Raw genomic sequence first — 230,686 nt, forward strand, 5'->3', positions numbered from 1 at the left:
GAATTTGCTTTCTGTACCGCATCCATGCTCAGGGCGCGGATCGCGTTAGCCAACTCTCTGCGTGAAGACATAGGGTTCTCCCTTGTAATTGGGCAAAAGCGGACAGGCCGCGGCCCGTCCGGCAGAAGGTGAGTTCAGGATTACAGGCGGGCGGCCAGCACGTCTTCCAGCTTCTGCTGGTCGACGGCAAACTGGCGGATACCGTCGGACAGTTTCTCCACGGCCATCGCATCCTGGTTATGCTCCCAGCGGAACTCCGCTTCGGAGAGCGGTGCCGGCTGGTGGAAGCCCTCGGTTGATGGCTCCAGTTTGCGCTCCACCGGCGCTTCGCTGTTGGCCAGCTCTTCCAGCAGGTTCGGGGAGATGGTCAGGCGATCGCAGCCGGCCAGCGCCACAATCTGCTCCACTTTACGGAAGCTGGCACCCATGATGACGGTGTTGTAACGGTGCTTTTTGTAGTAGTCGTAAATACGACGCACCGATTTAACGCCTGGATCTTCGTCGACCACATACGGGTCGAGCGGTTTGCGCGTGTTGTACCAGTCGTAGATTCGGCCGACAAACGGCGAAATCAGGAACACGCCGGCTTCGGCACAGGCGCGCGCCTGGGCGAAGGAGAACAGCAGCGTCAGGTTACAGTTGATGCCGTTCTTCTCCAGCTCTTCCGCCGCTTTGATGCCTTCCCAGGTGGACGCCAGTTTGATCAGAATACGTGAGCGGTCGATGCCGTTCTCTTCATACAGGCGGACCAGTTTCTCCGCTTTGGTCACACACATGCCACGATCGAAAGAGAGGCGCGCATCCACTTCGGTCGAAACACGGCCCGGTACGCTTTTCAGAATTTCCATACCGAGGTTGATCGCCACTTTATCGCTGGCGTTGATGATTTGCGTCTCTTTGCTGCCGCCCTGTTTTTTCGCGTACTCAATGGCGTCATCAATCAGGTGTTTGTAAGCGTCGAGGCCGGCAGCTTTGAGGATCAGGGATGGGTTAGTGGTGGCATCTTCCGGATGGTAATGGCGAATGGATTCGATATCGCCGCTGTCCGCCACCACGGTGGTGAACTGTTTTAATGCATCTAGCTGGTTCATCGCTTAACTCCTTGATTAGCAATAATGTGGGCAAAACAGGCACCCGGGCAGTCATCGTCTTAGGTGCGCCCTTATCGGGCAAGGGAGGTTCCACACAGTGCAACAGACGCCGGATGAAGAAAATGCGTTTTCTCTGATTGTGACGTCGGGGCGCGTTTCTGATAGTCAGGCCTGCCTGATCGGTTCAGCTCAGCGTTTTGCCACCCTTAAGCATAGCAGGCTGTCCCAAAGCCGCAGGCGAAGCCGTGGCAATCCGTGCCCTGGCGACTGTGCGTTCTTTGAGCGCCTTCACCCTCTTTTGCGCCGCGCGTTCTTATACTGAGGGCTTTTCAGCCGTGCAAAAGGATGTCTGATGGACGATCAACTCAAGCAAAGCGCGCTCGATTTTCACCAATATCCCACCCCCGGAAAAATTCAGGTGTCACCCACTAAGCCGCTGGCGACGCAGCGCGATCTGGCACTGGCCTATTCCCCCGGTGTGGCGGCACCCTGTCTGGAAATTGCCGCCGATCCGCTGGCCGCGCACAAATACACCGCGCGCGGCAATCTGGTGGCGGTGATCTCCAACGGCACGGCGGTGCTGGGGCTCGGTAATATTGGCGCGCTGGCCGGCAAGCCAGTGATGGAAGGCAAGGGGGTGCTGTTCAAAAAGTTTGCCGGCATTGATGTGTTCGACATCGAAATCGACGAGCACGACCCGGACAAGCTGATTGAGGTGATCGCCGCGCTGGAACCGACGTTCGGCGGCATCAATCTCGAGGACATCAAAGCGCCGGAGTGTTTTTACATTGAGCAGCAGCTGCGGCAGCGCATGCAGATTCCGGTGTTTCATGACGATCAGCACGGCACCGCCATCATCTGTACCGCGGCAGTGCTTAACGGCCTGACCATCGTGCATAAGGCGATTGCCGACGTGCGGCTGGTGGTGTCGGGCGCTGGCGCGTCAGCCATTGCCTGCCTCAATCTGCTGGTGGCGCTTGGTATGCAGCAGAAAAATATCGTGGTGTGTGATTCAAAAGGGGTGATTTACCGCGATCGCGAAGCGGACATGACGCCGACCAAAGCCGCCTATGCCGTGGAAGACAGCGGGGCGCGCACGCTGGATCAGGTAATTGGCGGCGCGGATATTTTTCTCGGCTGCTCCGGTCCGAAAGCGCTGACGCCAGAGATGGTGCAGAAGATGGCACCAAATCCGCTGATTCTGGCGCTGGCCAATCCGGAGCCGGAGATCATGCCGCCGCTGGCGAAGCAGGTGCGGCCGGATGCGATTATCTGCACCGGGCGCTCGGATTTCCCCAATCAGGTGAATAACGTGCTGTGCTTCCCGTTCATCTTCCGCGGCGCGCTGGACGTGGGTGCCACCGCCATCAACGAAGAGATGAAGCTGGCGGCGGTACATGCGATTGCCGCTCTGGCGCAGGCGGAACAGAGCGACGTGGTAGCGTCCGCTTACGACGATCAGGATCTGAGCTTTGGCCCGGAATACCTGATTCCCAAACCGTTCGATCCGCGCTTGATTGTGCAGATAGCCCCGGCCGTCGCCAGAGCGGCGATGGATTCCGGCGTGGCGACGCGACCGATTGCTGACTTTGACGCCTACCGCGAGCAGCTCACCGAGTTCGTGTATAAAACCAATCTGTTCATGAAGCCGATCTTCTCGCAGGCGCGCAAAGCGCCGCAGCGCGTGGTGCTGGCGGAAGGCGAAGAGGTGCGGGTGCTGCACGCCACTCAGGAACTGGTGTCGCTCGGGCTGGCGAAGCCAATCCTGATTGGCCGTCCCAACGTGATTGCCATGCGTTTGCAGAAGCAGGGGCTGAAAATCGAGGCCGGGCGTGATTTTGAGATCGTGAACAACGAGTCCGACCCGCGCTTTAAGGCGTACTGGAATGAATATTATCAGCTGATGAAGCGGCGCGGCGTTACGCCGGAAACCGCCCAGCGCGCGGTGATTGGCAATCCCACGCTGATCGGTGCCATCATGGTGCATCGCGGCGAAGCGGACGCGATGATTTGCGGCACCATCGGCGACTACCGTGAACATTACGATGTGGTGGAGAAGGTGTTTGGCTTCCGCGATGACGTCAAGGTCGCCGGGGCGATGAACGCGCTGCTGCTGCCGAGCGGCAACACATTTATTGCCGATACCTATGTGAATGAGGATCCCAGCGCTGAGCAGCTGGCGGATATCACGCTGCTGGCGGCAGAAACCGTGCGGCGTTTCGGCATCGAACCGCGCGTGGCGCTGCTGTCGCACTCCAGTTTCGGCACTTCGAACGCTCCCGGCGCGCGGAAGATGCGCGAGGCGCTGGCGCTGATTCAGCAGCGAGCGCCGGAGCTGGAAATTGACGGCGAGATGCACGGCGATGCAGCGCTGGTGGAGAGTATTCGTCGCGAGCTGATGCCGGACAGCCCGCTGAAAGGTACCGCCAATCTGCTGATCATGCCGAACGTTGAGGCCGCACGCATCAGCTACAACCTGCTGCGCGTGTCCTGTTCGGAAGGGGTGACGGTGGGGCCGGTACTGATGGGCATCCGCAAGCCGGTGCATGTGCTGACGCGCATCGCCTCGGTGCGACGCATTGTTAACATGGTGGCGCTGGCGGTGGTGGAGGCGCAGACCGAGCCGTTGTGACCGGCAGGGCGACCCCACGGGGCGCGTTTTATCGGGTTATTCCGCAGGGTGCGCATGAATGCGCACCTGGCTTATTTTTCCAGCCCCAGCCAGTCCTGCACCGGCAGGAAATCGCGGGTCAGCGCGGCTTCCGGGGAGTCGTCGGCGGGTTGATAATCATATTCCCAGCGCACCAGCGGCGGCATCGACATCAGAATCGATTCGGTGCGACCGCCGGTCTGCAGACCGAACAGCGTGCCGCGATCCCATACCAGATTGAACTCAACGTAGCGGCCCCGGCGGTAAAGCTGGAACTGACGTTCGCGCTCGCTCCAAGCCAGTTCTTTGCGCTTCGCTACAATCGGCTGATAGGCTTGCATGAAACCGTTGCCGACCGCCTGCATGAAATCAAAGCAGTGGTCAAAATCCGGCGTATTCAAATCATCAAAAAACAGGCCGCCAATGCCGCGCTGCTCGTTGCGGTGTTTCAGGTAGAAGTAGTCGTCACACCACTTTTTGTAGCGTGCATAGACGTCGTCGCCAAACGGCTGGCACAGATTGAACGCGGTCTGATGCCAGTGCCGGGCATCCTCTGTGAAACCGTAGTAAGGAGTGAGATCGAAACCGCCACCAAACCACCAGACCGGATCGGCGCCCGGCTTTTCGGCAATGAAAAAGCGCACGTTGGCGTGGCTGGTTGGCACATACGGATTTTCCGGATGTACCACCAGCGACACGCCCATCGCTTCGAAGCTGCGGCCCGCCAGCTCCGGGCGGTGCGCGGTGGCTGACGCGGGCATCTGCTCGCCATACACATGGGAGAAATTAACCCCAGCCTGCTCGAACACCTTGCCATTACGCAGCACGCGGCTGCGTCCGCCGCCGCCGCCGGGGCGTTGCCAGGTGTCTTCGGCAAAGCTGGCGCTGCCGTCTTCCGCCGCCAGACCGGCGCAAATGTCATCCTGCAGCGCCAGCAGATAGGCTTTGACGCGCGAAATATCGGGATTGCTCATGGCTCACTCATTGCAAAAATTTGCCGCGATTCTAGCACAAAACGCTATCAAGCCTGGCGACGATCGTACTCATCAAAGTAATTGACGATACCGTCGGCAATCGCCCGGGCAATTTTCTGGCGAAACGCCGTGGTGCCCAACAGCTGTTCTTCACGCGGGTTGGTGATAAACGAGGTTTCCACCAGCACCGACGGGATGGACGGGGATTTTAGCACCGCGAACGCCGCCTGCTCGGTGTGCTGGCTGTGCAGGTGATGCACCGGGCGAATCTGATCCAGCACGTGTTTACCCAGCGTCAGGCTGTTGCGGATGGTATCGGTCTGTACCAGGTCGAACAGGATCTGGTTAAGGTAATTATCTTTTTCCTGCACCGCCGCGCCGCCCACTTTATCGGCATCGTTTTCGCGCTGCGACATATAGCGCGCCATGGCGCTGCTGGCACCGCGATTGGAGAGGGCAAACACTGATGCCCCGTTGGCTTCCGGGCTGGTGTAGCCGTCGGCGTGAATCGACATAAACAGGTTGGCGCCGTGCTGATGCGCAATCTCCACGCGCTGGTAGAGCGGAATGAAGTGGTCGCTGTCGCGCGTCAGCCGCACTTCCACCTTCGGATGGTTCTGCAGCAGCGTGCGCACGGTGTTGGCGATCTCCAGTACGATGTGCTTCTCTTCTGAGCCTTCCTGACCCACCGCGCCAGAATCAATGCCACCGTGACCGGGATCGATCATCACAATGCGCTTGCCGCTGGTGGCCGGTTTCGGCGGTGTATGGCGTGCGCTGACGGGCACTGCCGCGCGCGTTTCCTGCGCCTGAACGGCGCGCGGCGACAGCACCGCCAGCGCCAGGCCGGAGAGGATCAGCTGGCGGCGATTGGTCAGGCGCCGCAACAGTGAAATCTTGTTCATTAACATGTCCCTGAGAGTAAACCTGCCCCGTGTTATAGCTTAAGCGCCGTCCGGCGGCGACTGCCGAACCATTTCAGGACATTACTTTGTATTTCAGGCCGCGAATCGCTATTTAGCCGTTTTTTTCAGCCGTTGCGCCCTGCGAGGGTTGCGCCTGGCAAAGAATGCGTGATAATCAGCGAATTGTGCCTCATTGCAGGGTAACGCCGATGGAAATCCGCTCCTTCCGCCAGGAAGATTTTGAAGAAGTCATTACGCTCTGGGAGCGTTGCGATCTGTTACGGCCGTGGAACGATCCGGAACTCGACATCGAACGCAAAATGAACCATGACCCGGAGCTGTTTCTGGTGGCTGAGGTAGGCGGCGAGGTCGTGGGCACGCTGATGGGCGGCTACGATGGTCATCGCGGCTCCGCCTACTATCTGGCGGTGCATCCCGATTATCAGGGCCGGGGATTTGCCAATGCGCTGATGAACCGGCTGGAGAAAAAGCTGATTGCGCGCGGCTGCCCGAAAATCCATCTGATGGTGCGCGAAGAGAACGATCAGGTGGTGGCTTTCTACGAGAAGCTGGATTACGAGCCGGTCGACTCGCTGCTGCTGGGCAAACGCCTGATTGAAGACCGTGAATACTGATTCCACGCGGCGCGCGGCCGGGTTTCTGCCCGCCATGCAGCACAGCGAATAAACTTTTTGCCGGTTTGCGACTCCAACAGGCACGCCAGTCGGCACAAAAGAAAGGAGTTTGCATGAAAGTTGTTCGTCCCGCCCTGCTGGTCAGCGCCCTGGTGCTGGCCGGTTGCGCCAGTTCCGGTTCCTCTTCCCCTGCCAGCACCAGCGAAAGTCACTGGTACAATCCGCTCAGCTATCACTGGTCGGCGCTCAATCCGTTCAGCTGGTTTGGCAGTTCGCTCACCGTCACCGAGCAGGGCGTCGCCGGGCTGAACAGCAACACGGCAATGTCTGAGTCCGCCATTGGCGCCGCGCTGAACAATGATTATCAGCTGCGTCAGGGCATGCGCACGCAGAACGGGCAGGTGGTGGATTTCTGGCAGGCGCTGGATGACGGTAAGGTTAAGCTGGTGATCAATGGCCAGCGCAGCGTCGAGCGCATTGAAGTGCTCGATAGCGACGCGCGCAGCGCCGACGGCAGTAAAATCGGTGATGCGTTCAGCGATAAATTCAGCAAAGCGTTTGATAACTGCAAAATGGTTGCCGGGCTGGATGTGCGCGATGTTGAGTGCCGCGCGCCGGGTAGTCAGCATATCGCCTATATCTACAGCGGCGAGTGGCACGGTCCGACCGGGCTGATGCCGTCAGATGATACGTTAAAAAGCTGGAAAATCAGTAAGATCGTCTGGCAGCGTTAACCAGCGAAAAAATTGCGTTAACGCATCTTCTGCGCAGGGCTTTCCGGTATGATACCGGCGAAAAAACGCCGTTAACTTTTATGCCGGAGAGCATTGTCATGTCTCAGTTTCAGAGCGGGATCCTGCTGGAGCACCGCCGTTTCGCCATTTGGCTGGAAGCCCGCGCCACCGGAGACCTCGCTGCGCTGCGTCAGGGTTGCCACGCCTTTCTGCAGCAGCTGGCTGCGCTGCAGCAGCAATTCCCGGACGCCGGTCTTGGTGCGGTCATCGCCTTTGGTGATGCGCTGTGGCGCGATCTGCAGGGCACCGACTCAGCTCCCGAACTCAAAGCTTTCACGCCGCTCGGCAAAGGTGCGGCACCGGCGACCCAGCGCGATCTGTTGATCCATATTCAGTCGCTGCGTCACGACGTGAACTTTTCGCTGGCGCAGGCGGCGCTGACGGCGTTCGCCGGCGCGGTCGCCATTGAAGAAGAGACGCACGGTTTCCGCTGGGTCGAAGATCGCGATCTTTCCGGTTTTGTTGATGGCACCGAAAACCCGCAGGGCGAGGCGCGCCAGCAGGTGGCGATCATTGCTGATGGCGCGGATGCCGGCGGCAGCTATGTGTTTACCCAGCGCTGGGAGCACAACCTGCCGCAGTTCAACCGGCTGGCGATTGATAAGCAGGAAGCGATTATTGGCCGCACCAAACAGGACAATGAAGAGCTGCCGGACGATCAGCGGCCGGCGACGTCGCACCTGAGTCGCGTGGATTTGAAAGAAGCGGGCAAAGGCCTGAAGATTCTGCGCCAGAGCCTGCCGTACGGCACCGCCAGTGGTCGCCACGGTCTCTATTTTATTTCGTACTGTCATCGCCTGTATAACATCGAGCAGCAGCTGCTGAGCATGTTTGGCGAGCGCGACGGCATGATGGATGCCATGTTACGGTTCACCAAACCGGTGAGCGGCAGCTACTTCTTTGCCCCTTCGCTGACGGCGCTGCAGGCGCTGTCACGTTAATCCATCGCGTTTTACCGGTGCGCCGCCGTGCGCACCACATCCCCGCTTGACGCGGCTCAGTTAATCCCGCCCTGCGCATAAACTCTGCCGCTGGCTTATGCCTTTTTAGACTTTGAAATCCCTAAACGATATATAAAACCGTTACAGCTTTCGCCAGAGTTATAAATACACTGACAGCATCTAATGGCATAGGCTCGAACTCCATTTCTCAGGGTGCAGCATGACACGTTCGGTTTCGAAAAAATGGCTTGGCGGTATAGCGCTGTCGCTGAGTTTAGCGGGCGCGGCACAGGCAACAGAGCTGCTCAATAGCTCTTACGATGTGTCACGTGAACTGTTTGTTGCCCTGAATGCGCCGTTTGAACAGCAGTGGGACGCGGCGCACCCTGACGACAAGCTGACCATTAAACAGTCACATGCGGGCTCCTCAAAACAGGCGCTGGCCATTTTGCAGGGGCTGCGTGCCGATGTCGTGACCTATAATCAGGTGACCGATGTGCAGGTGCTGCACGACAAAGGCAACCTGATCCCGGCCGACTGGCAGAGTCGTCTGCCCAACAGCAGCTCACCGTTTTATTCCACCATGGCGTTCCTGGTGCGCAAGGGGAATCCAAAGCAGATTCACGACTGGGCCGATCTGGCGCGCGATAACGTGAAGCTGATTTTCCCGAATCCGAAAACCTCCGGTAACGGCCGTTACACTTATCTGGCCGCGTGGGGCGCTGCCGACCAGGCGGACGGCAAAGATCAAGCCAAAACCGAAGCGTTTATGACCAGGTTCCTGAAAAACGTCGAAGTGTTTGATACCGGCGGCCGTGGTGCCACTACCACCTTTGCCGAGCGCGGGCTCGGCGATGTGCTGATCAGCTTTGAATCGGAAGTGAACAATATCCGTAATCAGTACGGTAAAGACCAATACGAAGTGATTGTGCCGAAAACCAATATTCTCGCTGAATTCCCGGTCGCGTGGGTCGATAAGAACGTCGAACACAACGGCACGGCGGAAGCGGCGAAAGCCTATCTTAACTACCTCTACACGCCGCAGGCGCAGAAAATCATCACCGGCTTTTACTATCGCGTGAATAACCCGCAGCTGATGGCGGAGCAGAAAGATCGCTTCCCGCAGACTGCGCTGTTCAATGTTAATGACGCGTTTGGCGGCTGGCCGCAGGTGATGAAAACCCACTTCGCCAGCGGCGGTGAGCTGGATAAATTACTGGCAGCGGGGCGCGGCTGATGTTGGCTTCTGCACAGAAACGCGTTCTGCCCGGTTTTGGTCTCAGCCTCGGCACCAGCCTGCTGTTTACCTGCCTGATTCTGCTGCTGCCGATCAGCGCGCTGATCATGCAGCTGTCGCAGATGACGCTGGCGCAGTACTGGCAGGTGATCAGCAATCCGCAGCTGGTGGCAGCGTATAAAGTTACGCTGCTGTCAGCGGGCGTGGCCTCGCTGTTTAACGCGGTGTTTGGCATGCTGATGGCGTGGATTCTGACCCGCTATCGCTTTCCCGGCCGTACGCTGCTGGATGGCCTGATGGACCTGCCGTTTGCGCTGCCGACGGCGGTGGCCGGCCTGACGCTGGCCGGGCTGTTTTCGGTTAACGGCTGGTACGGTCAGTGGCTGGCACATTTTGATATCAAAGTGTCTTACACCTGGCTCGGTATCGCGGTGGCGATGGCTTTCACCAGCATTCCGTTTGTGGTGCGTACCGTGCAGCCGGTGCTGGAAGAGTTAGGCCCGGAGTATGAGGAAGCGGCGGAAACCCTCGGTGCCACGCCGTGGCAGAGTTTCCGGCGCGTAGTGCTGCCGGAAGTCGCGCCGGCGCTGCTGGCCGGGACCGCGCTGTCGTTTACCCGCAGCCTCGGTGAATTTGGCGCGGTGATCTTTATCGCCGGTAACATCGCCTGGAAAACTGAAGTGACCTCGCTGATGATTTTTGTTCGCCTGCAGGAGTTTGATTATCCGGCTGCCAGCGCCATCGCTTCGGTGATCCTCGCGGCGTCGTTGCTGCTGCTGTTTGCGATTAACACTCTGCAGAGCCGCTTTGGCCGCCGTCTGGGAGGTCACTGATGGCTGAGATTTCACAGATCAATCATGCCGAGCGTCAGCCGGTGAACTGGGGCAAATGGCTGCTGATCGGCATTGGTGTGCTGGTATCGATTGGCCTGCTGGTGGTGCCGATGGTTTCCATCTTCTGGGAGGCGCTGGGGCAGGGCATCGGCAAGGCCTTTAGCAACCTGCAGGATGGGGACATGCTGCATGCTATCTGGCTGACGGTGCTGGTGGCGCTGATTACCGTGCCGGTAAACCTGGTGTTCGGCACGCTGCTGGCCTGGCTGGTGACGCGCTTCACTTTCCCCGGTCGCCAGCTGCTGCTGACGCTGTTTGATATTCCGTTTGCCGTGTCGCCGGTGGTGGCCGGTCTGATGTATCTGCTGTTCTGGGGCGTGAACGGCCCGGCTGGCGGCTGGCTTGATGCGCACAACATCCAGGTGATGTTTGCCTGGCCGGGTATGGTGCTGGCGACGATTTTCGTTACCTGTCCGTTTGTGGTGCGCGAGCTGGTGCCGGTGATGCTGAGCCAGGGCAGCCACGAAGATGAAGCCGCCGTGCTGCTGGGCGCGTCTGGCTGGCAGATGTTCCGCCGCGTGACGCTGCCAAATATCCGCTGGGCGCTGCTGTACGGCGTGGTGCTGACCAACGCGCGCGCCATCGGCGAATTTGGTGCGGTATCGGTAGTGTCCGGCTCGATTCGCGGCGAAACCTATACCTTACCTTTACAGGTTGAATTACTGCATCAGGATTACAACACCGTGGGCGCTTTTACCGCCGCCGCGCTGCTGACCCTGATGGCAATTGTGACGCTGTTTCTGAAAAGCGTGGTGCAGTGGCGATTAGAGCATCAGCAGAAGCGCCAACAGGAGGAAAATCATGAGCATTGAGATTAAACACATTAATAAAGCATTTGGCCGCACGCCGGTGCTGAACGATATCTCTCTGGATATTCCTTCCGGCAAGATGGTGGCGCTGCTCGGACCGTCCGGTTCCGGTAAAACCACGCTGCTGCGCATTATCGCCGGGCTGGAGCACCAGAACAGCGGGCAGATCCATTTTCATGGCAAAGACGTCAGCCGCACGCACGCACGCGATCGTCAGGTCGGCTTTGTGTTTCAGCACTATGCGCTGTTCCGCCATATGACGGTGTTCGACAACATCGCCTTTGGTCTGACGGTGCTGCCGCGCCGCGAGCGTCCGAACAGCGCCGAAATTAAGCAGCGCGTTACCCGTCTGCTGGAGATGGTGCAGCTGGCACATCTGGCCAACCGCTACCCGGCACAGCTCTCCGGTGGACAGAAACAGCGCGTGGCGCTGGCGCGTGCGCTGGCTGTTGAGCCGCAGATTCTGCTGCTGGACGAACCCTTTGGCGCGCTGGATGCCCAGGTACGTAAAGAGCTGCGCCGCTGGCTGCGTCAGCTGCATGAAGAGCTGAAATTTACCAGCGTGTTTGTGACCCACGACCAGGAAGAAGCGATGGAAGTGGCGGATAGCGTGGTGGTAATGAGTCAGGGCAATATTGAGCAGGTGGGCGCACCGGATGACGTGTGGCGTGAGCCCGCGACCCGCTTCGTGCTGGAGTTCCTCGGCGAAGTGAACCGCTTTGACGGCGAAGTGCACGGCTCGCAGTTCCATGTGGGCGCGCATCGCTGGCCGCTGGGCTATACGCCAGCGCATCAGGGCGACGTGGAGCTGTTCCTGCGTCCGTGGGAAGTGGACGTGTCACGCCAGAGTAGCCTGGAGACGCCGTTACCGGTGCAGGTGCTGGAAATCAGTCCGCGTGGCCACTTCTGGCAGCTGGTGGTTCAGCCCGTCGGCTGGCAAAGCGAGCCAATCTCGGTGGTATTCGCCGGTGAACAGACGGCGCCGATCCGCGGCGAACGGCTGTTTGTTGGTCTGCAACAGGCACGTATCTACCAGGGCACCACGCCGCTGCGACCGGTTGCCTTTGCCGAAAGCGCCTGATATTTTTGTCACTCCTTCGGGCGGGATTTTCCCGCCCGATTTATTTGTACTCCTTTCGGCTGGAATGACACCGTGACCACTCTGGAAAACACCATCGGCAATACGCCGCTGATTAAGTTGCAGCGCCTGACGCCGGATAACGGCAGCGAAATCTGGCTCAAGCTGGAAGGCAACAATCCGGCAGGTTCGGTGAAAGATCGCGCGGCCTGGTCGATGATCCACCACGCTGAGTTGCGGGGTGAAATCCAGCCCGGCGACACCCTGATCGAAGCCACCAGCGGCAATACCGGCATTGCGCTGGCGATGATTGCCGCGCTGAAAGGCTACCGGTTACGCCTGCTGATGCCGGAGAACATGAGCCAGGAGCGTCAGGATGCGATGCGCGCCTACGGGGCTGAGCTGGTTTTGGTGACCCGCGAGCAGGGCATGGAGGGCGCACGCGATCTGGCGCAGGCCATGGCGCAGCGCGGTGAAGGCAAAGTGCTGGATCAGTTTAATAATCCCGACAACCCGCTCGGCCATTATCTCACCACCGGTCCGGAGATCTGGCAGCAAAGCCACGGTCGTATGACACATTTTGTCTCCAGCATGGGCACCACCGGCACCATCAGCGGCGTCGGGCGCTATCTGAAAGAGTTTGCTCCGGCGGTGAAAGTGATTGGTTTGCAGCCGCAGGAGGGCAGCAGTATTCCCGGTATTCGTCGCTGGCCGGCGGCCTATCTGCCGGGGATTTTTCGTCCGGAACTGGTGGATGAAGTGATAGATATGGCGCAGCAGGAGGCGGAAGAGACCATGCGCGCGCTGGCGCAGCGCGAAGGCATTTTCTGCGGCGTCAGTTCAGGTGGGTCAGTGGCTGGCGCATTGCGCATTGCGACGGCGCAGCCGGGCAGTGTGATTGTCGCCATTGTCTGCGATCGCGGCGATCGCTATCTTTCCACCGGTGTTTTTCACCGCTAGTTCCCCCCGCCTGTTTCTGGCTTCGTGCGCCCTGTGACGCGGCGTACGGGCCATTTTTGTCTATAGTCTCCCTAAGCATGTTCTGACGCGGTCACTGTAAGGATCGCGTAAAACTGGCTGCTTTCCCGCGGCACTCAGGACAAAATAGCGGCAATTTTGTACGAGAGAAAAAGATGAAAATCCTGCTTGTTGATGATGATGTTGAACTTGGCACCATGCTGAGCCAGTACCTGATTGCCGAAGGTTTTGAAACCCAGCTGGTGCTGACCGGCAGCGCCGGGATTGAAGGGGCGTTATCCGGACACTACACCGCGATGATTCTCGACATCATGCTGCCGGATATGAGCGGTATTGATGTGCTGCGTCAGGTGCGGCAGAACAGCCGCCTGCCGGTGATTATGCTGACGGCGAAGGGCGACAATATCGACCGCGTTATCGGCCTGGAGATGGGCGCGGATGACTACGTGCCCAAACCCTGCTATCCGCGCGAGCTGGTGGCGCGTCTGCGCGCGGTGCTGCGTCGCTTTGAAGATCAGGTACCGGTGCCGGACAAGAAAGAGGTCCTGCGCTGGGGCGATCTCAGCCTGAACCCGGCCACGCGTATCACGGAGTGGCAGGGCAAAGCTTTTGATCTCACCGCGTCTGAGTTCAATCTGCTGGATCTGCTGCTGCGCGCACCGGACCGCGTGGTGTCCAAAGATGAGCTGTCGGAGAAGGGGCTGGGCCGACCGCGTGAAGCTTACGATCGCAGCGTGGATGTGCACATCAGCAACATCCGCCAGAAGCTGGCTGCGCTGACCGCAGACAGCGTGAATATTGAAACCGTGCGCAGCATTGGTTATCGCATTCGATGAAACACAGCTACCGTGGCCGCATGTTCTGGAAGATCCTGCTGGGCTTCTGGATTGTGTTTGTGATTATCAGCCAGCTGCTGTGGCTGGGCTTTACCTTGTCAGGAAACCGTCACGAGCCGCCGGAGATTGTGGCGGTGCGTCGGATCGTTAATCTGCAAATGGCTTCGGCGGTGTCGGTACTGGAGCGCGGCGGCCCCAGCTCGCTCGACGATATGATGGCCGACTGGGAGCCGAACGATCGTCAGTTTTTCTCGGTGATTCAGCACGCCAGACCGGCCACTACGCCGGACAATGCGCCGCCGGAGACCTTTAATCAGCCGTTTCACGGGCCGTTTCCGCAGGTGATTGTGCGCTGGGTGAAGGGCGCTGACGGTAAAGAGTATGAACTGCGCTATGACGTAAAAGGGCTGCGCGAAGACAGTTCAATGGGCGGCGGAGGCCCGCGTCGTATTCTGAATATCCCCGAGCCGATGTTTACCTTTGCCGGCGCGCTGGGGCTGCTGTTCAGTCTGCTGCTGGCGTGGAACCTGACGCGACCAATGCGTCAGCTGCGGGAGGGGTTTGCCCGCGTGTCGCGCGGTGATTTGTCGGTGCGGCTCTATCCGGTGATGCGCCGCCGCCATGATGAGCTGTCGATTGTGGCCCAGGATTTTGATGCGATGGTGGAGCGGCTGGATACGCTGGTGAAAGCGCGTGAGGAGCTGCTGCACGATATCTCCCACGAGCTGCGCTCCCCGCTGGCGCGCCTGCAGTTAGCCACCGGTCTGGCGCGCCAGACGCCGGAGTCGGTAGCCTCCTCACTGAATCGCATCGACGAGGAGGCACGCCGCCTGGATAAGATGATCGGCGAACTGCTGACGCTATCGCGCGCTGAACATGAGAGCATGCCTGGCGAGCAGTATTTTGACCTGACCGGCCTGCTACACGCGGTGGTAACTGATGTGCGCTACGAAGCGCAGATCCCCGGTGTGCATGTAGATTTTCTGGTGGATGAGAACGCAGATTACACCGTGCGCGGTAATGCTGAGTTGATCCGCCGCGGCGTGGAGAATGTGCTGCGCAACGCGCTGCGTTTCTCACATCAGGGGCAGCATATCAGCGTGCAGTTGCAGGCGGAGAATCAGTGGCTGGCGATTCGCGTGCGCGATCAGGGGCCGGGCGTGGATGATGAGAAGCTGTCGAGTATCTTCGATCCGTTCGTTCGGGTGAATTCGCCGCTGATGGGCAAAGGCTACGGGCTGGGGCTGTCGATCGTGCGCAAAGTGGTTCTGGCACATCACGGCGAAGTTCAGGCAGTGAACCGTCCGGAAGGCGGGCTGGAAGTGACACTGCGGCTACCGCGCTGGAAGCAGGCGTAAATCATCACGCCAGGCGCAGGCGGTCAGGACGACCGGACAGATCGCAAAGACGGCATAAACCGTCCCTGGGCCTCGGCCCGCGCCATCCATGGCGCGGGACGCTTTGCTCCTCTGCCCGGTCGTCCCGCCCTCAAACAGGCACGGTGCGCTTTGCCAGAAGCGCTCGCCTGCAAATCTTTCATCAACGTGTGAAAAAACAAAAACGGCACCCATTGGGTGCCGTTTTCACGCAATCAGCGCGGTTTACTTCCTGATGCGGATAACCGGCGTTTCGCCCACGGTAACCTGACCGGAGAGTTTCACCAGGTCTTTGATCTCATCCATATTCGAGATCACGACCGGGGTCAGCGTGGATTTGGCTTTCTCTTCCAGCAGCGGCAGATCAAACTCGATCACCACATCGCCTTTTTTCACTTTCTGGCCTTCTTCAGCGATGCGTTTGAAGCCTTCACCTTTCAGTTCTACCGTGTCGATACCGAAGTGCACGAACAGTTCGATGCCGTTATCAGATTCGATAGAAAACGCGTGGTTGGTTTCGAAAATCTTGCCGATAGTACCATCCACTGGTGCAACCATTTTGTTGCCAGTAGGTTTGATGGCGATACCATCACCGACGATTTTCTCTGCGAATACCACATCAGGTACGTCTTCGATATTCACGATTTCGCCTGACAGAGGCGCAACGATATCGATAGTCCCTGACGCGCTCTCTGATTTATCGCCAAAAAGTTTAGAAAACAAACCCATGATCTTCTCCTAAGCAGTAATTTGGGGCCAGCGTCTCGTGGATCAGCAGAGCGTTTTTTCTTTGATGAACTTGTTCACCAGGTTCATCAAATCTTCCGCTGTGGGTTGAGCCAGAGCCTGCTCTGCCAGTGCCTTCGCATCTTCGAAATTGGTATTGCGAATGATCTTCTTGATGCTTGGGATTGAAATGGCACTCATGCTGAATTCGTCCAGCCCCATTCCCAGTAACAGTAGTGTAGCACGTTCATCACCAGCCAGCTCACCACACATGCCGGTCCATTTCCCTTCGGCATGTGATGCGTCGATCACTTGCTTGATGAGGCCCAGTACAGATGGCGTCATTGGGTTATAGAGGTGTGAAATCAAATCATTACCACGATCGACCGCCAGAGTATACTGCGTCAGGTCATTTGTCCCAATACTAAAGAAGTCGACTTCTTTCGCCAGATGGCGGGCAATCACTGCGGAAGCCGGGGTTTCCACCATGATGCCCACTTCAATGGACTCATCAAAGGCTTTACCTTCTTCACGCAGTTGTGCCTTCAGCATCTCCAGCTCAGCCTTCAGGAAGCGCACTTCTTCAACCGAAATGATCATCGGGAACATGATGCGCAGTTTGCCGAAGGAAGACGCACGCAGAATGGCGCGCAGCTGGGCATGCAGAATCTCTTTGCGGTCCATAGCGATACGAATCGCACGCCAGCCGAGGAACGGGTTCTCTTCTTTTGGCAGGTTCATGTACGGCAGATCTTTGTCGCCGCCGATGTCCATGGTGCGCACGATCACGGCCTGGGAACCCATCGCTTCCGCCACGGCTTTGTAAGCCTGGAACTGCTCTTCTTCGCTTGGCAGCGAATCGCGGTCCATGAACAGGAATTCAGTACGGTAAAGACCAACACCTTCCGCGCCGTTGCGCTCAGCACCGGCGACATCACGCACGGTACCGATGTTGGCGCACACTTCAACCTGATGGCCGTCCAGCGTAATCGCTGGCAGATCTTTCAGTTTCGCCAGCTCGTGCTTCTCAGACAGATACTGCGTCTGAATCGCTTTCAGCTCTTCCTGCACGTCGTCGGTCGGATTGACGTAAATCTTGTTGTTCACGCCATCGATAATCAGGAAATCACCGTTTTTCACGGTAGCGGTCACGTTACCGGTGCCGACAATCGCAGGCAGTTCCAGCGAACGCGCCATGATCGAGGTGTGTGAAGTACGGCCACCCAGATCGGTAATAAAGCCCAGCACCTTTTTCAGGTTCAGCTGTGCGGTTTCGGATGGCGTCAGATCTTTCGCCACCAGAATGGATTCGTCAGCAATGGCGCTCAGGTCAACGATATGCAGACCCAGAATGTTCTGCAGCAGACGCTTGCCGATGTCACGTACGTCAGCCGCGCGCTCTTTCAGATATTCGTCGTCGAGCTCTTCCAGCGCTTTCGCCTGGCCTTCAACCACAGAGTGGGCGGCGGCGTCAGCGGTTACGTGATCTTTTTTAATCAGGTCGATGATTTCCTGCTCAAGCTCTTCGTCTTCGAGCAGCATGATGTGACCTTCAAAGATCGCCGCTTTCTCTTCACCGAAGGTTTCACCGGCTTTCACACGGATGGCTTCAAGCTGCCCGGCTGCTTTGCTGCGACCGTCGAGGAAGCGCTGAACTTCCTGCTCAACCTGGTCGTCAGTAATCTTTTTACGGCTGATGACGATCTCGTCTTCCTTCAGCAGCAGTGCTTTGCCGAAAGCGATACCCGGTGATGCTAAAATGCCTGAAATCATAACCCTACCTTTTAATCACGATGGCTCATTGACCCAATGCGTTGCCACTGTCGCGGAGCAGTACTCTAAGGAAGCAATAACGCGGACAGGTTGTCCGCGATCAACATAATTGCACTCAATGGGGCAAAGGAGTCGGTTTAATGGCTTGCCGGAGCGGAATTACTCCAGTTCAGCCATCAGTTTGACCAGATGCTCAACCGCCTGCTGCTCGTCTTCACCTTCTGCAGAAAGCGTAACAACCGTACCCTGAGTCAGACCCAGAGTCTGCAGTTTGAACAGGCTTTTCGCGCTGGCAGATTTGCCGTTAGAAGTAACGGTGATTTCAGACTGGAAAGCCTTTGCTTCTTTCACGAACTGAGCTGCAGGACGGGTATGGAGGCCGTTAGGTGCGGTAATGGTAACTTCTTGCTGGAACATTCTATTTCCCCAACTTTATCAGGTTTGGTGTTATGGATCTAAAGTCTAGCCTGGAGCCGTAACTTTAGCCTGTGTAGGTGCGCTGGTACGGCATCACGCTGACCAAAAAATGCGCTTGAATGAAAAAGTCATTTTTTCGATGACGGATCAAAACTGCTGCGATACGTCACTTTGCTGATTATGCCGTGATTCGCCGTTTCACCAAATCAGTAAATCGATTCAGCTTGATCCACTTTAAAGGCAGATTAATTTCAGGCACCGAAATAATTGGCTGCTTAAATACCAGAGCCGCATCACTGAAATCAATCTGCCCGGTGGTAAAAGTGAGATCTGCGCCACAAAAAAGCACCCATTTGGGTGCTTTTTTCATCATTTTCAGACTCTGGCGTTTACTGTTGCAGCTCTTTTTCGGTGAACAGATCGGCAAACAGTGCGGTACTGAGATAGCGTTCGCCGGAAGAGGGCAGAATCACCACGATATTTTTATTGGCGAAGGCTTCATCTTCCTGCAGCTTAAGGGCAGCCGCCACCGCTGCACCGGAAGAGATACCGGCCAGAATGCCTTCCTCTTCCATCAGCTGACGCGCGGTGCTGATCGCTTCTTCATTGGTGATGGCCACCACGCGGTCAATCAGTTTCAGGTCAAGGTTGCCCGGAATGAAACCGGCACCAATCCCCTGAATCTTATGCGGACCCGGTTTGATCTCTTCTCCCGCCAGCGCCTGCGCGATGACCGGGGAATCCGTAGGCTCAACGGCCACGGTGATCAAATCCTGCTTGCCTTTGGTGTTCTTGATGTAGCGGCTCACGCCGGTCAGCGTACCGCCGGTGCCCACGCCGGCAATGAAGACGTCTACGGCGCCGTCAGTGTCTTCCCAGATCTCCGGGCCAGTAGTCTTTTCGTGAATTTCCGGGTTGGCCGGGTTGCTGAACTGTTGCAGCAGCACATATTTGTCCGGATCGCTGGCAACAATCTCTTCTGCTTTAGCGATGGCGCCCTTCATGCCTTTTGGCCCTTCGGTCAGCACCAGATTGGCGCCCAGCGCTTTCAGCAACTTGCGACGTTCAATCGACATGGTCTCAGGCATGGTCAGCGTCAGCTTGTAGCCGCGCGCAGCGGCGACATAGGCCAGCGCAATGCCGGTGTTGCCGCTGGTTGGCTCTACCAGCTCAACGCCCGGTTTCAGAATACCGCGTTTTTCTGCGTCCCAAATCATATTGGCACCGATACGGCATTTAACGCTGAAGCTCGGGTTACGCGACTCGACCTTCGCCAGAATGCGTCCGTTACCGATGCGGTTCAGTCGAACCAGCGGCGTATGACCAATTGTCAGAGAGTTGTCTTCATAGATCTTACTCATAGCCCGTCCTTAACTGTATGAAATATTGGGAACCCTCAGAGCATACCTGTTCTGACCCCCGGCGGAAGGAAAGAAATCGTATATCTATATAGCCTGCGACCATAAGCCTGATGCAAAAATGCATAAGGCTTTTTGATGCATTATAGATGACGCGCATGCTGGCTGCGGTAGCGATCGACCCACATGGCGGTCGCGCCGCATACCGCGACCGGCATGATGGCGAGATTGAGGATCGGAATCATGGTGAACAGACTGACCAGCGCGCCAAACTGCATATTGGCGGTTTTATGCTGACGCAGCGCGTTACGCATCTGAGGAAAACTGACTTTGTGGTTGTCGAACGGATAGTCGCAATATTGTATCGATAGCATCCAGGCGCTAAACAGAAACCACAACACCGGCGCCACGGTCTGGCCAAAGCCGGGGATAAAATAGAGCAGCAGCAGGCCCAGTGCGCGCGGCAAATAGTAGCCGAGCTTCTGTAACTCGCGCTTCATGATGCGCGGGATGTCTTTCATCATGCCGAGCCAGCCACTGTCCGGCAGGGGTTTTCCGGTCAGACGTCCTTCCAGCTGCTCCGCCAACAGGCCGCAAAATGGCGCGGCAATCCAGTTGGCGATGGTGGAGAAGAAATAGCTGAATACCAGTACAATCGAAATTACCGACAGCGGCCACAGCAGATAGCTCAGCCACTGCAGCCAGTCCGGCACGTGCGACATCAGCCGGGGAATCCACTGGCCGAGGCGCTGAAACAGCCAGATAAACGCACCGCCCAGCAGCACAATGTTTACCAGCAGCGGGATGATGACGTAGCGGCGGATACCGGGCAGACGCACCAGTTTCCAGCCCTGGGCAAAATAATGAATACCATTCATGGATGAGACCGAATTCTCAGCGGGCATAGCGAGCCTTTCTCCTTTATGTAGCGGCGCCAACATCATAACCTGGCTTTTTATCGGTGACAGGCGCACTTTGCGCGAAAAAACAGCAAAAAAGCGTGGGGCAGCTATCTTATTTGTCAGAAAATACTGCACAGACTTGCACTTGTGTAGCTGGGCAAATACAGTTAGAGGATAAAGTTTGCCGTGGTGGCAAGGTATTGGAACAACAGAGAATACAATGATGCAGGATTTGCGTCTGATATTAATCGTTGTTGGCGCGATCGCCATAATAGCGCTGCTTCTTCACGGACTGTGGACCAGCCGTAAAGAGCGCTCTTCCGTGTTTCGCGATCGCCCGCACAAACGTCTGAAACAGCGTGAAGAAGCGGATGACGATGATCTGCTGAACAGCGAAGACGATGGCGTCGGCGAAGTACGCGTGCGTCGTCAGCGTGATGCCGAAGACGAGCCGCAGTTCGATGCGCCGGTCACCAAACCTGCAGCTCCGCGTGCGCCGGAACCGGTGCGTCAGCCGTTCCCACGCCAGGAAACGCCGTTAAGCGGCGATCCGCTGCTGGACGATGAGCCAGTACGTCAGCCTGCACCTGCGCCACAACCGCAGGCGCCGGTGTCGCAGCCCGTGCCACAGCCACAACCGATTCAGGCCGATCCGCTGCTGGATAATGAACCGCTGTCCGCCACCCAGCCGGCACCGGAGTTTACCGCCGCCGAGCCGGAGGTTAAACAACCTGAACCTGCGCCTGTGCAGGAAGCTGCACCGCAACCGCAGCCCGCTGCGCCGGGTAGTAAAAAAGAAGCGGTGCTGGTGTTGCACGTTGCCGCGCATGCCGGTGGCGCACTGAACGGTGAAGCGCTGCTGCAGGGCATTCTGCAGGCCGGCTTCCAGTTTGGTGAAATGAACATTTTCCATCGCCATCTCAGCCCGGCCGGCAGCGGTCCGGTGCTGTTCAGCCTGGCAAACATGGTTAAACCGGGTTCGTTCAATCCGGATGAAATGGGCGATTTCACCACGCCCGGCGTCTCGATCTTTATGATGGTGCCGTCCTACGGTGACGCCAATCAGAACTTTAAGCTGATGCTGCAATCGGCACAGCGCATCGCCGATGATGTCGGTGGCGTGGTGCTGGATGATGAGCGTCGCATGATGACACCACAAAAGCTGGAAACCTATAAAGCACGCATCCGCGAGGTTATTGGCTAAGCGCCGCCAGCAGTATCACCCTTTAACTAAATAACCCCCGCTTGCCGGGGGTTTTTTATCGGACGAGAGAATATGACATCGGTTCAGGAGCAGATCACCGCGCTGCGCACCACGTTACGCCACCACGAATACCTCTATCACGTGATGGATACGCCGGAAATCCCGGATGCAGAATATGACCGATTGATGCGCGAACTGCGTGAGCTGGAGAGCGCGCATCCCGATTTAATCACCCCGGATTCTCCCACCCAGCGCGTGGGCGCGGCACCGCTTGCCACCTTTGAACAGGTGCGCCACGAAGTGCCGATGCTGTCGCTCGATAACACCTTTGATGAAGCCGGATTTCTTGCCTTCAATAAGCGCGTGCAGGATCGCCTGAAAAGCACTGACGATCTCACCTATTGCTGCGAGCTGAAGCTGGATGGTCTGGCAGTAAGTTTACTGTATGAAAACGGCCTGCTGGTGCGTGCCGCCACGCGCGGCGATGGCACCACCGGCGAAAACATCACGGCGAACGTGCGCACCATTCACGCCATTCCGCTGCGCCTGCACGGCGACAATATTCCGGCGCGGGTAGAAGTGCGCGGCGAAGTGTTCATGACTGAAAGCGGCTTTGAGAAGTTGAATGAGGAAGCGCGACGCACCGGCGGCAAAGTGTTTGCCAACCCGCGTAATGCGGCGGCCGGCTCGCTGCGCCAGCTCGATCCGCGTATCACCGCGAAACGTCCGCTGACCTTCTTCTGCTACGGCTTAGGCCTGCTGGAGGGCGGCGAAATGCCTGCCAGCCACTGGCAGCGTCTGCAACAGTTTAAGGCCTGGGGATTACCGGTCAGCGATCGGATTCGCCTGGTGCACACCGCGGATGAGGTGCTGGCATTTTATCGCCAGGTTGAGCAGGACCGCCCGTCACTCGGCTTTGATATTGACGGCGTGGTGATCAAAGTCGATTCGCAGGCGCTGCAGGAGCAGCTGGGCTTTGTGGCGCGCGCACCGCGCTGGGCGGTGGCATTCAAGTTCCCGGCGCAGGAGCAGATGACGGTGGTGCGCGACGTCGAGTTTCAGGTTGGACGTACCGGCGCGATTACGCCGGTGGCGCGCCTCGAACCGGTGCAGGTCGCGGGCGTGATAGTCAGTAATGCGACGCTGCACAACGCCGATGAAATCGCCCGGCTGGGGCTGCGTATCGGTGACAAAGTGGTGATTCGTCGCGCGGGTGACGTGATTCCGCAGGTGGTCAACGTGGTGGAATCTGAGCGTCCGGCGGATGCGCGCGAGATTGTGTTTCCCAGCCACTGTCCGGTTTGCGGTTCTGACGTAGAGCGTGTGGAAGGCGAAGCCGTAACGCGCTGTACCGGCGGGCTGATTTGCGGCGCGCAGCGCAAAGAGGCGCTGAAGCACTTTGTCTCACGCCGTGCGATGGACGTGGACGGCATGGGCGATAAAATCATCGACCAGCTGGTGGAAAAAGAGTACGTCAAAACCCCGGCCGACCTGTTCCGTCTCACCGCCGGCAAGCTGACCGGACTGGACCGCATGGGGCCCAAATCGGCGCAAAACGTGGTGGACGCGCTGGAAAAAGCCAAATTCACCACGCTGCCGCGCTTCCTGTATGCGCTCGGCATCCGCGAAGTGGGCGAGGCGACGGCGGCCAACCTGGCGAACCACTTTGGCGAGCTGGAAAAGGTCATGAACGCCGATCTCGATGCGTTAATCGCGGTACAGGACGTCGGCAAAGTGGTGGCAGCGCACGTGCGCAACTTCATGGAAGAGGAGAGTAACCGTGAAGTGATCCGCCAGCTGACGGAGGAGGTGGGCGTGCACTGGCCGGCGGTGGTGGTGGTCAAAGCCGAAGAGATCGACAGCCCGTTCGCCGGAAAAACCGTGGTACTGACTGGCTCGCTGTCGCAGATGAACCGTGACGATGCCAAAGCGCGGCTGACGGCGCTGGGAGCCAAAGTCAGCGGCAGCGTATCGAAAAAAACCGATCTGCTGATCGCCGGTGAGGCCGCCGGTTCCAAGCTGGCAAAAGCGCAGGAGCTGGGGATTGCGGTGATCGATGAAGCCGAAATGATTCGGTTACTGGGCGCCTGAGATGGATAAGCAGCAGCTGGTTGAGATTGCCAATACCGCGATGCCGTTTGGCAAATACAAAGGGCGGATGCTGATCGATGTGCCGGAAGAGTATCTGCTGTGGTTTGCGCGTAAAAATGAGTTTCCCGCCGGCAAACTGGGTGAGCTGATGCAGCTGACGCTGGCGATCAAAATCGAAGGCTTACAGGGCTTAGTTAAACCGCTCAAGCGCAGTGAATAAGTGACAGGCCCGCAATTGCGAGCCTGATGTTTTATGACTTCTGCGCTTCAATCTGTTGCTTCGCCAGCTTCTTCTCATTGCCGGCTTTATAGCGCTGGGCAATGAACGAGCACACCATCAGCTGGACCTGATGGAAGATCATCAGCGGCAGGACAATAATCCCCACCGCGCTGGCCGGGAACAGAATGTTAGCCATCGGCACGCCGTTTGCCAGGCTCTTTTTCGAGCCGCAAAACAGCACCACAATCTCATCCGCACGGCTAAAGCCAAACAGCCGGGAAGCGCCAAGGTTGATGGCCAGTGCGACGAACAGAATCAGCAGGCTGCCAGCCAGAATCCACAGCAGGGTATCAACGCCGACGCGATGCCAGATGCCGTTAACCACCGCCTCACTGAACGCCGAATAGACCACCAGCAGAATCGAGGTTTGATCGGTTTTGCCAATCAGGCTGCGATGCTTCTCCACCCAGCCACCAATCCAGCGACGTGCCAGGTGGCCCAGCACAAAGGGCACCAGCAACTGCAGCATGATTTTACCAATCTGCTCCAGACCGTTGCCCGGTGCATCGCTGTGCACATTCATCACCAGGTTAACCAGCAGCGGCGAAATAAAGACACCCAGCAGACTGGAGGCGGAGGCAGCACACACCGCCGCGGCAACGTTACCGCCCGCCATGGAGGTGAAAGCAATCGCGGACTGCACCGTCGCCGGCAGGATACACAGGTAGAGGAAACCGGTGTAGATCTCCGCGCCGACGTTGACCGGATGCCACCACACCAGCAGCAGGCCAAGGATCGGGAAAATCACGAAGGTACTGCACATAATCCACAGATGCAGCCGCCAGTGGCTGCTGCCGGCGATGATCTTCTCGCGCGACAGTTTGGCACCGTGCATGAAGAACAGCAGGGCGATGGCCGCGGTGGTCAGGTATTCGAAGAAATCGACAAACCCGCCTTTGGCCGGGAAGAAGCTGGCCAGCAGCACGGTGATGATGAGTTTGACCATCATCGGGTCAAGTCGTAAAAAGCCCATTGTTACAATCCGGTTAAATGTAATAAATGATGTTGCTGATTGTGCGTCAGTCGCGTTTAGAAATAAAATTGATTTATTGCATTAATCTATGAGCGTAATCGATGAATTACACCTTACGACAGTTGCGCACCTTTGTGGCGGTGGCGCAGCACGGCAGTTTCAGCCAGGCAGGGCAGGCGATTGGGCTGAGCCAGTCGGCTGTCAGTCACAGTATTAAAGAGCTGGAAGCGGAGATGAGCGTACGGCTGCTGGATCGCACCACGCGCGAGGTGTTACTGAGCGAAGCCGGACAGCAACTGGCAACGCGGCTGGAACGACTGCTGGAGGAACTGAATACCACGCTGCTGGATGTGCGCAGCTATGGCGAGCAGCGCAGCGGCACGGTGCGCGTGGCGGCCAGCCAGACGCCCTCGGCGCATCTGATGCCGCAATGTCTGGCTAGCAGCCAGCTGCGCTACCCCGACATTCGGGTGATTCTGCACGACCGCGTGCAGCAGTGGGTATTGCAGAGCGTGCGCAATGCGGAAGTCGATTTTGGCATCGTCATCGGTCCGCTGCAGGATGCGGATTTCGATAGCGAGGAGATTCTGCAGGAGCCGTTTTTACTGTTGTGCCATCAGGATGATGCGCTGGCGCAGGTGCCGCAGGCTCAGTGGTCAATGCTGGCTGGTCGCGCTATGGTACTGCAGGATTACGCGTCGGGCAGCCGTTTGCTGGTCGATGCCGCATTGCAGCGGCTGGCGCTGAACGTGCAGGTGGTGCAGGAGATTGGCCATCCGGCCACGCTTTATCCGATGGTGGAAGCGGGCATTGGCATCAGTATCTTACCGGCACTGGCGCTGCCGCTGCCGTCCGGACGTAAGCTAACGGTGCGCCGGCTCTATCCGGAGATCAATCGCAGCCTGATGCTGATTAAACGCAAAAATCGGTCACTCACCCCGGCAGCGGAGGCTATCTGGCAGGAAGTGCGTCAGCAGGCGGCGCTGCTGACGCAGGATCGCGCGCTTAATCCGGCGTTTTAAACATAAACGTCAAGTTGGTTGCTGTCGGTTGGGCGGTTGATGCCATCCGCTTTCACTGCAGTAACCTCCTGTTTCTCCTGCTTCTGCTCCGCTTTCTCCTTTTCCTGCTTCTGCAACTGCTGGATTTGCGCCTGCAGCAGCTGAATCTGCGCGTTAATCGTCTCCTGCTTATCCTTTCTTTGCTTCTCGGTCAGGCTTTTGTCCTTCGCGATGTCTTTCAGTTCATCGTTCAGGCTGGCGATTTGTTTGGTCAGGCTGGCGATTTTCGAGGCGCTATCGCTACTGCCGGATGTGCTTCCGGAGCTGGAAGTACTGCTGCTGCCAATATTGGTATTGGTCGAAATGGTGGTCATAACGTTCTCCTTGCAAATGTGCCCTTTCGTTATCGGAACGCAGCCGCTGCGGCTTGAGGGTGAGAGGTGTTAAATTTGCGAAAAGGTTTCGTCAGGAACGAGGGCGGAAGGGGATAGAGCGGGCACGGCCTCAGGCTGAGCGGGGTCTTTCTTCACAGCTGAAGCGGAAAAGCGCCCTGAGAATGTATGAGCGGTCAGATATGGCAACCGCAAGTCGCACCCTATTCGTAGCGGCGCGATTCATCGCGCAATAAATTGCGCCGCTACCAAACGTGCAACCGTGGTTGAATGCAGTTTCAGCTTCACTGTCAGCCTGGGGAGTGGGATGTGAAGAAACGAAAAAAGCGCCCTAAGGACGTAAGAGCAACCAGGTAAGGCAACCGCAAATCGCACACCATTTGTAGCGGCGCGATTCATCGCGCAATAAATTGCGCCGCTACCAAACGTGCAACAGTGGTTGAATGCAGTTTCAGCTTAACTGGCAGCCTGGAGGGTGGGATGTGAAGAAACGAAAAAAGCGCCCTGAGGGCGCTCTTTTCTGAATTTGGTGGGTCGTGCAGGATTCGAACCTGCGACCAATTGATTAAAAGTCAACTGCTCTACCAACTGAGCTAACGACCCGAAGTGGTGGGTGATGACGGGCTCGAACCGCCGACCCCCTCCTTGTAAGGGAGATGCTCTACCAACTGAGCTAATCACCCACTTCGGTACTGCTTAACAAGAGTGTCATCTGACTAAGATATGGTGGGTGATGACGGGCTCGAACCGCCGACCCCCTCCTTGTAAGGGAGATGCTCTACCAACTGAGCTAATCACCCATATCTTATCTCTTGTTCACTGCGGGCCATCTCATTAAGAGTGGTGGGTGATGACGGGCTCGAACCGCCGACCCCCTCCTTGTAAGGGAGATGCTCTACCAACTGAGCTAATCACCCCCGCTGTGTGGAGTCGCATTATAGGGATCCTTCGAAGTGAGTCAACGCTTTTTAAAACATAAATGTGCGTTCGCTTTAAATTTAGACATCATGCAGCGCTTTTAGCCAATGTGCTGGTTTTATTAGCAGAAAAACGCACTTCTGCCCGCGCCGCCAGCGTGACAGTGATTGAGGAATCAGCCTCACCTGCTAGAATATGCGCACTGTTTTTCCGCGTTAACCCGTTTTTTTGTCATCCAGACAACGAAACCTGCGCATTTAAGGCAATGCTGAATGAAAATCAAAACTCGCTTCGCACCCAGCCCGACGGGCTACCTGCACGTCGGTGGTGCGCGTACTGCGCTTTACTCATGGCTTTATGCTCGCCATAACCAGGGCGAATTCGTCCTGCGTATCGAAGATACCGACCTGGAGCGCTCCACGCCGGAAGCGATCGAAGCCATTATGGATGGGATGAACTGGCTGAATCTCGACTGGGATGAGGGCCCGTACTACCAGACCAAACGCTTCGACCGTTATAACGACGTTATCGACGAAATGCTGGAAGCCGGTACTGCTTATAAATGCTATTGCTCGAAAGAGCGTCTGGACGCGCTGCGTGAAGAGCAGATGGAAAAAGGCGAGAAGCCCCGTTATGACGGCCGCTGCCGCGACAGCCATGAACATCATGCTGCCGATGAACCGTGCGTGGTGCGCTTCCGCAACCCGCAGGACGGTTCGGTGATTTTTGACGATCAGATTCGTGGTCCGATCGAATTCAGCAACCAGGAACTGGATGATCTGATCATCCGCCGTACCGACGGTTCACCGACCTACAATTTCTGTGTGGTGGTCGACGACTGGGATATGGGCATCACGCACGTTATTCGTGGTGAAGACCATATCAACAACACGCCGCGTCAGATCAACATCCTGAAAGCGATTGGTGCGGAAGTGCCAACTTATGCGCACGTATCCATGATCCTCGGCGATGACGGCAAAAAGCTGTCCAAGCGTCACGGCGCGGTGGGCGTCATGCAGTATCGCGACGACGGCTACCTGCCGGAAGCGCTGCTTAATTATCTGGTGCGCCTCGGCTGGTCACACGGCGATCAGGAGATTTTCAGCGTGGCGGAAATGACTGAACTGTTCACCCTCGATGCGGTGAGCAAATCGGCCAGCGCCTTCAACACCGAGAAACTGCAGTGGCTCAACCACCACTACATTAATACGCTGCCGCCGGAATATGTCGCGACCCAGCTGCAGTGGCACATCGAGCAGCAGAATATCGATACCCGCACCGGACCGGAGCTGGCGAAGCTGGTGACGCTGCTGGGTGAGCGTTGCAAAACGCTGGTTGAAATCGCCGCGTCCTGCCGCTACTTCTATGAAGAGTTTGACGCGTTTGATGCGGACGCAGCGAAAAAGCATCTGCGTCCGGTGGCGCGTCAGCCGCTGGAAGTGGTGCGCGACAAGCTGGCGGCCATCAGCGACAGCGACTGGAATGCGGAAAACGTGCATCACGCCATTCAGGCTGCTGCGGATGAACTCGAGCTCGGCATGGGCAAAGTCGGTATGCCGCTGCGCGTTGCCGTAACCGGTGCCGGCCAGTCGCCTGGACTCGACGTGACGGTGGAAGCCATCGGCCGCAGCCGCAGCGTGGCGCGTATCGAAAAAGCGCTGGCGTTCATCGCGGAGCGTGAAGCACAGGCCTGATTGAGCTGAACATCGGCCTGTCAGGCTGCTGTGATAAGGCAGGCAACAAAAAAGCCGGAAGCATCTCACTGCTTCCGGCTTTTCTATTCTTCCTGGATTCCTAACCGCTGTAATACGCCCCTGATCCCTTCCCGCAATAACAGCGCCGCCAGTTGTTCCTGTTCGGTGGCCGTCATTTGCTGGACAGAATTTATTAATAACGCAGGTAACGTATTTTGCTGAACGCCGTAATTCGCCGCCGGTTCGTTTGCATGGCGGGTGGACTGAATGAAGCTTTTGACACGCTCATCAATGTGGATTAATCGCGCCTTACCGCCCTGTACACCGGGCTTGGGCGTGGTCGTCCAGTTTTCACGCTTGATCCATTTATTCACCGTCTGCCGACTGTAGCCCGTTTCCAGCGCGAGCTCTTCGGGAGTGAGCCATTCCTTTTTCACGATGCTGTCCCTGTTAAATACATTAGCTCTACATATTACAACAAAACGTTACGGGGAAAAGTAATCAAGGCAGAAAATGCCTTTTGCTGTGCGACAAAAGGCAAAATCGGTTTACTGCGCTTCGCTGACCGCCGCCTGTGCCGGACGGAAGGCGAGGAAATAGGTGAGGCCGACAAAGATCGCACCGCCCACACCATTACCTAAAAATACCGCAACCACGTTAGGTGCAAATTCTGCCCAGCTCATCTGACCGGCAAAAATTGCGGCAGGCACGATAAACATGTTGGCCACCACGTGCTGGAAACCGATTGCCACGAAGGCCATCACCGGGAACCACATGCCGAAGATTTTGCCGACCATATCTTTACTGGCGAAGGCCAGCCATACCGCCAGGCACACCAGCCAGTTGCAGCCGATGCCGGAGATGAACGCGTGCATGAAATCGGCGTTCACTTTGGCATGGGCGATCGCCACGGTTTTCTTCAGATAGTCGCCTTCGGTCATGCCGAGCAGATGGCCGAAGAACCATGCTACCGCAACGCTGCCAATAAAATTGGCGATGGTGACCCAAAACCAGTTACGCAGCACGCTGAAACCGCTAATGCGGCGCGCGAACCAGGCAATGGGCAGCGTCATCATGTTGCCGGTCAGCAGTTCGCCACCCGCCAGCACGGTCAGAATCAGTCCGACCGGGAATACCGCCGCACCGAGGAAGCCGGCAAACGAGCCCCATTCAGCAGGCAGCTGGTTAATAACGTGCAGATCGAGCAGGAAGCCGGTGGCGATAAACGCGCCAGCCATAAAGCCAAGAATTAATAAGGTGGAAACCGGCAGACGGCTTTTAGCCACGCCGGCCTGAATCGCCAGTTGCGCGATCTCTTTAGGTGTATGCAGCGACATAGTTCACTTTTCTTTTATTAAACAAGGAGGACGTGCTGGCCGGTTAGCGAGTGAATACCCTGGACGGCTAACCGGTTAATTAGCGCGCTAAGTTTTACACGCACCATTAACGAAAACAAGCCTGACGCTAACATCTTTAACCTAAAGTTAACCTCGGCGTGGCGCACCGTTGAGGCGGCGTTGAGATAACGGCTGAGGGCAGGGATGATGAGTACGCGCTGCGCTGAAAAAAAAGCCACGGCGACACAGGGTTGCCGCCTTTTTCAGCGATCGCACGCAGAACGAGAATTTGCCGTTGACACTCAAACAGCGGTCTCATATTATGCCGTCCGTCGAGGTAACTCGGCGGTTTTTTCGGTACGGGGCTATAGCTCAGCTGGGAGAGCGCTTGCATGGCATGCAAGAGGTCAGCGGTTCGATCCCGCTTAGCTCCACCAAACCGCTCCCAACGGTTTGCACTGAAAAAACGAATTCCAGATGTGGGGGTATAGCTCAGCTGGGAGAGCGCTTGCATGGCATGCAAGAGGTCAGCGGTTCGATCCCGCTTATCTCCACCAATTCTCTGTTCGTTCAGAACAAACGTACTTAAAACCCGATAATAATACTGCCCGTTTGCGCAGTGTGACGTTACATTCGCCGACTGGCTGCGCGCAATGGCGCTGACCTGCAGCGCCTTTCCGTGTTAAACCGTCACGGCCTGTGGCTGCAGCTGCAGCACGCGAAAACCGTGGGTACCGTCGCGATCCAGTTGCGCCACCAGACCATATTCCCAGTCGAGATAGGCCTGCATCACGTCCGGTTCAATATCGGTGCCTTCGTACGGGCGGCGATAACGATCGATGGGCGGCGAGAGCAGGCGCTGCTCGCCCTGTTCGGTGGGCAGACCGGCGGCGCGCCAGGCTGCATTGCCTCCCGCCAGCACCCGCACCGGTTTGCCGGTCAGCGTGGCAATTTGCTCCACGGCATAGCTGGCCAGCAGACTGCTGCCGCAGGTCAGCACATAGCGGCCAGCATCGGGCAGTAGTGCCTTGCCCTGCTGCTGCAGGGTGGAACGCAGCAGCCAGGCCGCACCGGGAATATGGCTGTTGCGGTAATTGGCGAGCGTGGTGAAATCCAGCACCTGCGTGTCGCCAGCCGCCAGCCACTCGGCCAGCTGCGCGGGTGAGATCGATTCCGGCGCAGCAACCGGCGCGACCTGCGGCTGCCAGCTACCGACAGCGCTGAAATCGCTGGCCTGCAACGCGTCAAGCACCGCCACCTGCCAGCCAAGCTGCGCCAGCCAGGAGCCGGTCATATTGGCGCGGACACCGTCATCATCCACCAGCACGATACGCGCACCGCGCACGCTGGCGTAATGATCGGTCTCCTGTACCAGCTGGCCGCCCGCCACGTGGCGGCTGCCCGGCAGATGACCGGCGGCGTACTCTTCGGCATCACGCACGTCGAACAGGTAGGTGGTGCGTGCTTCCTGCTGCCAGCGCGTCAGCGTCGCCAGAGGAATGCGTGTCACGCCAGCACGATCGGCAATAGCGCGGGCCTGGCTCGCGGCCTGACGTTGCGCGGTTTCGCTGGCGTTGCCATAGCGGCGGCTCTGCCCATGCTCCAGCGTATGACCGGCCAGCGTCCAGCCAATGGTGCCGTTGCGCAGCGCGAATACCGGATTACGAATACCGGCATTGACCAGCGACTGCGTGCCAATAATGCTGCGCGTGCGTCCGGCGCAATTCACAATCACCGTGGTGCGCGGTGAGGGGGCTATATCGCGCACGCGCAGCACCAGTTCGCCGCCCGGTACGCTGGTGGCGCCCGGAATGCTCATGGTGTGATATTCATCGAAGCGCCGCGCATCCAGCACCACCACGTCGGCATCATCGCTAATCAGCGCCTGTACCTCATCGGCGGAGAGCGAAGGCGTGCGGGCATGATGTTCCACCAGTTCGCCAAACGCTTTGCTGGGTGAATTAACATCGATAAACAGCTCGCCGCCAGCCGCCTGCCAGCCGGCTAAATCATCGGTTAGTAGCGTGACCTGCTGATAACCCAGCGCGGCGAGACGTTCAGCGGCGGTCTGCGCCAGGCCTTCGCCGTTGTCATACAGCGTAATGGCGGTGTGACGTTGGGGAATGCGGTCCAGCAGCTCCAGCTCCAGCTTTGACAGCGGAATGTTGACGGCAAACAGCGGATGCCCGGTGGCAAACAGCGCCTCATCGCGCACGTCAATGATCGCCACTTCCTGTTGCTGACGCAGCGCTGTCAGCAGTTCCGCCGCCTGGCGAAACGGGAAAACCGGTTTAGTCATGTGAAAGGTCCCAAATGTTAGGTAGATAACGGTTGCTGTAGCCGGAAATAAAGCGTTTTTCGTGGCCGTCGGCGGTGTAGACCGCGCGCTCAACCGCGCCGATATTCGCGCCATACACGTGGATACTGACAGAGACGCGATCGTCATAGGCGTTGCTGACGCGATGGATATCACCGACTGTCGGCGACACCGCCTCCACGCTGCCGGGTTCAAGCCGCACCGGCGCACCTTCTGCCTGTAAACCGTGCGGGCCCGGCTGCCACGATTGTGAAATCTCGGCGCCGCGCAGCATGCCAATCAGGCCCCAGACGCGGTGATCGTGAATCGGCGTCTGCTGACCCGGCCCCCAGACAAAACTCACCACGGAAAAGCGCTGCTGCGCATCGGCATACAGCAGATATTGCTGATAGTGCTGCGGATGGGGCTGGGTAAACGCCTCATCCAGCCAGTCATCGTGGCGAATCAGTTCGGCCAGCCAGCCGCTGCCCTGCCGCAAAAGGGTCGCTTCGTCCGGCTGGCTGTCGAGCAGAGTGGCCAGCCGGGCGACGAAGGTGCGCAGGCGATGGTGCTGATAATCACTCATGATTTGTCTCCCGGCGCGTGCTGGGCGATGCGGTTAGCGGCGGCTGACAGACTGAAGTCAAACGCCTGGCTGACATCGACCTGCTTTGGCAACACCTGATAACGATGGAAAAAGTCGGCGGATTTCTGCAGCGTGGCAATCAGGTGCGTGTCAAACACCAGCGGGCGGATGCGCGCATCGTCAATCCAGCTGCGGGTAATGGCGGGGGGCATATTCAGGGTTTGGCTCAGCACGCCGGCGAATTCCTGCGGATGGTGTTGCGCCCAGATTTGCGCCTTCGCCAGTCGCGCCAGCAGATCAGCAATCGCTTCCCGCTTGCCGGCGTCCTGCAACGCTTCATTGCGGGCCAGCGCGTAGGAGTAACCAGACATAATGCCTTTACCCCCGCCGTCCGGCACGCGCACCGTGCCGTCGATGGCGGTCGAGGTGGCAATATAAGGCTCCCACGGCGCCCAGGCCGCGACCGCACCGGACGTCAGCGCCGCGCGACCATCCACCGGTCCGAGGAAGCGCAGCGTGACATCCTGCGGCGTCAGGCCAGCGCGCTCCAGCAAGCCCAGCAGCAGATAGTGTCCCCAGCCGCCGCGGTTGACCGCGATCTGCTTACCTTTCAAATCCTGCAGCCGGTGAATGCCGGCGTCGGGGCGGGTCAGCAGGGCGATGCTGTCCGGGTTATTCTGCCAGGCACCCACGGCTTTCACCGGCGCGCCTGCCGCATAGACAAACAGAAACGGCAAATCACCGGTAAAGCCAACGTCGAGCGCCCCGGCATTGAGCGCTTCCTGCACCGGCGCGCCGGAGTCAAAGGCGGTGAGCTTAAGATCGTAAGGCAGATTGTTCAGTTCGCCCGAGGCTTTCAGGGCGGCAAAACGATCGCCTTTAACATCGCCAAGGCGCAGCGTGACTTTATCGGCCGCCAGTAGCGGCTGGAGTGACGCGAGGGCCAGCGCAACACCGGCAAACAGAGCGGCGAGACGCATCAGGCGCTCCTTTTTTCAGTTGCGCTGAGCGCAGCCACTTTTTCACGCGTCAGCGGCAGCAGTTCACGGCCGTATTCCACCGCATCATTCAGCGGGTCAAATCCGCGGATCAGCACGCTATGAATGCCGAGGCGATAATAATCCAGCAGCGCCTCAGAAACCTGATCCGGCGTGCCGACCAGCGCGGTGGAGTTGTAGCCGCCCTGCACCAGTTTTGCCACGCCGGTCCACAACACTTTGTCGTGGCGTTCGCTCTCATGCGCCGCCGCCAGCAGACGCTGCGCACCGACACTCTGCGGCTTCGGCAAACCAAAGGTATAGCCGGTCTCCGCCAGCTGCTTCTCTGCGGTGGCGCGGATATGTTCGGCGCGCTCCCAGGCTTCTTTTTCGGTGTTACCCAGAATAGGCCGGAAGGAGATGTTAAACGCAATCTGGCGCCCCTGCGCGGCCGCCGCCGCACGCACATTACGTACCGTCTCGGCCGCGCCTTTTAACGGTTCGCCCCACAGCGCGAAGACATCGGCATGCCGCGCCGCCACGTCAATCGCCTCCGGTGACGATCCGCCGAAATAGATCGGCAGCTTATGTTGCAGCGGTTTGATGGCAGAGAAAGCCTGCTCAGCCTGGTAAAACCGGCCCTGATGATCGTAAGGCTGCGGCGATTCAAGGCTCTGTTTCAGCACGCTAAGAAATTCGTCGGTGCGCGCATAGCGTTCAGCCTTGCTGAGAAAATCACCGTCGCGGCGCTGTTCGCTGTCGCTGCCGCCGCTGATAATGTGCACGGCCAGGCGGCCGTCGGTGAGATGGTCGAGCGAAGCCAGCTTGCGGGCCGCCAGCGTGGGCGCGACAAACCCCGGACGGTGCGCCAGCAGGAATTTAATTTTCTGGGTATGCGCCGCTGCGTGAGCGGTGACCAGAAAGCCATCGGGTTGATCGGACCAGTAGCCGACAAGGATGCGGTCGAAACCGGCCGCTTCATGGGCGCGGGCAAAGCGGGCAATGTAATCTTTATCGAACAACGTGCCGGATGCGGGAATGATTTCTGAGGCAAGCCGGTGGCCAATCATGCCAAGGAACTGAATGCTCATGCGATTCTCCTGAGGTGAGGTCAGAAGGAAAAGCTACGGGCGCAGACGGCAACAACGGAAATTCGATATTGTGCAAAGGGTTTGCGGGAAACGGTGAAGCAGGGCGTGACGCGGCGGCAGGCTGACTGGCGCGGGATATAACGCTTAGGTATATAAAAGAAGAGAAGGGCGAGCCGCAGCCCGCCCTGTAGATCAGAAGCCCAGCACCAGACCAGCGATGGCGGCGGAGAGCACGCTCACCAGCGTCGAGCCGTACAGCAGTTTCAGGCCGAAACGTGATACCACGTTACCCTGCTCTTCATGCAGACCTTTGATCGCGCCTGCGACAATGCCGATGGAAGAGAAGTTGGCGAAGGAGACCAGGAACACCGAAAGAATGCCTTCCGCATGCGGCGACAGCTGACCGGCGATTTTCTGCAGGTCCATCATTGCAACGAACTCGTTAGAAACCAGCTTGGTCGCCATGATGCTGCCCACCTGCAGCGCTTCGCTGGATGGCACGCCCATTACCCAGGCAAACGGATAGAACACATAGCCCAGCACGCCCTGGAAGCTGATGCCGAAGATGGTATCAAACAGCGCGTTGAGGCCGGAGATCAGCGCGATAAAACCAATCAGCATCGCCGCAACGATAATCGCCACCTTGAAACCGGCCAGAATGTATTCACCCAGCATCTCAAAGAAGCTCTGACCTTTATGCAGATCCTGCAGCTGCAGGTCTTCTTCGCTTTCCACGCGGTACGGGTTAATCAGCGACAGCACGATAAAGGTACTGAACATGTTGAGCACCAGCGCGGCCACCACGTACTTTGGCTGCAGCATCGTCATATAGGCGCCCACAATCGACATCGACACTGTCGACATCGCGGTGGCTGCCATGGTGTACATGCGGCGCTGTGACATTTTGCCGAGGATATCCTTATAGGCGATAAAGTTTTCTGACTGTCCCAGAATCAGAGAGCTGACGGCGTTAAAGGATTCCAGTTTGCCCATGCCGTTGATCTTCGACAGCACGGTACCGATAGCGCGAATCACCCACGGCAGGATGCGGAAATGCTGCAAAATACCGATCAGGGCCGAGATGAAGACGATAGGGCACAAAACATTGAGGAAGAAAAAGGCCAGCCCTTTCTCGTTCATGTTACCGAACACGAAATTCGTACCCTCTGCTGCATATTTGAGCAGATGATCAAACAGCCCGGCGAAACCTTTAACAAAACCGAGGCCTGCTTCGGAGTTAAGGAAGAACCACGCCAGCAGGACTTCAATTACCAGCAGCTGAACGATATAGCGAATCCGGATACTCTTACGATCGTGACTGACGAGTAACGCCAGCACGGCTACCACCACCAATGCTAAAAGGAAGTGCAAAATATGGGACATATCGGCTCCAAATTTGAGGAGGGTTGTATTTTGCTGCGTATTCTATGTAACGCGTTACTTAAAAACGAGATCAAAACCACAATATAAGTATTCGGTATCGCTTTATTTCTCAGATTAGTCTCACCGCTCACAACCTGTTTACAAAACGATCACAAGAAATATCCACAAAGAGATTGTCTATAATTTGACCCGGGAGTAGAGTGAAACCTGTTGCATAATTTTTAGCAAGCGCTAACTTTACCTTGTGGTATAGCAATGGCTATACTTTATAGCACCATCTATCAATGCGATAACTATAACCAAATTTCACTTGCCTTGAATGCCCCGTAAGCTGGATGGGTCAGACAAGCGTTAGGACAGGGTCAAAACTATGTCAGAAAGTCGCACCGCCGAGCGCGCCGCTCGCGGAGCCAGAAAGATCAAGCTCGCGCTGCTGGGACCGGCCTTCATCGCGGCCATTGGTTATATCGATCCCGGCAACTTTGCCACTAACATCCAGGCGGGGGCCGCGTACGGCTACAAACTGCTGTGGGTGGTGGTGTGGGCCAACATCATGGCGATGCTGATCCAGCTGATGTCCGCCAAGCTGGGCATTGCCACCGGTAAAAACCTTGCCGAGCATATTCGCGATCGCTTCCCGCGCCCGGCGGTGTGGTTCTACTGGGTACAGGCGGAGATCATCGCCATGGCCACCGATCTGGCGGAGTTCATCGGGGCTGCGCTCGGCTTTAAGCTGCTGCTCGGCATCTCGCTGCTGCAGGGCGCGGTGTTAACCGGTATCGCCACGTTCCTGATTCTGATGCTGCAGAACCGTGGACAGAAGCCGCTGGAGCTGGTGATTGGCGGGCTGCTGCTGTTTGTCGCCGCCGCTTATATCGTTGAACTGTTCTTCTCGCAGCCGCGCGTCAGCGATCTGGTGGTGGGCATGGCGCTGCCGAGCCTGCCCACTTCTGACGCGGTATTCCTCGCGGCTGGCGTGCTGGGCGCGACCATTATGCCGCACGTCATTTATCTGCACTCGGCGCTGACGCAGTACGGTAATAAAGGCAGCAAGGCGGAGCGCTACTCCTCCACCAAGCTCGACGTGGCGATCGCCATGACCATTGCCGGTTTCGTTAACCTGGCGATGATGGCCACCGCAGCGGCCGCGTTTCACTTTAGCGGTCACACCAGCATTGTCGATCTCGACCAGGCCTATCTGACGCTGCAGCCGCTGCTGGGTCACGCGGCGGCGATTGTGTTCGGGCTGAGTCTGGTAGCGGCTGGTCTCTCTTCTACCGTGGTGGGCACGCTGGCCGGCCAGGTGGTGATGCAGGGCTTTATCCGCTTCCACATTCCGCTGTGGTTCCGTCGTACTATTACCATGCTGCCGTCCTTTATTGTTATCTGGGCGGGCTGGGATCCGACGCGCATTCTGGTGATGAGCCAGGTGCTGCTGAGCTTCGGTATTGCGCTGGCGCTGATTCCGCTGCTGTCGTTCACCGGTAACCGTGACATCATGGGCGATGAACTAGTGAACTCACGTCTGATGCAAAATGCCGGTCGTCTGATTGTGGTGCTGGTGGTGGCGCTGAATATCTATTTGCTGGTGGGCGAAGCGCTCGGCTGGTAAGCAAATGACTGAATAAAAAAATCCCGGCTGCGTCTGCGCCGGGATTTTTTTTAATGGTGATGATGGTCGTGGCGGTCATGCCGGTGATCGTGACGCCAGTGTTCGCGACGTTCGCGCTCGTGCCAGCGGTGCTCACGTTCACGTTCCCAGGCACGGTGGCGTTTCCACTCTTCGTGACGCCACCAGCGATGATCGTTGTATTGATAGCGATCGTGCCACCAGCGCGGTTCACGCCAGCGACCGCCGTCCCAGTAGTAGCCGCGACGATCGCGATCGCCGAGATGCAGCGTGACGCCAGGGGCCAGATTGATGGTAGCGCTACTGGCTTCAGCTGTGTGCAGCGCCAGAGGGGATAACGTTGCCAGCAAAGCGGCAAACAAAATTGCACGTTTCATACTTTCTCCTCATCGATAGCATCGAGGCTACCGTGGCGCTAGTGTGCCATATCGGACCAGACACGCCTTGAGATTTAGTCTGAAAAAGTGTCAGCGAAAGGTTGCGCAGCGTTTTCTGCTAAGGACAGCGCCCGGAAAAGTCCGGGCGGGTAAACGGTTACACCAGAATTTGCTCAATGGCGGCAATCTCGTCCGCGGTTAATTCAGGCTGGCTCAGCATGTCGACGGCATCATCAATCTGCGCGGTTTTACTGGCGCCAATCAGCACCGACGTGACGCGCGTGTCGCGCAGCACCCAGCGCAGCGCCATTTGCGCCAGCTTTTGACCGCGCTGCTGCGCCAGCGCCTGCAGCTGCTGTACCTTCGCCATCTTCTCTGGCGTTAGCTGGTTTTCGTTGAGGAATTTGCTGCCGCTGGCGATGCGCGAATCCTGCGGAATGCCCTGCAGATAGCGGTCGGTCAGCACGCCACCGGCCAGTGGTGAAAAAGCAATACAGCCGACGCCATTGTCACTCAGCACGTCCAGCAGACCCTGTTCCGGCGTGCGTTCGAACATCGAATAGCGCGGCTGGTGGATCAGGCAGGGGGTGCCGAGATCGCGCAGCATGGCGATAGCGGCGGCGGCTTTATCCGCCGGGTAGTTCGAAATCGCCGCGTACAGCGCTTTACCCTGACGCACCACCTGATCGAGCGCGCGCATGGTCTCTTCCAGCGGCGTTTCCGGATCCGGGCGATGGTGATAAAAGATATCCACGTACTCCAGCCCCATGCGCTTCAGGCTTTGATCGAGGCTGGAAATCAGGTACTTGCGTGAGCCCCAGTCGCCGTACGGACCGTCCCACATGGTGTAACCCGCTTTGGTGGAGATCACCAGCTCGTCGCGCAGGCCGTGAAAATCTTCGCGCAGAATGCGGCCAAAGTTGCTCTCCGCAGAACCGGGCGGCGGCCCGTAGTTATTGGCCAGATCAAAATGGGTTATACCGCGATCGAACGCGTGACGCAGCAGCGCGCGGCTGTTGTCGACGCGCGTGCTGTCGCCAAAGTTGTGCCATAGACCCAGCGAAATCGCCGGCAGCTTCAGGCCGCTGCGGCCGCTGCGGCGATACTGCATCTGGTGATAACGTTCGGCGTGGGGAAAAGTACTCATGCAGCGTTCCTGTCTCAGGTGGGAGAAAGTGGCATCAGCATAGCAGTGTATGCGTTTACACTGCGCCGTAACGCGGCAAAGATCGCAACTTACAGAATTTTCTGTCGTCGTAACGAATGCTTGCCATGCATGACAGCGCGATGATGGTGAAAATCTCGCCAGTTCAGCCACATCGCTAATACTCCTGATCATTCCCCCTCACAGGAGCGGTCGATGAACACTCTTAACGTTGGCGACTATTTACTGCATCGTTTGCACCAGGCGGGTATCCGCCATCTGTTCGGCGTACCCGGCGACTACAACCTGCAATTTCTCGACAGCGTCATTGACCATCCCGGCATTACCTGGGTCGGCTGCGCTAATGAACTCAATGCCGCCTATGCGGCCGATGGTTACGGTCGCTGCAACGGCGCGGCCGCGCTGCTGACCACCTTTGGCGTCGGTGAACTCAGTGCGATTAACGGCATCGCCGGCAGCTACGCCGAATATGTGCCGGTGATTCACATCGTCGGCGCTCCCGCCAGCCACGCCCAGCAGCAGGGCGACTGCGTGCATCATTCGCTCGGCGACGGCGATTTCGGCCATTTTCTGCGCATGGCCCAGGAAGTCAGTGCTGCCAGCGCAGTGCTGAGCGCCGACAACGCCGTGGCTGAAATTGATCGGGTCATCGCCAGCGCGCTGCAGCTGCACCGTCCGGGCTATCTGCTGCTGGCGGTGGATGTCGCCGCCGCCACGGTAACGCTGCCGTCAGCCAGCGCCAGCCCGGTACCGGCTGAAAACCGCGACGTGGCGCAGGCGTTTGCCGCAGCGGCGGAGCGCCTGCTGGCACCGGCGCAGCGCGTGGCGCTGCTGGCCGATTTTCTCGCTGCCCGCTGGCAGCTGCAGGCACCGCTGGCTGAGCTGCGTGCGCTGCGCGCCATTCCGGCTGCCACGCTACTGATGGGCAAGGGCGTGCTGGATGAGCAGCAACCGGGCTTCGTCGGCACCTACGCCGCCAGCGGCAGCCGCGAAACCGTGCGCGCGGCAATTGAAGACACCGATGTCACCCTGTGCGTCGGCGTGCGTTTTACCGACACCCTGACCGCCGGGTTTACCCAGCAGCTGTCGGCGCAGCGGGTGATTGATCTGCAGCCGTTTCATGCCAGCGTCGCCGGAGAAACCTTCGCACCGCTGAGCATGGCGCAGGCGCTGGCCGCGCTGCTGCCGGTTTATCAGCGCCACTGCGCACACTGGGCCACGGGCGAGACCGACATGCCGGACGATGCACCGCCCGCTGCTGCCGCCGTAATCAGTCAGCAGGCTTTCTGGCAGGCGATGCAGCGTTTCCTGCAGCCTGGTGATATTATCCTTGCCGATCAGGGCACGGCGGCGTTTGGTGCTGCCGCGCTGCGTTTACCGCATGATGCGCAGCTGCTGGTACAACCTTTATGGGGTTCCATTGGCTATACTTTACCCGCCACCTTTGGTGCCCAGACGGCGCAGCCCGACCGCCGCGTCATTCTGATCATCGGCGATGGATCGGCGCAGCTGACCATTCAGGAACTGGGATCGATCCAGCGCGACGGCTTAAGCCCGATCATTTTTCTGCTGAATAATGAGGGATACACTGTCGAACGCGCGATCCATGGAGCGGAACAGCGCTACAACGACATCGCGCAGTGGAACTGGACCGCGCTGCCGCAGGCGATGAGCCTGAATTGTGCGGCTCAGAGCTGGCGTATCAGTGAAACGGCGCAGCTCGACGCCGTGATGGCGCTGCTCAGTCAGGCGCGTTGCCTGTCACTGATTGAAGTGGTGATGGAGAAACAGGACTTGCCGCCGCTGCTGCGCACCGTCACGGCGGCGCTGCACCAGCGCAATAGCCACAAAGTTTAGGACAGTTGCCTCTGTACAGTTGGGCTGGCGACAGTCAGGCTGTGCGTCGCACTGAATGACCAACGCTCATCGTGCAAGGTGAGCGTTGTTGTTTTATTGGCAGGCTTTTATAGTGTCCTGCACTTGTTTATGACCCAAGCGGAGCAGCAGAAGAATGACAAAATACGCCCTGGTCGGCGATGTGGGCGGCACTAACGCTCGTCTCGCCTTGTGTGAGGTGGAGACCGGCGCCATCTCCCAGGCCAAAACATTCTCAACATCAGACTACGACAACCTTGAAGCAGTTATCCGTCACTATCTGGATGAGCAAAAACAGGACATAACCGACGGCTGCATCGCCATCGCCTGTCCGATCACCGGCGACTGGGTGGAGATGACCAACCATGACTGGGCCTTCTCAACGCGTCAGATGAAGGAAAGTCTGGGCTTTACTACGCTGGAAATCATTAATGATTTCACCGCGGTTTCTATGGCGATTCCGATGCTGACGGCGCAGGACGTCCTGCAGTTCGGCGGCAAATCGCCGGTGCAGGATAAACCGATTGCCATTTACGGTGCTGGCACCGGGCTCGGCGTCAGCCATCTGGTGCACGTTGATAAGCGCTGGGTCAGCCTGCCGGGTGAGGGCGGTCACGTTGACTTCGCGCCAAACAGTGAAGAAGAGGATGCGATTCTCGAAGTGCTGCGCGCCGAACTGGGTCACGTTTCTGCCGAGCGCGTGCTGTCGGGTTCCGGACTGGTTAACCTGTATCGCGCGATTGTGAAATCCGATCAGCGCGAGCCGGAAAACCTCAAGCCCAAAGATGTCACCGAGCGGGCACTGCAGGACAGCTGCATTGACTGCCGCCGCGCGCTGACGCTGTTCTGCGTCATCATGGGACGGTTTGGCGGCAACCTGGCGCTGAACCTTGGCACCTTTGGCGGCGTCTACATTGCCGGTGGCATCGTGCCGCGCTTCCTCGAGTTCTTTAAAGCGTCCGGTTTCCGTGCGGCGTTTGAAGACAAAGGCCGCTTCCGCGATTACCTCGTTGATATCCCGGTCTACATGATTACTCACGACCAGCCGGGCCTGCTTGGCGCCGGTGCCCATCTGCGCCAGGCGCTGGGGCGCGTGCTGTAATCTGACGGGCGAACGGCTTCCCGTGCCGTTCGCCTTCAAAGATGCATCAGCTGGCGAAACGCCTTTACCTTGCTGCGACTCACCGGCACCTGCGCATCCATATCGCGCAGCTTCACCAGATAGGTGTTGTTAAACCACGGTTCGATCTCGCCAATCTTGCTCAGATTCACGCAGTACGAACGGTGGCAGCGAAAGAACATCGACTCAGGCAAACGGCTGCAAAACTCGCTTATCGCCATCGACATCACATAGGCTTCGCGCCGCGTGTAGACAAACGTCAGCTTCTCATGCGCTTCAACGTAATAGATATCGTTAATATCGGTCACGATAATGCGCTCATCTTTAACTAAATTCACCGTTTGCGGCGCGCTGGCTGCCGGATTGTGCTGCTGCGCCTGCTGCTGTTGTGCACTGGCCTCCAGCTTGTTCAGCATGGTGATGATGCGCGACTCGTGATAAGGCTTGAGGATGTAGTCAAACGCCTGAAGTTCGAAGGCCTCGACCGCGTGCTCTTTCCACGCGGTGATAAACACAATTAGCGGCTTATGGATAAACTGGTTGATGTTCTGCGCCAGCAACATGCCGTCCAGCGACGGGATGTTGATATCGAGAAAAATCACGTCCACCCGATGAGTCTGCAGATACTTAAGCACTTCCAGCCCATCATCAAAGCAGGCTTCGATGCTGATCTGGCTATGCTGCTGGATCATCCAGCTTAGCTCCTGCTGCGCCAGGAATTCGTCTTCGACAATAATGGCTTTCACGCTGAGGTTTCCGCTAACGGGGTGAGCGGGCCGGACAGCCGCTGACCACTTTTGCTGAGGGTAAAGGCGATTTCCGTACCGGGCAGATGACGGGTGATGGTTAAGCCGTGGCCGGACAGCAGTTTCACCCGGTGATGCACATTCAGCAGGCCAATTTTGTTGCCCGGCATTTCGTTGCGCGCTACCCGGCTGACCACCTCTTCGCTGATGCCGGCACCGGTATCGCGCACCGCCACGCGCACGCGATCGCCCAGATCTTTCACGCTTAGCGTGACCACGCCTTTGCCGCGACAGGGCTGAATACCGTGCACGATGGCATTCTCCACCAGCGGCTGGATCAGCAGGCTGGGCAGCGAAAAGTGCAGATCCTCATCGATGTCGTAAATCATCGACAGCTTGTCGCCAAACCGCGCCTGTTCAATGGCGATGTAATCTTTCACCTGCCACAGCTCTTTTTTGATGTCGATGGGTTCATCGTCATTGAGCTCCAGGTTGTAACGCAGGTAGCGCGACAGATTAATCACCAGCTGGCGCGCCGTGTCCGGATTCAGGCGAATCGATGAGGAGATGGCATTCAGCGCGTTAAACAGGAAGTGCGGGTTGATTTTGCTTTGCAGCGCGCGAAGTTCCGCTTTATTGGCCATCTCGCGTAACTGCTCGGCACGCGAGACTTCCAGCTGCGTCGAGATGATTTGCGACAGACCGACCGCCATCTCTTTCAGTGAACCAGTAATACGATGGGCGCGGCGATAGTAGATTTTCAGCGTGCCGGTCACTTCCCCTTTTTCCCAAAGGGGAATCACCAGCATCGAGTGGATATCTTTGGTGCGGTGTGCCTCATCATTATTCTTAATGATAATTTTACCGCTGGCGATCGCCTGCGCGGTGGTCGGACTGATGCCGTCGTCGCCGTTGTGGTAGTTCTGCTCGCCATAGCCGACGTAAGCCAGAATCTGTTTGGTGTTAGTGATCGCCACCGCATCGGCATGGATGTCGCTGCGAATGATGGCGCACACTTTGCGCAGCGAGTCGCTATTAACCTGACGAAACAGCGGCAGGGTTTTGTTGGCAATCTCCAGCGCCAGCTTGGCCTGACGCGCGGCAATCGCCTCCTTTTCCCCTTCGACGCTCTGCACCAGCAGCACAATCAAACCAATGCTCGACGCGCCGAGAATCATCGGCAGCGCAATTTCCGACACGATGGTTAAACCAAGTGACATCGGTTTCGCCCACAGCACGATCAGCAGCATGGTCAGGCTTTCACACAGCATGCCGCCGAGGATGCCGGCGCGCCAGCGCTGCTCTTTGCTGACGAAGCGGTTGATGGCGCCGGCGGCGATACCGGCGACGATGCTGGTAATCAGACAGGGCACCGAGGTGATGCCGTCGATATCAATCAGGAAGCGGTGCACGCCGGCAATCACGCCGGTTGCAATGCCAACCCACGGCCCGAACAGAATGCCGCCCGCCATCACCGCAATCACCCGGACGTTGAGCAGTGAGCCGTCTACGTTGATGCCGGACCAGGTGCTGAACAGCGCAAACAGCGAGAAGATGGCGGTCACCACGGCTTTTTCGCCGATTGAATGTTCATCTTTTTGCAGTAGCTGACGAAATACGCGGGTGCGGGTCAGGAAGAACAGGCAGATCAGCATCAGCGCGGCGCGGTCAAACACCGCCAGCAGCATGTCGAAATGGGAAGGCACGGTGTTCTCCGGAGCAGGCAAGGTTGCGGACATGATAAAAAATGTGATCGCGATCCGCCAGCGTCCCGGTAAGCTGCAGACGTTTCTCATAGCCTGGATCAATTTTTAAGGTGCGCACTGCCGGTGCGCATCAATGCCAGCCCTGTAAAATGGGCCGCTGACACACCGTAGGGGCGCCATTTATGGCGACCAGATCCGCCCGTCACATCCGATCCTGAAGGGAAGCAAGGCAGATTATCCGCTATGAAACTGAAAAGAGGAAATCCTGAGTGCTAAAAAGAGGATTGCTGAAAGCGTGCAGCGGTCACTGGTTGTCACGGATGCGGTTTGCTATGTTGCCGTAAGCACAACAGCGGAGCGTGGCCATGCAATTACTCACCCCTCGTTTGTCCCTCAGCCGGTTACAGCCGGAAGACTGGCAGATTTTCAAAGCGGTACATGAAGACGCCGCGACCATGACCTGGGTGAGCGAGATCCCCGATGAAAACGACATCCGCCAGCGCTTTAACGAGCGGCTGGCACCGTGGCAACCCAGCAGTTTTCACATGCTGTGCCTGGTGGCGCGCCTGCGCGACAGCGGTGAAGCGATTGGCCTGTTTGGCTGTAGCGCCGAGTGGCATCCGTATCGTCAGGCCGAAGTGGGTTACATGCTGCGCCACGCCTGTACCGGTCAGGGCTACGGCAGCGAAGCGTTGCAGGCGTTGTGCACGTTCCTGCTGCAGGCCGACTTCCACAAACTCAAAGCGCTGGTGATTGAGGGCAACTGGCCGTCGCGGCGCATTCTGGAAAAGAACGGTTTCGCGCTGGAAGGCACGCTGCGCGATAATTACCGGCTCAACGGCCAGTGGGTAAACGATTGGGTGTTTGGGCGCTTAAACGAAGCAGGCTAAGAAAATTTGCCGTCCCCCCTCGACAATATTGTTATCAGCGCGTTATGTTCTTGTTTCGGTCACCGCAGTGACCAGCGTCGCTCGGACGGTCCGGGCGCTAACGTAATCCAGAGGACATCATGGCTGATAACAGCACACCCCGTCGTTTCTCGCGTATTGAACGTCTGCCCCCTTATGTATTTAACATCACGGCTGAATTGAAGATGGCTGCGCGCCGGCGCGGCGAAGACATCATCGATTTCTCCATGGGCAACCCGGATGGCGCGACACCGCCGCACATCGTGGAAAAGCTCTGTCAGGTGGCACAGCGTGAAGACACGCACGGCTACTCTACCTCCAAAGGGATTCCGCGCCTGCGCCGCGCCATTTCGCGCTGGTACGCCGAGCGTTATCAGGTGGATATCGATCCGGAATCCGAAGCCATCGTTACCATCGGCTCGAAAGAGGGCCTGGCGCACCTGATGCTGGCGACGCTCGATCACGGCGACACCGTGCTGGTGCCCAATCCCAGCTACCCGATTCACATCTACGGTGCGGTGATCGCCGGCGCGCAGGTGCGCTCGGTGCCGCTGGTCGCGGGCGTCGATTTCTTCAATGAGCTGGAACGCGCCATCCGCGAAAGTTACCCGAAACCGAAGATGATGATCCTCGGCTTTCCGTCCAACCCGACATCGCAGTGCGTGGAGCTGGACTTCTTCGAGCGCGTCATCGCGCTGGCGAAACAGTACAACGTGCTGGTCATCCACGATCTGGCCTACGCCGACATCACCTATGACGGCTGGAAAGCGCCGTCAATCATGCAGGTGCCGGGCGCGCGCGATGTGGCGGTGGAATTCTTTACCCTGTCAAAAAGCTACAACATGGCAGGCTGGCGCATCGGCTTTATGGTCGGCAACAAAGAGCTGGTGGCGGCACTGGCACGCATCAAAAGCTATCACGACTACGGCACCTTCACACCGCTGCAGGTGGCGGCGATTGCGGCACTGGAGGGCGATCAGCAGTGCGTGCGTGATATCGCCGAGCAGTATAAACGCCGGCGCGATGTACTGGTGAAAGGGCTGCATGAGGCAGGCTGGATGGTCGATCTGCCGAAAGCGTCCATGTACGTCTGGGCGAAAATCCCCGACCATTACGCGCATTTAGGCTCGCTTGAATTCGCCAAACGGCTGCTGCAGGAGGCGAAAGTGTGCGTCTCGCCGGGCATTGGCTTTGGTGACTACGGCGATACCCACGTGCGTTTTGCCCTGATTGAAAACAGCGATCGTATTCGTCAGGCGGTGCGTGGCATTAAAGCGATGTTCCGCGCCGACGGTATTTTGCCGGGAACGGTAAAAGCGGTGGAAGAAGCAGAGTAACTACAAATCGGGGCGACTGAGCGGTCGCCCCGGCTGGCGTCTTTACAGCATCAGCACGAAGGTGCCGACCCAAAGTAAGACGAAGAAAGAGATTCCCATCAAGGCGTATTTCACAAAACAACTCCTCTGAGCGGTTACAATGATGGCGATCCCAAACCAGCGTAACCCGAACAGAATAAGAGAAAGGTGGAGTTCATCATCGCTACACGCTTTCTACTCAGGTCGCTCCGGGCTGCCCCGAAACAGGATCGAGCGCTAATTTACGCGGAATCGATCCGAAAATAAATAGGTCACTTCTGAGAAGTTGCTCACATTTTCATCGGGTCTCAATCTGCGGAATCGCCGACATGCCGACACGTAATTGCGCCAGATCGCTCTGATGCGGATCCAGCACAATTTTCACCGGCAAACGCTGAACCACTTTAGTGTAGTTGCCGGTGGCGTTATCGGGGGCAATCGCGGAAAACGTGGCGCCGGTAGCGGGCGCGATACTGTCAACGTGACCGGTGAAGGTCTTGCCGGGCAATGCATCAATCTTCACTACCACTCTCTGGCCCGGGCGTACATCCGCCAGCTGCGTCTCCAGATAATTGGCAGTGATGTATGTCTGCTGCAGCGGCACCACGGCCAGCAGACGCGTACCCGCGCTGACCCAGGCTCCCACGCGCACCGAACGCTGACCCACCATGCCATCCACCGGCGCAATAATACGCGTGTAAGAGATTCAGCCCGGCCTGATCGACGCTGGCCTGCGCCGCCGCGACATCAGCCTCCGCCTGACGCAGCGCGGCCTCAAGCACCTTCACCTGCTGTTCGGCCGCCGCCAGCGCTGCTGCGCTCTGGCGCACCGTGGCGGCGGCGGAACGCTGGGTTGAGCTGGCTTTCTGCTGATCGTCAGCGGCTATGATGCCGCTCTTGTACAGCTGGTTGTAGCGCGCCGCGCTCTGCCCGGCATACTGCGCCGATGCCTGACTGGCGGCCAGCGTGGCGCGGGCCTCGGCAATGGTGGACTGCTGCTGGTCGAGCTGCGCCTGCGCGCTCAGCCGTTTGGCGTCGCTGACCTGCAGATTGGCCCGCGCGGTCTCCAGCGCCACGCGATAGTCGCGGTCGTCGAGCGTCGCCAGCACGTCGCCAGCCCGCACGCGCTGGTTATCCTGCACGTTTACGTGGGCGATATAGCCGGACACCTTTGGAGCCACCAGCGTGTAATCGGCATTCACCCAGGCATCATCAGTGCGATGGTCGTTACCGGTCATGGCTGACCACAGCCAGAACGCCATCGCCAGCAAAATCAGCAGCAGGGCGCTCAGCAGGATTGTTCGTTTCATAGCAAAAGCGTGCATAACAGTTATTCCGGAGTTTTGGTAACAGGTTGAATCAGGGTTTGCGGTGGCCAGACGCGTTTCGCCAGGCACAGCGTCAGCACTAACAGCCCGACAGCGAAAGCGATCAGCATCAGATACGCATCGCTCAGGCTCAGCACCATGGCCTGATGCTTCAGCAGGGTGGCGAAGCCGCTGAGATTGGCCGCGCTGCTGGCGCTGCCGTCGGCCAACAGCGGCAGGCTGCTGCTGGCCTGCTGGCTATCCGCTGCGGTCATCAGCCAGCTGCGACTGGCCGCCTGATCGACCAGCACGCTGGAGTGAAACTGCTCGCGATGGCTGATAAACCACTCCACCAGCGTGCTGGCGGCGATGCTGGCAAAGCCGCGTACGGTATTGAACATGGCGGAGGCGAACGGTCCTTCCGGCGGCGCGACCACACTGGTGGCGCTCATCAGCACCGGCAGAATCACCATCGGCTGACCAAACGCCTGCAAGATCTGCATCAGCCAGAAGTTTTGCCGCGCCCAGTCGGTGGTGATCTGCATGCCGAGCAGGCAGGCGGTCGCCAGCAGCAGCACACCGGCGATCAGCACCCAGCGGCAGTCAATCCAGCGGATATTCAGCAGGCTGGCGACCAGCGGTGCAATCAGCAACTGCGGCAGGCCGATGGTCAACGCCAGCGGCGCGAACTGTAGCGTGCGAAACCCCTCCACCTGACCAAAATAGGCCGACGGCAGCGCCGAACCGGACAGCGCCAGAATCAGTACACCCGCCAGCGCCAGCAAACCGTGCGACAAATTACGCCGACGCAGCATCTGCAACTTAAACAGCGGCAGCGGGTGAAACCATTCATTGATAAAGAACACAATCAGCAACGCCAGCGCGCTGAATAATAGGGCGACAAACAGCGGCGAGCTGAGCCAGTCGAGACGCTCACCCTGCGTCAGCGCCAGAATCAGCAGCGCCATGCCCGAGCAGCCGCTCAGCATGCCGAACAGGTCAATCTGTTTAAATCGCTCAGTGCGCAGCGGATCCTGCGGCAGACCCCAGCCGATCAGCAGCATGGCGATCAGCATGGCCGGCACCACCTGCCAGAACACAAACATCCAGCTGACGTCATCGGTCCAGAACGCCGCCAGCGACGCCGCCAGATTCGGGCCAAACGTGGCGGTGAGGGCGTAAGCACTCAGCCCATAAAGTTTGATCGGCGGTGGCAGAAAGCGCAGCGCCACCGTCATCAGCAGCGGCGGCAGGGCGCCGCCAAACAGTCCCTGCACCACGCGCAGCGCAATAAACAGCGGGGCCGTGGGCATAAAGGGCAGCAGAACACCGCACACCATGAAACCGGCCGACACCGCCAGCGCGAAGCGGCGCAGCGAAAAGGTGACGGCGAACCACGGTGCAATCATCATCGCGGCGACTTCCGCTGCCTGATAGGCCGAGATAATCCAGCTGCCGTCATCGTAGCTAATGCCGACTGCGGCACGGATATCGGCCAGCGCGATGTCGGTAACGCGATCGTTTAATCCGGAGGTCAGCGCGGCGATCAGCACCCCCACCAGCCCCAGCGCGAGGCGCAGGGTAAAAGGATGCGGTGCCGGTGCCGCGACGGGCTGGGCATTCATAGCAGGTGTCTCGTTATTAGTTGATGCAGTGTATTGCGATGTGATACAGCTCGCATCTTACATTTCGATATGGTGTATTGCAATGTGATACAGGGTGTAAAAGTGCGATCGTTCGCGCTAAAGTAGGGCAGGCCAAAAAGGAACGTATCATGGTAGAACCTCCCTCAAGCCGTGAGGATGAAAAAGCGGGTGGCATTCAGGTCATTGCGCGTGCGGCAAAAATTTTAAATGCGCTCGGTGAGCATCCGGGCGGCATGAGTCTGGGTGAAATTGCGCAGGTGGTCGATCTGCCGCGCTCGACGGTGCAGCGCATCGTGGCGGCGCTGGATAGCGCGCAGCTGGTGCGCAGCGGCGGGGCAGGCGGGCTGCGCCTCGGTCCGGCGTTGCTGAAGCTGATCTCCAGCGTGCACAGTGACGTGGTGGAAATTGTCCGGCCGTTCCTCGAACAACTCTCGGCGGAAATCAATGAAACGGTGTCGCTGGCGCGGGCCAGCGGGACGCAGCTGGCGATTGTCCATTACGTGGTGGCGACGCGTGAGCTGCGCGTGGTGCCCCACATCGGCCTGAATCTGCCGCTCTACAGCACGTCCGGTGGCCGGGCGCTGCTGGCGCTGGAGAGCGACGAAGATGTGCGGGTAATGGTCGGCGAAGCCTATGCGGAACTGACGGAAATGACGGTAAAAACGCTGCCGCAGTTGCTGACGCTGATTGCCGAAGTGCGCGCCAGCGGACTGGCTATCGATCGCGGCGAAACGCTGGAGGGCATTTCCACCATGGCGGTCGCGATTGATACGCTGTTCGGGCGCTTTTCGATCTCACTGCTGGTGCCGACGGCACGTTTTCACCGCCAGGAAGCGCATTACCGGACAGCGCTGATAAAGTGTAAAGAGGCGCTGATTCGCGAAATTGGCAAAATAACTGCTGCGGAAGGATAACCGACTGATGAAAACCTTGCTGATGGCCATTGATAACTCACCGGTGGCGGAAAAAGTGATCGCCCTGACCATTGAACAGGCGCTGGCGCAACAGGCGCAGGTCACCGTGCTGTGCTGTGTCGATCCGGCTTATTCGTCGTGCAATCAGCCGATTGAGATCGACGCCGGGGAAGACCCGGACGATTTTGTCGTGGCGCAGGATGAACAAAACACGGCTGAAATGGTGGTACGCCATGCGCTGGCACCGCTGCTGCGCGCTGGCATTGACGCACGCGGGCTGATTCTGGCCGGTGAAGCGGCGGAAACCATTGTGGCGCAGTCTGAGGCGTTGCACGCCAGTATGATTATAATGGGCCGTCGTCACCTGTCGCCGCTCAACCGCCTGCTGAAAGGCTCGGTAAGCGCAGCAGTGATTGAACGCGCCAGCTGTCCGGTTTTAATTGACGTTCGCAAGGATTAATGTCGCTCCATGTTCTCGCTTTTCCCGCTCACGCTGGCCGCTTTTGTGGTGCTGGCGATCATCATCGTGATACTGCTGCGCACTACCGCGCTGCGCGTCTGGCAGGGTGTCCTGCTGTTTTTGCTGCCTTTGCTGCTGGCCAATCTGCTGTGGTTTAGCTGGCTGCATCCGCGTCAGGAGCGCGAGGCGCTGGCGGCGCAAGTGGCTACCCAACTGAGCGACGCGCCGGGTTACCGCGTGCTGAAAGTGCAGGAGCCGGCGCTGTGGCAACTGCTCAATCGCGAGCTACAGCACAAGCTGGCAGAGGGCGTACCTGCGGAGCAGGCGCTGGGCGATATGCGCGGCTGGCTGATGGATTTGGTGAATCAGCGCATGGTGCGCGCCAGCGATGCGGCGATCATCAACTATATCCGCGTTTCGGTGCAGGAGATGCAGGCGCTGCAGCAGCAGGATACGCAGCGCTGCTTCCGTTTCCTCTATCCGCAGGTCAGCGGTGGCGTCAATCTGCAACAGGTGCTGTCGCCGGAGCTTAATCAGCGCGATGGTGAAGCGCTCGAGGCACTGCTGCAAAACAGTACCGGCGATGAGCTGGCGGTGGATCAGTCTCAGGCGCAGCGCGATCTGCAGCGTGTGGTGGAAAAGCTGTATGGCAAGTGGGGCGATAAGCTGCAGCAGCTGAATATGCCGGCGGATACGGCGGTAGATCGCGGCACGATGTGCGCGATGTCGATTGATCTTTACAGCGGAATTCTCGCATTGCCGGACAAACAAGCGGCCAATCTTTTGCGTAAGATGGTCAGCCTTACCGGATAACGGGCGAAAAAAAAGCCCGCTCAGCACGGGCATAAAGGTCACTTTCAGTATGTCTTTTTGTGGGTATCACCTGGTGTGGTGCAGACTTCGTGTTGTCTGAAGTCATTTTCTCACTGCTGGTGTGATAAGGAAAACCGTTTGGTTTTATTGATTTGATTGGCGAAAGCTTTGCATTAATCGGACATTTCGCGTCTTTTTCCTATAGAGGCGTGTGGCGTTGCCTTTTACACTGCAACGTCTGATGAGGACACCCTAATGAATAAAATGCTTATTAGCGCGTTAGCGCTTTTTATGCTGGCCGGTTGTAGTGTCAGCAAACCCGGGGGTTTTGAGCGCGTTGATGAAGATGCCCGTTCAAATACCGTACAGTATCGTTACGATCCACAGAAGCTGGATAAAGATGCGCTGGAACTTGATCTGGCGAATTACTGTAACCAGCGCGGCTTCGATAAAGTCGAATCGCTTCCGGCGCAGGACAGCAATTTGCCTGGCCTGAAGAAAGTCTGGTATCAATGTAATTACGCGGTGAAAAGCTAAAAAATAAGGGCGGGATTGATTCCCGCCCTTTCTTTATTCATTTTTTATTATGTGCTGTGTGTGCTTTGCCCAATTACCAGTGACGATAGCCGCCATGGCCGTGATGCCAGCCGCCGCCGTGCCCGTAGCCCCAGCCGGGACCGCGTCCATGGTCGTGCTCGATAATACACCCGCTTAGCATGGTCATCATCGCCACCACCGAAGCGACTTTTATTAACTTCTTCATGGAGAGTCCTCCTCTTTTCCAATGAGGCCAGATTAACCGGGAAAAGTGGAGTGAAGATGCAGTGAATGTAGAGTTATTTCCGTAATTATTACCAGATATGTCAATTAAAAGCTAAAAGTGACAGGGCGGGAAATAAACCAATCGGAATAAGCTGAATAGCGCCTGATAATAACCCGATTACTCTGAAATGCAAGGTTAAATAACAGTCACTCTCAACGCGTGATCAATTCTGTGGTTATCAGTAAAAAGCCTGCCGTGCATTTACACGGCAGGGTGGGTGAATTAATTATGCAGTACCGGCGCGACCAGGTTTTGACGATTTGGCAGACGGATACTGAGCGACAGCACCAGCGAGATCACCAGCAGCGTCATAATCAGACTGAAGGTCACGGTGAAACCGCCGAACACCGAAGCCACCAGCGAGCCAAGCACGCTACCGATGCCGAAGCCGAGATAGATCAGGCCGTAGTTTTTGGTCAGGTTGTTGAGGCCGAAGAAATCGCTGACCAGTGACGGGAAGACGGTGATGGTGCCGCCAAAGCTGAACGCCACGCAGGCCAGCGACAGGAAGAAGGTGGTTTCATTCATGTGGGTGAACAGCAGGATGCTCATGCCGCTCAGCGAAACCAGCTGTGCCAGCGAAATGACCCGGATGCGCGCCATTTTGTCCGACAGCACGCCGAGAATCAGTCGTCCGCTCAAATTGGCAATAGCAATTACCGTCACCGCATTGGCCGCCGTTTGCGTACTCAGGTGCACCAGACCTTCACCAATATCCTTCGCTACGCCAATCACATACAGACCGCTCATGCAGGCCGTCAGGAACATCAGCGCCAGCATCCAGTACTGCGGCAGGCGCACCGACTGCGCCAGCGTGAACTCCTGTGTGGCCTGCTGCTGACGTGAGCCGGCCTGCTGCAGCGGCGCATCGCGCATCATCAGGGCACCGGCAATAATCATCGTCATCGCCAGCACACCCCAAATCACAAAGGTATTTTCCAGCCCCTGAGTGCTGAGCAGCGCGCCACAGATGAATTTAAAGCCGAGACTGCCGAGGCCGTAAGCGCCGATCGAACAGGCCGAAATCAGCCCTTTGCGCTCCGGAAACCACTTCACGCAGTTAGAGAGCGTCATCAGATAGCCCGCGCCATCGGCCAGCCCGACCAGAATGCCGGCGCTCAGGTACAGCATCATCAGGTTGTCAGCATGGGCGGTCAGCCAGAAGCCAATCGCCATCAGAATGCCTGCACCGATAGTGACATTACGCACGCCAAAGCGCTCCTGCAGCTTGCCGGCCAGCGAGGAGGCAATCGCCAGGCCAAGACTGAGCAGACCAAAGGAAAAAGCCACCTGGCTGACCGGCGCATCCAGTTTCTGCGCCAGCTGGCCGTTAAACAGGCTCCAGGTATAAACCGAGCCGAGCGCGAACTGGGTAATGATGGTGCCTGCGAGGGTAAGGATACGGACACGCTGATGATTAGGGGTAATGGCTGTTGTCATTTTTCTCTCTCCCATCCGGGAATACGGAATCTGCAGCGATAATAAGCCTCACGCGGGCGCGGGTGGCGCGGACGGGCGTGAACGGAGCGGGAGACGGAATGAAATGCTGTGAAACCGGTATGAATGGCATTGCGCCTTTGCTTAAGCGCAGCGCGGATGTCGTCACATGAACAGGCATTGCGACAGGTGAGCATGTGTAACAGGGTGTTTTAAGCGCAGCATCTGCGCGGCAAAATGCAGGAACTTTGCCAGGCTTATAGTTCATTCAACAGGAGGAAATATGAAAGACCGGGCATATGAATCCGTATCCAGCGGGGATGAGGTTTGCTGCATCATCGGTCAGGCGGTTATCGAGTTAAGCGATGAACAGCAGCCTGTGACCAGGTCCACCCTGTCGCTGAAATTACTGGCGATGGCCGACCGCGACAGAGATGATGAACGCGTTCTGCTTTACTGGATTGCCAGAAAAGCCATTAACCAACCTCACCAGCTCAATATCGGCGTCGGGGGCTGGCGCTAGAGGAGTGACAGAGCGGGCGCTATGCCCGCTCTTGCTTCAGGCCAGACGTAACCGGCGATGAGCCGGCCAGCGCACGAACATCACCATATTCCCTGCCAGAATCATCACCAGCCCGACGATAGCATTGCTATGCCACTGATAGCCTTCATACAGCGTCGAAAGCGTCAGCGCCACCAGTGGAAACAGCAGGGTGCTGTAAGCCGCCTGGCTGGCACCGATGCGCCCCACCAGCGTGAAGTAGGCACCAAAGCCCAGCACCGAGCCAAACAAAGCCAGATAGCTCATCGCCCCCAGCCACTGCAGATTGAATGCCGGTGCCAGCGCGTCGCCATTCACCAGCGCCAGCACGGCCATGATCAGCGCACCGTACAGCATGGCGTAGCTGTTGGTGGTCAGCACGTCGCGCTGACGACGTTGATGGCGGGTAGAAATCATATTGCCGAAGGAGAAACCGAGCGTGCCCAGCGCGCTCAGTCCTACGCCCCACAGCAGCTGCGGCGCAACATGGGCTGACTGAATATCCTGCCAGAACAGCGCAACAATCCCGCCGAGGCCCAGCGCGGCGGCGGGCAGCAGGCGGAAAGGCGGGCGCTGGCGGAAAAAGATCCAGCTGTTGAGCGCGTTATACAGCACCGCCATCGAAAAAATCACCGACTCCAGTCCGGTGCTGATCATCGCCGCCGCATGATAAAAGCAGACAAAATTAAAGCCGAATACGCAGCTGCCCTGTAACAGACAAAACAGGTGATCACGCGCATCCAGCGTGCGCAGACGTTTCAGCAGCCGGAGAAGCACCAGCATAGTGACCGAGGCAAACAGGAAGCGCCAGAATACCGCCACCAGCACTGGCGTGTCGGCGGCCTGCTGCTGCAGAAAAATCGCAATCCAGGTGGTGCCCCAAATCAGCACCACCGCGAGGTATAACATCAGGTTCATCAGGCACTCTCCAGCGGAATCAGGCTCGCAGTGTGGCGCATACGCACCAGCACGGCTTGCATGGCTTTGCGCAGCACTTGCAAATTCTTGCGCTTTTTCCCGCCTGGTCCGGCATTGGCCTGTTTTCTGTCCGGTCAGTTGCGTAAACTACAGGACATCAATCCAGAGAGCGATGTCAGACCATGCCGGAATATCAGACGTTTACTATGCTTCAGCGTCACAAAGCGCAGCTGCGCGATAGCGTGCAGCTGAGCGGCGGCATTCGGCTGGCGGCATGGTTCAACAGTGGCGATCGCGTGACCAACCTCAGTGATCACCATACGCTTAGCCTTTATGTGGCTGACGGTTACGATACCTGGCACAAAACGCCGCACGGCTGGCGCAACGGCGGCGCGCCGGATCGCTTTTGCCTGATGCCGTCTGGCACCGAGTCGACCTGGGATCTGCGCGCGGATTTATCCTTCGTGCACCTCTACTGCACCGATGCGCATTTGCGTCATCTCGGCGAGCAGGTGTGGGATCGCAGCCCGGCGCAGCTTAACCTGCATGAGAAGATTTTTGCCGATGATGATCGCATCACCCAGCTGTATCGCCATTTTCTGCTGAGCGCCGACTGGCAGCAGCCGGCTAACCAGCTGATGCTGAGCAGCGCCTCAACACTGCTGATGACCCATCTGCTGCAGCGCTACAGTCAGGTAAAGTGGCAGCTGCCGCAGGTGCGCGGCGGACTGGCGCCGGCGGTATTGCGCCGCGTGCTGGCGCTGATCGATACGCAGCTGGATCAGCCGTTAACGCTGGCCCAACTGGCGGCAGAGGCGGCGCTCAGCGAATACCATTTTGCACGTATGTTCCGCAGCAGCACCGGCGAAGCGCCGCACCAGTATGTGATGCGCCGCCGTATGGAAGCCGCGCAGCAGTTGCTGCAATTCAGCACGCTGTCGCTCACTGAGATTGCCCTGCGCTGCGGTTTCCACTCCTCCAGCCATTTCAGCAACCGCTTCCGCCAGCTGCACGGCATGGCACCCTCGGCATGGCGTCAGCGCTGACGGGGCAGTTGGAGTGAATTTTGCGAGGAATAGATTACTGAATTAGCAGCGGCGCGATTGATCGCGTACGTCATTATGGCGTGAACCACGCTATCCTGATTGATTCCCTCTGGTCGCTCCCGAACGTTATTTATACGAAATTTCCCGCATGGGTGATGATTTATACGATTACATTGAACGGATGAAGCACGGGGCTTAGTTGCGCTCTGTTTTACCTGAAATCTTTACTGCATCACAGTACCGTCCTGTATGAAATTCCGCACTGCTGCTATCCGCAATTTTTATCTTTTTATGTCATTTTTTTCTTGAGGGAGTGATGGTTTTGGGCGGGTTTTTTATTTTGACCTGAATCAACAAATTCACGCTTTGTTAATATTAATCCACAACTTTATTTTTTATTGGCATTAATGTGCGGCCTTTAATGTCTTTGCCAGTTTTTTTAGCTGGTTTCTGGTGACAATGATCTGCCTTTTTTAGTGTTAATGGCTTGCTTGTGTCAATTTTGCAGCTTAAAGATCTGTGTATCTGCTTTTATGTCGATCATTGCTCTGTTGTTACCTCTAAAGTAGTATGGCGCGAAAAATGTGCGCTGAGATAAAAAGAGGGATGATGAAATGGCAGATAGTTTCCAGAATGAAGTGCCAAAGGCACGTATTAACTTAAAACTTGACCTGCATACCGGTGGCGCAAGCAAGAAAACCGAGCTTCCGCTGAAATTACTGGTGGCGGGCGACTTCAGTCATGGTCAGGCGTCCGCACCATTATCAGAGCGAACCAAAGTTAATCTGAATAAAAATAATTTTGACGCAGTGCTTTCCGAATATTCGCCCAAAGTCACGGTTGCCGTTAAAAATACGCTGGCCGATGACGGCAGCGAAGACAGCATCAGTCTGACTTTCCAGAGCATGAAAGATTTCTCTCCGGAACAGGTCTCCCGGCAAATACCTCAGCTGAAGGCCATGCTTTCCATGCGTAATTTACTGCGCGATTTAAAAGCCAACCTGCTGGATAACCAGGCCTTCCGAAAGGAGCTGGAAAAAATTCTGCTGGACCCCGCGTTAAGCGCAGAACTGCGCGCTGAGCTCTCAACCCTGGCACCAAAACAGCCATAACCATCACGATGATTTAACGGATTAATAAGGAAGATGCTGATGTCTGTAAATAATGAGAATGCGACGGGTGGCGAGAGCGTGGTGCTGGAACGTCCGGCAGCCGGTGGGGTGTATGCCACCCTGTTTGAAAAAATCAATCTTAACCCGGTTTCTGAGCTGAGCGCGCTGGATATCTGGCAGGATGCGCAGGCGATGTCGGATGCAACGGCGGATGAGCGTTTAACCGCCGGCATGCAGGTATTTCTGGAGTGCCTGAAAAAATCAGGCGCAAAAGTTGAAAAACTCGACAAAAACCTGATTGACCACCATATCGCCGCGCTGGATCACCAGATAAGTCGTCAGCTGGATGCGGTCATGCACAGCGAAGAGTTCCAGGCAGTGGAGAGCCTGTGGCGCGGCGTGAAATCGCTGGTTGATAAAACCGATTTCCGCCAGAACGTGAAAGTTGAACTGCTGGATATGTCTAAAGAAGACCTGCGTCAGGACTTCGAAGACAGCCCGGAAATTATCCAGAGCGGCCTGTATAAACACACCTACATTGATGAGTATGACACACCGGGCGGCGAGCCGATTGCGGCGCTGATTTCCGCTTATGAGTTTGATGCGTCTGCGCAGGATGTTGCCCTGCTGCGCAATATTTCAAAAGTGTCTGCTGCGGCGCATATGCCGTTTATCGGCTCTGCCAGCCCGCAATTCTTCCTCAAGGATTCAATGGAAGACGTAGCGGCCATCAAAGATATCGGTAACTATTTTGACCGCGCTGAATACATCAAGTGGAAATCCTTCCGCGAGACGGACGATTCGCGCTACATCGGTCTGGTGATGCCGCGCGTACTGGGGCGCCTGCCGTATGGCCCGGATACCGTTCCGGTGCGCAGTTTCAACTACGTTGAAGAAGTCAAAGGCCCGGATCACGACAAATACCTGTGGACCAACGCCTCGTTTGCCTTCGCATCCAACATGGTGCGCAGCTTCATTAACAATGGCTGGTGCGTGCAAATCCGTGGTCCACAGGCCGGTGGTGCGGTGCAGGATCTGCCGATTCATCTGTATGATCTGGGCACCGGTAATCAGGTGAAGATCCCGAGTGAGGTAATGATCCCGGAAACCCGCGAATTCGAGTTCGCCAATCTCGGTTTCATTCCGCTGTCCTACTACAAAAACCGCGACTACAGCTGCTTCTTCTCAGCCAACTCCACCCAGAAACCTGCGCTGTATGACACTGCGGACGCCACCGCCAACAGCCGCATTAACGCCCGTCTGCCGTATATCTTCCTGCTGTCGCGTATCGCGCATTATCTAAAGCTGATTCAGCGTGAAAACATCGGCACCACCAAGGATCGGCGTCTGCTGGAACTGGAGTTAAACACCTGGGTGCGCAGTCTGGTGACCGAAATGACCGATCCGGGCGATGAACTGCAGGCTTCTCACCCGCTGCGTGACGCGAAGGTGGTAGTGGAAGATATCGACGACAACCCGGGTTTCTTCCGCGTCAGGCTGTACGCCATCCCACACTTCCAGGTAGAGGGCATGGACGTCAACCTGTCACTGGTTTCCCAGATGCCGAAGGCGAAATCGTAAGCGAAGGCAGGAAGCCAATGAAAACGGAACAACCGTTATGGGGCAGGGGCGTTATGGTCTCTCCCCAGCACTTCCAGCAACAGGTCGCCTATGCGGCCTGGTCTGCGGAATGCATCGCCCGGCTGGGCCTCTGCCATCCCTGGGGGATGATTGCGGCCACCTTCGAACCTGATGCACTGAAGCTGGGCCGCCTGCAGGCCCGTCATCTGCACATCCGTTTCCCCGATGGCACGCTTATCGACACCGATAACGCCGATGACCTGCCACCGGTGCTGATGCTTGAGGACGAATCACAGGACGTGGTGGTGGTGCTGGCGCTTCCGCTGCTGCGGGCAAATGGCGGCAACTGCCTTAAACCCGATGAAGTGGCCGAGCGCCCTGTGCGTTATCGCCAGCGCTGGCGGGATGTCCGCAACACCTTTGGCGACGATACCCGGCAGATTGCTGTGATGCAGCCAGAGCTGACGCTGCGTTTTGCACATCAGAACAACAGTGATTATCTGACCTGTCCGGTCGCCCGTCTGCAGCAGGATTCCCAGGGCAGCTGGGCACTCGATGAAACCTGGCTTCCGCCACTGCTGGCTCTGCAGGGCAGCCGCTGGCTGGTAACCCAGCTGGAACAATTGATGACGCAACTGCGTGCCCGTCTGAGTCGACTGATGTCCATGCGGCGTGAAAGTAACGAGCGCATGGCCGACTTTGCCGTGGCTGATGTGTCGTTGTTCTGGCTGCTCAATGCCCTGAACAGCGCAGAACCGGTGCTCGGCCAGTTTCAGCGTAACCTGCAAAGCCCACCGGAGCGTTTGTACCCGGAACTGGTGCGGCTTGCGGGCAGCCTGCTGACTTTCTCGCTGGAACATCAGGTGAGTGCTATTCCGGTCTGGCAGCATGAACAGCTGAATAGCGTCTTCCCGCCGCTGTTCGACTTACTGGGCGATCTGCTGGAAGCCAGCCTGCCGTCGCGGGTGGTGGCGATTGAGCTTGAGCACGATGCCCGGCTACACGTCTGGCAGGCCCGTCTGCATGACTCCCGTCTGCGCGAAGGGGCGGATTACTACCTTTCCGTGCGTTCACCGATGCCGGTGGCACAACTGCAGGAGCAGTTCCCGCGCCAGTGCAAGATCGGCAGTCCCGATCATGTCAGGAGTATCGTCAATTCCTCACGGGTGGGCGTGCCGCTGACGCCACTGCGCCATGTGCCGGCAGCCATTCCGCTGCGTCTGGAAAACCAGTATTTCAGCCTTGATGTCTCGCATCCTCTGGCCAGTGAAATGCTTCAGAGTGGCACCTGTATGTTTTACGTTCCGGGCATGCTCGGCGAGCCTGAACTTGAACTTTTTGCGGTACTGAGAACATGAGTGAGCCTAAACGCAGTACTGCTGCGCCCATTGATATTGATGCTCTGCTGCAGGATACCTGGCTGCAGGTCATCAGCCTGCGTCACGGTCCGACGTTTCAGGATGGAGAAGGGCGCACGTTGTGGGAGCGTTGCATTGCCGATGTCGAACGTGTGCAGCGTGAGCTGAAAGCGAGCGAACTCGATGAAGTCAGCTGTCAGCATATTCTCACCGCACAGTGTGCGCTGCTTGATGAGGCGGTCAAAGGTCGTGGTGTGGAGGATGACGCCTGCGTGCAGTGGTATGACATTCCCCTGCAGGGGCACTTCCTCGGCACCATGGATGCCGGTGATACGCTGTGCGATCGCATGCGTGATGTGCTACGTGAACCGGCGCCTGACCAGGCTGTTATGACCTGCTTTCAGCGGGTCATGATGCTGGGGTTCCTCGGCAGTTTTCGCTCTCTTAACGATCCGGAGCGCCAGAAACTCGTCAACGCGCTCAGTGAACATGTCACGCCGTTCAGCTATCCACCAACCCATCCGGTTCTGGCGGAAAGCCGTACGGGACGAGAAATGGGCGGCTGGCTGGCGTCATGGCCCGTGCGTATTGGCCTGAGCGTGGTGCTGGTGGCTGCGCTGTGGTGGGGACTGAGCCACTGGCTGGATCAGATGCTGGTGACCCTGCTGCCGGGAGCTGTGAAATGAGTCCTGCACAGCAGCGCGGGCTTGCGCTGTGGGCCGCCCTGCTGAGTGCCGTGGTTTGCCTGAGTTTCCTGCCGGTATCGCGACTGGTTTCGGTGCTCTTTCTGCTTGCCGTGCTGGGGCTTATCCTGGCGTTGTGGATTGTCGCCAGGCGTCGTGCGGAACATGACGTCGACCTGCGTCTGGATGACCTCCCGGAAGCCACTTACCGTCAGCCTGTGGTGCTGGTCTGTGGGGATCTGCCGCTGGCATGTATGCAGCAGTCACCGGTGCTTACTGTGACACAAGGATGCTGGATCCGCGTGGAGGAACATCAGGATCTGCAACAGGTTGCCCGTCAGATACTGGGGTTGCGTCCTGACTGGGGCCGACAGCTGTCGGTGATGGTCAGCGTCTGTCCGCAAAAACACGCCGACAGCGAGCGGCTTACCCGTCGTCTGCTGGCGCTACGCTGGCAAATCAGCCAGCTGCGTAAAGAAACCGGGCATTCTGTGCCGCTGGTTCTGAATGGTCAGGTTGGCAGTGCGATGACCAATGATCTGCTCTGGCAGGCGGCTATCCCTGGGGAAGGGGTGAGGGTCTGGCGTGCGTCTTCAGCGCCGGGCTCAGTCGCTGCATGGGTCACCACCGGTGGCGCGCCTGCGATGCAGCAACAGGTGCTGATGAACAGCCTGATGAGCTGGTTCCGGTTGCACGTTAAAGCGGTCTTCATTGATGAGAGCCCTGATGTTCCGGTCATTGCACCGGTTGCGGTGCTGTGGGGATTGGGACCGATCCTGGCCGGAAGTCTGGCCACCTCGGTATGGACGGCATGGCTGTCCCGTCATACTGCGATGCAACAGGTAGCGGGCTGGCAGCCGGTGGGAACGGACAGTACGGTTATTGCCGCGTTGCCGGATTTTATCCTGCCGCTGCTGCCGGAAGGGCGAGGCATGACGCCGCGTGGGCAAGCCTTCCGTTATGCGCTCGCGATTTTCACGCTGGCGGCCATGGCTGCACTGCTCAGCAGTGGCTGGAACAATCGCCAGTTGCTGCAGCGTGTCAGCTTCGATATTGCCCACTATGAACGCATCCCGATGCAGGATTTCGCACCCAAAGCCGACGCTGTTGCTGTCCTGCGTGACGATGCGGCCGGGCTGGATGACCAGGCGCGCAATGGCGTACCGATGCGGATGGGCCTTGGTCTGTATCAGGGCGAGCGTCTGCGAATGCCTGTGCTGGATGCGATCCGTTCGTATGTGCCCCCGCCACCGCCGCCAAAACCGCAGCCGAAACCGGTGCCGAAAATTGTCCGCCTCGACAGCATGTCGCTGTTCGATTCCGGCAAATCCACGCTGAAAGCCGGGTCCACCAAAATGCTGGTGAACTCACTGGTCGGCATTAAAGCGAAGCCGGGCTGGCTGATTGTGGTCGCCGGCCACACCGATAATACCGGTAACCCGCAACTGAACCAGACGCTCTCTCTGAAACGTGCCGAAGCGGTGCGTGACTGGATGCGTGACACCGGTGATGTACCGGAAAGCTGTTTTGCGGTGCAGGGCTATGGCGAAAGCCGCCCAGTCGCAACCAATGACACGACGGATGGGCGTGCGCTTAACCGTCGCGTCGAAATCAGTCTGGTACCGCAGGCTGATGCCTGCCAGATACCGGGCAACCCCCAGACGTCATCGCAGGATGATGACGTATCACAACACAACGGAGAGTAATTCCCATGGCAATTCCTGTTTATCTGTGGCTGAAAGACGATGGCGGCGCGGACATTAAAGGTTCCGTAGACGTTAAGGACCGTGAAGGCAGCATCGAAGTTGTCGCTCAGGATCACAATATCTACATTCCGACCGACAACAACACGGGCAAACTGACCGGCACCCGTATCCACACGCCGTTTATGTTCACCAAGGAAATCGACTCGTCCAGTCCGTATCTGTACAAGGCAGTGACCACTGGCCAGACCCTGAAATCAGCAGAGTTCAAGTGGTACAAAATCAATGACGCCGGTCAGGAAGTCGAATACTTCAACACCAGACTCGAGAATGTGAAGGTGGTGAAAGTGAATCCATTGATGCATGACGTTAAGAATCCTTCTTACGAAAAGCACAATCACCTCGAACAGCTTGAACTGCGTTACGAAAAAATCACCTGGACCTACAAAGATGGAAACATCATTCATTCCGATAGCTGGAACGAACGTGCCACCGCGTAATGACCTGCCGTGCCAGGTGCTGCAGGGTTGTTGTTTAGAGTAACGCCTGATGCGGATGGGGAAACCTGTCCGCAGCTTTTAGCAAAGCCCCTTTGTGCTGAGGGGACAGTTAAAAAGTGAACATCCAAAAATCTGGCCTAATGCGCTTAGGCTTCCTTACTAAACGGAAAAGCGATGGGCGGTAGCGTGCCTGAATGAATCAGGCTTATTTCTGAGACATAAAAGGAGAAAATTATGCCATTTACTTTTGATGATTCAGCTGCCAGGCAGCGCTGGGAAAGAGGAAAATCAATCAGTGTGCCGTCTGCCGGAATGCGGAAATATCACGACTGGCGTAGATATATTCTGACCGGCCGTTCTCCGTCAGATGCTGCAAGACTTGCAGGAGATATGAATTATGAAAAATTGAAGGGCAACAGTAACCTCTATTCTGTCCGGCTTACACAGCAGGACAGGGTTTTATTCTCGGTGGCAGGAATGTCCATAACGATCCTGGAAATTGGTGGCCATTATTAGACCCGGCCCAAATCAAAAAACACACCATTTAATCGTCGCGTTTCAGATGCTGTAACCCTGCCTGAAAGGACATGAATTGTGTGCGGTGAGGCTCTTCCGGTTGGGGATATCTGTAACCGATAGTCCCCATACGGTAAAACCCGATAGTGCGCGTCAGAATGGAGAAAGTCTTTATGGATCATCACGCATCAACCTTATTACGCCGCCTTAACCCTTACTGTGCTCGCGCACTGGAAGCCGCCGCCTCCCTGTGTCAGACCCGCGCCCATGCGGAAATTTTGCCGGAGCACTGGCTGCTGAAGCTGCTCGAACAGGGGGAAGGTGACCTGACGGTACTGGCACGCCGCTATGAGTGGGATATGGATATGCTATGGCAGGATTTGCTTGCCTGGCTGGATAAACTGCCGCGTTCAGTCCGTCAGCGTCCGCAATTGTCTGACACTCTTCAGACGCTGATGCAGGAAGCCTGGCTGATTGCTTCTCTTAACGGTGAGGAACAGATCCGCAGCGTCCATCTGCTGATGGCGCTGGTTGATAAACAGAAACTGGTGCGCTGTGACGGGCTGTGGCCGCTGCTGACGCTGGGCCACAGTCAGCTGGAGCGTCTGCGTCCGCTGCTTGATGGGCAGTCGGAGGAACGCCCGGAACGGCAACAGGCAGCGGAACTCGCGCAGAGTCATGGTGGTGAGGTGGAATTTGTCGGGCGCCCGGTCGGCGCGGCCATAAAGGACGGCGAACTCAATCCGGCGCTGCAGAACGCACTCGATAAATTCACGCTCGACGTTACCGCCAAAGCCAGAGAAGGCAAAATCGACCCGGTTTTTGGGCGCGATACGGAGATCCGCCAGATGGTGGATATTCTCTCGCGTCGTCGCAAAAACAACCCGATTCTGGTCGGCGAACCGGGCGTCGGTAAAACCGCGCTGGTGGAAGGACTGGCGCTGCGTATAGCCGAGGGCAACGTGCCGGAAAGCCTGAAGCCGGTTATTCTGCGCACCCTCGACCTTGGTCTGTTGCAGGCGGGCGCAGGCGTGAAGGGCGAATTTGAACAGCGCCTGAAAAACGTTATTGATGCAGTGCAGCAGTCCCCGGTACCGATTCTGCTGTTTATCGATGAAGCGCACACCATTATTGGCGCCGGCAACCAGGCCGGCGGAGCCGATGCCGCCAACCTGCTGAAACCGGCACTGGCGCGTGGCGAACTGCGTACCATCGCCGCCACTACCTGGTCCGAATACAAGCAATACTTCGAACGTGATGCCGCGCTGGAGCGCCGCTTTCAGATGGTAAAAGTGGACGAGCCGGACGACGAGACCGCCTGCCTGATGCTGCGCGGCCTGAAAGCCCGCTACGCCGAACACCACAACGTGCATATCACTGATGATGCAGTACGCGCAGCCGTCACGCTGTCCCGCCGCTATCTGACGGGCCGCCAGCTGCCGGACAAGGCGGTTGATTTGCTGGATACCGCCGCCGCACGTGTGCGGATGAGTCTCGACACGGTGCCAGAACAAATTGTGCGCCTGAAAGCAAAACTGACCGCGCTGGCACTGGAAGCGCAGGCGCTGCGGGAAGATATCGCCGCCGGCAGCAACCGTCACGATGACCGCCTGGGTGCCATTGAGCAGCAGCGGACTGAACTGGAGACGCGCATCAAAGAGCAGGAAGCGCGTTTTAGCCACGAAAAAGCGCTGGCACAGCAACTGATGACCAGGCGCAAGGACATTAGCCAGCAGGCTGACGTTGCCGACCTGCAACAGCAGCTTGAACAGGCGCAGCAGGGCGATGTGCTGGTTCAGGTGGATGTGGACACCCGCACCGTCGCGAATGTAATCGCCGACTGGACCGGCGTGCCGCTGTCCTCGCTGATGAAAGACGAGCAAACCGAACTGCTGACGCTGGAAAAGGAAATCGGCCAGCGTGTGGTCGGGCAGGACGTGGCGCTGACCGCCATCGCCCGGCGCCTGCGCGCGGCGAAGACCGGGCTGACGTCAGAGAACGGCCCGCAGGGCGTGTTCCTGCTGGTCGGCCCGAGTGGCGTCGGTAAGACCAAAACCGCGCTGGCGCTGGCGGACGTGCTGTACGGCGGTGAAAAATCGCTGATTACCATCAACCTGTCCGAGTACCAGGAGCCGCACACTGTTTCCCAGCTGAAAGGCTCACCGCCGGGTTACGTGGGTTACGGTCAGGGCGGCATTCTCACCGAAGCGGTACGCAAGCGCCCGTACAGCGTGGTACTGCTCGATGAGGTGGAAAAGGCGCACCGCGACGTCATGAACCTGTTCTACCAGGTGTTTGATCGCGGCTTTATGCGCGACGGCGAAGGCCGGGAAATTGACTTTCGCAATACCGTTATCCTGATGACCTCCAACCTCGGCAGCGACCATCTGATGCAGCTGCTCAGCGAACGGCCGGATGCCACCGAAGGCGATTTACACGAACTGCTGCGCCCGATATTGCGCGACCACTTCCAGCCGGCGCTGCTGGCCCGTTTCCAGACGGTGATTTATCGCCCGCTGGCTGAGGCCGCCATGCGCACCATCGTGGAAATGAAGCTGTCACAGGTCAGCAAACGCTTACATCGTCACTACGGTTTGACCACGCAGATTGATGAGAGCCTGTATGACGCCCTGACCGCCGCCTGCCTGCTGCCGGATACCGGCGCACGCAACGTCGACAGCCTGCTCAATCAGCAGATTCTGCCGGTGCTGAGTCAGCAGCTGCTGAGACACATGGCCGCCAGACAGAAACCACAGTCGCTATGCCTGAGCTGGAGCGAGGAAGAGGGGATCGTGCTGGAGTTTGATCGGACTGAAGGAGATAACGCTTGAACACCCGTCTCCCGATCAGATTCAGCCACAGCCATCACCAGTTGTCGGTGAAAGGATGTGAAGCCGGGCTCGATGTACTGGCGTTTGACGGCGATGAGGCGCTCAGCCGGCCGTTCAGCTACCGTATTGAATTCACCAGCACTCACCATGCCATCAGCAAAGAGATGATGCTGATGAAAGCGGCCTCCCTGACGCTGCAGGCTCCGGTTGACCAGGGTTACGGCATCAAAATACAGCAGGCGGTGCGCACCCTTCAGGGCGTGGTGAGCGGCTTTGAACGCCTCGGTACATCAAAAGATGAAACCCATTATGCCCTGACGCTGCAGCCACGCCTGGCGCTGCTCGACCGTTCGCATCAGAACGCCATTTATCAGGACATGTCGGTGCCGCAGATTGTGGAAAAAATCCTGCGCGAGCGTCACACCCTGCGCGGTCAGGATTTTCTGTTCTCGCTCTCAAAAGAGTACCCGCGCCGTGAGCAGGTGATGCAGTACGGCGAGGATGACCTGCACTTTATTACCCGCCTGCTGGGTGAGGTGGGTATCTGGTTCCGCTTTACCACGGATACGCGTCTGAACATCGACGTCGTGGAGTTTTACGACGGTCAGCAGGGGTATGAGAAAGGCCTGACGCTGCCCTCGGTGCCGCCGTCGGGCCAGCATTCAGACGGAGTGGACGCGGTGTGGGGGATGGAGAGCCATCATAACGTGGTACAGAAGCAGGTCAGCACCCGCGACTACAACTACCGGCAGGCCACGGATGACATGAATACCCAGGTCGATGTGACCCGCGGGGATGCCACCACCTGCGGGGATGCCTATCACTGGGGGGACAACTACCTTACCCAGGGTAATGCGTACGACCGCAATCCGGCTGCGGAGTCGGGGGCGTTCTATGCCCGCATTCGTCATGAGCGCTACCTGAATGGCCAGACCCGGACCCATGCCACCACCAGCTGCCCGACCCTCTCTCCGGGCCAGGTGCTCAACGTCTCCGGTGGGTATGAAGTGGCCGAGGTGTTTGCTCAGGGCGTGGTCATCACGGCGATGCGCAGCCATGCGCGGCGTGACCGGGATTTTGAAGTGCATTTTGACGGGATCCCGGACAGCACGGATTTTAGTTTCCGTCCTGAGCCAGGTTCGCGCCCGGTGATGGCCGGCACATTACCGGCCCGCGTAACCAGCACCACCGAGAACGACACTTACAGCCACATCGATAAAGACGGCCGCTATCGCGTCAACATGCTGTTTGACCGGGATAACCGGGAAACCGGGTTCGAGAGCCTGTGGGTGCGCCAGTCCCGCCCGTATGCCGGCGATACTTACGGTCTGCACCTGCCGCTGCTGGCGGGCACCGAAGTGGCGATTGGCTTTGAGGACGGTAACCCGGACCGGCCGTACATCGCCGGCGTGCTGCACGACTCGGCGCACGGCGACCACGTCACCATCCGCAACTACAAACGCAACGTGCTGCGCACGCCAGCGAACAACAAAATCCGCCTCGACGACGAGCGCGGAAAAGAGCATGTCAAGGTCAGCACCGAGTACGGCGGCAAGAGTCAGCTGAATCTGGGGCACCTGGTCGACAGCGAAAAGCAGAAGCGTGGGGAGGGTTTTGAGCTCAGAACCGACAGCTGGGGCGCCATTCGGGCACAGAAAGGGATGTTTATCAGCGCTGATGGCCAGACGAAAGCACAGGGCCAGGTGCTGGAGATGCAGCCGGCGGTCAGTCTGCTAAAAGGAGCGTTGAATCAGGTAACTGGATGGGGAACGATTACGCAGACTCACCACAACATAACGCCTGATTCTGAGCCATTAAGAGCATTTGTTTCCGCTGCCAGTGAGCTTAAAGAGCCTGCGCTGCTGCTGTCTTCACCTAAGGGTATTGCTGCCGTTACGCCTGAAACGACTCTGATGCACAGCGGGAAAGGGTTGTACCTGCAGAGCCTGGGAGATGTCAATATCACCGCAGCACAGCGCTATTCGGTGAACGCAAGTCAGGCGGTTTCGCTGCTAGCCCTACAGGAAGGAATGCGGCTGGTATCTGCCAAAGGTGCACTGGAGATTGAATCACATAGTGATGCGCTGTCGCTGACTTCCCTGAAGGATGTCACCGTCCAGTCAACGCAGGGACACCTGCAGTTGACGGCAAAGAATGGGATCACGCTCGCCTGCGGTGGCGCTTACATCAAGCTGACGCCACAGGGCGAAATCAACGTGCATGGTCCAGGCCTGTTAAGCCTCAAAGGGCAACATAAATTACAGGGCCCGGCGAGTGAGGATTATCCGCTACCTGAATTGCCTTCATCAGTATGCAAAGAGTGTCTGAAAAAGGCGCAGCGGCTGGCACAGGGCTTTGTGCCAAGGGAGGCATAAATGAACACGACCCATATCACTGACTGGGTGAATCTGCTTCAGCAAACCTGCGCTGATATAAACCTGAACCACCTTGATTTTATTCTCGACCAGTGCGGTATTGATTTTTCCGTCATTCCGGTACTGCACGATTTTTCACCACCTTTGGTATGGCAGTCTCTCTATCAGGGCTTGCCGGAAGATGCCCTGCCAGAAGAGTCGCCGCTGTTGATCAGGATCTCTTTGAACGATCCGCTTCAGAAACAGTGGTTGATTGAGCTGGCTCAGAAAGTACAAAAGACTGCTCCACTACTGGTGCTCTGTTCTCCCTGGCCTTTCGCGACACTGGCGGAATGGTTAACAACCTGCACCGATGCGACACATGAGGGACGGGCGGGACTGTTCAGATACTTTGATGCCCGTATTTTTCCTTATTTGTTCTCTCATATTCTGGAACCTGATCAGCAGGCTCAGTTGCAGCGCCCGGCGCTGTTCTGGAGCTGGCTGGATCCTGACGAGAAACCGGGATTGCTGATGGGGCAGGGAGCACAGCCCGCCATCAACGAGAAGTGCCAAAACATCGCTTTGAGCGATAGCCAGTTTGAAGCCCTGATGTGCATCTGCGATGCCAGGCTGATGCTTCGCTATCGGGACGTTCCCGATACGGGATTTGCTTCGCAGGCTGAACGGTTTACGGCCTGTTTCATCGGCATGCTTTCAGCCACTGCCAAAGGGATGATACTGGATAAAGAGCGCGAGGATTGGGTGATTAAGAACCTGATCGGACGGTCCTCAGCAGAAGTCTGAAAGTGGGGTCATGAGGCAGTTCGCCTTCCGGAGAGGCTGCCATACATGGAATGTAAAATGAAAATACGACATTACCTCCTGGTACTGGGTGCCCTGCTACTGGCGGGCTGTAGCCAGCCGGTGGCGAAAGCCAAAACCCGGAGCGGCGGCGGTGGGATTATTGTCGCCATCAACCATACCAAATGGGCGATCAACCATTTCAGCGTCGACGGTCAGTCGGGAATTGACATTATCGGGCCGTATCAGGGCGGTGGAGGTGGCTGCTGCTATGGCGTGCCGGCGAAATGGCGGCCGGGTATGACGGTGAAAGTCGACTGGGAAACTGGAGTAGGAGATATGGATGGTTTCCCTGGCTTTGGTGATGACGCCAGGTATCTTGCCTGGGAAAAAAAAATGAAGGCCCAGAATAAGCAGCACAGAACGGTGGTACCAGTACCGGATTATACGGGGCAAAAAACCTGCGGGATCACGGTGCACTTTCTGCCCTGTGATGAGGTGAAAGTGACGACCAGCTGTGTAAGCCCCGGCCGGCCGGGGTACCCAATCAACGAGCCATTGCAAATGCCGGAGCCGAAAGTATGTCCAAAATAATTACCGATTTGGCATGGTTCCCGCCAGCGTTTCCGGCTCAGGGGCGTTTGCCCACCAAGTCTGCGCTGGTTGGCGCAAACTGCGCGCAGCAGGACAGCTACGAGCTTACCTGGCGGCAGGACTGGGCATATCAGCCTGTTTTTCGACGGCACCGGCAATAGCCTTAATCACAAACTGGCCCTTATTCCTCTTCAGTAATGCTCAGCCATGCCATCCCGAAAAGTCATGGCTGAGCAATACGGACGTCATCCGTTTCTTCATCAAAGGAATGCAAAATGAAAATACGACATTACCTCATGGTACTGGGTGCCCTGCTGCTGGCGGGCTGTAGTCAGCCGGTGGCAAAAGCGGAAAACCGGAGCGGCGGCGGTGGGATTATTGTCGCCATCAACCATACCAAATGGGCGATCAACCATTTCAGCGTCGACGGTCAGTCTGGCATCGATGCTATTGGTCCGTATCAGGGCGGCGGCGGGGGATGCTGCTATGGCGTGCCGGCGAAATGGCGACCGGGTATTAGGGTTAAGGTTGACTGGGAAAGCGGAGAAGCCTCAATGAAAGGTTTTCCTGGGTTTGCGGATACAGCTAAGTATCGGGCTTGGGAAAAAAAAATGAGTGCTAATAATCGCCAGCATAGCAAGGTTGTCCCAGTGCCGGACTACACGGGACAGGAAATCTGCGGGATCACGGTGCATTTTCTGCCCTGTGATGAGGTGAAAGTGACGACCAGCTGTGCCAACTATGGCCATCCGGAACATCCGATCAAAGAGCCCCTTAAGATGCCGGAGCCAAAAGTATGTCCAAAATAATTACCGATCTGGCATGGTTCCCGCCGGCGTTTCCGGCTCAGGGGCGTTTACCCACCAGGGCTGCGCTGGTTGGCGCAAACTGCGCGCTGCAGGACAGCGATGAACTGTCGTGGCGGCAGAAGCTGTGCCTGGCCGCCAGACGGCGCGTGGAGCCTCCCTGCTGTAAAACTGTACATATCAGCCTGTTTTTCGACGGCACCGGCAATAACCTTAATCACGATCTGGTTTTTATTCCTCTTCAGTAATGCTCAGCCATGCCATCCGGAAAAGTCATGGCTGAGCAAGACGGACGTTATCAGTTTCTTCATCAAAGGAATGCAAAATGAAAATACGACATTACCTCGTGGTACTGGGTGCCCTGCTGCTGGCGGGCTGTAGCCAGCCGGTGGCGAAAGCCAAAACCCGGAGCGGCGGCGGTGGGATTATTGCCGCCATCAACCACACCAAATGGGCGATCAACCATTTCAGCGTCGACGGTCAGTCGGGAATTGACATTATCGGGCCGTATCAGGGCGGTGGAGGTGGCTGCTGCTATGGCGTGCCGGCGAAATGGCGGCCGGGTATGACGGTGAAAGTCGACTGGGAAACAGGGTTGGGAGGCTCAAAAGGGTTTCCGGGCTTTGCTGACTGGGAAAAATATAAGGCCTGGGAAAAAAAAATGAAGGCCCAGAATAAGCGGCACAGCACGGTGGTACCGGTGCCAGACTATACGGGGCAAAAAACCTGCGGGATCACGGTGCACTTTCTGCCTTGTGATGAGGTGAAGGTGACCACCAGCTGTGTGAGCCCCGGCCGGCCGGGGTACCCAATCAACGAGCCATTGCAAATGCCGGAGCCGAAAGTATGTCCAAAATAATCACCGATCTGGCGTGGTTCCCGCCAGCGTTTCCGTCTCAGGGGCGTTTACCCACCAGGGCTGCGCTGGTTGGCGCAAACTGCGCGCTGCAGGACAGCGATGAACTGGCTTGGCGGCAGAAGCTGTGCCTGGCCTCCAGGCGGCGCGTGGAGCCTCCCTGCTGTAAAACTTTACACATCAGCCTGTTTTTTGACGGCACCGGCAATAACCTTAATCACGTTCTGGCCTTTATCCCTCTTCAGTAATGCTCAGCCATGCCATCCCGAATAGTCATGGCTGAGCAAGACGGACGTCATCCGTTTCTTCATCAAAGGAATGCAAAATGAAAATACGACATTACCTCGTGGCACTGGGTGCCCTGCTGCTGGCGGGCTGTAATCAGCCTGCGGCGAACGCGGATAGCCGGGGGGGCGGCGGAACCATAGAGGCAATCAATCACACCAGATGGGCAATCAACCATTTCAGCGTCGACGGTCAGTCTGGCATCGATGCTATTGGTCCGTATCAGGGCGGCGGCGGGGGGTGCTGCTATGGCGTGCCGGCGAAATGGCGACCGGGTATGAGGGTTAAGGTTGACTGGGAAAGCGGAGAAGCCTCAACAAAAGGGTTTCCAGGATTTGCAGATACAGAAAAGTATTTGGCTTGGGAAAAAAAAATGAGTGCAAATAATCGCCAGCATAGCAAGGTTGTCCCAGTGCCGGACTATACGGGGCAGGAAACCTGCGGGATAACCGTGCATTTTCTGCCCTGTGATGAGGTGAAAGTGACGACCAGTTGTGCCAACTATGGCCATCCGGAACATCCGATCAAAGAGCCCCTTAAGATGCCGGAGCCAAAAGTATGTCCAAAATAATCACCGATCTGGCGTGGTTCCCGCCAGCGTTCCCGGCTCAGGGGCGTTTACCCACCAGGGCTGCGCTGGTTGGCAAAAACTGCGCGCAGCAGGACAACCACGAGTTAGTCTACCGGCAGGAGCTGTGCCTGGCAGCAGGGCGGCGCGTGGAACCGCCCTGCTGTAAGACTGTGCACATCAGCCTGTTTTTCGACGGCACCGGCAATAACCTTAATCACGACTTATATTTTGCTGACCCGAAGCATCCCACCAATATAGCCCGTCTGTTTCGCGCCACCATCGGGCAGGGGACTGCCGGGGGGGTAGCAAAAGGGGAGGAGTTGCTGGATGCTGACGGCAGCGGCGATGACAAATACTACAAATATTATATCCCCGGCGTCGGGACGCCTTTTCCCGAGGTGAACGATCTGGATTTCAGCATGATGGGGCTGGCGACAGCGACTCACGGGGAGGACAGAATCAACTGGGGTCTGCTGCGAATTATCGATGCCCTGAAGCGGACGACAACTAAGAAGAGTCTGTCGAACAGTGCGAGCTGGAGCGCGGTAGATAAAATGGCGACCTCTATGGCGTCCTTTGGGCTAACCGGCGCTGCCAACCGTTTTGAGACCTTCCAGAGCCTGCTGAATGATATGGCACCAGAGCTGCAAAAGGCTCTGGTACCCACCGAGCCCGGAAAGCCAAAGCTGTTGGGAATCAAGCTGTACGTGTACGGCTTTTCGCGCGGGGCAGCGGCAGCGCGGACCTTTGTCAACTGGCTCACCGGGTTGCTGCCAAAGCCTGGGGAGGAAAAAGACAAGCCCGAGCAGTGCCTGGCTGTGGGGGAGCTGAAAATTCCGCTCAGCGTCGAGTTTCTGGGCCTGCTGGATACGGTGGCCTCGGTGGGCGTGGCGCATATCGCCCCGGTGGCAGAAGGGCATATGGGCTGGGCGGACGGGAGCCAGGAGCTGCCGGCAGAGAAGATCTACGGCGGCTTGATTAAAAAGTGTGTCCATCTGGTCTCTTCCCACGAGCAGCGGCTGTGCTTCCCGCTGGATTCAATCCGCCGCCCGGATGGTAAATATCCGGCGAACAGCGAGGAAGTCGTCTATCCGGGTATGCACTCGGATTTAGGCGGAGGCTACCCGCCAGGCGATCAGGGAAAGGCCAATGCAGACAATGACGGTTATTTGTTATCACAAATAGCGCTACATGAGATGTATGCCTCTGCCTTCGGCGCAGGAGCCCCCTTAAAAGTTCCGCAAGACGCGTTACCAGATGATTTAAATAATGTGGAATGGAGAAAGATGACTTTAGATGTTCTTAAAGAATTTTTTATTCATGAAGCCCTTTCCGATCGTTTCAACGCCTGGCGCGAGCTTACCCTCGGTCTGAGTTCGTCCACAGTCCCGATTCTCCCCGAACAAGCCGCAATATACGATCCGCCGCGTGCGCCGGTCAGCCTGGAGAAAGCCCTTGAAGATCAGATGGGCTAGATCACCGCCTGGCGTATTAACCGCTATGCCGGGGGAACCTACAAGACCCAGCGCTTCTATGTCGATTCGGCGGCGAACGGGCTGGATAAAGACAGCGATCCGCTGGTCAGAAAGCAGGCTGAGGATGACTGGAAAGAAGCACAGAAAAAAGTTGACGATGCTCGTAAGGAAATAATTGCCGAACATAAACCTGAAGAAGGCTTCCTGATGCTCCCACCGGGGCCAAAGGATTTCGACGCTGCACTGGGGCAAACCCAGCTGCGTCAGGCCGCAGAGGAGTTCAGAGAGGATTACCACGGCATCTCCCGGACGGGTACCGGTAACTGGATTTTTACTGCCGTTGATTCAATGAGTAACGCCATCTTCCTGCTGAATAACGACAATGAGTATGGCGAATGGCTCAGCATGAAAACCGCCGGAGACGATCGTGTAAAAGTGCTTTTCCCGGCTGCCGGCGAAGCGAGTAACGCCACTGAACCAGGCGGGCTGGTGCGGGCACTGTTTGACGATCAGATCCACGATTCCCGCGCGTGGTTTATGCACAACGCCTTCGGCTCCCGCGAACCCTGGGGCAGCTATTTCCTCTACCGGATGATCTATTTCGGCAGCTGCAGCAGTAAGCCGATGACGCCGTTGATGATTGCCGGGGCGGTGGTGGGCGTCGCGACCCTTGCCGCAGGCGCGGCCGTTATCATCAGACAGAAAAGCGCGAAGGGCAAACTCGCGGGGCTTGCTGGTACCGTGGGTGCCGTTTACCTCGAAACGCAGGCTATCGATCTGCTTTCCGGCAAACCGCTGCCAATGCTGCCCAACGCCGCACAGCTGCAGGCGCCAACGATGGAGCCAGGCACAGTGGTGGCACAGCAAACGCAGCTCATCAGCGATCAGCGGCTGGCACTGGCAAAAACGATGATTGAGTCCAGCTGGGCGGAAAATCTTAAGGCGACCGTAACGGCCTGATTCAGGGAAGGATGAAGGATGAAAGCAGTGATACGCGAGGGCGATACCCTGCGGGAGTACGGTGGGAAAGTGCTGGGCGGGCATTATCTTTGCTTCGGGAAAGGGATCGCCTGTAAAGGCGATGCAGTGAAGTGCAATAAACATGGCATCACGGTCATCAGCGAAGGCAGTTCGTTATCGGAAGTGGACGGACAGTCGGTGGCGCTGCATGGTCATCGTTGTGCCTGTGGCTGCACGCTGGTGAGCTCTTTTCCCGATTGCGGCATTGAGCTGTGAGGCCGTTACCGGAGTATCCACCCTACCGGGTGGTGCGCGCCCCTGACGGCAAGCGATGGCTATCAGCGGGGGCGCTGATGGTGTTGCTGTGCGGAGGAGGCGGCGCGCTGCTTCATCCTGCCGGGAGCGCTGCCGGACTGGTGATAAAAGGAATGGCCGGCGCGGTGATTATGATGGGCGTGCTCTGGTTAATACGCATGCTGTATTACCGGACGTCGGCCCATAACGCCCGGTATTACCAACAACTGGTTGAGCAGCAGCAGCAGGCCTGGTGGCTGCAGCATCAGCACCATTTCGCGCTTAGTGAAATGGTGCTGCTGGGCCCTGCCGGGACCGATACGCCACACTGGTTGCGGCTGCTAAAGCGGGAGCATCGGGTTCCTGAGATAAAAAATGAGTCGAGCGGTAAAGCGCTGCGTATCGGTCGAACGCTGGTCGATACGGTAGCTGAACGCGAGGCTTTACTGGCAAAAATGCTGGTGCTGCAATGGCGGACGCAGCACGCAGATTTCTCTCCGCCACACTTATGGCGCTGCTACTGGCAGGGTTCTCTGGATGCCTGGCGTGCATTCTGTAGCCAAATGCAGGTTTCATTTCCGGACGTGGCGCTTCCTGAAAAACCGGAGACATGGCAAGGCGAAGAGTCGTTGTCTGCACTTGCCGCAACGGCTCAAACGCTCCCTGAAACAGAGGCCATTCTGGTCGCCGGGTGTCATTCGATAGCTGCCTCGTTTAATTCTGCGCAGCCTGCCGGAGAGTCCGCTGCACTGTGTCTGGTCGCGCAGAAAGGGTTGGTCAGCCTCACCCGGGGGGAAGTTTACGATATCGCCGGGAAAGAGGTTTTAACCGCAGTCTGCGAACGAGCGGAGCAGCAAAGCGACCTCGAAACGCCGCATGACACCTGCATGCTGTTCTCACAGCCGGGGCTGCCCGCCCTGGCGCAAAGCGGCTGGAATGTGACCCATCACGTTCAGGACCTCAACTGGGGGAACCCCGGTGATATGGAAATGCTTATCGTGCTGATTCTGGCGGCTTTTTACGCAAATAATTATCAACAACCCTGCGGCTGGATAGCCAAAGATCCTCTACATACTCTCGCACTTGGAATTATTAAACCTTATGGTGAAGGAAAATAAACCCGCTGAATTTTCGGTGTTTGCCACGGCGGTGTTGTTTGTTGCTACTGTCACGCTGCTTGTGCTGGCAGGTGGGTTACTGTGGTGGTATTGGGGGGAAGATCTCTCCACGGAATGGGACGTGATACGTCGAATCATGACGGCCTGTTTTGTTGTCTGGGGAGTGTCGCTCTGCGTACTGGTGCTGGGGTTTATCGCTTTTCATTTAATGATTCGGGAAAAAGTGATGGGAGAGGCTTCTTCCAGACCGGTCAAAAAGAAAAGAACGCTCCGTCTGCCGCTCAGGGCGGACATCAGCAACCATCTCCGTCGTCGTTATAGCCTCTTCTGGCGAAGTAAAGTCCGCCTGCTGTTAGTCACAGGCGATGAAAACTCCATTGCTCAGTTGGTGCCCAACCTGCAAGCCCATCAGTGGCTGGAAGGCAACCGCACGGTCTTGATTTATGGCGGCAGCCTGACTGCTGAACCCGATAAGGAAAAATTCGCTGCGCTGCGTAAACTGCGCCGCGGGCACCCGCTGGACGGGATTGTCCGCGTCATGCCGCAGTCGTTTAATCTGACCCCGCAAATCAGCGACAACGATTTACGCGGCCTGGAAAAAATCAGCGAACTGCTGCGCTATTCCGCCCCGGTTTATTTGTGGCAGCTGTGCGACAGCGCCTGGTCGCAGGCAAAACGCACTGAACAGACGGTAGGGGCTACTTTTCCCCTGCGTGCTGAGCCTGACGATATTTGTCGTCAGCTTGAACGGATGCTGTCGGACCTGCGGACGCAGGGGGTGAGTCAGGTCGCTGAGAACAACGGCCACGACTTCCTGCTGCGCCTGGGTCAGCACCTCAAAGACGGCGGTATCGCCCGCTGGGCTCAGCAACTGGTGCCATGGCTGGCAGCCTCCCAGCAGCGCGTTCCGCTACGTGGTCTGATGTTCAGCCTGCCGGACAGTCACTCAATTCATCCGACAGAGGAAACAGCCGACGCTGAGAAATTTATCCCGCAATCACAACGCCATGCGCTGACTTTGCCGGTGACCTGGCAGGGTATCGTGGACGACTGTACCCGTGTTCGTGGCCGCCGAGTCGGTATGGCGTGGGAACAGACGCTTGCCTGGACGCTGATGGCCATCATGGGTATCTGGGGCGCGGGAACGCTGCTGTCGTTCGCGGTCAACCGTCAGCAGATCGTTTCTGTTGCTGAGCAGGCCCATGCCCTGGTGGAGCATCCTGCGGTATCGGATGAGCAGCTGACGGCGCTGCATACGCTGCGTAATCATGCCGGTCGCCTGCAGCATCGTATTCAGGAAGGCGCTCCCTGGTATCAGCGTTTTGGCCTGGACCATAACCCGCAGTTGCTCGAGGCATTGCTGCCCTGGTATGGCGTGGCAAACAATCGCCTGATCCGCGATCCAGCCAGTGCTGCGCTGACAAAAAAACTCAATGCGCTGGTGAATTCCGAACCGAACAGCGATCGGCGCGCTCAGCTGGCGACGCTGGGCTATGACCAGCTGAAGGCCTGGCTGATGATGGCGCGTCCGGATAAAGCCGACGGCGCGTATTACGCCCAGACCATGAAAGCTGTGCAGCCGACGCGAAAGGGCATCTCAACCGGCCTGTGGCAAAGCCTGGCGCCGGATTTGTGGGCTTTCTACATCAACGAACTGCCCGGGCAACCACAGTGGAAAATCACCCCCGATGCGCAGCTGGTGAGCCAGAGCCGCCAGGTGCTGTTGCAGCAAATTGGCCGGCGTAACGCCGAAAGCACGCTGTATGAAAACATGCTCACATCGGTGCGGCGTAACTTTGCCGATGTGTCCCTGGAAGACATGACCAGCGGTACTGATGCCCGCCGCCTGTTCACCACTGATGAAGTGGTACCGGGCATGTTCACCCGTCAGGCGTGGGAGGGCGGTATTCAGCAGGCTATCGAAAAGGCCGCCAACTCTCGCCGGGATGAAATTGACTGGGTGCTGAGTGACAGCCGGAAAGCGGTCTCCTCAGATCTGTCGCCGGAGGCCCTTAAAGCACGTCTGACGCAACGTTACTTCACCGACTTTGCCGGTAGCTGGCTGAGCTTCCTTAATAGTCTGCGACTTAATCCTGCGAACAACATCGCAGACGTTACCGACCAGCTGACGCTGATGAGCGATGTCCGCCAGTCTCCACTGATTGCCCTGATGAATACCATTGCCTGGCAGGGGCAGACCGGCCAGCACAGCGAAAGTCTTTCGGATTCCATTATCAAATCGGCTAAAGATCTCGTAAGTGGACAGGACAAGCCAGCGATTGACCAGTCTGCATCAGGGCCGCAGGGCCCGCTGGATGACACCTTTGGCCCGCTGCTTCAGCTTTTAGGTAAAAACAAAGGCAGTAACGTTATGTCGGCGGACACGTCACTGAGCCTGCAGACGTATCTGACCCGCATCACCCGCGTGCGTCTGCGCCTGCAGCAGGTGGCCAGCGCCTCTGATCCGCAGGCGATGATGCAGACTCTGGCGCAGACCGTGTTCCAGGGCAAAAGTGTGGATCTGACCGACACCCAGCAGTACGGCAGTCTGATTTCGGCAAGCCTGGGCGAAGAGTGGAGTGGTTTTGGCAGCACGATGTTTGTCCAGCCTCTGACTCAGGCCTGGGAGACCGTGCTTCAGCCGTCGGCGGCGAGCCTGAATGATAAATGGAGCCGCTCGGTTGTCGCTAACTGGCAAACTGCCTTTGACGGACGTTTCCCGTTTGCCGCCAGCAAAAGTGATGCCTCTTTACCCATGCTGGCTGAATTTGTGCGCAAGGACAGTGGGCGTATCGAGCGCTTCCTGACCACAGAGCTCAACGGGGTGCTGCACAAAGAGGGCAGCCAGTGGGTGCCGGATAAGGTCAACAGCCAGGGGCTGAGCTTCAACCCGGCCTTGCTGCGGGCGATTAATCAGCTGAGCCAACTGTCAGACATTCTGTTCACCGATGGCAGCCAGGGCATCAGCTTTGAGCTGCAGGCGCGTCCTGTACCGCAGGTAGTGGAAACCCAGTTGATTATTGATGGACAAAAGCTGCACTACTTCAACCAGATGGCCGACTGGCAGAGCTTCCGCTGGCCGGGTGACACTTACAAGCCGGGGACGATGCTGACCTGGACCTCAGTCAACGCCGGTGCACGTCTGTTCGGGGATTACAGCGGGACCTGGGGCTTTATTCGCTGGCTGGACCAGGGCAAACGCCAGCAACTTGACCGCAGCCAGTGGATGATGAGCTTTACTGCCCCGGACGGTCGCACTTTGCAGTGGGTGCTGCGCTCACAACTCGGGAAAGGTCCGCTGGCGTTGCTGGATCTGCGCGGTTTCACGCTGCCGGATCAGATATTCAGTGTCGACAGCGCAGCCACCGCGCAGGCGCTGATGGCTAACACCGCAAACAGTGACATGGAGGAGGTCGAAGAATGAGCACACTGCAGAAGCTGGTCACCGCCTGTCAGGCTGACGAAACTCAGCTGCGGCAGCAGGCCCAGTCACGCACGGAAAACTGGCAGCCCTGGCTTGCGCCGTTAAATGATACCCCTCCGACCGGTGAAGACCCAGGCTATGATGATGATTTTCAGCGTATTCGCGAAGAGGTCAATAAGCTCTCCGGCATTGATACCGGGTTGATTTGTACGCTTGCCGAAAAACTGCTGACCACTGCGGCCAAAGATATCCGGGTTGCAACTTATTACTGCTGGGCGCGTCTGCACCAGGACGGTGAAGCCGGTTTTGCCGAAGGACTTGAGCTACTGGCGGGATTGCTACAGCGCTATGGCACGCAGCTTCATCCTCAGCGCGAGCGGAGCCGTAAACCGGCGCTGGAGTGGCTCGCAGGCTCCCGTGTTCTGGACAGCCTGTCACTCTGGCCGGAAGTGATTCGCGACGATGCACTGCGCACTGCCGGTGCGCTGCTGCTGTTGCGCGACAGTCTGGATACAGAGCCGGAAGCGTCGCGGCCAGAGCTGAATGCCCTGTACAGCGCGCTGGAATCCCGCCTGATGAAGGCCGGTGGTGTGGATGCCGTGGTACCGCAGAATGCAGGTGATAAGGCTCCGTCACAGATCTCCACGCCTGTGACGGAGCCAGATGCGCCAGTGCTGAGCCGCATCACCTCTGGTCAGGATTTGCTGGCCCAGGCCCGCACCCTGACCGGATATCTGCGTGAGCAACCCGATGGCTGGCTTGCCGCCCACCGGCTGATGAAAAGCCTGCGTCATGACACGTTGCACAGCATTCCTGCCCCGGATGCACAAGGCAAAACGCGCATCGAACCGCCGCGCGCAGACCAGCGTGCCATGCTCAAACGTCTGTATCTGCAGCAGAGCTGGTGCGAAATACTGGAGCAGGCAGACAGCGCCTTTTCGCGTGGCGCTAATCACCTCTGGCTGGACTTACAGTGGTATGTCCACCAGGCGCTAATGAAATCGGGGCAGGAGGTGCTTGCCGGGATCATCGCCGCCGACCTGAAAGGGTTGCTGCGTCGCCTTACCGGGCTTGAAACCCTGGCCTTTAATGACGGTACGCCGTTTGCCGATGAAGTGACGCTGAACTGGATAAATCAGAACGTACTGGACGATATGTCCGGCTGGCGGGATGAGCCGGTCAGTGCCGCCGGTGAAACAGATAACGATATCCTGGCTCTCGAGCCGGAAGCGCTGGATAAAGCGGACACCGACGGTCTGGATGCCACGCTTCGCTGGCTACAGACACGCCCGGGCACCGACTCGACAAAAGACAGATGGTTGCTGCGTTTGCTGATGACCCGCGTGGCCGAGCAGAAGGGCAAAAATGAACTGGCCCTGCATCTGCTGGGAGAGCTCGACAGTGCCGCACAGTCAATTACCCTCACGCAGTGGACACCGGCATTGCTGTTTGAAGTGAAATCGCGCCGCCTCAGACTGCTGCGCATGAAAGCCACACGCAGTGAAACTGATAAATCACGGTTACAGCCAGAGATGGACCAGCTTCTGGCGGGTTTGATTGCGCTCGATCCGGCCAGCAGCGCGGTGCTTTGCGGCTAAAACATCAGGCATACCTTTCAAACACACATATTCAGGTTTTTATGGATGATTTAACCCTGCGTTACTACGACGCTGAAATGCGCTACCTGCTTGAAGCCGGTGAAGAGTTTGCCCGTGCTCACCCCGAGCAGGCGGCAATGCTCAATCTCGATAAAGCGGGAGCGCGCGACCCGTACGTGGAGCGATTGTTCGAGGGCTTTGCCTTCCTGATGGGCCGGCTGCGCGAGAAGCTCGATGACGACTTGCCCGAATTAACCGAAGGGCTGGTCAGCCTGCTGTGGCCACATTACCTGCGTACCATTCCGTCCATGTCGGTGGTGGAATTCACCCCTGACTGGCGCGAGATGAAAGAGCCGATGCGCATCGTCAAAGGTTTTGAGGTGAACTCGCGGCCGATCGGCGAGAAGGGCACGCGCTGCCGGTATACCACCACCAAAGAGATGACTCTTCAGCCGTTGTCGCTGGAACATGCCAGTTTGTCGACTGACCCTGACGGGCGTTCGGTTATCACTCTGCGTTTTGACTGCAGTGATCTGGCTGACTGGAGGCGCATCGACCTGAGCTGTATTCCGCTGTATTTCAACGCCGACGCGCCGCTGGCCTGTGCCATGCATGAAGCCTTCACCATGAATGTCGCCCGCCTGTGGCTGCGCTTACCGGGTGACATGGACAGAAGACCGCTCGACGGGTATTTCACCGCGCTGGGCTTTGGCGATAACGACGACCTGTGGCCGAAGGGCAGCAGCAGTTTCAGCGGCTATCAGCTGTTGCTGGAGTATTTCACCTTCCGCGAGAAATTCATGTTCACAGGCCTGCGTGGGCTGGAGACCGTGGTCTTTCCGGCTGAGCTCCCCTGGTTTGAAATCGACGTGGTGCTGGCGGAGCGCTGGGAACATGACTTCAGCTTTACCGAAAAACATCTGCGCCTGAACTGTGTGCCGGTGATTAACCTATTCCCGCTGGAGTCAGACCCGCTGACGCTCAACTCTCTGCAGACCGAATACATGCTGCGCCCGATGCGCGTGCAGGATGGTCATACTGAGATTTATGCGGTGGATTCGGTGATGTCATCCAGCCAGCATATCTACGTACCGTTTTCGAGCTTTCGCCACAAAGGCGGCATGATGCGCCATCAGGCCCCGGAATATTACTACCACACGCGCGTACGTCGCGGTCCGTCCGGACTGCATAACACCTGGCTTATCCTCGGCGGTGAAGCGTTTGATAACCACACGGTGCCGGAAGACGAAAGCCTGTCGCTGACGCTCACCGGCACCAACGGCCAGCTGCCACGACGTGCTCTGCAGAGCACGGTGCTTGATACGGTGATGAAAACCACCTCAGCCAGTATCGCCGTGCGTAACCTGTGTGCGCCGACACTACCCTGTTATCCACCGGCGCAGGACCGTTTCCACTGGCGCGTGCTGAGCCATCTCGGCAGCGGATTCCTGTCGATGATGGACAATGCTGACGTGCTGCGCGGCACCCTGGCGCTGTACGAATGGACCGATAGTGAGATGAACCGCCGTCGGCTGGAAGCCATCATTGATGTGAAGCACCGCGAAACCGAGCGTTTCGAACAGGGCTATCTGGTACGCGGTGTGCAGATTGAGGTGACGCTGGACAGTCACGGCTTTGCCGGGCGCGGCGACATCTGTCTGTTCGGCGAGATGCTGAGCCGCTTCTTTGCCCTGTATACCGATATCTATCTGTTCAACCGCCTGATTATCATCCTGCAACCGACTGGAGAGCGCCTGGAATGGGAAGAGAAGCACAATCGCCGCATTCCCGGCTGACCCCGCGGCTGGAAGCCGACCTTCACCGTATCAACTTTTACCGCTTATGCCAGCTGCTGGAGAAGCGTAATCCTGGCAGGCCGCCGATGGGCTCGACCAGCCACCCGGCGAATGACCCGGTGCGGTTTGCCCCACATCCGGGGATGGGATTTCCGGCCAGCGAAATAAAGGCTGTCGAATATGACGAGGAGGATGACAGCAAGCCACCGCTCATCCGCACGACCTTTATGGGGATGTACGGAGTTGATTCCCCTTTGCCGACCGCCTATCTCGACGACATCACTCAGCGTCGCGAAGGTCACGAAGCGCTGCAGGGTTTTCTGGATATCTTCAGCCACCGTATCCTGACGCAGTTTTACCGTGTCTGGCGTAAATACTCCTACCCGGCCACATTTGAGCCCGGCGGTACTGACGCTATCTCGCAGTCACTGCTGGGTCTGGTGGGACTGGGGATACCGGGCACCGCAGAGCACATCGCCACCCCGGTATCCCGATTTCTGGCGCTGCTGGGTGTGCTGCAGCAGCCAGGTAAAACCCAGGAGGGGATGCAGGCCCTGGTGAGCCTGCTGGCACCCGACACGACGGTGCAGGTGAGCCCGTATTGCCTGCGACCTGTAGCTGTCAGCCAGCCGCTGGGCTTTTACGGTGATGACGATTTTCTGCTGGATGGCAACACGCCGCTGGGCGAAGAGGCGATGGATGCCAACAGCCAGCTGCTGATTGCTCTGTCCACCGATAACGAGCAGGAATCTCAGGGCTGGAAACCGGATGGCCTGTTATATCAGGACTTTCTGGTGATGCTGCGGGTGTATCTCGGCTGGCGTTTTAAAGCAAAAATCACCCTGACCACCCGAACCCGCCTGCTGGCTGCGCCGCCACTCGGCGAAGGCCCATTCTGGCTGGGGATGAATGGCGTACTGGGCGCGCAAGATGAAGATCTCCCGGAGGATATTCCGCAGACCTTTACCACGGAACTGTGTTATTACGCCGGGCTGGAGCCTGAATCATCACAACAAGGAAACCGACGTGTTACGTACAAGTTTGATTAAATCCGCATGCTGGCTACCTGCGCTACTGGCATTCAGCCTGACGGGGTGTGGGGTGACGCAGGGTATCACCGATGGCACTAAATCGGCATTTAACGCCGTGCTTTACAAAAAGATTAAGGTGCTGCACCTGGATTTTACCGCCCGTGAGGCGCTGAACACCGATTCCCGCGAAAGTAACTCGCTGTCTGAGCCGGTGGTTATTCGTGTCTGGCAGCTGAAAGACCGTAAAACCTTCGACAAAACGGTCTATCAGCAGCTCCTCAGGGATGGCGACACGATCCTGAAACCCGATCTGCTGGCGACCCGGGATGTAGTGGTAAAACCTGGCGGTGATGCGAACCTCGATATGCCAATGGAAGAAGATGCGCAGTTTGTCGCCGTGGCAGGGCTGTTCCGCCATCCGGATAGAGTTAACAACACCTGGAAGCTGGTGATAGGGCGTGAAGACCTTGACCCGGATAAGCCGCGCATTCTGGAAGCCGGTAACAATCATCTGACACTGCAACCGCTCAAGGACGACTGATGCCCCAGGGACATAACACACCTTCGCTGTATGAAATGCTCACCGGCAACTTCACCGGCGGCCTGGCCCTCGATCAGGTCAGCGAACAAAATCAGGTGATTTTGTCCGTACTCGACAATATGCAGCGCATCCTCAACTGTCGCGCCGGCACGCTGGCGCATCTGCCGGACTATGGTCTGCCCGATATGAGCAAAATCCTGCAGGGCATGCCGGGCACTGCCCATGAGCTGATTGGCACCCTGTCTGCTGTTCTGCTCAGGTATGAGCCGCGCCTGAAAAGCATCAGAGTGGTGCTGCTGGAGCAGGCGCAGCCCGGCGAATTGCGCTACGCGATTGATGCGGAACTGAAGGGACTCGGTCTGGTGCGATACGGCACTGAATTTATGCCGGAAGGGCGCGTTCTGTTGCGGCATCTCCGGCAGCAACAATATCTTGATGGTAAAGCGCAAATCTAAGCGGCATTATTACGAACAAGGCTGAATAACAAAATAACATATGGATTTGAATATGAAGAAATTGATACCGCTGTTGGTTTTTAGCTTATTAGTGACTCTGCAGGCTGAAGCGGCCAGAGGCAGAAAACCCTGTTCTGGTGCAAAGGGTGGTATTGCACACTGTACCTCAGATGGACGTTTTGTTTGTAATGACGGAAGTCTGAGTCAGTCGAAGAAATTTTGCTCCAGGTATGATTCGTCAGAAAGCACGCAGCAGGCAAAATCACCGCTCAGCAGCGGCAAAACGCAGACCAAAAAGATCGCCACATCAAAGAAACAGCCACAGCCGATGGTTCAGCCTCAGGATCAGAACGATTTGCTACCACGAAAACCGACCTGCGCTCCGCTTTACATGGCCAGCCAACCCGGCTACACGCATTTACCTATTTGCACCGCTAATCAATATTAATTAAGGCGGGAAGGGGGGCGGTAAAGAAATATTTGCATCGTTCATCGCTCAAAACAGGCAAAAAACCAGACTGCATAATTAATTATCCTCCCACGCTGTAAATACCTCACAGGGACAATAAGTCATGAATGACATGCCTGCCCGTCGGATTAAAACCGGCAGCGACCCGCGTAAGCTGCCGGATTATGCTGCTCTGCGTGAAGAGCTGAGCAAATTGACCCATCCGGCACGGCCGGATATAGACTGGCTTTACGTTGAACAACACTGCCTTTCTCTGTTTGAACAAAACGGAGTGGAGTTGCAGACTGCGGCCTGGTACACGCTTGCCCGCATGCAGCTGGCTGGTTTGGTTGGATTGAATGAAGGTCTGGCGCTACTGGAAGCGCTGGTGAGCCATCAGTGGGGAGCGCTGTGGCCGCAACCGATCCACGCGCGCATGGACATTCTCACCAGCCTGAGCCAGCGCGTGCAGCAGCAGATGCGCACCCTTTCCCTGAATTATGACGATCTGAGTCAGCTTTATCGTGCTGAACAACTGCTTACCCGGCTGGGGACCGTGTTACAGCGGCTGGAGCTTAAACATCTTAGCCAGCTTGATACATTGCGTGCTCTGATGCACAACAGTGCCGCCAGGCTGGAAAGCCGTGACGATACGACCAGCGACATCTTGCCCGGCACCACGATAGATACCGGGGCGATATCCGCACATCCGCATGAAACGAAAACCCAAGATAGCGCCAGATGGGTTTATATCGCGCAGCAGCAACATCAGCCGAAGATAAAGGTGCAGACAGCGGCGCTGGCCCGTCGTAATAAGTGGCAATTTTTCAGTGCCGGGATGTTTACCATGCTGCTTATCAGCGTGGTCGCGGTGGGCGGCTGGCAATATCTGCACCGGCCCGATCCACTGCAGGCTCAGCTCGTGGCATCGCTGGCTCCTGTGCCCGCCACACTCACGTCACAGCAACGGGATATGCTGCGGCAGCGGACGTCCATACCATCAGCCTTGATCGCCGACACGCAGCAGCAGTTATCTCGTCTGGAACAACTCGCGCCCGACTGGAATATTGCGTATGGCCAGCAGCTGGTGGAGCAGGCGCAGGCGCTGTGGCCGGAACAGGCAGGTTCGTTATCTGCGCGGTGGCAGCATCAGCTTGAGGCCAGCATGTTGCCAGCGCAAAACCTTGCGGCCTGGCATCAGGGGATGATGAAGCTGGCACAGTTGAGCGAGCGGCTGAATGGACTGGATGAGCAAAAAGGCAAATACATCACGGTGAGTGAGCTGAAGTCCTCGGTATTTGGCATGATGACCCGTTTTCAGCAGGCTGAGCCCATTGAGGAACAATTGCGGCAAATCCACTCGCTACCAGCCAGTGCCCCCCAGCGGCAGCAGCTTATCCGCCAGCTCGAACAGCACCTGCGATCGCAGATTTACACCTTGTGGCATATGAAAAACAGCATTGGGGTGGCAGAGGGAGAGGAGCAATAAACGAAGCGGTAAACCAAAGCAGAAGAGGCGTTACTGGTGTCCCCTGCAGGAATCGAACCTGCAACTAGCCCTTAGGAGGGGCTCGTTATATCCATTTAACTAAGGAGACGTGCGGCGCGCAGTATAGCGCACCGTGCAGGGGATTTTAACCGTGGGCCGCCTGTTTGCTCAAAGTGTCAGCAATCAGGCGGTGGCGATCACGCTTTTTCCTGATTTTTCTGCTTTTCCTGCCTCTCTTTGCGCTTCTGTTCGGCTCGCGCTTTGGCTTTGGCCGCTTCGCTCATGTCGTTACGGATCTGCGCGTGACTGATCAGGGCAAAAATCAGCGTACCGCCGGTGATGTTGCCCAGCAGGGTGGGCAGTGCAAACGGCCACAAAAACTCCTGCCACGGCAGCGTGCCGGCAAACACCAGATACAGCACTTCAACCGATCCAACCACAATGTGGGCCAGATCGCCCAGCGCCACCAGCCAGGTCATCATCACAATCACCACAATTTTGGCGCCGCCAGCGTAAGGAAACATCCATACCATGGTGGCGATGATCCACCCCGAAACCACCGCGTTGGCAAACATTTCGCCCGGCGTGTGCTCCATCACTTTCTCGCTGATGGCAGTGAAGGCCTGGCGCGTGGCGTCATCGAAAATTGGCATATGATTAAACGCCAGCGCGCCCAGCGCGGTACCAATCAAATTGCCGATCAGCACCACGCTCCACAGCCGCAGTAGCAGCATAAAATTGCCGCCGGTGGGTTTATGCATCACCGGCAGCACGGCGGTGACGGTATTCTCAGTAAACAGCTGCTGGCGCGCCATAATCACGATGACAAAACCAAAGGTGTAGCCGAGATTCTCCAGTAGATAGGCGCCGGGCACGCCAGCGAGGTGCACCTGGAAAATGCCTTTCGCCATCAGCGAGGCACCCATCGATAAGCCGGCGGCAATCGCTGACCACAGCAGCGCCATGCCGTCGCGTTCCAGCTCCTTTTCCCCATCCTGTCGAATTTCTTCATGGATCGCTGCAGCCCGCGAGGGCAGGGCGTCTTCGTCCACTTCGATATCCGTTCCCTGTTCTTTTTCTTCACTGTCCACGTCATTGTCATGCGTGTTATTTGATGGCGATGGCTTCATTTTTTCTCCCGGTGATAATGCCAGTGCGTAATAAGCGTAGACGCTTTTAGCAAGGGCGAAATGTTACAAAGATTCAAATTAAGAGTAACAAGAGATTAGCAAAGGTGGTTTTTTGAGCACTTTCTTGATCTGATGCGCATGAATACCCCATTTGGGGGAAGGGGGAGCTTGCGCACAGACTTCGGCCCCTGGTTTGAGTGTGGTATTATTCCCGCCTCATTTATTGCTATGAATCTCCCTTCTATGCTCGAAGTGATTAATCTCGCCTGCGTTCGCGATGAGCGAACCCTGTTCCACGGACTGAGTTTTCAGGTGCAGGCGGGCGATGTGGTGCAAATCGAAGGGCCTAACGGCGCAGGCAAAACTTCACTGTTGCGACTGCTGGCCGGGTTAAGCCGGCCAGAGCAGGGCGAAGTACGCTGGCAACAGCAGTCTATTCGCCGGCAGCGCGAAATATGGCAGCAAAACCTGTTGTATCTCGGCCATCATCCGGGCGTGAAATCGGTGCTGTCGCCGCGGGAGAATCTGCATTTCTGGCACGGCGATCGCAGCCAAGACACGCTGTATGACGCGCTGGAGCAGGTCAATCTGCTGGGCTATGAAGAGGTGCCGGTGGCTCAGCTTTCTGCCGGGCAGCAGCGGCGCGTGGCGCTGGCGCGACTGTGGCTCAGCCCGGCTCCGGTGTGGATTCTGGATGAGCCGCTGACCGCCATCGACAAACACGGCGTGGAAAAATTAATGGCGCGCTTCGCCGATCATGCCGATAACGGTGGCGTGGTGATTCTGACGACCCATCAGGATCTGCCGGACAGCCATGCGCGCGTGCGCAAAATTCGTCTTACATCGGAGTGGGCGTGATGCTTGGCCGGGTTATTCAGCGTGAGTTAAAGATTGCCTTTCGCAGCGGCGCGGAAGTGGTTAATCCGCTGTGGTTTTTTCTGATTGTGATTACGCTGTTCCCGTTAGGCATTGGCCCTGAGCCGCAGCAGCTGGCGCGCATCGCGCCTGGCGTCGCCTGGGTAGCCGCGCTGCTGGCATCGCTGCTGGCGCTGGAGCGGCTGTTTCGCGACGACTTTCTTGATGGATCGCTGGAGCAGCTGCTGTTGCTGCCGACGCCGCTGCCAATCACCGTGCTGGGCAAAGTGATTGCGCACTGGCTGATTACCGGGCTGCCGCTGATTTTACTCTCACCGCTGGCGGCGTTGCTGCTGTCGCTGGATTTTGCTGGCTGGCGGGCAATGGCGCTGACGCTGCTGATCGGCACGCCAACCCTGAGTTTTCTCGGTGCGATTGGCACCGGCCTGACCGTCGGGCTGCGGCGCGGCGGCGTATTGCTGAGTTTACTGGTGTTGCCGCTGTCGATACCGGTACTGATTTTTGCCAGCGCGGCGATTGATGCGGCCGGTCAGGGGTTACCGATCGGCGGTTATCTGGCGATCCTCGGCGCCATGCTGGCGGTCAGCGCCACGCTGTCGCCGTTTGCGACCGCTGCCGCGCTGCGCATCAGTCTGCATTAAGGCGGGCCTCCGGCAGAGAGGTCGCCATCCGAATTCTTGTTTAGTGTGAGCAATGTCAATGTGGAAATGGTTACACCAGTGGGCAAAGCCTGAGCGGCTTTACCAGCTATGCGGTCGCTTGATTCCCTGGTTCGCAATCCTGGGCGTCGGTGCGTTGCTGCTCGGCTGGATTTGGGGATTCGGCTTTGCGCCGGCGGATTATCAGCAGGGCAACAGCTTCCGCATCATGTACATTCACGTGCCGGCGGCGATGTGGTCGATGGGCGTCTATGCCTCGATGGCCATCGCCGCCTTCATCGGCCTGGTGTGGCAGATGAAAATGGCCGATCTGGCGGCTGCCGCGATGGCGCCGATTGGTGCGGTGTTTACCTTTATCGCACTGGTGACCGGCTCGGCGTGGGGCAAGCCGATGTGGGGCACCTGGTGGATTTGGGACGCGCGTCTGACTTCTGAACTGGTGCTGCTGTTCCTCTATATGGGCGTGATTGCGCTCTATCACTCTTTCGACGATCGCCGCACCGCCGGACGCGCGGCCGGCATCCTGATTCTGGTCGGCGTAGTTAACCTGCCGATTATTCACTTCTCTGTGCAGTGGTGGAACACGCTGCATCAGGGCTCGTCGGGCATTCTGCAACAGGCGATCGATCCCAGCATGCGCACGCCGCTGCGCTGGTCGATTCTCGGCTATCTGCTGGTGTTTGGTGCGCTCACCCTGATGCGTCTGCGCAACCTGATTCTGTTTACCGAGCGTCACCGCCCGTGGGCGATTGACGTGGCGCAGGGAGGACGCAAAGCATGACGCCTGCCTTCTCATCGTGGAGCGAGTTTTTCGCCATGGGCGGCTATGCCTTTTACGTCTGGCTGGCCGTGTGTTTTACGCTGATTCCGCTGATCGGTCTGGTGCTGCACACCGTGTTGTTCCGTCGCCGCCTGCTGGCAGAGATTCGCCAGCGTCAGTCCCGCGAGCGCCGCATCCGCGCGGCAAAAGCTAAACAAGCTGCCAGTGAAGCAGCAGGAGAGTCCGTGTGAATATCCGTCGTCGTAACCGCCTGTATGTGGTGGTGGCGGTGCTGGTGGGCTTAGGCCTTGCCACGTCGCTGGTGATGTACGCGCTGCGTTCCAACATCGACCTGTTCTACACCCCGAGTGAAATTCTGTACGGCAAAGGTGAGGATCACCAGAAGCCGGAGGCCGGACAGCGCCTGCGCGTCGGCGGCATGGTGATGCCCGGTAGCGTCAAACGCGATCCGAAAACGCTGGCGGTGTCGTTCAAACTGTATGATGCCAACGGCGTGGTCAGCGTCAGCTACGAAGGCATTCTGCCGGATCTGTTCCGCGAAGGGCAGGGCGTGGTGGCGCAGGGCGTGCTGGAAGACGGCAACCTGGTCAACGCCAAAGAGGTGCTGGCGAAGCACGATGAGAAGTACACGCCGCCGGAAATTCAGGACGCAATGAAGAAGAATCATAACGGACCGGCAGCGGCCTATCAGCAGGCGGGTACGCAATCATGATGCCGGAAATTGGCAGCTTTCTGCTGTGTCTGGCGCTGGGCTTAGCGCTGTTATTAAGCATTTATCCGCTGTGGGGCGCGGCGCGTCAGGATGGCCGGCTGATGGCGCTGGCGCGTCCGCTCACCTGGGGCATGTTCCTGTGCATCGCTGCCGCGTTCCTCGTGCTGGTGCACGCGTTTGTGGTCAATGATTTTACCGTCGGCTACGTTGCCACCAACTCTAATTCGCTGCTGCCGGTGTATTACCGCATCGCCGCCACCTGGGGCGCGCATGAAGGATCGCTGCTGCTGTGGGTGCTGCTGCTCAGCACCTGGACATTAGCGGTGGCGATTTTCAGCCGCGGCATGCCGCAGGATGCGCTGGCGCGCGTGCTGGCGGTGATGGGGATGATCAACCTCGGCTTCCTGTTGTTCATCATCCTCACCTCGAATCCGTTTACCCGCACGCTGCCGAACTTCCCGATTGATGGGCGCGACCTCAACCCGATGCTGCAGGATATCGGGCTGATCTTCCATCCGCCGCTGCTCTATATGGGCTATGTTGGCTTCTCGGTGGCGTTTGCCTTTGCCATCGCGTCGCTGATGGCGGGCCGGCTGGATACTGCCTGGGCGCGCTGGTCACGTCCGTGGACCACTGCGGCATGGGTATTTCTGACTATTGGTATCGTGCTCGGTTCCGCGTGGGCGTATTACGAACTCGGCTGGGGCGGCTGGTGGTTCTGGGATCCGGTCGAAAACGCGTCCTTTATGCCGTGGCTGGCCGGTACTGCGCTGATGCACTCATTGGCGGTGACAGAAAAACGCGGCAGCTTTAAGTCGTGGACGGTGCTGCTGGCGATTACCGCGTTCTCATTAAGTCTGCTGGGCACCTTCCTGGTGCGTTCCGGCGTGCTGGTGTCGGTGCACTCGTTCGCCTCCGATCCGGCGCGCGGTATGTTTATCCTCGCCTTCCTGGTGATTGTCATCGGCAGTTCGCTGCTGCTGTACGCCCTGAAAGGGGACCAGGTACGCAGCCGCGTGCAGAGCGAAGCCTGGTCGCGCGAATCCTTCCTGCTCGGCAACAACGTGCTGCTGATTGCCGCAATGCTGGTGGTGCTGCTCGGTACGCTGCTGCCGCTGGTGCATAAACAGCTCGGGCTGGGCAGCATTTCGGTTGGCGAGCCGTTCTTCAATACCATGTTCACCTGGCTGATGGCACCGTTCGCGCTGATGCTCGGCATCGGGCCGCTGGTGCGCTGGCGCCGCGATGAGCCGCAAAAGCTGTGGAAGCGGCTCGGCGTCGGTCTGCTGGTGACGCTGATCCTGTCGATCGTGCTGCCGTGGCTGTTGCAGGATCGCATCGAAGCGATGACGGTGATTGGCCTGCTGATGGCCATCTGGGTGATCCTGCTGACGCTGATGGAGCTGCACGAACGCGCTACCCACCGGCACCGTTTCCTGGCGGGATTGCGCCATCTGTCGCGCAGCCACTGGGGCATGGTGCTGGGCCATCTTGGCGTGGCGGTGACGGTGGTGGGCATTGCCTTCAGCACCCAATACAGCGTTGAGCGTGACGTGCGCATGAAGGCCGGCGACAGCGTGGATATCCACAACTATCACTTTATTTTCCGCGACGTGCACAATCTGCAGGGCCCCAACTACAGCGGCGGCGTGGCGATTATCGATGTCACACGCAACGGTAAGCCAGAAGCGGTGCTGCATGCAGAGAAGCGCTTCTATACCGCAGCGCGCACCATGATGACGGAAGCGGCGATCAGCGGCGGCTTCACGCGCGATCTCTACGCGGCGCTGGGCGAAGAGCTGGATGACGGTTCCTGGGCGGTGCGTATTTATTACAAACCCTTTGTGCGCTGGATCTGGTTCGGTGGCGTGTTTATGGCGGTGGGCGGCCTGCTGTGCCTGCTCGATCCCCGCTATCGGTCGCGCAAAAAAGCACAGCGCGAGGAACTGGCATGAATAAAAAGATCCTGTTTATTCCTTTAGTCCTGTTTCTGCTGCTGGCGGCGGCGCTGCTGTGGCAGCTGACGCGCAACGCCAGCGGTGACGATCCTACGCGCCTCGAATCGGCGCTGATCGGTAAACCGGTGCCGGTGTTTAAACTCGAAGCGCTGGATCAGCCGGGTAAAATCTATAACCAGCAGGTGCTGACCGATGGCAAACCGCTGCTGCTGAATGTCTGGGCCACCTGGTGCCCGACCTGCCGCGCCGAGCATCAATATCTCAACACGCTGGCGGAGCAGGGCATTCGCGTGGTTGGCCTCAATTACAAAGACGATCGCAGCAAAGCCGTCACCTGGCTTAACACGCTCGGCAATCCGTATGCGCTGAGCCTGTATGACGGCGACGGCATGCTCGGTCTGGATCTCGGCGTCTACGGCGCGCCGGAGACCTTTCTGATTGATGGCCACGGCATTATTCGCTACCGCCACGCCGGCGACATGAACGACCGGGTGTGGAATGAAGAGGTGAAGCCGCTGTGGCAGAAATACAGCAGGGAGGCCGGCGTATGAAACAGCTGCTTATGCTGCTCGCGGGTCTGCTGCTGAGCACCAGCCTGTGGGCCGCGATCGATACTTATCAGTTCGATTCGGTCCAGCAGGAGGAGCAGTATCGTGAGCTCACCGCATCGCTGCGCTGTCCGAAGTGCCAGAACAACAGTATTGCCGACTCCAACGCGATGATTGCCGCCGACATGCGGCTGAAAGTGTATGAGCTAATGAAGCAGGGCCAGAGCCGCCAGCAGATCATTGATTACATGGTGGCGCGTTATGGCAACTTCGTCACTTATGAACCGCCGGTGACGCCGTCGACGCTGATTCTGTGGGTCGGACCGGCACTGTTTGTGGTGCTCGGCGGGCTGATTATTATTCTGCGCAGCCGACGCGGCAACGCGCGCAGCGAGCTGGATGACGATGAACAACAGCGCCTTGCGGCGATTCTGAAGCGTGACGGGAAGCCGTAATGACTGGATTCTGGATTACCCTGATTATTTTACTGGCGGCGGCGACGGCGCTGTTTGTCGGTGCCGGCTGGCGGCAGCGTCAGGCCAGCAGCGGCGATCGCGATCGTCTCAATACCGATTTTTATCAGCAGCGCCTGCGCGAGCTGGAGCATGATGAAGCCGAGGGCGTGGTCAGTGAACGTCCGGAGATGGTGCGCGAACTGCAGCAAACGCTGCTGACCGACGTGCCGGGCGACGCGGCGGCACGCGCGCATCACAGCAGCCGCTGGGTACTGCTGCCGGGCGTGATCGTGCTGGTGCTGGTGTCGGTGGGCGTCTATCTGAAAACCGGTGGCCTCGCCCAGCTGGCGGGCTGGCAGAGCGTGCAGCAGGAGTACCCGGCGCTGCGCGCGCGGGTGATGGATCCCAATGCGCAGCCGCTGACCATGGAAGAGCTGGCGCGTCTGCAGCTCGGCCTGCGCACCTCGCTACAAAATGATCCGCAAAACCTCAATGACTGGGCGATGCTGGGTCGCCTCGGCATGGTGCTGAACAACGCCACCGATGCCAGCCAGGCCTTTGAGCACGCTTTGCAGCTGGCGCCGGACAACCTTGAACTGCAGCAGGATTATGCCGAAGTGCTGACGCGCTCCAGCGATCCGCAGGATAACCGCCAGGCCAATATGCTGCTGAAAGACCTGCTGAAGCGCGACCACAGCAACGTGCGCACCCTCAGTCTGCTGGCGTTCAATGCCTTTGAGCAGCAGCAGTATGGCGAAGCGATTGGCGCTTGGCAGGTGATGCTGAAGCTGCTGCCGGCCGGCGATCGACGCATTACCATGATAGAGCGCAGCATTGAACAAGCGAAAACCGACGCGGGACAGCAAAATAGCCAGCTGGCATTGACGGTGAGCTTAACGCCAGAGGCAGAAAAAATGTTACCGCCGGGCGGAGTGTTGTATATTTCTGTGTCTGACGGTGTTTCACCGGTGCCTGTGGCTGTAAAGCGTTTACCGCTCAGCCACTTCCCGCTATCGCTTACGCTGGATGACAGCAACGCCATGATGCCGGATCGCCTGCTTTCGGCGCAGCATCAGGTGCAGGTCAGGGTGCGCATTTCGCGCGATGGTAGTGCTAATCCGCAGTCCGGCGACTGGTTTGGTTTAAGCGCGGTCACCCCCTGGGATGGTCACCAGCCGATGGCTGTTGAGGTCAATCAGCAGCAGCCCTGAAGCGATACACCTTTTATCTGCACAGGGAGAGAAGAATGAATAATCGCCTGACCGGCCTGGCGCTGGCCAGTTTACTGCTGGTGGGATGTGCCAGTTCCAAACCGGCCGACGAGACGACGCCTGCGCAGCGCAGCGATCCGCTCGAAGGGTTCAACCGCACGATGTTTAACTTCAACTACAACGTGCTGGATCCCTATGTGGTGCGCCCGGTGGCGGTTGCCTGGCGTGATTACGTGCCGGTGCCGGCCCGTACCGGGCTGAGCAACTTTCTCGGTAACCTTGATGAACCGGCCAGCATGGTGAACTCGATTCTGGTCGGCGAGCCGCGTCAGGCGGGCATTCACTTTACCCGTTTCTTCCTGAATACCGTGCTCGGCCTTGGCGGTTTCATCGACGTCGCCGGTAAAGCCAATCCCCAGCTGGCGCGTGAAGTGCCGCACCACTTTGGCAGCACGCTGGGCCGTTATGGCGTTGGCTACGGTCCGTACGTGGTGCTGCCAGGTTACGGCAGCTTTACCGTGCGTCAGGATGGCGGCGACTACGTCGATACGCTTTATCCGGTGCTGAGCTGGCTTACCTGGCCGATGTCGATCGGTAAATGGACGCTGGAAGGGGTGGAAACGCGCGCGCAGCTGCTTGATTCCGACGGCCTGCTCAGACAGCAGCAGGATCCGTACGCCTTTATCCGCAACGCCTATTTCCAGCGTAACGATTTCCTCGCCAGCGGCGGCAAGCTGAAGCCGGAGGAGAATCCGAACGCCAGCGCGATTCAGGACGATTTAAAAGATATCGACTCTCAATAAATGACAACGGCGACCAACAGGTCGCCGTTTTGTTTTCAGCTGGCGACCCGCATGGGCCGCTGCACTGATTATCAGAACTTGTAGTTAAAGTTAGCGCCGTACAGCCAGGCCTTACCTTCGGAATTAAAGGTATAAGGACCTTCTTGCACCGTCACGTGCTGACCGTGCATATAGGAAACCCCGACATCAACCGACGCGTCCGGCGTGAAGGCGTAAGATGCACCGGCGCTCAGCCACAGGCGATCCTGATCCGGAATCGAGATGGAACGTTTATCCGCCGGCACCGGGCTGTCATCAAACGCGATACCGGTACGGAACGTCCAGTTATCGTCGTAGTTGTAAGTGGTACCTAACGCGATGCGATATGCATCACGGTAGCCTTCATCTTTATAGAACAGCGTCTGGCCGTTGCTGCCGGTGGCTTTCAGCTCCTGGAACTGGCTCCAGCTGGTATAGGCGAGGCTGTAGTGCACCGCCCACTGTGGCGCCACTTTATGCCAGCCGGACACTTCCCACATTTCCGGCAGGTTCAGCGTCAGCGAACCCGGAATGGTGGCGCCGCTGGTGCCATACGGCAGACCCAGCGCAATCGCCTGCGGCGTGCCGTTGAAGGCGCGCGGGATATTGCTCTTATAGTCGCCGTCGAAGTCGATCTTCACTTTGGAACGATAGGTGAAGCCGAAGCGGTTGTTTTTATCCACTTCATACAGGATACCGGCGTTCCAGCCGTAGCCCCATTCGTCACCTTTCAGGTGCGCGACCTGGGTATCGGCCGGCAGACCGGCGCGGGCACCGGCTTCACCGGCGTAGCGCTCAATTTTCGCTTTGGCGTACACCGCGTCAAAGCCGACGCCGAAGCTGAAGTTATCATTTAACCGATAAGCGGTGCTGAGGTTGAAGTTGCCGGTCATCAGATCGGTTTTGCCACCGAAGCCGCCCGCGGTGTAGCCGTTATTAAATTCGGTGGCCAGACCGTAGTTCGAGGTGGCCGAGGCGCCAATCCACCACTGATCGTTAATCGGATGCACATAATGGATGTTCGGGATCCACTGGTTTGGCGCAATATTGCTGGCGTTTAGGCTGTTGCCGGTCGGGCTGTTACCGCTGATATCCACTTCCGGGTCGATATAGACGGCACCGATGGAGAAAGAAGGGCGGTCCATCAGGGCCATGGTGGCTGGGTTACGGCTGGCAGAGGCGGCGGTATCACCCATGGCGCCTTCACCGGAATAGGCGCGGCCCAGGCCGATTGCTGAGAATTCGTTAAGTTGAAAGCCTGCGGCGTAGACGTGAGAAGAGACGAGCGCCACTGCAGCTGCCACAGCTGACTTTGCAAACAGGTTCTTATGGTTCATGACCACAACCTCATCTAAATTATTATTAAACGTAGTTACGTCGCGTAACAAAGGACGGCGGATTGTAGGGACTGACGATACAGACACATATCAGACCAGTGCGACGAGTATAGGTCCGACCTGTGTATTTGTTGCAATATTGTTTTTAAAATATTTCTGCTTTGATCGATAAAATCAGATCTGCTTAACAAAATCCTTGCGGTTCTGCTCCAGCATAGCGAGTCAAATTTGTTTTGGATCAAATTTTAGTGTGATATTCGTCACTTAGCGGGCGGAAGATAGCCGCGACGTGGCATCCGGCGTACACTTTGCAGCAGAAAATGATCCGATAGTGTTGATTTATCGTCAGGAGAAAAACATGACTGATGCCATTAGAAACTGTAGTGCGAACGAAACGGCAGCCTGCTGCTGCGTTGACGTGGGCACCGTGATGGACAATACCGATTGCAGCGCCAGCTGGTCAGGCGTGTTCGCTGACCGTCAGGCGGCAGAAGCAATGCTGGCCGAGCTGAGCGCCAAAGCGCGGCAGGTCGAGTCCGATCCGTGCGAGATTCATTCGCGCTTTACCAACGAAGCAGACGGCGTGCGCCTGGACGTCGATTTCACCTTTGCCTGCCAGGCCGAAACCCTGATTTTCCAGCTCGGCTTACGCTAATCCCGCCGCTGCCGACCCGCTTTTTCGGCAGCGTTGCCTCTTTTTCGTGTTACTCCTCGCACTTTTTTTCTTCTGTTATTGGCGACTTAGCAACACCTGGTTAACACTGATGATCAGGTCAGACCTGTTGGGCAATGATGCTCAGGTCGTAAATTACAGGTGAGTGCAATGAGCAAAGCGCAGCCGCTGCTGACGCGTCAGGGCGAACGTATCGCCATTACCCACGGATTACGCACCCCGTTTGCCCGCCAGGCAAGCGACTTTCACGGCATTCCGGCGCTGGAGCTGGGGCGCATGGTGGTCAGCGAATTAATGGCGCGCAGCGAATTGCCGGTGGAGGTGATCGATCAGCTGGTGTTCGGCCAGGTGGTGCAGATGCCGGAAGCCCCCAATATCGCGCGTGAAATCGTGCTGAGCAGCGGACTGAGCGTGCACACCGATGCCTACAGCGTGAGCCGCGCCTGCGCCACCAGCTTTCAGGCGGTGGCCAACGTGGCGGAAAGCCTGATGGCCGGGACCATCGATGCAGGTATTGCCGGTGGCGCTGACTCCTCCTCGGTGCTGCCGATTGGCGTCAGCAAAACGCTGGCGCGCGCGCTGGTTGATCTCAACAAAGCCCGCACCCTGAGCAAAAAATTACACATCTTACGCCGCCTGCGCCCACGCGATCTGTTGCCGGTGCCGCCGGCCGTGGCGGAATACTCCACCGGTTTACGCATGGGCGACACCGCCGAGCAGATGGCCAAAACGCACGGTATTACGCGTGAGCAGCAGGACGCACTGGCGCTGCGCTCGCACCAGCGTGCGGCACAGGCCTGGCAATCCGGCGTGCTGGCGCAGGAAGTGATGCCGGCGTTTGTGCCGCCGTGGAAAGCACCGATTGAGCAGGACAACAACATTCGCTTTAACGCCAGTGCGGCGGATTATGCAAAGCTGCGTCCGGCGTTTGACCGTCGCCACGGCTCGGTCACCGCGGCCAACAGCACGCCGCTGACCGATGGCGCGGCGGCGCTGATTCTGATGCGTGAAGGGCGCGCGCGTGAGCTGGGCATTACACCGCTCGGTTACCTGCGCAGCTATGCGTTTGCCGCGATTGATGTCTGGCAGGACATGTTGCTCGGACCGGCTTACTCATCACCGCTGGCGCTGGATCGCGCCGGCATTACCCTCGGCGATCTGACGCTGATCGACATGCATGAAGCCTTTGCCGCGCAGACGCTGGCCAACCTCAGGCTGTTTAACGATGAACGCTTTGCGCGCGAGGTGCTGAAGCGCGATCGCGCGCTGGGCGAAGTCGACGAGACGCGTTTCAACGTGCTGGGCGGTTCCATCGCCTACGGTCATCCGTTCGCCGCCACCGGCGCGCGCATGATCACGCAAACGCTGCATGAGCTGCGGCGGCGCGGCGGCGGCTTAGGGCTGGTAACCGCCTGTGCCGCTGGCGGATTAGGCAGCGCGATGGTTCTGGAGGCCGAATAATGAGCGAATCTGCATTCCATTTACAGATGCGTCCGGATCACGTTGCGGTGATCACCATTGATGTGCCGGGCGAAAAGATGAACACCCTGAAAGCGGAGTTTGTGCCGCAAATCCGCGCGGTGCTGGCAGAGGCGCGCAGCAATGCGCAGCTGGCGGGCATCGTGCTGATTTCGGGCAAACGCGACAACTTCGTCGCCGGTGCGGACATCAGCATGATCGCCAGTTGTGAAACGGCGCAGCAGGCTGAAGCGCTGGCGCGGCAGGGACAGGAAGTGATGGCGGAGATCGCCGCGCTGCCGTTCCCGGTGGTCGCCGCCATTCATGGAGCCTGTCTTGGCGGCGGGCTGGAGCTGGCGCTGGCCTGCGATGCGCGCATCTGCTCGCTGGATGAGAAAACCCGTCTTGGCCTGCCGGAGGTGCAGCTCGGCCTGTTGCCCGGTTCCGGCGGTACCCAGCGGTTGCCGCGTCTGATTGGTGTGCAGCAGGCGCTGCCACTGATCCTCAGCGGCAAACAGCTGCGCGCTAAGCAGGCGCTAAAGCTTGGCCTGGTGGATGATGCGGTGCCGCAGGCGATTCTGCTGGCAACCGCCGTGGCACGTGTCCATAAAGGAAAGCACGCCGCACGCAGCCTGTCGCGCCGCGATCGCCTGCTGCAGGGGCCGCTGGCGCGTCCGCTGCTGTTTACGCTGGCCAAACGCCAGACCGACGGTAAAACCCACGGTAACTATCCGGCCACCGACCGCATTTTGCAGGTGGTGCGCATCGGGCTGGAGCAGGGCAGCGCCGCCGGTCACGCCGCGGAAGCGCGTGCGTTTGGTGAACTGGCGATGACCGCGCAGTCGGCCGCGCTGCGCAGCCTGTTTTTTGCGTCCACCGCCCTGAAGAAAGAGCCGATGGCGGATGCGCCGCCGCGCCCGCTGCAGCAGATTGGCGTGCTGGGCGGCGGGCTGATGGGCGGTGGGATTGCCAGCGTCACCGCGCTGAAAGCCGGTCTGCCGGTGCGAATCCGCGATATCAACCTGAACGGCGTTAACCACGCGCTGCAGTACAGCTGGGATTTGCTGAGCAAAAAGGTAAAACGGCGCCAGCTCAAGCCGGCGGAACGCCAGCAGCAGATGGCGCGCATCAGCGGCGGCACCGATTATCAGGGCTTCCGCCAGCGCGATCTGGTGATCGAAGCGGTGTTTGAGGATCTGGCGCTGAAGCAGCAAATGGTGGCCGAGATTGAAGAACACTGTCAGCCGCACACTATCTTTGCGTCTAACACCTCCTCGCTGCCGATTGCGCAGATCGCCGCCGGCGCGCAGCGCCCGGAGAATGTTATCGGCCTGCACTTCTTCAGTCCGGTAGACAAGATGCCGCTGGTCGAGGTGATTCCGCATAGCGGCACTTCAGCACAGACGCTGGCCACCACGGTGGAGCTGGCGCGTCGTCAGGGTAAAACCGCCGTGGTGGTCGCCGACCGTCCCGGCTTTTATGTTAACCGCATTCTCGCGCCCTATATAAATGAAGCCATGCGCTGTCTGCTGGAGGGCGAGCCCATTGAACACATTGATAGCGCACTGGTGAAATTTGGTTTCCCGGTCGGCCCGCTGCAGCTGCTGGATGAAGTCGGTATTGATGTCGGCAGCAAAATCAGCCCGATTCTTGAACAGGCCTACGGTTCACGCTTCAGCGCGCCGCAGGCGGTGAGCGCTATCCTGGCCGACGATCGCAAAGGGCGCAAAAACCAGAAAGGTTTTTATGATTATCAGCGCACGCGCTGGCCGCGTAAGCGTCGGGCCGATGCCAGCCTGTACCGCCTGCTGCAGCTGCAACCCCAGGCGAAACAGAGCGAGCAGCAGATCGCCATGCGCTGCGTGATGCTGATGCTCAACGAGGCGGTGCGTTGTCTCGACGAAGCGGTGATCCGCAGCGCCCGCGACGGCGACATCGCGGCAGTGTTTGGCATCGGGTTTCCGCCGTTTCTCGGTGGGCCGTTCCGCTATATTGACCAGCGTGGTGCGGGCGAGATCGTCAATACATTACGTACATTAATGCAGCAATACGGCGAGCGTTTTACGCCCTGTGACGCGTTAGTGGCAATGTCAGAAGGGAAAACGAATTTTTACACTTCTGCACATTCATGAATAGCCGCACGGATTCAGCGGGTTAGAATCGGGGCCGCGCAGTGCCTGGCGCGGCACCATTCTGAGATATGCTTATTTAATAAACAACCGGTTGACTATACTCAAGCCATTGGGGTAAAACACAGCGTTCATTCGCAGAATGAAGCGTCTGGTGCTGTGGTACCCGGCGATATCGACAAACAACAGCGGTGCTTTATGCAAGTTTTTATCATGCGTCACGGCGACGCAGCTCTGGAAGCAGCGAGTGATGCGGTTCGTCCTCTCACCCTGTGTGGCTGCGACGAATCACGTCAGATGGCGAGCTGGCTGAATGGTCAGACGCCGGGAATCGATAAGGTGCTGGTCAGCCCTTATCTGCGCGCCGGGCAAACGCTCGCCACGGTACGTGAAGCGCTGAAACTGCCGGAAGGGCAGGAAGTGCTGCCAGAACTGACGCCAGGCGGCGATCCGGGCATGGTCGCCTGCCATTTACAGGCGCTGGCGGTGCAGGGTGCGCACGCGGTGCTGGTGATTTCGCATCTGCCGCTGGTCGGTTATCTGGTATCTGAACTCTGCCCGCAGGAAGCGCCACCGATGTTCGCCACCTCCGCCATTGCCTGCGTGGAGTTTGATGCCGACGCCTGTGAAGGCAAGCTGGCGTGGCAGGTGAGTCCGGCCAAGCTGGCCAAAGCCATGTAATTCCCCTTCATACTTCAGGCCGCAGCTGCGTTGGCTGCGTCATTTCACCCCAGTCACTTACTGATGTAAGCTCATGGGGATTCATTTCCTTGCCGCCTTGCTGCAACCTGAATTATTTCGGGGAATATTGAGCGCAATATTCCCTAATCCGACCTTGTCAGGGTAATTCCGGCGGCTGCCACTCTTCGACTTCAATCAATACCAGCAGCGCGGCGTCGCCGCCAAACAGTTTGGGTGCCTGGTGAAACGCCATCACGTGCGGATGCTGTGCCAGCCACAGCGGGGTTTGCTGCTTGAGAATGTGCTTGCCGTGGCCGGTCATCACGCTGGCACAGAAAATATGCTCGCGGCGGCAGGCGGCAATCAGCGCGCCGAGTTCCTGTTTCGCCTGGAGCTGGGTTAACCCATGCAGATCGAGAAAAATCTCTGGCGTGTAATCGCCACGCCGTAATTTTTTTAGCTCGTAATGACTGACGTCGGCGCGTACATAGCGCGTCGGCCCGTCGCTGGAGAGCAGGGGCTGAAACTCATCGGAGAAATAATGGCTGTTATCGGCCTGCTCAGACAGCAGCCGCTTCAGCGGCACTTCACGGCTTTTCACTGCCGGTTTGTGCACGATCGTATCCTGTTTCAGCTGGCGCGTACCGCTCATTAGCTGGCGGAACAGCGCCTGGTCGTCCTGGCTTAGCGGCGTCTTTTTACTCATGTCTCAGTGAATCATCAGAAATGGCGGGTGTCTGGCCGTTACCTTACCGCTAAGCGTCAACAAATGTCAGCTTTTTCACCTCGCTGCGCTGAATTCTGCCCGGCTTCATGGCACACTATCGGCCGATTGATTTTATGGCCTGCGGAGGGCTACGTGGACAAGATTTTCGTCGATGAGGCAGTGAACGAACTGCACACCATTCAGGATATGCTGCGCTGGGCAGTAAGCCGCTTTTCGGCGGCGGGCATCTGGTACGGCCACGGCACGGACAATCCCTGGGACGAAGCGGTCCAACTGGTGCTGCCGACACTGTGGCTGCCGCTGGATATTCCGGAAGACATGCGCCACGCGCGCCTGACCGCCAGCGAACGTCACCGCATCGTGGAACGCGTAATCCGTCGCGTTAACGAGCGCATTCCGGTGGCCTATCTCACCAACAAAGCCTGGTTCTGCGGCCATGAATTCTACGTCGATGAGCGTGTGCTGGTGCCGCGTTCACCGATTGGCGAGCTGATCGAAAACCGCTTTGCCGGCCTGATCAACGGTGCGCCACGCCATATTCTCGACATGTGCACCGGCAGCGGCTGTATCGCCATCGCCTGTGCGTACGCCTTTCCGGAAGCGGAAGTGGATGCCGTCGATATCTCCACCGACGCGCTGGCCGTGGCTGAACAGAATATTGAAGAGCACGGTCTGCTGCATCACGTCACGCCGATTCGCGCCGACCTGTTCCGCAATCTGCCGCAGGTTAAATATGATCTGATTGTCACCAATCCGCCCTACGTCGATGCCGAAGACATGGACGACCTGCCGAACGAATATCGCCACGAGCCGGAGCTCGGTCTGGCCGCGGGCAGTGACGGCCTGAAGCTGGTGCGCCGCATCCTGGCCTGCGCGCCGGACTACCTCAGCGAGCAGGGCGTGCTGATTTGCGAAGTCGGTAACAGCATGGTGCACATGATGGAGCAGTATCCGGACGTGCCCTTTACCTGGCTGGAGTTTGATAACGGCGGTGACGGCGTGTTCATGCTGACGCGCGATCAAATCGTCGCGGCGCAGTCGCACTTCTCATTCTATAAAGACTAAAAATCGGGGCGAGCGCTCGCCCGCAACATCGCAACAAGGAACCCCCATGGCCGGAAACAGCATCGGACAACTTTTTCGCGTTACCACCTTTGGCGAGTCGCACGGTATTGCGCTTGGCTGCATTGTTGATGGCGTGCCGCCCGGCATCCCGCTGACCGAAGCCGATATTCAGCACGATCTCGATCGTCGTCGTCCCGGCACTTCGCGCTATACCACCCAGCGCCGCGAGCCGGATCAGGTGAAGATTTTGTCCGGCGTGTTTGAAGGCGTCACCACCGGCACCTCCATCGGTCTGCTGATTGAAAACACCGACCAGCGTTCGCAGGATTACAGCGCGATTAAAGATCTGTTCCGTCCCGGCCATGCGGATTACACCTACGAACAGAAATATGGCCTGCGCGACTATCGCGGCGGCGGCCGCTCCTCGGCCCGCGAAACCGCCATGCGCGTGGCGGCCGGTGCCATTGCTAAAAAGTATCTGCAGATGAAGCACGGCATCGTGGTGCGCGGCTATCTGGCGCAGATTGGCGACATCGCCTGCGAACTGAAAGACTGGAGTATCGTGGAAGATAACCCGTTTTTCTGCCCCGATGCCGACAAACTCGATGCGCTGGACGAACTGATGCGCGCGCTGAAAAAAGAGGGCGACTCCATCGGTGCCAAAGTCACGGTGATGGCCGAAAACGTGCCGCCGGGCCTCGGTGAGCCGGTGTTCGATCGCCTCGACGCCGACCTGGCGCACGCGCTGATGAGCATCAACGCGGTGAAAGGCGTGGAGATCGGTGATGGTTTCGCGGTGATCAACCAGCGCGGCAGTCAGCACCGTGATGAAATCCGCAGCAACGGGTTTCAAAGCAACCATGCCGGCGGCATTCTCGGCGGGATCAGCAGCGGCCAGACCATCAGCGCCAACCTGGCGATGAAACCCACTTCCAGCATCACCGTGCCGGGCAACACCATCACCCGCGACGGCGCGGAAGTGGAGATGATCACCAAAGGCCGTCACGATCCCTGTGTCGGCATCCGCGCGGTACCGATCGCGGAAGCGATGATGGCGATTGTGCTGATGGATCACCTGCTGCGCCAGCGTGGGCAGAACGCTGACGTCAACAGCAGCGTCCCGCGCTGGTAAGCCGCATGATACGCCGCCTGCTTCTCTCCCTTGCCGCGCTGCTGTGCAGTGCGGTCAGCCTGGCTGCCACCCCGTGGCAGCAAATCCATCAACCGATTGCCGGCAGCCCGCAGTCCATCGGCAGTTTTGCCAACGGTTGTATCGTCGGGGCGCAGCAGCTGCCGCTCAACTCGCCCAACTATCAGGTGATGCGTCAGGATCAGCGCCGCTATTACGGCCACCCGGACCTGATCGCCTTTATCCAGCGCCTCAGCACCCAGGCGCACCAGCTGCAGCTGGGCCAGGTGCTGATTGGTGATATGGGCATGGCCGCCGGCGGACGTTTTAGCAGCGGCCACGCCAGCCATCAGACCGGTCTCGACGTGGATATCTGGCTGCAGCTGCCGCAGAGCCGCTGGACGGCACAGCAGCTGCTGAAGCCGCAGCCGCTCGATCTGGTTGGGCCGGACGATCGCCAGGTCATCGCGCGTCACTGGCAGCCGCAGATCGACAGCCTGATCAAGCTGGCGGCGAAAGATGACGACGTCACGCGCATCTTCGTCAATCCGGCGATTAAAAAGCAGCTTTGTGCCGATGCCGGTAGCGATCGTACGTGGCTCAACAAAGTGCGGCCGTGGTTCGCCCACCGGGCACACATGCACGTGCGCCTGCGCTGTCCGCCGGGCAGCCTGGAGTGTGAAGATCAGGCGCCACCGCCGCCGGGCGATGGCTGCGGCGCAGAGCTGGAGAGCTGGTTCCTGCCGAAGAAGCCGGGCACTACGCCGCCGGTGAAGAAGTCGCCGCCGCCGTTGCCGCCTTCCTGCCAGGCGTTACTTGATAAGCATCTACTGTAGGAACCTGAGATGGATCTGTTTGTTGTCAGTCCGGTGGTGCTTGGCGTGCTGTTTCTGGTCGCGGTGCTGGCGGCCTTTATTGATTCCATCGCCGGCGGTGGCGGTCTGCTGACCGTGCCGTCGCTGCTGGCGGCCGGTCTTTCGCCGGCGCAGGCGCTGGCGACCAACAAGCTGCAGTCGGTCGGCGGTTCTTTCTCGGCCAGCCTCTATTTTGTGCGGCGCGGCGCGGTGAAACTGCGCGAGCAGCGGCTGAATATCGCCATGACCTTTCTCGGCGCGATTGGCGGAACGTTGCTGATTCAGCATATTCAGGCTGAGATACTGCGCCAGATACTGCCGCTGCTGCTGATCAGCATCGGGCTGTGGTTTCTGCTGATGCCGCGTCTTGGCGAGGCCGATCGCGAGCAGCGTCTGCACGGCCTGGCGTTTGCGCTGGTGGGCGGCGGCTGCGTCGGCTTTTACGATGGCTTCTTCGGCCCGGGTGCCGGCTCGTTCTATGCGCTGGCCTTCGTCACGCTTTGCGGCTTCAATCTGGCGAAAGCCACCGCCCACGCCAAAATCCTAAATTTCACCTCTAACTTCGCCAGTCTGCTGTTCTTTATGTTCGGCGGCAAGGTGGTGTGGGGCACCGGCGTGATTATGCTGCTGGGGGCGTTTATTGGCGCACGCCTCGGCGCCAGGCTGGTGCTGAGCCGTGGTCAGAAGCTGATTCGCCCGATGGTGGTGACGGTGTCTGCCGTGATGAGCGCTAAGCTGTTGTGGGACAGCCACGGCAGTGTCATTCTCGCCTGGTTTGCCGCACTGTAATCCGCACTCGTCAAAACCGGCCGCCAGTGCGACAATGGCGGCGGTTTGTTTAAAGATTAAAATATTATGAGTAAAGAGCACCATTATCAGCAGCTGGTGGAGATTTTTGACGGCTGTTTTGCTGACGATTTTCAGACGCGTCTAATTAAAGGCGATGATGAACCTATTTATCTTCCAGCGGATGACACCTCACCGTGGCACCGCGTGGTGTTTGCCCATGGCTTTTACGCCAGCGCGCTGCACGAAATTTCGCACTGGTGTATTGCCGGTGAAGCGCGGCGCAAACTGGTAGATTTTGGTTACTGGTACTGCCCGGACGGGCGCGATGCGCAAACGCAGGGCCAGTTTGAAGCGGTGGAGATTAAGCCGCAGGCGCTGGAGTGGCTGTTCTGTGTGGCAGCCGGCTTTCCCTTCAACGTCAGCTGTGACAATCTCGACGGCGATTGTGAACCGGATCGCATCGCGTTTCAGCGCAAGGTGCATGCACAGGTAATGCATTATCTGCAGCACGGCATTCCGGCGCGTCCGGCGCGCTTTATTGATGCGTTAGCCAGCTATTATGGTACGCCTGCACTGACGGCGGCACAGTTTCCGTGGCCGGAAGATCTGTGAGCCGCACTCCGATAAATGAAGGATGATGAGAAGATGATCGTAGAATTCGAGTCCCGCATTCTGGCGCTGATTGACGATATGGTCGAACACGCCAGCGACGACGAACTGTTTGCCAGCGGTTATCTGCGTGGCCATCTGACGCTGGCAGTAGCGGAAATTGAGCAGAGCGGCGAACACACGCCGGAAGCGCTGCAAATTCAGGTCACCAACAGCCTGCAAAACGCCATCGCCGCCGGTGAACTGTCGCCGCGCGACCAGGCGCTGGTGGTGGGCATGTGGGATAACCTGTTTACCCAGGCGCGCCTCACTGCCTGACTGGCCGGGGCGATCGCTCGCCCCGCGCTTTAGCGTCCTGCCTTTTTCCCTTTCAGCAATTTGCGCACCCAGTAACGGTTGGGATGCAGCGCCGCCAGCGTGCTGCTGTCCAGCGGCTGCGGCTCGCCGCTCATTTGTGCCGCCAGCACTTCTGCTGCCAGCGGCGCGCTGCACAGTCCGCGCGACCCCAGTGCGCCGAGCACGAACAGGCCGGGATGCACCGGCGCTTCCGCAATCTGCTCGCCGCGCGCGCGCTGCGCCGGTAAATCCGCATACTCACTGAGCGTCGCCGCGTAATCCGGCACGCTGCCGCTCATCGGCAGATGATCGCGCGTGGCGCAGCGCACGCCGCTGCGCGCTTCATCAGCGCTGACGTCAACCTGTGTCGGCCAGCTGACCTGCGGCAGACAGTTAATCAGCCGCTGGCGATTCTCCTGCTGATCGTCGGCGCGGAAAGCGGTTGCCGTCTCACCGCGATGGTAGCTGGCACCGATGCAGTGCGTGGCAAAGTTCGGGCTGACCGGGGTGAGATAGCCGTCGTAACACAGCACGGTACGCAGCGGGTTCAGCGCCGCGTTGGTCGGCACATGGCTGACCTGACCGGCCACCGCATACACCGGCAAATCGCGGCTTTGCCCGATCGCCTGCAGTGCATGGCCATTGGCCAGTACCACCTGCTGATGGCTTACCGCAGGCTGTTGAGCGAACTGCAGCGTCCAGCCTGCCTGCTGGCGGACCAGCTGCGTCACGCGATGCAGCCAGTGCATGCGCAGCCCCTGAGTCTGGGCATACTCCAGCAGATTGCTGGTGAGCTGTGACGGCGACAGCCAGCCGCCCTGTGGATAGAAAATGCCGCCGCAGTCGAGATCGACGCCGGCCAGCTGCTGAGCCTGCTGCGGGCTGACGCCGTGCGCCAGCTCGTGCGGCAGATCCATGCTCAGCATCTGCGCGATCTTCTCTGCGCTTTTGGCATCCCAGCCGAGCTGCAGCACGCCGCTCCACTGATGTTCGAACATCACCGGCAGCGCATCGTACAGGCGGCGGGCAAAGCTGAATGCCGCCGGGAAAAAAGTGGCGAGCGCCGGATCGTGCTGGTTAAGCAGCGGATAGAGCGCGCCCTGACGGTTACCCGATGCGCCGAGCGCCGGGGCGGCATCGGCGCAGTACAGCGTAACCTGCCAGCCACGCCGCAGCAGCGCCAGCGCCAGCACCGCGCTGGCCACGCCGCCGCCAATCAGCGCCACCTCGCGGCTGGTGGCCTGCGGACGCGCATACCACGGCTGAGCCGCTAGCTGCCCGGGGGCGCTGTCCAGCACGCCGGTCAGCATTTCACGCTTGTGGCCGAAGCCTTTGCGTTTCGTCACGCTGAAGCCGGCCTGCTGTAAGCCCCGCCGCACAAAGCCCGCCGAGGTAAAGGTGGCGAAGGTGCCGCCGGGACGCGCCAGCCGCGCCATGGCGGCGAACAGCGAAGGCGTCCACATCTCCGGGTTTTTCGCCGGCGCGAAGCCATCTAAAAACCACGCGTCAACCTGGCCGTTGAGGCTGTCATCAAAAGTATCAATCAGCGCGTTAATATCACCCAGCCACAGATCCAGCGTCACCTCGCCGCCATTGAACAGCAGGCGCTGACAGCCGGGCAGGGCCAGCGGCCACTGCTGCTGTAGCTGTCCGGCCCACGGGGCCAGTTGCGGCCAGTGCGCGTGCGCGCTCACCAGATCGGCGTGGGTCAGCGGGTATTTTTCGCAGCTGATGAAGTGCAGGCGGCGCAAGCCGGCTTGCGGATGGGCGGCGCGGAAGCGATCGAACGCCTGCCACAGGGTAAGAAAGTTGAGTCCGGTGCCAAAACCGCTCTCGGCAACGATGAACAGATCGCGCGGATGGGCGGCAAATCGCTGCGGAAGATGGTTACCGTCGAGGAACACATAGCGCGTCTCCTCCAGTCCGTTGTCGTTGGAGAAATAGACGTCGTCGAACGCTCGGGAAACAGGTGTACCCTGATCGTTCCAGTTTAATTGCGCGTGTTCAACCGGGGATAACTTCACGGGAAAGGCTCATTTTTCAGGCAGTGGCGCGATTTTAGCGAGTGGCGTCACATGACGCAAATTTACAAAAGGAAATGGCTGATCGGACTTGTTCGGCGTACAACTGTAAGCTAGAGTGCACGTCAATCCAAAAGAAGTGGAATGAGGACTATTGAATGAAACGTGCAGTGATTACTGGCCTGGGTATCGTTTCCAGTATTGGTAATAACCAGCAGGAAGTGCTGGCTTCCCTGCGTGAAGGCCGTTCCGGAATCACTTTCTCCGAAGAGATGAAAGATGCCGGCATGCGCAGCCATGTATGGGGTAACGTCAAACTGGACACTAACGGGCTCATCGATCGCAAAATCGTGCGTTTCATGAGTGATGCCTCAATCTATGCCTATCTGTCGATGGCAGAAGCAATCAAAGATTCCGGCCTGACGGATGAGCAGTACCAGAACAACCCGCGTGTTGGTCTGATTGCCGGTTCCGGTGGCGGTTCCCCGCGTTATCAGGTGTTCGGTGCCGACGCGATGCGTGGCCCGCGCGGCCTGAAAGGCGTTGGCCCGTACGTGGTGACCAAAGCGATGGCGTCCGGCGTCTCTGCCTGCCTGGCTACTCCGTTCAAAATCCACGGCGTCAACTACTCCATCAGCTCGGCGTGCGCGACGTCAGCACACTGCATCGGCAACGCGGTGGAGCAGATTCAGCTGGGCAAACAGGATGTGGTATTTGCTGGCGGCGGCGAAGAGCTGAGCTGGGAAATGGCCTGTGAGTTCGACGCCATGGGCGCGCTCTCGACGAAGTACAACGAAACCCCGGAAAAAGCGTCGCGTACTTACGATGCCAGCCGTGACGGTTTCGTGATCGCCGGCGGCGGCGGTATGGTGGTAGTGGAAGAGCTGGAGCATGCGCTGGCGCGTGGTGCCCACATCTACGCTGAGATCGTCGGCTACGGCGCAACCTCTGACGGCGCTGACATGGTGGCACCGTCAGGCGAAGGCGCGGTGCGTTGCATGAAGATGGCGATGCAGGGTCTGGATACGCCAATCGACTACCTCAACACTCACGGCACGTCAACGCCAGTCGGCGACGTGAAAGAGCTGGGCGCGATTCGCGAAGTGTTTGGCGACAACACGCCATACATCTCTGCGACCAAAGCCATGACCGGTCACTCGCTGGGTGCGGCAGGTGTGCAGGAAGCGATTTACACTCTGCTGATGCTGGAGCACAGCTTCATCGCGCCAAGCATTAACGTGGAACAGCTGGATGACGCAGCGAAGGGCATGAACATTGTGACGCAGCCAACCGAAAAAGCGCTGACCACGGTGATGTCCAATAGCTTCGGCTTCGGTGGCACCAACGCCACGCTGACCCTGCGTAAATACCAGGCGTAACGCTTACGCTAATGCTCAAAGGCCGGTTAATCCGGCCTTTGTTGTTTTTGTCGCTGACGGATTCAGGTTGCCAGCAGCCTTACCAGCTTCGCGCAGGCGCGGTCAATTTCGCCGGGCGTCAACGCGGCAAAGCCGAGTATCCAGCCCTGCTGTTTCGATGCGCCGGCGTAAAGGGGTGACAGCGGCGGCAGCAGCAGACCGTCGGCCTGCGCCAGGTGTGTGAGCCGCGCCTCATCTCCCTGTAATAACTCAACCGTCAATTGCAACCCGCCTGTTGCCGGCAGCGGCCGCAGCCACGGCTGCAGATGCTGTTCCAGCTGCGCCAGCAGCCGATCGCGCCGGCTATGATAGAGCTGACGCATCAGCCGCAGGTGGCTGGCGAAATAGCCTTGCTGGATAAATTCGGCGGTGATCGCCTGCGACAGCAGGGCGCTGTGGCCGTCCAGTACGCTGCGCGCGCGACCCAGCGCCGTCACCAGCGCCGCGGGCACCACCATCCACGCCAGTCGCAGCGATGGAAACAGGGTTTTGGAAAAGGTCCCCAGGCTGATGACCCGGCTATCGGCTTCCATCCCCTGCAGCGCCGGCGCCGGGCGACCGTCATAGTGAAATTCACTGTCGTAGTCATCCTCGATCAGCCAGCTATCGTGCTGACGAGCCCACGCCAGCCACTGCAGCCGCCGCGCGAGGCTCATCGGTGTGCCGGTCGGATACTGGTGGCCGGGCGTCAGATACACCAGTTGCGCCCGGCCGCTGAGTGGCAGCGCGCCCTGATCGTCCAGCGGCATGGCGCGGCAGCGGGCACCGGCGGCGAGAAAGGCGTTCCGTGCGCCACGGTAGCCCGGCTCCTCCAGCCACACTTCATCCTCTGCATCCAGAAACATCAGCGCCAGCAGCTGCAGCGCCTGCTGTGAACTGGTGAGCATGATGACCTGCTCAGCCGTACAGCGCACGCCGCGCGACAGCGCCAGATAATCCGCCACCGCCTGGCGCAGCGGCGCATAACCGAGCGGATCGCCATAGCCCATCACCTGACTGCCCAGCGCGCGCTGTACGCTGTGGCTCAGCCGCTGCCACTGGCGGTGCGGAAACGCGCGCAGTTCCGGTGATCCGGCGGCAAAGGCAAGGGGAAAAGGGGGATCCTGGCAGCCACCGGTCGCCAGCACCTGCGTGCCGCGCTGCGAAAAGCGCGGTGCGCGCTGCGCTGTCGCCTTTTCCGCCGGTGGTTGCAGGGCGATAGCGACGAAGGTGCCGCGTCCGCTGTGCCGCTGCACATAGCCTTCGCTCTCCAGCTGGCTGTAAGCGGCTTCGACCGTCACGCGTGACAGCGCCAGATCGGCAGCCAGCTGGCGGCTGGAGGGCAGCTTCTGCCCGAAGCGCAAATGGCCGCTGATAATGGCCTGGCGCAGCGTAGCGCACAGCCGCTGACGTAAGCCGCCCTGCGTCTGATGGCGAAACAGCGGCAAAAAGGCATGGTGCATAATGGTCTTATCGCTACGGTCAAAGTGGTATCAGGATGCAGACCACTTTGCCGTACACTGCAGGGACATCACAACAGGAGAATGCCATGTCAGCCGTTTTGTTTTATCCGCCCGCCAGCCCGCAGCACAGCGTGGCTTATTTGCAGCACAAACTCAGCTATTACACCGATGCCTGGGATCTGGCGGCGGATTTGGCGCAGGGCGTCACGCAGATTGTGGTGATTGATGCCCGCAGCCGCGACGCGTATCAGGCCGGACATATCTGCGGCGCGCTGTCGTTGCCGCATCGCGAGATGGATGCGGCCAGCACCGCTCGGCTCGATCGTCACCGCGTCTACGTGACTTACTGCGACGGCATCGGCTGCAACGGTTCGACCAAAGCGGCGCTAAAGCTGGCTGAGCTGGGGTTTCAGGTTAAAGAGCTGATTGGCGGGCTGGATTTCTGGAAGCGCGACGGCCACCCGATGGCGTGGGGCGCGGCGGCAGGCGAGTGGCCCGCCGCTGCACCCGCAGCGGAGTGCGGCTGCTGAGTGCGATGGCTTAACTACAGCAGCAGCCAGAGCAAAAAGAAGAACAGCGCCAGGCCGAGCACCAGCGTCAGCGCCGGGCGCTGCGCCAGTGGACGCGGCAGAATTTCAACAAACGGTGCCCAGATTGGCTGCGGACGCAGCTCGCTGTCGGCCAGCGGCGTTTCGCTGTTGCGCTCGGCGCGGCGGCTGAACAGCAGCATCAGCAGATCCTGACTCTGCGCCGGCGTCAGCAACGTCTGCGGCGTGGCCTGGAAGCGCTGCAGGCTGTAATCCTCCAGCATGCGCTGCTCGTCGTGGCTCAGCGGCTGTTTGAGCGAGCTTTCCAACAGCTGCAGCGTCGGCGCGCTGTGCTGGCTCAGCGTCTGGCGCACCTGTAAAAACTGCGTCAGCAGCGGGAAGTGGCGCGACGGAACCGGGTCGCCGCTCTTCAGATTGACCAGTTTCAGCGTGTCGGCCAGCACTTTTACCGGCGATTCCCCGGTCGCGGCGGCAAGGCGCGTGACCTGCTGGTTAAGCGCCTGCTGTTCGGCAGGCAGCAGGGTGCGATCGGTGGTGCGCGTCTGCTGCGGCTGCGGGATAGCCATCTGACCGTTCTGCAACATGGTCAGCACCTGACGCAGCTGATCCTGGCTCAGCGCGCTTAACACCGTCTGGTTAAATTGCTGACGGATAAAGTCGCTTACCGCCTGGCGATTGTTACCCTGAGGCAGCTTTTCCAGCAGCTGCTGCAACAGCTGGCGCGTGGCGTGGCTGTTCTGCACCTGCGTCAGACGGCTGTTGAGATGCTGCTCCGCCGCCGGAAAGTGGCGCGACTGCAGTTCGGCATCATTTTTCACGCCCACTTCGTGACGTATGCCAGCCCACAGTTCGGGCGCTTTCAGCGTGCTGAGTGACATGATCCGGACGATCAGGCGTTCCAGCGTGGTGCGCTGGGCCGGGGAGAGCGGCTGGTCGCCCAGTGCCGCGCCGGGGCGGCCGGTGCCGTTAGCCGGGTTAACAGAGGAACGATCGCCCGCGGGCACACCGGGACCGCTGAGAGGTTGCATGGCGGAATCCTTGAAAACGAGTCAGATCCGGGTGCGCCGGAAAAACGATGGCACATGATAGCAAAAGCCCCCGGGAAATCCACGGGGGCGGCAGGGAGAAAAACAATAAGACACGGATTTATTCGGCGGCGGCCAGCTTCATACGCTTGCGACGCCAGCGCTTCCACAGCGGCGGCACCATCAGCACGGCGACAGCCAGCACCAGCAGCACTTTACAGATCAGGCTTTCCCACAGAATCGGCAGGTGGCCGTTACTGATTGACAGCGCGCGGCGCAGGTTCTGCTCCAGCATTTCGCCCAGTACAAAGCCGAGAATCAGTGGCGACATCGGGAAATCCATCTTACGCAGGATATAGCCGAAAATACCCAGCCCGACCATCAGCAGCAGGTCAAACGTAGTGCTGTGGACCGCATACACGCCCACCGCCGAAATCGCGGCAATTGCCGGTACCAGGAACCACAGCGGAATGGTCAGCATGCGCGCAAAGATGTTGATCATCGGGATGTTCATGATCAGCAGCATCACGTTACCGATCAGCAGTGCGGCGATCAGCCCCCAGACGATGTCCGGCTGCTCGGTGAACATTGCCGGACCGGGCGTGATGTTATACAGCGTCAGCGCGCCGACCATCACCGCCGTGGTGCCGGAGCCGGGAATGCCCAGCGTCAGCATCGGGATAAACGATCCGCAGGCTGAGGCGTTGTTCGCCGCTTCCGGCGCTGCCACGCCGCGAATGTCACCCTTGCCAAACTGATCGCTGCCGCTGATTTTCTTCTCACTCATATAGGCAATGGCGCTGGCGATGGTGGCACCGGCACCTGGCAGCACGCCGACAAAGAAGCCAATGAACGAGGCGCGCAGCGTTGCGCCGGTGGCCTGTGCCGCCTCTTTCATATTGAACAGCATGCGGCCGCTGGCGCGCACCATCTTCTGGCCGCTGCTGGTGGACTCCAGCATCAGCAGAATTTCGCTCACCGAGAACAGACCGATGACCACCACCACAAACTGGATGCCGTCTGAGAGATGCACGCTGTCAAAGGTAAAGCGATAAACGCCGGTATTCGCATCGACGCCCACCGTCGCCATGCCGAGGCCGATCAGTGCAGCAAGAAACGACTTCAGCGGGTTGTGGCTCATCATGCTGCCGAGGCAGGCGATGGCGAACACCATCAGCGCGAAATACTCTGCCGGACCAAACGCCAGCGACCAGTTGGCGAGGATTGGCGCAAACAGAATGATGCCGATGATGGCAATGGTCGAGCCGATAAACGAGCTGACCGCCGAGATCGACAGCGCCACGCCGGCTTTGCCCTGCTGCGCCATCGGATAGCCATCCAGCGCCGTCATGATCGCCCCGGCATCCCCCGGCACGTTGAGCAGAATCGAGGAGATGCGCCCGCCATATTCGCAGCCGATATACACCGTTGCCAGCAGGATCAGCGCGGATTCCGCCGGTAAGTGCAGCGCAAACGCCAGCGGCATCAGAATCGCGACGCCGTTAATCGGCCCCAGCCCCGGCAGCAGGCCGACGATGGTGCCGATAAAGCAGCCTATCAGGGCAATCATCAGGTTTTCCGGCGTCATGGCGACGGCGAAGCCCTGCATCAGAAAAGACCAGGTATCCATAAGTGACTCCCGTTAGCTCAGCCAGCTGCCGAAGGGCAGGGTGACATCCAGCAGATGATCGAAGGCGTAGAACAGTGAAATGCCCATTACCGCGCCGGAGAGCGCCGCCGCCCACCAGCGCGCACCAAACAGCATGCCGATGCCAAAGGTCAGCAGCGTGGTACACAGGGCAAAACCAAGACGCTCAAACAGCCAGCCGTAGACAATTAGCATTACGCACAGCGCCAGCAGCTTTTTCAGCGTTGAGGCCACCGGCCACTGCACGCTGTCCGGCTTGCGCAGCAGCATCATCACCGCGCAGATCGCCATCAGCCCGAGCAGCAGCAGCGGGAAAGGGCGCGGGCCAACCGGTTCGTAGCTGTACTCGCTCTGAATCTGCCAGCCGATAAACAGTCCGGCCAGGCACAGCACCAGCCAGACGGCAGCAAAAATACGATCGCTCATGTGCGCCTCCGTTATTTCGCCAGGCCGAAGGATTTCGCCTGTTCGCGATAGTCAGCCACCTGTTTTTTCACGTAAGCGTCCAGCTCGCTCCCGAACAGGTTGAACTCAAACAGACCGCGCAGATCGCGCTGCTGCTGAAACTCTTTGGTGGTGACCAGTTTTTTAAACGCCTGTTCCCACCACTGATAATCGGCGTCGCTGACTTTAGGGCCGAGGTAATAGCCGCGAATGATCGGCCACTCGACGTTAAAGCCCTGCTCTTTGGCGGTCGGGATGTCAGCCAGTTCGCCCGGCAAACGTTTATCGCTCATCACGGCCAGCACGCGCATCTTGCCGCTTTGCAGATGGGGCACCATTTCGCTCATGTCGCCTGATACCACCTGGATGTGATTGCCAAGCAGCGCGGTGACCGGTTCGCCGCCGCCTTCGAACGCCACATAGCGCATTTTGCGCGGATCGATACCGGCTTCCCGCGCCAGCAGCGCCGTTTTCATCCAGTCCTGGCTGCCGATGGAGGCGCCGGCACCAACCACCACTTTGGTCGGATCGTTCTTCATCGCCGCCAGCAACTCGCCCAGCGTTTTCCACGGTGCATCGGCACGCACCGCCACCATGCCGTAATCGGTGCCGACGGCCGCCAGCCACTTCACGTCATCCACCGAATAACGGCCAAACTTGCCCTGCGACAGGTTCAGCAGCGACCCGCCGGAGAAGGCCACCAGCGTGCCTGCTTCGGCGGGCCGCTGCGCAATGATGGCGTTATAGGCCACGGCACCGACGCCACCGGGCATGTAGGTTACGCGCATCGGCGTGGTGATCTGCCCGGTTTCCTGCAGCGAAACCTGGATCAGTTTACAGGTCAGATCAAAACCGCCGCCGGGTTTGGCCGGGGCGATACATTCGGTCCGCTCGGGTGCCGCAGCCTGTGCCGCAGAAAGAGAAAAAGCCAGCAGGGTTGTGGCAAAGGCGGTGCGCATTGTTTTTTTCATCTGTCGCTCCATTGTTTCTTCCAGAGTGTGATTGCCACCGAACATTCGGGGTTGCTGAATTGTTAAAACAGCAACCTTTCATTTACCTTTCAGCCATCGGCAAAACTAACAGGATGTGATATGCGTCTCTTACTGGTGGAAGATACCGTGGAGCTGGCCAACTGGCTGCAGAAAGCGCTGACGCAAAAAGGCTTCGCCGTGGACTGGGTGGCCGACGGGGTGGCGGCGGACCATGTGCTGCAAAGCGAAGACTATGCGCTGGTGGTGCTGGATGTGTCGCTGCCGCGGCTCGATGGCCTGGCGGTGCTGGCGCGCCTGCGCCGGCGTGGGCAACACGTGCCGGTGCTGCTGCTCACCGCACAGAGCGCGCTGCAGCAGCGCGTCCAGGGACTGAATGCCGGCGCCGATGATTACCTCACTAAACCGTTTGAGCTGGACGAGCTGGACGCGCGGTTGCGCGCGCTGCTGCGCCGCAGCCAGGGCCAGGCCACGCAGACGCAAAGCCTCGGCCAGCTGGAGCGCGATGCGGAAGGCTATTTCCTGCTGAATCACAAACCGCTGCCGCTGACGCCGCGCGAGGCCAGCGTGCTGTCGACGCTGATGCAACGCCCGGGGCGGCCGGTGTCGCGCCAGCATCTGTACGAGCAGACCTTCACGCTGGCGGATGAGGCCAGCCCGGAGAGCATTGAGCTGTATGTGCATCGGGTACGCAAAAAGCTGGCGGGCAGCGACGTGGCGATCGTTACGCTGCGCGGGCTCGGTTACAGTCTCGAGGTTCAGCCGTGCGACTGATTCACTCGCTGCGCGGCGAATTGCTGGCATGGCTGGGGGTGCCGCTGCTGCTGCTGTGGGGATTGTCGGTCTACACCCACTATCAGAGCGCGCTGCAGGCGGCAAATCAGGCCTACGATCGCTCGCTGCTGGCCTCGGCGCGCACCGTGGCCGAGCGGCTGGTGGTACGTCATCAGCGGCTGGAGGTGGATGTGCCGTGGGTGGTGCTGGACAGCTTTGAGCGCAACATGAACGACCAGCTGTTCTACCAGGTGATTTCGCCTGAAGGGCACACGCTGTCCGGCTATCCCGATTTACCGCTGGTGCCGGGCAACGCGCCGCTGTCCGATATCTATCCGGCGCTGGTACATTTCTACGATGCGCACTACCGCAAGCAGCCGATTCGCGTGGCCGCGCTGTGGCAGCCGGTGAACGAGGAAGGCGTGCAGGGCATGGCGCTGGTGCTGGTGGCGGAAACGCTTAACTCACGCCACGCCTTTGCCGACAGTCTGCTGCGCACCGCGCTGATCAGCCAGAGTTTTCTGGTGCTGATCACGCTGCTGCTGGCCGGGCTGCTGCTGCGTAAAGTGCTGCGCCCGCTGCGCCGGCTGTCACGCATGATGCTGCGCCGCGCGCCGGGCGAACTGACGCCGCTGCCGTCGCTGCTGCCGTGGTCAGAACTGCAGCCGCTGATCGTCGCCTTCAACCGCCATCTGGAGCGGCTGCGCGGACTGCTGGCAAGGCAGGAGCGCTTTAGCGCCGATGTGTCGCACCAGCTGCGCACGCCGCTCACCATTCTGAAAACCCAGGTCGGCGTCGCGCTCAGCAGCGACGATCCGCAGCAGTGGCGCGAAAGCCTGCAGGGCATGCGTCATACGCTGGACGACACCGTCCAGCTCACCGATCGCCTGCTGCAGCTGGCGCAAATCAGGGCGCGCCACGGCGAAGACAAGCCCTTCAGCAAGGTCAACCTGAGCGACATCGTGCAGCAGGCCTGTTTCAGCGGCTATGCGGCGGCGCGGCGTAAACAGATCGATCTGGGCTTTGAAGAGCAGGCGGCGAGCCAGGTGCAGGGCGATGCGCTGCTGCTGGCCGAGCTGTGCGCCAACCTGCTGGATAACGCCATCAAATACACGCCGCACGGCGGCACGGTGACCGCGCGGCTACGGCAAAAGGTGCTGGAAATTGAAGACAGCGGGCCGGGCATCGCGGCGGAGCAGCAGCGTCAGGCACTGCAGCCGTTTGGCCGGCTCGATCACGCCAGCCAGCCCGGCGCGGGCATTGGACTGGCGCTGGTGCAGGATATCTGCGCCTGGCACGGCGCCCAGCTGCAGCTGGACCGCAGCCCGCAGCTGGGCGGCCTGCGGGTGACGGTCAGCTTTCGCTGATCGGCGGAGCCATCACGCGTGCTTTACGCAGCGGGGTTTTCAGCCGCTGCGCCAGGATCACCCCGATCAGCGTCAGACCGCCGCCAATCCAGTGGTAAGCATGCAACTGTTCGTGCAGGAACAGCACGGCAATGAGGGCGGTAAACACCGGCACCACGTTCATGAAAATACTGGTGGTGCTGGCGCCGAGGCGCTGCACGCCAAGGATCCACAGGAACGGCGCCACAATCGAGGCAAACAGCCCGGCGAACAGCACCAGCGGAATATTGTCGGCGTTCAGCGCCACCTCCGGCGCGTGCCAGAAGCCGGGCAGCAGCAACAGCACGCCGAAGAAGATTTGCACGTACAGGCTTTGCCACGTCGGCAGCGGAATCGCCCAGCGTTTCGTCAGCACGCCGTACAGCGCGTAGGAGGTTGAGGCTGCCAGCATCATCAGCTCGCCGTTACCGAGGCGCTGACTCAGCAGCTGTGCCGGGTTGCCGGCGCTCACCAGCCACACCAGCCCGGCAAACGACAACAGGCCGCCAATCAGAATGCCGCGCGTCGGCGCAAGGCGCAGTACCACCAGGCTGAGCAGGATGGTCAGCAGCGGAATGGTGGCGCCAAGAATCCCCATCATCACCGCCGAAACGCTGTGTGCCGCATAATAGGCGAGGCTCTGGTACAGCACCATGCCGAGCAGGCCCAGCACCAGTAAGCGCCACAGCTGGCTTTTGATGGTGTGACGATGGCGCCATACGCCCGGCAGGCAGAACGGCGTGAGTACCAGCAGCGCCAGCAACCAGCGGTAAAAGGAGATGGCAGCAGGATCGATGCTGCCGGCAGACAGCTTGCTGACGATGGTGTTGATCGACCAAATCAGCACCGCCACCAGCGGTAACAATAAGTTCATAGTACGGCTCCAAATGTAAATCGCGACTAGCTTACGTTTGACCGGTTTAAAGCAGATAGTTAAAATCGGACAAAATTCGTTAGTGACCGGACAGAATGAATCTTCAGGTTGAGTATCAGCCACCGCGTGACGCGCCGCTGCTGCGTTTTTTCATGCGCTATGAGCAAACCAACGCCAAAACCGAATACCTGCCGCACCAGCACGACTGGGGCCAGGCGATATTTGTCACCAGCCACGTGCTGGAGATGGAAGTGGAGGGCGAGCGGCTGCTGACGCCGGCCGAAATGCCGATCTGGATCCCGCCGGGCCATCGCCACAGCAGCTACAACCACTGTCAGGCGCAGTTTCGCACCTTCAACCTTGCCGCGGATTTATGCGCCGGCATGCCGGAGAAAGCCTGCCTGCTGAGCGTGGATGCCATCGTGCACGCCATCATGAATGATTTTGCCCGCCGCGCGCTGGAGCAGCCGCAGAGCGACGCCGACTGGCGGCTGTGCGAAGTGCTGATTGATCGGCTGCGTCTTGCACCAGTGAACACCAGCTATCTGCCGATGTCCGACGATAAATTCCTCGCACCGATTCTGCGCGCGCTGGAAGAGAACCCGGGTGATAACACCACGCTGGCACAATGGGCGAAGCGCGTGTTTACCACTGAGCGTACGCTGGCGCGGCGCTGTCAGCAGCAGTTGCAGATGTCATTCAGCGAGTGGCGCCAGCGTTTACGCTTTTTGCGCGCGATTGCGCTGCTGGAGCAGGGCTGCAGCGTGCAGGGCATCGCCCACGAGCTGGGTTACAGCTCCGCCTCCGCGCTGATCGTGATGTTTCAGCAGCAGGCGGGCACCACGCCGGATCGCTATCGCAGTCGGTTAGGTTAATCCCCGGCTTTGTGCCATGATATGCCCCGTTTATTTCAAGCAGACAGGACCGCCGCCGTGAAAATTCTCGTCGATGAAAATATGCCCTACGCCCGTGAACTGTTCAGCCGCACCGGAGAGGTGGGGGCGGTGCCGGGCCGCCCGCTGCCGGCAACCGAACTGCAGGATGCCAGCGCGCTGATGGTGCGCTCCGTCACCAAAGTGGATGCCGCGCTGCTGGCCGGCACGCCGGTGAAGTTTGTCGGCACCGCCACTGCCGGCACCGATCATGTCGATGATGCCTCGCTGGCGGCGGCCGGGATCGGCTTCTCGGCCGCGCCGGGCTGTAACGCGATTGCGGTGGTGGAGTACGTGTTCTCCGCGCTGCTGCTGCTGGCCGAACGCGACGGCTTTGATCTGCGCGATCGCACCGTGGGCATCGTCGGCGTCGGTAATGTGGGCGGACGGCTGGCTAAACGCCTCGCCGCGTGGGGAGTAAAAACCCTGCTGTGCGATCCGCCGCGCGCCGATCGCGGCGATGACGAAGATTTCCACTCGCTCGACGCGCTGGTGGCCCAGGCCGATATCCTGACCTTTCACACGCCGCTGTTTAAAGACGGCCGCTACAAAAGCTGGCATCTGGCGGATGCCGCGCTGCTGATGGCGCTGCGCCCCAACACCATTCTGATCAATGCCTGCCGGGGTCCGGTGGTGGATAACGCCGCGCTGCTGGAGGTGCTCCGGTTGCGTAACGATCTCAGCGTGGTGCTGGACGTGTGGGAACCGGAGCCGGATCTCAACCTCGATCTGCTGGACAAGGTCGATATCGCCACTGCGCATATCGCCGGTTATACCCTTGAAGGGAAAGCGCGCGGTACCACTCAGGTGTTTGAGGCGTGGAGCGAATTTATTGGTCAGCCGCAGCAGGTGGCGCTGGACACGCTGCTGCCGCGCCCCGAGTTTGGCACCCTTACGCTGCACGGCAAGCTCGATCAGCCGACGCTGAAACGCCTGGTGCATCTGGTGTATGATGTGCGCCGCGACGATGCGCCGCTGCGCAAAGTGGCCGCGCAGCCGGGCGAATTTGATCGCCTGCGCAAGCAGTATGTCGAGCGCCGCGAGTGGTCTTCGCTGCAGGTGATCTGTGATGAGGCGGAGAGCGCGGCGCTGCTCAATCAGCTTGGCTTCAGCGCCACGCTGCAGGCGAATCACTAATCTCTGATTTTTCTGAATTAATGGGCGATGCATGTCATCGCCTCTCTTTTTTATGTCATTGTCTGGAGTAAACCAACATGTCTGACGGCTGGAATATTGCGCTACTGGGCGCGACAGGCGCAGTAGGGAACGCTGTACTGGAACTGCTGGCGGAACGCCAGTTCCCGGTTGGTGAGTTATATCTGCTGGCGAGTGAAAACAGCGCCGGAGAGAGCGTGCGCTTTGATGGCCGCTCGCTGCGCGTGCAGGATGCGGTGGAATTTGACTGGTCGCAGGCGCAGCTGGCGTTCTTTACCGCCGGTCGCGAGGCGTCGGCGCGTTATGCCGAAGAAGCCGCCAGCCAGGGTTGCCTGGTAATCGACAGCAGCGACCTGTTGGCGCTGGAGCCGGACGTGCCGCTGGTGGTGCCGGATGTCAATCCACAGGTGCTGGCGGATTACCGTAATCGCAACATCATTACCGTGGCCGATGCGCTGGTGAGCCAGCTGTTAAGCGCCATCAAACCGCTGGTGGATACCGCCGGTTTAGGCCGTCTGCAGGTGACCAACCTGGTGTCGGTCTCCAGCCACGGTAAAGCAGCAGTTGATGGACTGGCCGGTGAGAGCGCGCGGCTGCTGAACGGCGTACCGGCCGATGAGCACTATTTTGGCCGCCAGCTGGCGTTCAACCTGCTGCCGCAGCAGGCGGACAGTGCCGGCAGCGTGGCGAGCGAGCGCCGGCTGGTCGATCAGGTGCGTAAAGTGCTGCAGGACGAAGGGTTACCGATTGCGGTGAGCAGCGTGCAGGCGCCGGTGTTCTACGGCAACGCGCAGATCGTCTATATCGAAAACCTGCGGCCGCTGTCGGCGGAGGAAGCGCGTGACGAACTGGCGCGCGCCGACGATATCAGCCTGAGCGACGACGGTGATTACCCGACGCCGGTCAGCGACGCTTCCGGCAGTGAAGCCCTGAGCATTGGCAGCGTGCGCAACGACTACGGCATCCCGGAGCTGCTGCAGTTCTGGTCGGTGGCCGACAACATCCGCTTCGGCGGCGCGCTGATGGCGGTGAAAACTGCAGAGAAGCTGGTGCAGGAGTATCTGTATTAATGCTGGAAGACGCGACCCCGTTTAAGCTGGCGCTCGGCATTGAGTATGACGGCAGCCGTTACTACGGCTGGCAGCGCCAGAATGAAGTACGCAGCGTGCAGGAAAAGCTGGAAAAAGCGCTGGCGAAAGTGGCCAATCACCCGGTGAACGTGTTTTGCGCCGGACGCACCGACGCGGGCGTGCACGGCACCGGCCAGGTGGTGCATTTTGAGACCACCTCCTCGCGTGCCGACAGCGCCTGGACGCTGGGCGTGAACGCCAACCTGCCGGACGATATTGCGGTGCGCTGGGTGAAAGCGGTGCCGGAAAGCTTTCACGCGCGCTTCAGCGCCACCGCGCGCCGTTATCGCTACGTGATCTACAACCAGCGGCTGCGTCCGGCAATTCTCGGCAACGGCATTACCCATTTTTACCATCCGCTGGATGCGGAAAAGATGCACCGCGCCGCCCAGGCTTTACTGGGCGAGAACGATTTTACTTCGTTCCGTGCGGTGCAGTGCCAGTCGCGCACGCCGTGGCGCAACGTGATGCATCTCAACGTCACGCGCCTGGGGCCGTACGTGATTGTGGATATCAAAGCCAATGCCTTTGTACATCATATGGTGCGTAATATCGTCGGCAGTCTGCTGGAGATTGGCTGCGGCAATCAGCCGGAAACGTGGATGGCCACGCTGCTGGCGGCAAAAGATCGTACGCTGGCGGCGGCAACGGCGAAAGCCGAAGGGCTGTATCTGGTGGCGGTGGATTACCCTGCTCAGTTTGCGTTACCTCAGCCTGCGCTGGGACCGTTGTTCCTCGCGGATTCATTTTAATCGGAAAGTGTCAGGGAGTTAGCTGTTATGGAGTTTATCCACTTTATCGTCGATTTCATTCTGCACATTGACGTGCATCTGGCCGAGCTGGTGGCGCAGTACGGCATCTGGATTTACGCCATTTTGTTCCTGATTCTGTTCTGTGAAACCGGGCTGGTGGTTACGCCGTTCCTGCCGGGTGATTCGCTGCTGTTCGTCGCCGGTGCGCTGGCGGCGCTGCCGGGCAACGACCTCAACGTGCACCTGATGGTGACGCTGCTGGTGATTGCCGCGATCCTCGGCGACGCGGTTAACTACACCATTGGCCGGCTGTTTGGCGAAAAGCTGTTCAGTAACCCGAACTCGAAAATTTTCCGCCGCAGCTACCTCGACAAAACCCACGCGTTTTACGATCGCCACGGCGGCAAAACCATTATACTTGCGCGCTTTGTGCCAATCGTGCGAACCTTTGCCCCCTTTGTGGCGGGAATGGGACACATGTCTTATCGCCACTTCGCGCTCTTTAACGTGACAGGCGCGCTGCTGTGGGTCCTGCTATTCTCCTATGCCGGTTACCTGTTTGGTGACCTGCCGGTGGTGCAGGAAAACCTTAAGTTGCTGATTGTTGGCATCATCATTGTCTCGGTACTGCCAGGCGTGATTGAAGTGTGGCGTCACCGCCGCCAGGCGCGTCAGCACAAGTCGCAGTAAGCCTGTTACCAGATTTTTATCCACAGCGTGAACGGGTTGTGGTTTAATGAGCGACATTTACGGCCTGCTGAAGGTGATTTCAGCAGTAACGACAAGACTGGACCAGGTCAGCATTAAACAGAAAGGTCATCAATGAGCTGGATTGAACGCATACTGAATAAAAGCACTACCACGCCTTCGCGCAAAGCCAGCATCCCGGAAGGGGTGTGGACCAAATGCGATAGCTGTGGTCAGGTGCTGTACCGCGCCGAGCTGGAGCGCAACCTTGAAGTCTGCCCGAAGTGCGACCACCACATGCGTATGCACGCGCGCGAGCGTCTGCATAGCCTGATGGATGAAGGTTCGATGACAGAGCTGGGTAGCGAGCTGGAACCGAAAGACCTGCTCAAGTTCCGCGACTCGAAGAAGTACAAAGATCGTCTGGTTGCGGCACAGAAAGAGACCGGCGAGAAAGATGCGCTGGTGGTAATGAAAGGCCAGCTGCACGGTATGCCGGTGGTGGCCGCCGCGTTTGAGTTCTCCTTTATGGGCGGCTCAATGGGCTCGGTGGTCGGCGCCCGTTTCGTGCGTGCGGTTGAGCAGGCGCTGGAAGACAACTGCCCGCTGATCTGCTTCTCCGCCTCAGGTGGTGCGCGTATGCAGGAAGCGCTGCAGTCGCTGATGCAGATGGCGAAAACCAGTGCGGCGCTGGCAAAAATGCAGGAGCGCGGTCTGCCGTATATTTCGGTACTGACCGACCCGACCATGGGTGGCGTCTCCGCCAGCTTCGCGATGCTGGGCGATTTGAACGTCGCAGAGCCAAAAGCGCTGATCGGCTTTGCCGGCCCACGCGTAATTGAACAGACGGTACGTGAAAAGCTACCGCCGGGCTTCCAGCGCAGTGAGTTCCTGATTGAAAAAGGCGCGATCGACATGATCATCCGTCGTCCGGAAATGCGCTTTAAGCTGGCCAGCCTGCTGGCGAAAATGATGAACCTGCCGGCACCGCTGCAGGATGGTGATCGCCCGACTGCGGCTGAGCCGGAGAGCAACGAAGCCTGACAGGCAACCGAAAGGCGCAGAGTGATGCGCCTTTTTATTCATGCACCACATCGTAAAGAGCTAACAGGGCACATGGACACTCTTCACCTCCCGCAAGCCACGTCGCCTCTGGCCACGTGGCTTCATTATCTTGAGCATCTGCATTCTCAGGCTATCGATCTGGGCCTGGACCGTATTCAGCGCGTCGCCGCACGCCTCGACCTGCTAAAACCCGCTCCGTTTGTCTTCACCGTCGCCGGCACCAATGGCAAAGGCACCACCTGCCGTACGCTGGAAACCCTGCTGATGGCCGCAGGCTATCGCGTTGGCGTCTACAGCTCGCCGCATCTGGTGCGTTACACCGAACGCGTGCGCGTGCAGGGCGCTGAGCTGGATGAAGCCCGGCACAGCGCCAGCTTTGCCGCCATTGAGGCCGGACGCGGCGATATTTCGCTCACCTACTTTGAGTTTGGCACGCTGTCCGCGCTCAATCTGTTCCGTGAAGCGCAGCTGGATGTCGTGATTCTGGAAGTGGGGCTGGGCGGCCGGCTGGATGCGACAAACATTGTCGACGCCGACGTGGCGGTGATCACCAGCATTGCGCTGGACCACACCGACTGGCTGGGGCCGGATCGCGCCAGCATCGGCCGCGAGAAGGCCGGCGTATTCCGCGGCGGTAAACCGGCGGTGGTCGGCGAGGCCGATATGCCCGACACCATTGCCCAAGTGGCCGCGGAGAAGGGTGCGCAGCTGTTACAAATTAACCGCGACTGGCAGTGGCAGCGCGAGGGCGACACTTGGACGCTGCAGGATGCCCAGGGGGAACTGCGCGATCTGCCGCTGCCCCAGGTGCCGCTCCCCAATGCGGCCACCGCCATTGCGGCGCTGCGCGCTTCCGGCCTGACGGTGAGCGAGACGCTGATTCGTCAGCATCTGCCGCTGGCGATTCTGCCGGGACGTTTCCAGACGGTCAGCACCGCGCCGCGCGTGATCCTTGATGTGGCACACAATCCGCATGCGGCTTATTATCTGGCTTCACGTCTCGCTGAGCTGCCGGCACACGGCACGGTGCATGCGGTGGTTGGCATGCTGCACGACAAGGATATCGCCGGGACGCTGGCTGCGCTGGCACCGCAGGTCAACCGCTGGTACTGCGCGCCGCTCGACGGCCCGCGCGGGGCGTCCGCTGATCAGCTGATGGCGCATCTGCAGGGCGGCAGCGCCTGGCAGAGCGTTGAAGCCGCGTGGCAGGCGGCGCGGCAGCAGGCTCAGCCCGACGATGTGATTCTGGTGTGCGGCTCGTTCCACACCGTAGCGCAGGTGATGCAATCGATGGCAGCGGAGAACGGCAGTGGCAAGTAAGTTTCAGAATCGTTTAGTGGGCACGGTGATTCTGGTGGCGATTGGCGTCATCGTGTTACCGGGTCTGCTGGACGGTAAGAAAAAGCATTATAAAGAGGAGTTCGCGGCGATTCCGCTGGTGCCAAAGCCTGACGATCAGCAGGACAGCGAAATGGTGCCGCCGGTGACGCAGCCGCTGCCGTCGCAGCCGCCGGAAGGTGCGAGCGCGGCGCAGCAGGCGCCCGCCAGCAGCGCAACGCAGAGCAGTGCCGCCAGCGGCAGCACGCAGCCAGCGCAAAACAGCCAGCCCAGCGTCGTGACGCCGCCGCCGGTGCACCAGCAGCAGAAGCCGGCAGAGCAGGTGAAGCCGAAGCCGGTCGAGCAGCCCAAGCCTAAACCGGTGGAGCAGCCGAAACCGAAGCCGGCAGAACAACCGAAAGCGACAGAACAGCCAAAAACTACAGAGCAGCCTAAAGCGGCGGAAACGCCGAAGCAGAGCGAGCCGGCCGCGCCAGCAGGACAGGCGTATGTAGTGCAGCTCGGCGCGCTGAAGAACGCCGCCAAAGTGAATGAGATCGTGGCGCAGCTGCGGCTCTCCGGCTATCGCGCTTTTACCGTGCCGTCGACGCCGGTGCAGGGGCAGATCACCCGCATTTACGTGGGGCCGGATGCGTCCAAAGCGAAGCTGCAGGGTGCCCTCGGCGAGCTGAAAGGCATCTCCGGCCTCGGCGGGGTTGTGAAGCCGTACAGCACACGCTGATCAACTGATAAGCCGCGCCGATAGCAGAAACAGGCGCGGCTTTTGGCGTATTTTTTAGCGAAGCGTTACTGAAAATTTATGGAATATCAGCAGGTTAAATGGCTGACATCAACAAGGGCGAGGAAAGTTTTTTTCATCGCCCTTTTTCTCGGGACAGAACCGGAAAACCCTACGCAAACGTTTTCTTTTTCTGTTAGAATGCGCCCCGAACTGGATGCAGGGGTGCAAATGCACTGTACTGGAAGCGTTCATGATCTGGATTGATTACGTCATTATTGCGGTAGTTGGTTTTTCGGCTCTGGTCAGCCTGATTCGCGGGTTTGTCCGGGAAGCCTTATCTCTTGTTACCTGGGGATGCGCGTTTTTTGTCGCCAGTCATTACTACGCCTACCTTGCAGTCTGGTTTACAGGTTTTGACGACGAACTGGTTCGCAACGGCATCGCCATCGCGGTGTTATTCGTTGCCACCCTGATTGTGGGTGCCATCGTGAACTATGTGATCGGCTCGCTGGTTGAGAAAACCGGCTTGTCGGGAACCGACAGGGTGTTGGGGGTCTGTTTCGGGGCGTTGCGTGGCGTGCTGATTGTATCCGCCATTCTCTTCTTCCTTGATACATTCACCGGCTTTTCAAAAAGTCCGGACTGGCAACAGTCTCAACTCATTCCCCAGTTCAGTTACATCATCAGGTGGTTTTTCGATTACCTGAAAAGCACGTCGAGTTTTTTACCCCGGTAACACCGGGAGTGCGGCTAATGAGGAAATGACAACATGTGCGGTATTGTTGGTATCACCGGTTTTATGCCAGTAAACCAGTCGATCTATGACGCGTTAACGGTGCTGCAGCACCGCGGGCAGGATGCCGCCGGCATTTGTACCATCGATGCGCTGAACTGCTTCCGTCTGCGTAAGGCCAATGGCCTGGTCAGCGACGTGTTTGAAGCGCGCCACATGCAGCGTTTGCAGGGAAATATGGGTATCGGCCACGTGCGTTATCCGACTGCCGGCAGCTCCAGCGCCTCTGAAGCGCAGCCCTTCTACGTGAACTCGCCGTACGGCATCACGCTGGCTCACAACGGTAACCTGACCAACGCCCATGAACTGCGCAAGCAGCTGTTCGAAGTCGGTCGCCGTCATGTGAATACCACCTCAGATTCCGAAATCCTGCTCAACATCTTTGCTCAGGAGCTGGATCGTTTTCAGCACTATCCGCTGGAAGCTGACAACATTTTTGCTGCCGTGGCGGCAGTGCATCAGCAGGTGCGCGGCGCTTACGCCGTGGTGGCGATGATTATCGGTCACGGCATGGTTGCGTTCCGCGATCCTAACGGTATCCGTCCGCTGGTACTGGGCAAGCGTGAGCTGGCCGATGGCCGCACCGAATACATGGTGGCCTCAGAGAGCGTGGCGCTGGATACGCTCGGCTTCGAATTTATTCGTGACGTTGCGCCAGGCGAAGCGGTGTACATCACCGAGCAGGGTCAGCTCTCGACGCGCCAGTGCGCAGCGAACCCGAAAAGCAATCCGTGCCTGTTCGAGTACGTTTATTTTGCGCGTCCGGACTCGTTCCTCGACAAGATCTCCGTCTACAGCGCACGCGTGCGCATGGGCACCAAGCTGGGCGAGAAAATTGCCCGCGAGTGGGAAGATCTTGATATTGACGTGGTGATCCCAATTCCGGAAACCTCGACCGATACCGCGCTGGAGATCGCCCGTATTCTTGATAAGCCGTACCGCCAGGGTTTTGTGAAAAACCGCTACGTGGGCCGTACCTTTATTATGCCGGGCCAGCAGCTGCGCCGCAGTGCGGTGCGCCGTAAGCTCAACGCCAACCGCGCTGAGTTCCGCGATAAAAACGTGCTGCTGGTGGATGACTCGATTGTGCGCGGCACCACCTCTGAGCAGATTATCGAGATGGCGCGTGAAGCGGGCGCGAAGCGCGTCTATCTGGCGTCGGCGGCACCGGAAATCCGCTTCCCTAACGTCTACGGCATCGATATGCCGAGCGCTACCGAGCTGATTGCGCACGGCCGTGAAGTGGAAGAGATTCGTCAGCTGATTAAAGCCGATGCGCTGATTTTCCAGGATCTGCAGGATCTGATCGACGCGGTGCGTGAAGAGAACCCGGATATTGCCCAGTTCGAATGCTCAGTGTTCAACGGCATCTACGTCACCAAAGACGTTGACCTGCAGTATCTGGAATATTTGCAGTCGCTGCGTAACGACGATGCCAAAGCGATTGCGCGTCAGAACGAAGTGGAGAACCTGGAACTGCATAACGAAGGTTAAGGTCAGTCTCAGGCAGACGAAACAGGGCGGGCGCAATCCCGCCCTGTTTGTTTTTGTATTTATGGCGGCGGAGCGGCTATTATTGGCGCACTCTTTTGCAGCAAGGCAGAATTATGAAACGACTCATCATTGGTATTTCCGGCGCCAGCGGCGCGATCTACGGCGTGCGTATGCTGCAGGTGCTGCAACCGTTAGCCGAAGTGGAAACCCATCTGGTGATGAGCCCGGCGGCGCGGCAGACGCTGGCGCTGGAGACCGATTACAGCCTGCGTGACGTGCAGGCGCTGGCCGATGTGGTGCACGATGTGCGCGATATCGCCGCCAGCATCTCGTCCGGCTCGTTCAAAACGCTGGGTATGGCCATTCTGCCGTGTTCCATGAAAACCCTGTCGGGCATTGTGCACAGCTATAGCGACAGTCTGCTGACGCGCGCCGCCGACGTGGTGCTGAAAGAGCAGCGCCGGCTGGTGCTGTGCGTGCGGGAAACCCCGCTGCATCTCGGTCATCTGCGCATGATGACCACCGCCGCCGAGCTTGGGGCGCTGATTATGCCGCCGGTGCCGGCGTTTTATCACCGCCCGCAGTGCATCGACGATTTGATTGATCAGACGGTCAACCGCGTGCTGGATCAGTTTGATATCGAGCTGCCGGAAGATCTGTTTACCCGCTGGCAGGGTGCATGATGGTGCAATAATGCACTGAATGCGTGCAAAAGCGCGGGGCCGATCACTGTTCGTGCATCTTGTGCACCAAAAGTTAACAATCTCACTTTTTCTTCCTCACACCGCTGTTATATTTCCCTCACAAACTAAGTGCTTGCGTCGCAGATGGACGCGGTATTTAGTGCGCCTGCGCACAGTTTCGCCGATTTGCACAACTGGCATGAAACCTGCAAAACATTCAGCGCAAACACATCACGCACCACATAACAATAAGCACTTCACTTGAGGGTTACCTATGAAAAAGCGAGTTCTGGCTCTTTCTCTGATGCTGGCTATGTCCGGCGCTGCGAGCGTGTTCGCAGCGGTACCGCAGTCGCTGCGCATCGGGACCGATCCAACTTACCCGCCGTTTGAGTCCAAGAACGCGCAGGGCCAGCTGGTTGGCTTTGATATCGACCTGGCCAACGAGATCTGTAAGCGTATCAAGACCAAATGTACTTATGTGGAAAGTGATTTCGATGCGCTGATCCCGTCGCTGAAAGCGAAGAAGATCGACGCCATCATCTCTTCACTCTCGATCACCGAGAAACGTCAGGAAGAGATCGCCTTCTCGGAAAAACTGTATGCAGCGAACGCGCGTTTAGTGGCGCCGAAGGGGTCTAAACTGCAGCCGACCATTGAGTCGCTGAAGGGCAAGAACATCGGCCTGCTGCAGGGCACCACGCAGGAAACCTACGCCAATGAATACTGGCGTCCAAAAGGGGTGACCGTCACGCCGTATGCCAACCAGGATCTGGTGTATCAGGACCTGAACGCTGGCCGTATTGATGCGGCGTTCCAGGATGAAGTGCAGGCGAGCGAAGGCTTCCTTAAGCAGCCGGTCGGGAAAAACTACGCGTTCGCCGGTCCGGCGGTGAAAGATGACAAAATCTTTGGCGTCGGCACCGGTATGGGCCTGCGTAAAGATGACGCCGATCTGAAAGCTGCCATCGACAAAGCCTTTAACGACATGCGCAAAGACGGTACCTACGACAAGATTGCGAAGAAGTACTTTGATTTCAACGTTTACGGCGATTAAGACTCCTGTTCCTGGACGGGTGTATTGAGTCACGCTAACGTGGGTCATAACTATTCACTCCGGGCGCTTACTTATGTAAACTCCCGGAGTTCATACGCTTGCCACCATCCTTCCGTGATTCACATCCTGGTCAGGACTGTCCGTGTGTTGTTGGACAGCGTTTGTTTATTTCCCTCACGACAGGATCGAACCCATGTTGTATGGCTATTCTGAAGTAATTCTCAAAGGCACGCTGGTGACCCTTGAGCTGGCGCTCAGCTCGGTGGTGCTTGCCGTGGTGCTGGGCCTGATAGGGGCCGGTGCCAAACTCTCCCGCAATCGCCCGCTGGCGATGATTTTTGAAGGCTACACCACGCTAATCCGTGGCGTGCCCGACCTGGTGCTGATGCTGCTGATCTTTTACGGTCTGCAGATTGCCCTCAACGCCGTAACCGATGCGCTCGGCATGGCACAGTTTGATATCGACCCGATGGTGGCCGGTATTATTACGCTCGGCTTCATCTACGGTGCTTACTTCACTGAAACCTTCCGTGGCGCGTTTCTCGCGGTGCCGAAAGGGCAGATTGAAGCCGCCACCGCCTTCGGCTTTACCGGCTCGCAAACTTTCCGTCGCATTCTGTTCCCGGCGATGATGCGCTTTGCGCTGCCCGGCATCGGCAACAACTGGCAGGTGATCCTCAAAGCCACCGCGCTGGTGTCGCTGCTCGGCCTTGAAGATGTGGTAAAAGCCACGCAGCTGGCTGGCAAAAGTACCTGGCAACCGTTCTACTTCGCGATTGTGGCCGGGGTGATTTATCTGGTGTTTACCACGCTGTCCAACGGCGTGCTGTGGTGGCTTGAACGCCGCTACTCGGTAGGGGTGAAAAGGGCAGAGTTATGATCGAGATTATTCAGGAGTACTGGAAACAACTGCTCTGGACCGACGGTTACCGTTTTACCGGCGTGGCCATCACGCTGTGGCTGCTGATTCTTTCCGTGGTAATTGGCGGCAGCCTTGCGGTGCTGCTGGCCATCGCGCGCGTGTCGCCAAATCGCTATATCTCCACGCCGGTGTGGCTGTTTACCTATGTGTTTCGCGGCACGCCGCTGTATGTGCAGCTGCTGGTGTTCTATTCCGGCATGTACACGCTGGAGGTGGTGAAAGGCTCCGAGCTGCTGAACGCCTTCTTCCGCAGCGGCCTGAACTGTACGCTGCTGGCATTTACCCTGAACACCTGTGCTTATACCACCGAGATTTTTGCCGGTGCCATTCGCGCCGTGCCACACGGTGAAATCGAAGCCGCGCGCGCCTATGGTTTCTCGCCGTTTAAACTTTACCGCTGCATCATTCTGCCGTCGGCGCTGCGCACCGCGCTGCCCGCCTACAGCAATGAAGTGATTCTGATGCTGCACTCCACCGCGCTGGCGTTCACCGCCACCGTGCCGGATTTGCTAAAAATCGCGCGCGATATCAACTCGGCGACCTATCAGCCGTTCACCGCGTTCGGCATCGCTGCGGTGCTGTACCTGATTATCTCTTACGTGCTGATTAGCCTGTTCCGCCTTGCGGAGCGCCGCTTCCTCGCGCATGTGAAACCCTCTTCGTCGCACTGAGTATGACTATGGCTGAAAATAAATTAAGCGTTACCGAACTGCATAAGCGTTACGGTGAACATGAAGTTCTGAAGGGCGTGTCGCTGCAGGCCAACGCCGGCGATGTGATCAGCATTATTGGCTCGTCCGGTTCCGGGAAAAGTACCTTTTTACGCTGCATCAACTTCCTCGAAAAGCCGAGTGAAGGCACCATCGCGGTTAACAACGAGGCGATAAACCTGGTGCGCGACACCGATGGCCAGCTGAAAGTGGCCAACAAGGAGCAGCTGCGTTCGCTGCGTACCCGGCTGACCATGGTGTTCCAGCACTTTAATTTGTGGAGCCACATGACGGTGCTGGATAACGTCACTGAAGCACCGATTCAGGTGCTGGGGCTGAGCAAAGCCGAAGCGCGTGAGCGGGCAATTAAATACCTCGATAAAGTCGGTATTGATGCGCGCGCGCGTGCCAAATACCCGGTGCATCTGTCAGGCGGCCAGCAGCAGCGTGTCTCGATTGCCCGCGCGCTGGCGATGGAGCCGGAAGTGTTGCTGTTTGACGAACCGACCTCAGCGCTCGATCCGGAGCTGGTAGGCGAAGTGCTGCGCATCATGCAGAAGCTGGCCGAAGAGGGCAAAACCATGGTGGTAGTGACGCACGAGATGGAGTTTGCCCGTCACGTATCCAGCCACGTGATTTTTCTGCATCAGGGCAAAATCGAAGAGCAGGGCGCGCCAGACGAACTGTTCGGCAACCCGAAAAGCCCGCGCCTGCAGCAGTTTTTGAAGGGATCGTTGAAATAGGTTTCTGAACCGTAGCGGCGCAATGTACTGCGCGTTCCCGGCGATGTGGCGGTCAAACCCGCGCGATACATCGCGCCGTGACGAATCACAGAAATATTTAATTAATCATGCAGCAGTTTCAGCGCGGTATCTTCATCCGTTACCAGCCCGGAGATCCAGCCGCCGTGCAGCGCGGCGTGAATCGCTGCGTATTTGCGCGCGCTGCCGGCAAAGCCGATGATATTGCGCTGCGTCTGGCTCTCCAGCAGCACGCTGGTCAGCAGCTCATCGGTTTCGCCGTATACCCGCTCTCCCTGCTGATTGAAAAAATGCCCCAGCATTTCACCCACCACGCCGCGCGCGTTGAGCGCTTCTACCTGCGCATCGGTGATAAAGCCTTCGGCATTGAGCGGGCAGCCCGGCATCACTTCGCCAATGCCGACAAACGCCACGTTCGCCTGCAGCGCACGCTGGGTGACGCGCTGATAGACCTGATGCTGCACCCACATCGTCTTATCCTGCGGCGTGTCAGCATACAGCGGCGCCGGAATGAAGAAATATTTGCCCTGCATCTTCTCCGCCATTTTCAGCGGTACGTCGTAGCGGGTGCCAGAATCGTCACGCGCAATCGCGCCGATCATTGACACACACTGATGCTGTGGCCGTTCAACCCACGGCAGCGCATCAATCATTGAGCGCAGCGTTTTGCCGGAACCGATGCCAAACACCTGCGGCGTCTCTTCGTTGATAAACTGCGCCATCACCGCCGCGCCTTCCACCGCCAGCATTTGCTGAATCGCCTCATCATCCAGCCCGGCTGACGGCACCACGCGGCACAGCGTCAGACCAAACTTTTGTTCGATCTCGCGCGCCAGATGCAGGCAGTGCGTGACCGGATGGTCAATCTTCACGCTGACCATGCCCATTTCACGCGCGCTGGAGACCAGCCGCTGTGCCACCTGCCGCGATAAGCCCAGCGCGCGCGCAATCTCCTGCTGCGTGACGCCCGCCACGTAATACATCCACGCTGCCCGCGCTGCCAGCTCCTGCTTCTTCTCTTCTCTGCTCATCGCCTTGTTCCGTCAAACTCCGATGCGCCAGTTTATCGCGTCTTGCCCCTGAAGCGTTAACTGAGCAAAAGCCCTAAAAAAGAGCAAAAGTATTAAATGTGATGGATCTCGCAGAACGATCGCCCCGCCGGCGACTATGCTACGCCTCATCGGGCAAATGCCCTCCATTGTGGCAAATGTTTATTTCGAGGCGACTATGACGACGAAATCAGTGTGGATGCATATCGGCGCAGGCTCTTTTCACCGCGCGCATCAGGCGTGGTATCTGCACCAGCTGCGCCAGCAGGGCGATGACAGCTGGAGCATCGCGCTCGGCAACATCCGCGGCGATGCGGTAGCGCTGCTCAACCAGCTGCAGGCGCAAAACGGCGAGTACGTGCTGGAAACCGTGACGCCGGAGGGCGAGCGCGCGTATGAAACCATCACTTCGCTGCGCACCATTCTGCCGTGGGACGCGGAGATCAGTGCGCTGGTGGCACAGGGCGCCAGCGCTGAGACAAAAGTGATCGGTTTTACCGTGACCGAAGCCGGTTATTACCTGACGCCGGCGCATGAACTCGATCTCAGCCAGGCGGATATTCAGGCCGATCTCCGTGGTGAGGCGCGCACTATTTACGGCGCGCTGACCCGCATTCTGCGCCAGCGCGTGGCCAGCGGCGGTGCGCCGGTCACGCTGCTCAACTGCGACAACCTGCGTCACAACGGCGAACGTTTCCGTCACGGCATGCTGGCGTTTCTTGCTGCGCAGGGCGACCACGCGCTGGCCAGCTGGATGCGCGATAACACCACTTCGCCAAACACCATGGTGGATCGCATCACGCCGCGTCCTACGCCGGATGTTGCCGCACGCGTCAAAGCGGCCACCGGCAAAGACGATGGCGCGGCGGTGATGGCGGAATCGTTTATCCAGTGGGTGATTGAGGATGATTTCATCGCCGGACGCCCGGCGCTGGAAAAGGTGGGCGTGGAGCTGGTGGCGTCGGTGCTGCCGTGGGAAGAGGCGAAAATCCGCATCCTCAACGCCACGCACGCGGCGATTGCCTGGGCAGGCACGCTCACCGGCCATGACTACATTGATGACAGCACGCGTCAGCCTGCGATTTATCAGCTGGCGTACGACTACATCACGCAGGACGTGATCCCGTCACTGTCGCCCAGTCCGCTGGATCTGGCGGATTACCGCGACGTGGTGCTGGCGCGCTTTAGCAATCCCTACATCAAAGATACCAACCAGCGCGTCGGTGCCGATGGGCTATCGAAAATCCCCGGCATGGTGACGCCAACGCTGCGCGAATGCTATCAGCGCGGCGCAGAACCGACCGCTACCGCCGTGCTGCCGGCGCTGTTCTACCTGTTCCTGCAACGCTGGGCCAGCAACCAGCTGCCGTATGCCTATCAGGATGGCGTGCTCAATGCTGATGCGCTGCGCCAGCAGCTGGCCGGTGAGGATGCACTGCAGCGGTTCCTCAGCGACCGCGCGCTGTTTGCCGAACTGGCCGATGACCGCGCTTTTCATGCGCTGGTGACGCGCAGCGTAGACGCCATTGAGCAGCAACTGCTGCAGCCGGCGACGGTGTAAGGAGCGCACAGCATGTATCTCGGCATTGATATTGGCACCTCAGAACTCAAAGCGCTGATCGTCAACCCGCAGGGCGAGATTGTGGCGTCGAATCACGCCACGCTCAGCGTGCAGCGCCCGCATCCGCACTGGGCGGAGCAGGACCCCGAGCGCTGGTGGCAGGCGTGTGGTCAGGCGATCGCCGGGCTGCGCCAGCAGGCACCGGACGCGTGGGCCGCGATCCGCGCCATCGGTCTTTCCGGTCAGATGCACGGCGCCGTGCTGCTGGATGCCGCCGGTGAGGTGCTGCGGCCGTGCATATTGTGGAACGACACGCGCAGCGCGGCGCAGTGTGATGCGCTGCGCCAGCAGCATCCGCAGATGATGGAAATCGCCGCCAACCTGATTATGCCCGGCTTTACCGCGCCGAAACTGCACTGGGTGGCGGAACATGAGCCCGAAATCTTTCGCCGCATCGACAAGGTGCTGCTGCCGAAAGACTACCTGCGCTGGCGTCTGACCGGGCGCTTTGTCAGCGAGCCGTCGGACGCCGCCGGTACGCTGTGGCTCGACGTGGCGCAGCGCGACTGGTCTGACGCACTGCTGGCGATTAGCGGGCTGACGCGCGCGCAGATGCCCGAACTGGTTGAGGGCAGCGCGGTCAGCGCCACGCTGCGCGCCGATCTGGCCAGCGAATGGGGCTTAGCCGCCACGGTGAGCGTGGCCGGCGGCGGCGGTGATAATGCCGCGTCGGCGGTGGGCGTCGGTGCGGTTAATGCGGGCGATGCCTTTATCTCGCTCGGCACGTCGGGCGTGATTTTTGTGGTTAACGATCGGCTGCGCGCCGATCCGCAATCCGGCGTGCACGCTTTCTGCCATGCGCTGCCGGGACGCTGGCACCAGATGAGCGTGATGCTCAGCGCCGCCAGCTGTCTGCGCTGGCTGTGCAATCTGCTGTCGGTCACCGAAAGCCAGCTGATGGACGAGATGGCACAGCTCAGCGCGGAACAGCTGCGTCAGGCACCGCTGTTTCTGCCGTATCTCTCCGGCGAACGCACGCCGCATAACGATCCGCAGGCGACCGGGGCATTTTTCCATTTACGCCACGAAACGCCGCGCGCGCTGCTCGGCTATGCGGTGATTGAGGGCGTGGCGTTTGGCCTGGCGGATGGCCTGGCAGTGCTGGGCGATACGCAGCAGCAGATTCAGCAGTGCAGCCTGACCGGCGGCGGTGCGCGCAGCACGCTGTGGGCGCAGCTGATTGCCGACGTGCTGCAGCTGCCGATAGTGACCCATCCGGCCAGCGCCTCCGGCGCGCTGGGTGCGGCGCGACTGGCGTGGCTGGCCGACGGCGGCAGTGAAGCCGACGTGTGCCTGAAGCCGCCGGTGCAGGCGCGCTATCAGCCCGATGCGGCGCGCGGGGCCGTGCTGCAGCAGCGGCTGCGCCTGTTCCGTGAACTCTATGTACAACAACAGCAGGCGCGCGCGTTGCTGCCTGCCTGATCGGATTAGCGAACGGAAGGAAGATTGTCATGCAATCGAACGCATACTGGTTTGGCTTACCGAAAAAGATGTTCTGGGGCTTTCTGGCCATCGCCATTTTCATGGCCGGCGACGGCTTCGAAATGGCGTTTCTCTCGCGCCACATCACTGACATGGGCTTTTCGCCGGCCCAGTCGGCGGTGGTGTTTACGTTTTATGGTCTGGCCGCCGCGCTGGCGGCGTGGGCCTCCGGTGTGGTGGCGGAGCTGATTACGCCGCAGCGCGCCATGATGATTGGCTTTGTGCTGTGGATCGTCATGCATGCGCTGTTTATGTCGCTGGGGCTCGGACTGCGTAACTATCCGCTGATGGTGCTGTTCTACGGCATTCGCGGACTGGCCTATCCGCTGTTTATCTACTCGTTCATGATGATGCTGGTGCAGGTGCTGCCGCGTGACAAGCTGGCCGCCGCCACCGGCTGGTTCTGGGCGATGTATTCCGTGGGGATTGGCGTGGTGGGCAGCTATCTGCCGAGCCTGACCATCCCGATGCTGGGCGAAACCGGCACCTTATGGCTGGCGATTGTCTGGGTGGCGTGCGGCGGCGTGCTGGCCTACTTCAGCCTGCGCAACGTGCCGGTGGACCGTTCCCGCGTTAATCTGCCGCTGCGCGATAAGATGACGGAGATGTCGCGTGCCGTAACCATTCTGTTCACCAACCAGCATGTGTTTTATGCCTGCCTGATCCGCATCATCAATACGCTGTCGCTGTTTGGTTTTGCCATCATCATGCCGCTGCTGTTTGTCGATCGGCTCGGCTTTACCATTTCCGAATGGCTGCAGATTTGGGCGGTGTTCTTCTTCGTCACCATTTTTACCAATATTTTCTGGGGCATTACCGGTGAGAAGCTGGGCTGGATCCGCCAGGTGCGCTGGTTCGGCTGCCTCGGTATGGCGATCTCCAGCCTGGCGTTTTACTACCTGCCGCTGTATGCCGGGCATAACTTCTGGGTGGCGCTGATTCCGGCGATCATGCTGGGGATCTTTGTCGCTGCCTTTGTGCCAATGACCGCGGTGTTCCCGACGCTGGAACCGCATCATAAGGGCGCAGCGGTATCGATTTACAATCTGTCGGCCGGGCTGAGTAACTTTGTGGCCCCGGCGATTGCTTCATTGCTGCTGCCGTTCTTCGATATCGTCGGGGTGGTGTGGGCCTATACCGCGCTCTACCTGTTCGCCGGCGTGCTGACCTTTATTATCCGTGTGCCGCAGCCGGGACACACGCGGGAAGCGTCAGCGGTGAAGTCGTCGGTGGTGCAGCAGCGCAGCTAAAGCTGAGCCTGTCGCACCGGCAGCCGCCGCTGCCGGTGCTGACCCGGCGCTATTCCAGCTTCTGTTTCACTTTCTTCACGTCGTCAGCGCTGACCGGTGCGGCGGCATTTCCCCAGCTGTTGCGGATGTAGCTCACCACTGCGGCGATCTCCTCATCACCCAGCGTGCCGGCAAAGGCCGGCATTGCCGGTGCCGTCGGGCGGGCATCGGTATCGACACCGCGACTACCGGCGGCGACCACCCGAATCAGCGAGGTGGCATCCTCCTGATTGAGCAACGGATTGTCCGCCAGCTGCGGAAAGATATTCTTCTCACCGCGACCGCCCGGGCTGTGGCAGGCTGAGCACTTCGCCGCATAGATTTGCGCGCCCAGCTTCATGCGATCGTCCGTCGCGGCAAGTGCGGCGGGCACTTGCTCATCACGCGATTCACCGCTTTTCAGGTACACCGCCACCGCCTGCAGATCTTCATCGCGCCAGTGCTGCGTGGAGTGACGCACCGCGTCGGCCATTGGACCGGAAGCGATATCGAAACGGTTCACGCCGGTACGCAGGTAGCTGACGATATCCTGCTGGCTCCATTTGCCCAGCCCGCTGTGCGGGTTCGCGGTGATGTCCGGCGCCATCCAGCCTTCGACCACTTCGCCACGCAAAAACGCGCCGTTTTTATCGCCGCCGAGCAGATTTTTCGGCGTGTGGCAGGTGCCGCAGTGGCCCGCGCCCTGCACCAGATACGCACCGCGATTCCACTGGGCGGATTGACGGGCGTCCGGCTGGAACGCGCCCTGGTCAAAGTTGATCCAGTTCCACACCATCAGGCTGGTGCGGATGTTGAAAGGGAAGGGCAGCTGATTGGTCTCGACCGGGTTGTGTATCGGCTGCAGCGTCTGCATCCATGCCCACAAATCCTGCAGATCCTTATCCGACATTTTGGTGTAGGCGGTGAACGGCATCGCGCCGTACAGCCGCTTGCCGCCGTGGCCGATGCCCTCGGTCATGGCGCGGCGGAAATCTTCATAGCGCCAGTTGCCGATGCCGGTTTCGCGGTCCGGCGTGATGTTAGCGCCGACCAGCGTACCAAACGGCGTCTGCAACCTGACGCCCCCGGCAAACGGCTGCTGCGGATCGGCGGTGTGGCAGGCGGTGCAGTCCGCCAGCGTGGCGATATAGCTGCCGCGCGCGTACTGATCGTATTCCGGCTGGGCGTGAGACACAAAGCTGGTGAGCAGCAGCGCGGCAGCGCACAGAGAGAGGCGTGTTTTCATGCGGTAATCATCTCCCCGGGACGTTGCAGATAGTAGTGACGAATCGCATGCGCCGCTTTGAACGCCAGCGCGCCGACGGTGCCGGTCGGGTTATAGCCCGGGTTTTGCGGAAAGGCTGATGCGCCCACCACGAACAGGTTCGGTACATCCCACACCTGCAGATGTTTATTGACCGAGCTGGTTGAGGGATCGCTGCCCATGATAAAGCCGCCAACCACGTGCGACGACTGATACGGCACGCTGCTCCAGTGGCCGGTCATCGGTTTGACAATCATCTCGCGCGGGTTCATCGATTTAGCGATTTCTGCCACTTTACCCGTGCAGTACTGCGCCATTTTCAGATCGTTCGCCGCAAAGTCGAAAGTAATGCGTAGCAGCGGTCGGCCGTGCGGATCTTTGTAGTTGGGATCGAGCGACAGATAGTTGGTGCGCGTGGTGTAGCTGCTGGCCTCGCAGCCAATCGACATGGTGCTGAGGTAGTTGTCTTTCAGCGCGCGCTTCCACTTCGAGCCCCATTTGGGCGTGTTGGGCGGCAGCGGCCGGTAGCCAATCGGTGCCGAGCCGATGGGCGTCACGCGGATGCTGCCGCCGCCGAAGAAGCCCAGACCGCTGTGGTCAAAATTATCGTTATTGAATTCATCAATGCCCATGCCCACCGCGCCGGCACCGATAAACGGGTTAAAGTTTTTGTTGTCGAAAAACAGCGTGACGCCGTTGGCGGTCTGATAGGCGTAATTGCGGCCGGTGGTGCCTTTGTTGGTGACCGGATCATAGGCCTGGCCAATGCCGGAGAGCAGCATCAGGCGCACGTTTTCAAAGGTAAAGGCGGCGACGATCACCAGATCGGCCGGCTGTTCCCACTTATCGCCGGAGGAGTCGATGTAGGTGACGCCGGTGGCCTGTTTGCCGCTGGCATCGGTCAGCACTTCCAGCACTTCGCAGTTGGTATACGCGGTAAAGTTCTCTTTGCGCATCAGCGCCGGCAGCACAGTGGTGATGGCGCTGGCTTTCGAGTAGTTGGCGCAGCCGTAGTTGGTGCAGAAGCCGCAGAAGGTGCAGGGGCCCATGGTGACGCCGTAGGGATTGGTGTACGCCTCGGAAACCAGCGAGGAGGGCACCGGAAACGGCTGGTAGCCGAGATTTTTTGCTGCTTCGGCAAACAGCGTCGGACCATAGGGCTGGCGCAGCGGCGGCGTCGGGTAGTCGGCCGACCGCGCGCCTTCGAACGGATTGCCGCCCGCCCGTTTCTGTCCCTGAATATTGCCGGCGTAACCCGAGGTGCCGGCCACGCGCTCAAATTGCATGTAGTGCGGCTCCATCTCCTCCCAGCTGGTGCCCCAGTCCTGCAGCACCAGCTCATCCGGAATGGCACTGGCACCGTAGCGTTCGGTCAGGTGGCTTTTCAGGCGAAACTCTTCCGGCTGAAAGCGAAAGGTAATGCCGGCCCAGTGATTGCCCGCGCCGCCGGTGCCGTTGCCCGGATGGAACGAGCCCCAGGTGCGCATCGGCAGGGCGGTTTGCGACGGATTGTTGCGCATGGTGCAGGTGTTCTGCCGCGTGCGTAGCATCAGCTCTTCGCGCATCACGTAGCGCAGCTCGTCGGTGACGGTGCCAATATTGAAGTCGCGCGCGGTATCGCGCCATGGGCCGCGCTCAATGCCGATCACTTCCAGGCCTTCGTCGGCCAGTTCATTGGCGATAATCGATCCGGCCCAGCCGAGACCAATCACCACCACATCGGTTTTTGGTAATTTCTTCATCATCTATCCCCGTGCTTTCCATTGCGCAATGCTGATCGGCTCTAAGCCCAGATTTTCGTTGTGGCGCTCAACGTATTCGCGATAGTCATAGCGCGCGCCGGGAAAGCCCAGCATCTTCCACGACACCATGTCTTTGTTGCCGCCGTAGATCGGATCGGCAAAGAAGCCTTCCATGGTGTTGTTCAGCACCTCAAGAAACAGCGACTGCGCATCAAAGCCGCTGAAATGCACCTTTCCGGCTTCCATGTCTGCCAGCAGCGCGTCCTGCTGCGCTGGCGTCAGATCGACAAAGTTCTTTTGCGAAGTTTGCTGCACGTAGCGGTTGAGCGCCGCCAGCCCCTGGCGATAGCGCTGTTGCGGCACCAGCGGCGACTGGTCGCCCTGCTCGGTGGTGCCCTGCTCAAACGGGCCCTGCATGTAGAGGCGTTCGAAGGTGCCATAAAAGCCGTGCAGCTGGCGGTCGATAAAGACAGCGCAGCCGGCTTCTTTGCCGCCCACGCTCAGCTCGTCCGCCGGAATAATGCGGTCAACCATGGCTTCCACGGTGCGCGCTTCTTCCTCGGTAAAGAACAGCCAGCCCTGAGCCTGGAACTGTTCCGGTGGGTTATCGGCGAAGGGCGTCCAGCCGGGGGCGCCCTTGAGGGAGACGGCATCGGCGGCGCGGGTGACGCCAGCGGCAACGCCCAGCGTCGACCAGGTCAGTACCTGGCGTCGTGTGACACCGGGCAGGGTTTTGGCTCGTTTTTTCATCATCGCTTCCAGACAGAGTATCAAGATAAGGCGTAACCGGCCGGCGTGCGCGGTGGCACAGCGGGCCGGAATCTTCAGTTTTTGTAAATTTTTATGGCGAATGTTAACTGTAGACGGGCTGGGGGGTGGCGACCAATAACCGTACAAAAAAGTGCACTATTTGATAATCCGCCGGTTATTTCCTGAACTAAGCGCCACGTTAAATCTGCAGGCTTCGCTTGAACTCAGCGCGCTGGCTGCCAGGCTTAACCGTTTCAACCACGAAATAACCAGGAGGAAATATGTCGCGCTTTGCAGAGAAAGTGGTGGTGATTACCGGAGCCGGATCCGGCATTGGTGCCGCCGCGGCGCAGCGTTTCGCCAGTGAAGGCGCACAGGTGGTGCTGGTGGGCAGAACCCGTGACAAGCTGGAACAGGTGCTGAGCACGCTGAGCGGCGATAATCATCTGGTGGCACCCTGCGACGTCGGCGATGCGGATCAGGTTAAACAGCTGGCAGAGCAGGTGCAGCGCCAGTATGGGCGCGTGGATGTGCTGGTGAATAACGCCGGCAGCATCGTGCAGGGCAAAATTCACGAAGTGTCGATAGCGGACTGGAAGTCGCTGATGAGCACTGACCTCGACGGTGTATTTTACTGCACCCACTTCTTTATGCCCGCGCTGCTCAACAGTAAAGGCAACGTGGTGAATACCTCGTCGGTATCCGGACTGGGCGGCGACTGGGGCATGAGTGTCTACAACGCCGCCAAGGGCGCGGTGACTAATTTCACCCGCGCGCTGGCGATGGATTATGGCACCGACGGTGTGCGCGTTAACGCCGTTTGCCCGGGCTTTACCTTTACCGATCTCACCGAAGAGATGAAAAACGATGAGGCGCTGCTCGCACGCTTCTATGACCGTATTCCGCTGGGCCGCGCCGGTGAACCGGAAGATATCGCCAGCGCGATTGCTTTCATCGCCAGCGACGACGCGCGTTATATCACCGGCGTTAACCTGCCGGTCGATGGCGGTCTGACGGCGTCGAACGGCCAGCCGAAACAGGCGTAAGAGATAACAGGCGGAGCATCAGGTGTAATGTCACCCTCAATCCGCCTGTTAGTCGGTCATGGCTCACCCGCTTCGCCATCGTGACTCGCTGACACATAGCTGGCCGTATAACCGCCGTTCTCTAACGCCACGATTCTGGCAAAGCCAGACGCGCCAAAATGCATGCCGGCAATCACCGTATTTTCCGCTGCCACCTGCTGCAAAATACGCTGGCGCGTCTCTCTGGCCATGACGGGATCGATATCGAAGGCAATGGAAACCTGCGGGCAGGCCAGCTGAACAGGTGGGTAATGCACAATATCACCCCAGATCAATAAATGCTCGCCGTCTGAATCAATGCGAAACCCGCAATGCCCCGGGGTATGACCGGGCAACACCAGCGCACGGATTCCCGGGCTGATCTCCTCATCCGCCATTAGCTGCAGCCGCGGGCCATAAGCCTGCAGCGTGCGCCGCACCAGCGCCGCGTTTAACTGCGCGCGTTCACTCAGCTGGCTGATCGCCGCATCATCCTGCCAGAAGGCGGCTTCGCTGTGGCTGAGGCAGAGCCGGGCATGGCGAAAGACCGGCTGACCCGTGCTGTCCAGCAAGCCGCCAATATGATCGGGGTGCGCATGGGTTAATAACAGGGTATCGATGTCGTCCGGCGTTACCCCGGCCAGCTGCAGATGAGGCAGTAATTTGCCGCTCTGCGCATCGCGCTTTCCCATGCCGGTATCCACCAGAATCACGCGTCCCTGACCGCGGAGCAGATAACAAAACACATGGATGTCGCCCGGCTGTGCTATGCCTGCCTGGCGTTGCAGATCGACCGCATCGTCGTGGTGGATATCCGTTAATAAACTCAGACTGGCTTGCATGGTGCCATCGCTGATGGCGCTGACCTGATATTTCCCGATGGTGTATGAAAATATTGCCTGGCTCATAATGATCTCTGTGCGCTAATTTACTCGTTCACGTTAAACAAAATAACGCGGCAATTTTCGCGGCGGATTAGCGCGATGATAATGCAGCGTCAGTGGCTGTCAGCGCGATAATGACGCTAACACCGTTAAGGTGACCAGTGTCATTTTTGACAGAGTTGAGACCCGGATTGTCATGGACATAAAAATTTTGCGCGCCTTTGCCACTGTCGCGGCGCTGGAGCATATTGGTCAGGCTGCGGAACGGTTACATATTTCGCCGTCACCGCTTAGCCGGCAAATTCAGCAGCTGGAAAGCGAACTGGGCATGGTGCTGTTTCACCGTGAAAAGAAACGTCTGCGCCTGACGGACGAGGGTAAGCGCTTTCTCACCGAGGTGACGCCCTTTTTGCAGCATCACGAACGGCTAAAAGAGTATGCGCAGCATCTGCAGCAGGGTGACGTCGGGCGGCTGGATATAGGATATGTGGAGGCGGCTATACACTCGCGCCTGCTGCCCGCGGCGCTGGCGCGGCTGGCACCGGGGGCGGGCATTGATGTCCGGCTGCATGCGTTACGTTCTGCACAGCAAATTGCCCGGTTAGAGGCGGGGGCGATCGATATTGCCATTGTGCATACGCTGCCGCACGACGACGCGGATTTTGTGCATAAGAAGATCGCGACCGAACCGGTGCTGCTGGCGATGCCGGCATCCAGTGCGCTGACCGCGCCCGTGGCGGCTGATTTGCACGGCCGGGCGTGGATTGCCGACCAGGAAAATCTCAACCCTGCCGCGCGGGCGCGATTGCTGGCAGCCTGCCAGCGCGCCGGCTTCCAGCCGGATATTCGTTTTGAAGTGAATGGTCCGCTGGCGGCCCTTGCCTGTGTCGAAGCCGGGCTGGGTTTCACCCTGATCCAGCACAGCCTGGCGCGCATCGTTCCGGATAACGTTGTGCTGATGCCGCTACCCGATCTGGCGCTGGAGATCGTGCTATATGCCGTCTGGCGCAGGCAGGATACCCGACCGTTGACGGCGCGTTTTCTGCAGCAGCTTTGCCTCACGCCCGCCGTGGCGCCGCGGTAAGCCTGAGCGGAGGTGCGTCAGCCGGCGACATCCTGCAGCGCTTCCTGCAAATCGTACCAGCGGAAACCGAAGCCGGACTCCTCCAGCCGCTTCGGCAGCACGTGCTGCCCGCCCAGCACCAGCACGGCGGATTCTCCCATCATCAGTTTGATGGCGCTGGCCGGGGTGCGCATAAAGGCCGGACGGTGCATCACCTCGCCCAGCGTGGCGGCGAACTGCTCGTTGCGCACCGCGTAAGGCGCCACCATGTTGAACGGGCCCTGCAACTGATCGTTATCGATCAACCACAGGATGGCGTTGACCAGATCGTCCACATGGATCCATGGCAGGTACTGTTTGCCGCTGCCAATCGGTCCGCCGACGCCAAGTTTGAACGGCAGCTTCATTTTGCTCAGCGCGCCACCTTCGCGCGCCAGCACCACGCCGGTGCGCAGCAGGCACACGCGGGTGCGCTCGCTTTGCGCCTTCAGCGCCAGCTGCTCCCAGCGGGCGCACAGGGTGTGAGTAAACTCCTCGTGGCCCGGATCGTCCTCGGTCACCACCACATCGCCGGTATCACCATAAAAGCCGGTAGCCGAGCCGGAAATCAACAGGCGCGGCGGATTGCTGCTGGCGTGGATCAGCGAGACGATCTGTTCAGTGATTTGCCAGCGGCTTTCGCACAGGCGCTGCTTCTGCTGCTCGGTCCAGCGCTTGTCGGCAATCGGTTCTCCCGCCAGATTGATGACGCCGTCAATAGCATTGAGATCGGACTGCTGGTTAATGCCCGACCACAGCATCACGCGCGCATCGAGTTTTTCCCGCGCGGCCGCCACGTCACGCGTTACCACATTCACCTGATGGCCCAGCTGCAGCAGGCGCGGAATTAAATGGCGACCGATCAAGCCGGTACCACCGGTAATTAGCAGGTGCATGTTTAGTCTCCCTGTCATTAATTATCTGCTCTGAATTGAGCATAGAAGAGAAGTGCCGCTGCGGCGTGACAGCGCTTACGCTTATGATGAAAAACCGCCAGTTTGCCGTGGTCCTGCGGCAAAACATCGGACCAGCGCGCCATTGCCTTAGCCGGCAAAAATCGGTAAACATGATGCACACCTGACGCTTAGCCGAGGCAGCTGATGAACTATCCCGCCATTACCTTGTGGTCCGATTCCTGTTTTTTTAGCCCGTATGCCATGTCAGTTTATGTTGCGCTTACCGAGAAGGGCATTCCCTTTACTGTCAGGCGCGTTGACCTGTCGCGCAATGTACAGCTTGACGACGAATACCGCGGCCTGTCGCTGACCTGCCGTGTGCCCACGCTGCAAATTGATGATGTCAGCCTGAATGAATCCTCGGCCATCGCCGAATATCTCGAAGAGCGTTTTCCGGCGCCGGAGTTTGAGCGCCTCTATCCGCGCGATCGCGAAAAACGTGCTCACGCGCGCGAAGTGCAGGCATGGCTGCGCAGCGATTTACTGGCGCTGCGCACGGAGCGACCTACCGAAGTGCTGTTTGCTGCTGAACGCTTTGCTCCGCTCACGCCCGCTGGCGAACAGGCCGCCAGTAAACTGATTGCCGCGGTGCAGCGCCTGCTGCCGGACGGCCAACAGAACCTGTTTGGCGAGTGGTCGATTGCCGACACCGACCTGGCGGTGATGATTAACCGGCTGGCGCTGCACGGCGATCCGCTGCCGGTGAAGCTGCAGCACTATGCAGAATTCCAGTGGCAGCGCGCCTCAGTGCAGCTGTGGCTGGCCGAGTCGGGTAAAGCACGCTAAAACCTTGCGGCGGCGAAAAGAACGCTTTACCTTAGCGCTCATTCTAATAAAGCATCGCAAACAGGCGCGTGCTGGGCACGCCGAAAACAGAGAAAGGGTTACCGGATGGTGGATCAAACGGCAGGTGACGGTATCGAGTGGGTGGATATCGTTAGCGAAGAAAACGAAGTGATTGCGCAGGCCAGCCGTGCGCAGATGCGTGCGCAATGTCTGCGCCATCGCGCTACCTATATTGTGGTGCACGACGGCATGGGCAAGATTCTGGTGCAACGCCGTACCGAGAGTAAAGATTTCATGCCGGGTATGCTGGATGCCACTGCGGGCGGCGTAGTGCAAAGCGGTGAAGACCTGCTGGAATCCGCCCGTCGTGAAGCGGAAGAGGAGCTCGGCATCGCTGATGTCCCGTTCGCCGAGCACGGCAAATTCTACTTCGAAGATCAGCACTGCCGCGTATGGGGTGGACTGTTCAGCTGCGTGTCGCACGGTCCGTTTGCCATGCAGGAAGAGGAAGTGGATGAAGTGTTCTGGATGACGCCGGAAGAGATCACCGCCCGCTGTGATGAATTCACCGATGATTCACTCAAAGCCCTGTCGCTGTGGCTGAGCCGCAACAGTGACGCGGTGCGCAGTAAGCAAAGCAGCGAAGCCTGATTCCTGCGCTTCCGCATTAAGGCACCCTAAGGGTGCCTTTTGTGTTTAATGCTGGCTGAGAATACGGGTGAGAATGTTCAGCGCCGTACTGAACTGGGCGTCCGGAATGGTTAGCGGATAAAGAAAGCGGATCACGTTGCTGTGCACGCCGCAGGTCAGCAGAATCAATCCTTCGGCCAGCGCCTGCTGCTGAATCGCTTTGGCGATCTCCGCCGAGGGCCGGCCGCTGGCGTCATGGAATTCCGCCGCCATCATCGAGCCATAACCGCGTACCTCGGCCAGCGCACGGCATCCGGCGCCGTTCAACGCTTCCGCCAGCTGCGTACCGAGCCATTGCGCACGCTCGCACAAGTTTTCCTCACTGATAATATCCAGCACCGCATGCGCGGCGGCAATTGCCGGCGGATGGCCGGCATAAGTGCCGCCCAGACCGCCCGGCTCCGGTGCATCCATCACCGCGGCCCGGCCGCTCACCGCCGACAGCGGAAACCCGCCTGCCAGACTTTTCGCCAGCGTGATCAGATCCGGCTGCACCTCATAATATTCACTGGCAAACAGCCTGCCGGTGCGCGCAAAACCGCTCTGTACTTCATCGGCGATCAGCAGGATGCCGTGGCGATCGCACAGCTGGCGCAGCGCCGTCACAAATTCTGGCGGCGCGACATAGAAGCCGCCTTCGCCCTGAACCGGTTCAAAGATGATGGCCGCCACCTGCTGTGGCGCGATATCGCTGCGGAAAATCGTCTCCAGACTGTCGAGCGCATCGTGCACGCTGACGTTATGCAGCGCATTGGGGTAACGCGCGTGAAACACCGGGCTGGCAAACGGACCGAAGCCGGTTTTGTAAGGCAGCACTTTGCCGGTCAGCGCCATGGTCATATTGGTGCGACCGTGGAACGCGCCGCTGAAGGCGATTATCCCCGGGCGGCCGGTGGCTGCGCGCGCGATTTTCACCGCGTTCTCAACCGCCTCGGCGCCGGTAGAGAAGAAGGTGGTTTTCACGGCGCCTTCAATCGGCACCAGCCCATTCAGACGCTCCGCAAGGTGAATGTAGTTCTCATACGGCACGATTTGAAACGCGGTATGGGTGAAGCACGTCAGCTGCTGCTGTACCGCCGCCAGCACTTTGGGATGCCGGTGTCCTGTATTGAGCACCGCAATGCCGGCGGCGAAATCAATATATTCGCGCCCCTGCTGGTCCCACAGCGTGGCGTTTTCGGCTTTCGCCGCAAAGAAATCACACATCACGCCCACACCACGCGGCGTGGCCTGTAACCGACGGCTGTGCACATCACTGTTGCTCATTGCTGACCTCGTAAGTCGCGGGAGAGTGTAATCAGTGTTAGCGCGCAGGCGGGATTTTGCCAGTGCGTTTATACGGGCAGGGTTGTGGCGCAGGATAAAAAAAAGCACGCCCGGGCGGGCGTGCTGATGCGGAGCGGGGAAGGGGATTAGCCTTCAGCCTGCTGCGACTGAATCGCCGTCAGCGCAATGGTGTAGACGATATCATCGACCAGCGCACCGCGTGACAGGTCGTTAACCGGTTTGCGCATGCCCTGCAGCATCGGCCCGATGGAGATCAGGTCGGCAGAACGCTGCACCGCTTTGTAAGTGGTGTTACCGGTGTTGAGATCCGGGAAGATAAATACCGTCGCACGTCCGGCCACCGCTGAGTTCGGCGCTTTAGACTTGGCGACGTCTTCCATGATCGCGGCGTCGTACTGCAGCGGGCCGTCGATCACCAGATCCGGACGTTTTTCCTGCGCAATGCGCGTTGCTTCACGCACTTTCTCTACGTCGCTACCGGCACCGGAGTTACCGGTAGAGTAGGAGATCATCGCTACGCGTGGATCGATGCCGAAGGCTTTGGCGGAGTCGGCAGACTGAATCGCGATCTCGGCCAGCTGTTCCGGATTAGGATCCGGGTTGATGGCGCAGTCACCGTACACCAGCACCTGTTCTGGCAGCAGCATGAAGAACACTGAGGAGACCAGCGAGCTGTTCGGCGCGGTTTTGATCAGCTGCAACGGCGGACGAATGGTGTTGGCGGTGGTGTGAACCGCGCCCGAGACCAGACCGTCAACTTCGCCGCTTTCCAGCATCATGGTGCCCAGCACCACGTTATCTTCCAGCTGCTCCTGCGCGACCACTTCGGTCATGCCTTTGCTCTTACGCAGCTCAACCAGGCGCGGCACGTAGTTGTCACGCACCACCTGCGGATCGACAATTTCAATGCCTTTGCCGAGCTCAACGCCCTGCGCTGCGGCCACGCGCTGAATCTCATCCGGATTGCCCAGCAGCACACAGGTGGCGATGCCGCGCTCGGCACAAATCGCCGCCGCTTTAACGGTGCGCGGTTCGTCACCTTCCGGCAGGACGATGCGCTTGCCGGCTTTACGCGCCAGTTCGGTGAGCTGATAACGGAATGCCGGCGGTGACAGACGACGGCTGCGTTCGGATGTGGCGGTCAGTGATTCAACCCAGTCTGCATTGATAAAGCCGGCCACATACTCCTGCACTTTTTCAATGCGCTGCGTGTCGTCAGCCGGCACTTCCAGGTTAAAGCTCTGCAGGCTGAGTGAGGTTTGCCAGGTGTTGGTTTTTACCATGAACACCGGCAGGCCGGTCTGGAAGGCGCGTTCGCACAGACGGGCGATCGGCGCTTCAATCTGATAGCCGCCGGTCAGCAGCACTGCACCAATTTCGATGCCGTTCATCGCCGCCAGACAGGCCGCCACCAGCACGTCAGGACGGTCGGCTGAGGTCACCAGCAGCGAGCCCGGACGGAAGTGCTCCAGCATATGCGGGATGCTGCGCGCGCAGAAGGTGACGGATTTGACGCGACGCGTGTGGATTTCACCTTCGTTGATGATCTCCGCGTTGAGATGGCGGCACATATCAATGGCGCGCGTCGCGATCAGATCAAAGCTCCACGGCACGCAGCCCAGCACCGGCAGCGGGCTGTTAGCGAACAGCTGCTTAGGATCGATGTTGGCGATGCTGGCTTTCGAGGAGTCGTCGAAAATTTCTGACAGATCCGGACGGGTACGGCCCTGCTCATCCACCGGCGCGTTGAGTTTGTTGATGATGACGCCGGTGATGTTTTTGTTTTTGCTGCCGCCGAAGCTGCTCTGCGTCAGTTCGATGCGCTCTTTCAGCTGTGCCGGCGAGTCGTTACCCAGCGACATGACGAAGACAATTTCCGCGTTCAGCGTTTTGGCAATTTCATAGTTCAGCGCCGAGGCAAACTGATGTTTGCGCGTCGGAACCAGGCCTTCCACCAGCACCACTTCCGCATCTTTGGCGTTGGCGTGGTAGTTGGCGATGATCTCTTCCATCAGCACATCCTGCTGGTTAGAACCCAGCAGCGACTCAACGCGGGACATCGGCAGCGGAACCGCGGCCGGAATAGCGGAGTTTTTGCGAATGATGGTGGTGGTCTGATCTGGCGCATCGCCGCCGGCGCGCGGCTGGGCGATCGGTTTGAACACGCTCAGGCGCACGCCTTTGCGCTCCATGGCACGAATCACCCCAAGGCTGACGCTGGTCAGGCCGACGCTGGTGCCGGTAGGAATAAGCATAATTGTACGTGACACTATAGAAACCTCGCGGTGTTACAGGGTGTCAAAAACAACACCGTCAGCCGAAGCTGACGGAGAGAAACATTACGCGGTGAGGCGCGCGGCGTCCTGGGCGATGACCCACTCTTCATTGGTTGGAATCACCACCGCCGGGCGGGTCCCCTCTTTATTGATGAAGCCGGACTTGCCGAAGCGTGCAGCCAGGTTGCGCTCGTGGTCAACCTCGAAGCCAAGCAGACCCAGTTTGTCCAGCGCCAGCTCACGTACCATCGCCGCGTTTTCACCGATACCGCCAGTAAACACCACCGCATCCAGACGGCCTTCCATCAGCGCGGTGTAGCTGCCGATGTACTTCGCCAGGCGGTGACAGAACACATCCATCGCGCGTTTGGCATCGTCTTTGGTGGCGTAGTTGTCTTCTACGTAACGGCAGTCGCTGGTGACTTCGGTCAGGCCGAGCAGGCCGGACTCTTTGGTCAGCAGTTTGTTGATCGCATCCACGCTCATGCCCAGCGTATCGTGCAGGAAGAAGACGATAGCCGGATCGATGTCACCGCTGCGGGTGCCCATCACCAGACCTTCCAGCGGCGTCAGACCCATTGAGGTATCTACGCACTGGCCGTTACGGATGGCCGCAACAGAACCGCCGTTGCCGAGATGGCAGGTGATGATGTTCAGCTCGCTGACCGGCTTGTTCAGCATTTTGGCGGCTTCCTGCGTCACATAGTAGTGACTGGTGCCGTGCGCGCCGTAGCGGCGCACGCCGTGCTCTTTATACAGGTTGTACGGCAGGGCATAGAGATAGGACTCTTCCGGCATAGTCTGATGGAAGGCGGTGTCGAAAACGGCGACATTTTTATCCGACAGGTGCGGGAAGTTTTTCATCGCTTCGTTGATACCGAGCAGGTGCGCCGGATTGTGCAGTGGCGCGAAGGATGACGCGTCTTTGATGCCCTGAATGACGGACTCGTCAATCACCACCGATTGCGTCAGCTGCTCGCCGCCGTGAACGATACGATGGCCGATTGCAGCGATTTGTGCCGAAAGCTCTGGTTTTTGTGCCAGAATAGTTTTAACGATGAAGTTCAGCGCTTCGCTGTGCGCTGCGCCCGCGCCGAGCGGGGCTTCCTGTTTGCTGCCGTCCAGTTTCCACTTGATGCGCGCTTCCGGCAGGTGGAAACACTCCGCCAGACCGGAAAGGTATTCGTCACCGCTGGCTGGATTGAGAATGGCAAACTTAAGAGAGGAGCTGCCGCAGTTGAGGACCAGTACTAACTTCGTCGACATGGAAGTACCTATTTTGTTAAATAGTGGCTAAAAATAACGCAATCAGACTAACAGCGTAGCCTATGAAAGCTGGTAGATTAATGATTAACATCATGCGCTAGTCAAAAAAGAAACGACACGCAAAAAATTTCGGTAATTTTACGCAGATTTTTGAAATCCACGAAGCGAAACATGGCTCCAGCGCGCTCTTTTATTGCGCTGCGGCTTCCGGTAATGTTGCAAAAACGGCGTCAGAATACCCACTGTGACCCGCAAAGACAAAATCTTTTGAAGGATGTCACGTAAAGTTGTGTAGTTATGAAATTTTTTTAAATGTTGCAGTAATAGTTGAGGTCTACCATGGCGAATGACGCAGGCAATCCAGGCTGGTTCGGCTTATTTCAGCGCGGCCAGCACTACATGAAAACCTGGCCCGCCGACAAACGTCTGGCGCCGGTGTTTCCTGAGAACCGTGTGGTGACGGCAACCCGCTTTGCGATTCGCTTTATGCCACCGCTGGCCATTTTTACGCTGACGTGGCAAATCGCGCTCGGCGGGCAGCTCGGTCCGGCGATTGCCACCGCGCTGTTTGCCTGTAGCCTGCCGATGCAGGGATTATGGTGGCTGGGTAAACGTTCCGTCACGCCGCTGCCGCCAACGCTGCTGCACTGGTTCCATGAAGTGCGCGCCAAACTGGAAGAGGCCGGACAGGCTATCGCCCCCGTTGACGGCAAGCCGACTTACCAGGCGCTGGCGGATGTGCTCAAGCGTGCTTTTAAGCAGCTCGACCGTACTTTCCTCGACGATCTTTGATCAAATGGCGCTTTTCTCTGCCAGAGAATTTGCGCCCAATCCCGGTTCAAATCAAAGAATAGTGATGCGGACATACACGCATCGCTTTCGTTGTGTAATCATTTCTGCATTGTTTAAATCTTAAGCGGCCCTGCGGCCCGGGAGTAAACCATGGAAATGACCCATGCACAGCGACTGATTCTTTCTAATCAATACCAGATGATGGCGATGCTTGAGCCGGATAACGCCGAGCGCTATCGCCGCTATCAGACCATTATTGAACGCGGCTATGGACTGCAATTGCGCGAGCTGGACAAAGAGTTCGGCGAACTGAGCGAGGCGACCTGCCGTACGCTGATCGACATTATGGAAATGCATCATGCGCTGCATGTTTCCTGGTCCAATCACAAAGCGCCGTGCAACATTGAAGAGCGTCGCCTGGCGTTTCTCGGCTTCGACGCGGCCACCGAAGCGCGTTACCTCGGCTACGTACGCTTTATGGTTAACGTGGAAGGGCGCTATACCCATTTCGATTCCGGCACCCACGGTTTCAATGCGCAAACTCCTATGTGGGAAAAATACCAACGCATGCTGGCGGTGTGGCACACTTGTCCGCGTCAGTATCACCTCAGCGAGAATGAGATCGCGCAAATCCTCAATGCCTGAATAAGGAGCAACGTGTGAAGTACAGGGGTTTTCTGTTTGATTTAGACGGGACGCTGGTGGATTCACTGCCGGCCGTGAATCGCGCCTGGTCACGCTGGGGCGCGCGCCACGGCCTGGCCGCGCAGCAGGTGCTGGACTACATTCACGGCAAACCGGCGATCAATTCGCTGCGCCACTTTATGGCGGGCCAGTCTGAAGCGGCGATCCAGGCCGAATTTCGCTGGCTGGAGCAGCTGGAAGCAGAAGACACGGCAGGCGTGCAGGCGATTGCCGGTGCCCACGCGTTGCTGGCCACCCTGAACGCACTCGACATTCCCTGGGCGATTGTGACCTCGGGATCGATCCCGGTGGCGCATGCCCGTCACAAAGCGGCCGGTTTACCGCTGCCGGAGGTGTTTATTACCGCCGAGGACATTAAATTCGGTAAGCCCAACCCTGAACCTTATTTGCTGGGTGCTGAGCGGCTCGGGCTTTCTGCGCCAGAATGCGTGGTGGTGGAAGATGCACCGGCGGGCATTATCGCCGGGCTGGAAGCGGGCAGCGCCGTGGTGGCGGTCAATCCGCCGGCCGATGCGCCGCGCCTGAGCGAAGTGGCGCTGCAGGTGGAAAATCTGCAGCCGCTGCACATCAGTAAACAGCCGGACGGTTATTTCAGCGTGACGATGTGCGCCTGAAACAGCCCACGCTGAGTGGCGCAGGTTACAGCGGCGTATCCTGAGAAATTTCATCCAGCGACAGGCTGAAGCTGGGGATGAAGACTTCAACGAAGTAATCCATCTCCGGCGATCGCCGCTGCGCCAGCGTCTTCTCCAGACGAGCTTTGGCCAGCAGAAACTCGTTGTTACCGGCCGACAATTCTTCAAGGCACTTGAGGTAGGCGCACAGCGCATCAGCCTGTTTTACCACCGCCTGCTCGCTCTCGCTATGCAGGTGCTCATCCAGCAACGGACGATACGCGTCCTGCAACTCAGGCGGCAGCATCTCAATCAGCTTGTGCTGCGCAATCTTTTCGATCTTCTTGTATTCATGGGCAATCTGCGCGTTGTAATACTTTACCGGCGTGGGCAAATCGCCGGTCAGCACTTCGCTGGCATCGTGATACAGCGCCAGCATGGCGATGCGATCGGCATTCAGATTGCCGTTAAATTTTTTGTTTTTGATGATGGCCAGCGCGTGCGCCACCATGGCGACCTGCAGACTGTGCTCGGAGACATTTTCCGTGCGCACATTGCGCATCAGCGGCCAGCGGTTGATGAGTTTCAGGCGGGAGAGGTGGGCGAAAAAGTGGCTACGGGTCATGGACGGTTCCTGTTGCACGGCGGGGAGCTTGTGCGGCTCCCCGAAAGTCAAACAGTATACGCGTCACAGATTACTGGCGATAGCCTTGCAGGAAGCGACCAAACTTGTTGATCGCCATCTCGAGGTCGTCCACGCGCGGCAGGGTAACGATGCGCACGTGATCCGGCCACGGCCAGTTAAAGGCGGTGCCCTGCACCAGCAGCACTTTTTCCTGCAGCAGGAAATCCAGCACCATTTTCTGGTCGTCCATGATGTTGAATTTCTTCGCATCGATGCGCGGGAACATATACAGCGCGCCCTGCGGCTTTACGCAGCTGACGCCGGGAATATCGTTGATCAGTTCCCAGGCGCGCTGGCGCTGCTCGAACAGCCGTCCACCCGGCGCGATAAACTCGCTGATGCTCTGATAACCGCCCAGCGCAGTCTGTATGGCATGCTGCGCTGGCACGTTAGCGCACAGACGCATCGAGGCCAGCATCTCCAGACCTTCGATATAGCCTTTAGCGTGCTTTTTCGGTCCGTTCAGCACCATCCAGCCCTGGCGGAAACCCGCCACGCGGTAGGTTTTGGACAGCCCATTGAAGGTCACGGTCAGCAGGTCCGGTGCCAGCGCGGCAATCGAATGATGCTGGGCTTCGTCATACAGAATCTTGTCGTAGATCTCGTCGGCGAAGATGATCAGGTTATGCTGGCGGGCGATCTCCACAATCTCCAGCAGCAGCTCTTTGCTGTACACCGCACCGGTCGGGTTGTTGGGGTTGATGATCACGATCCCGCGGGTACGCGGCGTGATTTTGCTGCGAATATCATCCAGATCCGGGAACCAGCCCGCGGATTCGTCGCACAGATAGTGCACCGCTTTGCCGCTCGACAGCGAAACCGCCGCCGTCCACAGCGGATAATCTGGCGCGGGCACCAGCATCTCATCGCCGCTGTTCAGCAGCGCCTGCATCGCCTGCACGATCAGTTCAGACACACCGTTGCCAATATAGATATCTTCTACCGTAACGTCGCGCATGTCGCGCGCCTGGTAGTGCTGCATGATGGCTTTACGTGCTGAATAGAGACCTTTCGAGTCGCAATAGCCTTGCGCGCTCGGTAGGTTACGAATCACGTCTACCAGGATTTCATCAGGGGCTTCAAAACCAAACGGGGCAGGGTTGCCGATGTTGAGTTTGAGAACTTTGTTGCCTTCTTCTTCGAGACGTTTAGCTTCTTTCAGTACCGGGCCACGAATGTCGTAACAGACATTTTCCAGCTTGCCGGATTTATCAATTTGAAAATTCATCGTTACCGCCTTAATGGGCAGAGTCCTTTTAACCTGCCACTAAAATCAAACCTGCTCAATTTACTCCTCTCACCGTAACAAAAGAAGGGCAGCGCTGGGTTTTGGCGCGATAGCCAGGCTTTGCCGGATTCAGTGGCGCGAAACGCATTTTTAACTATTAAAACTGGTTTAATTATCTATTAAAATGGCAGGAGTCAACATTAAATGCGTGCGCTGATCGGGTCGCCTGTAAACAGGGATATCCAGCCGCGCGCCGCGCCATTCAGCAATTTTTCATTTAACTGCGGTCTTATGAATGGTTAGCGACTTGATGAAATAGTTAAAGGAATCTTGTTAGATGCCGAAAAAATGTGCAGCAATGATTAAGCACTATCTGGCATGAGGCGATGACGATGGTTATTTGCTTTGCGAAGCGGTTGAAACCAGGCCCCGTCAGCCGGGGATAAAACCGCGTGGCAGCGGCTTAAATAGCATTTACGCTGTCACTTTAACGCTTATCATTCAGTTTAAGAACCAGGCGGGTTAAAAAATCAGCAGCGTTGTGGCAGGATGTGCCGGAAATGGCTTTTGGTCAAAAATTACGATGTTTTGAACAAAAACATTTCCATTTATAGCGTAAAAATGATTAAGTATAATTTATTATTTGATGCACTTTATCGCTTCGCATCAGCATAACAAGATGTTACTCCTTTTTGCCCCGCAGGACAGTTTGGCGGGAAACCAGGCAACTACACAGCTTCCAGCAACGTTCTACTGACGTCCCTGGCCCAGGAAGTTGTTCTGACTTTTACGACGCCATTGCCCGTTTTGCGGTGATGTGTTCGTCGGCATCCGCCTGACTCGATTTTTTCATGAGCGCCTTCACACAGGGCGATCATTAAGCACCATTACCACTTATCTCTTTGATAAGTATGGTAATACACCAGGGTAGTAGTTTCAAAAAATCTTATAAGTGAAGAAATAACATGACTAATGCAAATCGTCCGATACTGAATCTCGACCTCGATCTGCTGCGTACTTTTGTCGCCGTTGCTGACCTGAATACCTTTGCAGCCGCCGCTGCAGCAGTATGCAGAACGCAATCAGCCGTAAGCCAGCAGATGCAACGTCTGGAACAATTGGTAGGTAAAGAGCTGTTTGCCAGACATGGACGTAACAAATTGCTGACTGAGCATGGCATTCAGCTGCTTGGCTACGCCAGGAAGATCCTGCGTTTCAACGATGAAGCCTGCACTTCTTTAATGTACAGCAATATCCAGGGCGTGCTGACGATTGGCGCGTCTGACGATACCTCTGATACCATTCTGCCGTTTCTGCTTAACCGCGTAACGTCAGTGTATCCGAAACTGGCAATCGACGTCCGCGTGAAGCGTAATCCGTTTATGATGGAGATGCTGAACCAGGGCGAAGTGGATCTGGTGGTGACCACATCCAGTCCGGGTAACTTCACCTACCAGGTGCTGCGAACCTCGCCAACGCTGTGGTACTGCGCGGCAGACTATATTTTCCAGCGTGGTGAAGCCATTCCGCTGGTGCTGCTGGATGAGCCAAGCCCGTACCGTGACATGGCGATCGATCATCTCAACGAAGCGGGTATCCCGTGGCGTATCTCCTACGTGGCTTCCACGCTGGCGGCGGTACGTGCGGCGGTAAAAGCGGGGCTGGGTGTCACCGCGCGTCCGGTTGAAATGATGAGCCCGGAGCTGCGCGTGATGGGGGCGGCAGAAGGCCTGCCGGTGCTGCCGGATACGCAATATTTGCTGTGCCGTAATCCGGACAGCGATAATGAGCTGGCGCTGGCCATCTTCAACGCGATGCAGTCCACTAACGATCCTTACAATCTGAGCGCGAATCCGGACGGTACGCTGCTGCTGGATGATGAAGAGTAAGGTTGACCGTTACTGGTAATCCGTCACAACCGGCATGCCAGATAATTGTTAAAAGTTAGAGAAAAGAGCCTTAGCCTGATGAAAATCAGCTAAGGCTTTTTTTATGGCGGTTATTTCCGCTTTTTTAGCACGATTAGCATCTGATAATTTCACTAACTTCCTGAAAAGTGAAATGTGTTTCATTTTCATCCTGCGCGGAATTTATTTATCATTTCGTGCCAACTTTATCTCTGCCTGTCGCCAGACCGCCTGCCGGTTTTTCCAGCAAAAAACGTCAATATGTGTTCTGGATCAAAAAAATACCCCCGATAAGGGGGGGGAAATCCGCGCAAGACCTGTCAAACTATGATTGTTAAATGCACGATCCATGCATGTGAATACCCGCTACACTGAAATTAACCGTACAAACTGAAGCGATTTAGCTGGCGCTCAGGGGTGCATATGTTAATAATATGATGCGGGTGTAAATTAATGTTTGGATACTTTTGTCAAAGTTGACAAAAGGTTATAGAAAGGAGTAAAAAACCCCATAAAATTGCTGCTTAATTGATAAAGACAGCAAAGTTTATAAGGTTTTTTATCCTTCCCTTGAATCGATGTGGTGTGTTTGCTGCGACAGTGCAGGATGCCATCGCCACTTTTGATGAGTAAGCAAAGAGTATGTCAACAACCACAGAAGTCATCGCTCATCACTGGGCGTTTATTGTTTTCATTGTTATCGCGTTTGGCCTGTGTGCCTTTATGTTAACCGGTGGCTGGTTGTTAGGTGGACGTGCACGCGCGCGCCACAAAGACACGCCGTTTGAATCCGGTATCGAATCCGTCGGTGATACCCATATCCGCCTTTCGGCAAAATTCTATCTGGTTGCGATGTTTTTCGTCATTTTCGACGTCGAAGCCCTCTATCTATACGCATGGTCGACCTCCATCCGCGAAAGCGGCTGGGTCGGCTTTGTCGAAGCCGCAATTTTCATTTTGGTGCTCCTGGCAGGCCTGGTTTATCTGGTGCGCATCGGTGCGCTGGATTGGGCGCCTGCGCGTCGTCGCGTAGTCGTCAAATCGAGCCCGGTCAGCCACAGTCACACCAACCCTCATAAGCAGTAAAAGCGAGGCAATAAGATGGACTACACGCTGACACGCGTAGACCCGAACGGGGGCGATAACGACCGTTATCCCCTGCAGAAACAGGAGATTGTTACCGATCCTCTGGAGCAGCACGTTCATCGCAGCGTCTATATGGGCAAGCTTGAGCACGCCCTGCATGACATGGTGAACTGGGGTCGTAAAAACTCTCTCTGGCCGTATAACTTCGGCCTTTCCTGTTGCTACGTGGAAATGACCACGTCATTCACCGCAGTACATGATGTGGCGCGTTTCGGTGCGGAAGTAATGCGCGCCTCGCCACGTCAGGCTGACTTTATGGTGATCGCCGGTACGCCGTTTACCAAAATGGCACCGGTGATTCAGCGTTTGTATGACCAGATGCTGGAACCGAAATGGGTGATTTCGATGGGGGCCTGCGCCAATTCCGGCGGTATGTATGACATCTATTCGGTGGTGCAGGGTGTCGATAAATTCCTGCCGGTTGATGTGTATATCCCGGGTTGTCCGCCACGTCCGGAAGCTTACATGCAGGCGCTGCTGCTGCTGCGTGAGTCCATCGGCAAAGAACGTCGTCCGCTCTCGTGGGTGGTTGGCGATCAGGGCGTGTATCGCGCCAATATGCAGTCTGAGCGTGAAAGAAAGCGTGGTGAGCGTATTGCCGTCACCAACCTGAGAACCCCAGACGAAGTTTAAGCACCCCGTACACGGATGGAGCCACGGCCGCAGCAGATAATGACAACGTAGTGTGTGCCGCCATCCTGACGCCTTCTTTTGAGTGCCTGATTACAGGCCGGAATGGTGAGTAACGTATGACAGATTTAACCACGCAAGATCTCGCTCAGCCTGCATGGCAAACCCGGGATCACCTGGATGATCCGGTGATCGGCGAGCTGCGTAACCGTTTTGGGCCGGATGCCTTTACCGTTCAGGCCACCCGCACCGGCATTCCGGTCGTCTGGGTGAAGCGTGAACAGCTACTGGAAATCATTGAATTCCTGCGTAAGCTGCCGAAGCCGTACGTCATGCTCTATGACCTGCACGGTTTCGATGAGCGTTTACGTACCCACCGCGCCGGTCTGCCCGCCGCGGATTTTTCCGTTTTCTATCACCTGCTGTCGATTGAACGCAACCGCGACATCATGCTCAAGGTGGCGCTGTCTGAAAACGATCTGAATGTGCCCACCATCACCAAAATTTTCGCTAACGCCAACTGGTATGAGCGCGAAACCTGGGAGATGTTTGGTATCACCTTCAACGGCCACCCGCACCTGACGCGCATCATGATGCCGCAGACCTGGGAAGGGCACCCGCTGCGTAAAGACTACCCGGCGCGCGCTACCGAGTTCGATCCTTTCACGCTGACTAAGCAGAAAGAAGATCTGGAGATGGAGTCACTGACCTTCAAGCCGGAAGACTGGGGCATGAAGCGTGGCACCACCAATGAGGACTTCATGTTCCTCAACCTCGGTCCGAACCACCCTTCAGCGCACGGTGCGTTCCGCATCATTCTGCAGCTGGATGGCGAAGAGATCGTCGACTGCGTTCCGGACGTGGGTTACCACCATCGCGGCGCGGAGAAGATGGGTGAGCGTCAGTCCTGGCACAGCTATATTCCGTATACCGACCGTATCGAGTACCTCGGCGGTTGCGTAAACGAAATGCCGTACGTACTGGCGGTGGAAAAGCTGGCGGGCATCACCGTACCGGATCGCGTGAATGTGATTCGCGTGATGCTGTCAGAGCTGTTCCGTATCAACAGCCACCTGCTGTACATCTCCACCTTTATTCAGGACGTCGGTGCCATGACACCGGTGTTCTTTGCCTTTACCGACCGTCAGAAAATCTATGACGTGGTGGAAGCGATCACCGGTTTCCGTATGCACCCGGCGTGGTTCCGCATCGGCGGTGTGGCGCACGATCTGCCGAAAGGCTGGGAACGTCTGCTGCGCGAGTTCCTCGACTGGATGCCGAAGCGTCTGAAAGAGTACGACAAAGCTGCGCTGCGCAACACCGTGCTGATGGGCCGTTCGCAGGGCGTGGCCGCCTATAACATGGACGAAGCGCTGGCGTGGGGCACCACCGGTGCCGGTCTGCGCGCTACCGGTCTGGACTTCGACGTGCGTAAATGGCGTCCCTACTCCGGCTATGAAAACTTCGACTTCGAGGTGCCGGTCGGCGCCGGTATCAGCGACGCTTACACCCGCGTGCAGCTGAAGATGGAAGAGATGTGGCAGTCGCTGCGTATCCTTGAGCAGTGCCTGAAAAACATGCCGGAAGGGCCATTTAAGGCCGATCATCCGCTGACCACGCCGCCACCGAAAGAGCGCACGCTGCAGCACATTGAAACCCTGATCACCCACTTCCTGCAGGTTTCGTGGGGCCCGGTAATGCCGGCCAACGAATCATTCCAGATGATTGAAGCGACGAAAGGGATCAACAGCTACTACCTGACCAGCGATGGCAGCACCATGAGCTACCGCACCCGCGTGCGTACGCCGAGCTTCCCGCATCTGCAGCAGATCCCTTCGGTGATCCGCGGCAGCCTGGTATCCGACCTGATCGTGTACCTCGGTAGTATCGATTTTGTTATGTCAGACGTGGACCGCTAATTATGCACGATCAAAAAATTGCCATTCAAACCATCGACCCGACTGAGGTCTTTGTGCTGAGCGAGGCCGAGCACCACGCTATTGAGCATGAAAAACATCACTACGAAGATGCGCGCGCGGCGTCGATTGAAGCGCTGAAGATCGTGCAGAAGCAGCGCGGCTGGGTGCCAGACGGTGCCATTAACGCGATTGCTGAGGTGCTGGGCATTCCGGCCAGCGACGTAGAAGGTGTGGCGACGTTTTACAGCCAGATCTACCGTACGCCGGTTGGCCGCCACGTGATTCGCTACTGCGACAGCGTGGTGTGCCACATCACCGGTTACCAGGGCATTCAGGCGGCGCTGGAGCAGAACCTGAACATTAAGCCAGGACAAACCACGCCGGATGGCCGCTTTACGCTGCTGCCAACCTGCTGCCTCGGCAACTGTGACAAAGGCCCGACCATGATGGTGGATGAAGATACCCACGTTCACCTGACGCCGGAAGGCATCGCCAACCTGCTGGAGCAGTATCAATGACCATTAAACAGATCATTCGTACTGCGGAAACCCATCCGCTGACCTGGCGTCTGCGTGACGACAAACAGCCAGTATGGTTCGATGAATACCGCAGTAAAAACGGCTACGTTGGCGCCGATAAAGCGCTGAAGGGCATGAGCCAGGACGAGATCGTCGCTGCAGTGAAGGATTCCGGCCTGAAAGGGCGCGGCGGTGCGGGCTTCAGCACCGGCCTGAAGTGGAGCCTGATGCCCAAAGATGAATCCATGAACATCCGTTACCTGCTGTGTAACGCCGATGAGATGGAACCTGGCACCTATAAAGACCGCCTGCTGATGGAGCAGTTGCCGCACCAGCTGGTGGAAGGCATGCTGATCAGTGCGTTTGCGCTGAAAGCCTACCGTGGCTACATCTTCCTGCGCGGTGAATACATCGAAGCCGCGGAAAACCTGCGTCGTGCCATTGCCGAAGCTACTGCCGCGGGCTATCTCGGCAAAAACATTCTTGGTACCGGCTTCGATTTCGAGCTGTTTGTTCACACCGGTGCGGGCCGCTATATCTGTGGCGAAGAGACCGCGCTGATCAACTCGCTGGAAGGGCGCCGCGCTAACCCGCGTTCCAAGCCGCCGTTCCCGGCCAGTGCCGGCGTCTGGGGCAAACCGACCTGCGTCAACAACGTTGAGACGCTGTCCAACGTGCCGGCGATCTTCCTGAATGGCGTGGAGTGGTACAAAAACATCTCCAGCAGCGAAGACACTGGCACCAAGATGATGGGCTTCTCCGGCCGGGTGAAAAATCCGGGCGTGTGGGAGCTGCCGTTTGGTACCACCGCGCGTGAAATCCTCGAGGATTATGCCGGCGGAATGCGCGATGGCCTGAAGTTCAAAGCCTGGCAGCCGGGCGGAGCCGGTACCGACTTCCTGACCGAGCAGCACCTCGACCTACCGATGGAATTTGCCAGCATCGGCAAAGCCGGCAGCCGTCTGGGTACCGCGCTGGCGATGGCGGTCGACCACGAAATCAATATGGTGTCGCTGGTACGCAACCTCGAAGAGTTCTTTGCGCGCGAGTCCTGCGGCTGGTGTACGCCGTGCCGTGACGGTCTGCCGTGGAGCGTGAAGATCCTGCGTGCGCTGGAGCAGAAAAAAGGCCAGCCGGGGGATATCGAAACCCTGCTGCAGCTGTGCCGCCAGCTCGGTCCGGGCAAGACGTTCTGCGCCCACGCACCGGGTGCCGTTGAGCCACTGCAGAGCGCGATTAAATATTTCCGTGACGAGTTTGAAGCCGGCATTGCGCCGCAGGTGTTTGGCAATACCCGCGCGATTGGCGGGATTCAGCCTAACCTGCTGAAAGCGCGCTGGTAAGCCGCCGTCGTACACGGAATCGCCCGGGCCTGAGGCTGCGGGGCAGGAATTAGATGTTTAACGCTCGTCTGCGGACGAGCCTTACGGAAGCATGTTCACTATGGCTACAATCCATGTAGACGGTAAAGAATATGATGTGAACGGAGCGGACAACCTGCTGCAGGCGTGTCTGTCTCTGGGCCTTGATATTCCTTATTTTTGCTGGCATCCGGCGCTGGGAAGCGTGGGAGCCTGCCGCCAGTGCGCGGTGAAGCAATTCCAGAATGCCGAAGATACCCGTGGGCGCCTCGTCATGTCCTGCATGACGCCTGCGTCTGACGGCACCTTTATCTCCATCGACGATGGCGAAGCGAAAGAGTTTCGTGAAAGCGTGGTGGAGTGGCTGATGACCAACCACCCGCACGACTGTCCGGTGTGCGAAGAGGGCGGTAACTGTCACCTGCAGGATATGACGGTAATGACGGGACACAGCTTCCGTCGCTACCGTTTTACCAAGCGTACCCATCAGAATCAGGATCTCGGGCCGTTTATCTCGCATGAGATGAACCGCTGTATCGCCTGTTACCGCTGCGTGCGCTACTACAAAGATTACGCCGATGGCAAAGATCTTGGCGTGTACGGCGCGCATGACAACGTCTACTTTGGCCGTCCGGAAGATGGCACGCTGGAGAGCGAATTCTCCGGTAACCTGGTAGAAATCTGCCCGACCGGCGTGTTCACCGATAAAACCCACTCTGAACGCTATAACCGTAAGTGGGATATGCAGTTTGCGCCGAGCATCTGCCAGCAGTGCAGCGTGGGTTGTAACACCAGCCCGGGCGAACGCTATGGCAAGCTGCGTCGTATCGAAAACCGCTACAACGGCTCGGTAAACCACTACTTCCTGTGCGACCGTGGCCGTTTCGGCTATGGCTACGTGAACCGTAAAGACCGTCCGCGTCATCCGGAACAGCTGCGCGGCACTGACCGGATCACGCTGAACGCAGAACAGGCGGTAAATGCCGCCGCGGATATCCTGCGTCAGGCGAAGAAGGTGATCGGTATCGGTTCACCTCGCGCCAGTATTGAAAGCAACTTCGCGCTGCGCGAACTGGTGGGCGCGGAAAACTTCTCAACCGGTATGCCGGCAGCTGAGCAGGCGCGGGTTGAGCTGATGCTGAAAGTGCTGCAGCAGGGCGGCATTTACACGCCATCGCTGCGTGAAATTGAAAGCTATGACGCCGTGCTGGTGCTGGGTGAAGACTTGACTCAGGTCGGTGCCCGCGTGGCGCTGTCGGTGCGTCAGGCCGTTAAAGGCAAAGCTCGCGAAATGGCCGCCGCTCAAAAAGTTGCGGACTGGCAGATCGCCGCCATCCTCAACATTGGTCAGCATGCCAAACATCCGCTGTTTGTCACTAACGTTGATGAAACCCGTCTCGATGATATCGCCGCGTGGAGCTATCGTGCACCGGTGGAAGATCAGGCACGCCTGGGCTTCGCCATCGCGCACGCGCTGGATGACAGCGCACCGGCGGTTAGCGACTTTGACAGCAGCCTGAACGGCAAGCTGGACGTGGTGGTTCAGGCGCTGGCCGGCGCGAAAAAACCGTTGATCATTTCCGGCACCCACTCGGGCAGCACGGCAATGATTGAAGCGGCAGCCAACGTAGCTAAAGCGCTGAAAGCGCGCGGTGCTGACGTGGGTATCACCTTCCTCGCCGGCGCGGCCAACAGCTTTGGTCTCGGCCTGATGGGCGGCCAGTCGCTGGACAGCGCGCTGGAGCAGCTGGACAAAGGCGAAGCGGAAGCGCTGGTGGTGCTGGAGAACGATCTCTATCGTCACGCACCGAAAGCCACCGTCGATGCAGCCCTGCATAACACCGCGCACGTGATTGTGGTTGACCATCAACGCACGGCCACGCTGGAGAAAGCCGGTCTGGTACTCTCCACCGCCAGCTTTGCCGAGAGCGACGGCACCTCCATCAACCATGAAGGTCGCGCCCAGCGCTTCTTCCAGGTTTACGATCCGGCCTATTACGACGATAGCGTGGTGATGCTGGAGAGCTGGCGCTGGCTGCATTCGCTGCACAGCGCTGTCGAGAGCCGCCAGATTGACTGGACGCAGCTCGATCACGTGATTGATGCCGCGATTGTGGCGCTGCCGCAGCTGAAAGGGATTAAGGACGCGGCGCCGGACGCCAGCTTCCGTATTCGTGGCCAGAAACTGGCGCGTTCACCGCATCGTGCCAGTGGCCGTACCGCCGCGCGCGCCAACATCAGTGTGCACGAACCGCGTCAGCCGCAGGATAAAGACACCATGTTTGCCTTCTCCATGGAAGGTAACAACCAGCCGTCGGCACCGCGTTCGCAGATTCCTTTTGCCTGGGCACCAGGCTGGAACTCACCGCAGGCGTGGAACAAGTTCCAGGCGGAAGTGGGCGGTAAACTGCGTCATGGCGATCCGGGCGTGCGTCTGTTTGAAGCCAGCGAAAGTGCACTGGACTGGTTCAGCCAGGTTCCGGCACGCTTCGTGGGCGGCAGTCAGTATCGCGTGGCACCTTACTATCAGCTGTTTGGTAGTGAAGAGATGACTCAGCGCTCGCCAACCTTCCAGAAACGCATGGCGCCGGCCACGCTGGTGATCAACCCGGCAGATGCTGAGAAGCTGGGCGTTAATAACGGTGCGTCCGTGGAACTGGTTTGCGCCGGTGAAACGCTGCGTCTGCCGGTGCGCTTCTCTGCGGCACTGCAGGTGGGGCAGGTGGGTCTGCCGCTCGGCATGCCGGGTGTACCGCCGTTCCTCGCGGGTGCGCAAATTGACAAACTGCAGGAGGCAGCGCAATGAGCTGGCTGACACCGGACGTTATTGACATCATCCTGCAGGTGGTGAAAGCCATTGTCATCCTGTTGGTGGTGGTGGCCTGTGGTGCCTTCATGAGCTTTGCCGAGCGTCGTCTGCTCGGCCTGTGGCAGAACCGTTATGGACCGAACCGCGTAGGCTGGGGCGGCTCGCTGCAGCTGGCGGCGGACATGATCAAAATGTTCTTTAAAGAGGACTGGGTTCCGCCGTTTACCGATCGCTTCATCTTTACCCTGGCACCGGTCATCGCCTTCGTTTCGCTGCTGCTGGCGTTTGCGATTGTGCCGGTTTCGCCGAGCTGGATGGTCACCGACCTGAACATCGGTCTGCTGTTCTTCCTGATGATGGCGGGTCTGGCGGTATACGCCGTACTGTTCGCGGGCTGGTCGAGTAACAACAAATACTCGCTGCTCGGTGCAATGCGTGCCTCCGCGCAGACCCTGAGCTACGAAGTGTTCCTCGGCCTGTCGCTGATGGGCGTGGTGGCGCAGGCGGGTTCCTTTAACCTGAACGCCATCGTTGAGAGCCAGACGCACCTGTGGAACATCATCCCGCAGTTCTTTGGCTTCGTGACCTTCTGTATTGCCGGCGTCGCGGTGTGCCACCGTCATCCGTTTGACCAGCCGGAAGCGGAACAGGAGCTGGCCGACGGTTACCACATCGAATATGCCGGGATGAAGTTCGGCCTGTTCTTTGTCGGTGAGTACGTGGCCATTACTACCGTATCGGCACTGATCGTCACCCTGTTCTTCGGTGGCTGGCACGGTCCGTTCCTGCCGCCGTTCATCTGGTTCGCCCTGAAAACGGCGTTCTTTATGGTGATGTTTATCCTGATTCGTGCTGCGCTGCCGCGTCCACGCTATGACCAGGTGCTGTCGTTCGGCTGGAAAGTATGTCTGCCGTTGACGTTATTGAATCTGCTGGCCACTGCCGCAGTGATTCTGTACAACGCGCAGTAAGGGGTTTTGAGATGACTTTAAAAGATATTGTCGTTGGCTTCGGCACGACAGTGCGCAGTATCTGGATGATTGGCATGCATGCCTTCGCCAAACGCGAAACCCAGATGTATCCGGAGGAGCCGGTTTATCTGCCGCCGCGCTACCGTGGCCGTATCGTGCTGACGCGCGATCCGGACGGCGAAGAGCGCTGCGTAGCCTGTAACCTGTGCGCCGTTGCCTGCCCGGTCGGCTGTATTTCGCTGCAGAAAGCGGAGATGCAGGATGGCCGCTGGTATCCGGAATTTTTCCGCATCAACTTCTCGCGCTGCATCTTCTGTGGTTTATGTGAAGAAGCGTGCCCGACCACCGCGATTCAGCTGACGCCGGACTTCGAACTCGGTGAGTTCAAGCGTCAGGATCTGGTGTATGAGAAGGAAGACCTGCTGATTTCCGGCCCGGGTAAATATCCGGAGTACAACTTCTACCGCATGGCAGGTATGGCGATCGACGGTAAAGACAAAGGCGACGCGGAAAACGAAGCCAAACCGATCGACGTTAAAGGCTTATTACCTTAAGGAGCCAGGTATGGAATTTGCGTTTTATCTTTGCGGACTGGTGGCGGTGCTGACGACATTGCGCGTCATCACCCACACCAATCCGGTACATGCGCTGCTGTACCTGATTGTTTCGCTGCTGTCGATTGCCGGCGTGTTCTTCTCAATGGGTGCCTATTTTGCCGGTGCGCTGGAGATCATCGTCTATGCCGGTGCCATCATGGTGCTGTTTGTGTTCGTGGTGATGATGCTCAACCTGGGTAAAACCCAGCAGGATCAGGAGCGCGAATGGCTGAAGCCGTCGCTGTGGATCGGTCCGGGCATTGTCTCGCTGCTGCTGCTGGTGGTGATGATCTACGCCATCCTGACCGCAACCGACCAGGGTATTGATGGCACCGTCATCGATGCCAAAGCGGTGGGCATCAGTCTGTTTGGCCCGTATGTTCTGGCGGTTGAGCTGGCGTCAATGCTGCTGCTGGCCGGTCTGGTGGTGGCGTTCCATATCGGACGTGAAGATCGTCAGGGCGAAGTGCTGAGCAACCGCGTGTCAGACGCGGCGGCCAATAAGGAGGAGCACGCATGATCCCGTTACAACACGGCCTGATTCTGGCTGCTGTGCTGTTTGTTCTCGGCCTGACCTCGCTGGTACTGCGCCGCAACCTGCTGTTTATGCTGATCGGTCTGGAGATCATGATCAACGCCGCGGCGCTGGCGCTGGTGGTGGCAGGCAGCTACTGGGGACAAGCCGACGGTCAGGTGATGTATATCCTGGCAATCAGCCTCGCGGCGGCGGAAGCCAGTATTGGTCTGGCGCTGCTGCTCCAGCTCTATCGTCGTCGTCAGACGCTGAACATTGACACAGTGAGCGAGATGCGCGGATGAATCTTCTCTATTTAACCGTATTATTTCCGCTGATTGGCTTCCTGCTATTGGCGTTTTCCCGTGGTCGCTGGTCGGAGAACCTGTCGGCTGCGGTGGGGATGGGGTCAGTGGGCCTTGCGGCGCTGACCACCGTATTTGTGGGTGTGGACTTCTTCAGTCAGGGCCAGCAGCCATTTACCCAGGCGCTGTGGACCTGGATGCACGTGGGTAACTTTGACATCAAAGTGAACCTGGTGCTGGACGGTCTGTCGCTGACCATGCTGTCGGTGGTTACCGGCGTCGGCTTCTTCATCCACATGTTCGCTTCGTGGTACATGCGCGGTGAAGAGGGCTATTCACGCTTCTTCGCTTACACCAACCTGTTCATCGCGAGCATGGTGGTGCTGGTGCTGGCCGATAACCTGATGCTGATGTACCTGGGCTGGGAAGGGGTAGGGCTGTGTTCCTACCTGCTGATTGGCTTCTACTACAGCAATCCGGAAAACGGCAAAGCGGCGATGAAAGCCTTCATCATCACCCGTGTCGGTGACGTGTTCCTCGCCTTTGCGTTGTTCATTCTCTACAACGAGCTGGGTACGCTGAACTTCCGTGAGCTGATGGAGCTGGCCCCGGCGCACTTCGCGGCGGACAACCACATGCTGCAGTGGGCGACGCTGATGCTGCTGGGCGGTGCCGTGGGTAAATCGGCACAGCTGCCGCTGCAGACGTGGCTGGCCGATGCGATGGCCGGTCCGACGCCGGTCTCCGCGCTGATCCACGCTGCCACCATGGTAACCGCAGGCGTCTATCTGATTGCCCGCACCCACGGTCTGTTCCTGCTGACGCCGGAAGTGCTGCATCTGGTGGGTATTGTTGGTGCGATTACGCTGGTGCTGGCGGGCTTCGCCGCGCTGGTGCAGACCGACATCAAACGCGTGCTGGCATACTCCACCATGAGTCAGATCGGCTACATGTTCCTGGCGCTGGGCGTACAGGCGTGGGACGCCGCGATTTTCCACCTGATGACCCATGCGTTCTTCAAGGCGCTGCTGTTCCTCTCCTCCGGTTCCGTGATTCTGGCCTGTCATCACGAGCAGAACATTTTCAAAATGGGCGGTCTGCGTAAGAGCATCCCGCTGGTGTATGTCTGCTTCCTGGTGGGCGGTGCCGCGCTGGCCGCGCTGCCGCTGATTACCGCCGGCTTCTACAGTAAGGACGAGATTCTGTTCGGTGCGCTGGCTAACGGTCACATCAATCTGATGGTCGCCGGTCTGGTGGGTGCATTCCTTACCTCAATCTACACCTTCCGCATGATCTTCATCGTGTTCCACGGCGAAGAGAAAATTCATGCGCATGCCGGTAAAGGCATTACGCATCACCTGCCGCTGATTGTGCTGCTGGTGCTCTCGACTTTCGTTGGCGCGCTGATTACGCCTCCGCTGGCGGGCGTGCTGCCACAGAACGAGTTTGGTGAAACCGGCAAAGTGGCGCTGGAAATCACCTCGGGTGCCGTGGCGATTATCGGTATCCTGATTGCCGCCGCGCTGTGGCTGGGCAAACGTCAGCTGGTCACCCGCATCGCCAACAGCGCGCCGGGCCGTTTCTTCGGCACCTGGTGGTTTGCGGCCTGGGGCTTCGACTGGCTGTACGACAAGGTATTTGTTAAACCGTACCTTGGCATTGCCTGGCTGCTGCAGCGCGATCCGCTCAACTCCCTGATGAACCTGCCGGCGCTGCTGTCGCGCATCGGTAATAAAGGTCTGGTGGTAAGTGAGAACGGCTATCTGCGCTGGTATATCGCGTCGATGAGCGTCGGTGCCGTGGTGGTGCTGGCGCTGATGCTGGTGATTTAACGATTGATGAGCGGGGCGCGCGATGGTTTAGCGCCCCACGTAAGAATGTTCAAAATTGTCTGATGCACGGGTGAGATCAACGCAGTCAGTTTGGTGTTCGCCAGCGCAGCAACCGGCGCGTAGTAATACGTGAACGTTGCCCGCGCGGGCGAGGCGAAACAGGCGCGTCAGATAGCCTGAACGAAGACGAAAATAGGGAATGTACGCCGTGTTATTACCTTGGCTAATAATTATACCCTTTGTTGGGGGCTTGCTTTGCTGGCTGGCTGAGCGCCTTGGCGCGAAGGTGCCGCGCTGGATTGCCCTGATCACCATGGGGCTGACGCTGGCGCTGGGCCTGCAGCTGTGGCTGCAGGGCGGCTATTCGCTGACGCAGGCTGCGGGCCTGCCGCAGTGGCAGTCGACTTTCCTGGTGTCGTGGATCCCGCGCTTTGGCATTAATTTCCATCTGGCGCTGGATGGCCTGTCGCTGCTGATGGTGGTGCTGACCGGCCTGCTGGGTCTGATGGCGGTTCTCTGCTCGTGGAATGAAATCGAAAAGTATCAGGGCTTCTTCCACCTCAACCTGATGTGGATTCTCGGCGGCGTGATCGGCGTGTTCCTCGCCATCGACATGTTCCTGTTCTTCTTCTTCTGGGAAATGATGCTGGTGCCGATGTACTTCCTCATCGCGCTCTGGGGTCACAAAGCGTCTGACGGGAAAACCCGTATCAGCGCGGCAACCAAATTCTTCATCTACACCCAGGCGTCAGGTCTGGTGATGCTGATTGCCATTCTGGCGCTGGTGTTTGTGCACTACAACGCCACTGGCGTCTGGACGTTCAGCTATGAAGAGCTGCTGAAAACCCCGATGTCACACACCGTTGAGTATCTGCTGATGCTCGGCTTCTTCATCGCCTTTGCGGTGAAAATGCCGGTGGTGCCGCTGCACGGCTGGCTGCCGGATGCCCACAGCCAGGCACCGACCGCTGGTTCGGTTGACCTTGCCGGTATCCTGCTGAAAACTGCGGCTTACGGCCTGCTGCGTTTTAGCCTGCCGCTGTTCCCGAATGCGTCGGCGGAGTTCGCGCCGATCGCCATGTGGCTCGGCATCATCGGTATCTTCTACGGCGCCTGGATGGCGTTCTCGCAGACCGATATCAAACGTCTGATCGCCTACACCTCGATTTCGCACATGGGCTTCGTGCTGATTGCCATCTACACCGGCAGCCAGCTGGCGTTCCAGGGCGCGGTGGTGCAGATGATTGCGCACGGCCTGTCGGCCGCGGCGCTGTTCATCCTGTGCGGTCAGCTGTATGAACGTCTGCATACCCGTGACATGCGCCAGATGGGCGGCCTGTGGTCGCGCATCAAGTGGATTCCGGGCCTGTCGCTGTTCTTTGCCGTGGCCAACCTCGGTATGCCGGGCACCGGTAACTTTGTGGGTGAGTTCATGATTCTGACCGGCAGCTATCAGGTGGTGCCGTTGATTATCGTGATTGCCACCTTCGGCCTGGTATTTGCCTCGGTGTACTCGCTGATCATGATGCAGCGCGCTTACTACGGCGAAGCCAAATCAAAAGAGCCGCTGGCTGGAATGTCGCCGCGCGAATTCCTGACCATCGGTGTACTGGTCGTGCTGCTGGTGCTGCTGGGCGTGTATCCGCAGCCAATCCTCGACACGTCCCATGCTGCGATGAGCAATATTCAGCAGTGGTTTACCGCTTCAATTTCAACTACAAGGCCGTAATTCGCCATGACAATAACTCCTCAACAATTGATCGCGTTGCTACCGCTGTTAATCGTCGGATTGACGGTGGTGGTTGTGATGCTGTCCATTGCGTGGCGACGCAACCACTTTGTTAATGCCACGCTGACGGTCATCGGTCTTAACCTCGCGCTGCTGTCGCTGTGGTTTGTGGGCCACGTGGGCGCCATGGATGTCACGCCGCTGTTGCGCGTGGATGGCTATTCGATGTTCTATACCGCGCTGGTGATGCTGGCGAGTCTGGCAACATGCACCTTTGCTTATCCGTGGCTGGCCGGTTTCCCGGATAACAAAGATGAGTTCTATCTGCTGGTGCTGATCGCGGCGCTGGGCGGGATCGTGCTGGCCAGCGCCAACCATCTGGCGGCGCTGTTCATCGGTATCGAACTGCTGTCGCTGCCGCTGTTTGGTCTTATCGGCTACGCCTTCCGTCAGAAGCGCTCGCTGGAAGCGGCGCTGAAGTACATGATTCTGTCGGCTGCAGCTTCCTCGTTCCTGATCTTCGGTATTGCGCTGGTCTACGCCGATTCCGGCAGCCTGAGCTTTGTGCAGCTCGGCAAGAGCCTGAATGACAGCATGATTCAGCAGCCGCTGCTGCTGGTCGGGCTGGGCATGATGATCATCGGTCTTGGCTTTAAGCTGTCGCTGGTGCCGTTCCATCTGTGGACGCCAGACGTGTATCAGGGCGCGCCGGCTCCGGTCTCGACCTTCCTCGCCACCGCCAGCAAAATCGCTATCTTTGCGGTCATCATGCGTCTGTTCATGTACGCACCGGTAACCGACAGTGAAGCGGTGCGCACCGTGCTGGGTGTGATTGCCTTCGTCTCGATCCTGTTCGGTAACCTGATGGCGATTTCGCAGAGCAACATCAAGCGTCTGCTCGGCTATTCATCTATCGCGCATCTTGGCTATCTGCTGGTGGCGCTGATTGCGGTGAAAACCCATCAGCTGTCACTGGAAACCGCCGGTGTCTATCTGGCCGGTTACCTGTTCAGCAGCCTCGGCGCCTTCGGTGTGGTCAGCCTGATGTCGAGCCCGTACCGTGGTCCGGATGCGGATACGCTTTACTCGTATCGCGGTCTGTTCTGGCATCGTCCGATTCTCTCCGCCGTGATGACGGTGATGATGCTGTCGCTGGCCGGCATCCCGATGACGCTGGGCTTTATCGGTAAGTTTTACGTCATCGCGTCCGGTGTTAACGCGCATCTGTGGTGGCTGACCGCGGCGGTTGTCGCCGGTAGCGCCATTGGTCTGTATTACTACCTGCGCGTTACGGTGAGCCTGTACCTTAGCCCGCCGGAACTGCACACCCGCGATACCCCGGCCAACTGGGCGTTCACCGCAGGTGGTGTGGTGGTGCTGATCTCCGCCATCCTCGTGTTGCTGCTCGGTGTTTATCCGCAGCCGCTCATCACGCTGGTGCAGCTGGCCCAGCCGCTGATGTAAACAGCGCGTCATCTTCACAATCAGGCCTGCGGGCCTGATTTTTTTTGCCTGCAATTTGAGAGTTTGATCACATTGCTCCGCGTGTCCGCCCCTGTTACGTGCTGCCCACTGCGTTTAGCGCATGCGCTGTGATAGGCTGTGAAGATCACTTTTTTCGCTCAGACAAGGAAGCATGATGGATATGCAATGGCTTGATTGCCACCACAGTGAACTGACCGCGCAGCAGCTGTATACCGTGCTGGCGCTGCGCAATCAGGTGTTTATCGTCGAACAGGCCTGTCCGTATCAGGATATAGATGGCCAGGATTTGACGGCTGATAACCGCCATCTGCTGGGCTTTCTTGATGGCAAACTGCTGGCCTATGCGCGTCTGCTGACGCCCGCGCTGGCTTCTTCGCCGGTGACCATTGGTCGGGTGATTGTGTCGGAAGAGGCGCGCGGCCTGAAACTGGGCTATCGGCTGATGGAGCAGGCGCTGAACAGCTGCGAACAGCACTGGCCGCAGCGGGCGGTATATCTGTCCGCGCAGGCGCATCTGGAAGGCTTTTATGGTCGCCTGGGCTTCCGGGCGGTCACGGACGTTTATCTGGAAGATAATATTCCGCACGTCGGCATGCAGAAAAACTAACGGCGAGGTGTTGGCCTCGCCGTGCAGGTTAGCCCGGCGTCATCTGTCGGTCGTCGGTGTACTTGCGCTGATCGGGCGGTGGCGGGAAGTACTGATACAGCCAGGTTTCGCTCAGCGTCTCATCTTTGGTGCGCAGGAACAGGCGCATATCCACCGGTTTGGTTGAGTCGCTGTTCGGATACCAGTCAAACAGGATACGGTAACCTTTCAGCGGTTCGACGTAGAGAATCTCCACCTGTTTGAAGGTGCCGGACGACACGGTGATTACCGGTTCGATGCCTTTCGGCGCGGCCGCCTGCAGGTCGCCGCCAATGAAATCGATAGCAAAGCGGCGGCACCACTGGTCCGGGAAGTGTTCGCCCGGTGCCCAGCCTTCCGGGAAGCCACCAATACCGGTGCGCGTGGCATCAACGCGGGCCAGACCGCTGCGGACCGGCGGCAGCTGGCTCCAGTAGAGTTTGTACTGGAAATTAAACTCGCTGCCAGCTTTGACCGGCTCGGCCGGCTGCCAGAAGCAGACGATGTTATCCAGTGTTTCCCCGGTCGTCGGGATCTCCATCAGGTTGATGGCGCCTTTACCCCATTTACCGATCGGCTCTACCCACAGGCTGGGGCGTTTGTCATACCAGCCAATCACGTCCTGGTAATCTTTGAAATCATGATTCAGCTGCAGCAGACCGAAGCCGCGAGGGTTTTCATCCTGATAGGCATTAAACTGCAGGCGCTGCGGGTTATTCAGCGGACGGGCAATCCACTCGCCGCTGCCGCTCCACATCGCCAGGCGATCGGAGTCATGAATCTGCGGATGATAGGTATTACACATGCGGCGCTCGTTGGTGCCGCAGCTGAACATGCTGGTCATTGGCGCAATACCGAGCTGACGAATCTCGTTGCGCGCAAACAGGTGGTTTTCCACCTCCATCACCACGCGTTTTTCTTCGCAGTGAATGGTGAACTTGTAGGCACCGGTGACGCTAGCCCCGTCCAGCAGTGCATACACCACAAAGGTGGTGTCTTCAGCTTTTGGCGTCTCGAACCAGAAGGCCGTGAAGTCGGGAAACTCTTCCTGGCCATTGCTGAAGGTGTTAACCGCGACGCCACGGGCTGACAGGCCATATTGGTAGGTTTCATCTACCGCGCGGAAGTAGCTGGCACCGAGGAAAGAAACGATGTCGCGTCGCGCCAGCTCCGGTTTTTTAAAGGCGCGGAAACCGGCAAAGCCGAGGTCGGTTTTACCCACCAGCTGCTGGGTATCCACGTTGGCGTTGTGATAATTAAACAGTTCCGGACGGAAGTGGATTTCCCGCGCCTCGCGGCTGGCGGCGTCCACGGAGAACATGCGAATGCGGCGCTTAAAGCCCATGCCAACGTGGAAGAACTGCACATCCAGCTCGCGGTCGGCGATGTTGTTCCACAGTGAGTGGTTAGCGTCGTACTGAATTTCGTTATACGCCTGCGGTGTCAGATTGGCCAGGGTCGCGGGCAGGGGGCCGGGCGCGCCGCCCCAGGGCTGTTTGGCCAGCGCCGCGGCTTTCTTTTTCAGCACATCGAAATCGAAGCGCACGGCGGTTCCGTCGGCGATGCCATCATCGGCCCAGGCGGACTGCGCAAACAGCGAGGAGAGCCCGGTCATGCCGCTAACGGCAGAGAGGGCCATGGACGCTTTCATAAATTTTCTACGATTCATGCCGGAAATCTTTTCCTTAGCTGCTCGGGTGTATTGAGGCTGTCGCAAGACATTTAGCGTCAGGCTACAGGGGGTTACGACAGTGGCGAAAATAAAAAATTCAGTCCGCTGAAAATTTATCAGATTAATCAAATAAACGAAGCACAATTCCGCGTGCAACGCCCCGGATGACATAACTTTGCGTTCAGCGCGGCAAAAAGCGCAGTTAGCGGATGACGGCGCGGCGCAAAAACGCAATTTATGACTATAGTTAATCGACACCGCATTTAAACATGGAGGATTGTGAACATGTCATCTACCGATCAATTTGAAACCCGTCTTGATGACGATCTGGCGCTGCTGACGGAAACGCTGGAAGAAGTGCTGCGCTCCTCGGGCGATCCGGCGGACCAGAAATATATCGAACTGAAGCAGAAAGCCGAGCAGGCGCTGGAAGACGTGAAGAATCGCGTGAGCCAGGCGTCCGACAGCTATTACTATCGTGCCAAACAGGCAGCGTATCGTGCCGACGATTACGTGCATGAAAAACCGTGGCAGGGCATTGGTATCGGTGCGGCTGCCGGTCTGTTTGTTGGCCTGCTGCTGGCGCGCCGTTAATCCCCGTGGGCGCGATGTTCGTCGCGCCCGATTCCTGCTTTCCCGCTGTTTCCTTTCCGCATCGCGATTAACCCGCTATTTCGCACCGGTGGCGATTGTGTTTCGCCTGCGCGCTCCCTACAGTGAAAGCCACAGGGATAAGGAGAAGAGATCGTGATACGTGTCGAAATGCTCTCAACGGGCGATGAAGTGTTACATGGGCAGATTGTCGATACCAACGCCGCGTGGCTGGCCGATGTGCTGTTTCAGCACGGCCTGCCGATGACCAGTCGCAGCACGGTCGGCGATGCGATGAGCTCGCTGGTTGAAGCGCTACAGAGTCGCAGTCAGATTGCCGACGTGCTGATCGTAAACGGCGGTCTCGGGCCGACCAGCGACGATCTCAGCGCCCAGGCAGCGGCCACCGCCAGCGGCAGCGAATTGGTGCTGCAACAGGCGTGGCTGGAGAAGATGGAAGCCTGGTTTGCCAGCCGCGGGCGGCTCATGGCACCCAGTAATCGCAAGCAGGCGGAGATTCCGGCCAATGCCGAGTTGATCGATAACCCGGTCGGCACCGCCTGTGGGTTTGCCCTGCAGCTTAATCGCTGCTGGATTTTCTTTACGCCCGGCGTGCCGTCAGAATTCAAAGTGATGGTTGAGCAGCAGATTATTCCGCGTCTTAAGGCGCGTTTTACGTTGCCAGAACCCCCGCTGTGCCTGCGTCTGACCACCTTTGGCCGCGGCGAGAGCGATATCGCCGCCGAGCTTGAACCGCTGCCGCTGCCGGAAGGCGTAGTGATGGGCTACCGTTCGTCGATGCCCATCATTGAGATCAAACTGACCGGCCCGGCCAGCCAGCGCGTGGCGATGGAGCAGGTGTGGCAGCAGGTTAAGTTACTGCTGGCCGAGTGCACCATTTTTGAAGGCTTTGAAGGGCTGCCGGTCGTGCTGGCGCGGGAACTGCACGATCGCGGCTTCCGCCTTGCTCTGAGCGAACAATACACGGCCGGGTTGCTGCACTGGCAGCTGGCCGCCGCGCAGGTGCCGCTTAGCGCCGCCGAGCTGCTGCCGGCACGTGAGGAGTCGCTGGAAGCGCAGGTTACGCGCACGCGTCAGTTAGCCGCTCATCAGGGCACGGTGCTGGCCTTGTCGGTTGGCGATCTGCAGGAAGGGGAAGTGTCGATTGCGCTGCACACCCCGGAAGCCAGCTGGGGCCAGCGGGTGAAATTTACCCATGGGCGGCACAATCTGGAAACCCGGCAGAAAGTGGTGACGATGATGGCGATGAATATGCTGCGCCGCTGGCTGCACGGAAGTGAAGTCAGTACCGGTCACGGCTGGATTGATGTCCTGGAGACGGTGAAGAGCTAACGCTTTCCAGGCTTGTGATAGCTGATGCCATGGGATCAGCATCGCTTTGTGTTGGGTGCCGCGTCGTGAGAGGCATCGCCGCTTGCCGCACCGGCATAAACCCTTCCCTGGGGTCTGCCGCCGCGCCATCCATGGCGCGGAGGCTGCTGCAAGCGGCTATGCCTCCCACGCCCTGCTGGATTCGGTGGTCGCTGTTGTCGGGTGCCTGTTACAGCAGTACCAGAATTGAAAGGGAAGAGGAGGAAGCTGGGCTTAGCCGGACGTCACGCGGCAGGGATGCCGCGTGTCGAGGCCCGCAGGGAGCGGGTTTTGCCGTTCCGGCGTGCTCAGTTCCCCCTCTGACCATGCGGGATCTTAACGCGATAAAAGGGAATTCAGCAGTACGGCCGGCAGGTTACAGCTCGATCTCAATCTCCCCTCTGGCCTTACAACAGCAGGGCAGAATCTCGCCCTGCTGAATAAACGCCAGTGGGGTTTCCGCATAATCCACTTCGCCTTTCAGCAGACGCATGCGGCAGGAGCCGCAGTAGCCTTCACGACACTGAAACTCGACGCACACATTGTGTGCTTCCAGCGTCGTCAGCAGATTAGGGTGTTCGTCTGCGCACTCCAGCCGGGAGCCGGAGCTGCGCAGGATTACCACGGAACGGCTCATGCTTACAGCTGGAAATCGTTGAAGTCGTCTTCGCCCACTTCGGAGTCGATCTGACCCACCAGATAGGAGCTCACTTCAACTTCCTGCGGCGCCACCTGCACGTTATCTGACACCAGCCACGAGTTAATCCATGGAATCGGGTTAGAACGCGTCTGGAACGGCAGATCAAGGCCCACTGCCTGCATGCGGATATTGGTGATGTACTCAATGTACTGGCACAGAATGTCCTTGTTCAGACCAATCATTGAGCCGCCGCTGAACAGATACTCAGCCCACTCTTTTTCCTGCTCGGCTGCTTTCTTAAACAGGTCGAAGCACTCGTCGCGGCACTCGGCGGCGATCTCTTTCATTTCAGGATCGTCTTCACCGGTACGCATCAGGTTCAGCATATGCTGGGTGCCGGTCAGGTGCAGCGCTTCGTCACGGGCGATCAGACGAATAATCTTGGCGTTGCCTTCCATCAGTTCGCGCTCGGCGAAGGCGAATGAGCAGGCAAAGCTGACGTAGAAGCGAATCGCTTCCAGCGCGTTAACGCTCATCAAGCAGATATACAGTTGCTTCTTCAGCGCACGCAGATTCACGGTCACGCTCTTGCCCGCCACCTGATGCGTGCCTTCACCCAGCAGATGCCAGTAGTTGGTCATCTCGATCAGATCATCGTAATACTTCGAGATATCCTGCGCGCGCGCCAGAATCTGCTCGTTAGTCACGATGTCATCAAACACCAGTGACGGATCGTTGACGATATTACGGATGATGTGGGTGTACGAGCGTGAGTGGATGGTCTCGGAGAACGCCCAGGTTTCCACCCAGGTTTCCAGCTCGGGAATCGAGATCAGCGGCAGCAGCGCTACGTTCGGGCTGCGGCCCTGAATGGAATCCAGCAGCGTCTGATACTTCAGGTTACTGATGAAGATGTGCTTCTCGTGCTCCGGCAGCGCCTGATAGTCGATGCGATCGCGCGAGACGTCAACCTCTTCCGGACGCCAGAAGAAAGAGAGCTGCTTCTCGATCAGCTTTTCAAAGATGTCGTATTTCTGCTGGTCGAAACGGGCAACGTTCACTGACTGGCCGAAGAACATCGGCTCTTTCAGCTGGTCATTTTTGTTCTGTGAGAAAGTAGTGTAAGCCATGACTAAGTCCAAAAGTGAAACGGGCCAGCCGCTGCTGGCCCAGACACGATAAGGCGCCCGCAGGCGCCTTTCGATCAAATTTTACAGGCGCCGCTTTCGCAGCCATCGTCCTGAATAGACGGCGCCAGATCGTCCTGCGCATCCTCGGCACCGTCACGGGTGTTTTGGTAGTACAGGGTCTTCACGCCAAATTTGTATGCGGTCAGCAGATCTTTCAGCAGCTGTTTCATCGGCACTTTGCCATTGGCGAAACGGCCTGGATCATAGTTGGTGTTCGATGAAATCGCCTGATCGATAAACTTCTGCATCACGCCAACCAGCTGCAGATAGCCGTCGTTTGATGGCATCTCCCACAGCAGTTCGTACTGATCTTTCAGACGCTCATACTCCGGCACCACCTGGCGCAGAATCCCGTCTTTCGACGCTTTGATACTGATGTGACCGCGCGGCGGCTCGATACCGTTGGTGGCGTTCGAAATCTGCGAAGAGGTCTCAGACGGCATCAGTGCAGACAGCGTGGAGTTGCGCAGGCCGTGGGTTTTAATCGACTCACGCAGCGCTTCCCAGTCAAGGTGCAGCGGCTCATTACATACGCTGTCGAGATCCTTTTTATAGGTATCGATCGGCAGAATGCCCTGCGAATAAGTGGTCTCTTTAAACCACGGGCAGGCACCTTGCTCTTTCGCCAGCTCGTTGGAGGCTTTCAGCAGCCAGTACTGAATGGCTTCAAAGGTTTTGTGCGTCAGGTTGTTGGCGCTGCCGTCGGAGTAGCGCACACCGTGTTTCGCCAGGTAATAGGCGTAGTTGATCACGCCAATACCCAGGGTACGACGACCCATCGCACCGCGTTTTGCCGCCGGAATCGGGTAATCCTGGTAATCGAGCAGGGCATCCAGCGCGCGTACTGCCAGCGTCGCCAGCTCTTCCAGATCGTCAAGGCTTTCAATCGCGCCGAGGTTAAAGGCGGACAGGGTGCACAGCGCAATCTCGCCGCTTTCGTCGTTGACGTCTTCCAGCGGTTTGGTCGGCAGCGCAATCTCCAGGCACAGGTTAGACTGACGCACTGGCGCAATGGCCGGATCGAACGGGCTGTGAGTGTTGCAGTGGTCAACGTTCTGCACGTAGATACGGCCGGTTGAGGCTCGTTCCTGCATCATCAGCGAGAACAGGTCGACGGCTTTCACGCGCTGCTTGCGGATGCTGTCGTCCTTCTCATATTTGGTATACAGACGCTCAAACTCATCCTGATCGGCGAAGAACGCGTCATACAGGCCTGGCACGTCGGACGGGCTGAACAGGGTGATGTCTTCGCCTTTCAGCAGGCGGGTGTACATCAGCTTGTTGATTTGCACGCCGTAATCCATGTGACGCACGCGGTTGCCTTCGACGCCGCGGTTGTTTTTCAACACCAGCAGGCTTTCCACTTCCAGATGCCACATCGGGTAGAACAGCGTTGCCGCACCGCCGCGCACGCCGCCCTGCGAGCAGGATTTCACCGCCGTCTGGAAGTGCTTATAGAACGGGATACAGCCGGTGTGGAACGCTTCACCGCCGCGGATCGGGCTGCCGAGCGCACGAATGCGGCCCGCGTTGATGCCGATGCCGGCACGCTGTGACACATATTTCACAATAGCGCTGGAGGTGGCGTTGATGGAATCCAGGCTGTCGCCGCACTCGATCAGTACGCAGGAGCTGAACTGACGGGTCGGGGTGCGCACGCCGGACATGATAGGCGTAGGCAGCGAGATCTTGAACGTGGAGATCGCATCGTAAAAACGCTTGATGTAATCCATGCGCGTATCGCGCGGATAGCCGGAGAACAGGCAGGCGGCGACCAGAATATACAGGAACTGGGCGCTCTCGTAGATTTCACCGCTGACGCGGTTCTGCACCAGATATTTGCCTTCCAGCTGCTTCACCGCCGCGTAGGAGAAGTTCATGTCGCGCCAGTGGTCGATGAAGGCGTCCATCTGCTCAAACTCTTCGGTGCTGTAGTCTTCCAGCAGATGGCGATCGTATTTGCCCATCTCGACCATTTTCACTACCTGGTCGTACAGCTTCGGTGGCTCAAACTGACCGTACGCTTTTTTACGCAGGTGGAAGATCGCCAGACGCGCGGCCAGGTACTGGTAATCAGGCGCGTCACGGGAGATCAAATCGGCAGCCGCTTTGATGATGGTCTCGTGAATGTCCGAGGTTTTGATGCCATCGTAAAACTGGATGTGCGAACGCAACTCAACCTGCGAGACGGAGACATTGTTCAGCCCTTCAGCTGCCCAGTCCAGCACCCGGTGAATCTTATCGAGGTCGATGCGCTCCTGGCGGCCATCGCGTTTCGTAACGAGCAGACTTTGGTTCATGTCGCGTGTTTACCTGTCCATGAAATACAAAATTATCCCCCGTCTATTCACAGGCGGCTCATTGTGAGTAAGCCTGTGGATAAACACTATATATAGGGGGTGCGGAAAGTTTGAACAACAATATGGTGAGTATTCTAGTCAGCAATCGGATCATCACAAGAGTTGATTTTCACAAAATTTTACGCCCTGGGGGGTGGGGAAAATCCTGGATCCCCACGCCACAAGGCCTGCACCTGGTGTCAACGGATAACAGGTTTTTTTTCAATTTTTGATCGAGCGCGTGTTTATTGCTCAACCGCTGCGATTCGGGAAATTTCCCAGGCGAAAAAAGCCCGCGCCGCTCCGTCAGCAGCGAACTTATCTGCGTTTGCTTATGAATTTTTTATGACCTTTTCACCTTACAAAAAGCGCATCGCAGCGTCTAAAAGGAAATTGATCTGGATAGGGCCAGCGCGTGATAAACCGGGGGCGGTCGGAAGTGAAAGGAGGACTGGCAGTTTGTAGAGCGTTATGCCGTTCAGTTGGGTAAATTGCTGGTCGTAGATTCCATAGCGGCGCGATTTCTCGCGTAATAAATCACGCCGCTACAACAGCGCTGCCCACGGGCAGGCGAAACAGGTCGTTTATGCCTGACGGTGGGTATGCACCATATAATTGACGTCCACCCCGCGGCCAAGGCGGAACTGATTGGTCAGCGGATTGTAGTGCAGGCCAGTCATATTGCGTTCACGCAGGGCGGTTTCGTCCACCCAGTTCAGCAGCTCGGCAGGACGAATAAATTTTTTCACGTCATGGGTACCGCGCGGCACCATGCGCAGCACGTATTCAGCACCAAACACCGCCAGCAGCCAGGCTTTGGGGTTACGGTTGATAGTGGAGAAAAACACCTCGCCGCCCGGTTTCACCAGCTGCGCGCAGGCCAGCACCACGGAACGCGGATCCGGCACGTGTTCCAGCATCTCCATACAGGTCACCACGTCGTACTGACCGGCATGGCTGGCCGCATGGGCTTCAACCGTCTGCTGCACGTAATTGACGCTCACGCCGCTCTCCAGCGCGTGCAGACGCGCGATCTCCAGCGGCTCGGCGCCCATATCCAGACCGGTGACCTCCGCCCCTTCACGCGCCATGCTCTCGGCGAGAATGCCGCCGCCGCAGCCGACATCCAGCACTTTCTTACCGAACAGCCCATGGCTGTGCTGGGCAATCCAGCCAAGACGCAGGGGATTGATGCGGTGCAACGGCTTAAATTCACCCTCTAAATCCCACCAGCGTGATGCAACCGCCTCAAACTTGGCAATTTCGGCGTGGTCAACGTTCTGGCGGCTTTCCTGCGGTTGTTCATTCATTGAATCATGACTCCTGACAAAATATGCCACCAGTATAAACGTATAAACCCTGCGAGGCATCTCTCAGCGCAAAGGAAAAGCGCCACAAAACCCTGCTTTACGTTCACCGCACGCAAGCGATGTGATATACTTTCGCACCTTTAAAATCCGGGATTATGTAGAGGGATAGCGGCTCCATGAGCGACCTTGCGAGAGAAATTACACCGGTCAATATCGAAGAAGAGTTGAAAAACTCCTACCTCGATTACGCCATGTCGGTCATCGTTGGCCGAGCCTTACCCGATGTACGTGATGGCCTGAAGCCGGTGCATCGCCGTGTGCTTTTTGCCATGAGCGAACTGGGTAACGACTGGAACAAACCCTATAAAAAATCTGCCCGTGTGGTCGGTGACGTTATCGGTAAATATCACCCACACGGTGACTCCGCAGTGTACGAAAGTATCGTGCGCATGGCCCAGCCGTTTTCCCTGCGCTACATGCTGGTCGACGGTCAGGGTAACTTCGGTTCGGTCGACGGCGACTCCGCCGCAGCGATGCGTTATACCGAAGTGCGCATGGCGAAGATCTCCTCTGAACTGCTGGCTGACCTGGAAAAAGAGACGGTCGACTTTGTGCCGAACTATGACGGCACCGAGCAGATCCCAGAAGTCCTGCCGACCAAAATTCCTAACCTGCTGATCAACGGCTCCTCCGGTATTGCCGTCGGCATGGCGACCAACATTCCGCCTCACAACCTGACGGAAGTGATCAACGGCTGTCTGGCGTTTATCGAAGATGAAAACATCAGCGTCGAAGGGCTGATGGAGCACATTACCGGGCCGGATTTCCCGACCGCCGCCTTTATCAACGGTCGTCGTGGCATTGAAGAAGCCTACCGCACCGGGCGCGGTAAAATTTACATCCGCGCGCGTGGCGAGATCGAAACCGACGCCAAAACCGGTCGTGAAACCATCATCGTCAATGAAATCCCGTATCAGGTGAACAAAGCGCGCCTGATCGAGAAAATTGCTGAGCTGGTGAAAGAGAAGCGCGTTGAGGGCATCAGCGGCCTGCGTGACGAATCTGATAAAGACGGCATGCGTATCGTCATTGAAGTGAAACGCGATGCGGTCGGCGAAGTGGTGCTCAACAACCTCTACTCGCTGACGCAGCTGCAGGTCTCTTTCGGCATCAACATGGTTGCCCTGCATCAGGGCCAGCCGAAGATCATGACGCTGAAGGAGATTATTGAAGCCTTCGTTCGCCACCGCCGTGAAGTGGTGACGCGTCGTACCATCTTCGAACTGCGTAAAGCGCGCGATCGTGCGCACATCCTTGAAGGTCTGGCGATTGCGCTGGCCAACATCGATCCGATTATCGAGCTGATTCGTCGGGCTCCGACGCCAGCCGAAGCGAAAAGCGGCCTGCTGGCGCAGTCGTGGGATCTCGGCAACGTCGCCGCCATGCTGGAACGTGCCGGTGACGACGCCGCGCGTCCGGAGTGGCTGGAAGCGGAGTTCGGTATTCGCGACGGTCGCTACTACCTGACCGAGCAGCAGGCACAGGCCATTCTTGATCTGCGTCTGCAGAAACTGACCGGCCTTGAGCATGAAAAACTGCTCGACGAGTACAAAGAGCTGCTGGACCAGATCGCCGAACTGATTCACATCCTGCAGAGCGCCGAGCGCCTGATGGAAGTGATCCGTGAAGAGCTGGTGGCGATGCGCGATCAGTTTGGCGATGCGCGCCGTACGGAAATCACCGCTAACAGCGCTGACATCAACATCGAAGACCTGATCAACCAGGAAGATGTGGTGGTCACCCTGTCGCATCAGGGCTACGTCAAATACCAGCCGCTGTCAGACTATGAAGCCCAGCGTCGCGGCGGTAAGGGCAAATCGGCGGCGCGCATTAAAGAAGAAGACTTTATCGATCGTCTGCTGGTGGCCAACACCCACGACACCATTCTGTGCTTCTCCAGCCGTGGCCGCCTCTACTGGATGAAGGTCTATCAGCTGCCGGAAGCCAGCCGTGGCGCGCGCGGTCGTCCAATCGTCAACCTGCTGCCGCTGGAAGCCAACGAGCGTATCACCGCGATTCTGCCAGTGCGCGAATACACCGAAGGCTTCAACATCTTCATGGCGACCGCAGACGGTACCGTGAAGAAAACTGCGCTGCAGGAGTTCAGCCGTCCGCGCAGTGCCGGCATCATTGCCATCAACCTGCGTGAAGACGATGAGTTGATTGGCGTGGCGCTGACCAACGGTAACGACGAAGCGATGCTGTTCTCTGCCGCCGGTAAAGTGGTGCGCTTCGCGGAGAGCGCGGTGCGCGCCATGGGCCGTTCGGCTTCGGGCGTACGCGGCATCAGGCTGGCCGAAGGCGACAAAGTGGTGTCGCTGATTGTGCCACGTGAAGAGGGCGCGATTCTCACCGTAACGCAGAACGGCTACGGCAAGCGTACTGCTAACAGCGAGTATCCGACCAAATCGCGCGCCACGCAGGGCGTGATCTCGATTAAAGTCACCGAGCGTAACGGGCCAGTGGTTGGCGCGGTACAGGTGGTGGATAGCGATCAGATCATGATGATCACCGATGCCGGTACGCTGGTGCGTACCCGCGTGTCGGAAGTCAGCGTGGTGGGCCGTAATACGCAGGGCGTGATCCTGATTCGTACCGCGGAAGATGAAAACGTGGTCGGCCTGCAGCGCGTCGCTGAACCGGTGGAAGAGGAAGAACTCGACGCCATCGACGGCAGCGTGGCAGAAGGCGAAGACGATATCGCGCCGGAAGTCGACAGCGACGACGACGCACCGGAAACAGACGACGAAGAGTAACCGTTCGTTGTCTGTCACAAGCGGCAGGTCAGGGCAACCGACCTGCCGTTTTTTTTGTCTGACTTTCACTCCCAAAGTCGCGTGCCAACTGGCTTTTTCGCCCTGATAAAGCTAGTGTATGAGAACTTTTCAACGTCCCGATAACCCTTGCCGCCAGTGAGTCTCTTTTGAAATATCTCGTCTCCTTTCGCACCACGCTTCGCATCTCGCGCTACCTGTTTCGTGCGCTGGCACTGCTGCTCTGGTCGCTGGGTGCACTGTTGACCACTTTCTACATCATCAATGTGCTGCACGAGAAAGAGAACGCGGTGCGCCAGGAGTTTGCCACCAATTATGGGCAGGCCGAATGGTATGTGCGCCACTCAGCGGATGTGATGCGCGAGCTGAAATACATCACTGAGAATCGCCTGAGCAGCAGCGTCAACGGGCTGGATATGCTCAACGGCATGCCGGGCGGCAAAAGCACGCTGCCGCAGTTTACGCCGCTGTTTACCGACGGTGACTGCACGTCAATGAGCAACACCTGGCGTAACTCGCTCGATTCCCTGAGCTATTTCATTAACTACTGGAAAAGCAATTTTGCCTCAGCCTATGAACTCAATCGGGTGTTCTTTATCGGCGGCGAAAATCAGTGTCTGGCAGACTTCACCATCGGCAACAATAATCCGGTCGATCGCGAACGCAGCCTGAAGGCGCTGCGCGAAAATGTGCTGCACTACCGCAGCGGCAACGAGGAAGAGCGGCGTAATCCAATGTACTGGATTACCAACAGCAGCCAGCCAGGCATCGGCAACTTCTACATGGTGGTGCCGGTTTACGTCGCCAACAAACTGCAGGCGCTGCTCGGCGTGGAACAGAACATTCGCCTGGATGAATTTATTCAGCCCGGCGGGCTGCCGCTGGTGGCCACCATCACCGACGAAAACTATCGCCCGCTGATCAGCTCACGACGCGGCGGACCCGGTTATTCACTGGACGATCTGCCGGATAACAGCACCTGGTTTGGTTATCTTGACGGCTATCGTCAGCTGGTGCTGAAAAAGCCGCTGCCGCCGTCCAGCCTCAATGTGGTGTGGTCGCTGTCGACCGATGTGCTAATGGATCAGCTCAAGCTGATGCTGATCAACGCGTTGCTGCTCAATATCCTCAGCGCGCTGATTCTGTTTACCCTGGCGTGGGTGTTTGAACGCCGCATGTTCCTGCCGGCGGAAGACAACGCCCACCGGCTGGAGGAGCACGAGCAGTTCAACCGCAAGATTGTCGCGTCAGCGCCGGTCGGCATCTGTATTTTGCGTACCAGCGATGGCACCAACATCCTCAGTAATGAACTGGCGCATAACTATTTGACGCTGCTGACGCAGGAAGATCGCCTGCGGCTGAACGAAATCATCGGCGGCCAGCAGGTTAATTTTGTTGATATGCTGACCGGCAGTAACACTAACCTGCAAATCAGCTTTGTGCATTCGCGCTACCGCAACGAGAACGTGGCGATTTGCGTGCTGGTCGACGTCTCGGCGCGCGTGCGCATGGAGCAGTCGCTGCAGGAGATGGCGCACGCCGCCGAGCAGGCCAGTCAGTCCAAGTCGATGTTTCTTGCCACCGTCAGTCATGAACTGCGGACGCCGCTGTACGGCATTATCGGTAACCTCGATCTGCTGCAGACCAAATCGCTGCCGAAGGGCGTGGATTCGCTGGTCACGGCGATGAACAACTCATCCAGCCTGTTGCTGAAAATCATCAGCGATATTCTCGACTTCTCGAAGATCGAGTCCGAGCAGCTGAAGATTGAGCCGCGTCCCTTCTCGCCGCGTGAGGTGGTCAACCATATTGCCAGCAACTATCTGTCGCTGGTGGTGCGCAAGCGCCTGACGCTGTATGTGTTTATCGAGAACGATGTGCCGCTGGCGCTGGATGGCGATCCGCTGCGCCTGCAGCAGGTGATCTCCAACCTGCTGAACAACGCCATCAAATTCACCCACACCGGCTGCATTATCCTGCACGCCTATGTCAAAGAAGGGTATCTGGCGTTTCGCGTGCGCGACACCGGCGTGGGAATCCCGGCGAAGGAGATCACGCGCCTGTTCGACCCGTTCTTCCAGGTCGGCTCCGGCGTGCAGCGTAATTTCCAGGGCACCGGGCTGGGACTGGCGATCTGTGAAAAGCTCATCAACATGATGGATGGCGACATCGAAGTCGACTCTGAACCGGGCATGGGCAGCCAGTTCGTGGTGCGTATCCCGATCTACGCCGGACAGCAACCCGCGCCGCCGCTGCTGGATGGTCTGCAGGAAAAAGCCATCTGGCTTGACCTGCGCAACGACTATCTGGCGGCCTTCCTGCTGCGTCTGCTTCAGCAGCAGGGCATCCAGGTCGCGCACTATCAGGGGCGGGCTGGGGCGGACGATGTGATGATCTGCGATCACCACGACGCGCCAGCGCAGACGGTACGCGCGCGCATCCGTATCTGCGGTGAACACATTGATATGCCGCAGGAAACGACGCCGGGACAGTGGGTGCACAGCAGCGCGACGCTGCACGATCTGCCGCTGCTGCTGGGCCGGATTTATCGCATTGCCATCGACAGTGAAACGGCGACCACGCTGGAGCTGCCGGTGCCGCAGCAGGCCTCCAGCTATGAAGACATCATGGTGCTGATCGTTGATGACCATCCGATTAACCGCATGCTGCTGTCTGAACAGCTCGGCACGCTGGGCTATCAGACCAAAACGGCGCAGGACGGCGTGGATGCGCTCAACGTGCTCAGCCGTAACCATATCGATATCGTACTGAGCGATGTCAACATGCCAAACATGGACGGCTACCGGCTGACGCAGCGTTTGCGCCAGCTGGGGCATGCTTTCCCGGTGATTGGGGTGACCGCTAACGCACTGGCGGAAGAGAAACAGCGCTGTATGGATGCCGGCATGGATAACTGCCTGTCAAAACCGGTGACGCTGGATGTGCTGAAAACCACGCTGGCGCTGTATGCGGAGAGGGTGCGCAAGGCGCGTGAATCCTGAAGTCGGGTATGACCCTTTGATATTCGTCGCGGTAGCGTTTTGCCTGGTCAGAGAAGAGGTTGAGCACGCCGGATCGGCAACGGCCGCATCCATGCGTGCCTCGGCACGCGGCATCCCTGCCGCGTGACGTCCGGCTTAGCTCAACCTCTCCCCTTCCTCTCAGCAAATGTGCTGCTGCATCAGGTACTATCCTGTCAGTCCGCACCTGGCATCTTACAGCGATGAAAGAGTCTGAGGGGAGGGGGACGTATTGCCGCTTGCAGCAGCCTCCGCGGCAGGGAAGGCGCGGCGGCAGGCCCCATGGATGGGTTTATGCCGGTGCGGCAAGCGGCAATACGTTGCCCGAGCTTACTGAATGACAAAGCGATGACGTTGTGTGCGGAGGGCAGGGCAGGGAAAAGAGGCGCACCCGATGTGCGCCTTTTGGCTTTACTCTTTGTCGACCTGAGTGGCGCTGACGGAAGAGAGGTAGTTCAGCAGCGCGATATCGTTATCCACGCCCAGCTTCATCATTGCTGATTTCTTCTGGCTACTGATGGTTTTGATACTGCGGTTCAGCTTCTTGGCGATCTCGGTAACGAGGAAGCCTTCGGCGAACAGACGCAGCACTTCGCTCTCTTTCGGTGACAGACGTTTGTCGCCGTAGCCGCCGGCGCTGATTTTCTCCAGCAGTTTGGCCACGCTTTCTGGCGTGTACTTTTTGCCTTTCTGCAGGGCTGCAAGCGCTTTCGGCAGGTCGGTCGGTGCACCCTGCTTCAGCACGATGCCTTCGATATCCAGATCCAGTACCGCGCTCAGGATCGCCGGGTTATTGTTCATGGTCAGAACAATAATGGAGAGATCAGGATAGTGACGCTTGATGTACTTGATCAGCGTGATGCCGTCGCCGTATTTTTCGCCCGGCATCGACAGATCGGTAATCAGGACGTTGGCATCCAGTTTGGACAAGCTATTGATCAGTGCTGTTGAGTCTTCAAACTCACCTACCACATTCACCCATTCGATCTGTTCCAGAGATTTACGGATACCGAACAGAACGATTGGATGGTCATCGGCAATAATTACATTCAGGTTATTCATCTTATTGGTTACCTTGCTGCAGCAGTTGGTTGACGTACGCGTCAATTTCACTGGTGGTATTTTTAATGGTTAAATCGTCGCACAGTTTAATGTGCTGTTCTAACTCTTCACAAAGCTGTTTACCCGGCAGTAAATTGAGCATGGCAAACACGCCTTTCAGGCGATGCGCTGTCTGAGCAAGCGAGGGATAGTCCTTCTCCGCCGACTCAGTATACAGTCTCTTCACATCTGGCGGTACTGTCTCCGTAAACAGCTGGAAATAGCCGCCGCTCAGCAGCGGCGTGGCAGCCTCATCGTCGTCGCTCTCCTCTATCGAATCGTGAGCCAGTTGCTTCTCAATCAGGGCCAGCAGCGCATCAAGCAGCGCATTGCTGAGATTGAAATTGACCCGGAATTGCTGGTCGTTGAGGGCGTGATGCCCCATTTCGTCGCCGGCCAGCAACAGCGCCCAGCCGTGCAGGCGTGCCGGATCGTCCGTCACCAGCACATCATGCTCCTGCCCGGACAAACGTTCGTCCGAGGTCAGGCAATTTGCCCCCCAGTTCTCGAGGTGGCGGCAGACAATTTTGTGTACGTCCTCGACCGCGATATCCACCAGCGCCGTCACGCCTTCCAGCAGTTTCTCTTCCTGCTCGCTCTGCTGCTCCAGCGCCAGCGGCAGCTGAATGTTGTAGCGCGTGCCGATATCCGGTTTGGCGATAATCTCCAGCTGGCCGCCCATCTGTTTGCACAGCTGCTTACACAGGAAAAACGCCATGCCAGACGCCTGACCGTAACGGTCCTGCGTGGTTTCGCCAAGGTAAGGGAAATCGACGTTGGCCAGCTCGTCGCCGGTCAGGCCTGAGCCGGTATCCACCAGCTGGAACAGCACGCTGTTGGCTTTGCTGTCGCTGGCTTTGATATCGAGGGAAATCTTGCCCCACTGCGTGGTGGTGAGCGCGTAGTGCATCAGCGTGGTCAGGACTTTACGCAGCGCGCGGCGATCGCCAAAGCGCATCTCGTCGTTGGCCAGTTGATTGTTGACCACCAGCGTCAGCCCTTTGCGCCGCAGCAGCGGCAGGCTCTCCAGCGCAATCTCATCCAGCAGATCCTGCAGGTTAAACACGCCCGCATCCGGCGACCAGTCGTGGGCTTCCAGCCGGTTGAGCAGGACGATATCGTCCACCAGCCGCGCCAGACCCTGGCTCTCATCCAGCAGATCCAGCACGCTCTCGTCGTCATCGCGCTGGCTGAGCTGCACCAGCTGCGTCACCATGCTCTGCAGCGGACGATTAAGCGCATGGCCAAGATTCTGCATCAGCTGCTGGCGCATCTGATGGTTGCGATCCAGCACCTGCTGCGCTTTTTGCAGCTTCTTATTCACCAGCAGCTCGCGATCCTGATCGCGCATCATAAACAGCTGGGTGTGCGGCGACAGCATGCTGCGCGCGTGGCGAATCTCATACACTTCGTTATTGATGGTAGCCTGCAGCACGCCCTGATGCTGATCGGACATATTGATGATCTTCTGCAGATTGAGATGCGGCAGCAGATGCTCAGCGATTTTGTTGCTCAGCAGGGTGCGATTGGTACCAAAGTCATACACCAGCAGCCCGACCGGCAGGCTGGCGACGATCTCCTCATTCAGCATACGCAGCGAATCAAGCTCAGCGCTCTGGTTCTCATTCGGTCGCAGTGACTGCTGGCGCAGCAGCGTAATGCCGGCGATAGACAGCAGGAACAGTACCAGGTTGATCAGCAGCGGCCACATCAGGTTATGCAGGGTATCCATCGCCAGGCTGGCGAGCGGCACCCGGTATACCAGCTGGAGCGAGGTGCTGGGCAGCGTGGCGGCAATCTCCAGGTTCGGGTTAACCAGCGTCACCGCGGTGCTTTCGCTGCTGGCGTCATCGCTGGTGGCGCTGCCGGGCTGGCTGGCATCCTGGCGTAACTGGAAGTTCTCCAGCGGCATACTGCGTGGAATCAAATCGTTAACCGGCAGATCGAACGCCACCACCGTGGCTAAATGACCTGGCTGGTTAAACGTGGTGCGCAGCGTGAAGTAGTGATCGTTCTGCCAGGCAAAGTGGCGCAGTGGCGAGAAGCTTTCGCGTTCGTCCAGCGCATTGGCCTGTTGCAGCATTTCGGCACGGCGGCTGTCCACCAGCGTATTGATCGCGCTCTCTTTATAGCGCGTCGCCATATCCTTGAGCGGCAGGGTCGAGATCATGATCAGGCTGTTGTCCTGACCATTGAGGAAGTACATCGACCACGCCGGATTCTCAGCGCCCCACAGCGTATCGAGATAATTGGACATGCGCAGCGTCATATCCAGCGTGCTGCTGTCGTGCGAGCCAAAAATCAGCGCTTCGGTCTTGCGGCGGGTTTTCTCCAGATAGTAAACATCCGGGCGCAGGCGTGTCTCCTGCAGGCTGCTGCTCGGCGTCGAGCCCGCGGCGCTGGTGGCGAGATTTTCATAGATTTGCCAGGTGGCAAAGCGGTAAGCATCAATGCGTTTTTGCATCGCGCGCGCCAGGTCGGTCATGGCGTAGCGCTTCTCCATGATCCACGCATTCACACTGTTATGCACCATGGCGCCGAGCGCGAGAAACAGCACCAGGTTAAACACCACGAAAAAGCGCGTTACGTTGCCGGAGGTCAGCGGAAATTTATAAGGCAGCATAGGTGTCTCAGGATCCTGCAATTAACGCGCGACCAGCCGGGCGCTGGCGGCAACCGCCAGCAGCAGCAGGGCGATAAGTAAAAACGCGCCGCTCAGGCTGAGCCACTGGGAAATAAAGCCGATTAAAGCCGGGCCTGAAAGAATACCCGCATAGCCAAGCGTTGTCATGGCGGAAATCGCCAGATTGGCCGGCATATCCTGTTGATTACCGGCGGCATTAAACAGCATCGGCACGGTATTGGCCAGGCCAAAGCCCACCAGCAAAAAGGCCAGCAGCGCCGCCTGCGGCCACGGCAGCAGCACCGCCAGCGTCATGCCGGCTGCCGCCGCCAGCGCACCGGTCAGCATCACCGGATAGCGGCCAAAGCGCTGAATCACTTTATCGCCCGTCAGACGACCTATGGTCATGGCGATGGAGAAGATGGCGTAACCCAGACCGGCGTGCGCCACGCTCATGCCCGGACTTTGCAGCAGCAGCAGGGCGCTCCAGTCGAGTACCGCGCCTTCCGCAAGGAACAAAATAAAGCACAGGCAACCGAGGAAGGCGACCCAGCCGCGCGGGATCACCAGCCAGGGTTGATCGGGCTGATGCAGGCGCTCTGTCATCAGCGTCGGCAGGCTGCACAGCAACAGCAGCACCATCAGCAGCATGATAACGCCGACTGCCTGCAGCGGTGTCAGACCCGCGCCAAGTAACAGGCTGACCGTGCCGGCGCCGAGAATACCGCCAAGGCTGAAGAAACCGTGGAAACCGGACATCATCGGCTTGGCCGCCGCTTTCTCAACCTCAACCGCCTGCACATTCATGGCCACATCCAGCATGCCGAGCCCGGCACCGAACACCATCAGCGTGGCGGCCATCAGCCACATCACATTCAGTGTCGCCAGCAGCGGCAGTACGGCCAGCACCACCAGCGTGGAGCACAGCATAACGCGACGGCAGCCAAAGCGTGCCACCAGCGCACCGGTCACCGGCATTGCCGCCAGTGAACCAATGCCCAGACACAGCAGCAGGCCGCCCAGCGACGCGCCCGTCAGCTGGAGACGCTGGCTGGCAAACGGCACCAGCGGCGCCCAGGCAGACATGCTTAAACCGGCGATGAGAAAAACGAGGCGTGTTCCCAGATTGACACGCTGATGCAATTTGTTGGGCTGTGCGGCGTCCAGTGCTGTCATAAAGATGTCGTTGTCATAAGTCGTTCGAGCGACGAAGTTTAGCATTAAAGCTGGCGCGGCACCGCTCAATGAAGGCGAAGAGCAGGGCAAAAATGGTCGCCAGAAACGAGCATATTACCGATCTTTTGCCAGGCGCTGCGCTTTTCCAGACATTTCCTGGACTTCATAAGCTCTCTGGCTGTTAGTAAACCGACAGATTCAGTGAAAATTTGGCTTAAGTTGGGGTGAAAATCGATTACTGCGGCAACGCTAACTCACTGAATAGTGGTAAAGAATATTCCGCAAACGGTTGGACAAACGCATCGGCTATATTTCCGTGCAACTTTATTACGCCCGGAAATTAACATTGCGCAATCATGGCTAAGTAATGAACAAAAAGTGCGAAAACGAACAAATAATGGCGTCCTGAGTGGCGGTTAATTTAACCTCAGTAAACAGGTTTACATAAAATTACAGAGCGGAAGATAAATGGCAGGCAAAAAAATGCCGGGCAATCATGTCCGGCGGGAATTAGGGTAAATCTCTCATTCGGGGTGAATGAAGGTAATAATGAAATAAATGATGATAGCGGGAGTAATTGTATGCGCTGAGTGGCGTTAAGTTTTATCATTCAGTGCGGCAGCTTATCTCATCTTATCTCTATGTATTTAAATGAATAAAATTCGGTTTATCAATTTGTGCGATATTTTTTGCCGATGTGTGCTGATTATTAGTTCCGCGAAATTTACATTTAGAAATAACTATTTAATACAATGAAACACTTTCGGAAATTTAGTATCATTTTCGTGATAGATTATTGCTCTCCATAAAATAACAATGGCTTGCCGGCTGAATTTTTAAGCATTCAGTTAGCAGTGGCACATATAAAAGGCACATTACAGAGGGTAATAAAATGAAACGTCGCGTTCTCTCCCTGATGATTCCTGCATTGCTGGTGGCAGGCTCAGCAAGCGCAGCTGAAATTTATAATAAAGATGGCAACAAATTAGACCTCTACGGCAAAGTAGACGGCCTGCACTATTTCTCGGACAACGATGGCCAGGACGGTGACCAGTCTTACCTGCGTTTTGGTTTTAAAGGTGAAACTCAGGTGACCGACCAGCTGACCGGCTACGGTCAGTGGGAGTACCAGGCAGCGCTGAACACCGCAGAATCGCAGGGCACCGCCAACAGCTACACCCGTGTCGGCTTCGCCGGTCTGAAATTCGGTGATGCGGGCTCGTTCGACTACGGCCGTAACTACGGCGTACTGTATGACATCGGCGCCTGGACTGACGTGCTGCCGGAGTTTGGTGGTGACACCTACGGCGCGGACAACTTCATGTTCCAGCGCAGCAACGGCCTGGCGACTTACCGCAACAGCAACTTCTTCGGCCTGGTGGATGGCTGGAACTTTGCCGTGCAGTATCAGGGCAAAAACGACAACCCAACCGAATCCTCTTCCGGTCGTGATGTCCTGGGTGAGAACGGCGACGGCTGGGGCCTGAGCACCACCTACGATCTTGGCTCCGGCTTCGGTCTGGGTGCGGCGATGTTCCAGTCTGACCGTACCAACAATCAGAACGGCAACGCGCCAGGCATTCTTGGTCGCGGTGATAAAGCCGAAGCCTACACCGGCGGTCTGAAATATGACGCTAACAACGTGTATCTGGCGGCGATGTACACCCGTTCTTACAACGCAACCCGCTTCGGCGCGGTGGATTCCGCTGCGTACGGCTATGCCAACAAAGCGGACAACTGGGAACTGGTGGCACAATATCAGTTTGACTTCGGTCTGCGTCCGTCGCTGGCCTTCGTCTCCTCACGCGGCAGCGATATCGAAGGTTACGGCAGCCAGAACCTGAAAAAATATGTCGACGTGGGCGCGACCTATTACTTCAACAAAAACATGTCGACCTATGTTGATTACCAGATCAACCTGCTGGACGACAACAACTTCACCGATGCGGCCGGTATCAACACCGACGACATCGTTGCGCTGGGCCTGGTTTACCAGTTCTAAGCCGGAGAGCGTGGCCTGCGGGTCACGCTCTGCTCTCCAGCAGCGCGTTCAGCGCCGCCTGCAGCGTTGCCGTCACCTGCTGCGCCGCTTCCCCCATCTGAACCTGCACGATTGCGCCATCCACCAGCAACACGATCTGCCCGGTTTTATCCTGCTGCGCCGCGCTGAGTCTTTCGGCAATGGCGGCCGCCATGTCCCGCTTGTGCTGGCGAATCAGTGCGCTCGCTTCCGGCAGGGTATCAGCCAGTTCTGCCGCGCTATTAATAAACGCACAGCCGCGGAAATCCTCCTCCTGAAACCAGCTCAGTAACGCAGCCGGCAGCGCCACGTTGATGGCAGGCTGCTGCGCCAGCGCGCTGCGAAAGCCGCTCATCCAGCGCTGATGGCGCTGCTGCAGAAACGCCAGAATTAAGTCATTTTTGGCCGGAAAGTGGCGGTAGAAGGTCACTTTGGTCACGCCAGCCGCGGCAATCACTTTATCGATGCCGGTAGCACGGATGCCTTGCGCATAAAACAGCTGTTGCGCGCTGAGCAGGATGCGGTCACGCGCGCTGGCGCTGGCATCAAACAGCAGGGGTGCGAGCATAAGAAAAAATTCCTGTTTACGGGGGTAGACAGAATTGTCTACATACGGCAGGATGAATCAAGTAGACAGACCTGTCTACATCATCAGGAGATAAAAAATGCTCATCCCCCCGTTCGATCATCAAAGTGCCTTAGAAAAAGTGCGTATGGCGGAAGATGCCTGGAACAGCTGCGATCCGCAGCGCGTGTCGCAGGTTTACAGTGAAGATACCCGCTGGCGCAATCGCAGCGAATTCGTTAACGGCCGCGCGGACGTCGTGACCTTTTTGCAGCGTAAATGGGCCCGCGAGCTGGATTATCGGTTGATTAAAGAGTTGTGGGCGTGGCACCACGATAAGCTGGCGGTGCGTTTTGCCTATGAGTGGCGCGATGACAGCGGCAACTGGTTCCGCAGCTACGGCAATGAAAACTGGCACTTTGGTGCCGATGGTCTGATGATTCAGCGCTTCGCCTGCATCAACGATTTGCCGATTAGCGCTGAAGCGCGGCTGTTTCACTGGCCGGCTGGCAGACGCCCGGACGATCATCCGGGCCTGAGCGAGCTGGGTCTGTAATTTACGGCGCGTTGCGCCAGCGTCTGGCCTTTGCCGCCTGCTGCGGGGAAGTAGTAGCAGGCGGCAGGCTGCCTTCCAGCGCCACGCCCGCCAGCGTGAAGGCGGAAAAGCTCAGCCAGCGCTGCCATTTATCCTGTTGTTCTGTTGCCTTACTCATATTGCACCTCGCTGATGTTCAACCCACCATCAACGCTGCACAATTCATGCCATGCCACCGCTCTCAGCGCCACGCGCCCCGTGGCCGCTTTGTTACACTGCGCCAGCGCTGATGCGGTGCAGGATGCACGACGCTGGTGCAATGCCTTAACGTCGGCGCGACGGATAGTGCTGAATCAGGCGGTGGCGATAGTGCTGCCAGCAACGGAAGCTTCCGTAAGCAAATAACCCGGCGGTAATAGCAAGAATCATATAAATCATCTGTCGCTCCTGTAAGGATTCTCGTGCAGGAACGCAGTATGCTGTGCCAGCCAGCGATCAACTTCAAGCAGCTTTAGACGGTTTTACAAGCGAGTTATGCTTTGTAATAGGCTGTAGTAATGAGTTACAGACGAGGAATTGATGAATTTTCAGAACATTCTGCTGACAGGCATGGTAGCACTGCTGCTGAGCGGGTGCGAGCAAAAACCGGCGCAGCAGGCGCTGGTGCTGGAAGGCAAAACCATGGGCACCGTGTGGCGCGTGAGTCTGGCGGGTGTGGATGCTCAGCGTAAGGCCGCGCTGCAGCAGGCAATTCAGCAGCAGCTCGATCGCGACGATGGCGAACTCTCTACCTGGAAAAAGGACTCAGTGCTGTCGCGCTTCAACCAGTATCAGGGACAGGATCCCCAGCCGGTCAGTGCCGATATGGCCGATATCGTCACCCGCGCGCTGCGCATCGGCCAGCTGACCGGCGGCGCGATGGACATTACCGTCGGACCGCTGGTGAATCTGTGGGGCTTTGGCCCGGCGCAGCAGCCGGCGCATACGCCATCGGATGCCGCCATCGCTGCCGCCAAAGCGCAGACCGGCCTGCAGCACCTGCGCGTGATTGAAACGGTGAACGGCCAGTGGCTGCAGAAAGATCTGCCTGGCCTGTATGTTGATCTCTCCACTATGGGCGAAGGCTACGCCACCGATCACCTGGCGCGGCTGATGGAGCAGCAGGGCATCACTAATTATCTGGTGTCGGTGGGCGGGGCAGTGCTGAGTCGCGGCCTGAATGCCAGCCAGCAGCCGTGGCGGGTCGCCATCCAGAAACCGACCGATCGCGAGAACGCGGTGGAGGCACGCGTCGATCTGCAGGGGCACGGAATCAGCACCTCTGGCAGCTATCGCAACTATTATGAACTGGATGGCAAACGCATCTCGCACGTGATCGATCCGGCCAGCGGCCGACCCATCGATCACCGGCTGGTCTCAGCCACGGTGATTGCCACCACCGCGCTGGAAGCCGACGGCTGGGACACCGGGCTGATGGTGCTCGGCACCGAGCGTGCCAAAGCGCTGGCGCTGAAACAGCATCTGGCGGTGTATCTGATTACGAAGCAGGGCGACGGCTTCAGCCACTGGATGTCGCCACAGTTCAAATCGTTTCTTATCAATCAGCCCTGACCTGACAGGAGGTAACTGTGCTGGATCTATTTAGTGAAGACGCGCCATGGCAGGAACCGCTGGCCGAGGGCGCGGTGATTCTGCGTCGCCGGGCGCGCGAGCAGGCCGATGCGCTGCTGGCGGCAATTCATGACGTCGCGGCCCTTAACCCGTTTGCCCATCGCATCACGCCGGGTGGACATCGCATGTCAGTCGCCATGACCAACTGCGGCGATTTCGGCTGGTCGACCGATTCGCGCGGTTACCAGTACACCGAACAGGATGTCAGCAGCGGCCGTAAATGGCCGCCGATGCCTGCGCTGTTCCGCACGCTGGCGCAGCAGACCGCGCAGGAGGCCGGCTTTGCCGGTTTCAATCCGGATGCCTGCCTGATTAACCGCTATGAGCCCGGTGCCAAACTGACGCTGCATCAGGATAAAGATGAGAAAGACTTACGCCAGCCGATTGTCTCGGTGTCGCTTGGCCTGCCGGCCGTTTTTCAGTTTGGCGGTTTCGAGCGCGGCGATGCGACGCAGCGCGTGCTGCTGGAGCACGGCGATATCGTGGTGTGGGGCGGTCCGTCGCGCCTGCGCTATCACGGCATTTTGCCGCTAAAAGCGGGCATCCATCCGCAGGCTGGCGCGTTCCGTTACAACCTGACATTCCGCCGCGCTCAGTAACCGTAAAAACGGATGAGAATTATTCTTGCCTTCACCCGAAGCGCCATTAAACTGCAGGCTGCCTGGTTGACCTCTGGATAATTTTTAATGGCATTGCTTCAGGTTGTTTTTCGCCAGTACCGCTGGCCGTTTATCGGCGTGATTGTGCTGACGCTGCTCAGCGCCGCGCTGGGTATCGGGCTAATCGCCTACATCAATAATGAACTGATCGTAGCAGTCAATACCTCGCTCACCGTGCTGCCGGGCTTTCTCGCTCAGCTGTTTCTGCTGATGGCGGTGACGCTGGCGTCGCAGCTGGCGCTGACTCAGCTCGGCCACCATTTTGTCTGGCGGCTGCGCGGTGAGTTTATCAAGCGTATTCTGGATACCCGGGTTGAACGCATTGAGCAGATTGGTAACGCTCAGCTGCTGGCCGGCCTGACCAGCGACGTGCGTGCCATCACTATCGCGTTTGTGCGCCTGCCGGAGCTGATTCAGGGCATCATTATTACGCTGGGTTCCGCGATCTATCTGGCGTGGCTGTCACCGCAAATGCTGTTGATCACCATGCTGTGGCAGGTGGTGACGCTGATCGGCGGCTGGCTGCTGGTGTCGCGCGTCTATCAGCACATGGCGAAGCTGCGCGACATCGAGGACGAGCTGTACCGCGACTTTCAGACCATCATTGAAGGGCGCAAAGAGCTGCAGCTTAACCGCGAGCGCGCCCGGCTGATTTACGACACCGTGTATCAGGAAAATGCCACGGATTATCGTCGTCACATTGTGCGCGCCGATACTTTCCATCTCAGCGCGGTGAACTGGTCGAACATTATGATGCTCGGCGCGATTGGTATTGTGTTTTTCATGGCCAACGGTCTGGGCTGGGCCAATACCGCTGTCGCTGCGACCTACTCGCTGACGCTGCTGTTCCTGCGCACGCCGCTGCTGGCGGCAGTAGGCGCGCTGCCGACGCTGCTCAGCGCACAGGTGGCGTTGCGGAAAATTAATACCTTCGATCTGGCTCCCTATAGCGCCGGTTTCAACGCGCTGCCGACGGTGAGCGACTGGCAGACGCTGGAGCTGCGCGACGTCTGTTTCCATTATGGCGAGCACGGTTTTGCCGTCGGCCCGATCAACCTGACTCTGCGCCGCGGTGAACTGGTGTTTCTGATTGGCGGTAACGGCAGCGGTAAATCCACGCTGGCGATGCTGCTGACCGGGCTGTATCAGCCGCATTCGGGCCGCCTGCTGCTGGACGGTAACGAGGTGGACTGGCATAACCTTGATGCTTATCGCCAGCACTTCTCGGCGGTGTTCACTGACGTGCATCTGTTTGACCGCCTGATTCGTCGCGGTGGTGAGCCGGCTAATCCGGCGCTGGTGCAGCAGTGGCTGGAACGGCTGAAAATGCAGGACAAGCTGAAGCTGGAAGGCAACCGGGTACTCAACCTGCAGCTGTCGAAAGGGCAGAGCAAGCGGCTTGCTCTGCTGCTGGCGGCGGCAGAGGAGCGCGATATCCTGCTGCTCGATGAGTGGGCGGCCGATCAGGACCCGCACTTTCGCCGTATCTTCTACCGCGAGCTGCTGCCGTGGCTCCAGGCATCCGGCAAAACCGTGTTCGCCATCAGCCATGACGATCACTACTTTATTCATGCCGATCGGCTGCTGGAAATGCGCGATGGGCAGTTAAGCGAGCTGACCGGCCGCGAGCGCGAAATGGCCACGCTGGATGCCGTCAAACGCACCGATACTGGCCATTGACGGCTGGCGGCAAAGCTTAGCAAAAACCCTTATTGGGCAGGACGTTGTCAGCGGGATACAGTGAATGGCAGCAGAGATCCTCGTCTCTGCCTCCCTGGAACACTTCTGTCGTCTTGTGTTGTCACCGGCCCGGGCTCATTCCGCGCCGGTTTTTTATTACGTGCAGGCCGGGTGAGTGAGCAGTGTGACCACGCGCGCCGGTTGCAGCCAGAAGCGTGCGTCCAGCACGGTGCTGCGGGTAAATTCCGCGCTGAAATCCTGACACAGCTGCAGCCTGGCGCGCTGCTGCGGCAGGTCGAGCTCGATCAGCGCAGCCTGATGAAACGCCATGGGCTGATGCAGCCGCGGCCATAGCGCCTTATAAAGACTTTCTTTTAGTGAAAACAGCAGTGTTGCCGCCTGCGCAAAGGGCAGCGGCTGCCCCTCAAGCAGCGCTCGCTCCTGCGCGTTCATCAGCAGTTCCGCCGTGTCCTGCGCGGTTTCCTCTGCCATCACCTTCTCAACATCAATGCCCACATACAATGCCTCGCGCGTCGCGGCCATCACCACGCAGTCATGGCTGTGCGACAGTGAAGCACGGATGCCTGCCGGCCAGCACGGTGAGCGATCCGGCGCGTTGTGCAGCACAAAATCAGTGATTCCCAGCTGCGCCAGCTGTTGCCGCACCAGCCACCGGCTGGCGAGATATTCAATTTTGCGTTTGCTGGCTGCCTGCTGTAGCGCGGACGGCAGCGGCAGTTGCCACTGCGCAGGTAAAGCGGCGTGCCACTGTTGCCGATCAAAGCGGCACCACGCCAGCGACAGCGATTCAGCGGTGTGGCCAGCGGCGGTGATAAAACCACAAGCGGGCAGCGGCAGGGATGTTTCGGCTGAGAACATAACGAGTAACGGCTGATGGAAAAGCGTGTTTTACCAGTCAGCCGCGGGCAGAGCAAGCCGAAAAGGCTGTTGCGGGTTAGCGATTTGGCGGGATAGCGAAGCTCTTCATCTGCACCACAAAATGGTGGTGGCCTTTGGTAATGCGTGCACCACGGTCACACCAGTGGCTCGCCAGGCGGAAGAAATCATCGCTGCCAATATCATACGCCAGCTCTACTTTGCTGATGCCTGAGTGCAGGAGTTCTTCCGCATCCTGCAGATTTTTTGCTTTGATGACCATAACGAGATTCCATCAAATAAACGGGAGCTTTAGGGTAGGGGAAATCTGTGACAGTTTTGTTTCACTTTAATGAATTGCTGTCACAAATCAGTAAAAACGTGATCCCGCTCGGCTTTGCTGACTTCAGTTAAGTACCTGATTCGCAGCATGAATGAAGTGTGGTGCGAAATTATGCTGCAGGATTTTGCACCCTGAACAGTAAGGTCAGGGCCTGTCGCAGTGGTGACGAATAGCCACGTCTGGCGCGGTAATCGCGCCGTCATTTTCCATCTCTATCCTTACGGTAATGGCTGTATTATGAAGCCCATCACACATCGATAGCCGCTTCGTTTAACCGGGGTAAAGCGTGGGCGTAACATGCTGGTGGCTGACGAAAGAGGCTAAGGAGCGAACGATGCAAAAACTGGCTGGCATAATGTTACTGGGTTGCATGAGCGTAGGCGCTGCACAGGCAGCGGATCTCAGCTTCCAGAATGCGCAGGGCAATATTGAAGTGGTGCCCGGCAAACCCACCTTTGTGCATAAATTGCACTACCGCAAACTCTATGATGAAAAGCCGTTCCCGGATGCGGTGATTTATTACTACAGCAACGGGGTGTATAAAATCCTGTCGCAGGGTGAAAATCATTATGGCCTCTACGTGATGCAGGGCAGCGTTGAGGACCAGAGTTACACCATCCGCTATATTTCAGCGCCGTCAAAAGACTGGGGCAACAAAACCGCCTTCCATCAGCTCACTTTTGTGAATGGCGCGCAGGCAAAGGTGTTTATTCAAAACGCGATTACCGATACCGGTGAGCAGATCTCCCAGCAAAACGGCGAGTTTTTGCTGCAGGATCACGATCCCGCAAACGCGGCGGCAGACCGCTGGGATGATGAATTGAAAATCCAGCGCTGACGGTCAAAGCCTTCCCTCTGCGCCGCAACCGTTACGGATCGGGTTGCGGCGCCCGATGTGCCAGCGTTAGCAAAGATTTTCCCTATCCCAGCGAGAATTGTTTCCGGCTGGCAACGCGGCCAAATCTCGATAATTATCAGGGCATGACTAAATATCGTGTAAGAGTGGGTTTTCACAACCCCTCAGCCCTGACCTTCAGGCAGCTGGATGAAATCCTGGAACCGCAACGCTTCTGGCGCAGCGACACGCGCAGCGGTACGTTTCGCTATTTCATGGAGTATGAATATGAGTCGGAAGTGCGCGATATCTGCGAAGTGTGCGAGCTGGCTTATTCGCAGGCGTGTAAGGTTAAGAAATGCCCACTGATTCTGGTGCAACCCTGCGAGGCTGAGGTTTCACTCAGCGTCAACGATTGAGATTCGCCGCAGCGAATCTCAATCCGGCTGGCATCATGCCGCCATTTTACGGCACTCTTCTGCACAGCGCTGACAGGCCTGAGCGCATTGCTGGCAGTGCTGGTGTTGATGCTGCTGGCACGCCTGCGCGCACTGCTGGCAGATGTCGGCGCAGAACTGACAGAGCTGCTGCACCGATCCACTGTTTAGCGCCATGAACTGCGCCGTGAGGCGACAGGTATTAGCGCACTGCATATCCAGCCTGATGCATTCGCGCATCATCTCCACATTTTCCTCATCCAGACAGGATGTTGCGCAGTGGTCGCACGCGGCTGCGCACAGATAACAAGCCTCCACGCAGCGTTTATATTCATCAAGCATGTTTCCTCCTTGCATTGGTGATTAACCGTTTAAGCCTGGAAAGGATTGGTCATTATGCAATGAAGGAAAGCGTTAGGATTTATTACCGCGCTGTGCTTAACGCCGCGATTTTACAGCAGAAAATAAAAAAGCAGCCATAAAGGCTGCTTTCTTTGGGATTTTGGTCGGCACGAGAGGATTTGAACCTCCGACCCCTGACACCCCATGACAGTGCGCTACCAGGCTGCGCTACGTGCCGAACGTGGAGGGTTATACTACTGGTTCCGTTGGCGATTGCAATATGCCGGCAGCTTAACTGCCTCATAATTAATCAGTTTGCCGTGAACCGTTTCTCTTCCGTCAGCACCTGCAACAGTAGCGCCAGCTGAGGTTTATGATCTTTCAGCTCTTTGCCCTGGGCATCGTACGCGCTGTAGTTACCGTTGTTGCTGAGCACCAGCGTCACCGTTGGCGTAGTCACCACCAGTTTGCCATCTTCACTGCTGGCGACCCAGTTATGGCTGCGCTGCGCTGCAAACAGATCTTCACCCTGTGAATAGTTAACCGGATTGGTGCGCACGTGCAGCAGGCGCTGCATCAGCGTGGTCATCACATCCTGCTGATCGGTCAGGCGATCGATGCTCTGCGCTGGAGTATTCGGCCAGTGCACCACCAGTGGTACCTGCAGCGTCGCGCGGTTGCCCGGGTTATCGCTGTTGTCGAAGGTGATGGCGCGCTGCGCCGTGATCACCACCACGGTATTCTTCAGCGCATCATTCTGCTGCAGCGTATGCAGCACCGTCGCGATTTGTTCATCCACGCCTGTCGCCTGGCGCATATAGCTGCGCTGGCGCGCTTTGGTGCTGTCGCCGGTTACCGTCACGCCGTTGAGCGCAATCCATGAGAACCAGGGCGCACCGCCTTTCTGACCATTGAGCCAGTTCTGCCACTGCGTCACCGTGGTGCTGTTGGGCTGGGTGTCGGCCTGCGGCAGGCTGTAATCCGCCAGCAGCGCCTGACGGTACAGCGGCTGGCTAAAGCCATCGGAAGAGAACAGACCGAACTGATAACCCTGGCTGTTCAGCGCGCCGAGCAGGGCAGAGGGCATGCGCGCCGCCAGCACGCCGTCCATGTAGCTGGAGGAGATACCGTAGAACAGACCGAACAGGCCTTTTTCCGGTTGCAGTCCGGCGCTGTAATGCTGGGTAAAGCGCACGTTTTCACTGGCGAACTGATTAAGCGACGGCAGCGCTTTATCCACCGTGGCATTGTTCAGACCGTCCACCGTCAGAATCAGCAGGTTGTGGCGCGTTCCGCCATCGCGGAACGTAATATCGCTGAGCGGATACTGCACCGACAGCGCTTCCGGATCGCCCTGTTGCACCAGACGGCGCTGATACTCCTGCGCATCCAGCAGGCCGTGTCGCTCCAGAAAGCGCCGTGCGGTCATCGGATAGGAGAGCGGCAGGTTGGCACGCTGCATGGTAATCGGCCGGTAGAAGTTGGCGTCGGCCCAGATATACAGCAGATGACTGGCAAAGAAGGCGCTGATAAACAGCGCGGCCAGCGGCTTGCCAAACGAACGCCGGTTAAGGCTGCGCAGCTTCTGCCAGCTCCAGGTGGCAAATAGCATCTCAACGAGGAAAATCAGCGGTACGCTGATAAACATCAGCTGCCAGTCGCGCGCCATCTCGCTTTGATCGGGGTTGACCACCAGTTCCCACACCACCGGATTGAGGTGCAGATGGAAACGGTTGAACACCGCGCTGTCGACCATAATAAGCGTCAGCCCGGCCGTGGCGACCACGGCGGAGAGCACGCGCAGCAACCGCTGCGACATGGCGACAAACGTCAGCGGGAAGATAATCAGCAGATAAGCGGCAAACACGATAAAGCTGAAATGGCCAATCCAGCTGGTAAACGCATAAATACGGCCGGCGAGGGAAGAGGGCCAGTCGGCGACCAACAGGTAGCGGCTGCCTAAAATAAGCGCAAACAGAATATTAAACAGGGCAAACCAGTGCCCCCAGCTGATCATCTGGGAGACTTTTTCACGGTAGCGCTGCCGGTTGGTTACCATATTTATGAGGTCAAATCTGCAATTTAGTGGGCGTTGTCATCGCGCACGGAAGACTGCAGCGCTTCCGCAAACGAGCGGGCGAGGCTGCGGCGCTGGGCCGGTGCGATGTCGGTGTTGATCAAATTGGTCACCATGTTCCCCAACACCATCAGGGAAAGATCGGTTGGCGCTTTGTCTTTTTCAAGAACCTGCGCCAGCTGCGCGAGAAGCTGTTCGACGCGCGCGTCGCTGTAACGGGATGATTGTGGCATATCGTCGACTAATCAAGTGTGAAAACGCGGTATATTACCGTAACAACGCACTTTTTTCCGCAATTTTATCGCAAGCAGAACGATCAGTTTGTGCGCGCAGTTGAAAGCGGCTGCGGGCGGTGTTTGAATACGCGCCTGAGCCAAAAGGAGAGTCTACCATGAGTCTGGATATCGACCAGATTGCCCTGCATCAGTTAGTCAAACGTGATGAAAACCAGCTGGAACTGGTGCTGCGCGATACTCTGTTACCTGCCACGCAGGCGGTAGAAGAGATGGCGGAAGAGTTACACCGCGTCTATAGCGCCAAAAGCAAGGCTTACGGCCTGTTTAATGAAGACAGCGAGCTGGCGGAAGCGCTGCGCAACTGCCGCAAAGGGCAGGATGACTTCCTGGCGTTCAGCCGTGCGGCTACCGGACGCCTGCGCGACGAGCTGAGCAAATACCCGTTCGCCGAAGGCGGCGTGGTGCTGTTTCTGCACTATCGCTATCTGGCGGTGGAGTATCTGCTGGTGGCGGTGCTGAACAGCCAGTCGAGCATGCGCGTTAACGAGCAGCTCGACATCAGCAGCACGCACTATCTGGATATCAACCATGCCGATATCGTGGCGCGTATCGATCTCACCGAGTGGGAAACCAACCCGGAATCCACGCGCTACCTGACCTTCCTGCGCGGACGCGTGGGGCGCAAAGTGGCCGATTTCTTCATGGATTTCCTCGGCGCCAGCGTCGGTCTGGATACCAAAGCACAGAACCGCGGGCTGCTGCAGGCGGTAGATGATTACTGTGCCGAGTCCAGCCTCGATAAAAATGAGCGCCAGAACTATCGCCAGCAGGTCTACAGCTACTGCAATGAACAGCTGCAGGCGGGCGAGGAGATTGCGCTGGAAGATCTCTCCAGCGAGCTGCCGCCGCTGGGCGAAAAAACCTTTCAGGCGTTTACCCAGGAGCAGGGTTATGAGCTGGAAGAGCATTTCCCGGCCGACCGCAGCACCCTGCGTCAGCTGACGAAATTTGCCGGTAGCGGCGGGGGATTAACGCTTAACTTTGATGCCATGCTGCTGGGCGAGCGCATTTTCTGGGATCCGGCCACCGATACGCTGACCATCAAAGGCACGCCGCCGAATCTGCGCGATCAGCTGCAGCGTCGTACCGGCGGCCAGTGATCGCCGGATTTGCGCCATAAAAAAACGCCGCAGATGCGGCGTTTTTTCGTCAACCCGTTAGCGATTAAGCGCGAACGAAGTCGATGTGGTGCAGTTTTGGCTTGAACGGGTGACGCTGAACAGCCTGAACTTTAACTTTGGTTTCTTTACCGTCAACAACCAGAGTCAGCACGTCGCTGTAGAACTCAGGCTTAGCCTGCATGTTCATCACAGCGTCGTGGTCCAGTTCGATAGAAACCGCAGCGTCTTTACCGCCATAGATGATGGCCGGGAATTTGTTCGCTGCGCGCAGGCGGCGGCTCGCACCCTTACCCTGCTCTTTACGTACTTCTGCATTAATAGTGAACATCTTAAGATCTCTTCTATAGTTCCTGCTACAGGCGACCCAGCAACAGGACGGTTATTCAATACGCTTTTACGGATGCAAAAGCGGGCGGCATTATAGCCGGATTGCCACAGCGGGGCAAATGATTCCGCCGCTTAGCGCAGCTCGTTGGCGCGGCGATAGCGCCCCTGATAATCGAACATTTTTTCCCGCACCTGCCAGAAGTGGCCTTTGGCGCGCGCCACCACAAAATCGGGATGGCGCAGCAGCGGCTGCAGCGCCACCACATCGGCGGCGCTCTGCCAGCCGAGCTCCACGCCGGGCGCACGCTGATGTGGCCGCATAAACAGCTGCTCAAAGGCGGTGCGCTGCGCCGGAGTGCGCAGGCGAAAGCGCTCGCTGACGCTGGTGCCATCCTCATCAAAATAGGTGGCTTGCAGCCACTCGCCTTTATCATCGCGTCCGTGCGCCAGCGTCATACCACTGCAGCGCAGTACGCGCGCGTCTTTCAGCTTCAGCGCCGCTTTCAGCATATCATCGGGGTCGACCAGCACCTTGTCGCACTGCTGGCAGCGGCGCGCGGCGATATCATTTTCTGCACCGCAGTCCGGGCAGCTTTTAAAGCGGAAACGGTAGTCGCACTGCGCGCGATTGCCCTCGTCATCGTCGAGCACGCCCTGACAGCGGCGGCCAAAGTGCTCAATGACGTGGCCATCTTCGGTCGCCTTGCCCCAGAAGGTGTTGGCAAAGCCGCAGGCCGGACAAAACACCTGCACCGGCTGGTTATCGCTGGCGCCTTTCGGCGCGCCGACTTCGGGCGTAAAGAGATCGTGCGGGTTTCCGGCGTAATCAAGGATCAGGCAGTCGGTTTTGCCTGGTGCCAGCCGCAACCCGCGACCGACAATTTGCTGATACAGGCTGACCGATTCGGTCGGGCGCAGAATGGCGATCAAATCGACGTGCGGCGCGTCGAAGCCGGTGGTCAGCACCGCCACGTTAACCAGAAACTTAAGCTGCTGCGCTTTGAACTGCTGAATCAGCCGGTCACGCTCTTTCACCGGGGTTTCCGCCGACACCAGCGCACTGTTTTCCGGCAGCAGGCTGAGAATTTCCCGCGCGTGTTCAACGGTTGCGGCAAACACCATCACGCCGCGGCGCGTCTCAGCGAACTCGATGATCTGTCGCATGATCTGCGGCGTGACGCGCTGCTGCTGTTTCAGTTCGCGGTTAAGATCGGCCTCACTGAACAGGCCATTATTCTGCGGGATCAGCCGACTGAAATCGTACTGCACCACCGGCATATCCAGCCGCTCGGGTGGCACCAGAAACCCATGTTTGATCATATAGCGCAGCGGCAATTCGTAGATGCAGTCACGGAACAGCGCATTATCATCGCCGCGCACCATGCCGTGATAGTGGTACTGGTAAATCCAGCCTTTGCCCAGGCGGAATGGCGTGGCGGTCAGCCCCAGCAGACGCAGCTGCGGATTGTGCTGGCGCAGATGGGCGAACAGCTGCTGATACTGGCTCTCCTCGTTGTCGCTGATGCGATGGCACTCATCGACGATCACCAGCGAAAAGGCGCTGTCAAAACTGGCCAGATTGCGCGCCACCGATTGCACGCTGCCGAATACCACTTTACCGTCGCTCTGCTTGCGCTGCAGGCCCGCGGCGAAGATGTCCGCCTCCAGGCCATACGCCTGATATTTACTGTGGTTCTGCTCCACCAGTTCTTTGACGTGAGCCAGCACCAGCACGCGGCCACGCGCCAGCCGCGCCAGTTCGGCGATCACCAGGCTTTTGCCGGCGCCGGTTGGCAGCACAATCACCGCTGGCGTGGCGTGGCGGCGAAAATGGGCAACGGTGGCATCGACGGCTTCTTGCTGATAGGGGCGCAGGGTAAACGACATAGGAACCGGCTTTTTCTGGAACGGACGCGCATTATGCCATGAAAGTGGCTGAAACGCAGGATCGGCACTATTAGCAGGCGAAGGTTCAGGCTATACTGCCCACACTTTTTCAACGGTTAACCCTGCTTTCAATTATGCCGTGGCCGCCGCGCTGCGCTGTAAATGATTTACCGGGCAAACGCCGTTTCAGTTCCCCTCCGCAGTAACAGGCAAAAAAGCGAATTCATGCGACTCGACAAATTCATATCTCAGCAACTGGAAGTTAGCCGTGCCATCGCCGGCCGTGAAATACGTGGCAGAAAGATCACCATCAATGGCGAAGTGGTGCGCGACACCGCGTATAAAGTCCTGCCGGACGATGCCGTAGAGTACGACGGCAATCCGCTGACGGTGCAGCAGGGCCCGCGCTATTTCATGCTGAATAAACCGCAGGGCTATGTCTGCTCCACCGACGATCCGGATCATCCCACCATTCTCTATTTCATTGAGGAGCCGGCGGCGTTCAAACTGCACGCGGCAGGGCGGCTGGATATTGATACCACCGGGCTGGTGCTGCTGACCGATGATGGTCAGTGGTCGCATCGCATTACCTCTCCGCGCCATCACCTGGAGAAAACCTACCTGGTGGAACTGGAGCAGCCGCTTGACGCGGGGCTGATCGAAAAATTTGCTGCCGGCATTCAGCTGCACAACGAGAAAGATCTGACCAAACCGGCGCAGCTGGAAATCCTCGATGAGAAAGCCGCGCGCCTCACCCTCAGTGAAGGGCGCTATCACCAGGTGAAACGTATGTTTGCGGCGATGGGCAACCACGTCACGGCGCTGCATCGTGAAAGCATCGGTGAGATTGTGCTGGATGAGGAGCTCGGTGAAGGCGAATACCGTGAACTGACCGAGGCGGAAATCAATAGCATCGGCCTGCCGGACGAACTGAAACAGCGCAAATAGCGGGAGACAGCGGTGCGTAAGGAAAAAAATTCACCGGTGGGATTAGTGGTGATTCTGGGATTGCTGGCCATGCTGATGCCGCTCTCCATTGATATGTATCTGCCGGCGATGCCGCAAATCGCCCGTGAATTCGCGGTGTCGGCCGGCAGCGTACAGATGACGCTGAATCTCTACATCCTCGGCTTCGCCATTGGTCAGCTGGTATATGGCCCGCTGGCGGACAGCTACGGACGTAAACCGGTGATTGTGCTTGGCACGCTGATTTTCGCCTGCGCGGCGGCAGCCTGTGCGCTGTCGCAATCCATTGACCAGCTGATTCTGATGCGTTTCCTGCACGGGCTCTCCGCCGCCGCGGCCAGCGTGGTGATCAACGCCCTGATGCGCGACAGTTATTCGAAAGAAGATTTCTCGCGCATGATGTCGTTTGTCATGCTGATCACCACCATTGCGCCGCTGCTGGCCCCGATCATCGGCGGCTGGCTGCTGCTGCTGTGGAACTGGCACGCCATCTTCTGGACGCTGGCGCTGGCGGCGCTGATTACCACCGTGCTGGTGGTAACGCAGATCCGCGAAACGCTTAAGCCCGAGCAGCGGCAGCGTTTTCACCTGCGCACCACGCTGAGCAATTTTGTCGCGCTGGTGCGGCACAAACGCGCCTTCAGCTATATGCTGGCAAGCGGCTTCTCGTTTGCCGGGCTGTTTACCTTTCTTAATGCCGGGCCGTTTGTTTACATTGAAGTGAACCATGTGTCGCCGCAGAATTTCGGCTACTACTTTGGCCTCAACGTGGTGTTTCTGTTTGTCATGACGCTGATTAACAGCCGCGCGGTGCGCCGTTTCGGACCGCTGGCGATGTTCCGCCTCGGTCTGCTGATTCAGTTTGCCATGGGCATCTGGCTGCTGATTGTCAGCGCGCTCAACCTCGGTTTCCTGCCGCTGGTGTTTGGCGTGGCAATGTTCATTGGCTGCGTATCGACCGTCTCCTCCAATGCGATGGCGGTGATCCTTGACGAATTTCCCCATATGGCCGGCACCGCATCCTCGCTGGCCGGTACGCTGCGCTTTGGCGTCGGTGCGCTGGTTGGCGCGCTGCTGTCACTGGTCAGCGTCAAGAGCGCCTGGCCGATGGTCGCCACCATCGCGCTGTGCGCTACCGTCTCAATCGTGCTGTTCAGCTACGCCGCCCGTCCGCGCCACACCGCGTGATGGCGGCGGGTCGATCCTTAGCCCGCTGTTATTTCACCTCCTGATTTGCCCCTCTCCGCACTCTCGCTCTGCTTAATGTTTCCATATTGTGAAAATTAATTGATAAAAAAGTAACGACATTGCGTCTAAAATGATTGTTAAGCGCCGCGTAACGCGGTAAACATAGGCATAAATGCGAGAAAGCTCGCAAATAATAAAGTTGCATCACGCTTTGTGCTTAAAACGAGAAGGCTATCCTTGACGTCCGTATGCTGAGCTTGCCAGGTGGGGATTCACCGCGATGAAGCCGTCCGTTGTGAATAACGTTACTGTCTCTGGGAACCGAAACACTATGCTGCAACTCTCGGTTGTGCATCGTTTACCACAACTATACCGCTGGTCGCTGGAACATGCCGGCGCCATTGAACGCCAGGAAGCAGCGAACGGCGCGCATGACGGGGATCTGGTCGCGCTGCGCCTGCTGAGCCATGATGGCCATCCGGCGCTGGAGATCCTGCAGCAGCTACAGGAAACGCTGGCGCAGATTCAGGTCGAGTGCAAAATTGCCGAATGTGAAGGGCAGCCGTGTTTGCTGATTCAGCGCGGCGACGAGAGCGCCACTAACTGCTGTCTGAAAAATCAGGGCGTGGCGATCGCCGAAACCTTTGACGGTCACTGAGGCCCGATCTCGCCCTGCGCGGAGGCCAGCAGCTGACGCGTATACTCTGCTGCGGGCGCGTTGAACAGCGCTTCGCATTCACCCTGTTCCACCACTTCACCCTGGCGCAACACCACCAGCTGATGACACAGCGCGCGCACCACCTGCAAATCGTGACTGATAAACAGATACGCCAGCTGATGCTGCTGCTGTAAACGGCGCAGCAGGGTGAGGATCTGCTTTTGCACCGAGCGGTCCAGCGACGAGGTGGGTTCATCCAGCACGATCAGCTGCGGCTGCAGGATCAGCGCGCGGGCGATGGCGATACGCTGGCGCTGACCGCCAGAGAATTCCGCCGGGTAGCGACTGCGGCTCGCTGCCTCCAGGCCAACCTCTTCCATCACCGCAATGACTCTGGCTTCCTGTTCGGTAGCGCTGAGCTGCGGCTGGTGCACCGCCAGCCCTTCGGCAATCACCTGCTGTACCGTCATGCGCGGATTGAGTGAAGAGTTGGGATCCTGAAACACCACCTGAATGCGCTGGCGCAGCGGCAGTAGCTGCTTCGCGCTCAGCTGATGCAGCGGCTGGCCGTCAAACCAGATCTCGCCGCGCGCAGCAATCAGGCGCAGCAGCGCCAGGCCGGTGGTGCTTTTGCCTGACCCGGATTCGCCGACTAACCCGAGGCTTTCGCCGCGCCGCAGGGTAAAACTGAGATTGTGTAGCGCGGTTTTTTCCGCCACGGTGCGCTTCAGCAGTCCACGGCGAATCGGGAAACCCACCTGCAAATTATTCACCTGCAACAGCGGCGGCGCGTCGTTCAGCGGCACCGGTGCGCCGTCCGGCTCGGCGGCCAGCAGCTCGCGGGTATAAGGCTGCTGCGGCTGGTGAAACAGTGCGTCACAGCGGTTGTGTTCCACCTCGCGCCCGTTGCGCATCACCGTCACGCTGTGGGCCAGCTGACGCACAATGTTCAGGTTATGGGTAATGAACAGCATGCCCATGTTCAGTTCGCGCTGCAGTTCGCGCAGCAGCTGTAAAATCTGTGCCTGTACCGTGACATCCAGCGCCGTGGTGGGCTCATCGGCAATCAGCAGTTTGGGCTGGGTCAGCAAGGCCATGGCGATCATCACGCGCTGGCGCTCGCCGCCGGACAGCTGGTGCGGAAAATCCTGCAGGCGCGTCGCGGCCTGGCGAATGCCTACGCGATCGAGGCAGCTGAGAATTTCAGCGCGCGCCGCTTCACGCCGCATGCCACGGTGCAGCGACAGCACTTCATACAGCTGCTTTTCCACGCTGTGCAGCGGATTGAGTGACACCATCGGCTCCTGAAAAATCATCGCCATCTGGTTGCCGCGCAGCCCGCGCATCTCACGTTCGCTGGCCTGTAACACATCGCGCCCGTCAAACAGGATCTCGCCCTGCGGATAACTCACCGGCGGCTGCGGCAGCAGACGCATAATCGACAGCGCCGTCACGCTCTTGCCCGATCCCGATTCGCCCACCAGCGCCAGCGTTTCGCCGGCGTCAATGCGCAGCGAGATATCTTCCACCACGCGGCGCGGCCCGAACGCCACCGCCAGATGATTCACCGTTAACAAACTCATTTAGCGCCCCCGGCTCGGATCAAAGGCATCGCGTACCGCTTCGCCGATAAAAATCAGCAGCGACAGCAGCAGGGCGAGGGCGAAGAAGCCGGAAAGGCCAAGCCACGGTGCCTGTAAATTGTTTTTTCCCTGCAGCAGCAGTTCGCCCAGCGACGGCGAGCCCACCGGCAGGCCGAAGCCGAGAAAATCCAGTGAGGTTAAGGTAGTAATCGAACCGCACAGGATAAACGGCAGAAAGGTGAGCGTGGCGACCATGGCGTTGGGCAACATGTGGCGCAGCATGATGCGGCTATCGCTCACGCCCAGCGCGCGCGCGGCGCGGATATAATCAAAGTTACGCGTGCGCAGGAACTCAGCGCGCACGACGCTCACCAGGCTCATCCAGCCGAAGATCACTGTCAGCAGTAACAGCCACCAGAAATTGGGCTGAATCACGCTGGAGAGCAGAATCAGCATGAACAGCGTCGGCATGCCGGACCACACTTCAATCAATCGCTGGCCGATCAGGTCAACGCGGCCGCCAAAGTAGCCCTGCAGGGCACCCACCACAATGCCAATCACGCTGGAGAACAGCGTTAACAGCAAACCGAACAGCAGCGAGATGCGCGTGCCGTACAGCAGACGCGCCAGTACATCGCCACCGTTAGCATCGGTACCCAGCCAGTTTTGCGCGGACGGCGGTGACGGGAAGGGCACGTCGGTGGCGAAATGAATGGTGCTGTCGCTGAAGCGGATGGGAGCCCATAGCGCCCAGCCCTGCTGGTCAATACGTTGTTTCAGCCACGGATCCTGATAATCCGCCGCCGTGGCAAACTGGCCGCCAAAATCACTCTCGCTGTAGTTAAACAGCAGCGGTGCGTACCAGCGCTGCTGATAGTGCACCAGCAGCGGTTTGTCATTGGCTAATAATTCCGCGCCCAGCGACAGCACAAAAATGAGCAGAAACAGCCACAGCGACCAGTAGCCGCGCCGGTTATGACGAAAGCGCTGCCAGCGCTGCTGGTTAACGGGAGATAAACGCATCAGCGGCCCTCAAAATCAATGCGTGGATCGACCAGCGTATAGGTCAGATCGCTGAGAATATTCATCAGCAGGCCAATCAGCGTAAAGATATACAGCGTGCCGAACATCACCGGATAGTCGCGCTGAATGGTGGCATCATAGCCGAGCAGCCCCATGCCGTTGAGTGAGAACATCACTTCAATCAGCACCGAGCTGGTGAAAAACATACTGATAAAGGTGGCGGGAAACCCGGCGATCACCAGCAGCATGGCGTTGCGGAACACGTGGCCGTAGAGGATGCGCTTCTCATCCAGGCCCTTGGCGCGCGCCGTGACGACGTACTGTTTGCGCACCTCATCAAGGAACGAATTTTTCGTCAGCATGGTCAGGGTAGCAAAGCCGCCAATCACCGTAGCCAGCACCGGCAGGGTGATATGCCATACATAATCGCTGATTTTGCTGTACCACGGCAGCGTGTCAAACTGCGGCGAAGTGAGGCCGCGTAGCGGGAACCAGTCGAGATAGCTGCCGCCGGCAAACAGCACAATCAGCATGATGGCAAACAAAAACGCCGGAATTGAGTAGCCGATGATAATAAAGATGCTGCTCCAGATATCTAACGCGCTGCCGTTGCGCACCGCTTTTTTGATGCCCAGCGGGATTGAAACCAGATAGATGATCAGCGTGCTCCACAACCCGAGGCTGATCGACACCGGCAGGCTCTCTTTAATCAGCTGCAGCACCGAGGCGTTACGAAACAGGCTGTCGCCAAAGTCAAAACGCAGGTAATTCCACAGCATTTCGCCATAGCGCTGCAGCAGTGGCTTATCGAAGCCGTAGCGATGGGTTATTTCTGCCACCACCTCCGGATCCAGCCCGCGCGCGCCGCGGTACTGGCTGTCGCCGGGATTGTCGCGCACCAGCGCACCGCGCGCACCGCTGTCACTGCCGCCGCTGCCAGGCAGACCGGTACTATGACCAAACTGGATGTTGGCCAGCGCCTGATCGACCGGACCACCCGGCGCAATCTGTACGATAAAGAAATTCAGGGTGATGATGGCCCACAGCGTGGGAATAATCAGCAACAGCCTGCGCAGGAAATAAGCACCCAAACCGCTCTCCTCAGCGTCGATCGGCCGGTAAACGACCGGCTTTGTTCACATCGTACCACCAGTTTTCCAGCCCGGTGGCAAACGCCGGTTTAATCTGCGGATGGGAAAACTTGTCCCACCAGGCCAGCCGCTGCTCGGCGTTGTACCACATCGGAATCATGTAGGCGTTCCACAGCAGCAGGCGATCCAGCGCCTGACCGAGCGGCAGCAGCGCTTTCTCATCGCCCTGATGCGCCACGATCTGCTGCACGAAATGGTCGACCAGCGGATCTTTTACCCGCGCGGTGTTCCACGAGGAGCTGATGTAATCCGACTGCCAGACATACTGCAGGCTGGTGGAGGGCCACGGCATCGCCTGATAAAGCGACGGAATCATGTCGTAATCGCCTTCGCGCAGCCGGCGCAGATATTGCGAACTGTCCACCTGACGCAGCGTCATCGTAATGCCAAGCCGTGCCAGGCTGTGCTGGAACGGCAGCGCCCAGTCGTTCTGAGAACCGCTGCGCAGCAACAGTTCAAACTGAAACGGCTGGCCGGTTTTCACGTTCACCAGCTGCTGATTTTTGATCTGCCAGCCGGCCTGCTTCAGCAGCGCCATCGCCCGCAGCAAATTGTTGCGGTCAAAGCCGCTGCCGTCAGAGTGCGGCGGCGCGTAGGCGTTGTTAAAGACCTCGGCAGGCAGCTGCGCCTTGTAGGGCGCGAGCAGGACCAGCTGATCGGCGTCAGGATAGCCTTTGGCGGCGTAAGCGGTGTTCTGGAAGTAGCTGTCGGTCCGCTTGTAAGCGCCGTAGAACAGCGCTTTGTTCATCCACTCAAAATCAAACGCCAGCGTCAGCGCCTCGCGCACGCGGCGGTCGGCAAACAATGCTTTCTCGTTGTTGAACGCCAGCCAGCGCGTGTCGGTGGCGACGTCATTCGGCGTGGTGGCTTTCACAATGGCGTGGCTGGTGAAGTTGCGCCCGCGATATTGTGTGGCCCATTTCTTCGCCGAACTCTCTTCGCGCAGGTCATAGGCACCGGCCTTAAACGCTTCAAAAGCCACGTTGTCATCAAGATAGTAGTCGTAGCGCAGGGTATCAAAATTAAAGCGACCGCGGTTCACCGCCAGATCGGCCGCCCAGTAGGTCTTCACCCGACTATATTGAATGAACTGGCCGGATTTGTACGAAGTGACGCGGTAAGGCCCGCTGGCGAGCGGCGGGTAGCCAAGCGGCTCATTGAATTTTTTGTTCTGCCAGAATTTTTCCGGCAGCACCGGCAGCGTGATCCAGCTCAGCACCAGGTCTTTATCCGGTTTGGGCATCTCAATGCGCACCGTCAGCCGGTTCAGCGCTTTCACCTGCACGCCACGAAACGCCACGCGAAACTGTGGCACGCCTTCGGTCATGAATTTGCCGAAGGTGAAGGCGACATCCTGCGCGGTGATCGGCGTACCGTCCTGAAACTGCGCGTGCGGATTGATCGACACCTCCATCCAGTGATAATCGCTGGGATAGCGTGCTGATTCAGCGATCAGCGGATAGTAGCTGCCGGGCTCATCGTCTGAGGTGGTAAACAGGCCGTCGTACAGCGTGTCAGTGCCGATACCGGGATTGCCGCGCGACGCATAGCGGTTGAAGTTGTCGTAAGTGCCCACCACGGCGAGGGTGATCTTGCCGCCTTTTGGCGCCGCCGGATTGGCGTAATCATAATGGCTGAAGTTGACCGCGTATTTCGGTTCGCCCAGCTTCGCAAAGGCATAGCTTTCATGGATAGTGACCGCGTGCACCGGCGCAATGGCGCTGCACATCAGTAGTGCTGTGGCAAGACGAAGCAGCATAAGTGGGGCGCTCTCCTGTGGTAATCCGCTCTGTATGGTAGCAGTTTCATGCGCGGTACGTGACGTTAACCCAAACTGGCCTGGCTCTGATAGTAGCTGATCAGCTTTTCCGGGCGCAGCGGGCGGCTAAACAGATACCCCTGCAGATGCGTGACGCCCCGATTAACCAGCCAGGCCGCCTGGTCGCCGGTTTCCACGCCTTCCGCCACAGTTTTCAGGTTGAGTTTCTTTGCCAGCAGCAACACGGTGTCAAGCACCGGCGAAGTTACGGTTTCGGTGCCGATACTCTGCACAAAGCCGCGATCGATTTTCAGGTAGTCGAACGGATATTTTTCCAGGTAGATCAGCGCGCTATGGCCAGTGCCAAAATCATCGATGGCAATCTTGAAATTGTGTTCATGCAGCCAGGCGAAGATTTCGCCGGCGTTCTTCTCCCGCACCATGGTGCGCTCGGTGATTTCAAATACATAGTTAAAATGATCGGCGGGCATACTGGCGATCCATGCCTGCACGTCGCGGCGAAAACTGGCCGATGCCAGATGCTGCGGTGACATATTCAGACTGAGACGGGTGCCGCGCGGCAGTTGCTGACAGAGAAAACGCGCGTCGCGCGCTACCAGGCTGAACAGATGTTGGGTCAGAGGAATAATCAGGTTCTGCGCTTCGGCGTGGCTGATAAATACATCGGGTGGGATCATGCCTTCAACCGGGTGAGTCCAGCGCAGCAGCGCTTCAACGCCATAGGGTTTGCCGTTGTGTGCCGTTACCAGCGGCTGATACTCAACGTGAAACTGACCGCGCCGGATGCCAAGCAGGATTTCACGTCCCGGTCGCTGATGCAGCGACAGCAGCAGCCAGCTGATTGCGGCAACCAGCAGCGCCAGCAGCAGGCCGGTCAGCAACGCCAGCGTGTAATCGCGTGAGGCCAGCGTGCTGCCGTAAAGCACAAAGCGCATGCTGCCGTCATCAAGCGTCAGGTCGGTGAGGGCAGGCGGCAGATCGCGGCTGCGCACCACCTGGCTGGTGCCGCTGAGCAGCGCGCTGTCGCCTGCCACCAGCGCCATGCGCGTGATTTCGGGATGGTAAGAGGCCAGCAGCTGGTAAGGCGTCATACTGAGGTTCATGGTGGCGAGGATGCCGGTTTCGTTCGCTCCCGGACTTTTCAGCCACAGCGCCAGCGCTGGTTTGGCGGGCTGCAGCGGTGTGCCGGGCAGCAGGCGGACGTCACGGTCGCGCTCCAGCTCTGAATCGGGTGAAATGGCGCTGGCGGCCAGCAGAAATGCGCCGGTAGCCGAAGAGCAGTAAGCGTTGCCGTCGCGTACCAGTAATATCGCGCGAATGTTGCCGGCAAAGGCGGCGCGAGAGGTCAGCTCACGGTTGACGCTGTTGCAGCTGATTTGAGTGTATTGCTGCAGCGGATAAAGGCTCTCGACCAGGGTTGACATCACCTGTTGCAGATCGTCACGGCTGTGAGCCAGCAGCTGCTGGTGTTGCTGGACGCGTTTTTGCCAGGTCAGCGTGAGCAGGACGGTGACAAACAGGATAAAAAACGCGACCCCAATAATTACGCTACTCCAGGCGATGCGCCGCGAGTAGCTGGCATGACGATTTAACGTCCCCGACAGTGGCATGGAGTTGGTTCCCCTGATCTTGCCCTTTTTATTATAAAAACGCATACAACTGTGCTGGTTCAAGGCAACGAGAATATAACGAGGCTGCGCGAAAAGTCTCGTTATATTTTTGATTCACAATTACTTTTTCCGTCATGGATTTGGCTTAAGCAACCGCAGACGAAAAAAAAACGCTGCCGGGGCAGCGTTTTCAGATTCTCTGGCTGAGAACATCAGGAAGGAAGGGGATTAACTGGGATTTTTTGCCAGTACCCGACGCGCTTCGCGGTAGCGGTTTTTCCAGTAACTGTCGTTAAGGCTGGAAATCATCACGCCGCTGCTGGTAGACGCGTGTACAAAATTGTCGTTGCCGAGATAGATGCCGACATGGCGACCGGTGGAGCCGGCGCGGAACAGCACTAAATCACCCGGACGCAGTTTACTGCGTGAAATCTCTTTACCGCTGTCCTGCTGTTCCGAGGTGGAACGCGGCAGCTCTAAACCAAACTGTTCGCGAAAGGTGCGCTGAACAAAAGCAGAACAGTCAATGCCGCGTTTGGTGTCGCCGCCTAAGCGATAACGCACACCTTTCCAGTCACTGTACTGCTCCATGATGCGGGACTTGACGTCCACGTTCTGCACCATTTGTTCAAATTCGTCCTGAGACGCCTGAAGTAAAAAACCATTCTGGTTGTTAACTTCATGATTCTCGTTATTCGCGTTCTGACCGTTATGGGTACTGCTACATGCCGATAAGAGGGTTGCTAATGCTACTGCGGGAATAATCCGCCTGAGGTATCTCAGAATTGGTTGAGACTTGACCATTGTACGTGTTTTCCTTCGATGTCCTTACGACAGAATGTCGCCAGCCAGATGACAAAACGGGTTGAGATTAATAAGTGCGACCCTCTAAGACAATTCCTTAATTACTAAAATGTGTTAATGCACACATTTTTGTTGCTTAAGGTACCGAATTTTATGCTGCACGGTAGTAATCGGAGTTGAGGTTAACCGATTACAGACCGCGTGGCGAGTGCTTTTATATAAATTTTTATAGGTTTTTTTGATGTGAAATCAATCTGTAACACAACGGTTACTTTATCAACAACTGGTAGCGATTTAAGCGTCAATTAACGGCAGGAACAGCGGCTAATTCTGGCGCTAAGGGAGATTTTAAGAGGGTTCTGACTGGACAGGCCAGGAATAACGCCATTGTCAGACGATTTGACGCATAGGTTTTTCTTTTATCAGAAAACGCTTAGTCCGCTAATAATTTATTGCAGGATTAAATAAGCGCAGGCGATCTTAAAAACAGGAAATAATCGCCCGCGCTAAACAATTACGCCTGGGGTTTATATTTTCCGGGCAGCGAACGATAGAGCCAGTTCACCAGTTTGTCGCTGGCCGGTGTTAATAACCACCAGCTCAGGCCCACCAGCACCACCGACAGCGAACCGACCGCGATATCGGTAAACCAGTGTGCGCCTGCCATTACGCGCGGCAGGGAAAAGAGCACCACAATCAGCAGGCCCATCAGGAAGGCGCGGAAGCCGAAATAGCGCCACATAAAGCAGGCGAAGATAATCAGCATCATGCCGTGGTCGCCGGGGAAGCTGTCTCTGGACGCATCTTTTGCCGGAATGCCGGTCAGTTCGCTGACGCGATGCACGTTATCAAAGAACAGCGTCGGGCTGGCATGCTTAACCGGCAGCAGATGGCCCAGCTGGTTAAGAATCACCGCCGTCAGCAGCATGGTGATACCAATCGCCAGCATACGACGTCGGCCCTGCGGCGTTTCGCGGCGCCAGAACCACAGATAGAGCAGGCCCATCGCCAGTAGCGACACCGCATCAAAACCGCGGAAATTGGTGATCGCCACCAGCAGCGCAAAGCCGTGATGGTCGACCATCTGGTCGTTAAAGCCAAAAAAGATGCCTTTGTCGAGAGCGAACCAGAACCCGTGCTCCGGCGGCAGATACCACGACATAAATAGCATCACACCCAGCGCATTCAGCAGCAGGATGGTAATCAAACGAGTAGTGCGCATAAAAGTAACTCAAAAAGAAAAAAATAACGGGCAAACCTACCGCAGCTAATTTAAACGAATCTTCAACAGGGCAGTCTGCAAGGCGTTCCAGTCGGCGGCCTGATGGTGGATCAATTCGATACGGCTATCCGGCGGCGTGACCGGGCGCGTTTCGATGAACAGGTCTTCGCCCTGACGGTTAATGCTGACCAGACCGTCAGCGGTACGCAGCACGCCTTTCACGCGATCCACCGGCGCAAGCCGCGCCCACTCTAAAGCCGGAATAGTATCGAACACCGTGTCACCATCGAAAATCCAGCCACAGGAAGCATAGCCCTGACCTTCATTTAACGCACGACGCCAGCGCGCTTCGCCTTCCAGTTTCAGCGCCGCCAGCCCCTGCGGGCGTGACGAATGATGATGATGCGCGGCATCGGGTACCGCACGATCCGCCAATGCCGGCTGACTCAGCAACGCCGGATCAATATTGCCCCAGCTGGCTTCCACCAGTTGACGGTCGCCTAAATGCTGCTGCCAGCTCGCCAGCCGCTGACGATCTTCCGCATCCCATTTGTCGCTCTTATTGGCGATGATGATGTCTGCGGCGATCAGCTGGTCGCGAAAGTTTTCATTCTCCGTGACGCGCGTATCGGCTAACTGACGCGGATCGAGCAGCGTCAGCGTGGCGTCCACGCGGATCCACGGCTGATAGACCGCCGCGCGCAGCATATTCAGTAACTGTTTGGGATGGCCAAGGCCGGTGGGTTCGATAATCAGGCGGTCCGGCTGAGTCTGCTTCAGCAACATATTCAGCCCGACCTGCAGCGGCAGGCCGTTAACACAGCACATGCAGCCGCCGGGGATCTCTTTCAGCGTGGCGCCGCGGTCGGCGAGCAGGGCACCGTCAATGCCGATCTCACCAAACTCGTTGACCAGAATGGCCCACTTTTCATTGGCCGGTTTGTGCGCCAGCAGATGTAACAGGGTGGTGGTTTTACCGCTACCGAGAAAACCGGTAATCAGGTTCACGCGCGTCATGATTTACTCCGTTAAAATAGCCGCGCCGGACAACCGCATCCGGCGCGCAGGCTGTTGTTATACTATAACAATCAACCGCCGCCGGAGAAAATCGTGCGCTTAATCGGCGCGTCCCATATAACGACGCTCGGCAATATGGATACGGATGCGATCGCCATTGCTCAGGTACTCCGGCACCTGAATCGACAGCCCGGTGCTCATGCCCGCCGGTTTGGTGCGCGCACTGGCGGATGCCCCTTTGATGCCAGGTGAGGTATCAACAATCTCCATGTCTACCGTCTGTGGCAGTTCCAGCGCCAGCACCTGGCCATCCATGGTGAGCACCTGGATACCGGGAATGCCGCCTTCAGTAATAAACAGCAGCTCTTCTTCGATCTGATCTTTTTTAAAGCTGTACGGCGTGTAATCTTCGTCATCCATAAACACGTATTCGTCGCCGTCGATGTATGAGAAGGTCACTGCGCGGCGGCTGAGCTGGATGGCATCAATAATGTCGTCGCCCTTGAAGCGCTCTTCAACTTTCAGGCCGGTGCGCACATCGGTGAAACGCATCTTGTACAGCGTGGCGGCACCGCGCGCGCTTGGGCTCTGGACATCGATATCCTTCACCAGCAACAGTTTACCGTTCCAGGTGACGGCCATTCCTTTTTTGATTTCGTTTGCCTTTGGCATAATGCTTGACTCGCTATAACCAGGTAGATGCGCGCCAACTTACTCGCGCGGTGAAAAACAGGCAAGTGAGGCCGGTGAAAATTGTTGGTCGCACATAGAATTCCGCGGTGCAGACTGCTATTGTCGGCCGCTAATCTTTGCAGGAGCGCATGATGTTATGTCGAGACCAGTGCGGTGCCTGTTGCACAGCCCCCTCCATCTCTTCCCCCATTCCGGGTATGCCTGACGGCAAACCGGCCAATACCCGCTGCGTTCAGCTCGACGAACAGCAGCGCTGCAAAATTTTTGGCTCGCCGCTGCGTCCGGCGGTGTGTGCCGGTTTACAGCCACAGGCGGAGATGTGCGGCAACAGCCGCGCCGACGCCATGATCTACCTGCTGCAGCTGGAAGCCGATACCGCGCCCTGAGTTAAGCTGACGCGAGCTGAAGAACGTATGCCTTTCACTGACCCCGTTACAGCAACGCGTCAGCTTTGCCCGCTGTGAAAAATCCTAAATCCGCCGCGAAGTGTGCGGAGCATCAAAAATCTGCTACGCCGATTGCGCATTTTCTTGCCTGTAATCGGGTGCTGTACCATATTCCCTGAAACGTTTCAGCGTTGTCCTCCCGGCTAAGTCCGTGTCGCACAGCGTATTTTTTCGCCATCAGGCTGAAACGATTCACTTTCAGCAAGCGAGGAGAAATATGTTCCAGCTCGAAGTTCAGGCCATTCACACCGGCGCCAGCGCGTCCGATAAAGAACAGGCCATTCGTCAGGTTGCCGCTGCGCTTACTGCGGCCGGAAATGTGGCCGAAGGCTACGTCGACGGCATGCTGGCGCGCGAACAGCAAACCACCACCTTTCTCGGCAACGGCATCGCCATTCCGCACGGCACCACCGATACCCGCGATCTGGTGCTGAAAACCGGTGTGCAGGTTTATCAGTTCCCGCAGGGCGTGGACTGGGGCGATGGCCAGACGGCGTACGTCGCCATCGGCATTGCCGCCAAATCTGACGAGCACCTCGCGCTGCTGCGCCAGCTGACCCACGTATTAAGCGATGACAGCATCGCGGAGCAGCTGAAATCTGCCTCTGCTGAAGAGCTGCGCGCGCTGCTGATGGGTGAAAAGCAGGCCGCTGAATTCCAGTTCGATACGTCGCTGATCGCCACTGACGTGGCCGCCAGCGATCTGATGACGCTGCAGGCGCTGAACGCTGGTCGTCTGCAGGCGGCCGGTGCCGTTGACGCCAGCTTTGTCGCGGACGTCGTCTCGCACGCGCCGCTCAGCCTCGGTCAGGGCATCTGGCTGAGCGACAGCACGCACGGCAACCTCAACAGCGCGGTGGCAGTGAGCCGCAGCGCGACGCCGCTGACACATCAGGGCGAACCGGTAGCGCTGCTGCTGACGGTCGCCGCCACCGATCAGCGCCCGCTTGAGGTGCTGGGCTATCTCAGCAATCTGCTGCTGAACAAGCAGGCTGAACGCCTGCTGAAGGCGGACGCGGCGGGCATTCTCGCGCTGCTGACCAGCGAAGTTGATGAAGCCGCGGACGTCTTAACCGCGGAATTCACCATCCGCAACGAGCACGGTCTGCATGCGCGTCCGGGCACCGCGCTGGTGAGCGTGATCAAGCAGTTCAACAGCGATATCACCGTGACCAATCTCGACGGCAGCGGTAAGCCGGCTAACGGGCGCAGCCTGATGAAGGTGGTCGCGCTGGGCGTGAAGAAAGGCCATCGTCTGCGTTTCACCGCCAGCGGTGACGATGCGCAGCAGGCACTGCACGCTATCGAAGAAGCCATTAATAGCGGTCTGGGCGAGGGGGCAGCATGAGTCGTCGCGTTGCCACTATCACCCTGAACCCGGCGTACGATCTGGTCGGCTACACGCCGGAGATCGAGCGTGGCGAAGTTAACCTGGTCAAAACCACCGGGCTGCACGCTGCGGGTAAAGGCATCAATGTCGCCAAAGTGCTGAAAGATCTCGGCATCGACGTTACCGTCGGCGGCTTCCTCGGCAAAGAGAATCAGGACGGCTTTCAGCAGCTGTTCAGCGAACTCGGCATCGCTAACCGTTTTCAGGTGGTGCAGGGCCGTACCCGCATTAACGTTAAGCTGACGGAAAAAGACGGCGACGTCACCGACCTCAACTTCTCGGGCTTTGACGTCACGCCCCAGGACTGGGACCGCTTCACCGCCGACTCGCTGACCTGGCTGGGCCAGTTCGATATGGTGTGCGTCAGCGGCAGCCTGCCAGCCGGCGTTGCGCCGGACGCGTTCACCAAATGGATGAGCGATCTGCGCACCCACTGCCCATGCATCATTTTTGACAGCAGCCGTGAAGCGCTGGTGGCCGGTCTGAAAGCAGCACCGTGGCTGGTAAAACCCAATCGCCGCGAGCTGGAGATCTGGGCCGGCCGCAAGCTGCCGACGCTGCAGGATGTGATTGACGCCGCGCACCAGCTGCGCGAGCAGGGCATTGCCCACGTGGTGATCTCCCTCGGTGCGGAAGGCGCGCTGTGGGTCAATGCCTCTGGCGAATGGATCGCCAAACCGCCTGCGTGTGAAGTGGTCAGCACCGTAGGCGCCGGAGATTCGATGGTTGGCGGCCTGATTTATGGCCTGCTGATGCGGGAATCCAGTGAACACACGCTGCGTCTGGCGACGGCGGTGGCGGCCATGGCCGTCAGCCAGAGCAACGTCGGCGTGACCGATCGTACCCAGTTGGCCGCGATGATGGCGCGCGTCGACTTACAACCCGTTAACTAACAGCAGGAGAGCGATAATGAAAACGCTGCTGATAAAAGATTCTTCACTCGGCCTGGCATCAGGCCATTTAGCCTCGGAACGTCTGCAGGCGGCGGCAGGGCAAGCGGGACTGACGCTGGTCGACAGCGCCGCAGATGCCGAACTGGTGCTGGTGATTGGCCAGCAGGTTACCGACAACGCGCAGCTCGCCGGCAAGTCCGTTGCCCTCGTGGACGTGCAGCAGGCGCTGCGCGATCCGCAGGCGGCACTGGCGCTGGCTAAAGATGCGGCGCAACCGTGGCAGGCAGCTGCGGCGACACCGGCGGCAAGTGCACCAGCGCAGAGCGCCGGGCAGAAACGTATTGTGGCCGTCACCGCCTGTCCGACCGGCGTGGCACACACCTTCATGGCAGCCGAGGCGATTGAGGCGGAAGCCAGCAAGCGCGGCTGGTGGGTAAAAGTGGAAACCCGCGGCTCAGTCGGCGCCGGCAACCCGATCACCCCGGAAGAAGTGGCGGCGGCCGATCTGGTGATCGTTGCGGCGGATATCGACGTTGATCTGGCGAAATTTGCCGGCAAGCCGATGTACCGCACCTCCACCAGTCTGGCGCTTAA

General features: G+C 58.2%; 209 protein-coding genes, 8 tRNA genes and 6 pseudogenes (2 of these 223 cut by a window edge). 140 read left to right on the forward strand and 83 right to left on the reverse strand.

Annotated features, from left to right (window positions below):
- Window positions 1-71: the 5' end (the start) of a transketolase gene (gene tkt / locus K7H94_RS05480; RefSeq protein WP_031279807.1), read on the reverse strand. It extends 1,939 nt beyond the left edge of the window; 71 of the gene's 2,010 nt are visible here — the first part of the coding sequence; the start codon lies at window positions 69-71; its stop codon lies beyond the left edge, outside the window.
- Between the two features lie 69 nt (window positions 72-140).
- Window positions 141-1,091: a transaldolase gene (tal, locus tag K7H94_RS05485; protein ID WP_021508067.1), complete on the reverse strand. Its 951-nt coding sequence runs from the start codon at window positions 1,089-1,091 to the stop codon at window positions 141-143.
- Between the two features lie 352 nt (window positions 1,092-1,443).
- Here tal and maeB point away from each other — a divergent pair, with 352 nt between their 5' ends.
- Window positions 1,444-3,723 (forward strand): NADP-dependent oxaloacetate-decarboxylating malate dehydrogenase, encoded by a 2,280-nt coding sequence (gene maeB, locus K7H94_RS05490; RefSeq protein WP_222951762.1) that lies wholly within the window; start codon window positions 1,444-1,446, stop codon window positions 3,721-3,723.
- 71 nt (window positions 3,724-3,794) lie between these two features.
- On the opposite strand, the gene hemF is transcribed toward maeB, so the two are convergent.
- Together hemF and amiA are read right to left on the reverse strand one after the other, a co-directional pair.
- The gene (hemF, locus tag K7H94_RS05495) at window positions 3,795-4,715 is read right to left on the reverse strand and encodes an oxygen-dependent coproporphyrinogen oxidase (RefSeq protein ID WP_222951763.1); all 921 of its coding nucleotides are present in this window, start codon (window positions 4,713-4,715) and stop codon (window positions 3,795-3,797) included.
- A 47-nt stretch (window positions 4,716-4,762) separates the two neighbouring features.
- Window positions 4,763-5,620, reverse strand: a complete 858-nt coding sequence (amiA, locus tag K7H94_RS05500; protein WP_021508070.1) for an N-acetylmuramoyl-L-alanine amidase AmiA — start codon at window positions 5,618-5,620, stop codon at window positions 4,763-4,765.
- Window positions 5,621-5,829: 209 nt separating this feature from the next.
- Between amiA and K7H94_RS05505 the strand changes: the two genes are divergently transcribed.
- The 10 genes from K7H94_RS05505 (at window position 5,830) to K7H94_RS05550 (ending at window position 15,179) form a co-directional block, all read left to right on the forward strand.
- On the forward strand, window positions 5,830-6,255 hold the full coding sequence (locus K7H94_RS05505; RefSeq protein WP_021508071.1) for a GNAT family acetyltransferase: 426 nt from the start codon (window positions 5,830-5,832) through the stop codon (window positions 6,253-6,255).
- Window positions 6,256-6,368: 113 nt separating this feature from the next.
- Complete coding sequence (locus tag K7H94_RS05510; RefSeq protein WP_021508072.1) at window positions 6,369-6,989, forward strand: RpoE-regulated lipoprotein; 621 nt, start codon at window positions 6,369-6,371, stop codon at window positions 6,987-6,989.
- A 98-nt stretch (window positions 6,990-7,087) separates the two neighbouring features.
- Window positions 7,088-7,990 (forward strand): Dyp-type peroxidase, encoded by a 903-nt coding sequence (locus tag K7H94_RS05515; RefSeq protein ID WP_222951764.1) that lies wholly within the window; start codon window positions 7,088-7,090, stop codon window positions 7,988-7,990.
- Window positions 7,991-8,210: 220 nt separating this feature from the next.
- Window positions 8,211-9,227, forward strand: coding sequence for a sulfate ABC transporter substrate-binding protein (locus K7H94_RS05520; protein WP_141496617.1), 1,017 nt, complete (start codon window positions 8,211-8,213; stop codon window positions 9,225-9,227).
- Complete coding sequence (gene cysT / locus K7H94_RS05525) at window positions 9,227-10,060, forward strand: sulfate/thiosulfate ABC transporter permease CysT (RefSeq protein ID WP_021508075.1); 834 nt, start codon at window positions 9,227-9,229, stop codon at window positions 10,058-10,060. The genes K7H94_RS05520 and cysT overlap by 1 nt, the downstream gene beginning before the upstream one ends.
- Window positions 10,060-10,932, forward strand: a complete 873-nt coding sequence (gene cysW, locus K7H94_RS05530; RefSeq protein ID WP_021508076.1) for a sulfate/thiosulfate ABC transporter permease CysW — start codon at window positions 10,060-10,062, stop codon at window positions 10,930-10,932. The genes cysT and cysW overlap by 1 nt, the downstream gene beginning before the upstream one ends.
- Window positions 10,922-12,010 (forward strand): sulfate/thiosulfate ABC transporter ATP-binding protein CysA, encoded by a 1,089-nt coding sequence (gene cysA / locus K7H94_RS05535; RefSeq protein WP_058770811.1) that lies wholly within the window; start codon window positions 10,922-10,924, stop codon window positions 12,008-12,010. Before cysW ends, cysA begins: the two co-directional genes overlap by 11 nt.
- A gap of 72 nt (window positions 12,011-12,082) precedes the next feature.
- Entirely contained in the window at window positions 12,083-12,967 is an 885-nt protein-coding gene (gene cysM, locus K7H94_RS05540; protein WP_215480574.1) for a cysteine synthase CysM, read from the forward strand.
- A gap of 173 nt (window positions 12,968-13,140) precedes the next feature.
- Window positions 13,141-13,821, forward strand: coding sequence for a response regulator transcription factor (locus K7H94_RS05545; protein ID WP_222951765.1), 681 nt, complete (start codon window positions 13,141-13,143; stop codon window positions 13,819-13,821).
- A complete protein-coding gene (locus K7H94_RS05550; protein WP_021508080.1) occupies window positions 13,818-15,179 on the forward strand; it encodes an ATP-binding protein in 1,362 nt (453 codons plus the stop codon). Before K7H94_RS05545 ends, K7H94_RS05550 begins: the two co-directional genes overlap by 4 nt.
- A gap of 243 nt (window positions 15,180-15,422) precedes the next feature.
- Here K7H94_RS05550 and crr read toward each other — a convergent pair whose 3' ends face one another.
- The 6 genes from crr to cysZ all read right to left on the reverse strand — a co-directional run bounded on the left by crr (window position 15,423) and on the right by cysZ (window position 20,376).
- Window positions 15,423-15,926, reverse strand: a complete 504-nt coding sequence (crr, locus tag K7H94_RS05555) for a PTS glucose transporter subunit IIA (RefSeq protein WP_010617547.1) — start codon at window positions 15,924-15,926, stop codon at window positions 15,423-15,425.
- Between the two features lie 42 nt (window positions 15,927-15,968).
- Complete coding sequence (gene ptsI, locus K7H94_RS05560; protein WP_021508081.1) at window positions 15,969-17,696, reverse strand: phosphoenolpyruvate-protein phosphotransferase PtsI; 1,728 nt, start codon at window positions 17,694-17,696, stop codon at window positions 15,969-15,971.
- Between the two features lie 159 nt (window positions 17,697-17,855).
- Complete coding sequence (gene ptsH / locus K7H94_RS05565; protein ID WP_007889063.1) at window positions 17,856-18,113, reverse strand: phosphocarrier protein Hpr; 258 nt, start codon at window positions 18,111-18,113, stop codon at window positions 17,856-17,858.
- A gap of 178 nt (window positions 18,114-18,291) precedes the next feature.
- Window positions 18,292-18,486, reverse strand: a complete 195-nt coding sequence (locus K7H94_RS05570) for a hypothetical protein (RefSeq protein WP_021508082.1) — start codon at window positions 18,484-18,486, stop codon at window positions 18,292-18,294.
- 16 nt (window positions 18,487-18,502) lie between these two features.
- Window positions 18,503-19,474, reverse strand: a complete 972-nt coding sequence (cysK, locus tag K7H94_RS05575) for a cysteine synthase A (RefSeq protein ID WP_021508083.1) — start codon at window positions 19,472-19,474, stop codon at window positions 18,503-18,505.
- A gap of 140 nt (window positions 19,475-19,614) precedes the next feature.
- The gene (cysZ, locus tag K7H94_RS05580; RefSeq protein ID WP_021508084.1) at window positions 19,615-20,376 is read right to left on the reverse strand and encodes a sulfate transporter CysZ; all 762 of its coding nucleotides are present in this window, start codon (window positions 20,374-20,376) and stop codon (window positions 19,615-19,617) included.
- 217 nt (window positions 20,377-20,593) lie between these two features.
- Here cysZ and zipA point away from each other — a divergent pair, with 217 nt between their 5' ends.
- The 3 genes from zipA to K7H94_RS05595 all read left to right on the forward strand — a co-directional run bounded on the left by zipA (window position 20,594) and on the right by K7H94_RS05595 (window position 23,888).
- The gene (zipA, locus tag K7H94_RS05585; RefSeq protein WP_222951766.1) at window positions 20,594-21,577 is read left to right on the forward strand and encodes a cell division protein ZipA; all 984 of its coding nucleotides are present in this window, start codon (window positions 20,594-20,596) and stop codon (window positions 21,575-21,577) included.
- Between the two features lie 72 nt (window positions 21,578-21,649).
- Window positions 21,650-23,668 carry an NAD-dependent DNA ligase LigA gene (gene ligA / locus K7H94_RS05590; protein WP_222951767.1) on the forward strand — a complete coding sequence of 673 codons (2,019 nt, stop codon included), beginning with the start codon at window positions 21,650-21,652 and terminating at the stop codon, window positions 23,666-23,668.
- Between the two features lies 1 nt (window position 23,669).
- Window positions 23,670-23,888, forward strand: a complete 219-nt coding sequence (locus tag K7H94_RS05595; protein ID WP_021508087.1) for a DUF3820 family protein — start codon at window positions 23,670-23,672, stop codon at window positions 23,886-23,888.
- A gap of 31 nt (window positions 23,889-23,919) precedes the next feature.
- Here K7H94_RS05595 and K7H94_RS05600 read toward each other — a convergent pair whose 3' ends face one another.
- Window positions 23,920-24,921, reverse strand: coding sequence for a bile acid:sodium symporter family protein (locus K7H94_RS05600; protein ID WP_021508088.1), 1,002 nt, complete (start codon window positions 24,919-24,921; stop codon window positions 23,920-23,922).
- Window positions 24,922-25,022: 101 nt separating this feature from the next.
- On the opposite strand from K7H94_RS05600, the gene K7H94_RS05605 reads away from it, so the two are divergent.
- Entirely contained in the window at window positions 25,023-25,943 is a 921-nt protein-coding gene (locus K7H94_RS05605) for a LysR family transcriptional regulator (RefSeq protein WP_222951768.1), read from the forward strand.
- On the opposite strand, the gene K7H94_RS05610 is transcribed toward K7H94_RS05605, so the two are convergent.
- The 5 genes from K7H94_RS05610 to K7H94_RS05630 form a co-directional block, all read right to left on the reverse strand.
- Window positions 25,940-26,296: a FlxA-like family protein gene (locus K7H94_RS05610; protein WP_150058728.1), complete on the reverse strand. Its 357-nt coding sequence runs from the start codon at window positions 26,294-26,296 to the stop codon at window positions 25,940-25,942. The two genes, K7H94_RS05605 and K7H94_RS05610, sit on opposite strands and share 4 nt — an antisense overlap.
- A 545-nt stretch (window positions 26,297-26,841) precedes the next feature.
- Window positions 26,842-26,917, reverse strand: a tRNA-Lys gene (locus K7H94_RS05615).
- A gap of 4 nt (window positions 26,918-26,921) precedes the next feature.
- Window positions 26,922-26,997 (reverse strand) — tRNA-Val (locus K7H94_RS05620).
- A gap of 41 nt (window positions 26,998-27,038) precedes the next feature.
- Window positions 27,039-27,114, reverse strand: a tRNA-Val gene (locus K7H94_RS05625).
- Window positions 27,115-27,155: 41 nt separating this feature from the next.
- Window positions 27,156-27,231, reverse strand: a tRNA-Val gene (locus K7H94_RS05630).
- 273 nt (window positions 27,232-27,504) lie between these two features.
- Here K7H94_RS05630 and gltX point away from each other — a divergent pair.
- Window positions 27,505-28,926, forward strand: coding sequence for a glutamate--tRNA ligase (gene gltX / locus K7H94_RS05635; RefSeq protein WP_058776541.1), 1,422 nt, complete (start codon window positions 27,505-27,507; stop codon window positions 28,924-28,926).
- Between the two features lie 83 nt (window positions 28,927-29,009).
- Here the strand turns inward: gltX and K7H94_RS05640 are convergent, their stop codons facing one another.
- On the reverse strand, window positions 29,010-29,363 hold the full coding sequence (locus tag K7H94_RS05640; protein ID WP_222951769.1) for a YfeC-like transcriptional regulator: 354 nt from the start codon (window positions 29,361-29,363) through the stop codon (window positions 29,010-29,012).
- A gap of 111 nt (window positions 29,364-29,474) precedes the next feature.
- Entirely contained in the window at window positions 29,475-30,263 is a 789-nt protein-coding gene (locus K7H94_RS05645; protein ID WP_021508241.1) for a formate/nitrite transporter family protein, read from the reverse strand.
- 361 nt (window positions 30,264-30,624) lie between these two features.
- Between K7H94_RS05645 and K7H94_RS05650 the strand changes: the two genes are divergently transcribed.
- Window positions 30,625-30,700 (forward strand) — tRNA-Ala (locus K7H94_RS05650).
- A gap of 44 nt (window positions 30,701-30,744) precedes the next feature.
- Window positions 30,745-30,820: transfer RNA gene (locus tag K7H94_RS05655), tRNA-Ala, on the forward strand.
- A 125-nt stretch (window positions 30,821-30,945) separates the two neighbouring features.
- Here the strand turns inward: K7H94_RS05655 and K7H94_RS05660 are convergent.
- The 5 genes from K7H94_RS05660 to K7H94_RS05680 form a co-directional block, all read right to left on the reverse strand.
- On the reverse strand, window positions 30,946-32,562 hold the full coding sequence (locus K7H94_RS05660; RefSeq protein ID WP_222951770.1) for a rhodanese homology domain-containing protein: 1,617 nt from the start codon (window positions 32,560-32,562) through the stop codon (window positions 30,946-30,948).
- On the reverse strand, window positions 32,555-33,145 hold the full coding sequence (locus K7H94_RS05665; RefSeq protein ID WP_021508243.1) for a cysteine dioxygenase family protein: 591 nt from the start codon (window positions 33,143-33,145) through the stop codon (window positions 32,555-32,557). The genes K7H94_RS05660 and K7H94_RS05665 overlap by 8 nt, the downstream gene beginning before the upstream one ends.
- Window positions 33,142-34,125 carry an ABC transporter substrate-binding protein gene (locus K7H94_RS05670; protein WP_021508244.1) on the reverse strand — a complete coding sequence of 328 codons (984 nt, stop codon included), beginning with the start codon at window positions 34,123-34,125 and terminating at the stop codon, window positions 33,142-33,144. The genes K7H94_RS05665 and K7H94_RS05670 overlap by 4 nt, the downstream gene beginning before the upstream one ends.
- Window positions 34,125-35,213: an LLM class flavin-dependent oxidoreductase gene (locus K7H94_RS05675; protein WP_021508245.1), complete on the reverse strand. Its 1,089-nt coding sequence runs from the start codon at window positions 35,211-35,213 to the stop codon at window positions 34,125-34,127. The genes K7H94_RS05670 and K7H94_RS05675 overlap by 1 nt, the downstream gene beginning before the upstream one ends.
- Before the next feature lie 192 nt (window positions 35,214-35,405).
- A complete protein-coding gene (locus K7H94_RS05680) occupies window positions 35,406-36,596 on the reverse strand; it encodes a NupC/NupG family nucleoside CNT transporter (protein ID WP_141496629.1) in 1,191 nt (396 codons plus the stop codon).
- Window positions 36,597-36,966: 370 nt separating this feature from the next.
- On the opposite strand from K7H94_RS05680, the gene K7H94_RS05685 reads away from it, so the two are divergent.
- Window positions 36,967-38,208 (forward strand): Nramp family divalent metal transporter, encoded by a 1,242-nt coding sequence (locus K7H94_RS05685; protein ID WP_021508247.1) that lies wholly within the window; start codon window positions 36,967-36,969, stop codon window positions 38,206-38,208.
- Window positions 38,209-38,258: 50 nt separating this feature from the next.
- Here K7H94_RS05685 and K7H94_RS05690 read toward each other — a convergent pair whose 3' ends face one another.
- The gene (locus K7H94_RS05690; protein ID WP_222951771.1) at window positions 38,259-38,603 is read right to left on the reverse strand and encodes a DUF2502 domain-containing protein; all 345 of its coding nucleotides are present in this window, start codon (window positions 38,601-38,603) and stop codon (window positions 38,259-38,261) included.
- Window positions 38,604-38,760: 157 nt separating this feature from the next.
- On the reverse strand, window positions 38,761-39,750 hold the full coding sequence (gene mgrA / locus K7H94_RS05695; RefSeq protein WP_222951772.1) for an L-glyceraldehyde 3-phosphate reductase: 990 nt from the start codon (window positions 39,748-39,750) through the stop codon (window positions 38,761-38,763).
- Between the two features lie 213 nt (window positions 39,751-39,963).
- Here mgrA and K7H94_RS05700 point away from each other — a divergent pair, with 213 nt between their 5' ends.
- Together K7H94_RS05700 and glk are read left to right on the forward strand one after the other, a co-directional pair.
- The gene (locus K7H94_RS05700) at window positions 39,964-41,625 is read left to right on the forward strand and encodes an alpha-keto acid decarboxylase family protein (protein ID WP_222951773.1); all 1,662 of its coding nucleotides are present in this window, start codon (window positions 39,964-39,966) and stop codon (window positions 41,623-41,625) included.
- Between the two features lie 154 nt (window positions 41,626-41,779).
- On the forward strand, window positions 41,780-42,745 hold the full coding sequence (glk, locus tag K7H94_RS05705) for a glucokinase (RefSeq protein ID WP_058781785.1): 966 nt from the start codon (window positions 41,780-41,782) through the stop codon (window positions 42,743-42,745).
- A 35-nt stretch (window positions 42,746-42,780) separates the two neighbouring features.
- On the opposite strand, the gene K7H94_RS05710 is transcribed toward glk, so the two are convergent.
- Together K7H94_RS05710 and K7H94_RS05715 are read right to left on the reverse strand one after the other, a co-directional pair.
- Entirely contained in the window at window positions 42,781-43,509 is a 729-nt protein-coding gene (locus K7H94_RS05710; protein ID WP_021508252.1) for a LytR/AlgR family response regulator transcription factor, read from the reverse strand.
- A complete protein-coding gene (locus tag K7H94_RS05715; RefSeq protein ID WP_276523021.1) occupies window positions 43,506-45,197 on the reverse strand; it encodes a sensor histidine kinase in 1,692 nt (563 codons plus the stop codon). Before K7H94_RS05715 ends, K7H94_RS05710 begins: the two co-directional genes overlap by 4 nt.
- A 383-nt stretch (window positions 45,198-45,580) precedes the next feature.
- Between K7H94_RS05715 and K7H94_RS05720 the strand changes: the two genes are divergently transcribed.
- On the forward strand, window positions 45,581-46,105 hold the full coding sequence (locus K7H94_RS05720; protein WP_031280018.1) for a GNAT family N-acetyltransferase: 525 nt from the start codon (window positions 45,581-45,583) through the stop codon (window positions 46,103-46,105).
- Window positions 46,106-46,224: 119 nt separating this feature from the next.
- A complete protein-coding gene (alaC, locus tag K7H94_RS05725) occupies window positions 46,225-47,460 on the forward strand; it encodes an alanine transaminase (protein WP_059012156.1) in 1,236 nt (411 codons plus the stop codon).
- Between the two features lie 42 nt (window positions 47,461-47,502).
- Here the strand turns inward: alaC and ypdK are convergent, their stop codons facing one another.
- From ypdK to K7H94_RS05740, 3 genes and pseudogenes are all read right to left on the reverse strand, one after another.
- On the reverse strand, window positions 47,503-47,574 hold the full coding sequence (gene ypdK / locus K7H94_RS05730; protein WP_006120362.1) for a membrane protein YpdK: 72 nt from the start codon (window positions 47,572-47,574) through the stop codon (window positions 47,503-47,505).
- Between the two features lie 202 nt (window positions 47,575-47,776).
- Window positions 47,777-48,803, reverse strand: a pseudogene (locus tag K7H94_RS05735) (HlyD family secretion protein).
- Window positions 48,804-48,808: 5 nt separating this feature from the next.
- On the reverse strand, window positions 48,809-50,410 hold the full coding sequence (locus K7H94_RS05740) for an MFS transporter (RefSeq protein WP_222951775.1): 1,602 nt from the start codon (window positions 50,408-50,410) through the stop codon (window positions 48,809-48,811).
- Between the two features lie 149 nt (window positions 50,411-50,559).
- On the opposite strand from K7H94_RS05740, the gene K7H94_RS05745 reads away from it, so the two are divergent.
- The 4 genes from K7H94_RS05745 to K7H94_RS05760 all read left to right on the forward strand — a co-directional run bounded on the left by K7H94_RS05745 (window position 50,560) and on the right by K7H94_RS05760 (window position 53,155).
- Window positions 50,560-51,345 carry an IclR family transcriptional regulator gene (locus tag K7H94_RS05745; RefSeq protein WP_021509102.1) on the forward strand — a complete coding sequence of 262 codons (786 nt, stop codon included), beginning with the start codon at window positions 50,560-50,562 and terminating at the stop codon, window positions 51,343-51,345.
- 7 nt (window positions 51,346-51,352) lie between these two features.
- Window positions 51,353-51,805: a universal stress protein gene (locus tag K7H94_RS05750; protein ID WP_058758371.1), complete on the forward strand. Its 453-nt coding sequence runs from the start codon at window positions 51,353-51,355 to the stop codon at window positions 51,803-51,805.
- A 9-nt stretch (window positions 51,806-51,814) separates the two neighbouring features.
- Entirely contained in the window at window positions 51,815-52,618 is an 804-nt protein-coding gene (locus K7H94_RS05755; RefSeq protein ID WP_058758372.1) for a hypothetical protein, read from the forward strand.
- A gap of 255 nt (window positions 52,619-52,873) precedes the next feature.
- Window positions 52,874-53,155 carry a membrane lipoprotein lipid attachment site-containing protein gene (locus K7H94_RS05760; protein WP_021509105.1) on the forward strand — a complete coding sequence of 94 codons (282 nt, stop codon included), beginning with the start codon at window positions 52,874-52,876 and terminating at the stop codon, window positions 53,153-53,155.
- Window positions 53,156-53,228: 73 nt separating this feature from the next.
- On the opposite strand, the gene K7H94_RS05765 is transcribed toward K7H94_RS05760, so the two are convergent.
- Window positions 53,229-53,381: a hypothetical protein gene (locus tag K7H94_RS05765; protein ID WP_193750253.1), complete on the reverse strand. Its 153-nt coding sequence runs from the start codon at window positions 53,379-53,381 to the stop codon at window positions 53,229-53,231.
- A gap of 282 nt (window positions 53,382-53,663) precedes the next feature.
- Window positions 53,664-54,881, reverse strand: coding sequence for an L-lactate MFS transporter (locus K7H94_RS05770; RefSeq protein WP_215800786.1), 1,218 nt, complete (start codon window positions 54,879-54,881; stop codon window positions 53,664-53,666).
- 280 nt (window positions 54,882-55,161) lie between these two features.
- On the opposite strand from K7H94_RS05770, the gene K7H94_RS05775 reads away from it, so the two are divergent.
- Window positions 55,162-55,401 carry a hypothetical protein gene (locus tag K7H94_RS05775; protein ID WP_021313687.1) on the forward strand — a complete coding sequence of 80 codons (240 nt, stop codon included), beginning with the start codon at window positions 55,162-55,164 and terminating at the stop codon, window positions 55,399-55,401.
- A 36-nt stretch (window positions 55,402-55,437) separates the two neighbouring features.
- Here K7H94_RS05775 and K7H94_RS05780 read toward each other — a convergent pair whose 3' ends face one another.
- Window positions 55,438-56,337, reverse strand: coding sequence for a DMT family transporter (locus tag K7H94_RS05780; RefSeq protein WP_222951776.1), 900 nt, complete (start codon window positions 56,335-56,337; stop codon window positions 55,438-55,440).
- A gap of 182 nt (window positions 56,338-56,519) precedes the next feature.
- Here K7H94_RS05780 and K7H94_RS05785 point away from each other — a divergent pair, with 182 nt between their 5' ends.
- From K7H94_RS05785 to K7H94_RS05920, 29 genes and pseudogenes are all read left to right on the forward strand, one after another.
- Window positions 56,520-57,383 (forward strand): helix-turn-helix domain-containing protein, encoded by an 864-nt coding sequence (locus K7H94_RS05785; RefSeq protein ID WP_222951777.1) that lies wholly within the window; start codon window positions 56,520-56,522, stop codon window positions 57,381-57,383.
- Between the two features lie 614 nt (window positions 57,384-57,997).
- On the forward strand, window positions 57,998-58,495 hold the full coding sequence (gene tssB / locus K7H94_RS05790; RefSeq protein WP_021509110.1) for a type VI secretion system contractile sheath small subunit: 498 nt from the start codon (window positions 57,998-58,000) through the stop codon (window positions 58,493-58,495).
- A 33-nt stretch (window positions 58,496-58,528) separates the two neighbouring features.
- Complete coding sequence (gene tssC / locus K7H94_RS05795; RefSeq protein WP_222951778.1) at window positions 58,529-60,076, forward strand: type VI secretion system contractile sheath large subunit; 1,548 nt, start codon at window positions 58,529-58,531, stop codon at window positions 60,074-60,076.
- A gap of 17 nt (window positions 60,077-60,093) precedes the next feature.
- Entirely contained in the window at window positions 60,094-61,434 is a 1,341-nt protein-coding gene (gene tssK / locus K7H94_RS05800; protein ID WP_222951779.1) for a type VI secretion system baseplate subunit TssK, read from the forward strand.
- On the forward strand, window positions 61,431-62,120 hold the full coding sequence (tssL, locus tag K7H94_RS05805; RefSeq protein ID WP_021509113.1) for a type VI secretion system protein TssL, short form: 690 nt from the start codon (window positions 61,431-61,433) through the stop codon (window positions 62,118-62,120). The genes tssK and tssL overlap by 4 nt, the downstream gene beginning before the upstream one ends.
- A complete protein-coding gene (locus K7H94_RS05810; RefSeq protein WP_222951780.1) occupies window positions 62,117-63,823 on the forward strand; it encodes an OmpA family protein in 1,707 nt (568 codons plus the stop codon). The genes tssL and K7H94_RS05810 overlap by 4 nt, the downstream gene beginning before the upstream one ends.
- A 5-nt stretch (window positions 63,824-63,828) precedes the next feature.
- The gene (gene hcp / locus K7H94_RS05815; protein ID WP_021509115.1) at window positions 63,829-64,320 is read left to right on the forward strand and encodes a type VI secretion system effector Hcp; all 492 of its coding nucleotides are present in this window, start codon (window positions 63,829-63,831) and stop codon (window positions 64,318-64,320) included.
- 234 nt (window positions 64,321-64,554) lie between these two features.
- The gene (locus K7H94_RS05820) at window positions 64,555-64,836 is read left to right on the forward strand and encodes a type II toxin-antitoxin system RelE/ParE family toxin (protein WP_072209960.1); all 282 of its coding nucleotides are present in this window, start codon (window positions 64,555-64,557) and stop codon (window positions 64,834-64,836) included.
- 173 nt (window positions 64,837-65,009) lie between these two features.
- Window positions 65,010-67,667 carry a type VI secretion system ATPase TssH gene (tssH, locus tag K7H94_RS05825; protein WP_222951781.1) on the forward strand — a complete coding sequence of 886 codons (2,658 nt, stop codon included), beginning with the start codon at window positions 65,010-65,012 and terminating at the stop codon, window positions 67,665-67,667.
- Between the two features lie 14 nt (window positions 67,668-67,681).
- On the forward strand, window positions 67,682-70,042 hold the full coding sequence (locus K7H94_RS05830; RefSeq protein ID WP_420874726.1) for a type VI secretion system Vgr family protein: 2,361 nt from the start codon (window positions 67,682-67,684) through the stop codon (window positions 70,040-70,042).
- Window positions 70,043-70,828, forward strand: a complete 786-nt coding sequence (locus K7H94_RS05835) for a toxin Tle1 chaperone Tla1 (protein WP_222951783.1) — start codon at window positions 70,043-70,045, stop codon at window positions 70,826-70,828.
- Window positions 70,829-70,885: 57 nt separating this feature from the next.
- Window positions 70,886-71,419: a Tli1a family immunity protein gene (locus K7H94_RS05840; protein WP_222951784.1), complete on the forward strand. Its 534-nt coding sequence runs from the start codon at window positions 70,886-70,888 to the stop codon at window positions 71,417-71,419.
- Window positions 71,407-71,596: pseudogene (locus tag K7H94_RS23295) on the forward strand (hypothetical protein); the annotation flags it as partial. The gene K7H94_RS05840 and the pseudogene K7H94_RS23295, both read left to right, overlap by 13 nt.
- A 98-nt stretch (window positions 71,597-71,694) precedes the next feature.
- Window positions 71,695-72,228 carry a Tli1a family immunity protein gene (locus K7H94_RS05845; protein ID WP_222951785.1) on the forward strand — a complete coding sequence of 178 codons (534 nt, stop codon included), beginning with the start codon at window positions 71,695-71,697 and terminating at the stop codon, window positions 72,226-72,228.
- Window positions 72,216-72,449: pseudogene (locus K7H94_RS05850) on the forward strand (hypothetical protein); the annotation flags it as partial. The gene K7H94_RS05845 and the pseudogene K7H94_RS05850, both read left to right, overlap by 13 nt.
- 101 nt (window positions 72,450-72,550) lie before the next feature.
- Complete coding sequence (locus K7H94_RS05855; RefSeq protein ID WP_222951786.1) at window positions 72,551-73,084, forward strand: Tli1a family immunity protein; 534 nt, start codon at window positions 72,551-72,553, stop codon at window positions 73,082-73,084.
- Window positions 73,072-73,302 (forward strand): annotated as a pseudogene (locus K7H94_RS05860) (hypothetical protein); the annotation flags it as partial. The gene K7H94_RS05855 and the pseudogene K7H94_RS05860, both read left to right, overlap by 13 nt.
- Window positions 73,303-73,406: 104 nt before the next feature.
- Entirely contained in the window at window positions 73,407-73,937 is a 531-nt protein-coding gene (locus K7H94_RS05865) for a Tli1a family immunity protein (RefSeq protein ID WP_058781801.1), read from the forward strand.
- Window positions 73,925-76,372, forward strand: a pseudogene (locus K7H94_RS05870) (T6SS phospholipase effector Tle1-like catalytic domain-containing protein). Before K7H94_RS05865 ends, K7H94_RS05870 begins: the two are co-directional and overlap by 13 nt.
- A gap of 18 nt (window positions 76,373-76,390) precedes the next feature.
- Window positions 76,391-76,648, forward strand: a complete 258-nt coding sequence (locus K7H94_RS05875; protein WP_222951787.1) for a PAAR domain-containing protein — start codon at window positions 76,391-76,393, stop codon at window positions 76,646-76,648.
- A gap of 77 nt (window positions 76,649-76,725) precedes the next feature.
- Entirely contained in the window at window positions 76,726-77,784 is a 1,059-nt protein-coding gene (locus tag K7H94_RS05880; protein ID WP_222951788.1) for a hypothetical protein, read from the forward strand.
- Entirely contained in the window at window positions 77,768-81,208 is a 3,441-nt protein-coding gene (locus tag K7H94_RS05885) for an ImcF-related family protein (RefSeq protein WP_222951789.1), read from the forward strand. Before K7H94_RS05880 ends, K7H94_RS05885 begins: the two co-directional genes overlap by 17 nt.
- The gene (tssA, locus tag K7H94_RS05890; RefSeq protein WP_222951790.1) at window positions 81,205-82,806 is read left to right on the forward strand and encodes a type VI secretion system protein TssA; all 1,602 of its coding nucleotides are present in this window, start codon (window positions 81,205-81,207) and stop codon (window positions 82,804-82,806) included. The genes K7H94_RS05885 and tssA overlap by 4 nt, the downstream gene beginning before the upstream one ends.
- Before the next feature lie 41 nt (window positions 82,807-82,847).
- A complete protein-coding gene (gene tssF, locus K7H94_RS05895; RefSeq protein ID WP_222951791.1) occupies window positions 82,848-84,602 on the forward strand; it encodes a type VI secretion system baseplate subunit TssF in 1,755 nt (584 codons plus the stop codon).
- Window positions 84,566-85,651, forward strand: coding sequence for a type VI secretion system baseplate subunit TssG (tssG, locus tag K7H94_RS05900; protein ID WP_222951792.1), 1,086 nt, complete (start codon window positions 84,566-84,568; stop codon window positions 85,649-85,651). The genes tssF and tssG overlap by 37 nt, the downstream gene beginning before the upstream one ends.
- Entirely contained in the window at window positions 85,629-86,174 is a 546-nt protein-coding gene (gene tssJ, locus K7H94_RS05905) for a type VI secretion system lipoprotein TssJ (RefSeq protein ID WP_222951793.1), read from the forward strand. The genes tssG and tssJ overlap by 23 nt, the downstream gene beginning before the upstream one ends.
- On the forward strand, window positions 86,174-86,629 hold the full coding sequence (gene tssE / locus K7H94_RS05910; RefSeq protein ID WP_222951794.1) for a type VI secretion system baseplate subunit TssE: 456 nt from the start codon (window positions 86,174-86,176) through the stop codon (window positions 86,627-86,629). Before tssJ ends, tssE begins: the two co-directional genes overlap by 1 nt.
- 52 nt (window positions 86,630-86,681) lie before the next feature.
- The gene (locus K7H94_RS05915; RefSeq protein WP_222951795.1) at window positions 86,682-87,077 is read left to right on the forward strand and encodes a YdcA family protein; all 396 of its coding nucleotides are present in this window, start codon (window positions 86,682-86,684) and stop codon (window positions 87,075-87,077) included.
- Between the two features lie 124 nt (window positions 87,078-87,201).
- Window positions 87,202-88,566 (forward strand): VasL domain-containing protein, encoded by a 1,365-nt coding sequence (locus tag K7H94_RS05920; RefSeq protein WP_222951796.1) that lies wholly within the window; start codon window positions 87,202-87,204, stop codon window positions 88,564-88,566.
- A 34-nt stretch (window positions 88,567-88,600) separates the two neighbouring features.
- Here K7H94_RS05920 and K7H94_RS05925 read toward each other — a convergent pair.
- Both K7H94_RS05925 and K7H94_RS05930 read right to left on the reverse strand, forming a co-directional pair.
- Window positions 88,601-88,675 (reverse strand) — tRNA-Arg (locus K7H94_RS05925).
- A gap of 88 nt (window positions 88,676-88,763) precedes the next feature.
- Window positions 88,764-89,696 carry a formate/nitrite transporter family protein gene (locus K7H94_RS05930; RefSeq protein ID WP_150058714.1) on the reverse strand — a complete coding sequence of 311 codons (933 nt, stop codon included), beginning with the start codon at window positions 89,694-89,696 and terminating at the stop codon, window positions 88,764-88,766.
- 243 nt (window positions 89,697-89,939) lie between these two features.
- Here K7H94_RS05930 and ccmA point away from each other — a divergent pair, with 243 nt between their 5' ends.
- From ccmA to mlaA, 10 genes are read left to right on the forward strand one after another with little or no spacing between them, the layout of a single operon-like run.
- Window positions 89,940-90,554, forward strand: a complete 615-nt coding sequence (gene ccmA / locus K7H94_RS05935; RefSeq protein WP_150058713.1) for a cytochrome c biogenesis heme-transporting ATPase CcmA — start codon at window positions 89,940-89,942, stop codon at window positions 90,552-90,554.
- The gene (ccmB, locus tag K7H94_RS05940) at window positions 90,554-91,213 is read left to right on the forward strand and encodes a heme exporter protein CcmB (RefSeq protein ID WP_058758454.1); all 660 of its coding nucleotides are present in this window, start codon (window positions 90,554-90,556) and stop codon (window positions 91,211-91,213) included. Before ccmA ends, ccmB begins: the two co-directional genes overlap by 1 nt.
- Window positions 91,214-91,271: 58 nt before the next feature.
- A complete protein-coding gene (locus tag K7H94_RS05945; protein ID WP_058769875.1) occupies window positions 91,272-92,012 on the forward strand; it encodes a heme ABC transporter permease in 741 nt (246 codons plus the stop codon).
- Window positions 92,009-92,242, forward strand: a complete 234-nt coding sequence (gene ccmD, locus K7H94_RS05950; RefSeq protein WP_031280028.1) for a heme exporter protein CcmD — start codon at window positions 92,009-92,011, stop codon at window positions 92,240-92,242. Before K7H94_RS05945 ends, ccmD begins: the two co-directional genes overlap by 4 nt.
- Entirely contained in the window at window positions 92,239-92,724 is a 486-nt protein-coding gene (gene ccmE / locus K7H94_RS05955; protein WP_021509145.1) for a cytochrome c maturation protein CcmE, read from the forward strand. Before ccmD ends, ccmE begins: the two co-directional genes overlap by 4 nt.
- Window positions 92,721-94,679 carry a heme lyase CcmF/NrfE family subunit gene (locus K7H94_RS05960; protein WP_222951797.1) on the forward strand — a complete coding sequence of 653 codons (1,959 nt, stop codon included), beginning with the start codon at window positions 92,721-92,723 and terminating at the stop codon, window positions 94,677-94,679. Before ccmE ends, K7H94_RS05960 begins: the two co-directional genes overlap by 4 nt.
- Window positions 94,676-95,233: a DsbE family thiol:disulfide interchange protein gene (locus K7H94_RS05965; RefSeq protein ID WP_058782039.1), complete on the forward strand. Its 558-nt coding sequence runs from the start codon at window positions 94,676-94,678 to the stop codon at window positions 95,231-95,233. Before K7H94_RS05960 ends, K7H94_RS05965 begins: the two co-directional genes overlap by 4 nt.
- Window positions 95,230-95,685 carry a cytochrome c-type biogenesis protein gene (locus tag K7H94_RS05970; protein WP_021509148.1) on the forward strand — a complete coding sequence of 152 codons (456 nt, stop codon included), beginning with the start codon at window positions 95,230-95,232 and terminating at the stop codon, window positions 95,683-95,685. The genes K7H94_RS05965 and K7H94_RS05970 overlap by 4 nt, the downstream gene beginning before the upstream one ends.
- Window positions 95,685-96,896: a c-type cytochrome biogenesis protein CcmI gene (gene ccmI / locus K7H94_RS05975; RefSeq protein WP_058769878.1), complete on the forward strand. Its 1,212-nt coding sequence runs from the start codon at window positions 95,685-95,687 to the stop codon at window positions 96,894-96,896. Before K7H94_RS05970 ends, ccmI begins: the two co-directional genes overlap by 1 nt.
- Before the next feature lie 35 nt (window positions 96,897-96,931).
- Complete coding sequence (gene mlaA / locus K7H94_RS05980; protein ID WP_021509150.1) at window positions 96,932-97,699, forward strand: phospholipid-binding lipoprotein MlaA; 768 nt, start codon at window positions 96,932-96,934, stop codon at window positions 97,697-97,699.
- Between the two features lie 71 nt (window positions 97,700-97,770).
- Here mlaA and fadL read toward each other — a convergent pair whose 3' ends face one another.
- Window positions 97,771-99,054: a long-chain fatty acid transporter FadL gene (fadL, locus tag K7H94_RS05985; RefSeq protein WP_222951798.1), complete on the reverse strand. Its 1,284-nt coding sequence runs from the start codon at window positions 99,052-99,054 to the stop codon at window positions 97,771-97,773.
- 358 nt (window positions 99,055-99,412) lie between these two features.
- Here fadL and K7H94_RS05990 point away from each other — a divergent pair, with 358 nt between their 5' ends.
- From K7H94_RS05990 to sixA, 4 genes are all read left to right on the forward strand, one after another.
- Window positions 99,413-99,709, forward strand: coding sequence for a YfcZ/YiiS family protein (locus tag K7H94_RS05990; protein ID WP_185749257.1), 297 nt, complete (start codon window positions 99,413-99,415; stop codon window positions 99,707-99,709).
- A 168-nt stretch (window positions 99,710-99,877) separates the two neighbouring features.
- Window positions 99,878-101,188 carry an acetyl-CoA C-acyltransferase FadI gene (fadI, locus tag K7H94_RS05995; RefSeq protein WP_222951799.1) on the forward strand — a complete coding sequence of 437 codons (1,311 nt, stop codon included), beginning with the start codon at window positions 99,878-99,880 and terminating at the stop codon, window positions 101,186-101,188.
- Complete coding sequence (gene fadJ, locus K7H94_RS06000; RefSeq protein WP_058758408.1) at window positions 101,188-103,317, forward strand: fatty acid oxidation complex subunit alpha FadJ; 2,130 nt, start codon at window positions 101,188-101,190, stop codon at window positions 103,315-103,317. Before fadI ends, fadJ begins: the two co-directional genes overlap by 1 nt.
- A gap of 195 nt (window positions 103,318-103,512) precedes the next feature.
- Window positions 103,513-103,995 (forward strand): phosphohistidine phosphatase SixA, encoded by a 483-nt coding sequence (gene sixA, locus K7H94_RS06005; RefSeq protein ID WP_021509155.1) that lies wholly within the window; start codon window positions 103,513-103,515, stop codon window positions 103,993-103,995.
- A 157-nt stretch (window positions 103,996-104,152) separates the two neighbouring features.
- Here the strand turns inward: sixA and smrB are convergent, their stop codons facing one another.
- Window positions 104,153-104,701, reverse strand: a complete 549-nt coding sequence (smrB, locus tag K7H94_RS06010) for an endonuclease SmrB (protein WP_021509156.1) — start codon at window positions 104,699-104,701, stop codon at window positions 104,153-104,155.
- A gap of 153 nt (window positions 104,702-104,854) precedes the next feature.
- Here smrB and prmB point away from each other — a divergent pair, with 153 nt between their 5' ends.
- From prmB to K7H94_RS06040, 6 genes are all read left to right on the forward strand, one after another.
- A complete protein-coding gene (prmB, locus tag K7H94_RS06015) occupies window positions 104,855-105,787 on the forward strand; it encodes a 50S ribosomal protein L3 N(5)-glutamine methyltransferase (protein WP_166711786.1) in 933 nt (310 codons plus the stop codon).
- Window positions 105,788-105,833: 46 nt separating this feature from the next.
- Window positions 105,834-106,919 (forward strand): chorismate synthase, encoded by a 1,086-nt coding sequence (gene aroC / locus K7H94_RS06020; protein ID WP_021509158.1) that lies wholly within the window; start codon window positions 105,834-105,836, stop codon window positions 106,917-106,919.
- A gap of 5 nt (window positions 106,920-106,924) precedes the next feature.
- Window positions 106,925-107,752, forward strand: a complete 828-nt coding sequence (gene mepA, locus K7H94_RS06025; protein ID WP_420874721.1) for a penicillin-insensitive murein endopeptidase — start codon at window positions 106,925-106,927, stop codon at window positions 107,750-107,752.
- Between the two features lie 9 nt (window positions 107,753-107,761).
- The gene (locus K7H94_RS06030) at window positions 107,762-108,559 is read left to right on the forward strand and encodes a sulfite exporter TauE/SafE family protein (RefSeq protein ID WP_058758411.1); all 798 of its coding nucleotides are present in this window, start codon (window positions 107,762-107,764) and stop codon (window positions 108,557-108,559) included.
- A 66-nt stretch (window positions 108,560-108,625) separates the two neighbouring features.
- Window positions 108,626-109,171: an elongation factor P hydroxylase gene (locus K7H94_RS06035; protein WP_021509161.1), complete on the forward strand. Its 546-nt coding sequence runs from the start codon at window positions 108,626-108,628 to the stop codon at window positions 109,169-109,171.
- A gap of 33 nt (window positions 109,172-109,204) precedes the next feature.
- Window positions 109,205-109,486 carry a YfcL family protein gene (locus K7H94_RS06040; protein WP_010617478.1) on the forward strand — a complete coding sequence of 94 codons (282 nt, stop codon included), beginning with the start codon at window positions 109,205-109,207 and terminating at the stop codon, window positions 109,484-109,486.
- Between the two features lie 29 nt (window positions 109,487-109,515).
- Here the strand turns inward: K7H94_RS06040 and mnmC are convergent, their stop codons facing one another.
- Window positions 109,516-111,528, reverse strand: coding sequence for a bifunctional tRNA (5-methylaminomethyl-2-thiouridine)(34)-methyltransferase MnmC2/FAD-dependent 5-carboxymethylaminomethyl-2-thiouridine(34) oxidoreductase MnmC1 (mnmC, locus tag K7H94_RS06045; RefSeq protein WP_222951800.1), 2,013 nt, complete (start codon window positions 111,526-111,528; stop codon window positions 109,516-109,518).
- Between the two features lie 155 nt (window positions 111,529-111,683).
- On the opposite strand from mnmC, the gene fabB reads away from it, so the two are divergent.
- Window positions 111,684-112,904: a beta-ketoacyl-ACP synthase I gene (gene fabB / locus K7H94_RS06050; RefSeq protein ID WP_021509164.1), complete on the forward strand. Its 1,221-nt coding sequence runs from the start codon at window positions 111,684-111,686 to the stop codon at window positions 112,902-112,904.
- 62 nt (window positions 112,905-112,966) lie between these two features.
- Here fabB and pdxR read toward each other — a convergent pair whose 3' ends face one another.
- Window positions 112,967-114,385: a MocR-like pyridoxine biosynthesis transcription factor PdxR gene (gene pdxR, locus K7H94_RS06055; RefSeq protein WP_222951801.1), complete on the reverse strand. Its 1,419-nt coding sequence runs from the start codon at window positions 114,383-114,385 to the stop codon at window positions 112,967-112,969.
- A gap of 86 nt (window positions 114,386-114,471) precedes the next feature.
- Between pdxR and K7H94_RS06060 the strand changes: the two genes are divergently transcribed.
- Window positions 114,472-114,915: a rhodanese-like domain-containing protein gene (locus tag K7H94_RS06060; protein WP_058769886.1), complete on the forward strand. Its 444-nt coding sequence runs from the start codon at window positions 114,472-114,474 to the stop codon at window positions 114,913-114,915.
- 14 nt (window positions 114,916-114,929) lie between these two features.
- Here K7H94_RS06060 and flk read toward each other — a convergent pair whose 3' ends face one another.
- From flk to K7H94_RS06080, 4 genes are all read right to left on the reverse strand, one after another.
- Window positions 114,930-115,961, reverse strand: a complete 1,032-nt coding sequence (gene flk, locus K7H94_RS06065) for a flagella biosynthesis regulator Flk (protein WP_021509167.1) — start codon at window positions 115,959-115,961, stop codon at window positions 114,930-114,932.
- A gap of 118 nt (window positions 115,962-116,079) precedes the next feature.
- Complete coding sequence (locus K7H94_RS06070) at window positions 116,080-117,588, reverse strand: tripartite tricarboxylate transporter permease (RefSeq protein WP_222951802.1); 1,509 nt, start codon at window positions 117,586-117,588, stop codon at window positions 116,080-116,082.
- Between the two features lie 12 nt (window positions 117,589-117,600).
- Window positions 117,601-118,032, reverse strand: coding sequence for a tripartite tricarboxylate transporter TctB family protein (locus tag K7H94_RS06075; protein ID WP_021509169.1), 432 nt, complete (start codon window positions 118,030-118,032; stop codon window positions 117,601-117,603).
- An 11-nt stretch (window positions 118,033-118,043) separates the two neighbouring features.
- Window positions 118,044-119,009: a Bug family tripartite tricarboxylate transporter substrate binding protein gene (locus K7H94_RS06080; RefSeq protein WP_245001412.1), complete on the reverse strand. Its 966-nt coding sequence runs from the start codon at window positions 119,007-119,009 to the stop codon at window positions 118,044-118,046.
- A gap of 132 nt (window positions 119,010-119,141) precedes the next feature.
- Between K7H94_RS06080 and tctD the strand changes: the two genes are divergently transcribed.
- Both tctD and K7H94_RS06090 read left to right on the forward strand, forming a co-directional pair.
- On the forward strand, window positions 119,142-119,813 hold the full coding sequence (tctD, locus tag K7H94_RS06085; protein ID WP_021509171.1) for a transcriptional regulator TctD: 672 nt from the start codon (window positions 119,142-119,144) through the stop codon (window positions 119,811-119,813).
- Window positions 119,804-121,180 carry a sensor histidine kinase gene (locus K7H94_RS06090; protein ID WP_222951803.1) on the forward strand — a complete coding sequence of 459 codons (1,377 nt, stop codon included), beginning with the start codon at window positions 119,804-119,806 and terminating at the stop codon, window positions 121,178-121,180. The genes tctD and K7H94_RS06090 overlap by 10 nt, the downstream gene beginning before the upstream one ends.
- On the opposite strand, the gene K7H94_RS06095 is transcribed toward K7H94_RS06090, so the two are convergent.
- Window positions 121,167-122,072: a DMT family transporter gene (locus tag K7H94_RS06095; protein ID WP_215800800.1), complete on the reverse strand. Its 906-nt coding sequence runs from the start codon at window positions 122,070-122,072 to the stop codon at window positions 121,167-121,169. The two genes, K7H94_RS06090 and K7H94_RS06095, sit on opposite strands and share 14 nt — an antisense overlap.
- A 95-nt stretch (window positions 122,073-122,167) precedes the next feature.
- Between K7H94_RS06095 and K7H94_RS06100 the strand changes: the two genes are divergently transcribed.
- The 15 genes from K7H94_RS06100 (at window position 122,168) to hisP (ending at window position 136,254) form a co-directional block, all read left to right on the forward strand.
- On the forward strand, window positions 122,168-122,947 hold the full coding sequence (locus K7H94_RS06100; protein WP_222951804.1) for an AraC family transcriptional regulator: 780 nt from the start codon (window positions 122,168-122,170) through the stop codon (window positions 122,945-122,947).
- Window positions 122,948-123,004: 57 nt separating this feature from the next.
- The gene (pdxB, locus tag K7H94_RS06105) at window positions 123,005-124,141 is read left to right on the forward strand and encodes a 4-phosphoerythronate dehydrogenase PdxB (RefSeq protein ID WP_222951805.1); all 1,137 of its coding nucleotides are present in this window, start codon (window positions 123,005-123,007) and stop codon (window positions 124,139-124,141) included.
- 77 nt (window positions 124,142-124,218) lie between these two features.
- Window positions 124,219-125,229, forward strand: a complete 1,011-nt coding sequence (locus K7H94_RS06110) for an aspartate-semialdehyde dehydrogenase (protein WP_215800802.1) — start codon at window positions 124,219-124,221, stop codon at window positions 125,227-125,229.
- Window positions 125,229-126,041: a tRNA pseudouridine(38-40) synthase TruA gene (truA, locus tag K7H94_RS06115; protein WP_058758421.1), complete on the forward strand. Its 813-nt coding sequence runs from the start codon at window positions 125,229-125,231 to the stop codon at window positions 126,039-126,041. Before K7H94_RS06110 ends, truA begins: the two co-directional genes overlap by 1 nt.
- Window positions 126,042-126,068: 27 nt before the next feature.
- Window positions 126,069-126,731 carry a DedA family protein gene (locus tag K7H94_RS06120; protein WP_010617492.1) on the forward strand — a complete coding sequence of 221 codons (663 nt, stop codon included), beginning with the start codon at window positions 126,069-126,071 and terminating at the stop codon, window positions 126,729-126,731.
- 132 nt (window positions 126,732-126,863) lie between these two features.
- On the forward strand, window positions 126,864-127,772 hold the full coding sequence (gene accD / locus K7H94_RS06125) for an acetyl-CoA carboxylase, carboxyltransferase subunit beta (RefSeq protein WP_021509178.1): 909 nt from the start codon (window positions 126,864-126,866) through the stop codon (window positions 127,770-127,772).
- Window positions 127,773-127,844: 72 nt separating this feature from the next.
- Window positions 127,845-129,113: a bifunctional tetrahydrofolate synthase/dihydrofolate synthase gene (gene folC, locus K7H94_RS06130; protein ID WP_222951806.1), complete on the forward strand. Its 1,269-nt coding sequence runs from the start codon at window positions 127,845-127,847 to the stop codon at window positions 129,111-129,113.
- Window positions 129,103-129,852, forward strand: coding sequence for a cell division protein DedD (gene dedD, locus K7H94_RS06135; protein WP_058769894.1), 750 nt, complete (start codon window positions 129,103-129,105; stop codon window positions 129,850-129,852). The genes folC and dedD overlap by 11 nt, the downstream gene beginning before the upstream one ends.
- 250 nt (window positions 129,853-130,102) lie before the next feature.
- Window positions 130,103-130,588: a colicin V production protein gene (gene cvpA, locus K7H94_RS06140; RefSeq protein ID WP_021509181.1), complete on the forward strand. Its 486-nt coding sequence runs from the start codon at window positions 130,103-130,105 to the stop codon at window positions 130,586-130,588.
- A gap of 33 nt (window positions 130,589-130,621) precedes the next feature.
- Window positions 130,622-132,139 carry an amidophosphoribosyltransferase gene (gene purF / locus K7H94_RS06145; protein ID WP_222951807.1) on the forward strand — a complete coding sequence of 506 codons (1,518 nt, stop codon included), beginning with the start codon at window positions 130,622-130,624 and terminating at the stop codon, window positions 132,137-132,139.
- 113 nt (window positions 132,140-132,252) lie between these two features.
- The gene (locus K7H94_RS06150) at window positions 132,253-132,822 is read left to right on the forward strand and encodes a UbiX family flavin prenyltransferase (RefSeq protein ID WP_058758424.1); all 570 of its coding nucleotides are present in this window, start codon (window positions 132,253-132,255) and stop codon (window positions 132,820-132,822) included.
- 274 nt (window positions 132,823-133,096) lie between these two features.
- Complete coding sequence (gene argT / locus K7H94_RS06155; RefSeq protein ID WP_031280032.1) at window positions 133,097-133,879, forward strand: lysine/arginine/ornithine ABC transporter substrate-binding protein ArgT; 783 nt, start codon at window positions 133,097-133,099, stop codon at window positions 133,877-133,879.
- 193 nt (window positions 133,880-134,072) lie between these two features.
- Complete coding sequence (locus tag K7H94_RS06160; protein ID WP_021509185.1) at window positions 134,073-134,759, forward strand: histidine ABC transporter permease HisQ; 687 nt, start codon at window positions 134,073-134,075, stop codon at window positions 134,757-134,759.
- Window positions 134,756-135,472, forward strand: a complete 717-nt coding sequence (locus tag K7H94_RS06165) for an ABC transporter permease (RefSeq protein ID WP_021509186.1) — start codon at window positions 134,756-134,758, stop codon at window positions 135,470-135,472. The genes K7H94_RS06160 and K7H94_RS06165 overlap by 4 nt, the downstream gene beginning before the upstream one ends.
- Window positions 135,473-135,480: 8 nt before the next feature.
- Window positions 135,481-136,254, forward strand: a complete 774-nt coding sequence (hisP, locus tag K7H94_RS06170) for a histidine ABC transporter ATP-binding protein HisP (protein WP_021509187.1) — start codon at window positions 135,481-135,483, stop codon at window positions 136,252-136,254.
- Between the two features lie 101 nt (window positions 136,255-136,355).
- On the opposite strand, the gene K7H94_RS06175 is transcribed toward hisP, so the two are convergent.
- Window positions 136,356-137,303, reverse strand: a complete 948-nt coding sequence (locus K7H94_RS06175; RefSeq protein WP_031280034.1) for a sugar-binding transcriptional regulator — start codon at window positions 137,301-137,303, stop codon at window positions 136,356-136,358.
- A gap of 196 nt (window positions 137,304-137,499) precedes the next feature.
- Here K7H94_RS06175 and dalD point away from each other — a divergent pair, with 196 nt between their 5' ends.
- The 3 genes from dalD to K7H94_RS06190 are packed head-to-tail and all read left to right on the forward strand — an operon-like array spanning window position 137,500 to window position 141,674.
- Window positions 137,500-138,882: a D-arabinitol 4-dehydrogenase gene (gene dalD, locus K7H94_RS06180; RefSeq protein WP_222951808.1), complete on the forward strand. Its 1,383-nt coding sequence runs from the start codon at window positions 137,500-137,502 to the stop codon at window positions 138,880-138,882.
- Between the two features lie 12 nt (window positions 138,883-138,894).
- Window positions 138,895-140,364 carry a xylulokinase gene (gene xylB, locus K7H94_RS06185; protein ID WP_104093065.1) on the forward strand — a complete coding sequence of 490 codons (1,470 nt, stop codon included), beginning with the start codon at window positions 138,895-138,897 and terminating at the stop codon, window positions 140,362-140,364.
- A 29-nt stretch (window positions 140,365-140,393) separates the two neighbouring features.
- On the forward strand, window positions 140,394-141,674 hold the full coding sequence (locus K7H94_RS06190; protein ID WP_021509191.1) for an MFS transporter: 1,281 nt from the start codon (window positions 140,394-140,396) through the stop codon (window positions 141,672-141,674).
- A 49-nt stretch (window positions 141,675-141,723) separates the two neighbouring features.
- On the opposite strand, the gene K7H94_RS06195 is transcribed toward K7H94_RS06190, so the two are convergent.
- Genes K7H94_RS06195 through K7H94_RS06205 form a run of 3 tightly spaced genes read right to left on the reverse strand, consistent with a single transcriptional unit; the run spans window position 141,724 to window position 145,448 of the window.
- A complete protein-coding gene (locus K7H94_RS06195; RefSeq protein WP_021509192.1) occupies window positions 141,724-142,938 on the reverse strand; it encodes a cytochrome c in 1,215 nt (404 codons plus the stop codon).
- A complete protein-coding gene (locus tag K7H94_RS06200) occupies window positions 142,935-144,701 on the reverse strand; it encodes a GMC family oxidoreductase (RefSeq protein ID WP_021509193.1) in 1,767 nt (588 codons plus the stop codon). The genes K7H94_RS06195 and K7H94_RS06200 overlap by 4 nt, the downstream gene beginning before the upstream one ends.
- Entirely contained in the window at window positions 144,702-145,448 is a 747-nt protein-coding gene (locus tag K7H94_RS06205) for a gluconate 2-dehydrogenase subunit 3 family protein (RefSeq protein ID WP_222952027.1), read from the reverse strand.
- A gap of 281 nt (window positions 145,449-145,729) precedes the next feature.
- Between K7H94_RS06205 and budC the strand changes: the two genes are divergently transcribed.
- Complete coding sequence (gene budC, locus K7H94_RS06210; protein WP_058758430.1) at window positions 145,730-146,494, forward strand: meso-2,3-butanediol dehydrogenase; 765 nt, start codon at window positions 145,730-145,732, stop codon at window positions 146,492-146,494.
- A 56-nt stretch (window positions 146,495-146,550) separates the two neighbouring features.
- Here budC and K7H94_RS06215 read toward each other — a convergent pair whose 3' ends face one another.
- A complete protein-coding gene (locus tag K7H94_RS06215) occupies window positions 146,551-147,420 on the reverse strand; it encodes an MBL fold metallo-hydrolase (protein WP_222951809.1) in 870 nt (289 codons plus the stop codon).
- Window positions 147,421-147,592: 172 nt separating this feature from the next.
- Between K7H94_RS06215 and K7H94_RS06220 the strand changes: the two genes are divergently transcribed.
- Window positions 147,593-148,480, forward strand: coding sequence for a LysR family transcriptional regulator (locus K7H94_RS06220; protein ID WP_222951810.1), 888 nt, complete (start codon window positions 147,593-147,595; stop codon window positions 148,478-148,480).
- Between the two features lie 17 nt (window positions 148,481-148,497).
- Here the strand turns inward: K7H94_RS06220 and K7H94_RS06225 are convergent, their stop codons facing one another.
- A complete protein-coding gene (locus tag K7H94_RS06225) occupies window positions 148,498-149,394 on the reverse strand; it encodes a TIGR01777 family oxidoreductase (RefSeq protein ID WP_058769906.1) in 897 nt (298 codons plus the stop codon).
- 204 nt (window positions 149,395-149,598) lie between these two features.
- Between K7H94_RS06225 and yfcF the strand changes: the two genes are divergently transcribed.
- Window positions 149,599-150,240, forward strand: a complete 642-nt coding sequence (gene yfcF, locus K7H94_RS06230; RefSeq protein ID WP_058780301.1) for a glutathione transferase — start codon at window positions 149,599-149,601, stop codon at window positions 150,238-150,240.
- Window positions 150,241-150,345: 105 nt separating this feature from the next.
- Window positions 150,346-150,891, forward strand: a complete 546-nt coding sequence (gene yfcD / locus K7H94_RS06235; protein ID WP_021509200.1) for an NUDIX hydrolase YfcD — start codon at window positions 150,346-150,348, stop codon at window positions 150,889-150,891.
- Between the two features lie 45 nt (window positions 150,892-150,936).
- Here the strand turns inward: yfcD and K7H94_RS06240 are convergent, their stop codons facing one another.
- The 3 genes from K7H94_RS06240 to ackA all read right to left on the reverse strand — a co-directional run bounded on the left by K7H94_RS06240 (window position 150,937) and on the right by ackA (window position 155,759).
- Window positions 150,937-152,196, reverse strand: a complete 1,260-nt coding sequence (locus tag K7H94_RS06240) for a 4-aminobutyrate--2-oxoglutarate transaminase (RefSeq protein WP_222951811.1) — start codon at window positions 152,194-152,196, stop codon at window positions 150,937-150,939.
- A 146-nt stretch (window positions 152,197-152,342) separates the two neighbouring features.
- The gene (gene pta, locus K7H94_RS06245; RefSeq protein WP_176428128.1) at window positions 152,343-154,487 is read right to left on the reverse strand and encodes a phosphate acetyltransferase; all 2,145 of its coding nucleotides are present in this window, start codon (window positions 154,485-154,487) and stop codon (window positions 152,343-152,345) included.
- A 69-nt stretch (window positions 154,488-154,556) separates the two neighbouring features.
- Window positions 154,557-155,759: an acetate kinase gene (gene ackA / locus K7H94_RS06250; RefSeq protein ID WP_222951812.1), complete on the reverse strand. Its 1,203-nt coding sequence runs from the start codon at window positions 155,757-155,759 to the stop codon at window positions 154,557-154,559.
- A gap of 339 nt (window positions 155,760-156,098) precedes the next feature.
- Here ackA and yfbV point away from each other — a divergent pair, with 339 nt between their 5' ends.
- The 3 genes from yfbV (at window position 156,099) to K7H94_RS06265 (ending at window position 157,870) form a co-directional block, all read left to right on the forward strand.
- Window positions 156,099-156,551, forward strand: a complete 453-nt coding sequence (gene yfbV / locus K7H94_RS06255) for a terminus macrodomain insulation protein YfbV (protein WP_021509204.1) — start codon at window positions 156,099-156,101, stop codon at window positions 156,549-156,551.
- A gap of 150 nt (window positions 156,552-156,701) precedes the next feature.
- Window positions 156,702-157,196, forward strand: coding sequence for a YfbU family protein (locus K7H94_RS06260; protein ID WP_021509205.1), 495 nt, complete (start codon window positions 156,702-156,704; stop codon window positions 157,194-157,196).
- A 14-nt stretch (window positions 157,197-157,210) separates the two neighbouring features.
- The gene (locus K7H94_RS06265; RefSeq protein WP_222951813.1) at window positions 157,211-157,870 is read left to right on the forward strand and encodes a sugar phosphatase; all 660 of its coding nucleotides are present in this window, start codon (window positions 157,211-157,213) and stop codon (window positions 157,868-157,870) included.
- A gap of 25 nt (window positions 157,871-157,895) precedes the next feature.
- Here the strand turns inward: K7H94_RS06265 and yfbR are convergent, their stop codons facing one another.
- Complete coding sequence (gene yfbR / locus K7H94_RS06270; RefSeq protein WP_021509207.1) at window positions 157,896-158,495, reverse strand: 5'-deoxynucleotidase; 600 nt, start codon at window positions 158,493-158,495, stop codon at window positions 157,896-157,898.
- Window positions 158,496-158,565: 70 nt separating this feature from the next.
- On the reverse strand, window positions 158,566-159,783 hold the full coding sequence (locus tag K7H94_RS06275; protein ID WP_021509208.1) for a pyridoxal phosphate-dependent aminotransferase: 1,218 nt from the start codon (window positions 159,781-159,783) through the stop codon (window positions 158,566-158,568).
- 965 nt (window positions 159,784-160,748) lie between these two features.
- Between K7H94_RS06275 and lrhA the strand changes: the two genes are divergently transcribed.
- Window positions 160,749-161,672, forward strand: a complete 924-nt coding sequence (gene lrhA, locus K7H94_RS06280) for a transcriptional regulator LrhA (protein ID WP_021509211.1) — start codon at window positions 160,749-160,751, stop codon at window positions 161,670-161,672.
- 48 nt (window positions 161,673-161,720) lie between these two features.
- Here lrhA and K7H94_RS23135 read toward each other — a convergent pair whose 3' ends face one another.
- On the reverse strand, window positions 161,721-161,855 hold the full coding sequence (locus tag K7H94_RS23135; protein ID WP_276523016.1) for a hypothetical protein: 135 nt from the start codon (window positions 161,853-161,855) through the stop codon (window positions 161,721-161,723).
- Between the two features lie 477 nt (window positions 161,856-162,332).
- Here K7H94_RS23135 and K7H94_RS06285 point away from each other — a divergent pair, with 477 nt between their 5' ends.
- The 14 genes and pseudogenes from K7H94_RS06285 to K7H94_RS06350 all read left to right on the forward strand — a co-directional run bounded on the left by K7H94_RS06285 (window position 162,333) and on the right by K7H94_RS06350 (window position 178,112).
- A complete protein-coding gene (locus K7H94_RS06285) occupies window positions 162,333-162,776 on the forward strand; it encodes an NADH-quinone oxidoreductase subunit A (RefSeq protein ID WP_021509213.1) in 444 nt (147 codons plus the stop codon).
- A gap of 15 nt (window positions 162,777-162,791) precedes the next feature.
- Window positions 162,792-163,469 carry a NuoB/complex I 20 kDa subunit family protein gene (locus K7H94_RS06290; protein WP_021509214.1) on the forward strand — a complete coding sequence of 226 codons (678 nt, stop codon included), beginning with the start codon at window positions 162,792-162,794 and terminating at the stop codon, window positions 163,467-163,469.
- Window positions 163,470-163,585: 116 nt separating this feature from the next.
- On the forward strand, window positions 163,586-165,385 hold the full coding sequence (nuoC, locus tag K7H94_RS06295; RefSeq protein WP_031280036.1) for an NADH-quinone oxidoreductase subunit C/D: 1,800 nt from the start codon (window positions 163,586-163,588) through the stop codon (window positions 165,383-165,385).
- Window positions 165,360-165,903: pseudogene (gene nuoE / locus K7H94_RS06300) on the forward strand (NADH-quinone oxidoreductase subunit NuoE). Before nuoC ends, nuoE begins: the two are co-directional and overlap by 26 nt.
- A 2-nt stretch (window positions 165,904-165,905) precedes the next feature.
- Window positions 165,906-167,246, forward strand: coding sequence for an NADH-quinone oxidoreductase subunit NuoF (gene nuoF / locus K7H94_RS06305; protein ID WP_031280037.1), 1,341 nt, complete (start codon window positions 165,906-165,908; stop codon window positions 167,244-167,246).
- 100 nt (window positions 167,247-167,346) lie between these two features.
- Window positions 167,347-170,070: an NADH-quinone oxidoreductase subunit NuoG gene (gene nuoG / locus K7H94_RS06310; RefSeq protein WP_222951814.1), complete on the forward strand. Its 2,724-nt coding sequence runs from the start codon at window positions 167,347-167,349 to the stop codon at window positions 170,068-170,070.
- Window positions 170,067-171,044, forward strand: a complete 978-nt coding sequence (nuoH, locus tag K7H94_RS06315) for an NADH-quinone oxidoreductase subunit NuoH (protein WP_021509219.1) — start codon at window positions 170,067-170,069, stop codon at window positions 171,042-171,044. Before nuoG ends, nuoH begins: the two co-directional genes overlap by 4 nt.
- Before the next feature lie 11 nt (window positions 171,045-171,055).
- A complete protein-coding gene (gene nuoI / locus K7H94_RS06320) occupies window positions 171,056-171,598 on the forward strand; it encodes an NADH-quinone oxidoreductase subunit NuoI (protein WP_021509220.1) in 543 nt (180 codons plus the stop codon).
- Window positions 171,599-171,608: 10 nt separating this feature from the next.
- Window positions 171,609-172,160, forward strand: a complete 552-nt coding sequence (gene nuoJ / locus K7H94_RS06325) for an NADH-quinone oxidoreductase subunit J (RefSeq protein ID WP_021509221.1) — start codon at window positions 171,609-171,611, stop codon at window positions 172,158-172,160.
- Window positions 172,157-172,459: an NADH-quinone oxidoreductase subunit NuoK gene (gene nuoK / locus K7H94_RS06330; protein ID WP_013509877.1), complete on the forward strand. Its 303-nt coding sequence runs from the start codon at window positions 172,157-172,159 to the stop codon at window positions 172,457-172,459. The genes nuoJ and nuoK overlap by 4 nt, the downstream gene beginning before the upstream one ends.
- Window positions 172,456-174,291: an NADH-quinone oxidoreductase subunit L gene (nuoL, locus tag K7H94_RS06335; protein ID WP_150058691.1), complete on the forward strand. Its 1,836-nt coding sequence runs from the start codon at window positions 172,456-172,458 to the stop codon at window positions 174,289-174,291. Before nuoK ends, nuoL begins: the two co-directional genes overlap by 4 nt.
- A gap of 208 nt (window positions 174,292-174,499) precedes the next feature.
- A complete protein-coding gene (nuoM, locus tag K7H94_RS06340; RefSeq protein WP_031280038.1) occupies window positions 174,500-176,020 on the forward strand; it encodes an NADH-quinone oxidoreductase subunit M in 1,521 nt (506 codons plus the stop codon).
- A gap of 6 nt (window positions 176,021-176,026) precedes the next feature.
- A complete protein-coding gene (gene nuoN / locus K7H94_RS06345; protein WP_031280039.1) occupies window positions 176,027-177,484 on the forward strand; it encodes an NADH-quinone oxidoreductase subunit NuoN in 1,458 nt (485 codons plus the stop codon).
- A 175-nt stretch (window positions 177,485-177,659) separates the two neighbouring features.
- Window positions 177,660-178,112, forward strand: coding sequence for a GNAT family N-acetyltransferase (locus tag K7H94_RS06350; protein WP_021509225.1), 453 nt, complete (start codon window positions 177,660-177,662; stop codon window positions 178,110-178,112).
- A gap of 28 nt (window positions 178,113-178,140) precedes the next feature.
- On the opposite strand, the gene K7H94_RS06355 is transcribed toward K7H94_RS06350, so the two are convergent.
- Window positions 178,141-179,799: a glucan biosynthesis protein D gene (locus K7H94_RS06355; RefSeq protein WP_031280040.1), complete on the reverse strand. Its 1,659-nt coding sequence runs from the start codon at window positions 179,797-179,799 to the stop codon at window positions 178,141-178,143.
- Window positions 179,800-180,087: 288 nt separating this feature from the next.
- Here K7H94_RS06355 and elaB point away from each other — a divergent pair, with 288 nt between their 5' ends.
- Both elaB and K7H94_RS06365 read left to right on the forward strand, forming a co-directional pair.
- Window positions 180,088-180,396: a stress response protein ElaB gene (gene elaB / locus K7H94_RS06360; protein ID WP_021509227.1), complete on the forward strand. Its 309-nt coding sequence runs from the start codon at window positions 180,088-180,090 to the stop codon at window positions 180,394-180,396.
- A 153-nt stretch (window positions 180,397-180,549) separates the two neighbouring features.
- Window positions 180,550-181,746 (forward strand): nicotinamide mononucleotide deamidase-related protein YfaY, encoded by a 1,197-nt coding sequence (locus tag K7H94_RS06365; protein ID WP_222951815.1) that lies wholly within the window; start codon window positions 180,550-180,552, stop codon window positions 181,744-181,746.
- A gap of 394 nt (window positions 181,747-182,140) precedes the next feature.
- Here the strand turns inward: K7H94_RS06365 and yfaE are convergent, their stop codons facing one another.
- From yfaE to ubiG, 4 genes are all read right to left on the reverse strand, one after another.
- A complete protein-coding gene (yfaE, locus tag K7H94_RS06370) occupies window positions 182,141-182,401 on the reverse strand; it encodes a class I ribonucleotide reductase maintenance protein YfaE (protein WP_021509229.1) in 261 nt (86 codons plus the stop codon).
- A 2-nt stretch (window positions 182,402-182,403) separates the two neighbouring features.
- Entirely contained in the window at window positions 182,404-183,534 is a 1,131-nt protein-coding gene (gene nrdB, locus K7H94_RS06375; protein ID WP_021509230.1) for a class Ia ribonucleoside-diphosphate reductase subunit beta, read from the reverse strand.
- Between the two features lie 74 nt (window positions 183,535-183,608).
- The gene (gene nrdA / locus K7H94_RS06380) at window positions 183,609-185,894 is read right to left on the reverse strand and encodes a class 1a ribonucleoside-diphosphate reductase subunit alpha (RefSeq protein ID WP_222951816.1); all 2,286 of its coding nucleotides are present in this window, start codon (window positions 185,892-185,894) and stop codon (window positions 183,609-183,611) included.
- A gap of 623 nt (window positions 185,895-186,517) precedes the next feature.
- Window positions 186,518-187,243, reverse strand: a complete 726-nt coding sequence (gene ubiG / locus K7H94_RS06385) for a bifunctional 2-polyprenyl-6-hydroxyphenol methylase/3-demethylubiquinol 3-O-methyltransferase UbiG (protein WP_021509232.1) — start codon at window positions 187,241-187,243, stop codon at window positions 186,518-186,520.
- A 176-nt stretch (window positions 187,244-187,419) separates the two neighbouring features.
- Between ubiG and gyrA the strand changes: the two genes are divergently transcribed.
- Together gyrA and rcsC are read left to right on the forward strand one after the other, a co-directional pair.
- Window positions 187,420-190,059: a DNA topoisomerase (ATP-hydrolyzing) subunit A gene (gyrA, locus tag K7H94_RS06390; RefSeq protein WP_021509233.1), complete on the forward strand. Its 2,640-nt coding sequence runs from the start codon at window positions 187,420-187,422 to the stop codon at window positions 190,057-190,059.
- 167 nt (window positions 190,060-190,226) lie between these two features.
- The gene (gene rcsC / locus K7H94_RS06395; protein WP_222951817.1) at window positions 190,227-193,079 is read left to right on the forward strand and encodes a two-component system sensor histidine kinase RcsC; all 2,853 of its coding nucleotides are present in this window, start codon (window positions 190,227-190,229) and stop codon (window positions 193,077-193,079) included.
- Window positions 193,080-193,508: 429 nt separating this feature from the next.
- On the opposite strand, the gene rcsB is transcribed toward rcsC, so the two are convergent.
- The 3 genes from rcsB to K7H94_RS06410 are packed head-to-tail and all read right to left on the reverse strand — an operon-like array spanning window position 193,509 to window position 197,997.
- A complete protein-coding gene (rcsB, locus tag K7H94_RS06400) occupies window positions 193,509-194,159 on the reverse strand; it encodes a response regulator transcription factor RcsB (protein WP_013509853.1) in 651 nt (216 codons plus the stop codon).
- Window position 194,160: 1 nt separating this feature from the next.
- Window positions 194,161-196,818, reverse strand: a complete 2,658-nt coding sequence (gene rcsD / locus K7H94_RS06405; protein WP_222952028.1) for a phosphotransferase RcsD — start codon at window positions 196,816-196,818, stop codon at window positions 194,161-194,163.
- 24 nt (window positions 196,819-196,842) lie between these two features.
- Window positions 196,843-197,997: an MFS transporter gene (locus K7H94_RS06410; RefSeq protein ID WP_222951818.1), complete on the reverse strand. Its 1,155-nt coding sequence runs from the start codon at window positions 197,995-197,997 to the stop codon at window positions 196,843-196,845.
- Between the two features lie 892 nt (window positions 197,998-198,889).
- Between K7H94_RS06410 and ompC the strand changes: the two genes are divergently transcribed.
- Complete coding sequence (ompC, locus tag K7H94_RS06415; protein WP_031280043.1) at window positions 198,890-199,999, forward strand: porin OmpC; 1,110 nt, start codon at window positions 198,890-198,892, stop codon at window positions 199,997-199,999.
- A gap of 22 nt (window positions 200,000-200,021) precedes the next feature.
- Here the strand turns inward: ompC and K7H94_RS06420 are convergent, their stop codons facing one another.
- A complete protein-coding gene (locus K7H94_RS06420; protein ID WP_222951819.1) occupies window positions 200,022-200,585 on the reverse strand; it encodes a TetR/AcrR family transcriptional regulator in 564 nt (187 codons plus the stop codon).
- Between the two features lie 97 nt (window positions 200,586-200,682).
- On the opposite strand from K7H94_RS06420, the gene K7H94_RS06425 reads away from it, so the two are divergent.
- Window positions 200,683-201,138 carry a nuclear transport factor 2 family protein gene (locus K7H94_RS06425; protein ID WP_058758444.1) on the forward strand — a complete coding sequence of 152 codons (456 nt, stop codon included), beginning with the start codon at window positions 200,683-200,685 and terminating at the stop codon, window positions 201,136-201,138.
- A 1-nt stretch (window position 201,139) separates the two neighbouring features.
- Here the strand turns inward: K7H94_RS06425 and K7H94_RS06430 are convergent, their stop codons facing one another.
- Entirely contained in the window at window positions 201,140-201,295 is a 156-nt protein-coding gene (locus tag K7H94_RS06430) for a hypothetical protein (RefSeq protein ID WP_164861051.1), read from the reverse strand.
- A 401-nt stretch (window positions 201,296-201,696) separates the two neighbouring features.
- Here K7H94_RS06430 and apbE point away from each other — a divergent pair, with 401 nt between their 5' ends.
- The 3 genes from apbE to K7H94_RS06450 all read left to right on the forward strand — a co-directional run bounded on the left by apbE (window position 201,697) and on the right by K7H94_RS06450 (window position 205,127).
- Window positions 201,697-202,728 (forward strand): FAD:protein FMN transferase ApbE, encoded by a 1,032-nt coding sequence (apbE, locus tag K7H94_RS06440; protein WP_222951820.1) that lies wholly within the window; start codon window positions 201,697-201,699, stop codon window positions 202,726-202,728.
- Window positions 202,729-202,745: 17 nt separating this feature from the next.
- Window positions 202,746-203,387 (forward strand): DNA oxidative demethylase AlkB, encoded by a 642-nt coding sequence (gene alkB / locus K7H94_RS06445; protein ID WP_059009149.1) that lies wholly within the window; start codon window positions 202,746-202,748, stop codon window positions 203,385-203,387.
- A gap of 87 nt (window positions 203,388-203,474) precedes the next feature.
- Window positions 203,475-205,127, forward strand: coding sequence for a multidrug ABC transporter permease/ATP-binding protein (locus tag K7H94_RS06450; protein ID WP_222951821.1), 1,653 nt, complete (start codon window positions 203,475-203,477; stop codon window positions 205,125-205,127).
- A 156-nt stretch (window positions 205,128-205,283) separates the two neighbouring features.
- On the opposite strand, the gene K7H94_RS06455 is transcribed toward K7H94_RS06450, so the two are convergent.
- Window positions 205,284-206,006, reverse strand: a complete 723-nt coding sequence (locus K7H94_RS06455) for a 4'-phosphopantetheinyl transferase family protein (protein ID WP_222951822.1) — start codon at window positions 206,004-206,006, stop codon at window positions 205,284-205,286.
- 76 nt (window positions 206,007-206,082) lie between these two features.
- A complete protein-coding gene (locus tag K7H94_RS06460; protein ID WP_010618078.1) occupies window positions 206,083-206,286 on the reverse strand; it encodes a hypothetical protein in 204 nt (67 codons plus the stop codon).
- A 394-nt stretch (window positions 206,287-206,680) separates the two neighbouring features.
- Between K7H94_RS06460 and K7H94_RS06465 the strand changes: the two genes are divergently transcribed.
- Entirely contained in the window at window positions 206,681-207,184 is a 504-nt protein-coding gene (locus tag K7H94_RS06465; RefSeq protein ID WP_222951823.1) for a hypothetical protein, read from the forward strand.
- A gap of 143 nt (window positions 207,185-207,327) precedes the next feature.
- The gene (locus K7H94_RS06470; RefSeq protein WP_058769922.1) at window positions 207,328-207,600 is read left to right on the forward strand and encodes a hypothetical protein; all 273 of its coding nucleotides are present in this window, start codon (window positions 207,328-207,330) and stop codon (window positions 207,598-207,600) included.
- A gap of 33 nt (window positions 207,601-207,633) precedes the next feature.
- Here K7H94_RS06470 and K7H94_RS06475 read toward each other — a convergent pair whose 3' ends face one another.
- The 4 genes from K7H94_RS06475 to K7H94_RS06490 all read right to left on the reverse strand — a co-directional run bounded on the left by K7H94_RS06475 (window position 207,634) and on the right by K7H94_RS06490 (window position 210,270).
- Window positions 207,634-207,960, reverse strand: coding sequence for a four-helix bundle copper-binding protein (locus K7H94_RS06475; protein WP_058757240.1), 327 nt, complete (start codon window positions 207,958-207,960; stop codon window positions 207,634-207,636).
- Between the two features lie 161 nt (window positions 207,961-208,121).
- Window positions 208,122-208,198, reverse strand: a tRNA-Pro gene (locus K7H94_RS06480).
- A 72-nt stretch (window positions 208,199-208,270) separates the two neighbouring features.
- Window positions 208,271-210,019, reverse strand: coding sequence for an LPS biosynthesis-modulating metalloenzyme YejM (gene yejM / locus K7H94_RS06485; protein WP_021509248.1), 1,749 nt, complete (start codon window positions 210,017-210,019; stop codon window positions 208,271-208,273).
- Window positions 210,020-210,042: 23 nt separating this feature from the next.
- Entirely contained in the window at window positions 210,043-210,270 is a 228-nt protein-coding gene (locus tag K7H94_RS06490) for a YejL family protein (protein WP_021509249.1), read from the reverse strand.
- Between the two features lie 158 nt (window positions 210,271-210,428).
- On the opposite strand from K7H94_RS06490, the gene yejK reads away from it, so the two are divergent.
- Window positions 210,429-211,433: a nucleoid-associated protein YejK gene (yejK, locus tag K7H94_RS06495; RefSeq protein ID WP_021509250.1), complete on the forward strand. Its 1,005-nt coding sequence runs from the start codon at window positions 210,429-210,431 to the stop codon at window positions 211,431-211,433.
- Window positions 211,434-211,497: 64 nt separating this feature from the next.
- Here the strand turns inward: yejK and rplY are convergent, their stop codons facing one another.
- Entirely contained in the window at window positions 211,498-211,782 is a 285-nt protein-coding gene (gene rplY, locus K7H94_RS06500; RefSeq protein ID WP_010618083.1) for a 50S ribosomal protein L25, read from the reverse strand.
- 131 nt (window positions 211,783-211,913) lie between these two features.
- Window positions 211,914-213,668, reverse strand: a complete 1,755-nt coding sequence (radD, locus tag K7H94_RS06505; protein WP_222951824.1) for a DNA repair helicase RadD — start codon at window positions 213,666-213,668, stop codon at window positions 211,914-211,916.
- Window positions 213,669-213,893: 225 nt separating this feature from the next.
- On the opposite strand from radD, the gene rsuA reads away from it, so the two are divergent.
- The 3 genes from rsuA to K7H94_RS06520 all read left to right on the forward strand — a co-directional run bounded on the left by rsuA (window position 213,894) and on the right by K7H94_RS06520 (window position 216,480).
- Window positions 213,894-214,616: a 16S rRNA pseudouridine(516) synthase RsuA gene (gene rsuA / locus K7H94_RS06510; RefSeq protein WP_021509252.1), complete on the forward strand. Its 723-nt coding sequence runs from the start codon at window positions 213,894-213,896 to the stop codon at window positions 214,614-214,616.
- 12 nt (window positions 214,617-214,628) lie between these two features.
- A complete protein-coding gene (locus K7H94_RS06515) occupies window positions 214,629-215,822 on the forward strand; it encodes a Bcr/CflA family multidrug efflux MFS transporter (RefSeq protein WP_222951825.1) in 1,194 nt (397 codons plus the stop codon).
- Between the two features lie 331 nt (window positions 215,823-216,153).
- A complete protein-coding gene (locus K7H94_RS06520; protein ID WP_021509254.1) occupies window positions 216,154-216,480 on the forward strand; it encodes a YejG family protein in 327 nt (108 codons plus the stop codon).
- Here K7H94_RS06520 and yejF read toward each other — a convergent pair.
- The 9 genes from yejF to yeiP form a co-directional block, all read right to left on the reverse strand.
- Window positions 216,474-218,063, reverse strand: a complete 1,590-nt coding sequence (gene yejF, locus K7H94_RS06525; RefSeq protein ID WP_222951826.1) for a microcin C ABC transporter ATP-binding protein YejF — start codon at window positions 218,061-218,063, stop codon at window positions 216,474-216,476. The two genes, K7H94_RS06520 and yejF, sit on opposite strands and share 7 nt — an antisense overlap.
- Window positions 218,064-219,086: an ABC transporter permease gene (locus tag K7H94_RS06530; protein WP_021509256.1), complete on the reverse strand. Its 1,023-nt coding sequence runs from the start codon at window positions 219,084-219,086 to the stop codon at window positions 218,064-218,066. It abuts the gene before it with no gap.
- Window positions 219,086-220,177 (reverse strand): microcin C ABC transporter permease YejB, encoded by a 1,092-nt coding sequence (locus K7H94_RS06535; protein WP_222951827.1) that lies wholly within the window; start codon window positions 220,175-220,177, stop codon window positions 219,086-219,088. The genes K7H94_RS06530 and K7H94_RS06535 overlap by 1 nt, the downstream gene beginning before the upstream one ends.
- Window positions 220,178-220,187: 10 nt before the next feature.
- Window positions 220,188-221,996 carry an extracellular solute-binding protein gene (locus K7H94_RS06540; protein WP_222951828.1) on the reverse strand — a complete coding sequence of 603 codons (1,809 nt, stop codon included), beginning with the start codon at window positions 221,994-221,996 and terminating at the stop codon, window positions 220,188-220,190.
- Window positions 221,997-222,061: 65 nt separating this feature from the next.
- Window positions 222,062-223,627, reverse strand: a complete 1,566-nt coding sequence (locus K7H94_RS06545) for a cyclic di-GMP phosphodiesterase (RefSeq protein ID WP_222951829.1) — start codon at window positions 223,625-223,627, stop codon at window positions 222,062-222,064.
- Window positions 223,628-223,855: 228 nt separating this feature from the next.
- A complete protein-coding gene (gene mepS / locus K7H94_RS06550; protein ID WP_031280047.1) occupies window positions 223,856-224,431 on the reverse strand; it encodes a bifunctional murein DD-endopeptidase/murein LD-carboxypeptidase in 576 nt (191 codons plus the stop codon).
- Between the two features lie 514 nt (window positions 224,432-224,945).
- A complete protein-coding gene (locus tag K7H94_RS06555; protein WP_058769930.1) occupies window positions 224,946-225,653 on the reverse strand; it encodes a phosphatase PAP2 family protein in 708 nt (235 codons plus the stop codon).
- A 45-nt stretch (window positions 225,654-225,698) separates the two neighbouring features.
- Entirely contained in the window at window positions 225,699-226,670 is a 972-nt protein-coding gene (locus K7H94_RS06560) for a CobW family GTP-binding protein (RefSeq protein ID WP_222951830.1), read from the reverse strand.
- A 99-nt stretch (window positions 226,671-226,769) separates the two neighbouring features.
- A complete protein-coding gene (gene yeiP, locus K7H94_RS06565) occupies window positions 226,770-227,342 on the reverse strand; it encodes an elongation factor P-like protein YeiP (protein ID WP_222951831.1) in 573 nt (190 codons plus the stop codon).
- A gap of 152 nt (window positions 227,343-227,494) precedes the next feature.
- Between yeiP and K7H94_RS06570 the strand changes: the two genes are divergently transcribed.
- The 4 genes from K7H94_RS06570 to fruA form a co-directional block, all read left to right on the forward strand.
- The gene (locus K7H94_RS06570; RefSeq protein WP_058757250.1) at window positions 227,495-227,749 is read left to right on the forward strand and encodes a YkgJ family cysteine cluster protein; all 255 of its coding nucleotides are present in this window, start codon (window positions 227,495-227,497) and stop codon (window positions 227,747-227,749) included.
- Window positions 227,750-228,026: 277 nt separating this feature from the next.
- On the forward strand, window positions 228,027-229,157 hold the full coding sequence (gene fruB, locus K7H94_RS06575; protein ID WP_058769932.1) for a fused PTS fructose transporter subunit IIA/HPr protein: 1,131 nt from the start codon (window positions 228,027-228,029) through the stop codon (window positions 229,155-229,157).
- The gene (fruK, locus tag K7H94_RS06580; protein WP_021509266.1) at window positions 229,154-230,092 is read left to right on the forward strand and encodes a 1-phosphofructokinase; all 939 of its coding nucleotides are present in this window, start codon (window positions 229,154-229,156) and stop codon (window positions 230,090-230,092) included. Before fruB ends, fruK begins: the two co-directional genes overlap by 4 nt.
- A 16-nt stretch (window positions 230,093-230,108) precedes the next feature.
- Window positions 230,109-230,686, forward strand: partial view of a PTS fructose transporter subunit IIBC gene (fruA, locus tag K7H94_RS06585; RefSeq protein ID WP_222951832.1) — the beginning only. Its footprint extends 1,120 nt past the window's final position; 578 of the gene's 1,698 nt are visible here — the first part of the coding sequence; its start codon is at window positions 230,109-230,111; its stop codon lies beyond the right edge, outside the window.

The sequence above is a fragment of the Pantoea dispersa genome, from assembly GCF_019890955.1.
GTDB lineage: Bacteria > Pseudomonadota > Gammaproteobacteria > Enterobacterales > Enterobacteriaceae > Pantoea > Pantoea dispersa.

Coding starts and splice junctions, on each gene's coding strand:
- tal (WP_021508067.1), bottom strand. CDS start 1,091: ATGAACCAGCTAGATGCATTAAAACAGTTCACCACCGTGGTGGCGGAC.
- maeB (WP_222951762.1), top strand. CDS start 1,444: ATGGACGATCAACTCAAGCAAAGCGCGCTCGATTTTCACCAATATCCC.
- hemF (WP_222951763.1), bottom strand. CDS start 4,715: ATGAGCAATCCCGATATTTCGCGCGTCAAAGCCTATCTGCTGGCGCTG.
- amiA (WP_021508070.1), bottom strand. CDS start 5,620: ATGAACAAGATTTCACTGTTGCGGCGCCTGACCAATCGCCGCCAGCTG.
- K7H94_RS05505 (WP_021508071.1), top strand. CDS start 5,830: ATGGAAATCCGCTCCTTCCGCCAGGAAGATTTTGAAGAAGTCATTACG.
- K7H94_RS05510 (WP_021508072.1), top strand. CDS start 6,369: ATGAAAGTTGTTCGTCCCGCCCTGCTGGTCAGCGCCCTGGTGCTGGCC.
- K7H94_RS05515 (WP_222951764.1), top strand. CDS start 7,088: ATGTCTCAGTTTCAGAGCGGGATCCTGCTGGAGCACCGCCGTTTCGCC.
- K7H94_RS05520 (WP_141496617.1), top strand. CDS start 8,211: ATGACACGTTCGGTTTCGAAAAAATGGCTTGGCGGTATAGCGCTGTCG.
- cysT (WP_021508075.1), top strand. CDS start 9,227: ATGTTGGCTTCTGCACAGAAACGCGTTCTGCCCGGTTTTGGTCTCAGC.
- cysW (WP_021508076.1), top strand. CDS start 10,060: ATGGCTGAGATTTCACAGATCAATCATGCCGAGCGTCAGCCGGTGAAC.
- cysA (WP_058770811.1), top strand. CDS start 10,922: ATGAGCATTGAGATTAAACACATTAATAAAGCATTTGGCCGCACGCCG.
- K7H94_RS05545 (WP_222951765.1), top strand. CDS start 13,141: ATGAAAATCCTGCTTGTTGATGATGATGTTGAACTTGGCACCATGCTG.
- K7H94_RS05550 (WP_021508080.1), top strand. CDS start 13,818: ATGAAACACAGCTACCGTGGCCGCATGTTCTGGAAGATCCTGCTGGGC.
- crr (WP_010617547.1), bottom strand. CDS start 15,926: ATGGGTTTGTTTTCTAAACTTTTTGGCGATAAATCAGAGAGCGCGTCA.
- ptsI (WP_021508081.1), bottom strand. CDS start 17,696: ATGATTTCAGGCATTTTAGCATCACCGGGTATCGCTTTCGGCAAAGCA.
- ptsH (WP_007889063.1), bottom strand. CDS start 18,113: ATGTTCCAGCAAGAAGTTACCATTACCGCACCTAACGGCCTCCATACC.
- K7H94_RS05570 (WP_021508082.1), bottom strand. CDS start 18,486: ATGATGAAAAAAGCACCCAAATGGGTGCTTTTTTGTGGCGCAGATCTC.
- cysK (WP_021508083.1), bottom strand. CDS start 19,474: ATGAGTAAGATCTATGAAGACAACTCTCTGACAATTGGTCATACGCCG.
- cysZ (WP_021508084.1), bottom strand. CDS start 20,376: ATGCCCGCTGAGAATTCGGTCTCATCCATGAATGGTATTCATTATTTT.
- zipA (WP_222951766.1), top strand. CDS start 20,594: ATGATGCAGGATTTGCGTCTGATATTAATCGTTGTTGGCGCGATCGCC.
- ligA (WP_222951767.1), top strand. CDS start 21,650: ATGACATCGGTTCAGGAGCAGATCACCGCGCTGCGCACCACGTTACGC.
- K7H94_RS05595 (WP_021508087.1), top strand. CDS start 23,670: ATGGATAAGCAGCAGCTGGTTGAGATTGCCAATACCGCGATGCCGTTT.
- K7H94_RS05600 (WP_021508088.1), bottom strand. CDS start 24,921: ATGGGCTTTTTACGACTTGACCCGATGATGGTCAAACTCATCATCACC.
- K7H94_RS05605 (WP_222951768.1), top strand. CDS start 25,023: ATGAATTACACCTTACGACAGTTGCGCACCTTTGTGGCGGTGGCGCAG.
- K7H94_RS05610 (WP_150058728.1), bottom strand. CDS start 26,296: ATGACCACCATTTCGACCAATACCAATATTGGCAGCAGCAGTACTTCC.
- gltX (WP_058776541.1), top strand. CDS start 27,505: ATGAAAATCAAAACTCGCTTCGCACCCAGCCCGACGGGCTACCTGCAC.
- K7H94_RS05645 (WP_021508241.1), bottom strand. CDS start 30,263: ATGTCGCTGCATACACCTAAAGAGATCGCGCAACTGGCGATTCAGGCC.
- K7H94_RS05660 (WP_222951770.1), bottom strand. CDS start 32,562: ATGACTAAACCGGTTTTCCCGTTTCGCCAGGCGGCGGAACTGCTGACA.
- K7H94_RS05665 (WP_021508243.1), bottom strand. CDS start 33,145: ATGAGTGATTATCAGCACCATCGCCTGCGCACCTTCGTCGCCCGGCTG.
- K7H94_RS05670 (WP_021508244.1), bottom strand. CDS start 34,125: ATGCGTCTCGCCGCTCTGTTTGCCGGTGTTGCGCTGGCCCTCGCGTCA.
- K7H94_RS05675 (WP_021508245.1), bottom strand. CDS start 35,213: ATGAGCATTCAGTTCCTTGGCATGATTGGCCACCGGCTTGCCTCAGAA.
- K7H94_RS05680 (WP_141496629.1), bottom strand. CDS start 36,596: ATGTCCCATATTTTGCACTTCCTTTTAGCATTGGTGGTGGTAGCCGTG.
- K7H94_RS05685 (WP_021508247.1), top strand. CDS start 36,967: ATGTCAGAAAGTCGCACCGCCGAGCGCGCCGCTCGCGGAGCCAGAAAG.
- K7H94_RS05690 (WP_222951771.1), bottom strand. CDS start 38,603: ATGAAACGTGCAATTTTGTTTGCCGCTTTGCTGGCAACGTTATCCCCT.
- mgrA (WP_222951772.1), bottom strand. CDS start 39,750: ATGAGTACTTTTCCCCACGCCGAACGTTATCACCAGATGCAGTATCGC.
- K7H94_RS05700 (WP_222951773.1), top strand. CDS start 39,964: ATGAACACTCTTAACGTTGGCGACTATTTACTGCATCGTTTGCACCAG.
- glk (WP_058781785.1), top strand. CDS start 41,780: ATGACAAAATACGCCCTGGTCGGCGATGTGGGCGGCACTAACGCTCGT.
- K7H94_RS05715 (WP_276523021.1), bottom strand. CDS start 45,197: ATGCTGCTGGCGGTGTTTGACCGCGCCGCGCTGATGCTGATCTGCCTG.
- K7H94_RS05720 (WP_031280018.1), top strand. CDS start 45,581: ATGCAATTACTCACCCCTCGTTTGTCCCTCAGCCGGTTACAGCCGGAA.
- alaC (WP_059012156.1), top strand. CDS start 46,225: ATGGCTGATAACAGCACACCCCGTCGTTTCTCGCGTATTGAACGTCTG.
- K7H94_RS05740 (WP_222951775.1), bottom strand. CDS start 50,410: ATGAATGCCCAGCCCGTCGCGGCACCGGCACCGCATCCTTTTACCCTG.
- K7H94_RS05745 (WP_021509102.1), top strand. CDS start 50,560: ATGGTAGAACCTCCCTCAAGCCGTGAGGATGAAAAAGCGGGTGGCATT.
- K7H94_RS05750 (WP_058758371.1), top strand. CDS start 51,353: ATGAAAACCTTGCTGATGGCCATTGATAACTCACCGGTGGCGGAAAAA.
- K7H94_RS05755 (WP_058758372.1), top strand. CDS start 51,815: ATGTTCTCGCTTTTCCCGCTCACGCTGGCCGCTTTTGTGGTGCTGGCG.
- K7H94_RS05760 (WP_021509105.1), top strand. CDS start 52,874: ATGAATAAAATGCTTATTAGCGCGTTAGCGCTTTTTATGCTGGCCGGT.
- K7H94_RS05765 (WP_193750253.1), bottom strand. CDS start 53,381: ATGAAGAAGTTAATAAAAGTCGCTTCGGTGGTGGCGATGATGACCATG.
- K7H94_RS05770 (WP_215800786.1), bottom strand. CDS start 54,881: ATGACAACAGCCATTACCCCTAATCATCAGCGTGTCCGTATCCTTACC.
- K7H94_RS05775 (WP_021313687.1), top strand. CDS start 55,162: ATGAAAGACCGGGCATATGAATCCGTATCCAGCGGGGATGAGGTTTGC.
- K7H94_RS05780 (WP_222951776.1), bottom strand. CDS start 56,337: ATGAACCTGATGTTATACCTCGCGGTGGTGCTGATTTGGGGCACCACC.
- K7H94_RS05785 (WP_222951777.1), top strand. CDS start 56,520: ATGCCGGAATATCAGACGTTTACTATGCTTCAGCGTCACAAAGCGCAG.
- tssB (WP_021509110.1), top strand. CDS start 57,998: ATGGCAGATAGTTTCCAGAATGAAGTGCCAAAGGCACGTATTAACTTA.
- tssC (WP_222951778.1), top strand. CDS start 58,529: ATGCTGATGTCTGTAAATAATGAGAATGCGACGGGTGGCGAGAGCGTG.
- tssK (WP_222951779.1), top strand. CDS start 60,094: ATGAAAACGGAACAACCGTTATGGGGCAGGGGCGTTATGGTCTCTCCC.
- tssL (WP_021509113.1), top strand. CDS start 61,431: ATGAGTGAGCCTAAACGCAGTACTGCTGCGCCCATTGATATTGATGCT.
- K7H94_RS05810 (WP_222951780.1), top strand. CDS start 62,117: ATGAGTCCTGCACAGCAGCGCGGGCTTGCGCTGTGGGCCGCCCTGCTG.
- hcp (WP_021509115.1), top strand. CDS start 63,829: ATGGCAATTCCTGTTTATCTGTGGCTGAAAGACGATGGCGGCGCGGAC.
- K7H94_RS05820 (WP_072209960.1), top strand. CDS start 64,555: ATGCCATTTACTTTTGATGATTCAGCTGCCAGGCAGCGCTGGGAAAGA.
- tssH (WP_222951781.1), top strand. CDS start 65,010: ATGGATCATCACGCATCAACCTTATTACGCCGCCTTAACCCTTACTGT.
- K7H94_RS05835 (WP_222951783.1), top strand. CDS start 70,043: ATGAACACGACCCATATCACTGACTGGGTGAATCTGCTTCAGCAAACC.
- K7H94_RS05840 (WP_222951784.1), top strand. CDS start 70,886: ATGAAAATACGACATTACCTCCTGGTACTGGGTGCCCTGCTACTGGCG.
- K7H94_RS05845 (WP_222951785.1), top strand. CDS start 71,695: ATGAAAATACGACATTACCTCATGGTACTGGGTGCCCTGCTGCTGGCG.
- K7H94_RS05855 (WP_222951786.1), top strand. CDS start 72,551: ATGAAAATACGACATTACCTCGTGGTACTGGGTGCCCTGCTGCTGGCG.
- K7H94_RS05865 (WP_058781801.1), top strand. CDS start 73,407: ATGAAAATACGACATTACCTCGTGGCACTGGGTGCCCTGCTGCTGGCG.
- K7H94_RS05875 (WP_222951787.1), top strand. CDS start 76,391: ATGAAAGCAGTGATACGCGAGGGCGATACCCTGCGGGAGTACGGTGGG.
- K7H94_RS05880 (WP_222951788.1), top strand. CDS start 76,726: ATGGTGTTGCTGTGCGGAGGAGGCGGCGCGCTGCTTCATCCTGCCGGG.
- K7H94_RS05885 (WP_222951789.1), top strand. CDS start 77,768: ATGGTGAAGGAAAATAAACCCGCTGAATTTTCGGTGTTTGCCACGGCG.
- tssA (WP_222951790.1), top strand. CDS start 81,205: ATGAGCACACTGCAGAAGCTGGTCACCGCCTGTCAGGCTGACGAAACT.
- tssF (WP_222951791.1), top strand. CDS start 82,848: ATGGATGATTTAACCCTGCGTTACTACGACGCTGAAATGCGCTACCTG.
- tssG (WP_222951792.1), top strand. CDS start 84,566: ATGGGAAGAGAAGCACAATCGCCGCATTCCCGGCTGACCCCGCGGCTG.
- tssE (WP_222951794.1), top strand. CDS start 86,174: ATGCCCCAGGGACATAACACACCTTCGCTGTATGAAATGCTCACCGGC.
- K7H94_RS05915 (WP_222951795.1), top strand. CDS start 86,682: ATGAAGAAATTGATACCGCTGTTGGTTTTTAGCTTATTAGTGACTCTG.
- K7H94_RS05920 (WP_222951796.1), top strand. CDS start 87,202: ATGAATGACATGCCTGCCCGTCGGATTAAAACCGGCAGCGACCCGCGT.
- K7H94_RS05930 (WP_150058714.1), bottom strand. CDS start 89,696: ATGAAGCCATCGCCATCAAATAACACGCATGACAATGACGTGGACAGT.
- ccmA (WP_150058713.1), top strand. CDS start 89,940: ATGCTCGAAGTGATTAATCTCGCCTGCGTTCGCGATGAGCGAACCCTG.
- ccmB (WP_058758454.1), top strand. CDS start 90,554: ATGCTTGGCCGGGTTATTCAGCGTGAGTTAAAGATTGCCTTTCGCAGC.
- K7H94_RS05945 (WP_058769875.1), top strand. CDS start 91,272: ATGTGGAAATGGTTACACCAGTGGGCAAAGCCTGAGCGGCTTTACCAG.
- ccmD (WP_031280028.1), top strand. CDS start 92,009: ATGACGCCTGCCTTCTCATCGTGGAGCGAGTTTTTCGCCATGGGCGGC.
- K7H94_RS05960 (WP_222951797.1), top strand. CDS start 92,721: ATGATGCCGGAAATTGGCAGCTTTCTGCTGTGTCTGGCGCTGGGCTTA.
- K7H94_RS05965 (WP_058782039.1), top strand. CDS start 94,676: ATGAATAAAAAGATCCTGTTTATTCCTTTAGTCCTGTTTCTGCTGCTG.
- K7H94_RS05970 (WP_021509148.1), top strand. CDS start 95,230: ATGAAACAGCTGCTTATGCTGCTCGCGGGTCTGCTGCTGAGCACCAGC.
- ccmI (WP_058769878.1), top strand. CDS start 95,685: ATGACTGGATTCTGGATTACCCTGATTATTTTACTGGCGGCGGCGACG.
- mlaA (WP_021509150.1), top strand. CDS start 96,932: ATGAATAATCGCCTGACCGGCCTGGCGCTGGCCAGTTTACTGCTGGTG.
- fadL (WP_222951798.1), bottom strand. CDS start 99,054: ATGAACCATAAGAACCTGTTTGCAAAGTCAGCTGTGGCAGCTGCAGTG.
- K7H94_RS05990 (WP_185749257.1), top strand. CDS start 99,413: ATGACTGATGCCATTAGAAACTGTAGTGCGAACGAAACGGCAGCCTGC.
- fadI (WP_222951799.1), top strand. CDS start 99,878: ATGAGCAAAGCGCAGCCGCTGCTGACGCGTCAGGGCGAACGTATCGCC.
- fadJ (WP_058758408.1), top strand. CDS start 101,188: ATGAGCGAATCTGCATTCCATTTACAGATGCGTCCGGATCACGTTGCG.
- sixA (WP_021509155.1), top strand. CDS start 103,513: ATGCAAGTTTTTATCATGCGTCACGGCGACGCAGCTCTGGAAGCAGCG.
- smrB (WP_021509156.1), bottom strand. CDS start 104,701: ATGAGTAAAAAGACGCCGCTAAGCCAGGACGACCAGGCGCTGTTCCGC.
- aroC (WP_021509158.1), top strand. CDS start 105,834: ATGGCCGGAAACAGCATCGGACAACTTTTTCGCGTTACCACCTTTGGC.
- mepA (WP_420874721.1), top strand. CDS start 106,925: ATGATACGCCGCCTGCTTCTCTCCCTTGCCGCGCTGCTGTGCAGTGCG.
- K7H94_RS06030 (WP_058758411.1), top strand. CDS start 107,762: ATGGATCTGTTTGTTGTCAGTCCGGTGGTGCTTGGCGTGCTGTTTCTG.
- K7H94_RS06035 (WP_021509161.1), top strand. CDS start 108,626: ATGAGTAAAGAGCACCATTATCAGCAGCTGGTGGAGATTTTTGACGGC.
- K7H94_RS06040 (WP_010617478.1), top strand. CDS start 109,205: ATGATCGTAGAATTCGAGTCCCGCATTCTGGCGCTGATTGACGATATG.
- fabB (WP_021509164.1), top strand. CDS start 111,684: ATGAAACGTGCAGTGATTACTGGCCTGGGTATCGTTTCCAGTATTGGT.
- pdxR (WP_222951801.1), bottom strand. CDS start 114,385: ATGCACCATGCCTTTTTGCCGCTGTTTCGCCATCAGACGCAGGGCGGC.
- K7H94_RS06060 (WP_058769886.1), top strand. CDS start 114,472: ATGTCAGCCGTTTTGTTTTATCCGCCCGCCAGCCCGCAGCACAGCGTG.
- flk (WP_021509167.1), bottom strand. CDS start 115,961: ATGCAACCTCTCAGCGGTCCCGGTGTGCCCGCGGGCGATCGTTCCTCT.
- K7H94_RS06070 (WP_222951802.1), bottom strand. CDS start 117,588: ATGGATACCTGGTCTTTTCTGATGCAGGGCTTCGCCGTCGCCATGACG.
- K7H94_RS06075 (WP_021509169.1), bottom strand. CDS start 118,032: ATGAGCGATCGTATTTTTGCTGCCGTCTGGCTGGTGCTGTGCCTGGCC.
- K7H94_RS06080 (WP_245001412.1), bottom strand. CDS start 119,009: ATGCGCACCGCCTTTGCCACAACCCTGCTGGCTTTTTCTCTTTCTGCG.
- tctD (WP_021509171.1), top strand. CDS start 119,142: ATGCGTCTCTTACTGGTGGAAGATACCGTGGAGCTGGCCAACTGGCTG.
- K7H94_RS06095 (WP_215800800.1), bottom strand. CDS start 122,072: ATGAACTTATTGTTACCGCTGGTGGCGGTGCTGATTTGGTCGATCAAC.
- K7H94_RS06100 (WP_222951804.1), top strand. CDS start 122,168: ATGAATCTTCAGGTTGAGTATCAGCCACCGCGTGACGCGCCGCTGCTG.
- K7H94_RS06110 (WP_215800802.1), top strand. CDS start 124,219: ATGTCTGACGGCTGGAATATTGCGCTACTGGGCGCGACAGGCGCAGTA.
- truA (WP_058758421.1), top strand. CDS start 125,229: ATGCTGGAAGACGCGACCCCGTTTAAGCTGGCGCTCGGCATTGAGTAT.
- K7H94_RS06120 (WP_010617492.1), top strand. CDS start 126,069: ATGGAGTTTATCCACTTTATCGTCGATTTCATTCTGCACATTGACGTG.
- accD (WP_021509178.1), top strand. CDS start 126,864: ATGAGCTGGATTGAACGCATACTGAATAAAAGCACTACCACGCCTTCG.
- folC (WP_222951806.1), top strand. CDS start 127,845: ATGGACACTCTTCACCTCCCGCAAGCCACGTCGCCTCTGGCCACGTGG.
- cvpA (WP_021509181.1), top strand. CDS start 130,103: ATGATCTGGATTGATTACGTCATTATTGCGGTAGTTGGTTTTTCGGCT.
- purF (WP_222951807.1), top strand. CDS start 130,622: ATGTGCGGTATTGTTGGTATCACCGGTTTTATGCCAGTAAACCAGTCG.
- K7H94_RS06150 (WP_058758424.1), top strand. CDS start 132,253: ATGAAACGACTCATCATTGGTATTTCCGGCGCCAGCGGCGCGATCTAC.
- argT (WP_031280032.1), top strand. CDS start 133,097: ATGAAAAAGCGAGTTCTGGCTCTTTCTCTGATGCTGGCTATGTCCGGC.
- K7H94_RS06160 (WP_021509185.1), top strand. CDS start 134,073: ATGTTGTATGGCTATTCTGAAGTAATTCTCAAAGGCACGCTGGTGACC.
- K7H94_RS06165 (WP_021509186.1), top strand. CDS start 134,756: ATGATCGAGATTATTCAGGAGTACTGGAAACAACTGCTCTGGACCGAC.
- hisP (WP_021509187.1), top strand. CDS start 135,481: ATGGCTGAAAATAAATTAAGCGTTACCGAACTGCATAAGCGTTACGGT.
- K7H94_RS06175 (WP_031280034.1), bottom strand. CDS start 137,303: ATGAGCAGAGAAGAGAAGAAGCAGGAGCTGGCAGCGCGGGCAGCGTGG.
- dalD (WP_222951808.1), top strand. CDS start 137,500: ATGACGACGAAATCAGTGTGGATGCATATCGGCGCAGGCTCTTTTCAC.
- xylB (WP_104093065.1), top strand. CDS start 138,895: ATGTATCTCGGCATTGATATTGGCACCTCAGAACTCAAAGCGCTGATC.
- K7H94_RS06190 (WP_021509191.1), top strand. CDS start 140,394: ATGCAATCGAACGCATACTGGTTTGGCTTACCGAAAAAGATGTTCTGG.
- K7H94_RS06195 (WP_021509192.1), bottom strand. CDS start 142,938: ATGAAAACACGCCTCTCTCTGTGCGCTGCCGCGCTGCTGCTCACCAGC.
- K7H94_RS06200 (WP_021509193.1), bottom strand. CDS start 144,701: ATGATGAAGAAATTACCAAAAACCGATGTGGTGGTGATTGGTCTCGGC.
- K7H94_RS06205 (WP_222952027.1), bottom strand. CDS start 145,448: ATGAAAAAACGAGCCAAAACCCTGCCCGGTGTCACACGACGCCAGGTA.
- budC (WP_058758430.1), top strand. CDS start 145,730: ATGTCGCGCTTTGCAGAGAAAGTGGTGGTGATTACCGGAGCCGGATCC.
- K7H94_RS06215 (WP_222951809.1), bottom strand. CDS start 147,420: ATGAGCCAGGCAATATTTTCATACACCATCGGGAAATATCAGGTCAGC.
- K7H94_RS06220 (WP_222951810.1), top strand. CDS start 147,593: ATGGACATAAAAATTTTGCGCGCCTTTGCCACTGTCGCGGCGCTGGAG.
- K7H94_RS06225 (WP_058769906.1), bottom strand. CDS start 149,394: ATGCACCTGCTAATTACCGGTGGTACCGGCTTGATCGGTCGCCATTTA.
- yfcF (WP_058780301.1), top strand. CDS start 149,599: ATGAACTATCCCGCCATTACCTTGTGGTCCGATTCCTGTTTTTTTAGC.
- yfcD (WP_021509200.1), top strand. CDS start 150,346: ATGGTGGATCAAACGGCAGGTGACGGTATCGAGTGGGTGGATATCGTT.
- K7H94_RS06240 (WP_222951811.1), bottom strand. CDS start 152,196: ATGAGCAACAGTGATGTGCACAGCCGTCGGTTACAGGCCACGCCGCGT.
- ackA (WP_222951812.1), bottom strand. CDS start 155,759: ATGTCGACGAAGTTAGTACTGGTCCTCAACTGCGGCAGCTCCTCTCTT.
- yfbV (WP_021509204.1), top strand. CDS start 156,099: ATGGCGAATGACGCAGGCAATCCAGGCTGGTTCGGCTTATTTCAGCGC.
- K7H94_RS06260 (WP_021509205.1), top strand. CDS start 156,702: ATGGAAATGACCCATGCACAGCGACTGATTCTTTCTAATCAATACCAG.
- yfbR (WP_021509207.1), bottom strand. CDS start 158,495: ATGACCCGTAGCCACTTTTTCGCCCACCTCTCCCGCCTGAAACTCATC.
- K7H94_RS06275 (WP_021509208.1), bottom strand. CDS start 159,783: ATGAATTTTCAAATTGATAAATCCGGCAAGCTGGAAAATGTCTGTTAC.
- lrhA (WP_021509211.1), top strand. CDS start 160,749: ATGACTAATGCAAATCGTCCGATACTGAATCTCGACCTCGATCTGCTG.
- K7H94_RS23135 (WP_276523016.1), bottom strand. CDS start 161,855: ATGAAACACATTTCACTTTTCAGGAAGTTAGTGAAATTATCAGATGCT.
- K7H94_RS06285 (WP_021509213.1), top strand. CDS start 162,333: ATGTCAACAACCACAGAAGTCATCGCTCATCACTGGGCGTTTATTGTT.
- K7H94_RS06290 (WP_021509214.1), top strand. CDS start 162,792: ATGGACTACACGCTGACACGCGTAGACCCGAACGGGGGCGATAACGAC.
- nuoC (WP_031280036.1), top strand. CDS start 163,586: ATGACAGATTTAACCACGCAAGATCTCGCTCAGCCTGCATGGCAAACC.
- nuoG (WP_222951814.1), top strand. CDS start 167,347: ATGGCTACAATCCATGTAGACGGTAAAGAATATGATGTGAACGGAGCG.
- nuoH (WP_021509219.1), top strand. CDS start 170,067: ATGAGCTGGCTGACACCGGACGTTATTGACATCATCCTGCAGGTGGTG.
- nuoI (WP_021509220.1), top strand. CDS start 171,056: ATGACTTTAAAAGATATTGTCGTTGGCTTCGGCACGACAGTGCGCAGT.
- nuoJ (WP_021509221.1), top strand. CDS start 171,609: ATGGAATTTGCGTTTTATCTTTGCGGACTGGTGGCGGTGCTGACGACA.
- nuoK (WP_013509877.1), top strand. CDS start 172,157: ATGATCCCGTTACAACACGGCCTGATTCTGGCTGCTGTGCTGTTTGTT.
- nuoL (WP_150058691.1), top strand. CDS start 172,456: ATGAATCTTCTCTATTTAACCGTATTATTTCCGCTGATTGGCTTCCTG.
- nuoN (WP_031280039.1), top strand. CDS start 176,027: ATGACAATAACTCCTCAACAATTGATCGCGTTGCTACCGCTGTTAATC.
- K7H94_RS06350 (WP_021509225.1), top strand. CDS start 177,660: ATGGATATGCAATGGCTTGATTGCCACCACAGTGAACTGACCGCGCAG.
- K7H94_RS06355 (WP_031280040.1), bottom strand. CDS start 179,799: ATGAATCGTAGAAAATTTATGAAAGCGTCCATGGCCCTCTCTGCCGTT.
- elaB (WP_021509227.1), top strand. CDS start 180,088: ATGTCATCTACCGATCAATTTGAAACCCGTCTTGATGACGATCTGGCG.
- yfaE (WP_021509229.1), bottom strand. CDS start 182,401: ATGAGCCGTTCCGTGGTAATCCTGCGCAGCTCCGGCTCCCGGCTGGAG.
- nrdB (WP_021509230.1), bottom strand. CDS start 183,534: ATGGCTTACACTACTTTCTCACAGAACAAAAATGACCAGCTGAAAGAG.
- nrdA (WP_222951816.1), bottom strand. CDS start 185,894: ATGAACCAAAGTCTGCTCGTTACGAAACGCGATGGCCGCCAGGAGCGC.
- ubiG (WP_021509232.1), bottom strand. CDS start 187,243: ATGAATGAACAACCGCAGGAAAGCCGCCAGAACGTTGACCACGCCGAA.
- gyrA (WP_021509233.1), top strand. CDS start 187,420: ATGAGCGACCTTGCGAGAGAAATTACACCGGTCAATATCGAAGAAGAG.
- rcsB (WP_013509853.1), bottom strand. CDS start 194,159: ATGAATAACCTGAATGTAATTATTGCCGATGACCATCCAATCGTTCTG.
- K7H94_RS06410 (WP_222951818.1), bottom strand. CDS start 197,997: ATGACAGCACTGGACGCCGCACAGCCCAACAAATTGCATCAGCGTGTC.
- ompC (WP_031280043.1), top strand. CDS start 198,890: ATGAAACGTCGCGTTCTCTCCCTGATGATTCCTGCATTGCTGGTGGCA.
- K7H94_RS06420 (WP_222951819.1), bottom strand. CDS start 200,585: ATGCTCGCACCCCTGCTGTTTGATGCCAGCGCCAGCGCGCGTGACCGC.
- K7H94_RS06425 (WP_058758444.1), top strand. CDS start 200,683: ATGCTCATCCCCCCGTTCGATCATCAAAGTGCCTTAGAAAAAGTGCGT.
- K7H94_RS06430 (WP_164861051.1), bottom strand. CDS start 201,295: ATGAGTAAGGCAACAGAACAACAGGATAAATGGCAGCGCTGGCTGAGC.
- apbE (WP_222951820.1), top strand. CDS start 201,697: ATGAATTTTCAGAACATTCTGCTGACAGGCATGGTAGCACTGCTGCTG.
- K7H94_RS06450 (WP_222951821.1), top strand. CDS start 203,475: ATGGCATTGCTTCAGGTTGTTTTTCGCCAGTACCGCTGGCCGTTTATC.
- K7H94_RS06455 (WP_222951822.1), bottom strand. CDS start 206,006: ATGTTCTCAGCCGAAACATCCCTGCCGCTGCCCGCTTGTGGTTTTATC.
- K7H94_RS06460 (WP_010618078.1), bottom strand. CDS start 206,286: ATGGTCATCAAAGCAAAAAATCTGCAGGATGCGGAAGAACTCCTGCAC.
- K7H94_RS06465 (WP_222951823.1), top strand. CDS start 206,681: ATGCAAAAACTGGCTGGCATAATGTTACTGGGTTGCATGAGCGTAGGC.
- K7H94_RS06470 (WP_058769922.1), top strand. CDS start 207,328: ATGACTAAATATCGTGTAAGAGTGGGTTTTCACAACCCCTCAGCCCTG.
- K7H94_RS06475 (WP_058757240.1), bottom strand. CDS start 207,960: ATGCTTGATGAATATAAACGCTGCGTGGAGGCTTGTTATCTGTGCGCA.
- yejM (WP_021509248.1), bottom strand. CDS start 210,019: ATGGTAACCAACCGGCAGCGCTACCGTGAAAAAGTCTCCCAGATGATC.
- K7H94_RS06490 (WP_021509249.1), bottom strand. CDS start 210,270: ATGCCACAATCATCCCGTTACAGCGACGCGCGCGTCGAACAGCTTCTC.
- yejK (WP_021509250.1), top strand. CDS start 210,429: ATGAGTCTGGATATCGACCAGATTGCCCTGCATCAGTTAGTCAAACGT.
- rplY (WP_010618083.1), bottom strand. CDS start 211,782: ATGTTCACTATTAATGCAGAAGTACGTAAAGAGCAGGGTAAGGGTGCG.
- radD (WP_222951824.1), bottom strand. CDS start 213,668: ATGTCGTTTACCCTGCGCCCCTATCAGCAAGAAGCCGTCGATGCCACC.
- rsuA (WP_021509252.1), top strand. CDS start 213,894: ATGCGACTCGACAAATTCATATCTCAGCAACTGGAAGTTAGCCGTGCC.
- K7H94_RS06520 (WP_021509254.1), top strand. CDS start 216,154: ATGCTGCAACTCTCGGTTGTGCATCGTTTACCACAACTATACCGCTGG.
- yejF (WP_222951826.1), bottom strand. CDS start 218,063: ATGAGTTTGTTAACGGTGAATCATCTGGCGGTGGCGTTCGGGCCGCGC.
- K7H94_RS06530 (WP_021509256.1), bottom strand. CDS start 219,086: ATGCGTTTATCTCCCGTTAACCAGCAGCGCTGGCAGCGCTTTCGTCAT.
- K7H94_RS06540 (WP_222951828.1), bottom strand. CDS start 221,996: ATGCTGCTTCGTCTTGCCACAGCACTACTGATGTGCAGCGCCATTGCG.
- K7H94_RS06545 (WP_222951829.1), bottom strand. CDS start 223,627: ATGCCACTGTCGGGGACGTTAAATCGTCATGCCAGCTACTCGCGGCGC.
- mepS (WP_031280047.1), bottom strand. CDS start 224,431: ATGGTCAAGTCTCAACCAATTCTGAGATACCTCAGGCGGATTATTCCC.
- K7H94_RS06555 (WP_058769930.1), bottom strand. CDS start 225,653: ATGCGCACTACTCGTTTGATTACCATCCTGCTGCTGAATGCGCTGGGT.
- K7H94_RS06560 (WP_222951830.1), bottom strand. CDS start 226,670: ATGACGCGCGTGAACCTGATTACCGGTTTTCTCGGTAGCGGTAAAACC.
- yeiP (WP_222951831.1), bottom strand. CDS start 227,342: ATGCCAAAGGCAAACGAAATCAAAAAAGGAATGGCCGTCACCTGGAAC.
- K7H94_RS06570 (WP_058757250.1), top strand. CDS start 227,495: ATGTTATGTCGAGACCAGTGCGGTGCCTGTTGCACAGCCCCCTCCATC.
- fruB (WP_058769932.1), top strand. CDS start 228,027: ATGTTCCAGCTCGAAGTTCAGGCCATTCACACCGGCGCCAGCGCGTCC.
- fruK (WP_021509266.1), top strand. CDS start 229,154: ATGAGTCGTCGCGTTGCCACTATCACCCTGAACCCGGCGTACGATCTG.